The organism is Rhizobium atlanticum (assembly GCF_030182485.1).
Lineage (GTDB): Bacteria > Pseudomonadota > Alphaproteobacteria > Rhizobiales > Rhizobiaceae > Rhizobium.
Map to the genome: position 1 here is coordinate 56,373 of NZ_JAQJCJ010000008.1, position 189,460 is coordinate 245,832.

At 60.9% G+C, this 189,460-nt stretch carries 176 protein-coding genes, 3 tRNA genes and 2 pseudogenes (1 of these 181 running past the window's edge); 119 read left to right on the forward strand and 62 right to left on the reverse strand.

All coding sequences use genetic code 11. The features are described 5' to 3' along the window. The 3 genes from galE to PH551_RS13485 form a co-directional block, all read left to right on the forward strand. Positions 1–793, forward strand: the 3' portion of a protein-coding gene (gene galE, locus PH551_RS13475) for a UDP-glucose 4-epimerase GalE (RefSeq protein ID WP_285193372.1). The gene continues 242 nt to the left of window position 1, outside the view; only the last 793 of its 1,035 coding nucleotides appear in the window; its start codon lies beyond the left edge, outside the window; the stop codon is at positions 791–793. 145 nt (positions 794–938) lie between these two features. Next, entirely contained in the window at positions 939–1,991 is a 1,053-nt protein-coding gene (locus tag PH551_RS13480) for an enoyl-CoA hydratase/isomerase family protein (RefSeq protein WP_285193373.1), read from the forward strand. A 239-nt stretch (positions 1,992–2,230) separates the two neighbouring features. Beyond that, on the forward strand, positions 2,231–3,169 hold the full coding sequence (locus PH551_RS13485) for an MBL fold metallo-hydrolase (protein WP_285193374.1): 939 nt from the start codon (positions 2,231–2,233) through the stop codon (positions 3,167–3,169). 47 nt (positions 3,170–3,216) lie between these two features. Here PH551_RS13485 and PH551_RS13490 read toward each other — a convergent pair whose 3' ends face one another. Both PH551_RS13490 and PH551_RS13495 read right to left on the reverse strand, forming a co-directional pair. Then, complete coding sequence (locus PH551_RS13490) at positions 3,217–5,277, reverse strand: ATP-dependent helicase (RefSeq protein ID WP_285193375.1); 2,061 nt, start codon at positions 5,275–5,277, stop codon at positions 3,217–3,219. 102 nt (positions 5,278–5,379) lie between these two features. Then, complete coding sequence (locus tag PH551_RS13495) at positions 5,380–5,646, reverse strand: hypothetical protein (protein WP_285193376.1); 267 nt, start codon at positions 5,644–5,646, stop codon at positions 5,380–5,382. A gap of 236 nt (positions 5,647–5,882) precedes the next feature. Between PH551_RS13495 and PH551_RS13500 the strand changes: the two genes are divergently transcribed. Further along, positions 5,883–6,146 (forward strand): hypothetical protein, encoded by a 264-nt coding sequence (locus tag PH551_RS13500; protein ID WP_285193377.1) that lies wholly within the window; start codon positions 5,883–5,885, stop codon positions 6,144–6,146. Between the two features lie 219 nt (positions 6,147–6,365). Here PH551_RS13500 and PH551_RS13505 read toward each other — a convergent pair whose 3' ends face one another. Beyond that, positions 6,366–6,608 carry a DUF982 domain-containing protein gene (locus tag PH551_RS13505; RefSeq protein ID WP_285193378.1) on the reverse strand — a complete coding sequence of 81 codons (243 nt, stop codon included), beginning with the start codon at positions 6,606–6,608 and terminating at the stop codon, positions 6,366–6,368. A gap of 261 nt (positions 6,609–6,869) precedes the next feature. On the opposite strand from PH551_RS13505, the gene PH551_RS13510 reads away from it, so the two are divergent. After that, positions 6,870–7,259 (forward strand): hypothetical protein, encoded by a 390-nt coding sequence (locus tag PH551_RS13510; protein WP_285193379.1) that lies wholly within the window; start codon positions 6,870–6,872, stop codon positions 7,257–7,259. A 46-nt stretch (positions 7,260–7,305) separates the two neighbouring features. Here PH551_RS13510 and PH551_RS13515 read toward each other — a convergent pair. Further along, positions 7,306–7,380 (reverse strand) — tRNA-Thr (locus tag PH551_RS13515). 156 nt (positions 7,381–7,536) lie between these two features. On the opposite strand from PH551_RS13515, the gene PH551_RS13520 reads away from it, so the two are divergent. The 10 genes from PH551_RS13520 to PH551_RS13565 all read left to right on the forward strand — a co-directional run bounded on the left by PH551_RS13520 (position 7,537) and on the right by PH551_RS13565 (position 13,624). Continuing rightward, the gene (locus PH551_RS13520) at positions 7,537–7,731 is read left to right on the forward strand and encodes a hypothetical protein (protein WP_085776872.1); all 195 of its coding nucleotides are present in this window, start codon (positions 7,537–7,539) and stop codon (positions 7,729–7,731) included. A 92-nt stretch (positions 7,732–7,823) separates the two neighbouring features. Then, a complete protein-coding gene (gene murA, locus PH551_RS13525) occupies positions 7,824–9,116 on the forward strand; it encodes a UDP-N-acetylglucosamine 1-carboxyvinyltransferase (RefSeq protein ID WP_085776873.1) in 1,293 nt (430 codons plus the stop codon). 157 nt (positions 9,117–9,273) lie between these two features. Beyond that, a complete protein-coding gene (locus tag PH551_RS13530) occupies positions 9,274–9,705 on the forward strand; it encodes a DUF2948 family protein (protein ID WP_085776874.1) in 432 nt (143 codons plus the stop codon). A gap of 57 nt (positions 9,706–9,762) precedes the next feature. Next, positions 9,763–11,058, forward strand: coding sequence for a histidinol dehydrogenase (gene hisD / locus PH551_RS13535; RefSeq protein WP_285193380.1), 1,296 nt, complete (start codon positions 9,763–9,765; stop codon positions 11,056–11,058). Positions 11,059–11,066: 8 nt separating this feature from the next. Then, a complete protein-coding gene (locus PH551_RS13540; RefSeq protein ID WP_085776876.1) occupies positions 11,067–11,540 on the forward strand; it encodes a UPF0262 family protein in 474 nt (157 codons plus the stop codon). Continuing rightward, entirely contained in the window at positions 11,537–12,022 is a 486-nt protein-coding gene (locus PH551_RS13545; protein WP_097600272.1) for an arsenate-mycothiol transferase ArsC, read from the forward strand. Before PH551_RS13540 ends, PH551_RS13545 begins: the two co-directional genes overlap by 4 nt. A 123-nt stretch (positions 12,023–12,145) precedes the next feature. Then, positions 12,146–12,364, forward strand: a complete 219-nt coding sequence (gene infA / locus PH551_RS13550; protein WP_003545338.1) for a translation initiation factor IF-1 — start codon at positions 12,146–12,148, stop codon at positions 12,362–12,364. A gap of 36 nt (positions 12,365–12,400) precedes the next feature. Next, positions 12,401–13,021, forward strand: a complete 621-nt coding sequence (locus PH551_RS13555; RefSeq protein ID WP_085776877.1) for a Maf-like protein — start codon at positions 12,401–12,403, stop codon at positions 13,019–13,021. 134 nt (positions 13,022–13,155) lie between these two features. Next, entirely contained in the window at positions 13,156–13,368 is a 213-nt protein-coding gene (yacG, locus tag PH551_RS13560) for a DNA gyrase inhibitor YacG (protein WP_085776878.1), read from the forward strand. A 180-nt stretch (positions 13,369–13,548) separates the two neighbouring features. Continuing rightward, positions 13,549–13,624: transfer RNA gene (locus tag PH551_RS13565), tRNA-Phe, on the forward strand. A 455-nt stretch (positions 13,625–14,079) separates the two neighbouring features. On the opposite strand, the gene PH551_RS13570 is transcribed toward PH551_RS13565, so the two are convergent. From PH551_RS13570 to PH551_RS13615, 10 genes are all read right to left on the reverse strand, one after another. Beyond that, complete coding sequence (locus tag PH551_RS13570) at positions 14,080–14,628, reverse strand: DUF1643 domain-containing protein (protein ID WP_285193392.1); 549 nt, start codon at positions 14,626–14,628, stop codon at positions 14,080–14,082. After that, positions 14,625–14,777 carry a hypothetical protein gene (locus PH551_RS13575; protein ID WP_176536331.1) on the reverse strand — a complete coding sequence of 51 codons (153 nt, stop codon included), beginning with the start codon at positions 14,775–14,777 and terminating at the stop codon, positions 14,625–14,627. Before PH551_RS13575 ends, PH551_RS13570 begins: the two co-directional genes overlap by 4 nt. A 5-nt stretch (positions 14,778–14,782) precedes the next feature. Further along, positions 14,783–15,787 (reverse strand): acyltransferase family protein, encoded by a 1,005-nt coding sequence (locus PH551_RS13580; RefSeq protein ID WP_285193393.1) that lies wholly within the window; start codon positions 15,785–15,787, stop codon positions 14,783–14,785. A 58-nt stretch (positions 15,788–15,845) separates the two neighbouring features. Beyond that, on the reverse strand, positions 15,846–16,529 hold the full coding sequence (locus tag PH551_RS13585) for a methyltransferase family protein (RefSeq protein ID WP_176536332.1): 684 nt from the start codon (positions 16,527–16,529) through the stop codon (positions 15,846–15,848). A gap of 113 nt (positions 16,530–16,642) precedes the next feature. Further along, complete coding sequence (locus PH551_RS13590; protein WP_285193394.1) at positions 16,643–17,176, reverse strand: hypothetical protein; 534 nt, start codon at positions 17,174–17,176, stop codon at positions 16,643–16,645. 340 nt (positions 17,177–17,516) lie between these two features. Then, the gene (locus tag PH551_RS13595) at positions 17,517–18,248 is read right to left on the reverse strand and encodes a hypothetical protein (protein WP_285193395.1); all 732 of its coding nucleotides are present in this window, start codon (positions 18,246–18,248) and stop codon (positions 17,517–17,519) included. Positions 18,249–18,625: 377 nt separating this feature from the next. Beyond that, complete coding sequence (gene nhaA / locus PH551_RS13600) at positions 18,626–19,807, reverse strand: Na+/H+ antiporter NhaA (protein ID WP_285193396.1); 1,182 nt, start codon at positions 19,805–19,807, stop codon at positions 18,626–18,628. A gap of 188 nt (positions 19,808–19,995) precedes the next feature. Beyond that, positions 19,996–20,616: a YceI family protein gene (locus PH551_RS13605; protein ID WP_285193397.1), complete on the reverse strand. Its 621-nt coding sequence runs from the start codon at positions 20,614–20,616 to the stop codon at positions 19,996–19,998. A gap of 38 nt (positions 20,617–20,654) precedes the next feature. Then, entirely contained in the window at positions 20,655–21,500 is an 846-nt protein-coding gene (locus PH551_RS13610) for an arylamine N-acetyltransferase family protein (protein WP_085776886.1), read from the reverse strand. Between the two features lie 57 nt (positions 21,501–21,557). After that, positions 21,558–22,019 carry a cupin domain-containing protein gene (locus PH551_RS13615; protein WP_285193398.1) on the reverse strand — a complete coding sequence of 154 codons (462 nt, stop codon included), beginning with the start codon at positions 22,017–22,019 and terminating at the stop codon, positions 21,558–21,560. 271 nt (positions 22,020–22,290) lie between these two features. Here PH551_RS13615 and PH551_RS13620 point away from each other — a divergent pair, with 271 nt between their 5' ends. The 6 genes from PH551_RS13620 (at position 22,291) to PH551_RS13645 (ending at position 26,889) form a co-directional block, all read left to right on the forward strand. Beyond that, positions 22,291–22,788: a pyridoxamine 5'-phosphate oxidase family protein gene (locus PH551_RS13620; protein WP_285193399.1), complete on the forward strand. Its 498-nt coding sequence runs from the start codon at positions 22,291–22,293 to the stop codon at positions 22,786–22,788. Next, positions 22,785–24,137, forward strand: coding sequence for a pyridoxamine 5'-phosphate oxidase family protein (locus PH551_RS13625; RefSeq protein ID WP_285193400.1), 1,353 nt, complete (start codon positions 22,785–22,787; stop codon positions 24,135–24,137). Before PH551_RS13620 ends, PH551_RS13625 begins: the two co-directional genes overlap by 4 nt. 243 nt (positions 24,138–24,380) lie before the next feature. Further along, a complete protein-coding gene (locus PH551_RS13630; RefSeq protein ID WP_085776890.1) occupies positions 24,381–24,668 on the forward strand; it encodes a BufA1 family periplasmic bufferin-type metallophore in 288 nt (95 codons plus the stop codon). A 60-nt stretch (positions 24,669–24,728) separates the two neighbouring features. Beyond that, entirely contained in the window at positions 24,729–25,616 is an 888-nt protein-coding gene (gene bufB, locus PH551_RS13635) for an MNIO family bufferin maturase (RefSeq protein WP_097600284.1), read from the forward strand. A gap of 2 nt (positions 25,617–25,618) precedes the next feature. Beyond that, a complete protein-coding gene (locus PH551_RS13640) occupies positions 25,619–26,395 on the forward strand; it encodes an HvfC/BufC N-terminal domain-containing protein (protein WP_285193401.1) in 777 nt (258 codons plus the stop codon). After that, a complete protein-coding gene (locus PH551_RS13645) occupies positions 26,392–26,889 on the forward strand; it encodes a DoxX family protein (protein WP_285193402.1) in 498 nt (165 codons plus the stop codon). The genes PH551_RS13640 and PH551_RS13645 overlap by 4 nt, the downstream gene beginning before the upstream one ends. Before the next feature lie 139 nt (positions 26,890–27,028). On the opposite strand, the gene PH551_RS13650 is transcribed toward PH551_RS13645, so the two are convergent. The 3 genes from PH551_RS13650 to PH551_RS13660 all read right to left on the reverse strand — a co-directional run bounded on the left by PH551_RS13650 (position 27,029) and on the right by PH551_RS13660 (position 30,612). Then, positions 27,029–27,349, reverse strand: coding sequence for a DUF1476 domain-containing protein (locus PH551_RS13650; RefSeq protein ID WP_285193403.1), 321 nt, complete (start codon positions 27,347–27,349; stop codon positions 27,029–27,031). A gap of 166 nt (positions 27,350–27,515) precedes the next feature. Further along, entirely contained in the window at positions 27,516–28,772 is a 1,257-nt protein-coding gene (locus PH551_RS13655; protein ID WP_285193404.1) for an arsenic transporter, read from the reverse strand. A 133-nt stretch (positions 28,773–28,905) separates the two neighbouring features. Next, entirely contained in the window at positions 28,906–30,612 is a 1,707-nt protein-coding gene (locus PH551_RS13660) for an ATP-binding protein (protein ID WP_285193405.1), read from the reverse strand. Positions 30,613–31,090: 478 nt separating this feature from the next. On the opposite strand from PH551_RS13660, the gene PH551_RS13665 reads away from it, so the two are divergent. The 4 genes from PH551_RS13665 (at position 31,091) to PH551_RS13680 (ending at position 35,349) form a co-directional block, all read left to right on the forward strand. Then, entirely contained in the window at positions 31,091–31,924 is an 834-nt protein-coding gene (locus tag PH551_RS13665) for a MipA/OmpV family protein (RefSeq protein ID WP_285193489.1), read from the forward strand. Between the two features lie 208 nt (positions 31,925–32,132). Next, a complete protein-coding gene (locus tag PH551_RS13670; RefSeq protein WP_285193406.1) occupies positions 32,133–32,879 on the forward strand; it encodes a response regulator in 747 nt (248 codons plus the stop codon). 391 nt (positions 32,880–33,270) lie between these two features. Continuing rightward, positions 33,271–34,428 carry a patatin-like phospholipase family protein gene (locus PH551_RS13675; protein WP_483315421.1) on the forward strand — a complete coding sequence of 386 codons (1,158 nt, stop codon included), beginning with the start codon at positions 33,271–33,273 and terminating at the stop codon, positions 34,426–34,428. A 39-nt stretch (positions 34,429–34,467) separates the two neighbouring features. Continuing rightward, positions 34,468–35,349 (forward strand): DUF3313 domain-containing protein, encoded by an 882-nt coding sequence (locus tag PH551_RS13680; RefSeq protein ID WP_285193408.1) that lies wholly within the window; start codon positions 34,468–34,470, stop codon positions 35,347–35,349. A 204-nt stretch (positions 35,350–35,553) separates the two neighbouring features. Here PH551_RS13680 and PH551_RS13685 read toward each other — a convergent pair whose 3' ends face one another. Then, positions 35,554–38,685: an efflux RND transporter permease subunit gene (locus PH551_RS13685; protein ID WP_285193409.1), complete on the reverse strand. Its 3,132-nt coding sequence runs from the start codon at positions 38,683–38,685 to the stop codon at positions 35,554–35,556. Next, entirely contained in the window at positions 38,682–39,752 is a 1,071-nt protein-coding gene (locus tag PH551_RS13690; protein WP_483315420.1) for an efflux RND transporter periplasmic adaptor subunit, read from the reverse strand. The genes PH551_RS13685 and PH551_RS13690 overlap by 4 nt, the downstream gene beginning before the upstream one ends. Positions 39,753–40,387: 635 nt before the next feature. Between PH551_RS13690 and PH551_RS13695 the strand changes: the two genes are divergently transcribed. Next, positions 40,388–41,842, forward strand: coding sequence for a S41 family peptidase (locus tag PH551_RS13695; protein WP_198175492.1), 1,455 nt, complete (start codon positions 40,388–40,390; stop codon positions 41,840–41,842). 144 nt (positions 41,843–41,986) lie between these two features. Continuing rightward, positions 41,987–42,361, forward strand: a complete 375-nt coding sequence (locus PH551_RS13700; RefSeq protein ID WP_085776903.1) for a hypothetical protein — start codon at positions 41,987–41,989, stop codon at positions 42,359–42,361. A gap of 102 nt (positions 42,362–42,463) precedes the next feature. Here the strand turns inward: PH551_RS13700 and PH551_RS13705 are convergent, their stop codons facing one another. After that, the gene (locus PH551_RS13705; protein ID WP_285193410.1) at positions 42,464–42,775 is read right to left on the reverse strand and encodes a hypothetical protein; all 312 of its coding nucleotides are present in this window, start codon (positions 42,773–42,775) and stop codon (positions 42,464–42,466) included. 144 nt (positions 42,776–42,919) lie between these two features. Here PH551_RS13705 and PH551_RS13710 point away from each other — a divergent pair, with 144 nt between their 5' ends. Next, positions 42,920–43,147 (forward strand): hypothetical protein, encoded by a 228-nt coding sequence (locus PH551_RS13710; protein WP_085776905.1) that lies wholly within the window; start codon positions 42,920–42,922, stop codon positions 43,145–43,147. A gap of 159 nt (positions 43,148–43,306) precedes the next feature. On the opposite strand, the gene PH551_RS13715 is transcribed toward PH551_RS13710, so the two are convergent. Next, positions 43,307–43,900, reverse strand: coding sequence for a TetR/AcrR family transcriptional regulator (locus PH551_RS13715; RefSeq protein ID WP_285193411.1), 594 nt, complete (start codon positions 43,898–43,900; stop codon positions 43,307–43,309). 131 nt (positions 43,901–44,031) lie between these two features. Between PH551_RS13715 and PH551_RS13720 the strand changes: the two genes are divergently transcribed. Further along, positions 44,032–44,424, forward strand: coding sequence for a RidA family protein (locus PH551_RS13720; protein WP_097600289.1), 393 nt, complete (start codon positions 44,032–44,034; stop codon positions 44,422–44,424). 40 nt (positions 44,425–44,464) lie between these two features. Here PH551_RS13720 and PH551_RS13725 read toward each other — a convergent pair whose 3' ends face one another. The 9 genes from PH551_RS13725 to PH551_RS13765 all read right to left on the reverse strand — a co-directional run bounded on the left by PH551_RS13725 (position 44,465) and on the right by PH551_RS13765 (position 53,784). After that, complete coding sequence (locus PH551_RS13725) at positions 44,465–45,403, reverse strand: dihydrodipicolinate synthase family protein (protein ID WP_285193412.1); 939 nt, start codon at positions 45,401–45,403, stop codon at positions 44,465–44,467. Positions 45,404–45,413: 10 nt separating this feature from the next. Further along, complete coding sequence (locus PH551_RS13730) at positions 45,414–46,367, reverse strand: ABC transporter ATP-binding protein (protein ID WP_285193413.1); 954 nt, start codon at positions 46,365–46,367, stop codon at positions 45,414–45,416. Then, positions 46,364–47,383 carry an ABC transporter ATP-binding protein gene (locus PH551_RS13735; protein WP_285193414.1) on the reverse strand — a complete coding sequence of 340 codons (1,020 nt, stop codon included), beginning with the start codon at positions 47,381–47,383 and terminating at the stop codon, positions 46,364–46,366. The genes PH551_RS13730 and PH551_RS13735 overlap by 4 nt, the downstream gene beginning before the upstream one ends. An 8-nt stretch (positions 47,384–47,391) precedes the next feature. After that, complete coding sequence (locus PH551_RS13740; RefSeq protein ID WP_285193415.1) at positions 47,392–48,309, reverse strand: dihydrodipicolinate synthase family protein; 918 nt, start codon at positions 48,307–48,309, stop codon at positions 47,392–47,394. Positions 48,310–48,328: 19 nt separating this feature from the next. Then, entirely contained in the window at positions 48,329–49,204 is an 876-nt protein-coding gene (locus PH551_RS13745; protein ID WP_285193416.1) for an ABC transporter permease, read from the reverse strand. Positions 49,205–49,207: 3 nt separating this feature from the next. Continuing rightward, a complete protein-coding gene (locus PH551_RS13750) occupies positions 49,208–50,167 on the reverse strand; it encodes an ABC transporter permease (protein ID WP_285193417.1) in 960 nt (319 codons plus the stop codon). A gap of 96 nt (positions 50,168–50,263) precedes the next feature. Further along, a complete protein-coding gene (locus PH551_RS13755) occupies positions 50,264–51,850 on the reverse strand; it encodes an ABC transporter substrate-binding protein (protein ID WP_285193418.1) in 1,587 nt (528 codons plus the stop codon). Beyond that, positions 51,847–52,578, reverse strand: a complete 732-nt coding sequence (locus PH551_RS13760; protein ID WP_285193419.1) for a FadR/GntR family transcriptional regulator — start codon at positions 52,576–52,578, stop codon at positions 51,847–51,849. Before PH551_RS13760 ends, PH551_RS13755 begins: the two co-directional genes overlap by 4 nt. Positions 52,579–52,776: 198 nt before the next feature. After that, positions 52,777–53,784, reverse strand: a complete 1,008-nt coding sequence (locus PH551_RS13765) for a LacI family DNA-binding transcriptional regulator (protein ID WP_285193420.1) — start codon at positions 53,782–53,784, stop codon at positions 52,777–52,779. Positions 53,785–54,109: 325 nt separating this feature from the next. Between PH551_RS13765 and PH551_RS13770 the strand changes: the two genes are divergently transcribed. The 5 genes from PH551_RS13770 to ku (PH551_RS13790) all read left to right on the forward strand — a co-directional run bounded on the left by PH551_RS13770 (position 54,110) and on the right by ku (PH551_RS13790) (position 60,051). Continuing rightward, a complete protein-coding gene (locus PH551_RS13770) occupies positions 54,110–55,096 on the forward strand; it encodes a sugar ABC transporter substrate-binding protein (RefSeq protein WP_097600295.1) in 987 nt (328 codons plus the stop codon). A 155-nt stretch (positions 55,097–55,251) separates the two neighbouring features. Then, positions 55,252–56,787, forward strand: coding sequence for a sugar ABC transporter ATP-binding protein (locus PH551_RS13775; RefSeq protein ID WP_285193491.1), 1,536 nt, complete (start codon positions 55,252–55,254; stop codon positions 56,785–56,787). Continuing rightward, positions 56,771–57,793: an ABC transporter permease gene (locus PH551_RS13780; protein WP_285193421.1), complete on the forward strand. Its 1,023-nt coding sequence runs from the start codon at positions 56,771–56,773 to the stop codon at positions 57,791–57,793. The genes PH551_RS13775 and PH551_RS13780 overlap by 17 nt, the downstream gene beginning before the upstream one ends. A gap of 214 nt (positions 57,794–58,007) precedes the next feature. Beyond that, on the forward strand, positions 58,008–59,153 hold the full coding sequence (locus PH551_RS13785; protein WP_285193422.1) for a right-handed parallel beta-helix repeat-containing protein: 1,146 nt from the start codon (positions 58,008–58,010) through the stop codon (positions 59,151–59,153). A gap of 94 nt (positions 59,154–59,247) precedes the next feature. Beyond that, positions 59,248–60,051, forward strand: coding sequence for a non-homologous end joining protein Ku (gene ku, locus PH551_RS13790; RefSeq protein WP_285193423.1), 804 nt, complete (start codon positions 59,248–59,250; stop codon positions 60,049–60,051). Between the two features lie 17 nt (positions 60,052–60,068). Here ku (PH551_RS13790) and ligD read toward each other — a convergent pair whose 3' ends face one another. The 4 genes from ligD to PH551_RS13810 form a co-directional block, all read right to left on the reverse strand. Continuing rightward, the gene (gene ligD / locus PH551_RS13795; protein ID WP_285193424.1) at positions 60,069–62,579 is read right to left on the reverse strand and encodes a DNA ligase D; all 2,511 of its coding nucleotides are present in this window, start codon (positions 62,577–62,579) and stop codon (positions 60,069–60,071) included. A gap of 1 nt (position 62,580) precedes the next feature. After that, complete coding sequence (gene ku, locus PH551_RS13800; protein WP_285193425.1) at positions 62,581–63,429, reverse strand: non-homologous end joining protein Ku; 849 nt, start codon at positions 63,427–63,429, stop codon at positions 62,581–62,583. 18 nt (positions 63,430–63,447) lie between these two features. Beyond that, a complete protein-coding gene (locus tag PH551_RS13805) occupies positions 63,448–63,678 on the reverse strand; it encodes a DUF2188 domain-containing protein (RefSeq protein ID WP_285193426.1) in 231 nt (76 codons plus the stop codon). Between the two features lie 70 nt (positions 63,679–63,748). Beyond that, the gene (locus PH551_RS13810; RefSeq protein ID WP_285193427.1) at positions 63,749–64,012 is read right to left on the reverse strand and encodes a hypothetical protein; all 264 of its coding nucleotides are present in this window, start codon (positions 64,010–64,012) and stop codon (positions 63,749–63,751) included. Between the two features lie 144 nt (positions 64,013–64,156). Here PH551_RS13810 and PH551_RS13815 point away from each other — a divergent pair, with 144 nt between their 5' ends. The 3 genes from PH551_RS13815 to PH551_RS13825 all read left to right on the forward strand — a co-directional run bounded on the left by PH551_RS13815 (position 64,157) and on the right by PH551_RS13825 (position 67,139). Further along, entirely contained in the window at positions 64,157–64,591 is a 435-nt protein-coding gene (locus PH551_RS13815; RefSeq protein ID WP_285193428.1) for an OsmC family protein, read from the forward strand. Between the two features lie 47 nt (positions 64,592–64,638). Further along, positions 64,639–66,123: an FAD/NAD(P)-binding protein gene (locus PH551_RS13820; RefSeq protein WP_285193429.1), complete on the forward strand. Its 1,485-nt coding sequence runs from the start codon at positions 64,639–64,641 to the stop codon at positions 66,121–66,123. Positions 66,124–66,233: 110 nt separating this feature from the next. Then, positions 66,234–67,139 (forward strand): DMT family transporter, encoded by a 906-nt coding sequence (locus tag PH551_RS13825; protein ID WP_285193430.1) that lies wholly within the window; start codon positions 66,234–66,236, stop codon positions 67,137–67,139. Here PH551_RS13825 and PH551_RS13830 read toward each other — a convergent pair. The 4 genes from PH551_RS13830 to PH551_RS13845 are packed head-to-tail and all read right to left on the reverse strand — an operon-like array spanning position 67,105 to position 72,965. Then, positions 67,105–68,787 (reverse strand): VOC family protein, encoded by a 1,683-nt coding sequence (locus PH551_RS13830; RefSeq protein ID WP_285193431.1) that lies wholly within the window; start codon positions 68,785–68,787, stop codon positions 67,105–67,107. The genes PH551_RS13825 and PH551_RS13830 overlap by 35 nt on opposite strands. Positions 68,788–68,808: 21 nt before the next feature. Continuing rightward, positions 68,809–70,404 carry a response regulator gene (locus tag PH551_RS13835; protein WP_285193432.1) on the reverse strand — a complete coding sequence of 532 codons (1,596 nt, stop codon included), beginning with the start codon at positions 70,402–70,404 and terminating at the stop codon, positions 68,809–68,811. 4 nt (positions 70,405–70,408) lie between these two features. Continuing rightward, complete coding sequence (locus PH551_RS13840) at positions 70,409–70,834, reverse strand: response regulator (protein ID WP_064693792.1); 426 nt, start codon at positions 70,832–70,834, stop codon at positions 70,409–70,411. Next, positions 70,821–72,965, reverse strand: coding sequence for a sensor histidine kinase (locus PH551_RS13845; protein WP_285193433.1), 2,145 nt, complete (start codon positions 72,963–72,965; stop codon positions 70,821–70,823). The genes PH551_RS13840 and PH551_RS13845 overlap by 14 nt, the downstream gene beginning before the upstream one ends. 194 nt (positions 72,966–73,159) lie before the next feature. Between PH551_RS13845 and PH551_RS13850 the strand changes: the two genes are divergently transcribed. From PH551_RS13850 to PH551_RS13860, 3 genes are all read left to right on the forward strand, one after another. Continuing rightward, positions 73,160–73,537: a response regulator gene (locus PH551_RS13850; RefSeq protein ID WP_097600307.1), complete on the forward strand. Its 378-nt coding sequence runs from the start codon at positions 73,160–73,162 to the stop codon at positions 73,535–73,537. A gap of 478 nt (positions 73,538–74,015) precedes the next feature. Continuing rightward, positions 74,016–74,720 (forward strand): helix-turn-helix transcriptional regulator, encoded by a 705-nt coding sequence (locus tag PH551_RS13855; protein ID WP_085776927.1) that lies wholly within the window; start codon positions 74,016–74,018, stop codon positions 74,718–74,720. A 29-nt stretch (positions 74,721–74,749) separates the two neighbouring features. Then, entirely contained in the window at positions 74,750–75,187 is a 438-nt protein-coding gene (locus PH551_RS13860; RefSeq protein WP_285193435.1) for a response regulator, read from the forward strand. A gap of 106 nt (positions 75,188–75,293) precedes the next feature. On the opposite strand, the gene PH551_RS13865 is transcribed toward PH551_RS13860, so the two are convergent. From PH551_RS13865 to ybaL, 4 genes are all read right to left on the reverse strand, one after another. Continuing rightward, positions 75,294–76,010 (reverse strand): sensor histidine kinase, encoded by a 717-nt coding sequence (locus PH551_RS13865; RefSeq protein WP_285193436.1) that lies wholly within the window; start codon positions 76,008–76,010, stop codon positions 75,294–75,296. 173 nt (positions 76,011–76,183) lie between these two features. Then, on the reverse strand, positions 76,184–78,733 hold the full coding sequence (gene secD, locus PH551_RS13870; protein WP_097600310.1) for a protein translocase subunit SecD: 2,550 nt from the start codon (positions 78,731–78,733) through the stop codon (positions 76,184–76,186). Positions 78,734–78,818: 85 nt separating this feature from the next. Continuing rightward, positions 78,819–79,199, reverse strand: a complete 381-nt coding sequence (locus PH551_RS13875) for a hypothetical protein (RefSeq protein ID WP_085776931.1) — start codon at positions 79,197–79,199, stop codon at positions 78,819–78,821. Between the two features lie 54 nt (positions 79,200–79,253). Then, a complete protein-coding gene (gene ybaL / locus PH551_RS13880; RefSeq protein ID WP_285193437.1) occupies positions 79,254–81,074 on the reverse strand; it encodes a YbaL family putative K(+) efflux transporter in 1,821 nt (606 codons plus the stop codon). Positions 81,075–81,107: 33 nt separating this feature from the next. Between ybaL and PH551_RS13885 the strand changes: the two genes are divergently transcribed. Then, complete coding sequence (locus tag PH551_RS13885) at positions 81,108–81,413, forward strand: helix-turn-helix transcriptional regulator (protein ID WP_285193438.1); 306 nt, start codon at positions 81,108–81,110, stop codon at positions 81,411–81,413. A gap of 5 nt (positions 81,414–81,418) precedes the next feature. On the opposite strand, the gene PH551_RS13890 is transcribed toward PH551_RS13885, so the two are convergent. Then, a complete protein-coding gene (locus tag PH551_RS13890; RefSeq protein WP_285193439.1) occupies positions 81,419–82,840 on the reverse strand; it encodes an ArnT family glycosyltransferase in 1,422 nt (473 codons plus the stop codon). Between the two features lie 640 nt (positions 82,841–83,480). Here PH551_RS13890 and PH551_RS13895 point away from each other — a divergent pair. The 13 genes from PH551_RS13895 (at position 83,481) to visR (ending at position 95,739) form a co-directional block, all read left to right on the forward strand. After that, complete coding sequence (locus tag PH551_RS13895) at positions 83,481–85,112, forward strand: globin-coupled sensor protein (RefSeq protein WP_285193440.1); 1,632 nt, start codon at positions 83,481–83,483, stop codon at positions 85,110–85,112. Between the two features lie 63 nt (positions 85,113–85,175). Next, entirely contained in the window at positions 85,176–85,472 is a 297-nt protein-coding gene (locus tag PH551_RS13900) for an STAS domain-containing protein (protein WP_064809596.1), read from the forward strand. Continuing rightward, on the forward strand, positions 85,469–85,834 hold the full coding sequence (gene cheY1, locus PH551_RS13905) for a chemotaxis response regulator CheY1 (protein WP_003570362.1): 366 nt from the start codon (positions 85,469–85,471) through the stop codon (positions 85,832–85,834). The genes PH551_RS13900 and cheY1 overlap by 4 nt, the downstream gene beginning before the upstream one ends. A 17-nt stretch (positions 85,835–85,851) precedes the next feature. Next, positions 85,852–88,134: a chemotaxis protein CheA gene (locus PH551_RS13910; protein ID WP_285193444.1), complete on the forward strand. Its 2,283-nt coding sequence runs from the start codon at positions 85,852–85,854 to the stop codon at positions 88,132–88,134. 4 nt (positions 88,135–88,138) lie between these two features. Then, a complete protein-coding gene (locus tag PH551_RS13915) occupies positions 88,139–88,606 on the forward strand; it encodes a chemotaxis protein CheW (RefSeq protein ID WP_011424005.1) in 468 nt (155 codons plus the stop codon). Beyond that, a complete protein-coding gene (cheR, locus tag PH551_RS13920; RefSeq protein ID WP_285193445.1) occupies positions 88,603–89,511 on the forward strand; it encodes a protein-glutamate O-methyltransferase CheR in 909 nt (302 codons plus the stop codon). Before PH551_RS13915 ends, cheR begins: the two co-directional genes overlap by 4 nt. Continuing rightward, complete coding sequence (cheB, locus tag PH551_RS13925; protein ID WP_085776940.1) at positions 89,508–90,551, forward strand: protein-glutamate O-methylesterase CheB; 1,044 nt, start codon at positions 89,508–89,510, stop codon at positions 90,549–90,551. Before cheR ends, cheB begins: the two co-directional genes overlap by 4 nt. Next, the gene (locus PH551_RS13930) at positions 90,552–90,941 is read left to right on the forward strand and encodes a response regulator (RefSeq protein WP_011424008.1); all 390 of its coding nucleotides are present in this window, start codon (positions 90,552–90,554) and stop codon (positions 90,939–90,941) included. It abuts the gene before it with no gap. Then, positions 90,938–91,495, forward strand: a complete 558-nt coding sequence (gene cheD, locus PH551_RS13935) for a chemoreceptor glutamine deamidase CheD (RefSeq protein WP_085776941.1) — start codon at positions 90,938–90,940, stop codon at positions 91,493–91,495. The genes PH551_RS13930 and cheD overlap by 4 nt, the downstream gene beginning before the upstream one ends. Before the next feature lie 16 nt (positions 91,496–91,511). Next, the gene (gene cheT / locus PH551_RS13940; protein ID WP_064800665.1) at positions 91,512–91,901 is read left to right on the forward strand and encodes a chemotaxis protein CheT; all 390 of its coding nucleotides are present in this window, start codon (positions 91,512–91,514) and stop codon (positions 91,899–91,901) included. A gap of 196 nt (positions 91,902–92,097) precedes the next feature. Further along, the gene (gene fliF / locus PH551_RS13945) at positions 92,098–93,789 is read left to right on the forward strand and encodes a flagellar basal-body MS-ring/collar protein FliF (protein WP_085776942.1); all 1,692 of its coding nucleotides are present in this window, start codon (positions 92,098–92,100) and stop codon (positions 93,787–93,789) included. Positions 93,790–94,237: 448 nt separating this feature from the next. Continuing rightward, a complete protein-coding gene (gene visN / locus PH551_RS13950; protein WP_285193446.1) occupies positions 94,238–94,984 on the forward strand; it encodes a transcriptional regulator VisN in 747 nt (248 codons plus the stop codon). Positions 94,985–94,992: 8 nt separating this feature from the next. Continuing rightward, positions 94,993–95,739 (forward strand): transcriptional regulator VisR, encoded by a 747-nt coding sequence (gene visR, locus PH551_RS13955; RefSeq protein ID WP_085776944.1) that lies wholly within the window; start codon positions 94,993–94,995, stop codon positions 95,737–95,739. Positions 95,740–95,787: 48 nt separating this feature from the next. Here visR and PH551_RS13960 read toward each other — a convergent pair whose 3' ends face one another. From PH551_RS13960 to motA, 6 genes are all read right to left on the reverse strand, one after another. Then, positions 95,788–96,228: a hypothetical protein gene (locus tag PH551_RS13960; RefSeq protein WP_085776945.1), complete on the reverse strand. Its 441-nt coding sequence runs from the start codon at positions 96,226–96,228 to the stop codon at positions 95,788–95,790. A gap of 5 nt (positions 96,229–96,233) precedes the next feature. After that, positions 96,234–97,313: a flagellar biosynthesis protein FlhB gene (gene flhB, locus PH551_RS13965; protein WP_085776946.1), complete on the reverse strand. Its 1,080-nt coding sequence runs from the start codon at positions 97,311–97,313 to the stop codon at positions 96,234–96,236. Between the two features lie 232 nt (positions 97,314–97,545). Then, a complete protein-coding gene (gene fliG, locus PH551_RS13970; RefSeq protein ID WP_085776947.1) occupies positions 97,546–98,586 on the reverse strand; it encodes a flagellar motor switch protein FliG in 1,041 nt (346 codons plus the stop codon). A 27-nt stretch (positions 98,587–98,613) separates the two neighbouring features. Next, on the reverse strand, positions 98,614–99,201 hold the full coding sequence (gene fliN, locus PH551_RS13975) for a flagellar motor switch protein FliN (protein WP_285193447.1): 588 nt from the start codon (positions 99,199–99,201) through the stop codon (positions 98,614–98,616). A 65-nt stretch (positions 99,202–99,266) separates the two neighbouring features. Further along, a complete protein-coding gene (locus tag PH551_RS13980) occupies positions 99,267–100,217 on the reverse strand; it encodes a FliM/FliN family flagellar motor switch protein (RefSeq protein ID WP_285193448.1) in 951 nt (316 codons plus the stop codon). Next, the gene (gene motA / locus PH551_RS13985; protein ID WP_285193449.1) at positions 100,218–101,090 is read right to left on the reverse strand and encodes a flagellar motor stator protein MotA; all 873 of its coding nucleotides are present in this window, start codon (positions 101,088–101,090) and stop codon (positions 100,218–100,220) included. Between the two features lie 253 nt (positions 101,091–101,343). On the opposite strand from motA, the gene flgF reads away from it, so the two are divergent. From flgF to fliP, 13 genes are all read left to right on the forward strand, one after another. Then, the gene (flgF, locus tag PH551_RS13990) at positions 101,344–102,078 is read left to right on the forward strand and encodes a flagellar basal-body rod protein FlgF (RefSeq protein ID WP_285193450.1); all 735 of its coding nucleotides are present in this window, start codon (positions 101,344–101,346) and stop codon (positions 102,076–102,078) included. Between the two features lie 3 nt (positions 102,079–102,081). After that, on the forward strand, positions 102,082–103,479 hold the full coding sequence (fliI, locus tag PH551_RS13995; RefSeq protein WP_285193451.1) for a flagellar protein export ATPase FliI: 1,398 nt from the start codon (positions 102,082–102,084) through the stop codon (positions 103,477–103,479). A 2-nt stretch (positions 103,480–103,481) separates the two neighbouring features. Further along, positions 103,482–104,024, forward strand: a complete 543-nt coding sequence (locus PH551_RS14000; RefSeq protein ID WP_097600327.1) for a flagellar protein — start codon at positions 103,482–103,484, stop codon at positions 104,022–104,024. A gap of 159 nt (positions 104,025–104,183) precedes the next feature. Continuing rightward, positions 104,184–104,576, forward strand: coding sequence for a flagellar basal body rod protein FlgB (gene flgB / locus PH551_RS14005; RefSeq protein ID WP_085776953.1), 393 nt, complete (start codon positions 104,184–104,186; stop codon positions 104,574–104,576). A 5-nt stretch (positions 104,577–104,581) separates the two neighbouring features. After that, on the forward strand, positions 104,582–104,998 hold the full coding sequence (gene flgC, locus PH551_RS14010; RefSeq protein WP_064693821.1) for a flagellar basal body rod protein FlgC: 417 nt from the start codon (positions 104,582–104,584) through the stop codon (positions 104,996–104,998). A gap of 3 nt (positions 104,999–105,001) precedes the next feature. Next, complete coding sequence (gene fliE / locus PH551_RS14015) at positions 105,002–105,343, forward strand: flagellar hook-basal body complex protein FliE (RefSeq protein ID WP_097600328.1); 342 nt, start codon at positions 105,002–105,004, stop codon at positions 105,341–105,343. A 19-nt stretch (positions 105,344–105,362) separates the two neighbouring features. Beyond that, the gene (flgG, locus tag PH551_RS14020; RefSeq protein WP_011424026.1) at positions 105,363–106,151 is read left to right on the forward strand and encodes a flagellar basal-body rod protein FlgG; all 789 of its coding nucleotides are present in this window, start codon (positions 105,363–105,365) and stop codon (positions 106,149–106,151) included. Positions 106,152–106,167: 16 nt separating this feature from the next. Continuing rightward, on the forward strand, positions 106,168–106,650 hold the full coding sequence (flgA, locus tag PH551_RS14025; RefSeq protein WP_085776955.1) for a flagellar basal body P-ring formation chaperone FlgA: 483 nt from the start codon (positions 106,168–106,170) through the stop codon (positions 106,648–106,650). Then, complete coding sequence (locus PH551_RS14030) at positions 106,647–107,768, forward strand: flagellar basal body P-ring protein FlgI (RefSeq protein ID WP_085776956.1); 1,122 nt, start codon at positions 106,647–106,649, stop codon at positions 107,766–107,768. Before flgA ends, PH551_RS14030 begins: the two co-directional genes overlap by 4 nt. Beyond that, positions 107,765–108,304 (forward strand): MotE family protein, encoded by a 540-nt coding sequence (locus tag PH551_RS14035; RefSeq protein ID WP_085776957.1) that lies wholly within the window; start codon positions 107,765–107,767, stop codon positions 108,302–108,304. The genes PH551_RS14030 and PH551_RS14035 overlap by 4 nt, the downstream gene beginning before the upstream one ends. After that, entirely contained in the window at positions 108,301–109,017 is a 717-nt protein-coding gene (flgH, locus tag PH551_RS14040) for a flagellar basal body L-ring protein FlgH (RefSeq protein WP_085776958.1), read from the forward strand. Before PH551_RS14035 ends, flgH begins: the two co-directional genes overlap by 4 nt. Positions 109,018–109,029: 12 nt before the next feature. Continuing rightward, a complete protein-coding gene (locus tag PH551_RS14045; protein WP_285193452.1) occupies positions 109,030–109,533 on the forward strand; it encodes a flagellar basal body-associated FliL family protein in 504 nt (167 codons plus the stop codon). Next, a complete protein-coding gene (gene fliP, locus PH551_RS14050) occupies positions 109,530–110,267 on the forward strand; it encodes a flagellar type III secretion system pore protein FliP (protein WP_085776960.1) in 738 nt (245 codons plus the stop codon). The genes PH551_RS14045 and fliP overlap by 4 nt, the downstream gene beginning before the upstream one ends. A gap of 78 nt (positions 110,268–110,345) precedes the next feature. On the opposite strand, the gene PH551_RS14055 is transcribed toward fliP, so the two are convergent. After that, positions 110,346–112,262 (reverse strand): O-linked N-acetylglucosamine transferase, SPINDLY family protein, encoded by a 1,917-nt coding sequence (locus PH551_RS14055; RefSeq protein ID WP_285193453.1) that lies wholly within the window; start codon positions 112,260–112,262, stop codon positions 110,346–110,348. A gap of 430 nt (positions 112,263–112,692) precedes the next feature. Here PH551_RS14055 and PH551_RS14060 point away from each other — a divergent pair, with 430 nt between their 5' ends. From PH551_RS14060 to folD, 26 genes are all read left to right on the forward strand, one after another. After that, positions 112,693–113,598 carry a flagellin N-terminal helical domain-containing protein gene (locus PH551_RS14060; RefSeq protein ID WP_085776962.1) on the forward strand — a complete coding sequence of 302 codons (906 nt, stop codon included), beginning with the start codon at positions 112,693–112,695 and terminating at the stop codon, positions 113,596–113,598. Between the two features lie 282 nt (positions 113,599–113,880). After that, on the forward strand, positions 113,881–114,789 hold the full coding sequence (locus PH551_RS14065) for a flagellin N-terminal helical domain-containing protein (protein ID WP_085776963.1): 909 nt from the start codon (positions 113,881–113,883) through the stop codon (positions 114,787–114,789). Between the two features lie 245 nt (positions 114,790–115,034). Continuing rightward, positions 115,035–115,946, forward strand: coding sequence for a flagellin N-terminal helical domain-containing protein (locus PH551_RS14070; RefSeq protein ID WP_085776964.1), 912 nt, complete (start codon positions 115,035–115,037; stop codon positions 115,944–115,946). Between the two features lie 299 nt (positions 115,947–116,245). Next, on the forward strand, positions 116,246–117,208 hold the full coding sequence (locus PH551_RS14075) for a flagellin N-terminal helical domain-containing protein (RefSeq protein ID WP_285193455.1): 963 nt from the start codon (positions 116,246–116,248) through the stop codon (positions 117,206–117,208). Positions 117,209–117,410: 202 nt separating this feature from the next. Further along, complete coding sequence (locus PH551_RS14080; protein WP_085776966.1) at positions 117,411–118,040, forward strand: hypothetical protein; 630 nt, start codon at positions 117,411–117,413, stop codon at positions 118,038–118,040. Further along, positions 118,037–119,365, forward strand: a complete 1,329-nt coding sequence (locus PH551_RS14085) for a MotB family protein (protein ID WP_285193456.1) — start codon at positions 118,037–118,039, stop codon at positions 119,363–119,365. Before PH551_RS14080 ends, PH551_RS14085 begins: the two co-directional genes overlap by 4 nt. 10 nt (positions 119,366–119,375) lie before the next feature. Continuing rightward, the gene (motC, locus tag PH551_RS14090) at positions 119,376–120,671 is read left to right on the forward strand and encodes a chemotaxis protein MotC (protein WP_285193457.1); all 1,296 of its coding nucleotides are present in this window, start codon (positions 119,376–119,378) and stop codon (positions 120,669–120,671) included. After that, a complete protein-coding gene (gene fliK, locus PH551_RS14095; RefSeq protein WP_285193458.1) occupies positions 120,668–122,110 on the forward strand; it encodes a flagellar hook-length control protein FliK in 1,443 nt (480 codons plus the stop codon). Before motC ends, fliK begins: the two co-directional genes overlap by 4 nt. Beyond that, positions 122,031–122,615, forward strand: coding sequence for a lytic transglycosylase domain-containing protein (locus PH551_RS14100; protein ID WP_285193459.1), 585 nt, complete (start codon positions 122,031–122,033; stop codon positions 122,613–122,615). Before fliK ends, PH551_RS14100 begins: the two co-directional genes overlap by 80 nt. Before the next feature lie 280 nt (positions 122,616–122,895). Beyond that, complete coding sequence (rem, locus tag PH551_RS14105) at positions 122,896–123,567, forward strand: transcriptional activator Rem (RefSeq protein WP_064709879.1); 672 nt, start codon at positions 122,896–122,898, stop codon at positions 123,565–123,567. A gap of 126 nt (positions 123,568–123,693) precedes the next feature. Beyond that, positions 123,694–124,998: a flagellar hook protein FlgE gene (locus PH551_RS14110; protein WP_085776971.1), complete on the forward strand. Its 1,305-nt coding sequence runs from the start codon at positions 123,694–123,696 to the stop codon at positions 124,996–124,998. A 19-nt stretch (positions 124,999–125,017) separates the two neighbouring features. Then, the gene (gene flgK, locus PH551_RS14115) at positions 125,018–126,505 is read left to right on the forward strand and encodes a flagellar hook-associated protein FlgK (RefSeq protein WP_085776972.1); all 1,488 of its coding nucleotides are present in this window, start codon (positions 125,018–125,020) and stop codon (positions 126,503–126,505) included. A 3-nt stretch (positions 126,506–126,508) separates the two neighbouring features. Further along, positions 126,509–127,561 (forward strand): flagellar hook-associated family protein, encoded by a 1,053-nt coding sequence (locus PH551_RS14120; RefSeq protein ID WP_285193460.1) that lies wholly within the window; start codon positions 126,509–126,511, stop codon positions 127,559–127,561. Between the two features lie 31 nt (positions 127,562–127,592). Continuing rightward, complete coding sequence (gene flaF, locus PH551_RS14125) at positions 127,593–127,940, forward strand: flagellar biosynthesis regulator FlaF (protein ID WP_064800698.1); 348 nt, start codon at positions 127,593–127,595, stop codon at positions 127,938–127,940. Then, the gene (gene flbT, locus PH551_RS14130) at positions 127,937–128,386 is read left to right on the forward strand and encodes a flagellar biosynthesis repressor FlbT (protein ID WP_012482697.1); all 450 of its coding nucleotides are present in this window, start codon (positions 127,937–127,939) and stop codon (positions 128,384–128,386) included. The genes flaF and flbT overlap by 4 nt, the downstream gene beginning before the upstream one ends. Beyond that, positions 128,377–128,802, forward strand: a complete 426-nt coding sequence (gene flgD, locus PH551_RS14135) for a flagellar hook assembly protein FlgD (protein WP_085776974.1) — start codon at positions 128,377–128,379, stop codon at positions 128,800–128,802. Before flbT ends, flgD begins: the two co-directional genes overlap by 10 nt. A gap of 90 nt (positions 128,803–128,892) precedes the next feature. Continuing rightward, positions 128,893–129,159: a flagellar biosynthesis protein FliQ gene (gene fliQ, locus PH551_RS14140; protein ID WP_011424049.1), complete on the forward strand. Its 267-nt coding sequence runs from the start codon at positions 128,893–128,895 to the stop codon at positions 129,157–129,159. Positions 129,160–129,248: 89 nt separating this feature from the next. After that, positions 129,249–131,336, forward strand: coding sequence for a flagellar biosynthesis protein FlhA (gene flhA / locus PH551_RS14145; protein WP_085776975.1), 2,088 nt, complete (start codon positions 129,249–129,251; stop codon positions 131,334–131,336). Next, positions 131,333–132,085 carry a flagellar biosynthetic protein FliR gene (gene fliR, locus PH551_RS14150; RefSeq protein ID WP_285193461.1) on the forward strand — a complete coding sequence of 251 codons (753 nt, stop codon included), beginning with the start codon at positions 131,333–131,335 and terminating at the stop codon, positions 132,083–132,085. Before flhA ends, fliR begins: the two co-directional genes overlap by 4 nt. A 7-nt stretch (positions 132,086–132,092) precedes the next feature. After that, entirely contained in the window at positions 132,093–132,506 is a 414-nt protein-coding gene (locus PH551_RS14155; RefSeq protein WP_085776977.1) for a hypothetical protein, read from the forward strand. 31 nt (positions 132,507–132,537) lie between these two features. Further along, complete coding sequence (locus PH551_RS14160) at positions 132,538–133,101, forward strand: rod-binding protein (RefSeq protein WP_285193462.1); 564 nt, start codon at positions 132,538–132,540, stop codon at positions 133,099–133,101. An 11-nt stretch (positions 133,102–133,112) separates the two neighbouring features. Beyond that, positions 133,113–133,478 carry a hypothetical protein gene (locus tag PH551_RS14165; protein WP_003556590.1) on the forward strand — a complete coding sequence of 122 codons (366 nt, stop codon included), beginning with the start codon at positions 133,113–133,115 and terminating at the stop codon, positions 133,476–133,478. Further along, positions 133,478–134,014 (forward strand): hypothetical protein, encoded by a 537-nt coding sequence (locus PH551_RS14170; protein WP_085776979.1) that lies wholly within the window; start codon positions 133,478–133,480, stop codon positions 134,012–134,014. The genes PH551_RS14165 and PH551_RS14170 overlap by 1 nt, the downstream gene beginning before the upstream one ends. Before the next feature lie 293 nt (positions 134,015–134,307). Beyond that, positions 134,308–135,147 carry a WecB/TagA/CpsF family glycosyltransferase gene (locus tag PH551_RS14175; RefSeq protein ID WP_183702705.1) on the forward strand — a complete coding sequence of 280 codons (840 nt, stop codon included), beginning with the start codon at positions 134,308–134,310 and terminating at the stop codon, positions 135,145–135,147. 171 nt (positions 135,148–135,318) lie between these two features. Continuing rightward, positions 135,319–137,082, forward strand: a complete 1,764-nt coding sequence (locus PH551_RS14180; RefSeq protein ID WP_285193463.1) for a GumC domain-containing protein — start codon at positions 135,319–135,321, stop codon at positions 137,080–137,082. Positions 137,083–137,203: 121 nt separating this feature from the next. Continuing rightward, positions 137,204–138,103 carry a bifunctional methylenetetrahydrofolate dehydrogenase/methenyltetrahydrofolate cyclohydrolase FolD gene (gene folD, locus PH551_RS14185; RefSeq protein WP_285193464.1) on the forward strand — a complete coding sequence of 300 codons (900 nt, stop codon included), beginning with the start codon at positions 137,204–137,206 and terminating at the stop codon, positions 138,101–138,103. Here the strand turns inward: folD and PH551_RS14190 are convergent, their stop codons facing one another. After that, a complete protein-coding gene (locus PH551_RS14190; RefSeq protein WP_285193465.1) occupies positions 138,104–139,132 on the reverse strand; it encodes a LacI family DNA-binding transcriptional regulator in 1,029 nt (342 codons plus the stop codon). A gap of 293 nt (positions 139,133–139,425) precedes the next feature. Between PH551_RS14190 and PH551_RS14195 the strand changes: the two genes are divergently transcribed. From PH551_RS14195 to PH551_RS14220, 6 genes are all read left to right on the forward strand, one after another. Continuing rightward, positions 139,426–140,787: an ABC transporter substrate-binding protein gene (locus tag PH551_RS14195; RefSeq protein ID WP_285193467.1), complete on the forward strand. Its 1,362-nt coding sequence runs from the start codon at positions 139,426–139,428 to the stop codon at positions 140,785–140,787. Positions 140,788–140,971: 184 nt separating this feature from the next. Beyond that, positions 140,972–141,985 (forward strand): carbohydrate ABC transporter permease, encoded by a 1,014-nt coding sequence (locus PH551_RS14200; RefSeq protein ID WP_285193468.1) that lies wholly within the window; start codon positions 140,972–140,974, stop codon positions 141,983–141,985. Position 141,986: 1 nt separating this feature from the next. Next, on the forward strand, positions 141,987–143,150 hold the full coding sequence (locus PH551_RS14205) for a carbohydrate ABC transporter permease (RefSeq protein ID WP_285193469.1): 1,164 nt from the start codon (positions 141,987–141,989) through the stop codon (positions 143,148–143,150). A 33-nt stretch (positions 143,151–143,183) separates the two neighbouring features. Next, positions 143,184–144,836, forward strand: a complete 1,653-nt coding sequence (gene bglA, locus PH551_RS14210; protein ID WP_085776987.1) for a beta-galactosidase BglA — start codon at positions 143,184–143,186, stop codon at positions 144,834–144,836. 21 nt (positions 144,837–144,857) lie between these two features. Then, positions 144,858–145,946, forward strand: coding sequence for an ABC transporter ATP-binding protein (locus PH551_RS14215; protein ID WP_085776988.1), 1,089 nt, complete (start codon positions 144,858–144,860; stop codon positions 145,944–145,946). Positions 145,947–146,122: 176 nt separating this feature from the next. Further along, positions 146,123–146,476 (forward strand): hypothetical protein, encoded by a 354-nt coding sequence (locus PH551_RS14220; protein WP_009996042.1) that lies wholly within the window; start codon positions 146,123–146,125, stop codon positions 146,474–146,476. Positions 146,477–146,560: 84 nt separating this feature from the next. On the opposite strand, the gene edd is transcribed toward PH551_RS14220, so the two are convergent. The 5 genes from edd to PH551_RS14245 form a co-directional block, all read right to left on the reverse strand. Next, positions 146,561–148,381 (reverse strand): phosphogluconate dehydratase, encoded by a 1,821-nt coding sequence (edd, locus tag PH551_RS14225; protein ID WP_097600348.1) that lies wholly within the window; start codon positions 148,379–148,381, stop codon positions 146,561–146,563. A gap of 78 nt (positions 148,382–148,459) precedes the next feature. Then, on the reverse strand, positions 148,460–149,158 hold the full coding sequence (gene pgl / locus PH551_RS14230) for a 6-phosphogluconolactonase (RefSeq protein WP_285193470.1): 699 nt from the start codon (positions 149,156–149,158) through the stop codon (positions 148,460–148,462). A gap of 10 nt (positions 149,159–149,168) precedes the next feature. Beyond that, positions 149,169–150,644 (reverse strand): glucose-6-phosphate dehydrogenase, encoded by a 1,476-nt coding sequence (gene zwf, locus PH551_RS14235; RefSeq protein WP_085776991.1) that lies wholly within the window; start codon positions 150,642–150,644, stop codon positions 149,169–149,171. Positions 150,645–150,778: 134 nt separating this feature from the next. Beyond that, on the reverse strand, positions 150,779–152,074 hold the full coding sequence (locus tag PH551_RS14240) for an NAD(P)/FAD-dependent oxidoreductase (protein ID WP_285193471.1): 1,296 nt from the start codon (positions 152,072–152,074) through the stop codon (positions 150,779–150,781). 8 nt (positions 152,075–152,082) lie between these two features. Then, positions 152,083–153,519 (reverse strand): glutamine synthetase family protein, encoded by a 1,437-nt coding sequence (locus PH551_RS14245; protein WP_085776992.1) that lies wholly within the window; start codon positions 153,517–153,519, stop codon positions 152,083–152,085. Between the two features lie 87 nt (positions 153,520–153,606). On the opposite strand from PH551_RS14245, the gene PH551_RS14250 reads away from it, so the two are divergent. From PH551_RS14250 to PH551_RS14265, 4 genes are all read left to right on the forward strand, one after another. Continuing rightward, complete coding sequence (locus PH551_RS14250; protein WP_285193472.1) at positions 153,607–154,827, forward strand: BaiN/RdsA family NAD(P)/FAD-dependent oxidoreductase; 1,221 nt, start codon at positions 153,607–153,609, stop codon at positions 154,825–154,827. Positions 154,828–154,972: 145 nt separating this feature from the next. Further along, the gene (locus PH551_RS14255; protein ID WP_198175494.1) at positions 154,973–155,116 is read left to right on the forward strand and encodes a hypothetical protein; all 144 of its coding nucleotides are present in this window, start codon (positions 154,973–154,975) and stop codon (positions 155,114–155,116) included. Positions 155,117–155,429: 313 nt separating this feature from the next. Next, entirely contained in the window at positions 155,430–157,961 is a 2,532-nt protein-coding gene (locus PH551_RS14260) for a methyl-accepting chemotaxis protein (RefSeq protein ID WP_085776994.1), read from the forward strand. A 154-nt stretch (positions 157,962–158,115) separates the two neighbouring features. After that, on the forward strand, positions 158,116–159,963 hold the full coding sequence (locus PH551_RS14265; RefSeq protein ID WP_285193473.1) for a methyl-accepting chemotaxis protein: 1,848 nt from the start codon (positions 158,116–158,118) through the stop codon (positions 159,961–159,963). On the opposite strand, the gene PH551_RS14270 is transcribed toward PH551_RS14265, so the two are convergent. Then, positions 159,936–160,184 carry a hypothetical protein gene (locus tag PH551_RS14270; RefSeq protein ID WP_198175495.1) on the reverse strand — a complete coding sequence of 83 codons (249 nt, stop codon included), beginning with the start codon at positions 160,182–160,184 and terminating at the stop codon, positions 159,936–159,938. The genes PH551_RS14265 and PH551_RS14270 overlap by 28 nt on opposite strands. Before the next feature lie 90 nt (positions 160,185–160,274). Here PH551_RS14270 and PH551_RS14275 point away from each other — a divergent pair, with 90 nt between their 5' ends. Beyond that, the gene (locus PH551_RS14275; RefSeq protein WP_285193474.1) at positions 160,275–161,144 is read left to right on the forward strand and encodes a LysR family transcriptional regulator; all 870 of its coding nucleotides are present in this window, start codon (positions 160,275–160,277) and stop codon (positions 161,142–161,144) included. A gap of 113 nt (positions 161,145–161,257) precedes the next feature. Here PH551_RS14275 and PH551_RS14280 read toward each other — a convergent pair whose 3' ends face one another. Together PH551_RS14280 and aceA are read right to left on the reverse strand one after the other, a co-directional pair. Continuing rightward, a complete protein-coding gene (locus tag PH551_RS14280) occupies positions 161,258–161,494 on the reverse strand; it encodes an SMc00767 family acetate metabolism repressor (protein ID WP_064800722.1) in 237 nt (78 codons plus the stop codon). Positions 161,495–161,514: 20 nt separating this feature from the next. Then, a complete protein-coding gene (aceA, locus tag PH551_RS14285; RefSeq protein WP_285193475.1) occupies positions 161,515–162,804 on the reverse strand; it encodes an isocitrate lyase in 1,290 nt (429 codons plus the stop codon). 192 nt (positions 162,805–162,996) lie between these two features. Between aceA and PH551_RS14290 the strand changes: the two genes are divergently transcribed. The 5 genes from PH551_RS14290 to PH551_RS14310 all read left to right on the forward strand — a co-directional run bounded on the left by PH551_RS14290 (position 162,997) and on the right by PH551_RS14310 (position 168,600). Next, the gene (locus PH551_RS14290) at positions 162,997–164,406 is read left to right on the forward strand and encodes a helix-turn-helix domain-containing protein (protein ID WP_285193476.1); all 1,410 of its coding nucleotides are present in this window, start codon (positions 162,997–162,999) and stop codon (positions 164,404–164,406) included. A 126-nt stretch (positions 164,407–164,532) separates the two neighbouring features. Then, positions 164,533–165,630 (forward strand): polyamine ABC transporter substrate-binding protein, encoded by a 1,098-nt coding sequence (locus PH551_RS14295; RefSeq protein ID WP_097600375.1) that lies wholly within the window; start codon positions 164,533–164,535, stop codon positions 165,628–165,630. A gap of 89 nt (positions 165,631–165,719) precedes the next feature. After that, positions 165,720–166,862, forward strand: a complete 1,143-nt coding sequence (locus PH551_RS14300; protein WP_085779965.1) for an ABC transporter ATP-binding protein — start codon at positions 165,720–165,722, stop codon at positions 166,860–166,862. Between the two features lie 4 nt (positions 166,863–166,866). Further along, complete coding sequence (locus PH551_RS14305; RefSeq protein WP_183702755.1) at positions 166,867–167,778, forward strand: ABC transporter permease subunit; 912 nt, start codon at positions 166,867–166,869, stop codon at positions 167,776–167,778. A gap of 3 nt (positions 167,779–167,781) precedes the next feature. Then, a complete protein-coding gene (locus tag PH551_RS14310) occupies positions 167,782–168,600 on the forward strand; it encodes an ABC transporter permease (RefSeq protein WP_085777001.1) in 819 nt (272 codons plus the stop codon). Positions 168,601–168,705: 105 nt separating this feature from the next. Here the strand turns inward: PH551_RS14310 and PH551_RS14315 are convergent, their stop codons facing one another. After that, positions 168,706–169,368, reverse strand: a complete 663-nt coding sequence (locus PH551_RS14315; protein ID WP_285193493.1) for a GntR family transcriptional regulator — start codon at positions 169,366–169,368, stop codon at positions 168,706–168,708. A 370-nt stretch (positions 169,369–169,738) separates the two neighbouring features. Between PH551_RS14315 and PH551_RS14320 the strand changes: the two genes are divergently transcribed. The 5 genes and pseudogenes from PH551_RS14320 to PH551_RS14340 all read left to right on the forward strand — a co-directional run bounded on the left by PH551_RS14320 (position 169,739) and on the right by PH551_RS14340 (position 175,326). Beyond that, positions 169,739–170,995, forward strand: coding sequence for an NRAMP family divalent metal transporter (locus PH551_RS14320; RefSeq protein ID WP_285193477.1), 1,257 nt, complete (start codon positions 169,739–169,741; stop codon positions 170,993–170,995). Between the two features lie 74 nt (positions 170,996–171,069). After that, complete coding sequence (locus tag PH551_RS14325; protein ID WP_221157670.1) at positions 171,070–171,837, forward strand: LamB/YcsF family protein; 768 nt, start codon at positions 171,070–171,072, stop codon at positions 171,835–171,837. Positions 171,838–171,882: 45 nt separating this feature from the next. Then, positions 171,883–171,978, forward strand: a pseudogene (locus PH551_RS14330) (DUF1445 domain-containing protein); the annotation flags it as partial. Between the two features lie 7 nt (positions 171,979–171,985). Beyond that, positions 171,986–173,602 carry a 5-oxoprolinase subunit B/C family protein gene (locus PH551_RS14335; protein WP_285193478.1) on the forward strand — a complete coding sequence of 539 codons (1,617 nt, stop codon included), beginning with the start codon at positions 171,986–171,988 and terminating at the stop codon, positions 173,600–173,602. Further along, positions 173,599–175,326, forward strand: coding sequence for an acetyl/propionyl/methylcrotonyl-CoA carboxylase subunit alpha (locus PH551_RS14340; protein ID WP_285193479.1), 1,728 nt, complete (start codon positions 173,599–173,601; stop codon positions 175,324–175,326). Before PH551_RS14335 ends, PH551_RS14340 begins: the two co-directional genes overlap by 4 nt. 235 nt (positions 175,327–175,561) lie before the next feature. Here the strand turns inward: PH551_RS14340 and PH551_RS14345 are convergent, their stop codons facing one another. Continuing rightward, positions 175,562–177,454 carry an AsmA family protein gene (locus PH551_RS14345; protein ID WP_285193480.1) on the reverse strand — a complete coding sequence of 631 codons (1,893 nt, stop codon included), beginning with the start codon at positions 177,452–177,454 and terminating at the stop codon, positions 175,562–175,564. A 246-nt stretch (positions 177,455–177,700) separates the two neighbouring features. Here PH551_RS14345 and PH551_RS14350 point away from each other — a divergent pair, with 246 nt between their 5' ends. Continuing rightward, entirely contained in the window at positions 177,701–179,653 is a 1,953-nt protein-coding gene (locus PH551_RS14350) for an acetoacetate--CoA ligase (protein ID WP_285193481.1), read from the forward strand. Between the two features lie 258 nt (positions 179,654–179,911). Here PH551_RS14350 and PH551_RS14355 read toward each other — a convergent pair whose 3' ends face one another. Next, positions 179,912–183,688 (reverse strand): ATP-binding protein, encoded by a 3,777-nt coding sequence (locus PH551_RS14355; protein WP_285193482.1) that lies wholly within the window; start codon positions 183,686–183,688, stop codon positions 179,912–179,914. A 213-nt stretch (positions 183,689–183,901) separates the two neighbouring features. Here PH551_RS14355 and PH551_RS14360 point away from each other — a divergent pair, with 213 nt between their 5' ends. The 4 genes and pseudogenes from PH551_RS14360 to PH551_RS14380 all read left to right on the forward strand — a co-directional run. Further along, positions 183,902–184,351: a phasin gene (locus tag PH551_RS14360; protein ID WP_285193483.1), complete on the forward strand. Its 450-nt coding sequence runs from the start codon at positions 183,902–183,904 to the stop codon at positions 184,349–184,351. Positions 184,352–184,481: 130 nt separating this feature from the next. Then, positions 184,482–184,558 (forward strand) — tRNA-His (locus tag PH551_RS14365). 766 nt (positions 184,559–185,324) lie between these two features. Beyond that, positions 185,325–189,311 (forward strand): M10 family metallopeptidase C-terminal domain-containing protein, encoded by a 3,987-nt coding sequence (locus PH551_RS32910; RefSeq protein ID WP_350223853.1) that lies wholly within the window; start codon positions 185,325–185,327, stop codon positions 189,309–189,311. 4 nt (positions 189,312–189,315) lie between these two features. Then, positions 189,316–189,460, forward strand: a pseudogene (locus PH551_RS14380) (calcium-binding protein); the annotation flags it as partial.

A 189,460-nucleotide genomic window follows, 5' to 3' on the forward strand; every position in this document is an offset into this window, starting at 1 on the left:
GTCTGTCGCCGATCCGCTCTCTTATTACGACAACAATTCCGGCAGGACCCGTGCGCTTCTTTCCGCCTCGATCAGGGCCGGCATCCGCAACTTCGTCTTCTCCTCGACGGCCGCCGTTTACGGCCAGCAGCAGAGCGATCTGCCGGTGAAGGAAACGGCTCCCCTCAACCCGGAAAATCCGTACGGTCAGTCGAAGCTGATGACCGAACTGATGCTGCGCGATGCCGCCGCCGCTTACGATTTCAACTACGTCGCCCTCCGCTACTTCAACGTCGCCGGTGCTGACCCGCACCACCGCACCGGCCAGTCGACCTCCGGCGCCACGCACCTCATCAAGGTTGCCTGCGAGGCAGCGCTCGGCAAGCGCGACAGCGTCCATGTCTACGGCATCGACTATCCCACCCATGACGGCACCGGCGTGCGCGACTACATCCATGTCAGCGATCTCGCCGATGCGCATCTGAAAGCGCTGCAGCACCTGCGCAGAGACAAGGGCCCGCTCGTCGCCAATTGCGGTTATGGCAGCGGCTATTCCGTGCTCGACGTCTTGAACATGGTCACCCGCCTACACGGGCATTCCTTCAAGATCCACATGGCGCCGCGGCGCGCCGGCGATTCGGCAAGCGTCGTCGCCGACGCTTCGCTCGCCCGGCAGGTGCTCGACTGGAAGCCCCGATACGACTCGCTTGAGACCATCGTCCAGAGCTCGCTCGATTGGGAACTCTTCCTGTCGAACAGAAACGTCGACGACCTGCACAGCATCCACCGGGCACTTGCCGCTGCATCCTTCTGAGCGATGTCTATGCGAGCCGCTGCGAAGCCGCAGCGTCAGCCCGGGGGTCCCTGTCGGCCTGAGCAATCGATCGGTGCCGGGCCGGAAATGCTCTGGAGCGATGGCGCATCCTCGTCTATGCATGGTGCAGCAGATGAGGTGAACCATGCAGCACGGCGAAGTGATCATCGAACGGCGGGGCACTGCCGGCATCATCCGGCTCAACCGGCCGCGGGCGCTGAACAGTCTGACGCTGCCGATGATCCGCGCGCTCACGGAGGCCCTTCATGGCTTTGCCTTCGAATCCGATGTGGCAAGCGTCGTAATCACCGGCGAAGGCGAACGCGGCTTCTGTGCCGGCGGTGATATCCGTGCCTTGCATGAAAGCGCCCGCGCCGGTGATGATCTCTCCGGAACCTTCTGGCGCGAGGAATTCCGCCTCAACCATAAGATTGCCGTCTATCCCAAACCCTATGTCGCGCTGATGGACGGCATTACCATGGGCGGCGGCGTCGGTCTGTCCTCACACGGCCGCCATCGCATCGTGACCGAGCGTACGCGGCTTGCCATGCCCGAAACCGGCATCGGCTATGTCCCCGATGTCGGCGCCACATGGCTGCTGCCCAAGGCACCCGGCGAAGCCGGAACATGGCTCGGCCTGACCGGACTCGACATTGGTGCTGCGGATGCGATCTATGCCGGTCTTGCCGATGTTCAGATCGCTTCGTCGCGGCTCGACGCGGTGATCGATGCTCTTTGCGACCTGCCGCGCGCCAGCGCGTCAACTGAAGTCGATGCCCTGCTGCAGGGATTTTCCGAGCCACTGGGGGAAAGCCGCTTGCGGCAGAACGCCGATATGATCGACCACACATTTTCCTTCGACAGCGTCGAGGAAATCCTCGGGGCTCTCGCCAAGGAAGAGGGCGAGTTTGCCTCCGAGACGCGCCGGGTACTGCTCAGCCGGTCGCCGACCAGCCTGAAACTCGCTCTGCGGCTGCTGAGGGCCGGCCGGCGCAGCGCTTCGCTCGCTGAATGTCTTCGCCGCGAACTCGGCGCCTGCCTGCAGATGCTGGATAATCCCGATTTCTTCGAAGGCATCCGCGCCGCTGTCATCGACAAGGACCGCAATCCGAAATGGTCACCGGCATTAGTCGAGGCCGTGAAGACGGAAACGGTCGAACGTTTCTTGGAACCGGCCGACCCGCCGCTTTCACTCTGACGCTATCATCCTCTGAACGCCGAATGCGCGGGACCGTGCGTCGGGTGAGAGCCTTTTGCTTCCTGTTGCCAGTCTCTTCAATACCAAATCTCCGGCGCGACACGCCGAAACCATAGGCCGCCCTGTCCTAAAGCCTAGCTTTCTCTCTCCCTTGACCCGATCGACCGCCAGATACGCTTCGGCATAGTGTCCGCGACGTGACCCATACGGACATCTCTCGATCAAAACAGGAGCGCATCATGTCGCAGGCAGAAGCAAGAACCCGAACGACTGGTCAGCAGGAGCCTGGCAGTCCGAAACATGAAGAATTGGTTCCGTCGCGCTACGCGGTACGGACCGGCGAAATCGAAGTGCTGATCATCAGCGATGGTGTGCTGCCGCTTCCAACCGCGATGCTGGGACATAACGCCGACGCGGCCGACCGGGCGGTCTGGCTGGATGATATGTTCCTGCCGCGGGACGCTTTCGACTGGGCGCTGAACGTGGTCCTGGTGCGCAGCGGCGGCCAGACCATCCTCATCGACGCAGGCTTGGGGCTGGATCCGGACTTGAACTTGCCGCGCGCGGGTCAGTTGATCAAGCGACTGGAAGGCGCCGGCATCGATCTGGCATCCGTGACCGACGTGGTGCTGACGCACCTGCACATGGACCACATCGGCGGGCTGCTGGTCGAAGGGGTCAAGGACCGACTGCGCCCAGACCTCAGGATTCACGTGGCGGCTGCCGAGGCGAAGTTCTGGGAAGCGCCCGATTTCAGCCACGTATCCATGCCGCCCGGCTTCCCTGACGCGCTCCGTGCGACGGCAAAACGTTTCCTGAGCGAGTATGGCAGCCATCTGACGCTGTTCGACGAGCAATCCGAGGTGGCGCCTGGTGTGGTGGCCCAACGCACCGGCGGCCATACTCCCGGACATAGCGTGGTCCGCCTGGCGTCCGGCGGCGACCGGTTGACATTCGCAGGCGACGCCATCTTTGCGGTCGGGTTCGAGCACCCCGACTGGTACAATGGTTTCGAACATGATCCCGAAGAAGCGGCTCGTGTCCGCCGCGATCTTTTGCAAGAGCTGGCGGCGACCGGTGAACAGCTGGTAGCCACGCACCTGCCGTTCCCGTCCGTCGGCCGGGTGGCGGTGGACGGCGAAGCCTTCCGTTGGGTGCCGGTCTTCTGGGACTATTGAGCGCCGAACCAAAGAGCGTTGCATAGAGCCAATCTATGCAACGCGATCTATCGCCACATGCCGCGCATGCGGGCGCCGACGTCGATGCGCACCTGGCGCGCTTGCGCCTGAGCGGCGGCTTCCGACTTCACCTGCGGCCAGCTGCAGGCCTCGAAAAACTGCAGCAGTGTCGCGGGAATAAAGCGGCTGCGCGAAGCATAGACGTGCCGGTCGCCCTGGGCGTTCTGCCCATAGGTGAAGAAACGTTGCGGCACGACGAGGTCGAGACCGTCCCGGGCGCGCGTCATCGCCACGTAGAGCAGCCGGCGCTCCTCCTCGATCTCGGCGGTGGTGCCGACCGCAAGATCGCTCGGAATGCAGCCGTCGACGACGTTCAGCATGAAGACTTTCGTCCATTCCTGGCCCTTGGCGGAATGGATGGTCGACAGGATGAGATAGTCCTCGTCGAGAAGCGGCACGCCGGCTTGATCGCTGGTCGCATCCGGCGGATCGAGCGTGAGCTCGGTGAGGAAACGTTCGCGGGAGGCATAACCCCCGGCGATCTGCTCCAACTGCAACAGATCGGCCTGCCGTGTCGAAGCGTCCTCGTGCAGCCGCTCCAGATGCGGCGCATACCATTGCCGCGCCAGCTCGATTTCCGCCGGCCAGCCGGCCTTGCCGGATTTCAGCTCCTGCAGCATCGAAACGAAGGCGGTCCAGTCCTCGCCGGAGCGTGGCGGCGCTGGCATAGACGCCAGAGCAGACAACGGGCTCGCATCCTCGGCCATCAGATCGAGCGCCTTCTGCGCCGTCGACGGCCCGACGCCCGGCAGGATCTGCATCAGCCGGAAGCCCGCCACCCGGTCGCGCGGATTGTGCGCAAAGCGAAGCGCGGCCAGCATGTCCTTCACATGCGCGCTGTCGAGAAACTTCAACCCGCCGAACTTGACGAAGGGAATGTTGCGGCGGGTCAGCTCGACCTCCAGCGGCCCGCTGTGGTGGGCGGCGCGGAAGAGCACGGCCTGCTGCTTGAGCTTCAGGCCTTCCTCGCGATTGTCGAGCACCTTGTCGGCGACATAACGCGCCTGCTCGGCCTCGTCCCGCACAGAAACCAGGCGCGGCCGCTCCGCCGATTGCCGCTCGGTCCAGAGATTCTTGGTGAAGCGCTCGGAGGCGAGATCGATGACGGCATTCGCCGCCGCCAGGATCGGCTGCGTCGAGCGGTAATTGCGGTCGAGGGTGACGATATCGGCGGCCGGGCTGAAGGCGGCGGGAAAATCGAGGATATTGCGAACCGTCGCCGCACGGAAGGAATAGATCGACTGCGCGTCGTCGCCGACGACGGTCAGCCCCTGTCCCTGGGGCTTCAGCGCCAGAAGGATCGAGGCCTGCAGCCTGTTCGTATCCTGATATTCATCGACGAGCACATGGTCGAAGCGGCTGCCGATATCCTCGGCAATCACGCTCTCGCCGACTATCTGCGCCCAGTAGAGCAGGAGGTCGTCGTAATCGAGCACGTTCTGAGCCTGCTTCGCCTCGACATAGCAGGCGAAAAGCTCACGCAGCTGTTGCTCCCACGCCGCGCACCAGGGAAAGGCGTCGCGGAGCACCTGGTCGAGCGCGGTTTCCGAATTCACCGCCCGGGAATAGATGGCAAGGCAGGTGCCCTTGGACGGAAAGCGGCTTTCCGTCTTTGAGAAGCCGAGATCGTGCCGGATGAGGTTCATCAGATCGGCGCTGTCTTCGCGGTCGTGAATGGTGAAATCGGCATCGAGGCCGATCTGTTGGGCATAATCGCGCAGCAGCCGCGCGCCGATGCCGTGGAAAGTGCCGGACCAGTTGAGCGCATCGGCCATGATGCCGGCATTCGAACCCAGCACATCACGGCAGATGCGCTCGACGCGCCGCGCCATCTCGGCGGCCGCCCGGCGCGAGAAGGTCATCAGCAGGATGCGGCGCGGATCGGCGCCCTTGACGATCAGATGGGCGACGCGATGCGCCAGCGTGTTCGTCTTGCCGGAGCCGGCGCCGGCAATGACCAGCAGCGGCCCGGCAATATGACTGCCGTCGGTGAGCGTGCCGTGCTCGACGGCCATGCGCTGCTGGGGATTGAGCTTTTCGAGATACATCCAGCCGTCCGGTCGGGCTCCCGCAGAATCACTGCGAGAAGATTAGATGTTCCTTGAATGTTCGCGATTTCAGCCGCTGTCAAGTCTGCGGCGCGGCGATCCTCAATCGGGAAAATCCGGTCCCACCTCGCGCCGCACCAGTTTCAAGCTGCGGTCCGGCTGAAGAATATAGGTTTCCTCCACGCGCTGCCCCGTCTCATTGTAGAACTGATTGTAGACGGCGCTGCCGATCGGGGATTTTGTGAGCTTGGTCCGTGGCTGGCCGCCATAGGTGATGCTCCCGGGAATGGGTTCCAGCGCCGGGCTATCAGCCGAGGAGCAGCCGGCCAGCAAAACCGCGGCAACAAAGGCGGGCAGAAGCACTTTCATCGTCGTCATCCCTCTTTTCGAACCGAATATGGAAGGCGTAGCCTCCTTCGCCAAGGGCTGCCTGCCCGCAGCCCTCTTGAAGGTTTCGTGCGTCGGCGCGGCGGTGTCGACGGGCGGCCTAGATAGCGGAAGCATCGTCGGCCGAAGCTATGTGCATAGCCGCCTGTTGCGGCGCTGAGGGAACCAAGTGAGCCCCCACGTGTTGAAATGCCGGACCTGAAACGCTGGAGACCATCATGCAGTCGCTTCTTCGCCTCTGGGCAACGACCTTGATTATCGGTTGCGGTGTCTTTGCCGGCTCCGCCTATGCCTCACTCGAAACCGGCACGAATTATTCCGCCCTTCCGAAGGACCAGATCGCTCTCAACGAATACACCGAGACGGCCGCGTGCAAGCCGGCAGAGCCGCACTATCTGCCGTCCTTCATTCGCGCGGCGGACGGTACGATCATCGGTGTAGGCTATCTCGAGGTGGAAAATGAAGGCGGGGCGGACTGCTGAAAATCCGATCTGCTCGAACGAGGCTCGCCTGCTTTTCCGGTGACGAGCCTCTGACCATCATCATGATGGCTGCCTGTTTTCTATCGAAGCACCTGTCCCAGGCGCAACGCCTTTTGCGCCAAAACCCGGCGCCTGCTGGATGCAAGGTTAAGCAAAAATTAGACAATGTATCGTTCCGGCACGTCATGCCGATCAAATCGACAATAGCCGACGGCCTTGCTAGTGCAGCTTCAGTTTCGCCTCTTCGGCCGCCGCCAGGAACTCGGCTCTCGCCTCCTCCACGCTCTTGCGCCCGTCGAGCGCTGCCCGGCAGGTGCTGCGCGCCTTGATATAATGAAGCCCGCGCGAACTCGGCCAGAAATCCGCTAGGCATTTCAACGCATCGAACGGCCCGGTAACCGTTCGCGCATCGGCATCTTCGAAACCGACCGTGACCGGGCTGTTCCATCGTTCAGTTGCCATCGATACTCCTCCAAGATTGTCGACAGAAACAGGATGCTGCGCCTCCCATTCTCAGGACGGACGCCGCCATGGTAGGCATTCTAGCGCGATTTTTGCCGTCAACAATGGTGAATCGTTTGTTGCTGATCAGGCCACTGCCAGCTTGAGTGACGCGGATCGCCTGGGTGTGCGCGACCGGAGCAATTTTGAGTAGTCGCAGATAAGTTGTATGCCGCTAGCGCGATGCTACCGCTACCGTGTTCGGAAAGCTGGGGGCTCGACATGGGTTTCGATCGAAATTTGATTCAGGCTGCTTTTCTCTCAGTGGCGCTGGCACTGCCGGCGTTCGCCGGCGGCGCAGAGATGTCAGCCGAAGAGGCCTTCCTGGCGCGTATACACTCTGACGTCCTCCCAAGAATGCAGCTGGAATATCTGCAAACCGCCGTCAGTCAGTTTGTACACGCGATCGATATCGCTGCCTTTCGCGCACGCTTGATGCGCGAAGAGGCATTACAGCAATGGTATGTCGAGGACATCTACGATGGAGTGCCTGTGAGGGTAAATGCCGAGCTTCTTGACAGATGGGCCCTGTCGCCATCCATGCCCTATCGTCTCGAAACTGATGTTCCCGATTGCGCTCACGGTAGCGTGCTGCTTCCCACTTGTCCCTAGCGCTCATCGAGCGCAGACGTAATAATGTCCGCTGCTGAAAGAAAACTGGTGCTGCCGAGTGGGATTGAACCACCGACCTCACCCTTACCAAGGGTGTGCTCTACCACTGAGCTACGGCAGCAGGACCAGATCCGCGTGGAGCCGGGCGGCTCAATTGCGGGAACGGGGCGGCTATTGCCACAGCTTGACGACAAGCGCAAGCCGCAAAATCCAACTTCGCGTGGATAGAGATGCAAGGGACTTTTGGATCGGCGCGAATTCGGCTAATTCTGTTGACATGAACGACAAGACCGAAGCCGGCCAGAAGAGCCGTAAAGAGGCGATCGAGGCACAGGCGAAACTGCGCCGCGAGCGCGCCGCCGAAAAGCTCAGGGAAAATCTTTCCAGACGCAAACAGCAGGTGCGTGCCCGCCGTTCCGGCCAGGCCGACGAAACTAACGGGCTGCCCGCCGCAAAAATGGACGAATCGTAATGTTCCGTCCCTGGCGAATTGAAGCCTCTTCATAAATCCCCTAAACACCTCACTCCTTCTTTCAAGGCAGAACTTTCAGGAAGTAAGCGCACATGGATCGTATCAGAATTGTCGGCGGTAATGAGCTGAATGGCATCATTCCGATTTCCGGCGCCAAGAATGCCGCACTGCCGCTGATGATCGCCTCGCTTCTGACCAGTGACACGCTGACGCTGGAAAACGTGCCGCACTTGGCAGACGTCGAGCTTCTGATGCGCATCCTCGGCAATCACGGCGTCGATGTCGCCGTCAACGGCCGCCGCGAGCGCCAGGAGGATTCCTACGCCCGCACGATCCATTTCACCTGCCGCACCATCGTCGATACCACCGCTTCTTACGAACTGGTCTCGAAGATGCGCGCCTCCTTCTGGGTTATTGGGCCGCTCTTGGCGCGTGAGGGCCATTGCCGCGTTTCGCTGCCGGGCGGTTGCGCCATCGGCACGCGCCCCGTCGATCTCTTCATCGACGGCCTGACGGCACTCGGTGCGACCATGGAGATCGATGCCGGCTATATCAATGCCCGGGCGCCGGACGGCGGGCTGATCGGTGCGCGCTACACCTTCCCGAAGGTCTCCGTCGGGGCCACCCATGTGTTGATGATGGCCGCGACCCTTGCCCGCGGCACTACTGTCATCGGCAACGCCGCCCGTGAACCCGAAGTCGCCGACCTCGCCAACTGCCTGAACGCCATGGGCGCCAAGATATCAGGCGCCGGCACCTCGACCATCACCATCGAAGGCGTCACCTCGCTGTCGGGCGCGCGTCATCGCGTCCTGCCGGACCGCATCGAGACCGGCACCTACGCCATGGCCGTCGCCATGGCCGGCGGTGACGTCGTGCTCGAAAATACCGATGTGGCGCTGCTCGAGACCGCGCTGGAAACCTTGCGCCGGACTGGCGCTGACATCTCCGCGACCAATAACGGCATGCGCATCAGGCGCAACGGCGCCGGCATCAAGCCGGTCGATATTGTCACCGATCCTTTCCCGGGCTTCCCCACGGATCTGCAGGCACAGTTCATGGCGCTGATGACCCGCTCCTCCGGCATCTCGCATGTCACCGAGACGATCTTCGAAAACCGCTTCATGCACGTGCAGGAGCTTGCCCGGCTCGGCGCCAGGATCACGCTCTCGGGCCAGACCGCGAAGATCGAGGGTGTCAAGCGCCTGCGCGGCGCCCCCGTCATGGCGACCGATTTGCGCGCCTCCGTCTCGCTCGTCATCGCCGGCCTCGCCGCCGAGGGCGAAACCACAGTCTCCCGCGTTTACCACCTCGACCGCGGCTTCGAGCGGCTCGAAGCGAAGCTGACCCGCTGCGGCGCCGTCGTCGAGCGCATCAGCGAGTAAGAGAGACCTTCATTCCGGTTGCGTAATCGGTCGCAGCATCTTATTTCCCTTGTCTGACGCATCGCCATTCCGGCGATGCCTGTTAAACAGCAAAAGCATGATGTCGTCCGAAAACTGCTCGCACTTTTCGGCATCCTGCTCTGGGGATTGAGCCTGAATGACCGACCTGAAGCTTGTTGCGCTTGATGACGAGGACCTCGCGATCATTTCTGCGCATATGCAGGATAGCGTCTTCAAGGTCGGCGACATCGACTGGTCGCCGCGCGGTGCCCAGTTCGCGCTTGCCGCCAATCGTTTCGTCTGGGAAAGTGCCGCGCGCAAGCGCAAGGGTTTCGAGCGCCGCCGCGCCGCTCTGGTGTTCAAGCGCGTGCTTGCCGTCCGTTCGCTCGGCGTCGATCGCGGCAAACGCGATGAGGTGCTGTCGCTGCTGGCGCTGCGTTTCGAGAAGAAGGGCGAGGGGCCGGATGGCACCATCGAGCTGGCGCTGTCTGGAACGGCCTCGATTGCGCTCGACGTCGAATGTATCGAGGTCCAGATGGCTGATATCGGCGGCGCATGGCAGGCGGCTTCCAAACCCCGCCACCCCTAAAGGGCCTGATGCCTGAAGTTTGAACATCGCGGTTCGAGTTGAGAAGGAATATAGCTCTTGGCAATCTGGCTGGATCAGGCATCGGAAGGTTTCGAGCAGCATTTTGCCGCTTTTCTGACGACGAAGCGCGAAGTGTCCGAGGATGTGAATTCAGTCGCCCGTGCCATCATCGATGATGTCAGGGCGCGCGGCGATGTGGCGCTGGCCGAATATTCGCTGAAATTCGACGGCATCGATTTTGCCAAAGTGCCGATGCGCGTCACGCCTGAGGAGATTGACGCCGCAATCGAGGCGGTGCCTGCCGAAGTGCTGGGCGCGCTGAAGCTCGCGGCCTTGCGCATCGAGAGCCACCATCGCCGTCAGCTGCCGAAGGATGATATCTACGAGGACGACATGGGCGTCGGTCTCGGCTCGCGCTGGACGGCGATCGAGGCGGTCGGGCTCTATGTTCCGGGCGGCACCGCAAGCTATCCGAGCTCGGTATTGATGAATGCGGTGCCGGCCAAGGTCGCCGGGGTCGACCGCATCGTCATCGCCGTTCCCGCCACCGGCGGTGCCGTCAATCCGGCGGTGCTCGCCGCCGCCAGGCTTGCCGGCGTCACCGAGATCTACCGTGTCGGCGGCGCTCAGGCGATCGCCGCTCTCGCTTATGGCACCGAGACGATCGCACCGGTCGCCAAGATCACCGGTCCCGGCAATGCCTATGTCGCCGCCGCCAAGCGCCACGTCTTCGGCACCGTCGGCATCGATATGATCGCCGGCCCCTCCGAGGTGCTGGTGATTGCCGACAAGGACAACAATCCCGATTGGGTCGCTGCCGACCTTTTGGCGCAGGCCGAGCACGATGCCAGCGCCCAGGCGATCCTCATCACCGACGATGCCCTATTCGGCAAGGCGGTGGAGCAAGCGGTCGGACGCCAGCTGAAGACGTTGAACCGCGCCGAGACGGCAGCGGCAAGCTGGCGCGATTTTGGCGCGGTCATCCTCGTTGCCGATCTGAAGCAGGCCATTCCGCTTGCCAATCGCATCGCAGCCGAACATCTCGAACTCGCCGTCGCCGATCCCGACCGGCTGCTCGACGGCATCCGCAATGCCGGCGCGATCTTCGTCGGTGCTCATACGCCCGAGGTCATCGGCGATTATGTCGGCGGTTCGAACCATGTGCTGCCGACGGCGCGTTCGGCCCGCTTTTCCTCCGGTCTATCAGTGCTCGATTTCGTCAAGCGCACCTCGATCCTGCGCCTTGGGCCGGGTGAGTTGCGCACCCTGGGCCCGGCGGCGATCGCGCTTGCGGTCTCCGAAGGCCTCGATGCCCATGCGCGGTCGGTCGCGATCCGCCTCAACCTCGATTAGGTGAGGGGATGGCGGCGGGCGAATTCCGGCTTTGCGACGTCGTCCTGGACGATACGATCGGCCGTTCGACGCCCGATGTCGAGCATGAGCGCGCCGTCGCCATCTTCGATCTGATCGAGGAGAACAGCTTCGAGCCACTCGGCCATTCCGGCGGCCCTTATCGGCTGAACATCTCGCTGGTCGATTCGAAGCTGGTCTTCGCCATCAAGACGGAAGAAGGCGGCGATGTCGCCACCCACATCCTGTCGCTTACCCCCTTCCGGCGGATCGTCAAGGATTACTTCATGATCTGCGAAAGCTATTACGAAGCGATCCGATCGGCGACGCCAAGCCGTATCGAGGCGATCGACATGGGCCGGCGGGGCATCCACAATGAAGGCTCGCAGACGCTGAAAGACAGGCTGGCCGGCAAGATAGAGGTCGATTTCGACACCGCACGGCGGCTTTTCACGCTGGTCTGCGTGCTCTACTGGCGTGGATGACGGCGATGGAGCTTGCCGGCGATGTCGAAGACGCGAAGAGGCCGGGCGCGATCCTCTTCATGTGCGGGCTGAACGCCATCCGCTCGCCGATGGCCGAAGCGATCGCCCGTAGCATTCTGCCGTCCAATACCTATATAAGGTCGGCCGGCGTTCGCGCCGGCGAGCGCGATCCCTTCGTCGATGTCGTGCTTGAGGAAATCGGGCTTTCCCTTGGGCGCCGCCAGCCGCAGACGCTTGATGAACTCGAGGACGATTATTTCGATCTGATCATCACGCTTTCGCCGCAGGCCCATCATGCGGCGCTGGAACTGACGCGGTCGAACGCGGTCGACGTCGTCTATTGGCCGACCATGGATCCGACGGTCGTCAGCGGGACGCGCGAACAGATATTGGACAGCTATCGCGAGGTCCGCGACCACCTGGCCGGTCTCATCGAAAGCCGGCTGCTCAGACGAAATGGCATTGCCGCGCAATCGGCATGAAAACAAATAAAGGAAAGCCTGATCAACAAGGTTCACAAACCTGCGTTGATTGTGTAGTTTCCGCCGAAATTTTAAAGGCGCGCTCTGCGCTGCCTCTGCAACACACAGGAAGAAAACCACTATATGCCGAAAGAAGAAGTCCTCGAATTCCCGGGAATCGTCACCGAACTTCTGCCGAATGCGACGTTTCGCGTGAAGCTTGAAAACGAACACGAGATCATCGCCCATACGGCTGGCCGCATGCGCAAGAACCGCATCCGCGTTCTGGCGGGCGACAAGGTGCTTGTGGAAATGACGCCCTACGATTTGACCAAGGGCCGCATCACCTACCGTTTCAAGTAAGTCTGCCCGCTCCCGTCCGCCGATGGTCGAGGTTTCATGGCGCTGAAATACAAGCTCATTCTGGCCTCGGGCTCGCCCCGTCGCGTCGACCTGCTCAACCAGGCCGGCATCGAGCCTTCGCGCCTGATGCCGATGGATATCGACGAGACGCCGAAGAAGTCGGAGCACCCGCGTTCGCTCGCCCGAAGGCTGTCGGCCGAGAAGGCCGAGGCCGCACTTGCCGCCATCAAGGGTGATATCACCTGGAAGGGCAGCTATATCCTCTCCGCCGATACGGTGGTCGCCGTGGGTCGGCGCATTCTCGGCAAGGCTGAATTCGCCGACGAGGCGCTGAGCTCGCTGCACCTCCTCTCGGGACGCAACCATCTCGTCTATACCGGCGTTTGCCTGGTGACGCCCGAACGCAAGATCCGCCAGAAGATCGTCGAGACCAAGGTGCGCTTCAAGCGGCTGTCCGGCTTCGAGATCGAGAACTATCTTGCCTCCGGCCAGTGGCGCGGCAAGGCGGGCGCTTATGGCATCCAGGGTCTCGCCGGCACTTTCGTGCAGAAGATGGTGGGCTCCTACACCAATGTCGTCGGCCTGCCGCTTTATGAAACCATTCTGCTTCTGACCGGCGAGGGCTTCGATGTGCATAGCCGGTGGCCGGAGGGCTGACCGACGGCCGATGCTTAAAGCGCGTCACGATCTCTCAGATCTCCGTGTCGCCCTTTAAGGCTTTGTTTTTATTCATGTCGCAGTCGCAAATCCGCTGACACTTTTTGCGCGCCATGCTACAGGACGGACCGATCATGCCCGAAGACAAGAAAGCCGCCGCCAAGGTCGAACCGCTGCGCAAGACGCGCCCTTGCCCGGAATGCGGCAAACCATCGAACCGCGAACATTACCCCTTCTGCTCCAACCGCTGCCGCGAGCTCGATCTCTCCCGCTGGCTGACCGGCTCTTATGCCATTCCGGTGGCCGACGACGAAACGAAGGCCGATTATCCCGACGAGGAAAACTAGGAGATTTCCTCTCCGAAGCTCTTATTTTTCCACATGAATCCGCAAAACCGGCAAGACCGTCAAAAAAGAGTCATTTGACGCTTGCCATGGCCGAACAAGATGCTATAACCCCGCTCGCTTCCGGGGCGAACCAAGGCCCCGCGGTTCTTTTCATCAAGAACACCGTAGCGAAGCGGGTTGGCCCAGGTAGCTCAGTTGGTAGAGCAGCGGATTGAAAATCCGCGTGTCGGTGGTTCGATTCCGCCCCTGGGCACCATCACGATGATCAGCATTGATATTGTTTGATTTTTCCAGCCTGAGTGTCCTGATATTATGCATGAACGAAAATCTCCGGACACATTTGTTCACGCGGCATGCCGAATTTAGCTCTCGTCATCGCCCTTCGAAACCAGCTAGATCGCACCTTTCGCAAGCCGCCTCTGATTGGTGGCTTTCGGCTCTGGAGATTGCATTGCCGCACGGGCCGCAGACCCTTGGGGCTGGACGCCAAGACCTACTGCGACAAGACCGCTCCAATCTATCGGCGTGAATTTGGGAATGAATTGCGCCCCGAGCGATGCGCCGATCAGGACGCTGCTTACTGGCCCTGACCAGCCCCTCAATTGTGAAATGCGAGCGGGGCTTCCGGCAATCGCTCCACGAACATGTTTCCACAAACGACAAACGTCGGCCCGCGACCGTTTGTCGAGGTTATCGGATGTCCGCGGCTCATCACGCGACCTCCATCGCTCTCTGGAATATGACCGGCTGCTGGTCGCGCGGAATGCGGTGTTGGCCGCGCGCCATCGGGTGTTTGGGGAAGCCGCCTTTTGTCAGGCCAAGGCAGACGATGTCGACGAGCTGCTGGCGGGCGCGGTGCTTGAACCACGTGTCACGGCTGAGGTAATCGCCACCATTGCCCCATGCTGCCAGCACAGGCGTGTTCTGGTGACGGGCAATGATAAGGGCGCGATCGATGAAGTTGTCGCAGCGCGGACCGATCGAGTCCTTAGCCTTCATCATTTCCTTCGGGGATGGCGAGCGCCAGGCGTGAAGATTGACGATCAGGATGCCGCCATAGCCCCAGAGCTTGGCAAACCAGATGAGCACGAGCACCGTCGGATCATTGCGTCGGTGATCGGCGTCGGAGGGGTTGAGCATACAAACGACGAGGATGGGCTTGCCCCCATCCCAAACGCGGCGCAGCTCGTCACGGTAGAAGGTGCAGTCGGAGATGGCAGCGCTCATCCGCATCTCGGTTTTGAAGAGATCGAGGCTCATCGGCGCTGCTTCCCGGTGATGACGAAGACGGTGCCGCTCTGCATGTTCAGCTGGACCGGATCGCCGCGTCCGATGCGGGTGAAGAGCGCATCGAGGTCGCCCTCGGCGGTATCCGCAGCTGAGCGATACTGAAGCACCGACTTGTACAACGCGCTTAATACCTATCTGACAGCGATCGGCCCGTAACTACGCCGCGGGGCAATCGGTTGAATAGTCTCAGGAGCGGCTTTTCGACCTTCTCGTGAATGCGCCAGCAGAACAGCAGGGAGACCGCGACACCGATCGCGATGATGATATCGGGCGGCAAAGGATAGAATATCCACAGCGTCAGCAGTGCCGAAATCGGGACTGTGTGAAAGAGATAGAGCGCGTAGGAGGCCTCTCCGAGGTATGCCCAGACGCTCTTTCCGGCATTGATCTGCATCGTGCCGAAAACGATCAATCCGGCAGGAATGCCATAAACTGCCACGCGCTGCAAAGCATCCTGGCCGATCAGGAAGTCCAGCGTATCGCCGTGGGGTGCCATGCCGAGCGAGCCGGCGGCGAGAATTGCGATTGCGCCAACCGGTATGCCCCATCCAGCGCCTTTGACTGCCGGCGCGTACACCAAGGCGACACCTATCATGAATTCGAGGATGATGGGGTTGCCGAGGAATTGGAAAACCGGCGCTGTCGATCGGAACGTCAGCGACACCGCGAAGATCCCGAGGATCGCCGGCAAGTAACGCCGGTCGAGGAGGACAAGCGTCGCCGCCCCATAGAAGAGCATTTCGAAACAGAGCGTCCATGCGGCAGGCAGGACGGGCGCTGCCATCTGATCGAACGCCGGCCACAGGGTTAGCGTCGCGATTGTCTCCCGCCAGCCGAAGCCGGATTTTGCGGCGATGAATGCTGCTGGGATAGATGCGAGATAGTACATCGGGAGGATGCGACGAATTCGTTTCCACGCGAATTGCTGCCATGTCAGGCCGCGGGCTGTCCGGGTGATGATGACCCCGGAAATGACGAAGAAAATATCGACGCCGGCGGCGCCCGCAACCTGGATCATCGGCGGGAAAATCCCGCTTGATCCGGTGGCTTGGTAGGCCGTCAGCGCCGCATGCAGGTAGACGACCATCAATGCGGCGATGAAACGCAGTACCTGTAGCGACCAGATCATGATTGTCCGTCAACCCCTCAATCACCAAGCCTAGCGAGAAAAGAGCATTCACAGGCCGTCACGCAGTGGTCGTGGCGCGTTTGCCGCGCATGGGCAGAAACGGAACCACCCGGGGGACGCGCTCGGCATATGATCGGTAGTCTGGAAATGCCGCCCGGAGAACCGTCTCTTCGTTAATCATCCGGCGAAGTTGCAGGCACCAATGCACGATTCCGAGAAATACCGTCCACGGAGAAAAGCTGAACAGGATCATCCCGATAACGAATATCTCCTCGGTCAGATAGAGCGGGTGGCGGACGATGGAATATGGCCCCGTTGTGACCAGAGCTCTTGCACCCGGTGCTATGCTGAAACTGCGGCCGAGGATCGCAAGCATATATGCCGATGAAAGGCAGCCAGTGATCATCAAAACCGTTGCGGCAAGACGCACAGTATCTGGCAATACCATTGGCGGCGGCAGGAAGGCGATCAGCAGGAAGAGGAAGGTGCCTGCCATCGCCGTCAGGTATGGTTCAACGCCGCGCGCAGACCGCACTTGGGGCATTCTCGTTAGGGTCACGACACACATCATGCCGATAAATAAGATCGCAGCGATCTCAGCTATTAGGAATACGACACCCCTGGACGGATAGTCGCCGGTCGTCATCATCCGTGTGATCTTCGTCCACACACCTAGTATTGAATAGGAGCAGATTCCAATACGGCCGATAATGTCTGCAATAATCAAGTGTCGATTGCTCATTGGTACCCCCGCGTTGTTTGAACGCATCTTCGCACGGTTGCGAGAAATGGCAATCGCAACTGATTAAATCGGTAAATACCAACTATTGGGGATGTGACTTACACCGGCGTCCGTCAATGCAAGGACACGCGATGCTCCAGCAGCCTATCAATGCAGGCCCGGATCCGGATGCCTCGGATGATTTCGGCGTGAGTGGAAAGGCACGCGAGGGCGGCCAGGATGATCAACGCGGTTCCGAGGAGCGCGGTAGGCAACGGCAGTGACCAGTCGACATAACCGGGGAGTGACGTCCCGCTGCGACCTGCTTCAGTTGTGCTTGCAGCCGCATTGGCAAGCACCAAACCGATCAGCGCAATATGAGCATGAACGAAGCGTGCCCTAAGAAACCGTTTCGGATGAAAAGAAAGATAGACGCCGAAAATCGCCATCGATGCAAACGCCGCGAGAAGCTCCCACGCTCCCATCCCCGCCACGCTAAGTAACATAAGGGGTAGGCGCAACACCGGCAGCAAAGTCAGGTAAAGCGCCCAAGCAAACGGGCGTGATGGATACATCGCCAGCAGTAGCATGCTGGCGGCAAATATTGCGCCGATGGCATAGACCAAAGCAGGTCCGAGACGAACAACAGTCAGAACCAAGACACGCATTCGCTTTTCTCCTTCGGCAGGCATCGTGGTTCTGGGCAGAATATTCGCAGCTGCTTGAGCAGGGCTTACCGCTCGATCGGCGCCCGCATGAATGACTCCGGCTGCGGAGATTTGCAATCTTCTACAAAACTTATCCACCTTAACGAGGCGATTTCATGGACATCGACGACACGCCGCTGCGGCTGTCGCCGTCCGCGGCGTTCGGAACCTGATCGCGGCTTAACCTCAGCCACCCGGGAACCCTAGCATTTCACATAAAGCGTGTAGGTCCGGGCAGGGCGGCCGAGACTATCTGTGCCGTTCTTGAAATACATTCGCCGGCGCGATCACAGGCACGCATCTACTCGATACTCGCCAAAACCTCGGAGATAACCGAGAATTTCGTGGCCTGCCAGCTTCTGTAGTCGAGGACGAATCGCGCGGAAATCCAGCAATCTCCGCTCATTTGGGTAGCCTGCCATCCCAGCAATCCTTGAGTTCGCGCGGCCGCCAGCAATCTGCTGGCATGACTGCGGGAAATGACATATTCGGCTGCGGTCAATTGAGCGGAGACATCGCCCACCCAGGTTCGTTCACCTACGACCGGTGCCAGTGGCACACGCGACATGAGGTCGTGCAGTATGTTGCTTCCGGATTCGGACCTCACGAACAGCGCAATGCTTTCGGGCGGGCTGTACCAATCCGGATGGTTAAACAGTCGACGTGCAATACGCGGCTGAGCGCGATACAGAATTGTCTCATCCGCTTCCGACCACCGACAGCGATCTCCCGCATCCATGCCGTCGAGCGAACGAAGGTGCCCCTCGAACCATTGCCGGATCAAGGCTTCAGCATAGGCGCTCGCTTGTAACGGTTTGGCGCGCCGATCCGTCGTCTCCACCGGCTCGAATAATTTGTAATACGCCATCTCCTTCATATGTGAGACGACGGTGTTGTGGCTGGCGATGTGGTTCTCAACGAGAAACTTTGCGAGGTTGGAAGCGGTCAAAGGGGGGCAGGACGGGTTGAGTTTCCGCTCAAAATGCAACGCTAATGCCGCCTGGCTGAGCAGCCACTTCTGCAGATCGGCCACATAACGCACTATTCTGGGAGCTCTGCGATGAATTGCCAGTAACTCGGATGCGGATTCGCGCAGAGCCGCAGCAAAGGAGGCATCCGCAATGAGATCTTCAACACTATAGCTGCGGCATCTATTCTGCAGTGAGGTTGAACCTAAAGGTACCGACATTTAAAACCGAAGTGTAATCGATGCTGGCTCGGGATAATAAAATAGCGAATAGACAAAAGTCACTGCTGGGCCAGCGACTGGCCGACTTTATCCAAAATTTGCGTATAATTCGAGCAGGTTTTTGTGGTAGATGGTTGATCCAAAGCTTTGACAGGACGTCTCCTCCGGCCGAAACAAAGGCGCTATCGGCGGGGTTCTTCACGAAGACCTGCAAGCCCCTCTCAGGATCGTCGATGGAAGGTTGCGAGCATCGCCGCGCCGACCAGACCGGATAGCAGAGATCCCAGCAGGATGCCCATTTTCACGTGGTCCTGGACCTCGGGATCGTTGAATGCAAGCAGCCCGATGAAAAGGCTCATGGTGAAGCCTATGCCGCAGAGGGCGGCCACACCGGTCATCTGCCCCCAGCTCGCCTTTGCCGGGAGGTCGGTGAGGCCGAGTTTGACGAGCAGGAAGACGGTGCCGAGAACGCCGACCAGTTTTCCAAGCAACAGGCCTGCCGCTACGCCGAGCGTCAATGGCTCCGTCAGCGTGGCTACCGAGACGCCGGAGAAGGAGACACCGGCATTGGCGAAGCCGAAGATCGGAACGACGATGAAGGCAACGGGTTTGTGGAGGACGTGCTCGAGATGGTGCAACGGCGACTGGTCGTGGCTTGCTTCGGGTGTTCCCGGCGTCACCTTCAGCGGAATCGCAAGAGCGAGAAGAACGCCGGCCAGTGTTGCGTGGATGCCGGATGCGAAGACGAGCACCCAGAGCACGGCGCCGAGCAGCAGATACGGCCAGAGCTTCAGAATACGTGCACGGTTCATGCCGTAAAGCGCCGCGAGCACCGCCGCGGCCCCGGCAAGCGCCAGAAGATTGAGATCGTTGGTGTAGAACAGTGCAATCACCACGACCGCCCCCAGGTCGTCGATGATCGCCAGTGCCGCCAGGAAGATCTTCAACGAGGCAGGCACGCGCGGGCCGAACAGCGAGATGACGCCGAGCGCGAACGCGATGTCCGTCGCGGTCGGTATCGCCCAGCCACGCAGGGCGGCCGGGTTTTCCCGGTTGAACAAGATATAGAAGAGGGCGGGGAACAGCATGCCTCCCAGTGCCGCCGCACCCGGCAGAATGCGGCGGCTCCAGCTGGAGAGTTGGCCGTCCAGCATTTCGCGCTTGATCTCGAGCCCGACGAGGAGAAAGAACAGCGCCATCAGCGCGTCATTGATCCAGTGCAGCAGGCTGAGCGGCCCCAGATAGATGTGAAGTGCGTGGAAGTAACCCTCTGCAAGCGGTGAGTTCGCCGTCACGATTGCCGCCAACGCGACCGCCATCAACACGAGACCGCCCGAAGCTTCGCTATCGAGGAACTGGCGAAGGGTGGATCGGATGAGACCTGGAGAGATAGGCTGCGACACCGGTCAGCGCTCCCTGTGTTTTGGAAGGTTGATCTTCAGTCTCCGTCGATTTCGGGAAAGCCCGCGGCGCACGCAGCACACGCCATCGCCTGTAAGATAAAGGGGTCGCGTCGCCATTTCCAGCGAAATCGGCCCCGATCCACCGCAGGCGGCGCAGGTCCGGTTGGACCTGCCGCTCGCCTTGCTTCTCACTGGAATGAGTAATCAGCCGGCACCATCTGCGTTTCTATCGCGAAGGTGACGATGTCGCCGAGTTCGGGGATTGCAAAATCCAGTCCCCAATCGCTGCGGCGGATGCTGCCGGTCGCCGAGAAACCGATCTTCGGGACGCCCATCATTGGGTGCTTCGCCATTGAGCCGTTGAAGGTGACGTCGAGTTTTGCCGGGTGCGTCTCGCCGCGCAAGGTCAGGAGGCCTTCGACGGTGCCGGTCTTCTCGCCCGTCACATGGATCGCCCTGGAAACGAAGGTGATCGGCTTGGCTGCAAGGAACCTCTCGTCTCCGCCGATCTCCGCATCGAAGTTGACCTTGTTGGGCCATGGATAATCAGTGCGGACCGAAAGCGGATCGATGGTCACCAAAAGCGTGGAGGCTTCAGGTTTTTCGGGCTTCCAGTCGAGCCGCGCATCGACCCCGGTAAAGCGCGCGGTGTAGTGGGACAGGCCGGAATGGTCGAATGACCAATTGAAGCTCGAATGCGAGGGATCGGTCTTGTAGGCCCCACCCGGCGCAGGATCGGTTGCGGTAGCAAGGGCAGCGAAGGTCGTGCTCAAGGTAAGAGCAAGGGCGAGTGCAGTTGTGCGAAGCATTGATGGTTCCTCGGATGGGAAATGATGAGGTTGTCGGTTCACGCAGCCTTGTCGCGGCGGATCGTCTGGAGGCGCTCCCAGACGCGGTCGGACCGGGGAATGTCGAGATCGAAGACTGTCTCGAACGTGTCGCCGAGATGGGCGGCGCTCGTAATGGGCTCCTCGCTGAGGCTGTTCGCCGTCACGCGGCGCAGACGGTCGTTCTGGAGGGCGACGTAGCCGTCCGCCGTATGCCGCAACACCGCGAGCGCATTGGTGAAAGGAGAACCGGGATCTTGCATCAGCCAGCCATGTGTTGCGGCCATCGCGGCTTCGTCGCTGTGGTCGAGCCGGAAATCGAAGCTTTTCGCGATGCCGAGAACATGATTATTGAAACGCAGCCAGCTCCCGTCGGCCGGCATGATGGAGAAATCGAAGCCGCGTTGGCTGATCGGCCCGGCCACAAGCGGCACCGGCTCGATGATGGCGTCCGCTATGCCGACCTCGGCGAGATAGGGACGGTCGAGATCGACACGCAGCGTCAGATGATTGCCGATGGCGATGTCGCCAAGCTTTTCCCGGTCGACCGCGCCGCAAAGGCGCGTCACACGGAAGCCCAGTGCAGCAAGCGCGGCGCCGAAGAGGCCGTTCATCTCATAACACCAGCCGCCCCGCCGCCTTTCGACCATCTTGGCGAATGCCGCAGCCGGGGTGATCGAGGAGGGCCATCCCATGAAGGCGTCCAGTGCCTCCCATGTAAAACTCATGAGATGGGCGCGATGCAACTGCGACAAGCTGTCTATGTCGAGGCGCGAAGGCCGCTCGACCCCGATCCGAGCCAAATAGGCATCGAGTTGCGCGGTTGTCAGGGTCACTGCGTTTTCGTTGGAAGTTGCATGTGTCATCGTTCGGTCTCCTTTCAAGTGGACCGTTGCTCATTATCGAGACGTGTTTGCGTTGGTTCAGGCGACCTTGCGATCGTCCTCGGGTGGGAAGGTCAGGCCGAAGCCCCTGGCGATCGAGGCGATCTGCTCGGGCGTTTCCGGCTTGCAGAGTTCGACAATCGGAAAGAAGCTTTCGAACCCGCCAGGCGTGACGACGACCATGAGGCGGCCCTCCGTCTGCCCCACATTGCGGAACCGGTGCGGCACACCGCGCGGCAAGGCGATAGAGCCGCCTTCCGTGAGTTCGACATAATCGCCGGCGCACCAGAAGCCGAAGCGGCCGGAAAGAACGCGGAACAACTCGTCCTCGCGTTCATGCACGTGCAGTGGCGGACCTTCGCCAGGCAGCACGCAGGCTTCGAACAGGCCGAGCGAACCGCCGGTATTGCCCGCCATAATACGGATGACATGCTTGCCGAACGCCATTGCCGGCATCCCATGCCCCGGCGGCGAAACCGCCGCACGATCAAACTTCTCCATTTCTCTTTCTCCAAATTCGTGCCGCATCGACCGCCGGCGGTTTCGCCCTGGGGCGAAACGCAGAAATCCGTGCCCGCTCCGGTATGCGGGGCGGGCGCGATTGTCATTCGCCCGGCGGCACGGGGCCGCCGGACACGGAGGTGTGATGGTAGTCGAGGCCGTTGAGCCGGTACGTCGCTTCTATAGCGCAGCGAAAAAACCGGCGTTCCTAAATGAATGTGCAAGCCGTACCGGGAATCCTAAAAGTTTGCTAAGGAGGATTGGGCAAGCAATGGGGGCGGCAGTGAGGCTTGACGACAGGCTCCTCGATTTTTTCAACAGGCCGCTGATGTGCATCATCGCGGTGGCTGACGAGACCGGCCGTCCTTCGGCGGGACGCGGCGTCGGCTTCCATCTTCTGGAAGACCGAGAAACGATCGACGTCATCTTTTCAGCCTGGCAGTGGCCGCGGCTCGAAATCGGTATCCGGCAGACCGGGCGGATCGCCGCCACCTTCGTAACCCCTTCGGATTATGTAAGTTTCCAGCTGAAGGGGAGCGCCGGCATGCGAGAGATCCAGAGTTCCGACCTCGATCGCGCCGATCACTTCATCACCGCAGCGACAAACGAGCTCGAATCGCTCGGCGTCCCCCGGCATCTCATCTCGCCATGGCTGACGGCGCGTGAGGCGCGGGTCGCCCGGCTGGTGATCAGTGAAATATATGTCCAGACGCCCGGCCCGCTCGCCGGCATGCTGGCGGGCACCCATGTTGGCGCGCGGTCCCAATGAATCTGCGGCTTTCCGATCTTTCCGCCTGCTTCGAGGGTGTCATTCCCTCCATCATCGCCACGGCATCGGCCGACGGCATGCCGAACATATCCTATCTTTCCCATGTGGTGCGGGTCGATGAGGAGCATGTCGCACTCTCCAACCAGTTCTTCGCCAAGACGGCGGCGAATATACGCGCCAATCCAAAGGTCACGCTGATCCTGGTGGACGGGTTCACCGGCGATCAGTTCCTGCTCGACATTGGTTTCGTTCGTTCGGTCGATGCCGGCCCGCTGTTCGACAAGATCGCCCGCCAGCTCAAGGCGAGCAGCGCGCAGATCGGCATGTCGGATGTCATGCGGCTGAAGAGCGCCGATATTTTCCGGGTGTACGGAATTGAGAAGGTTCCCTCGCCGGTGGAAACAGCTTCGCCGCCGAGCAGCCGGGCGCCTGTCAGCCTCCCTGATCTTTCCAAGGCGATCAAGGCGATCGAGCGACAGTCGGAGGCCGATGAGATCATCGACAACCTGCTCACCGGCGTCAAGCACGTGCTGGGATACGGCAACGCGCTCGTGCTCATCCACGACAACCATCGCGGCTGCCTGATCACGACAGGCAGCATCGGCTACGAGCGCTCAGGCCTCGGATCGGAAATCGCAGGCGGCGATGGATTGATCGGGGCTGCGGCAGCGGGTGGACAGACGATCAAGGTCAGTGACATGAGCCGTGTGCGCCGGTTTGGCGAAGCGATCGGCCTGGAGGCTGAAGGGGCTGAAAACGCGACGCGCACGATCGCTTTCCCGCATTTGCCGGCGGCGATGAGCCAGATTGCAGTTCCCATGATCGCCGGCGGCACGGTGACGGGCGTGCTCTTCATCGAGAGTCCGGAGCGGCTCGCTTTTCGCGAAGAGGACGAGGCTGCTCTCGAGATACTGGCGGGACAGGCGGCCGGCGCTCTGAGAGCCAGTGAGCGGGCAGCGGCTGCCGCCGAACAGAGACCTGCGATCAGCACGCCTGAGCCTGCCGCGGCCGGCCGAGAAATCCGCGTCGTCCATCACCGCTTCGATGACAGCGTCTTTATCGATGGCACTTACATCGTGAAGGGCGTTGCCGGCACTCTGCTGCGCCTCATGCTCGATTGGCATCTGAGCGACGGCAGAAGCGAGTTCACCAACCGGGAAATGCGGTTGACGGCCGGCGCACGCATGCCGGAGATCAAGGACAATCTCGAGACCCGGCTCTTGCTGTTGCGCCGTCGGCTCGAAGAAAAGCAGGCGCCCATCCGCCTCGCCCGCATCGGCAGGGGCCGTGTCAGGCTGGAGGCGGAAGGACCGCTGGTCCTTGAAGCCGTCACAGGTGAATACCCATAAGCTGAGTCGTTTCCCCATTTTCAGCACGGACGAGTTCGAGCTTCGACATCTCATCCAAAGACATGCGTGAGGGCCCGTTTGCAGTGCCGGCTCCAACATTGTGTCATCGCCCGCAGCAGGCGTCTTGAAAATGCCGATCACCAATTCGTGTTCGTCGTGGCTGTAACAAGCGGGATCGTCGGCTCGAAAGAGGGATTACGCGGCCGATGATCGGTACGCGGACCTTTCAAGAGGAGACCATCCATGAACCGTTCCACTCTGACCCTTGCCCTCGCAGGCTCGCTTGCCACTGCGATTTCATCCGCTGCCTTCGCCGCACCGCTGCCGGCGGAGAAAATGGTGGGCAAGGAGAAATGCTATGGCATCGCGCTCAAGGGTCACAATGATTGTGCCGCCGGTGCCGGCACGACCTGCGCAGGTACATCGACGATGGATTATCAGGGGAACGCCTGGAAGGCAGTCCCAGCCGGCACCTGCACCAGCATGAATGTCAAGGGGCACATGGGTAAGCTCGAGCCGACCAAAGGCTGACCCTAAAGGGAGGCCCGATGCTCGGGCCTCCATCTTTTCTCGCCAAACCGGGAGAATGCGATGACTGCTTCGACAACCCGACCTGTCCTGCTGCCTGCACGGGGCGGCCTCGGCCTAAAGCCCGAGCATTATGAGACTATTCTGGCCGATCTGCCGGATGTCGGCTTTTTTGAGGTCCATGCCGAGAACTACATGGGCGCAGGTGGGCCGCCGCATCGCTATCTCCAGGCCATCACGGAACACTATCCGCTGTCGCTGCACGGTGTCGGTTTGTCGATCGGCTCGCCGCGTGGGCTCGACAAGGCGCATCTGAATCGACTTCGCAGCTTGATCGATCGCTATCGGCCGCAGAGCTTTTCCGAACATCTGGCCTGGTCGACGCATGAAACGGGATTTCTCAACGATTTGTTGCCGCTACCCTACACGGAAGAAACGCTGGCACGCGTCGTCGACCATGTCGATGAAACGCAACAGGCGCTCGGGCGACAATTGCTGCTGGAAAACCCTTCCACCTATATACTGTTCGCCGACAGTACTATCGATGAAGTGGATTTTCTGGGGGCGATCGCGCAGCGGACGGGCTGTGGCCTTCTGCTCGACGTCAACAATGTGATGGTCTCGGCGGTGAACCACCGGCTCGATGCCGCCACCTATATAGATCGTTTTCCGGTCGAGCTCGTCGGCGAGATTCACCTTGCCGGCTACGACGAAACCGTCGACTCCACCGGCGACCGGCTGCTGATCGACGCGCACGCGACGGCAGTGAAGAGCGATGTATTGGCGCTCTACGCACATACCCTCGCGCGCACCGGCGCACTCCCGACGCTGATTGAATGGGACAATAATGTTCCGGATTTCGCCACACTGTATTCAGAGGCGAAACGTGCGGATGCGATGCTCGCCGCCGAAACGTTTCGCCGCGGCGGGCGCCGGATCCGGGCGGCGTAACGATGGATTTCGCAACCTGCCAAACTGCCTTCGCCGATGCCTTGCTGCATGCCGACCGGCCGGTGCCCGACGGCGTCATCAACGCACGCGGCAAACCCGACACGGTGCGGTTTGCCGTCTACCGCAACAATGTGTTCGTCGGGCTCACAAAGGCATTAGCGCAACGCTTTCCGGTGACGGAGAGGCTCGTTGGTTCGGAATTCTTTCTGGCCATGGCGCGCGCCTATGCCCAGGATCACAAGCCGTGCTCACCGCTGATCATGCAATATGGCGACGATTTCCCGGATTTCATCGCAGCTTTTGAACCTGCAAGAGCGCTTGCTTACCTGCCCGATATCGCCCGGCTCGAGGCGGCCTGGACAGACGCTTACCACGCCCCCGACAGCGCGCCTCTCGATCTTGCGGCATTCAAAGCCGTGACGCCCGAGATGCTTTCGGACTTGCGGCTAGTCCCACACCCATCGGCGCACCTGATCCAGTCGATTTTTCCGGTTGGTTCGATCTGGAGCGCACATCGAGAGGAGATGGTTTCGCCGGTTTCCGATTGGCGTGGGCAAGCGGTCCTCGTCGCACGACCGGAAATGTCGGTCAATGTTCATGTCCTGCCACCGCGGGACGCCATCTTTGCAGCCGCCTTGTTCAATGCCGCCACTCTTGGCGAGGCGGCAGAGGCGGCATTTGCAGCTGCCCCCGGATTTGATTTCGGAACGGCGCTGGTCGGTCTTGCCGGTCTCGGCGCGTTCAGCGCCCTTCAACAGTATAAAGGAAACTCCACATGAAAACCGAAGTGGCCCCTTCGCACGGCTTTGGTGCTGCCGCTGCCTCCTTCGTCACACGCGCTGAAGCGCTGCTCGCTTCCGTTCCCAAGTCGTTGCCGCTGCTGGCATTGCGTTTTGCGCTGGCTATTCCTTTCTTCAAATCGGGGCTGACGAAATGGGACGGCTTCCTGACGCTTTCATCGGGCGCACGATATCTTTTCGAGGAGGAGTTCAAGCTCCATATATTCGGCAGCGCAGTTGCCTACCCGTTTCCTCTGACGATGGCGACGGCCGCCGGAATTGGAGAATTGGTCCTGCCAATTCTGCTGATCCTCGGCCTGGCCACACGCTTTGCTGCTCTCGGTCTGCTGCTGATGACGGCGATTATCCAGCTCACCATCCCGGATGGCTGGGCGAATTTTCATTTGCCCTGGGCGGCAATGGCGCTGGCATTAGTCGTGTTCGGTGGCGGCAAGATCGCGGTTGATCCGTTTGTCTTGCCGCGCCGCAAATGACGCGGCAACCAGACGCCTCATTTCCCCGAGGAGGCGCTCAGCTGGCATGAGGGCCTGCGCCGGACGGGAAGAGACGGTCATGAGAGTCTTTTCCGGCACGGAAGTGCCGGCAGGCTGGCGCACATCGCCCGGAAAGGCTTCAGCCGGCTTCGTCGAGGGACCTTGCCGCTTCAAGCAGAAGCTGCTTCATTTTCTCGCGAACAGTCTGAGCGCTGATAGCGACGTCTGCATATTGCAGGTCGCTGAGAATCTTTCTGAAGACGTTCTCATCGCCTGACTCCAGCAACCCGGCGGAAACGACTTCGTCGAAATAGACGTCGAAGTCGGTTCGTCCGATGAGCTCGGCCGCCCAGCGTGCCAGCATCCGGTCGCGCCTCGCCTGGATATGGAACGAACGCTCAAGCTTCACGATGTACTCTTTCTCGAGTGCTTCTTCACGCTCGTCGATGATGCCCATCATCGATCCTCCCCGCTGAATGGCCGTCAGGCGTTCGAATGTGTCGCATTCGCTGCGCAAGTAAATTCTTGCTTCGGAAACTGCCTGCATGAAGGCCGCTCGCGCCATTTTAGCAGATAATTGTGTAGATCCAAAAGGTTAGGGCGGCATGCGTCTCGCCTGTAGGCACTTAAAACAGGAAGAGCGAGCCCAGAGACAGAACGAGTGCCGGGAACATGACGACGGTTCCGAGTTTTAGAAAGGTCCAGGCGCCGATATGCAGGCCTTCGCGGCGCAGGGCAGACAGCCACAAGATCGTCGCCAGCGAGCCTGTCACCGACAGATTGGGGCCGAGATCGACGCCGATCAGCACGGCGCCGGCGATCTTGTCGGAGACACCGGCGGCCTGCACCACGCTGCCGGCAAGCAGGCCGGCCGGAAGATTGTTCACGAGGTTGCAGATTACGCCGACGAGCAGACCCGCCACTCCGATCGCCTGCGATTGCGAGAACGAGGCAAGCGCAGCCAGCTGATCGGAGAGAATGTTCGTCAAGCCGGTGTGATCGAGCGCTTCGACGATGACAAACAGGCCGGCGACCAGCGGCAGAACGCTCCAGCTGATGCCCTTCATCGTCTCGGCCGGGCTTTGCCGCGTCAGCATCAAAACGATCACGGTGGTGATCGTGCCGGCGACAAAGGTCGGCACGCCGAGATCCACATGCATGGCCGACGCCGCGATCAGAACAATGGCCGTCAACAGGATTCCCCATCCCGCCAGGCGGGCGCTGCGGGAGAGGGGCGGCCGCTGCGTGTCGGCGGCAAGAGCGTCTTCTGCAAGGGCGCGGCGCTGCGTCCAGTAGAGGCAGAGGAACGTGGCGACGATCGAAATGATCGAAGGCAGCATGAATGTCGACAGCCAGCGGGACAGCGGCGGCATGTCGCCGCCGGCAAAGATCACCAGATTTGCCGGATTGGAAATCGGCAGGACGAAACTCGCGGCATTGGCGATGAAGGCGCAGATCAACAGATAAGGCATCGGGTCCTTGACCCGCGCCGTGCGGCAGGCGGCATAGACGGCGGGCGTCAGCACCACGGCCGTCGCATCGTTGGAAAGAAAGACGGTGACAACCATGCCGACGAGATAGACCAGCACGAAAAGTCGCCGGGGTGACCCTTTGGCGTAGGCAATCGCAATGGCGGCGATCCAGTCGAACAGGCCTTCGCGCCGGGCAAGTTCCGACAGCAGCATCATGCCGATCAGAAAGAGGTAGACATCGCCGCCCTTGGCGACGCCCGCCAGGGCATCATGGGGTCCGAGCAGGCGGAAGGCGAGCAGGAGCAGAGCGCCGAAAACGGCCCAGATCGCTTCCGGCCACCGAAAGGGACGGACGACGACGCCCATTGCAGTGAGGCCGGCGATCCCCCAGGTCATGGCATGTTCAGTCATTCGGAATCGCGTTAGGTTGGTGCGCGGCAGATCAGCCGCTATGGTTAGTGCGAATGTTCACCGAGCGAATACATGTTTGCTGAAGCAGTTACAAATCAGTTTGCTTCGTTTCAGCGGAATTTGGCGATCAAATTCATCCTGCGTTTGTATTTGCCGGAGCATGGATTGCATCGGGCGATGGCAGATTGATTTCGGCGATCAAGCCGCGCGGCGTGGAGTTTTCCAGCGTCAGCGTTCCGAAATGGCTTTCGACGATGTCCTTCACGATGGACAGTCCCAGACCGAATCCGCCGCGATCGTTCCGCGCCGCATCCAGTTTGTAGAACGGTTCCAAGACATCGGCATGGGATGACGCAGGGATGCCAGGCCCATCGTCGGTGACGCTGATGCTAATCGCCCGATCCGGTTTGACATGAAGTTCGACATTCACGTGCCGGGCAAACTTGGTGCCGTTGTCGATCAGATTGGCGATAGCGCGCTTCAGCGCTTGAGGTCTGCATGGATAGGCGAAACGATCAGGCCCGTGATAGGTCACTGAATAACCCATATCGGCAAAGTCATTGCAGGCGGTATTTATCAGGCTCGGCAGGTCGGCTCTCAGCTGAGTTTCTTTCGACGCGTCTTTCCTGAGGTAGACCAACGTCTCATCGACCATCAGCGCCAAGGCATCGATATCCGCCAGCAACGCGGCGCGCAGGGATGGTTCCGTTGAGCGCTCAGCCCTGAGCCGCAGGCGCGTCAGCGGCGTTCTCAGATCGTGGCTGATGGCGCGCAGCATGTGTGTGCGCGCTTCGATCATCCCGCGGACGCGGCTGCGCATGTCGTTTAACGACTTCGCAAGGGTGCGGACCTCCGGCGGCCCAATTTCGTCGAAGGGGCGCTCCGGACCCTTGTCCGGGTCGAGATCGCGTGCGGCCTGAGAAAAGCGTTGAAGCGGCGATGCGATCATGCGGCTGCCGTAGAGGGACAATAAAATGACCGGCACGAACATGGCCATGGTCGCTAGGAAGTCGCTGATTTCGCGATCTGTGATGCGGGAGTCGGGCACGGCAGGCGGCGGGAGGAAAGCCAGAGCGCGACGCTGATCGATGCCAACGACCAGCACCGGTTGTCGGTCGCCACCCGCGGCCCGCAGCCGAGCTTCGACGCCCGGCGAAAGATTTTTTTCGATTTCGGAGCGAAAGTCGCCTTCCTCCGCCTCGAGTTCGGGGCCGTGCAGTTCTGCTGGGGAGATCTCTTTGACCTGAAGTCCGGTCCTTCTCGCAGCGTCCAGAACGGCGGCCTCTTGATCGGCGGTTTCGGCAGAGCGGATCATGTCGGTGACGAACTCAATGCGCATGGCAACGGCGCGCGCCTGTGAGACGCTTTCAGGCTCCTTGATCGTCAGGTTTTCGCTGATGATGCCGAGGATGGCGAAGAGAACAACGGGCGCAACGGCAAGCAGGGCAATCTGCCGGTGGATGGAACCTGCAAAAAAACGCGCCAGCATCGTCGGCCTTTCTAATCGGTGCGGCATCAGCCGATAGCTGCCCGCTTCATTCGCCGCGCGCCGCCCCTTCGCCAACCACCAGATAGTACGAAACAGTGCAATCCCGTTGCGATGGTAGCAAATGTCAGCCGGAATGATGTTTTTATTTGTTATGCGGCGCGGAACGCCTAATGCGAGGCCGCCAGCGTCTGAACCCGCTCGAGAAAAGCGGCCCTGTCGAACAGCACCGGCTGTGCGGATGACGCCGCGTCGATATTGGGCAGCACAAAGGCCTGAATGTTCACCACGGGAAGATTGGAGAGGATCCGCACCTCGCCGATTTTTGAAGTAATGGTGACGATCACTTTGCAAAGGAGACCTTCCAGGGCGTGTTTGAGTTCCGGTGGGGTGCCTGCGCTCCTCACGTCGAAGCCCGTGCTCCGCAGCACTTCTCCGGCAAGATGTGATCCGCGTTGGTCCGGGATGTAGACAAGGACGGAAGGGGCAGGGTTTTTCCCGGTCATCAGTTGGTTCCTCTTCGTAGGCCGCGCATGCAAAGTAGGAATTTCATTCTGAAAGTGCGTTTCATTTTATTAAGAGTTGTGTCTTCCGCCGCCGATGCGTCATCCGGTACTTCTTTTCACGCCGGCAGACGTATCAGGCGATCAGGCTGAATTCGGCCTAGGTCATGTGACCGCCCGTCGGGGAGTGTCAGCTCAGGGCGCGGCTATCGACCTCGGAAACATCTCTTAACAAGACAAAATCCATCCCAAAACGGTTTGCCTGCAGGCTGCAGTCCGCTCGAGGACAGCAAGCCTCGGGAAAACACCAGGAGCGAACTTTGTCTTTTATGAAAAAGAAAATTGGTTTGATGATTTTGCCATCGCTGGCCGTTCCCCTTTCGGCAGGCAATGGGGCATGGGCGGCGGATCCGGGCGAATTTGGCGCTGGAGGACCGGTTGCACCAACCAGCGAACGCCCCGGTTATATTCGCGGCAAGCTTCATGACTGGAATGTCGTTGTTGGAGCTGGAGCGGTGTACGGCCCGAAATTCGAGGGATCGAAAGACTTTGAAGTCATGCCGGTCCCCTTCGTTTCCGCAAGCTTTTTCAACGATTACGTCCATGTCGGTCCAACCGGCTTGCTGATCGATATCTACAAGGTCGAGAATTTCAAGATCAGCGCCAGCGGCGGCATGGAGTTCGGTCGGGACGAAGATGATAGCGATCATCTGAAGGGATTGGGCGATATTGATTCCGGTGCAAAAATCGGCGGTGTGATATCCTACTCACTCGGACCAATCGAGCTCAGTGCCGGGATCGACAAGATCATCGGGGGCAGCGACGGTGTCACGGGGACATTCGGTGCGGAATATTCTCACATGGTAGGCCAGTTCATCTTCTCCGCCGGCGCATCGGCCACCTGGGCGGACAAAAATTACATGAAGTCCTATTTTGGGGTCACCCCCTTGCAGTCGGCAAGGTCCGGCCTTGAAGTCTATGATGCAGGCGCAGGCTTCAAGCGCATCGATCTTACCGCATCGGTCACGTACCTGGCATCCGAGCACTGGTTCATCCGCGGCCAGGCCGAACTGGGAATTCTCACCGGCGACGCGCGCAATAGCCCGGTGGTTCAGAAGGAGACTCAGCCTTCAGTGATGATGTTTGTCGGCTACAAATTCTGACCTCATCCGCGGTTCACATGCCCGCCGAACCACCGGCGAGCGCCGATATGTCGCGTCTGTTCGCGGCCGGCTGTTACTTGCGGCGTGGCGGCGCGCGCTTCCCCAGTGGAGGAACAATCGCTGGTCGAAAGATGCAATAAACGATGCGCAAACATTTTCTGTTAGATAGGAACTGAAGCGGATGCTTTCCCAGAATCAGGCGCCGGATATGAGTCATATCGCAGTCAATTCACCCATGCAGGCTTCGGTCCGCATCCTGATCGTCGAGGATGACCGCGATATTGCGAGCATGTTGATCGACCTCATGAAGGAAGCGGGCTATGCCGCCGAAGCGGTTGGTTCCGCGATGGAAATGGACCGCCTTCTGAAGAAGAAGGAATTTCAGCTCATCGTCCTCGACGGCATGCTTCCGGGCGAGGACGGCTTCAGCATTTGCCGGCGCATCAGATCGGCCAACACGGTTCCGATCCTCATGCTGACGGCGTTGACGAAGGAAGTCGACCGGGTGATCGGCCTTGAGCTCGGCGCCGACGACTACGTCACGAAACCCTTCAATTCCAGAGAACTCCTGGCAAGGATCAGGGCGCTTTTGCGGCGATCTTCCTATTCCATGCAAATCAAGCCCGTTCAGGAAGCCATGACGTTCGCCGGTTGGCGCATCGACCCCGTCACGCGCGAACTGACCGACAGCGATGGTGTTCATGTGTCGCTGACGACGGCAGAATTCGATGTCTTGCTGGTGTTCTGCCAGAATCCGCGGCAGGTCATGAATCGCCAGGAAATCCTTGCCCGCACGCATGCAGGTTCAGCCGGCCCCGTCGAGCGTAGTATCGACGTGCATGTCAGCCGTGTTCGGCAAAAGATCGAACCCGACTACAAGGAGCCGACCTTCATCAAGACGGTACGGCTGGGCGGTTATATCTTCACGCCTGAAGTTTCGCTGGCGCGGGACTGATCAGCGGAACTGCAGCTTGCGAGTGATGCCGCTGGAACACCGGGCCGTCTCTTGCTGCCTTCAAAAAGCAGCTCTTCCAGCTGTCCCACAGACGACCAGTCAAGCGCTCACCATCTGTCTAATCAACGTCTCCCAAATTACGGCGGTGGTTATCGGATTATGCGTATAGTTTTCTCCCTGCTTGGCTAACTAGCCGATGCGGGAAGCGGGCGACGTCCAGCGGCGGCGTCGATCACAACTCTTAACAACTCAAAACCCAAGACAACAGCGAATCCCGATTAATGCCATCAGACGCGATCCGAAAGGAAGCTAGCGCAGCGACGCTCCACGGCCGGCGGTGATTGCCGCTCTGACCGTGGCCGATGACAGGGCGACAAATTTGATTCGACTGATGGCCATCCTGACGCTTGCCCTTCTGGCTGGCTGCATGGCGCCGGACCGGGTTAGCTACAGCCCGAAGGCGGCCGCCGACGCCAGTATCGAAGGATTTGCCGATATCCGCACCTATGCGGACAGCGGCCGGCAGTTGCCCGATACGCGAGCCTGGCTGGCAATCCCAAGACACAAGGACGTCAATTATCTTGTCCTGTCCGGCGGCGGGGCCGGAGGGGCCTTCAGCGTCGGGGCACTGAAGGCTTGGTCGGACAGCAAAGAGCGGCCGGAATTCGACATCGTCAGCGGCGTCAGCACCGGCGCGCTGATTGCACCTCTGGCTTTCCTAGGCCCGGCCTATGATGACACGCTCGTCGATCTCTATACGAGCGGGGTGGCAAAGGAGTTGGTGGACGCGGATTTTCTGCCGAAGGCACTGCTTGGCCCAAGCCTGTTGAAGCAGGAACCGCTGCGCCGGATGGTCGAGCGCCATCTCACCCGGGAGATCCTGGACAAAATCGCCGTCGAGTACCGCAAGGGCAGGCGCCTTCTCGTCCTCACCTCAAATCTCGATTCGCAGAGACCGGTGGTCTGGAACATGGGTGCCATAGCCAATAGCGGTCGGCCTGATGCGTTGAAGCTCTTTCAGGATGTCATCATTGCCTCGGCGAGCATCCCGGGCGTTTTCCCGGCCGTGCTCATCAAGGTTAGGGCAGGCGGCCAGGAGTTCGAGGAGATGCACTCGGACGGCGGCTCATCATCCCAGATTCTGACGATCCCCGAGGGGTGGATGGCGAGCCCTCGCCTGGCGGCGTGGCCGAAGGGCCTCAAGCTGAACATGTATGTCATCGTTAACAATGCTCTCATGCCGGAGTTCTCCACGACCACGAACAATACTCTTGCTGTCATGGCCAGAGCGAGCGCTGCCCTCATCAAGTCCCAGACACGCAGCGCTTTGGTCGCCACCTACGTCTATGCGCAAAAGAACGGCATCCGCTTTCGGGTCGCCTCGATCGATCGGCAAATACCCTACAAAATGACCGATCCCTTCAACACCAACTACATGCGCGCCGTCTACCACCTGGGCTACGCCGAGATGTTAAGCGGCAGTCTGTGGAAAGACGAGCCGGTCTTTGCCGATCTCGCCGCAGCAGATTCTGCTCAATCCTCGCAATAGCCGCCAATTCCTCACAGCTTCCAACGATAGGAGAACGACATGTTACATTCCCGCGCTGACCGGGCCATCATTCGCCGCCATCGCCCTCCGGGGGCCTCGGCCCTTCTGTCCTGCCTTATCCTATCGGCTGCTGCAGGCTGTGCCTCAGTGCCGCTCGAAGAGGCTCACACGCTGGTCTCCTATGACGGCCTGACGTCGAACAACGGCAAGATCACCAAGGCGAAATTCAAGATCGAACCAAACGATCTCGCTGCTGCCAAGACCATCTACATCGAGCCAACGAGGGTTTCGCCAAACGCAGGCCCTTCCATCAAGAAGCCTTCGGAGTCGGCCCTCATCGCCAATGTCATCAGCCGCGCCCTCTGCGTCGGCGTCAGCGACCGGTTTCAAGTCGTCGACCGGAGGGGGAACGCCGATGTCGTCGTTCACGCCACCGTCACCCGGATCCTGCCGACGAACGCCACGATGGCCGGAGTGTCGACCGCGACTTCGCTCGGCGCCTCATTCGTCATTCCGGTTCCCGTGCCTCGGTTGCCGGTCGGGCTCGGAGGCTTGGCCGTCGAGGCCGAAGCGAGGACAAGAGACGGCAAGCAGGTGGGTGCGATGGTCTGGGCCAAGGGCGCCAATGCCATCACCACGAGCGCACGCGTGTCGCAGGTCGGGGATGCCTATTCGCTCGCCTCGAGCTTCGGCAGCGATTTCTCCAAGATGCTCGTCAACGGCAAGACACCCTACAAAGGACTGCCCAAGTTCCCGTCCGCTCAGAAGATCAAGTCGAGCCTCGGGGGCAGGCCGAAATACCCGGCCTGCGAGCGCTTCGGCCGGTCGCCTGGCATCAAGGATTTCGCCGCTTCTCAAATCGGCCTGCCGCCGTCCTGGACGGACAAGCAGCCGGCGGTCGTAGGCCAATGGGCACCATGACCTGGATCGACGATCAAATACGATAAGCAGGTGTCTTGCGCTGCTCGACATGTAAGGCAGGCGCAATCTGAATCTCTTTCAACACATCACCGCCGGCATCCGAAGTGCCGGCGGTTTCGTCATCGCCGCTGGGCGCCGGTTCAAAACGCCGTCGGCTTTTGACACGGCGTTCTCTTGGCGGCCTGTCGCTGAAGAGTCCGAGCTTCACCTTGCGAGACTGATTTTTCCACCGTGCCTCTGGTCGTTCGAAATACTCTCTTGATCGTCCGTGGTGGCAGCCTCGGGACGCCTTGCCGCGGTAATTCGCCTGAGGAAGAGGAGGAAATCGTCGACAAAGGTGAAGATGACTGGAATGACAAGGAGGCTAAGAACAGTCGAGGTCATCAGGCCGCCAATCACGACGATTGCCATCGGCTGCCGGAAGCTCGCATCGCCACCGCTGAGACTGAGGGCCACAGGAAGCATACCGCCTCCCATTGCCATCGTCGTCATGACGATCGGGCGCGCCCGCTTGTTGCAGGCATCAACCAGGGCATCGAAGCGCGGGGCGCCTCTACGTCGCGACATGATCGCATATTCGACCAGCAGGATGGAGTTCTTCGTCACCACGCCCATCAGCATCAGCAGACCAATGACAACAGGCATTGAGAAACTCGTTCCCGTCAGAACGAGGGGCAGAATGGCGCCGCCGAGCGACAGGGGAAGTGCCATGAGAATCGTCAACGGCTGGAGGAAGTCGTGAAAGAGAAGGACCAACACGGCGTAAATACAGAAGATGCCGACCGCCATGGCGGTGCCGAAGCTGTCGAAGAGGTCGGATCGGCGCTCGAGTTCGCCCTGTTCGATAAGCATCACCCCGGGGGGAAGGCTGCGGAGTGCAGGCAGTGCCTGGGCCTCGCGGTAAACCTCGCCGAGGACGCGGCCGTTGAGCTCGACCGAAATCATGATGTTGCGCGACCGGTCGATCCGGCTGATCTCTGACGGGCTGCTCCCGATAGTGATGTCGGCAACCGAACTCAAATCGACGCTGCCTCCGCTGCCGGCAACGCGCAGATTGGCAAAGTCTTCGAGCGTCGTGCGGTTGTTCGGGTCGAAACGCACGCGGATGTCAAGTTGGCGCTGTGGCAGGTTGAGCTTGGCGAGGGCGGAGGAATAATCGCCGCCGGTTGAGACGCGAACAGTCTCGGATATCGCGTCCGCCGTTACACCGAAGGCGGCGGCCCGATCAGGATCCGGGACGATCTGGATTTCGGGAGCCCGAAGCGAAGCGCTTGATGTCACCGCCCCAATGCCTCGCAGCGTTCGAAGCTGTTCTTCAAGCGCACCGGCCGCCTTGTCGAGTGCGTCGGGGTCGTCGCTCGCAAGGGTAATGTCGAGTCTGGTGCCATTGCCGCCCGACCCCACTTGAATGCGGGCTCCCGGAAGGGTGGCGAGCGCCTGCCGGATATCGCTTTCTATATCGAGTTGGGAACGTTCGCGTTGGCTGATCTTTTTCAGGTCGACGATGAGAGATGCACTCGCCGTATCGGCTGTCGTTGCGGAATCCAGGAGATCACCTGATGAAACTGTCCCAACGGTGGAGAAGACATGTGTTACATCAGGTAGGTGGGAGATCAGTTGGGCAGCCCTGCGGGTGGTCGCATCCGTTTCTTCGAGCGGTGTTCCGGGTTGCAGCGTAATCGTAACCTGCGTCTGCGCATCGTCCGAAGCCGGCAGGAAACCCGAGTTGAGGAGGGGGATCGTCGCCAGCGAGAGACCGAGGAAAACAAAGACGCAGATCGTCGTCACGAGACGGTGCTTCAGGCAGGCTTTCACGAGCGCGATGTAGCCCTGCATGATCCGCCCATCCTTCGCCCCCACAGGATGAATCTTCATCATGTACGCGGCCATCATGGGCGTCAAAAGACGCGCAACCAGGAGGGAGGCAAGAACAGCAACCGACGCCGTCACGCCGAACTGTCGGAAAATCAGCCCCGGAATGCCGCTCATGAAAGCGGTCGGCAGGAAGACGGCGACGAGCGTCAAGGTCGTGGCGACAACCGCAAGCCCGATTTCGTCCGCAGCCTCGAGAGCCGAGCTCCTTGCCGATTTTCCCGTCTGCATGTGGCGCGCGATGTTTTCGATTTCGACGATCGCGTCATCGACGAGGATGCCGACCACCAGCGAGAGCGCCAGCAGAGTCACTGTGTTGAGGCTGAAATCGGCCAGATACATGATGGCGAAGGTCGGAATGACGGACAGCGGAAGCGCAATTGCTGACAGGAATGTTGCGCGCCAATCCCGCAGGAAGAGCCAGACCACGACGATCGCCAGAATAGCCCCTTCATAAAGCATCTGCATCGATCCGCCATAATTCTCGACGATCGGGCCGACTGTGCTATAGGCTTTGATGATCTCGACATCGGGACTGGCCTTGGCCAAGTCCTTTGCCGCGGCTTCGATCGCTGCAGCGACAGCCGTGTCGGAAAAGCCGTTCGCGCGTTTGATCTCCACGGCGATTGCCGGTGTTCCGTCGAGATAGGTGACGGACGAGCGGTCGGCAAAGCTGTCTGTTACCGCCCCGATTTCGTCAAGCCGTACCATTTCTCCACTCGGGAGCGGAATTGCTAGCGCCTTGAGCTCCGCAATCGAGGAAACCGCCCCGATCGTTCGGATCGTCTGCTTGCTCCCTCCGATCTCGCCTCGCCCACCCGATGTGTCGGTCTGCACCGACAGTAAACTCGAGGAAATGGTCGTCGCGCTGACATTGAGCGAGCTCATCAGTTGCGGGTCGAGATCGATATGGATTTCGCGATCGACGCCGCCGATACGGTTGACCTGGCCGACGCCAGCAACAGCAAGCAAGGCTTTTGTCATGTCATTGTCGACGAACCAGGAAAGCTCGGTCGGGTCGAGCCGGGTGGACCGCACGGCAAAGGCGATAAGCGCCGAGCCTTGGATCACAGTCCTCGTCACGCTCGGTGGCTGCATCGCGGACGGCAGGTCCCCGCCGGCACTGTCGACGGCGTTACGCACCTCATTCAGTGCCTCCTCACCGTCCTTGCCGATCCGGAAGGACACGCTGATGACGACCGTGCCCCCCGTGATCTTTGTCGTGATATGGTCCAGGAGCCTGAGCGAGGCGAGTTTGTCCTCGATCTTACGGGCGACTTCGGTTTCCAGTTGGGCCGGTGCAGCGCCCTCGAGCGTGGCGTGGATCTGAACCGTCGGAAGATCCATGTCCGGAAAGTTCTGAACCGGGAGCCGCTCGAAGGCAACGAGCCCAGTTCCGGTCAGTAGGACGAAAAGCAGGATGGCGGGAACAGGGTTGCGGATGGACCATGCGGAGAAATTCATCGTGCCTTTCCTTCCACGCGCACGATGGTGCCGTCCGAAAGGAAGGCGCCTCCGGTCTTCACGACCATTGCCGAACGCGTGAGACCGGAGATTATCTCTACTTCGCCGTCGTTGCGGCGGCCGGTTTCCACCCGGAGGCGCCTGACGCGCTCTTCGGGGTCAATCGTAAACACGTAGTTGATACCGTCGCGCGAAACTAGCGCGGTTTCCGGCACGGTGAGCGCGGATGTGACCCTGAGCTTTATTTGCCCGGTCGCATAGAAGCCGATCGGCGGCCGAGAGCCCGCCGCCAGTGAGACGTAGACGAGTGTTCTGCCGGTATCGGTGCTGACGGTCGGCGCAACGAGGCGAACCGTTCCCGTCAGCCGCTCGCCGCGGGGCCCGTCGATGGTTGCAGGCATGCCTTCCTTGATAAGGGGACGGTACCGTGTCGACACCTCGGCCTGCCAGTCGATGCGCTGTTGGCGTACGAGGCGGAACAGCTCCGCGCCCGATGTGACGACGGCGCCGAGCTGGGCGGAACGAGAGGTGATGAGGCCATCGTCCGCGGCCATGATGGTTGTTTGGGAAAGTCTGATCTTCTGACTCTCAACCAGAGCCAGGGCGGACTCGACACCAGCCATCGCTATTTGCTCGGTGCTCAGATATTCGATGATCTTCTCATCGGAGAGCACGCCGCTACCCTTCATCTTGCGTGCGCGCTCGGCATTGGCCCTGGCCTTGGCAAGATCGGCTTTGGCAGTCCCCAAGAGGGCTACTTCCTTTTGCAGATCGGCGCGCACGGTATCCTCGGCCAGCCGAGCGAGCGCCTGCCCCTTCGTCACGACAGACCCGACGTCGACGAATACATCGGTGATGCGCAGACCGCTGATTTCGGCAGCGCTGATGGCTTCGTGCCAGGGCTTCAGCCAACCGCCGGCTAGAACCGTCTCCGGCCATTCTCGTTCCACGGGTGCCTCGGCGGTAACGGTCAGTGCCGCCCCGCCCGGTTGCGCGAACGTCGCTCCGTGGCCGGCAAGCAATGCAAGTAGAACAAGGCTAATGGTTAAAGGGAGACGTAGCGTCAAAGCGGAGTCCTTTCATGATACGCGCGCAGCGGATACGCGAACTGCGCCCGCAGGCCGAGGCAGGCGCGACGAGTTGGCGTCGCGCGGCGCGGCCGTGGCGCCGCCTTTGTCCGTCCGGATGTAGCGGATCGACCGCTCGGTGCGGTCAAAGATCGGCAAAGTTCGATTAAGTTAGATTAAGCCGGCCGTCCGTGCCGGCTCCGATATACCGAACAGCGCAGCGTGCCGGTTTGTCGCCCTGCTTAACAAATCAAAACATAACTGGTGATGACAAGCGCGGCTCCATTGAAGATGATCGAGCCACATCGCCTTGCTTTGCGATGCAGTTCCGGTTAGAGGTGAACGACGTCAGATGGAAGTCACAGCGCAATATCCGATACAGCCGGGCATCAGCTTCGTGCCAGCCGTTCAGGACCGTCCGCCTTGTAACGGAGCGGGCAGCTAGAGCGATCACTTACATCTTCAATATTTGTGCCTCGTTGGCTGCCGCTCACGGGAAAAGGCACGCCGTTGCTTACGGCAAGCCGACTTCTGGGCGTGCACATCAGCCGCCGGAGCGACGGCTGCGTCGATTGAACGGACAGACACATGGTTCCCTTGCCTGCCAGACGACCGCTAGACAGCGAGATGGATCGATGAAAACCAACCCTGCCGCCGGCCAGGTCTTTGTGCCGAATCCCTTGCGGGACAAACGGTCTCGACGCAGCCATTTGTCGACGCGGTGTCACGCTGCCGTCGCACGATTAGCAGTTGCCATCGCCGTTGTCGCAAGTTCTGCGGTCGCCGCTCTCGCATTCCTCCCTCTCGGGAGCGGCGCGCCGGACGAATGGCACCGCGCAGGACCGGCCGAAGAGGGCGCGAGCTATCGCCAGCTCGCGCTCTTCGGAGAGGTCTTCGAGCAGGTCCGCAACCGGCATGTCGGCGCGCCCGAAGATCCGCAGCTCATCCGCGCCGCCATCGAGGGCATGTTCACGGCGCTTGACGCGCATTCATCTTATCTCCCACCGGAACGTTTCGACGAGATGCGTCGGCAGGATGCCGGCAGGTTTGGCGGATTGGGAATTGAAGTGACCGTGGAAGACGGCATGGTCAAGGTGACCGCGCCGATGGAAGACACGCCGGCCGAGCGAGCAGGCATCAAGGCGAACGACCGGATCGTTGAGGTTGACGGCCAGCCCACATCAGGAAAGAGGCTGGAACAGATGGCGGCGTTATTTGTCGGCGAGGTGGGCAGCGTCGCCGAGTTGGCGATCCTTCGCGAAGGCGTCGCCGGCCTGATCAGACTGAAGCTCACGCGCGCGATTATAACTTTGGGGACGCCACGCCTGACTTACGAAGATTCCGTTCCGGTCATTCGGCTGGCGTCTTTTTCCGAACAAACCTATGACGGAATGGAGCGAGTGATCCGCGCTGCCTTTTCCGACGCCCGGCGGCCGCCTGCCGGCATCATCCTCGACTTGCGCAACAATGGCGGCGGTCCCCTCGATCAGGCTTGGCGGGTTGCCGACGCTTTTCTGGCGCGAGGAGCGATCTTTTATTCCTGCGGGCGAGATCGGCGGATCAGCCGCTATGCGGCACATCCCGATGCTGTAGACGCGCTCATTGCTGCGGTGCCTGTGATCGTCCTCGTCAATGGCGGCACGGCCTCTGCTGCAGAGATCGTTGCCGGCGCCCTTCAGGATCACCGGCGGGCAACTCTCGTCGGTACTCGGACATTCGGAAAGGGGGTCGTTCAGACGATCGTCGCGCTCGGAGGGCATGCCGGAATGAGCCTCACCACGGCACGGGTCTACACACCATCCAACCGGTCGATCCAGACATTGGGAATCGTGCCCGATATCGAGATAGTGGAGACAGTTCCCCAGGTCTTTGCCGGCACCGCCACTATTGCCGGTGAAGCTGGCCTTGCGCGGCATTTGCGTGGTGAGCAGGGTGAGGCGACCTTCACCTCCTCGATTTATGTCCCTGCCGATCGCGCTGATGATGAACAGCTTCAATATGCGATAAAGCTCGTATTGGGCCGGGTTCACCACCAGGCCTACCCGGCTGATCCCGATCAGGCTCGGCACCTGCAACAGCGGCTTCGCTGAAATGCCGGTCTTCTCCGCTAATAAACACCTCGGCCGAGTATGCGGCAGGACGACGAACTGACGGCGCCTTCGGGGGCGAAGACCGTCCGCAAACAACCCTATCCGGATGTCTGAAACAAACCAATCAAGTGAAAGGAAGTCTCAATGTCCGCCGCCCGCCTGCTACGAACCCGTTCGATTCAAGCGACTCTTATTCCGGCGTTCGCCATACTGGCCGCTCTTTCCGCCGAACCCGCCGCAGCCGACGAACCTCTGGCCAACGTCATCGCTGACGGCAAGCCATGGGAAATGATCGTGGTAAAACGGCGTGCTTCCAACATACTCGTATTCCGGCCGGATGGCGGCGGCACGATCAGCGATAGCCTGGCGAGCATCCATCCGACATGGAGAGCTGTCGCTGATGGGATTTGTATTACGCCCAAACCTGGTGACGCCGAAAGGTGCCTTGATCTGGTGCGGACGAAAGACGGTATTGCCGCTTCGCAGAACGGCAGGACCGTTTGGGTGCTGAAGCGATGATGCTGGCGTCAGATCAAGTGGTCGCGACGCCCGGGCGTGTCGATCAGCGGTCATTCGCCTAGGCATCGACTCGGTGTCTTCGCCGACACGGCTTTATTGCCGCTATTCGATGCTTCGCAGGAGGATTGGCTGCGTGCTGGAAAAGCTGCCTAAGGCGACGATGGCGATATAGCACCACTGCAGCATTATAAGCGCCGTGGCCGTGTACGACAGTAGATAGTCGGTGGCGCTGTTCCGCTGGCGCGCCTTTCGCCGGTGCGCTGCCATGGTGGCAAGACAAGCCGGCAGAGAGAGTGCGGAAAGAACGGCGTATTGTGTCGAGGTCCCGCCGATAAGAACCAACACAAGGGCGCAAAGGCCGAAATTGATCATCCCTGTGGCCGGAAAATCGCGAGGTAATCTCGGGGTCATCATCAGGCTTTCTGTTGAGCCGAAGCGACTTAGACACAGGTCGTCGTAAAGGTGGATCAAGTAATGTTAAGAGATATCGCGCACGCAACGGAACAATCCCAATCGCGTCAGGTTTAACATGATCCGTATCCCCCGGCGGAGGCGACGATGTGGGCAGTTCTGATCGGTGCCGCTCTCATAATCGGCGGCCTTCTTTTTCTCCTTCGGCCGACGCTTCGTCGAAGACCGAGCGATCCGCACTGGGTGCCGCAAGGCGGCGCTACGCTGGAACCGCGGCGCCAGGGCTTGAGATTCCTCGGATTGTCGCGCAATTGGCCGGCGTTGGTTGTCATCGCGGCGGGCGCATTTCTCCTCGCTTTCGGCAGCTTCTGGTAACGGAGGGCAGAGCCGGCCGCTCCGCTCGCTGCATTCGTTTCGCTGACAATTAGGTATCTTGCTGCGCGCGCAGACCGCCGCCTTTTGCTCGCCGAGAAAGCGTAAGGCTGATGGGGAGAGTGAGCGGCCCCAATTGCCGAGTGCCCTCACATCTGGAGCTCACGCGGACGTCTTGAGAAGGCCGGCAGCCAAGGCGTTGAAGGCCTCGATAGCTTTCGGTAGCACATATTCCGGCTCGTCACTGGCAGCGATCCAGAGGGCGGCATTGAGCGCGGCGCCGTTGAGCAGCCGGGCGGCTGCTTCCGCGTCGACCGGCTTTAGGGCACCCTGGACGATAAGGCGCTCGATTATCTGCCTGGTTGCCTGAAGACAACTGCTCTGGCTCGGCCATTGTGAAGGATCACCGAGGACAGCAGGCCCATCGAGCAGGACGATGCGTTGGACCTCCGGATCAAGCGCCATTTCGATATAGGCGGCGCCCTCTGCGAGCACGCCCTGCCAGTCATCGCCCGCACGGGTGCCGATCTCCTTTGCGCGCGACGCCATTTCCGTGTCGATCTGATCGACAACGGCCGCGAGCAGCCCGCGCTTGTCTCCGAAGTTGTGATAAAGCGCTCCCCGGGTCAGGCCGGCTTCGGCAGTCAGCTCATCCATCGAGGCGGCCGCGTATCCTTTTTCGGCAAAGGCTTTTCGCGCGGCCGCGATCAGCTTCACGCGATTTTCCTCCATCGTCTCGCTGCGTTTCTTTGCCATCTCGTCTCCAATTTCACATACGGCCCGTATATGAGGTTGACATACGGTGCGTATGCTGTTTACTACACATACGCACCGTATATCAAATGACGAGGCGGTGTCCAATCAACGATAAGGAAGCGAGATCGACAATGACCCGACGCGAAGCGATATTTCCGGCAGACAGGCATGCTCTTTACGAGAAACACGGCTATTCGGCCGCCATCCGAACCGGCGACCTTCTGTTCGTCTCCGGCCAGGTCGGCAGCCGTTCCGATGGAACACCTGAACCGGACTTCCAGCGCCAGGTCCGGCTGGCTTTCGAAAACCTCAAGGTGACGCTGGAGGCTGCAGGCTGTACCTTTGACGACATAGTAGATGTGACGACGTTCCATACCGATCCCGAGAACCAGTTTGAAACGATCATGGCCGTCAAGCAGGAGATTTTCAGCAAGCCGCCCTATCCGAACTGGACCGCGATCGGCGTGAACTGGCTGGCGGGCTTCGATTTCGAGATCAAGGTCATCGCCCGCATTCCGGCATGATGATCCTGCAGAGCATCCCGTTCGGTCGGCGCCTTGTCCTCTACCGAGCGAAGAGCTCCGGGATAATCATGCGCGCGCGATCTCGCAGACTTGCCGCTTCTTGCTCATCAATAAAGCGGTAAGGCCAGCGCAGCCTTGTGGTGACCGGACCCCAGTCGCCGATCACAGCGAGCAGTTTGTCGAGCGCGGCATTGGAATAGCCACGGTCACGGCGAAACGGGACGATGTGATTGTCCATAAAGGCGCAGATGCGGCTTTCGATATCCAGCGCGGCGTCCATATCCCCATGCATCAGCTCCGTCCAGGCCTGGGCGCCGCGGGGATGAAGACAGGCAACATTGGAAAACGCCCCGACAGCAACGTCCTGCTTCATGCCGGTTGCGAGATGGTGGCCGGGAATGAACAGCGAAAATTCGGAAAGATGGGCTCGTGCCTGCGCATACCAGCCAGCGTCTCCATCGGCGATCTTCATCCCGACCACTGACGGACAGGGGCCGCAAACGTCACGAAGCTCGGCTGGTGACAGGACCCGCTTCGCATGCGGCGGATTGTAAAGGATGAGCGGGATTCCTTCCGCCGCCTCCGACGCGCGCTTCAGGAAATCGGTGGCTTCGAGATTGGTGAGCGGCCACCAGTCGGGAAGGATCACCTGGATCGCCAATGGCTTATGAAGAGTTGCGCGGCGCAGCCGATCGAGCATGATGATCGGATCCGGCTGACAGGCGCCGATGACGAACGGCATTCCGGCCGCGCGGCAACGCGACGCCAGCACGTCCTGAATTCGCTCGTACTCCGTTTCCGTCTGGTTGTGGAATTCTCCCGCCGTACCGTTCGAATAGATGCCGTCGACCCCGGCGGCGATCAGTATGTCGCTTTCCTCGGCGAGCTTTTCGAAATCGATGCTGTCGTCTTCGGCGATCGGCAGCAGCAGGCTGGCCCAATTGCCCGCGATCGGGTGGCGCCGAGTTGTGGTGGTCATCGCACGTCCTTCAATCCAGGTCATCACGGATGCAGGCCTTGAAATGCCCGGGCTGCATTTCGCGCAGCTCCGGCACGGCCTCGCCGCAGGCGGGCAGGGCACTCGGACAGCGCGTGCGGAAGCCGCAACCGCTCGGCGGATCGGCGGGGCTCGGGATATCGCCCTTCAATATCTGGCGGTCGCGTCGCGCATCGGGATCGGGCGAGGGGATCGCGGAAAGAAGCGCCCGCGTATAGGGATGCAGCGGCCTGGCATAAAGCGCGGCACTGGGCGCGATTTCCATGGTCCGTCCGAGATAGAGGACGATCACCCGGTCGCAGATATATTCGCCGACGGCGAGGTCGTGGCTGATGAACAGCATGGTCAGGCCGAGACGTTGCTGCAGGTCGCGCAGAAGATTGATCACCTGCGCCTGGATCGAGACGTCGAGCGCCGACACCGGCTCGTCGGCGACGATGAATTCCGGCGCGAGCGTCAGCGCGCGGGCAATACCGATCCGCTGCCGCTGGCCGCCGGAGAACTCGTGGGCGTACCGGTTGACGGCCTCCGGCGGAAGATCGACCTGTTCGAGTGCGGCGTGGGCGCGCTCCAATCTCTCTCTTGCCGTCCCCAGGCCTTGGATATTCAATCCCTCGGTCAGGATTTCGCCGATCGTCATGCGTGGCGACAGGCTCGCGAACGGGTCTTGAAAAATATATTGCATCCGGGGGCGCAGACGCCGCATTTCGGATGAGGACAAGGTGGTGAGTTCGATGCCGTCGAAGCGGACGCTGCCGGCCGACGGCTCGACCAGCCGCAGGACCGATCGGCCGATCGTGGTCTTGCCGCTGCCGGATTCGCCGACCAGCCCGACCACCTCGCCCTTGCCGATATCGAAGGATATGTCCTGCAGGATGGTCAGCCTGGTCCCGCGGGACGTATAATGTTTCCCGAGGTCGCGGACGGAGAGAAGTGGCTCGCTCATCGGATCTCCTGCCAGCGAATGCAGCGGCTCTTGTGGCGCGGATTGACGTCGGCAAGCGGCGGCACAGCCAGGCGACAATCGTCGATGGCAAATTTGCAGCGCGGCTGGAAGGCGCAGCCGGCGGGCATGTTCATCAGGCTCGGCACGATGCCTGGTATGGCCGCCAGCCTTTCACCCGCCTGCTTCATCCGGCTGGCATCGCCGAGCTTCGGCATCGAGGCCAGGAGGCCGATCGTATAAGGATGTCTCGGATTGCGAAAAACCTCGCCCACCGGCCCGGTTTCGACGATTCGCCCGGCATACATCACAGCCACCCGCTGCGCGATTTCGGCGACGACGCCCAGATTATGGGTGACGAAGAGCATGGCCATGCCGCGTTCGCGCTGCAGCGTCTGCAGGAGGGCCAGAATCTGCGCCTGGATGGTGACATCAAGCGCTGTCGTCGGCTCGTCGGCGATCAGCAGCGTCGGGTCGCAGGCAAGCGCCATGGCGATCGTGGCGCGCTGGCGCATGCCGCCGGAGAGTTCGTGCGGATATTGACCGGCGCGGCGCCTGGCATCGGGAATGCCGACGCTGTCGAGAAGGGCGACGGCCGCATCCATTGCGGCCTTCCGGTCCGCCCCGCGATGAATACGGATCGGCTCCGAAATCTGGTCGCCGATCGTGTAGACGGGGTTGAGGCTCGACATCGGCTCCTGAAAGACCATGCCGATATCATTGCCGCGAATGGCGCGCATGTCCGGTTCGGCGAGCGAGACGAGGTTGCTGACCGTACTATTCTTGCGCCTCAAATGGATGCTGCCGGCGGCGATCGCACCGATATTGCGGGTCAGAAGCCGCATGACCGAAAGACTGGTGACCGATTTGCCCGAGCCGGACTCGCCGACGAGAGCAAGCGTCTCGCCGGCAGCCACCGTCAGATCGATACCATTGACCGCCGTCACTTCGCCCGAGCGGATGCGGAAGACGGTCCGCAGCCCTCTGACGTCGAGAATGGTGTCGGCGGTTTGTTGCATGGCATCCATCAGGAAAGCAGGCCGGTCGCGCGGAGGATTTCGTCGATCCTTGCCGTTTCGGCCTCGTTGAGAGCTGCCCGCGGACGCGGCATCAGCGCCGTGTCGATGATGCCGAGGCGCTTCATCGCCGCCTTGAAGGCGCCGATGCCGGCGGCGCCGCCGCTGACGCGGCTCGCGCCGACTGAGACGATCTCGAACAGCCGGCAGAGGCGCTCCTGCTCCTTGCGGGCCGCGACCCAGTCGCCGCGCTGGGCGGCATCCCAGAGCCTGACGTAACCGTGCGGATCGACATTGGCGATGCCGGGCACGACGCCATGGGCGCCCATCTGCAGCGCCGTATCGACGACGATTTCGGAGCCGGTCATCAGGAAGACGTCCTCGTTGTCGGCGAGATCGAGCAGCACGTAACGGAAATTGCCGTCGTCGCCGCTCGAATCCTTGATGCCGATGATCGTTCCCTCCTTGGCAAGCGTTACGTTGGTCTGGCGCTGCAGTTTCACATGCACGCAGACGGGGATGTCATAGGCGATCAGCGGTACGTCGACAGCATCGCGGATATAGCGGAAGTGATCGATGATCTCGGCCTGGCTGGTGACCGTGTAGAACGGCGCCGTGACGACAACCGCGTCGGCGCCGGCCGACTTCGCGGTCCCGGCATGGTTGATGACCCGGTCGGTGGTTGGATCGATGACGCCGACGATCAGCGGCACGCGACCGTTGATGACTTTGGCCGAATGCTCGATGATGTCCTGCCGGGTCCTTTCGTCGTGGAAGATCACCTCGCTGGTCGAGCCGAGCACGAAGAGGCCATGGCATCCGGCCTCGATAAGATTTTCGAGCACCCGTGTATAGGACGGGTAATCGACCGTGTAATCCTTGTTCAGCGGGGTTATGACGGGAGGAACGACACCCTTGAATTTGCTCATTTTCGCTTTCTTTCGATCGTCAGTTTAATTCGGCGCGAGGGTCGAAGGCGTCGCGAAGACCATCGCCAATGAAATTGATTGCAAGCACGGCAAGCACCAGGAACCCGCCGGGAAACAGCCACTGCCAGGGGTATTGTTCGAGCACGGCGGTGGAGCGGGCGGCATTCAGCATGTTGCCCCAGCTTGCCGCCGGCGGCGCAATGCCGAGCCCGAGGAAGGAAAGGCCGGCCTCGAGCAGGATGGCATTGGCGATCTGCAGGGTCGCGAAGACGACGAGGATGTCGATCGAGTTCGGCAGTCCGTGGCGGAAGAGGAGATGCGGAAGACCCGCCCCCATGCCTCTCGCCGCCATCACAAAGTCGCGTTCACGAAGTTCGAGCAGCCGCGAGCGCACCATTCGCGCCAGCAGAGGCCAGGAGAGAAGGGAGATGACGAAGACCGTCGGCCAGATGCCGGTGCCGGCGATCGAGGCGAGCACCAGCAGGAAGATGACCGGCGGCAGCGTCATGACGAGATCGACGAAACGCATCGTGACTGCGTCCGCCCAGCGGCCGGCAAGTGCCGAGACGGCGCCGACCAGGAAGCCTATGATGGCGGAAATGACGGTCGAGGTGAGGGCCACCAGCAGTGAAATGCGGCCGCCGTCCAGGACCCGGGCGAGGATGTCGCGGCCGACCCCGTCGGTGCCGAACCAGTGTGTCGGCCCCGGCGGCGCATTCATCGCGATGAGATCGATGTCGTTGGGTTTGAAGCTCCACCACAGCGGATAGGAAAGGATCGCGACGATCATCAGCGCGATGATGCAGAGGCCGAGCAAGGCGGTCCGGTTGAACAGGAAGCGATGCACGGAGCGTACGATCGGGCCCGGGCTGCGGGCAGGGCTTCGTGCCAGCATCGCTCAGCCTACCTTGATCCGCGGATCGACCGCCGCATAGGCAAGGTCGGTGAGAAGATTGACGATGATCACGCAGGCGCCGATCACCAGCGTCGAACCCATGATCACCGGATAGTCGCGGCCCTCCACCGCATCGACCATGAGCAGGCCCATGCCCGGCCAGTTGAACACGCTTTCGATGAAGATCGCGCCACCGATTGCAAGGCCGATGGTCGAGCCGATCAGCGTGATGACGGGAAGCAGCGCATTTCGCAAGGCGTGTTTGGTGATGACCCAGAATTCGAAGACGCCCTTGGCGCGCGCGGTGCGAACATAGTCCTGGTTCAGGACCTCCAGCATCGAAGCGCGCATGTAGCGCATGATCAGGGCTGTCTGCGCGACGGCCAGCAATGTCGCGGGCAGGATGAGGTGATGGAGAAGGTTGGCGACGGAAAATTCCTGGCCGGGCGTCAGCATGCCGCCTGATGGCATCCAGTTGAAATAGACCGAAAAGAAGTAGAGGCCGACAAGAGCGCTGAGGAAGGGTGGACTGGAAATTCCGGTGACTGCGAAGACTGAAAGGGACAGGTCGGCCACGGAATTGCGGCGAACCGCGCCGACAATGCCGGTGGCGATGCCCGCAACGATCGCGATCGCAATCGCCGATCCCATCAGGAGCACTGTCGGGCCGACGCGCGAGAGCACGAGGCCGAGCACCGGTTGGTCTGGCCGCTTGATCGAATAGCCGAGATTTCCCGTCAGCGCCTGCCGCAGCCAGCCAAGATACTGCACCGGCAGCGGCTGATCGAGTCCGAGCGTGGCGCGCAGCTCGGCCAGATCCGACGACGACATCGGAATATTGGGATCGATATAGGCGTCGATCGGATCGCCCGGCGTGAGGCGCAGCATGGCGAAGATCAGCACGCTCAAGGCAAGCAGCATGCCCACTCCGATCAGCAGACGCCGGAGACTGTATCTCAGCATGAAATCCGTTCCCGTGCGGGCGGGCCACTGCGCCTCGAAAGGCGCGTGGCGCTACCGTGACCCGGCCGCCCTTTGCTTCTCAGGATGCGTGACGCCCTATTCGGCGATCGCCCATTTCTCCGGATGCGCCTGATAAGGGCCGCCGCCGGGAGCAGGCGTCCAGACGAACTCCTTCAGCCTGGCGGAGGCGACGCCATAGCGTTTCGCCACCCACAGCGGACCCCAGGGCAGTTCCTTGTTCATCACCCTGCAGACCTCCTGGTAGCGACCATCGCGCTTTGCGGCATCCGTCTCGCCAAGCGCTGCGTCGAGAGCGGCAGTCAGCACCGGCATGCGCACGCGCGCGACGTTGGGGCCGGCCGGCGGGATCTGCTTTTCGTTGAGGCCGACATTGATGCTGCCCGGATCCGGGCCGTTCTGCAGGCCGGCATAGACCATCTGAAATTGTGCGATGTCAGGCGTCGGGTTGAGCACGATGCTGTTATAGGTCGGGGTGTCGACGGCGCGCGGCGTGACGTTGATGCCGACCTGGGCGAGCAGCGCCTGGACAGCCGCCATGACATTGGCGGCAAGCGGCGTCGTGTAATAGGTCAGAAGGGTGATCGGCTTGTTGCCGTTGATCTCATCCCAGCCGGCTTCCTTCAGCAGCTGTTTGGCCTTTTCCGGATCATAGGCATAGGTCTCGATGCCTTTCGGCACCACCTGATCAGCGACATAGGCGCAGTTTGCCGGTTCGGCGGCGCCGCCGTAAAGGCTCTGGATGATCGCATCGCGATTGATCGCGTACATCACCGCCTGACGGACCCGAACATCCTTCCAGATGGGTGAGTCGTGGTTGAAACCGAGATAGTTGACGACGAAGGAATTGCCTTCGATGACGCGGAAATCTTTATTGTCGTTGAAAGCCTTCAGATCGTTGGAATCGACATAGGTGAACTGGATCTCGCCGGCGCGCAATGCGGCGATCGCCGCTGCCGGATTGGCGAAATAGCGGTTGATGATCTTTTCGAGCGCCGGTTTGCCGCCCCGGTAGTCGGTGTTGGCGACAAGTTCGACATATTGATCGGTGACATATTTGCTGAACTTGAACGGCCCGGTGCCGATCGGCGCCGTGGACCACCACGTATTCTTGGCGAGTTGATCGGCTGGGATCTGCGAAAGCGCGTGCTCCGGCAGCATCATCACCTTCGTCAGCGTGTCCATCAGGCTTGCGGACGGGGCCGAGAGCTTGATGACCAGGGTCTTGTCGTCCTTGGCCTCGACCGAGGAAACGGCATTCAGCCGCGCCGCCAGAACGGAGCCGGTCTTGGCGTTCTTGGCGAGCTCGATGGTGAACTTGGCGTCCTTTGCCGTAAAGGGCTTGCCGTCATGCCATTTCGCATCGGCGAGCATGAAGGTGTAGGTCAATTGGTCCGGACTGACCTCGTAGGACGAAGCGAGCTGGCCGACGACCTTCTCGAGCTTCTCGTCATAGGCCACTAGCGGCTCGAAATAGACGCTGAGCCATGTGAAGCCGCCCGTCGCGGCGAGCGGATTGAAATTGCCCTGGAAACCACCAGGCCCCACATCGAAGCCGCCCGACAGCGTGGCCGCCTGCGCGGGGCCGGTGAAGGCTGGGGCGACGGTCGTCGCCATCAAAGCAGTCAATGCGATGGCCGATGATAGTCTTTGCAGTCGTTTCATTGTGCTCCTCCCAGATTTGCACTTTTCTTATTGGCTGCGATCACCCGGGAAATGCCGTCATAATGGCGATCCAGGCGCTTCTGCGCTTCCGCAACGTCCTTCGCCTCGATGGCGTCGACGATCGCCGCGTGATCCCTCCAGGTGGCGACGGGGTCGACATTGTCGAGGTTGACGAAATCGGACGCCTTGTAGAAGGCGAGCCAGAACACATCGATCAGCCGGGCAAGCGTCACGTTGTTCTGGCAGCGGAAGAGCAGGGTATGAAAAAGCTGGTCTTCGTCGGCAAAGGATTGTCCACGCTCCGCATGCACCCGCATGCGCTCCACCGTGGCGCGCAGTTCGGCGATATCGTCGTCGCCGATCATTTCAAGCGTCTTGCCGATCAGTCCGACTTCGAGGGTGCGGCGGATCTCGATCACTTCTTCGATCTGGCGCAACGCGCCGCCGAGGCCATAAGCGAGATTGTCGAGCAGCGGCTCGAATGAGAACGCCTTCACGAAGATGCCGACACCACGGCGCGATTCCAGCACGCCGAGCGATTCCAGCGCCTTGATGCCTTCGCGCAGGGAATTGCGGCTGACACCGAGCTGGTTCGCCAGATCGGATTCAGCCGGAAGCAGCGTGCCCGGCTTCAGCCCGTTGTCGCTGATATAGGCGCGCAGGCTTTCCTGCACGGAGACGTGAAGAAGAGGCGCACGGGTAAGCGGCTTCATGGATTTCAGCGGCATGCCTTGTCATTTCCGTCTGCGATGAAGATGCCACAGACATATCCACTTGTAGGATATCCGTCAAATGAATTCGTCCGCTGCTGGGAGTGTCAGCGGTAGGCATGGTGGTGATCGGAGGATTGCCGCCCGTTGCGACAGATCCGCGGCTTATGTCCGAGTGAGTGGCGGAAAACTAAACGAACGGCCTGCCGCCGACCCTCAGTCGGGTTGCGGTGGAGCGGTCGTTTCCCCCTGCGAAAGCGTGCAGGCGAGCAAGATGGGATGTCCGATGCCGGGCGTCGGTTGCTTGTTCAAAAGAACTGCGACTGCCGCAGCAGCGATCTTTTGGATCGGCTGTTTGACGGTGGTCAGCCGCGGCGTGGTCATGCTCGCGAGCGGGATGCCGTCGAATCCGACGATCGAAAGGGCTGCGGGTATCGGTATTCCCAGATCATGTGCCGCTCTCATGCAGCCGATCGCCTGCTGATCCGAACTTGCAAAGATCGCGGTCGGCCGTTCGCTGCGGGCGCGTGCCAGCAGATAGTTTCCCGCCGATCGTCCGCTTTCATAATCGAAAGCCGCCTCGGCAATCAGCGACGACCCTATTTGTCCACCGTCGTCGGGCTGCCCCATGGCGTCGAGGTAACCTTTGAGGCGATCGTTGGCAGGCACGGAATGTCTGGGGCCCGAGATGAAGCCGATGCGGCGATGACCAAGCTGCAAAAGATGCTCGACGCCGAGACGTACGCCCGCGCGGTGGTCCGAGGCGATGCCGGAATACCCGGGCATGAGACGGTCGACGACGACGATCGGCAATCCCTTCGGCAGCTTGAGCGTATGGAAATCATTGCTGGGAACGAGGATGATGCCGTCGACTTTCCGGCTTGTCAGCTGCCCGATCCGGTCTGCTTCCTTGGCCGCATCGTCAAAAGACGTCATGACGATGATGTTGTAGCCATGGCTTGCCCCAGCCTGTTCGGCGGACTGCACGAGTTCCGAGAAGAACGGATTGGTGAGATCGGGAATGACGATGCCGATCAGGCGGCTGACCTTGCTGCGCATGCTTCGCGCCGACGGGTCGGGCATATAGCCGAGCTCGTCGATGATGCGTCTGACGCGTGCCCTCAGCTCATCGGTCACGGCGGGGTGGTCATTCAGGACTCGCGAGACGGTCCCGGTGGAAACGCCGGCAAATTTGGCAACGTCTCGAATTCCGACCTTTGGCATAATGGAAGAACATGTCCCTTCATTTCAGTCTCGGGGACGTGGAGGCACCCGATCGGGCTTCAGCTAATGGTCTCCATCGCCTTCGTCAAAGGGCCGCAGTCAATTTGACGGCGCCTGCATAACACGAGAAACGCCGGCATTCAATGGAAACGGTTCACCGTTGATTCTCGAGAAGGTCAGGATTGCTGCCGCTTCCGCCAGTTTGTGCACGTTTTCGGCCGCCTTGACAATCTTGCGGGCCGTTGTTACCCAAGTGACGTTGGAAACGGTTCATTAGCGAAGGCACTCAGGTGAGGATAGGCCCGGAACCGTTCGGAGGAGAGAAATGTCCCAATATACGAAGCGTGATTCCGTCCTGATGCGTGCGCCGCGCCGTGCGGCATTGAAGCTTGGACTTGCCGGCACCTTGGTGCTCGCACTGTCTTGCGGCGTGTCGCCCGCTTTTGCAGCTGGCAAGCCGAAGGTCGGCCTGATCATGAAGTCTCTGTCCAATGAGTTCTTCAAGCAGATGAAGGCCGGCGCCGACAAGTATGCGGCCGAGAACAAGGACAAGTTCGACTTCAAGGCCGTCGGCATGAAGGACGAGCGCGATTTTGCCGCCCAGGTCGATGCCGTCGAAAACTTCGTGACGCAGAAATACGACATCATCGTCGTCGCCCCGGCCGATTCGAAGGCCATGGCCACTCCGCTGGCAAAGGCCGTGAAATCAGGCGTCAAGGTCATCAATATCGACGTGCCGCTCGATGCCGATGCCAAGAAGGCAGCCGGCATCGACCTGGCATTCTTCGGCCCCGACAACCGCGAAGGCGCCAAGCTCGCCGGCGATGCTCTGGCCAAGGATCTGGGGGCGGGCGCGAAGGTCGTCATTCTCGAGGGCAATCCTGAGGCCGACAATGCCAAGGAGCGCAAGGAAGGCTTCATGGACTCCGTCAAGTCGGGCAAGCTCGAACTTCTCGACAGCAAGACCGCCCATTGGGAGACGGAAGAAGCCAACACCGTCATGACGAATTTCCTGACGAAGTATAAGGATATTCAGGGTGTCATGGCGGCCAACGACTCCATGGCGCTTGGCGTCGTCAAGGCCCTTGATGCAACCGGCCAGGCCGGCAAGATCAAGGTCGTCGGCTTCGACAACATCCCGCCGGTGCAGCCGCTGATCAAGGACGGCAAGATGCTTGCCACCGTCGAGCAATATGGCGCGCAGATGGCGGTCATGGGCATCGACTACGGTATGCGTGAACTTGCCGGCGAAAAATTCACCGGCTGGGTCAAGACCGACATCAAGCTCGTTACGTCAGGTGACCTCAAATAATCGACATTGCCGACTGGTTTAGGACGAAAGGAAGCGCCGGCTGCCGCCGGCGCTGACCGCTGCCACTCGACTGCATGGTGATCACTCCGACGGGGCTCGTTGCGGGCTTCCGGAGTGCGCATGTGTGGGTGATGGCCAAGGAACTCAAACGGATCATGCACGAGGTGGACGTGTCGGACGCAGCAGATGACCACATCCTGAAGCTGGAGGGGATCGGCAAGCGCTTCCCGGGCGTCGTCGCGCTCAGGAATGTTTCCATGCGGATTGGCCGCGGCAAGGGCCACGCCCTGCTCGGCGAGAATGGCGCAGGCAAGTCGACCCTGATCAACCTGCTGGGCGGTGTGTTCAGGCCGGACGATGGCCACATTTCGTTCGACGGCAAGCCCTATCATCCTGCCTCGCCGCTGGAGGCCTTCAAGGCCGGCATCCGCGTCATCCACCAGGAACTCCACCCCCTTTCCAATCTCAGCGTCGCTGAAAATTTGCTCTTCGAGCATCTTCCGCGTCGATACGGGCTGGTGGATTACAAGCAAATGAACCGTCGGGCGAGCGAACTGCTGGCGGAAGTCGGTCTCGATGTGGCGCCGACGACGCTCGCCAGTCGCCTCAGCGTCGCGCAGTTGCAACTGCTCGAGATCGCCAAGGCGCTCTGCTATGAAAGCAAGCTGCTCGTTCTCGACGAGCCGACGGCAACCTTGACGTCCAAGGAAGTCGATCGGCTATTCGAAATTCTGAAGCGGCTGAAGGCGCGCGGTGTGACGACCCTCTATATATCGCACAGGCTCGAGGAGATTTTCGAAGTCGGAGATGACGTCACGGTGCTGCGTGATGGCCAGCATGTGATCACGCGTCCCCTGTCCGGATTGGCCATCCCCGACATCGTTGAGCTGATGGTCGGGCGAACGCTCTCGGATCATGGCGTCTTTCGCAGTGACAGCGCGGTGTTTGGCGAGGCGCTCGGTGTCTCCGGTCTGAAAGTGACAAGAAACAGCCCGGAATTGTCGTTTTCGGTGGCCAAGGGCGAAATCGTCGGCATTGCCGGCCTTGTCGGCAGCGGCCGGACGGAGGCGGTCCGCGCCATCTTCGGCGCTGACGTCAAAGCCGGCGGCGAAATCCGCATCGACGGAGAGCCGGTTGCGATCAATGCGCCGAAAGATGCGGTTGCCGCCGGCCTGTGCCTGGCGACGGAAGACCGCAAGCTGCAGGGCCTGATGCTCGACATGAGCTGCGCGGAAAACACCACGGTCACCGACCTGGGCAAGATCTCCCGCAAGGGGCTGATCAGCCGCAGGATGGAGAACGAAAACGCGCAGCGTCTTGTGCGGGAGCTACGCATCAAAACGCCATCCGTCCATCAGCTGGTCAGAACGTTTTCGGGCGGCAACCAGCAGAAGGTGGTCATCGCCAAATGGCTGTTCCGCGGTCCCAAGGTGCTGATTTTCGATGAGCCGACCCGCGGCATCGATGTCGGCGCCAAGGCTGAAATCTACGAGCTTCTCTGGAAGTTTGCCGCTGAAGGAAAGGGTGTTCTGGTCGTATCCTCGGATCTGCCGGAGCTCATCGGCATCTGCCATCGCATCATCGTCCTGTCGGACGGCAAGATCGCCGGCGAAATCGCGCGGGATCAATTCGAAGAGAGCAGGATCCTCTCACTTGCTTACAAGGAGTACAGTCGTGTCCGGCAACATTGAAACCAAGATCGAAGCGAAAGAGACAGGCTTCTGGGACAAGCTGATCCGGATCTCGATGAAAGAGGCAGGCGTTGCCATCGCCCTCGTCCTGATCGTCATCTTCTTCTCGGCGACGGCGCCCTATTTCGCGACGCCGGAGAATTTCCTGAAAATCTTCGTTCAGATTGCCATCAACACCGTGCTTGCCTCGGGCATGACCTTTGTCATCCTGGTCGGCGGCATCGACCTTTCGGTGGGCTCGTTGCTGGCCCTTTGCACGGTCATCAGCGCCACGATCATGATCGACCCCAGGTTCTCCCCCTGGCAGGCGATCGTGCTCGCTTCGCTCGCCTCGATGGGCACCGGCGCGCTCCTTGGCGCCATCAACGGCTGGGTCTGCGAAAAGTGGAAGCTGCCGTCCTTCATCGTCACGCTCGGCATGCTGAATGTCGCCAGCGGCCTGGCACGCGTCGTCAGCGACAACTCCACCATTACCGGCCTGCCGCAGCCCTTCGTCGATTTCGGAAACCTGATCTTCTGGGGCATCTTCCCGTCGATCTTTCTGATTGCGATCGTCGTCGTCCTCGTCGGCTGGTTCGTGCTGCGTTACACCGTGTTCGGGCGTTTCGTCTTCGCAATCGGCACCAACGAAGAAGCTGTGCGGCTGTCGGGGCACGAGCCGAAACGCTATAAGATCGCGGTGTTCACCATCTCGGGCCTGACCGCCGGCATCGCCGCCATGGTCTATCTGCTCCGCCTCAATGTCGGCAGTCCGGTTGCAGGCATCGGCTATGAATTGAACGCGATCGCTGCGGTCATCATCGGCGGCACCAGCCTCTCGGGCGGCAAGGGCTCGATCGTTGGAACTCTGGTCGGTGCCTGCATTCTGCAGGTGCTGTCGACGGGACTGCAGTTGCTGGGCGCCGACGACAACATCAAGCCGATCGTCATCGGCGCCGTCATTGTGCTTGCCGTCATCCTCGACAGTTATCGCGGCCGGTTGATGCGGATACTCGAAACGCGGTGACCGATCGCAAGGCTTCTGAGATCTCATGGCGGATGCGAAGTCAAGGCAGGCCGTCAAACTCCTGCCACAAGCCCTGCATTAATTCGACGCGAGGGCATAGGTCCTGGATCGGAATTGATTTAAGGATAATGCTGCAGCCGCTCAAAGCCTAGCCGCACCCTTGGCGCATCTGACAGATGCGCGGCGCTGCGGTAAGCGCGTCGATGGAGATCCGATGCCCGCAGTCCTGCGAAAAAAAGTTCACGGCACGTCCACGCGGGCTGAGGTCATCGACGGTGCAGAGGATATCGGCCTCGCCTATCAGGTGTTTTCCGATACGGTGGTCGAAGACGTCATCGTCAAGAACTCGCCTCGTGGCTTCAAGTTTCACAATGGCAACAACCTCGTCGTCAGGCGCTGCGAAACGGAGAATGTCAAGGGCGATGGCATTTATCTGACGAAGACGAAGAACGTTCTTCTGGAAAACAACCGTATGGGGGCGGCTCCGGGCGAGGGCGCGGACTGCTGCCAGTTCGCCTATCAGAACAGCGACGACAATATCAGTTCGGACGTCGTGATCCGCGGCAACCTGTTCCTGCAGTCGCCGACGAGCACCTCGAACAAAGGGGCCCTGGTCTGCGACAAAACCCGGAAATATCTCGTCGAGTACAATTTCATCGGCGGCAAGAACTTCTCCTTTTCATCGATCGGCGACGATGCCGTGGTGCGCAGCAACATCATGCGCGACGGCAGAATGAACGACTATTCCTTCGGCTACGGCATCGGCGACAAGGCTGATCATGCCGGCCATCACGTCTATGACAACTGGATCGAGAACAACAATCGCGGGATCAGCCTGAGCGGCTTTTCCGACCAGGAGCTGGCCTTTCGCAAGGATATCGACATCCACGACAACGTCATCAGCGGATGCGACATTGCCTTCTTCGCCAACCGTTCGTGGTCGGGGAGCCTCCGGCGCAACATATTCATGCGATGCGGGCAGGACATGATTCTCTCGGGAAAGGGCAAAGCCACCGCCGGCGAGATCGACGGCAATTACCGCAATGACGGCAGCTTCTTGAACCTTGTGGCGCCGCCCCTCCGCTTCAATTCCGACGGCAGGGCCTCCGTCGCTTCGGGGGAATGGACATCCGAACCCGATGAGATCGCTATCCAGTGGCGCGACAAGGGAGTTGATATTCCTGGCGCCAACCGGCCGTCGATTACCGTCGAGCCCGGCATGGAATTGTCTTGCGTGCTGTTGGCCCGTAAGGGCCGCAATTGGATGCTCGCAATCGCCGAAACCGCCTATGACGAGTTCACGCCGCGTGCATGGGAGGAAAAGAAGCTGCCGTGGCAGAAGCGGTATCTCTCGATCTAAGCCAAGTGCTGTCTGCCATGCCGGGCCTGGAACCGAAGACCGGTTTTTGCCGTTGATTGCCAATGTTCCGTCGGTCCGGGAGGGCAGGACAGTTATGGCACGTCAGACGTTCTGGAAAGGATATCTCAAGCTCTCGCTCGTCACCGCCTCCGTCTCGCTGACGCCGGCGACGACCGAAGGCAACAAGGTGCGTTTTCACGTCCTCAATCGCGAGACGAAAAACCGTGTCGAAAGCCGTTATGTCGACAGCGTTACCCATAAACCGGTGGCTGACCGGGACCAGGTGAAGGGTTACCCGCGCGGCGAGGACGACTATATCATTCTTGAGGACGAGGAGATCGAGGAAGTCGGGCTCGAAAGCACTCGGACCATCGATATCGAGAGTTTCGTCCCGCGCGGCTCGATCGATTGGATCTGGTACGACAAGCCGCATTTTCTGGCGCCGGAGGACAAGGTCGGCGTGGAAGCCTTCTGCGTCATCCGCGAAGCGATGAAGGCAAACGACGTCGTCGGCATTGCCCGCCTGGTTCTCTATCGCCGCGAGCGTGCCGTCCTCCTGGAGCCGCAAGACAAGGGCATCGTGCTCTGGACCCTGCGTTACGGCGATGAGGTGCGCAAACCCTCGACCGAAATCGACGACAAGGCGGACATCGACAGCAAGCTGCTGACGCTGATGGAGCGGCTGGTGAAGGAAGAGACGCAGGATTGGAGCCCGACCATGGTGCAGGACCCGATCCAGAAGCAGCTGAAATTGATGATCCGCGGCAAACAGAAGAGCCTGAAGAAGGCGGCGCCCGCCAAGAAAACCGCACCGGTAAAGTCGACCGGCAACGTCATCAACATCATGGATGCGCTGAAGAAGAGCCTGACGGCGGAAGGCGGCCGGAAGTCGCGTTAGAGCTGGGAGGGCTCCGTTTAACGCTTCTTCTTTTCCAACGGTTTCGCCGCGGCGAAAAATCCGTCCCAGGGATCTTGCGGCAACGCGTCGAGCCGGGTTGGCGTATTATCAACCGTGAAATAGGCCGGCCCGACGTCGGCCGTGAGTTCGCTCCATTCCAGCGGCATCGAGACTGCGGCGCCCGGCCGTGCCCGTGTCGAATACGGCGCGACCGCCGTATTGCCGCGACCGTTGCGGAGATAGTCGATGAAGATCTTCCCCTTTCGCTTGGCCTTCGTCGCCGTCGCCAGATAGCGGTCGGGATCGTCGGCGGACATGCTGTCGGCAAGCCACTTGGCGAACCCCTTCACCTCGGCCCAGCCGGCCTTCGGCGTGAGCGGGGTCACCACATGCAGCCCCTTGCCGCCCGAGGTCTTGACGAAGGCGGCGAGGCCTTCGGCCTCCAGCCGCTCCTTCAATTGGTAAGCAGCGGCGATCACATCTGCCCACGCCACCTCGTCATCGGGATCGAGGTCCATGGTGATCATATCGGGCTTTTCCCAATTGCCGGTCGTTGTGCCCCAGGGGTGGATTTCAAGCGTGGCCGATTGCACCAGCGCCACGATGCCGTCGAAATCGGTAATTCTGAGCAGCTTCTCCCCCTGCTTGTCCTTAGGGTCGGTAATCTCCTGGATATGCGGGTTCATGCCCTTCCAGGCGTGCTTCTGGAAAAACCGCTGTCGGCCGTTGATCCCGTCCGGCAGGCGCAGGAGCGCCAGCGGCCGGTTGACGACATAAGGCGCCATGAAGCGCCAGACCTGGGCGTAATAATTCGCCAGCCCTTCCTTGGTAACGCCCTCGTCCGGCCAGTAGATGCGGTCGGGATGGGTGAGTGTCACAGCCGATTTCGGCAGGGCAGGGGCCATGGTCTTTTCCGTCTCACGCGTCACGTCCTTCGCAGGCTTGTCTTCCCGCAAGCCGCGGAAAGCCGCATGGCGCAGATTGCCATCGGCCGACCAGGCGCGGAACTCGACCTCGCCGACCAGCTGCGGTTTCACATAGATCAGCCCGCGCCGCTCCTCTGATGTCAGCTTGTCGTCGAACGAATTCTCGTTCTGCGTCAGACGCGACAGTTTCTGATAGAGCATCTGCGCAGTTGCCGCCGTATATCCGGTGCCGACGCGCCCGACATGTTTGAGTTCGCCGTCCTGGTAATAGCCCATCGCCAGCGAGCCGATCGCATTCTTCATCGAGGTCGACGGCACGTAGCCGCCGATGACGAACTCCTGCCGGTGCGAACATTTCGATTTGATCCAATCGCCTTTGCGTCCCGAGGTATATTTGCTGCCGCGCAGCTTGGAAATCACCCCTTCGAGGCTGAGCCGGCAGGCATGGTCGAGCACCAGGCCGCCGCTTTCGTTGAAATGCCCGCTGTAGCGCAGCTTATCATTATCACCGGGCAGCACGCTTTCGAGCAGCTGCTTGCGATCGGTGAGCGCTGCATTCAGCAGATTGTATCCGTCGAGGTGAAGAAGATCGAAGGCATAGAAGACGAAGCGATCATCGCGGCCCTCGCTCAGATCGTGCTGCAGTGCCGAGAAGTCCGAGGCGCCGCTATCGCGCTCAACAACGATTTCGCCGTCGATCACCGCCGATTTCACGGGCAGGGCGGCAAAGGCCGCGACTACCTGCTTGCCGAATTTGTCCGTCCAGTCGAGGCCGCTGCGGGTCAACATCTTGACCTCGCCGTTCTCGACCCTGACCTGCAGACGGTAGCCGTCGAACTTTATCTCGTGGATCCAGCGATCGCCAGCCGGGGGCTTCGGTTTCAATTTGGCAAGCGCCGGCTCGATGAAATCGGGCATTGCGCCCTTGCGCGCACCCTTCGGCCACTCGCGTTCTCGCGGTGCTGGGGATTTGTCGTTCGACGCCGCTTTCTTGGCGGCGGCCGGCCTGCCGTCTTTCGACTTGGACTTCCAAGTCGCGTCCGGATTTTCCGCCACCTCTTCGAGTTGGCGGCCGGTCTTTGCCGATTCCGGCCGCTCCTCGAGAATATCGCCGTCGTGGCGCGCCTCGGCGTCATCTCCCTTGATCAACAGCCAGTTCTCCCGCTTTTCCCCGGGGCGCCCATGCATGCGCACGAGGTGCCAGCGACCCTTCAGCTTCTCGCCGTCGAGCTCGAATTCCATATGGCCCTCGCGATAGTCCTTCTGCGCATCGCCGAGCGGCGTCCACGTGCCGCGATCCCAGACGATGACAGTGCCGCCGCCATATTGTCCCTTTGGAATGATGCCTTCGAAATCGCGGTAGGACAGCGGGTGGTCTTCAACGTGTACGGCAAGACGCTTGTCCTCCGGGTTGAGACTCGGGCCTTTGGTGACAGCCCAGCTCTTCAGCACTCCATCCATCTCCAGCCTGAAGTCGTAGTGCAGCCGCGTTGCGTCATGCTTCTGAATGACGAAACTGTTGCCGCTCGCGCGGCCTTTGAGGCCGCGCGGCTCCGGAGTGAGTTCGAAATTGCGCTTCGCCTCATAGGTCTCGAGGGCCATCTCAGCCTGCCTTCTTCCTTTGGCTGTCGCCGCGCCCCGGAGCCTTCTTTTTTGCCGGAGCCTTCTGCGCAGCCTTGCCGCTCAGCTTGGCGCTTTGGCGCAGCGCCTCCATCAGGTCGACGACCTTGCCTTCGGGCGCCGGTTTCTTCTTGGGTGGCGCCCGGCCCTCGATCTTCGCCTTCACCAGTTCGACGAGTGCCGCTTCGTAGCGGTCCTCAAAGGCGCTCGGATCGAAGCTGCCGCGCTTGGTTTCGATGATGTGACCGGCGAGTTCGAGCATTTCCTTGTCGAACTTGATGTCGGGAATGTCTTTGAAGACGGCGTCGGCCGAGCGCACCTCATAGTCGAAGTTCAGCATGGTCGCGATGATGTGGCCATCATGAGGCCGGATCAGCAACGTTCGATTCCGCCGGAAAAGCACGGCTTCGGCGAGCGCCGCGACCTTGCTGTCGCGCATACTGCGGACGATCAGCGACAGCGCTTCTTCATCATGTTCGCCGACGGGCGCGAGGTAATAGGGACGATCGAAATAGAGCTTGTCGATGTCGTCATAGCCGATGAAAGCTTTGACGTTGAGCACCTTGTGACTTTCCGGCATGATCTCCGCGATCTCGTCGCCTTCTATGACGATATCGCCACTCTCCATCTGGTAGCCCTTCACCTGATCGTCCCGCTCGACCGGTTTGCCGGACTCGCTGTCGACGAATTGCCGTTCCACCCGGTGGCCGGTCCTGCGGTTGATGATGTTGAAGGAAACGCGGTCGGAGGAGGAGATGGCGGTATAGAGCCCTACAGCGCAAGCAAGGTCGCCCACCTTCAGATGACCTTTCCAGCTTGCCCGCGCGGTCATGCCATCCTCCGCTGAAAATCACAGACGACCGTTGCTCTTGTCGGTTTCGAGCTCCTGGAACGCCCAGCCGCCGTCGGGTGCAGGATAGGCGAGCAACGCGTCGCCGTCGCCGATTTTCTGACGTGACGCAGCATCCTTGGCGTGGACAATCGCTTCCTCGGCGGTCGCATACGTTTCCGACAGCGTGTCGCCGAGCTTGTAAGCCCAGCCATTGTCATGCGGCACAACCTGATAGGTGATATCGGCCATTTCGGATCTCCTCTTTGCAGTTCGATGGGGAGTTATGATGTCGGCCGAAAACCGCGCACAGTTTTCGGCATTACCCCTGGTTCCGATTTGGTTTGCGCCTTTCGTCAAGCGCGATGATTTTCTCCAGGGAGGCGATGTCCTCACTGGTGACGACGGGGACCGGATCGGACGCGATCGCCTCCAGCACCTCCTGCGAGATGGCGCCATTGCGGATCGCCCATTCCAGCGTCTCGCGCGTTTCCCGCTCGGCCTTCAGCTGTGCATAGAGCGCGACGATCAGCCGGTCGCGGGCGTCCATCCGGTCCTGACGATGCATGTTGCGGGCATGCGGCATCGCTGTGCACCTTTGTCACTGATCTCGTTCAGGTGTAATCAACCGATGACGGATGGAAAGGTTCCGTTACCAGGCGTTGCGGCGCCGTTGCGGGCCGCGGCGCAACTCGCTATCTCTGCGAGGCTATTCTCAGAGGATTTCTTCATGGCCGATCTCAAGGCACGCCCCCGTCCGACCGGCGCCATCGCCACCCTCGGCCGCACCGGCTTTCCGCATGTCAGGTCCACCACCAAGGGTGAGATCGATATCGTCACCGCCCCCTCTCAGCCGGGCTTCAGCCCGCTCGATCTGCTCTATGCCTCGCTCTCGGCTTGTCTCGTGCTCAGCGCGCGCATTGCAGCCAGTCAGATGGGGGTTCTCGACAGGATCAGCGAGATCACGGCCGATGTCACCGGTGAGAAGGCGGCGGAAGGGCTCTCACGTGTTGCGAAATTCAACATCGTCTTCTCGATCAAGGGCGATGTCGATGAAGAGACCCGCCGCAAGATCGTCGACGCCGCCGAAGACGAGATCTGCACAGTCAGCAACACCATCCGCGGCACTCCCGAATTCTCGACCGTCATATCGAAACAAGACTGATCTTCACAAACATTATAGACAATTGCGGCCGGAGGATTGCGCGAGTTATGTCCGGCTTCTATGCTCGGGGCATCGAAGCAACTGTGCCGGCGATCATGCAGCCCAAGCCTCTGTCGATGTCTGACCAGCCCGTCGTCGCCATCATCGGCGGTGGTGTCTCCGGCGCGGGCGTCGCCTATCATCTCGCCCGAGCAAAAGATGGCGAGCGTCCTGTAATCATGGTCTTCGAGCCGCGGGCGGAGCTCGGCCGCGGCCTTGCCTATGATACGGATGATCCGGCGCACCGTATCAATGTTCCTGCCGCCAAGATGAGCCTGCAGCCCGATGATCTGGGCGAGTTCCAGGCCTGGATCGAAGCCCGCGACGCCGTCGCGGACGATCCCGGGGCGAGGCAACCGGACGGCATGCTCTTCCCCCGGCGCCGGCTCTTCGGCGAATATGTCGCCTCCCTTCTGAAGCCATTGCTGGAAGAAGGCGTCGTGCTCCACAACCGCGCCCGCGTGACCGGTCTCGAGCGCCGGGGCGGCCGCTGGTCGATCCGCGACGACAGCGGCGGCATGATGCTGGCCGATATCGTTGCGATCGCCACCAGCCATCCGCCGCCTGCAGCGCCCGGCCGGCTTGCCGCCAGCTTGGCGGCCCATCCCCGCTTCGTCGCCGACACCACCAAGCCGGGCGCGCTCGGCGTGATCGGCCGGCATGACCGGGTGCTGGTCATCGGCAACGGCTTGACCGCCGCCGATGTCATCGCCTCGCTTGCCGAGTGCGGTCATGATGGGGCTGTGACGGCGATCTCGCGCCGCGGCCTGCGTTCGCGCGGGCATGCGCCGGTACCGCAGCCGCTCTTCGGCGAGTTCATCTCCGATGCGGCACATTCCGCCGTTTCACTGTTGAGAAGAATCCGCGCCGCCATAAGAACTGCGGAAGCGCAGGGCATATGCTGGCATGGTGTGATCGATCAGGTGCGGGCGCAGGGACACGATCTCTGGCAGGCGCTGCCGATTGCCGAACGGCGCCGTATTGTCCGACATCTGCGCCCCTATTGGGATGTGCATCGGTTCCGCATCGCGCCGCAGGTGGAAGCCGTGCTCGACGCGGCGATTGCCGCCGGCCGTCTGGAGATCGTTGCCGGGTCGGTCGCCGATGCGCGCATTGAAGGTGAGCTTGTTCTTTGCACCCTGCAGCCGCGTTATCAACGTCAGCCGTTGGAGCGGAGCTATGACGCCGTCGTCGTCACCACCGGCCCGGCGCATGGCGGCATTCTCGAAACCCAGCCTTGGCTCGCGGCGCTTGCCGCAAACGGCCACCTGTCACTTGATCCCACAGGCCTCGGCCTTGCCTGCACCGAGCAGTCGGAGGCGATCGGCCCCTCGGGCAAGGCGGAGTCTTCGTTATTGATCTCCGGCCCGCTGGCCCGCGGCACTTTCGGCGAACTGATGGGTCTGCCGCAGGTGACCGAGCATGCCTTCTTTGTTGCAGGGGAAATCGCCGCAAAGCTGCGGCAGGCCGCGACGAACACCCGCCCGGCCTGATTTTCCGTTCTGATGTCGTTCTTCGACTGTCGCCGGCGGTCGACTTCTGCTACGCACTTGGCAGTCAATGGCCCGCCGCCGGTCTGCGGGAAATCAGAAATATCGAGATCATGTCGCAGACTGCTTCCACCTTCTCCGAAGCCTCGCCTTCCAATCGTCTGGCGCTTGCCGCGCTTGTTGTCGGCGGGGCGGCGATCGGCGGTTCGCCGATCTTCGTTCGCCTGTCTGAAGTCGGGCCGATGGCTACTGCCTTCTGGCGTGTGGCGCTGGCGCTGATCCCGATCTTCATCGTCTCGTTCATGAAGAAGGATACGGGGCCGAAACCGCAAAGCCTCTCCGATTACGGTCTGCTGGTTCTTCCGGGACTGATGCTGGCGCTCGACCTTGCCGCCTGGCATCTTTCGCTCACCATGACGTCGGTGGCCAACGCGACGCTGCTTGCAAACCTCGCGCCTGTTTTCGTCACGCTGATCGCCGTTCTGTTTTTTAAGGCGCGAACCAGCGGCGTTTTCCTGCTGGGGCTGGTCCTGGCGCTCGCCGGTGTCGTTACCTTAAAAGGCGGACCGGCAGGGCTCGGCCACGGGGATTTGGGCGGCGACGGCACCGCGATGATCGCCGCTTTCTTCTATGCCTGCTATATCCTGGCGATCGGCAGGCTGCGCAGCCGGTTCGATACGATCCGCATCATGCTGTGGAGCACGGCATCGGCTGCCGTCTGCATCTTCCCGATAGCCTTCTTCTTCGAAGGGCAGATGCTGCCGGCGACCCTCTACGGTTGGTCGATCCTCTTCGGCCTCGCCTTTATCAGTCATGCCGGCGGGCAGGTGGCGATCACCTATGCGCTGGCCTATCTGCCGCCCGCCTTTTCATCGCTGACGCTGCTGTTGCAGCCGGTCGTCGCCGCAATCCTCGCCTGGGCGCTGCTCGACGAGGCGATCGGGATTATGCAGGCGCTGGGTGCTGCGGTGGTGCTCGCCGGCATCATGGTTGCCCGAACGGCTCGCTCGTCGGTTTGACCGCCTGCTGCTCCAGCGGCGATGGATCATCCCCCATTCTCTGGAGAAGCCACTTCTGAATGATCGGCACATCGGCGTCGCCGAGATCATGGCCGCCGGGGATGACGTCGGAATCGACGGTGGCGCCCGAACTCTTCAGCCTTTCCTCCAGCTCGCTCGCATATTTGCCATAGGCATCCGTCTTGCCGCTGATGACCAGCAGGTCCGTGCCCTTCAGGTCGGCATGCGGATAGTCGCTGAGCACCGGCATGGAGCGCAGCAGCACCGCCTTGTGAACGAGGTTCGGGTGCAGGTAGAGCAGCGAGTTCAACAGGTTGGCGCCGTTGGAATAGCCGACATAGACGATCTTCTTGGGATCAAGGCCATAGGATTTGACGGCCCCTTCGATAAAGGCCGCAAAGGCTTCGGCCTCCGTCTTGATGTCGTTCTGGTCGAAGGAGAAGGGGGTGAGGCGCTTGTACCAGCGCGGAAAACCTTCTTCCGTCGCACGGCCACGAACGCCGAGCAGGGTCGCGCGCGGCGCCGCCTTGTTGAGGAGCGGCATCAGTGTCGTCTCATTGCCGCCCGAGCCGTGCAGCAGCACGAAGACACTGCCGTCGGGATTCGGCGGCGTATAGAAGCGATGGACGAACGGCAGCTCGCGGTAATTGATGCGCGGCTGGCCGGGCATCGAAAATTGCGGCAGAACCACCTTCAGGTCGTCGAGACTGGTGATCGCTCCCGGCGGCGCGAAGAGCTTGGTGCCGAGGGCTGCGTGCTCTTCGTCAACAGTCATGCCGGGCTTGTCGGTTGCAAGCTCCACCAGCGTGCCGCCGGGCTCGCGGGCATAGAGCGAGCGGAAATACTTGCGGTCGTGCATGTTGGTCGGCGATGCATCGGTCTTCTCCAACGCCTTGGAAACCGAACGCAGCGCCTCCTCATCGGCGGCCCGGAAGGCGACATGATCGACGGTGCCGGTTCCCGGCGCGCCGGACCAGAAGCCGCGTGCATCGCGCACATCGATGACGTCGCCTGATTGTGATACCAGCCTGTCAATCGTGCCGCAGTTGGCCTGGAAGCGGTAACCGAAATGGCGCTCGAGGAAGCTGCGGCTCTCGGCCGGCTTTTCCGTCAGCATGGTTGCGCCGCGCACCCGCTTGACGGCATGCTCGACCGGGATCGAGGCGCCATCCCAGACAGCAGGCGATGTGAGGTTCTTTGCGCCCGTGAGCTTGAGGATGATATTATCGGGGTCTTTCAACCTGAGAACGGGCTCACCGAATTCATCGGCCGGTCCCTCCGAACGCAGGCCGAAGTTCATGGCGCGCGTCAGCCAATAGCCGATGCTCGCCGGATCGATTGCCAGCGAAATTTCGCTGATCTGGCCGTAACCCGCCCGACCGGGCGCGCCGTCTTCCCATACGAGGAAGCTGACGAGCGAACCCGGCGTACCTGCCGAATCGCCGTAGAAGAGATGGAGCTGAGTCGCATCCTCGTAGCCGGCCGTTTGCTTGACGAGGCGCATGCCGAGAAAGCCGGCGTAAAAATCCACGTTTGCCTGCACCTTTCGGGTGATGGCTGTAACGTGATGTATGCCTGATACCATCGAGAGCAGTCCTGATTGAAGCGGCGTCGTCAGGAGCGCGAGTATGAGAGCTGCGACAGTCATACCGTTGCCAATGACCACCGCTTAGTTTTGTTCCGCGCAAAGCGCAAGCGAATCGCCGCGCTGCAGCAGTTCCAAATGATCGACATCTTCGAGCGCCTCTTCCAGTTGCTGCAGGGTCGGCGGCTTCACCATATAGGCGCGCGCGCCGAGATTTCTGGCCCGCTGCATGTCGCTCTCATCGCTTGAGGTGCTGAGAATGCAGACGGGAATCCGTTTCAGACGGGCGTCGGCCGAAAGCGCGTTCAGCACCTCGAAACCATCCATGATCGGCATGTTGATGTCGAGCAGCATCAGGTCGATCTGCGGCACATCGGCGATGCCGGCGCGCTCTTCGAGCAGCCGCATCGCCTCGCGGCCGTTGGTGGCGACATGAAGGTTGAAGGTCACCCTCTCCCGCCGCATCAGCTTGATCTTCAGGATCTGGATGTCGGCGGGGCTGTCTTCGACCAGCAGTACCTCGGCAAGCCTGCCGGAACCTTCACCCGGCTGCTCCGCCGGCTTCAGGCTGGGCGGAACGGCTGATGCGGCGGGCAGTGCGGGCCGTGCCTCGGCAAGCGGCATCTCAACGATGAAGCTGGCGCCTGGTCCCTTGTCCGGTTCGCACCAGATGGCGCCGCCATGCAGCTGCGCGATGCGGCGGCAGATGGCAAGGCCTAGTCCGGTGCCCTCGATGCCGCGGCCGACGAGCCGTTTGAACGGCTGAAAGATCAGCTCGCGGTGCTGGGGATCGATGCCGGGTCCGTTGTCACGCACCGTCAGGCGGCAGCTACCCCCTCGCGCTTCGCTGGAGATTTGAACCTCCGGAACCTTTTGATCGCAGTAGCGGATGGCATTCGACACCAGGTTCTGCAGAAGCTGGGTCAGCAAAGTCGCATCGCCCATCACTTCCGGCAGCACACCGCGAATGACGACGGCCCCGCGGCTCTCCATCTGCTGGCGCAGATTGTCTTCCACCTGGTTGAGTACATCGGACAGGGAGACCGGCGTCAGCTGCGGCCCGCCATAGGCTTCGAGCTTGGTGAAGTTCGAGACCTTGACGATCAGGTCTTCCATATGGTCGGCGGCGCTCAAGACATAATCGAGCAGCTCGCGGTCTTCGGCCGGAAGCACTGCAGAACCGTGCAGGATCCGGCTGAAGGACTTGATCGTCCTCAACGGCTCCTTCAGGTCATGCGCCATGGCGCGTGTGAAGATCTCAAGCGATTGCCGCTTCTGCTCCAGCTGGGTTTCCAGCATGCCGTGCATGATGGCGTTCTGGATGCAGCGATGCAGCGTTTCGGGTGAAAGGGAATCCTTGGTGAGATAGTCGCGCGCGCCGCTCTTCATCACTTCGACGGCGACGGTTTCGCTGCCTTGGCCGGTCAGCATGATGACGTTGGCGACGGGATCGTCCTCCAAAATATCGGCAAGAACACCGAGCCCGTCGCGCCCCGGCAGCGAATAGTCGAGCAGGATGCAGTTCGGCCGTTTCCGGCTGTTGAGAGCGCGGCCCTCTTCACCCGTCTCCGCCTCGAGAACGGTATAGGCCGTGCTGGAGACGCGACCCAGAATGCGCCGATAGACCTCGCGGTCGTCGATGTTGTCGTCGATGATGAGAATGCAGCAGTCTTCCGCCAAACCGTCAGTCCTCGAGCGGCAGGATCGCGATTTCGAACCAATATTCCTTTAACCGCTGGATCGCGGCGAAGAGACCGTCGAGATCGACCGGCTTCTGCACATAGGTGTTGGCGCCGAGCGCGTAGCAGCCTTCGATGTCGCGTTCATCGTCTGACGTCGTCAGGATCACCACCGGGATTTTGCGCCAGCCGTCGTTCGACTTGATCGCTTCCAGCGTCTTGCGGCCGTCGAGTCCCGGCATGTTGAGATCGAGCAGGATCAGCCCTGGTTTCGGCACCATCGCGCCGAGCATGTCGAGTGCTTCCTGACCCGAGGCGGCCCAGCGGATCGAGTTGCGCAGGTTGGTGCGTTTGAAGGCCCGCATCGTCGCTTCGAAATCGTCTTCACTGTCTTCGACGATCAAAATCGGTTGCGTGTCACGCTGCTGCATTCTGCCCCTCGCGTTTTCTTCCCAGGGTGAAATAGAACGTAGTGCCGACGCCGACCTCGGACTCCAGCCAGATATCGCCGTTGTGCCGCGCGATGATCTTGCGGACGAAGGTAAGGCCTGCTCCGGTTCCGTCGTCGGAATCCTGCGACTTTTCGAGCCGTTTGAAAATGCGGAAAATATCCTCATGGAATTCCTGGGGTATTCCCTTGCCGTTATCCCTAACGAAAAACACGTTGCGGGCAACCGTGCCGTCCTTGCCGACGAACCGCTCGAGATAGCCGATCGAGACCAGCGGCGCCGGCTTGTCGTTGTACTTGATCGCATTGGTGATGAGATTGCGGAACACTTCGGTCAGCCGCGGCGCGTCGCAGACCACGTCAGGGAGCCGGCCGTCGGTGACGACCCTGGCATGCCGCTCTTCCAGCAGCAGCTCCATCGTCGCGACAACGTCCTTGACGATCAGGCTGATATCGGTGCGTTTGACTGCCAGCTGCTGCCGCCCGAGCCGGGAGAAGTAGAGCAGGTCGTTGACGAGCTTCTCCATCCGCTGGCTCAGACGCACGAGCCGGTTCAGCCGGCGCACGCCGTCCGCGTCGAGCTTGTCCTCATAATCCTCGAGGAGGAAACGCGAGTGGTTGTGCAGGCCGCGCAGCGGTTCCTTCAGGTCATGCGAGGCAATATACGCGAATTCGTCGAGGTCGTGGTTGCTGCGTTCGAGTTCGGCCGTATATGCCTCGAGCTGGGCGAGCGTCGTCTTCATCCGTTCTTCCTGCCGCACGCGCTCGCTGATATCTCGTACGATGCCGACGAATGTCTTGGTCTCGCCGCTGACGACAACGCTGATGGATACTTCGATCGGGAAGACGATGCCGTTCTTGCGCCGCCCGGAGACCATGCGCGTCGTGCCGATGATGCGCTCCTCGCCGGTCTTCCGATAGTGGGCGAGATAGCCGTCATGCTCGGAATGATAAGGCTCAGGCATCAGCATCTTGATGTTCCGGCCGATCGTTTCCTGCGGTGAATAGCCGAACATGCTTTCGGCTGCCGGATTGAAACTCTTGATCGTTCCGCGCCCGTCGATGACGAGGACGGCATCGGGCGTGCTGCGCGCCAGCGCGCCGAAGCGAACGCGTTCGGCTTCCAGGTTGTTGTTGTTGCGCATGAAATAGAAGACGAGAATGGCGATCAGCCAGAGCGTGGCGGCGGTGATGGTGCGATTGGCGATCTCCTGCCAGAATGCCGCCTCGTCATGCCTGACGGCGAAGAAGCCGAGCATGAGGAGCACGGTGCAGGCAAAGGCGAAGAAGAGCGGCGCATTCCTGTTGCCGAACCAGAGCGCCGTCAGCACCAGCGGCACGTAGAGAATGCCGTTGGCAAGGCCGAGCGGCGTATAGAGATCGACGACGAGGCCGGTGAAGCAGACTGCCGCCGGTATCCAGAGCGGAATCTGCGCCCGGTTTGCCGGCTGCATCCACCAGGAGCGGGCAAGCAGGCCCGCGCCGAAAAGCACCATGCCGACCGCCGTGTGCAACGCCATCGCCGCATAGGGACCCCAGCGGTAGCCCTGTTCGGCATCGGTGAGATAGCCGGCGAGCGCGATCATGCCGAGCGTGACGACGACATAGCTCGTCAGCTCCTGCACGACCTGGTTTTTCGACTTCTCCACATGAAGCGAGAGCAGCAGCGAAAGATTGGCAATGAGAAAGATCAGCGCCGTATTGGGGCCCATGCCGCCGCCGATCTCGGCGATGAAATCGGGAGGAATCACCAGGCGGGTGATCAACTGGTCGATGTTATGGACGGCCCGCCCAACCGTAGCGATTTCCACCAGCCGGGCCGCCGCGATCGCCGCTGCGATCCCTGTCATGATCGTTGCCGCTATCCGAGAGCGGCGGCCATCAAGCATCGAGGCCGCAAGCCCAAGGCCGGATAGTATGAAGCAGACCCCGGTGTTGAAGGCCATTGACGGAAAGCCGGGGAAGAGCGAAATGATGAGCTTGATCTGCAACAGCCAGCCGGCAAGGGCGCTCACTCCGAGAAGGAACAGCAGGCAGCCGACTGCAATTGCAAAGGCACGGTAGCGCCGTCGTCTCCGCTGGTCCTGCAGGTCCACGTTGCCCTTATCCTGCACCCGTGTATCCTCTCTCGGTTCGCGCGGCCATTTTTTCCGAAATCGAGGAATACTCAATAGGCAGCGGCCGCCGCCGTCGCGCTTTTTCCGAAATGATTTTTCGATCGGACAGATCGAATTTTCGTGAAATCGCGATATCGTGACGTCGGAAGACAACGAGGTTCATTCGAACAATACCCAGATCACGGTGCCGGATGCCTACGATAGTTTACGTCGACGACAGCAGGGATGATCTTTTCTATCTCGACTATATCCGCAAGAAGCAGCATATAGACGTCGATCTATTTTGTTTCTCGACCGCCGAGACGGCGCTGGAGGCGCTGAAGCAGCGCGTGGCCGAAGGCTGGGCTCCGCCGGAGCTGCTGGTCGCCGATCTCTATATGCCCCTCGACAGCGGCATCAGCCTGGTAAGCACGCTGCGCAGCGATGACCGGTTCAGAACAATGCGTCTCGCTGTCTGCAGCGGGTCGGATGCGGATGAGGATCGCATGCGTGCTTTCGAAGCCGGTGCCGATTTTTACCTTGAGAAGCCGCTTGACCTCGCAGCGATCCTTCTCAATCTGGAAGTGTAGGAAACAGCGGAAGCCGAATGGTGCGTTTCCTGGCGTTGGTCCTGGCGACGTGACGAACCGCAATTGACAAGGCCGAGTGCGAATCCCAAGATGCAACCGAAACGAAACGGACGGAACGTAAAATAAGCGCTGAGAGAGCCGATTGACCCGTGTTCGCCGCCACGAACTTCCAGCCAACCCCTTAGCTGAATGGGCCTGTCGGCTCTCTCGCGCTTACGTCTGGCACTGCCTTCTCGCATTCATGGATGTTGAACGCGGAAGATTTACGACACCCAGGTAAGAATTACTGCCCCTCAGTATATCTGCCCGTGCATCACCTGTAGTTGAGATAATTGATGATATCCGCCTTGTATACCGAAAGTCCCCGTTTCGATATCTCTCATCAACCGTCTCGCAATTTTTGTAGCTGTTCGCGTTTAAGACGTATATCCCAAGATTTGGGGATCGGGGGCATGGCGGGAGGAGAGGAAGAGTGGGAATGAACAATGCCGCGGCAACTCCTTTTCATGCCGGACCGGAGCTGAGCCGAGCGATCAACCGCACCGATTTTTTCCGTCTGCTGAAAGCGGCGGCGCAGCATTACCACTTCGATAATTTCGCGCTTGCCCGCATTTCCGAGGCTTCGGCTCCATTCGGCGAACGCGATATCGTCATCACCAATGTCGCCGAGCGACGGGTTGGCCTGTTCATTGCGACGTTGAGGGAGGCGCTCGGGACCACCCGCGCAAAGAGCGCTCAGTTTCTGGCAACGCCCGTCCATGGCCGGAGCGCGCAGCCGGACACCTATCCCTCCGATCTGCTTTTCAACGAGTTCCGCAGCGGCGTCTTCCTCTTCATTCCGCTGTTCACGCCCGAAGGGCGGCGATATTGTCTCGTGCTGAGCGGCGAGCGTGAAGAGCCGGACCAGGGCGAGATTGCCGACATGCTTCTTGATGCCATGCGCATTTTCGACAAGCTCTACGAGGAAATCCTGACGCAGGAAATGTCCGGGCGGTTGACCCAGCGCGAAGCGGAAATCGTCAAATGGACCAGCGAAGGCAAGACCTCGGCCGAAATCGCCATCATCCTCGGTCTGTCTGAACATACGGTCAATTCGCATATCACTGCGGCCGCGCGCAAGCTCGACGCCGTGAACCGCGTCCACATGGTGGCGATCGCCCTGAGGAATGGTTTGGTTTCGTGAAAATCGGCTTCGGGACTGGGGAAATTGAAATGATCACCAAAACGGTCCGACAGAACGCCGTCAAGGTTCTCTTCGTCGACGACGAGTTCATCGAATTCCGCGCGCTCAAAAAGAAGATCGCCGATCTCTCCGAGCCGGCGGTCGAAGTCGAATATTCGCCGTCGATCGGAGACGCATTGGAAAAGATCCGCGGGGCGCGCTTCGATCTCATCCTGCTCGACAATCGCCTTCTGCCCAATGCCGATTTCCGCGAGACGGTGCCGGAGCTGCGCGGCATCGGCTATACCGGCCCGATCGGCGTCGTCTCGACCGACATATCGGGCGGCTATTTCCAGGAATTTCCGGATTACGGCGTCGACTTTCGCATCGGCAAGGACGAAATCGACGTCCAGACGCTGCAGCACATCATCCGCGAATATGTGCACTACGATGTGCCGGATTTCTGGAAGGACGATTACAGCATTTGAGCCGCCCAAAACAGCGCGAAGGCTTTGCGGTAGCGACATGCGCAAAGGAAGCACGTCCGCCGAATCTGAGATCGCAAAACGAGGCTGAGCGATTGCAATATGTGCCTCAGCCGGCGGGAAGGCGGATGGTGAAGTGGCTGCCGTTTTCGTCGGAATGCTCGAGACGGATATCGCCGCCAAGCACCTTCAGAAGTTCCTGCGCCGTCGTCAGGCCGAGGCCGGCGCCAGGGGCTGCCCCCGCCTTCGGTAATTTCCAGAACGGCTCGAAGATCCGCTCTCGATAAGCGGGATCGATGCCAGTGCCGTTATCGGAAATCCGGATGGCCCAGTTCGCCCCCTCTTGCTCCGCCGTCATGGCCACATGCGGCGGCGATGAGCTCCGATAGGTGAGGGCGTTGGACATGAGCTGCCTGAGCACCAAGCCGAACAGCGCCGGGTCGGTGCGGATGGAGGGGAGGTCCCGACTGGCGAACGTCGCGTCGAGAGCCCCCGTCTCCTCGATGAGTTCGCTCCAAATTTTTTCGGCCAAGACCTTCAGGTCGACCTCTTCCAGCGTCACCTGCGGCGCGCCACCGGCAAGGCTCATCAGTGCCTTGGTGAGACGCTGGGCCGCCTGCACCTTTTCCAGGATCATCTTGAGGCTCTGAAGCTGCTCGCTGTCGAGTGTCTCCTCAAGATCGTCGAGCAGCAGCTCGGCATACATGGCGATATGGCGCAGCGGCGATTGCAGGTCGTGCGAGGCGATTGCAAGAAAGCGCTTAATGCGTTCTTCGTTGTCGCCGGCAATATTGGTTTCAAGCGGTTTCGTCGGGTTGGGTGACATCGCGCGGTTTCCCCGATCTCTGATGCATCGTCGCGCTCTCTTTTTCAGCCGCGCGATGGACGTTTTAATAGCTTGAATTGCTGCATAATTTTGTCCTGGCAATAGGCAACAATAAAAAGAGAGCGCCGGCTCTGCAACCGGCGCCCTCTTAAGGATACGTTAACAACCCGTTTTCAGCTCGCCGACTTGCGCGAGCGACCCTCTTCCGGCGGGATGATTTCGGCTGCCGCATCGGTCGCCGTTGCCGCCTTGGCGTGGCGGCGGCGCCAATCGCCGAGGAACAGCAGGATCGGTGCGGCAATGAAGATCGACGAGGCGCCAGCCACAAGAATGCCGAAGACCATCGGGATCGCAAAGCTGGAGACGGCGCTGCCGCCCCAGATCGCCATCGGCACCAGGGCGAGGAAGGCCGTCGCATTGGTGTAGAGGCTTCGCGCAAGAGTTTCGTTGATCGACTTGTCGATAATCTCGCGCAACGGCATCGACTTGTAGAGCCGCATGTTTTCGCGCATGCGGTCGTAAACAACGACCTTGTCGTTCACCGAATAGCCGACGAGCGTCAGGATGGCTGCGATGGCCGTGAGGTTGAAGTCGAGACCGGTGATTGCGAAGAAGCCGATTGCCTTGGTGACATCGAGCACCAGCGTAACGATGGCGCCGACGGCAAACGGCCATTCGAACCGCGCCCAGATATAGAGCAGCATCGCGATGCTGGCGATCACGACCGACAGGATGCCGGCCGAGGCAAGCTCGCCGCTGACCTTCGGACCGATGACGTCGGTGCCTTCGACGGTAGCGCTCGGATCGATCTTGGCGACTTCGGCCTTCAGCTTGGTCACCGCCGCCGTCTGTGCCTCTTCGCCGCCTTCCTGCCGCTGCGCGCGAACGAGAATGCTGTTGTTGTCGCCGAAGGTCTGCAGCGTGATTTCGCCGAGGCCGAGACTATCGAGACCCTCGCGGAACTTTGCCAGATCGGCCGCCTCCTTCGTCTTGACCGACATCTGGATGCCGCCGCGGAAATCGACGCCGTAGTTCAGGCCGGGATGGATGAAGAGCACGACCGATGCGATCGAAAGCAGCGCCGAAACGGTGACGCCGAAGAAGCGCGCCTTCATGAACTGGATGTGCTTGTCATACGGGCTGAAAGGGATCAACGGCCGGATGTTCAGCACCTTGAACTTGCGGCGGCGGGTAATCTCGATCATCGCGACGCGAACGAACGCGACGGAGGTGAACATCGAGATGATCAGGCCAAGCGCCATGGTCACCGCAAAGCCTCGAACCGGCCCGGAACCGAACCAGAACAGGATCGCCGCAGCGATCAGGGCCGTCATGTTGCCGTCGATAATGGTCGAATAGGCTCGGTTGAAGCCTGTATCGATAGCGGCAAAGGCACCCTTGCCCTTGCGGGTCTCTTCGCGAATACGTTCATTGATAAGGACGTTCGCATCGACCGCAAGGCCGATGCCGAGAACGACGCCTGCAATGCCGGGCAGTGTCAGCGTCGCGCCGACCAGCGTGAGCGCCGAGAAGGTCAGGATCGTGTGGATCAGCAGCGCCACGTTCGCCAGGATGCCCCAGGTGCCGTAGAGCACGAAGATGAAGGCTGCAACAAGGGCGAAACCGACGATGCCGGAATAGATGCCCATCTTGATGGCGTCGGCACCGAGATCGGCGCCGACCGTGCGCTCCTCGATAACGGTCAGCTTGGCGGGCAGGGCGCCGGCGCGAAGCATGGCGGCAAGCGTCGTGGCGCTGTCTGCCGAGAAGTTGCCGGAGATCTGGCCGGAGCCGCCGGTGATCGGCTCGCGGATAACGGGGGCGCTCAGCACCTTGTTGTCGAGGACGATGGCAAAGGGATTGCCGACATTCTGGCGGGTGATCTCTGCAAAGCGGGTGGCGCCGGCGCTGTCGAAGCGGAAGCTGACGATGGGCTCGCGCGTGTTAGGATCGAAGCTGACGCGGGCATCCGATAGGCGGTCGCCCGATATTTCGACACGGTCGAGAACCGGATAGGATCTGCCTTCGTCGTCCTGCAGCATGGTGACGCCGGGGCCGGGCTGATTGTTCGGCGCCAGCATGTGGAAGGACATCTTTGCCGTGGAGCCGAGAAGTTCGCGCAGGCGCGACGGATCTTGCGCCCCGGGAAGCTGGACGAGCACGCGGTTGCCGCCGATGCGCTGGATGGTCGGCTCGGAGACGCCGACCTGGTCGACACGCTGGCGGATGACTTCAAGGCTCTGCTGGACGGCGTTGTCGACATTGGCGGAGATGCCGGCCGGCGAGAAGCCGACGGTGATGGTCGCTCCGTTTGCGGTGACGTTGAGATCCGCCTGACCGGCGCTGAGGCCGGTGCTGATCGGGTTGGCAAGCGTCTTAAGATCGGTGACTGCCGCGTCGCTCTGCGCGGCATCGGCGAGCGTCACGACGATCTGGTTCTGGCTGCGCACGACGGCCTTGGGCTGGATGCCCTTTTCGCGCAGGACGCGGCGGGCGTCCTGCAGCAGCGATTGCAGCCGCTCCTTGGTCAGATCGGCTTCGTCGACCTCCAGAACGAGGTGCGAACCGCCGCGAAGGTCGAGGCCGAGCGACACCTGCTCATGCGGCAGCCAGGCCGGAATTCGCTGGAGCACGGATTGCGGCAGGGCGTTCGGCAGGGCGATCAATAGCCCGATCACGATGATCACCGTATAGGTGAACACCAGCCATGGTGAATTACGCATGTTGTATTCCTTAGATAATCGAGGGCCGGCGCCCGGGCGCTGGCGGCATGTCGTCAATGGTCGGATGCGCCGCTCGGCGCAGGCCTCAGGCGATGATCGGGGGCGCGCGCGCCTGATGGGTCCTGGAAACTGCCTGATGAAGCGGAGGCTCGAATGCCGCAAGAGGAGCGGCCATGTCCCAGCCGGTAAAGTCGACAGCAGGGGCGGCGGCAAGGGCCGGCGGTCCGGCGTCGTAGGCGGTCTGTTTCGGCGCAAGCCTGCGCTCGGCGGCAAGCACGCCGCGCACGGCATCGCGCGCGCTCAGTTGCGGCGGCTGCGGATCGCGGCCGGAAGAGGAAAGCGTATTGACGGCGGTCGCCGGCGCAATGATGAGATTGCCGCCGAAAAGCAGGCCGATATAGGCAAGAATGGCGAAGAGGAGGGAAAAGGCGATACGGCTCGTCAGACGGTGCTGGTCCAGCTCCATCTCCTCCGTTCCGGCGATGTCACTCCCGTATCGGCTCAAAAGCGCGCCAATCTCTCACTGTCGTTCCGGCGGAGCAGTGCCCGTCGGGATGATTGTAGCAGGCTCCTGCCTGTCTTCATAGGAAACACTCTCATGATGCACTTGAGCGAGCCGGTCAACCATGCCAAGGGCGATTTCGCGTTCGCCCATGATGACGGTGTCGGCGCCGTATTGTTTCAACTCGTCGACCTCGGCGTCGGAATGGGCGCGGGCGACGATAAGGATCGAGGGATTGAGGCTGCGCGCCTGCTCGGCGATGCGGCAGGCCTCGAAGGCGTTCGGAATGGCGATGGCGAGGCTGCGTGCAGACGAAAGATTGGCGAGATCGAGCGTTTCCCGCGCCACTGCATTGCCCATGTAGGCTTCGATCCCCTGCGCTTTCAATTCGCCTATGCGCTTGTCGGAATCCTCGATGACGAGGAAGGGCGTGCCTGACGATTTGAGATTCTGTCCGACGATCCTGCCGACTCGGCCGTAACCGATGAGGATTGCGTGGCCGGTAAGCGCGGTCGGACGCACGTCGTCGTCCTCGGGCGGCGCCTGTTCCTGAACGGCACCCACATCGGCGGCGGAAGCCGGCTCGGCCACGGTTTCCTCGCGCCTTGCACCTTCGAGAAGAGGCCGCGCGCGGTCGCAGAGGAAGAACAGCAGTGGATTGACGATGATCGAGATGATGGCGCCGGCAAGGATCAGGTCGCGGCCCTCCTCCGGCAAAAGCCCGAGCTCGACGCCGAGAGCGGCGAGAATGAAGGAGAACTCGCCGATCTGACCGAGGCTTGCCGAAATCGTCAGCGCCGTGCCGGGCGGCTTCTTGAAGGCGAGCACGATCAGAAAGGCGGCGACGGATTTGCCGATGACGATGATGAAGACGGTGGCGAGGATCGGCAGCGGTCTGTCGATCAGGATGTTCGGATCGAACAGCATGCCGACCGAGACGAAGAAGAGCACTGCGAAGGCGTCGCGCAGCGGCAGGCTTTCCTGGGCTGCGCGGTGGCTGAGCTCGCTTTCGGCAAGCACCATGCCGGCAAAGAAGGCGCCAAGCGCCAGGGACACGCCGAAGAGTTTGGCCGCGCCGAAGGCGACGCCGAGGGCGATGGCCAACACACCGAGCCGGAAGAGCTCGCGCGAGCCGGCATGGGCAATGCGATGCATCGTCCAGGGAATGAGCTTGCGGCCGAAGACGAGCATCAGAGCCACGAAGAGTGCCACCTTGACCAGCGTCATGGCGATCATGCCGCCGATGCCGAGATCGAGGCCGAACAGGCTGTTCAGCCCCGCCGACAGCGGCTCGACGGGACCATGGCCGTCGCCGCCGATGCTGGCTGCAGCCGGGATCAGCACCAGCGCCAGCACCATGGCGAGGTCTTCGACGATCAGCCAGCCGACGGCGATTCTGCCGCGCTCCGTCTCTATGAGCCGGCGCTCCTGCAGAGCCTTGAGGAGCACGACGGTAGAGGCAACTGAAAGCGCCAGGCCGAAAACCAGGCTGCCGCCGGTCGGCCAGCCCATCAATGCACCGAGGCCCCAGCCGAGCAAGGTGGCAAAACCGATCTGCACGACCGCGCCAGGCAGCGCGATGCCGCGCACCGACAGCAGGTCCTTGAGGGAGAAATGCAGCCCGACGCCGAACATCAGCAGGATGACGCCGATTTCGGCAAGCTCCGGCGCGAGGCTCTGATCGGCCACGTAACCCGGAGTATGTGGCCCCACCAGCACACCGGCAATCAGATAGCCGACGAGCGGCGGCATGCGCAGCCGATGAGCAAGCGCGCCGAAGATGAAAGCCAGCACCAGGCCGCCGACGATTGTCGAAATCAAGGGCGTATCGTGCGGCATCGCTTCTCCCGATCTGGAAATTTCGTTCGTATTATGACATATATGATCTATATCAACCAATATGGGTACTTTGAGATCATGGGTCAAGGCGCGAGAGAAACAATTCTGACCCCCGCTCTCTGCCGGGCTGCACGCGGTCTGCTCGACTGGACCCAGAACGAGCTCGCCGAGAAGGCGGCCGTCTCGCGCAGCACCATCCGCGATTACGAGGGACGCCACCACGATATCCACCGTGCGACCGAAGCGCAGTTGCGCCTCGCCTTCGAGGAAGGCGGCGTCAGGTTCGTTGAGATAGAAGGCGCCGGCACCGGCCTCTGCCTGCCCAATCGAACAGGCTGAAGCCCTCAGGGCGCCAGGCACGCGGCAGAAACCTTGTAAATGTAAAGCGTCTTTCGCTTGTAGTAGCCTGCGGCAGGCAGCCAGCTCTTCAGCAGCTCGGGCGTTTCAGTGGCGCAGGTTAGCGGCGTGTCCGTCAGGAAAAGCACCTTCCCGGCGATGTCGGCGGGCAGGGCGAATTCCTGCTCATAATAGCTCTCCGGCAGGCCTGCGGGTGCGCGCGCATAGATTCTGTAAGATGCATCCCGCAGCGTATAGAAGAGATCAGCGACCATGTCGCGGTTGTCGGTGACGATGATGTCGGTGCCCGCCTGAGCTGCAAGGGCTCCCGCCTCGCGGCTAACCTCGGCGCGCCCGAGATAGCGCTTCATCAATTCGTCGCCGTTCGGCAGCAGCAATTGCTGCGGAAAGATGGTCGCCAGCGGAAAGAACAGGCTTGCGATGCCGTTGATGGTGAGCGACAGCCTCAGCCCCTTCGGCCACATCCGGTAAAGCAGCCAGACGGCAAGAATGGTCCCCGCGACAAAGGCGGTCACGGCCCAGTTGGCATAGGCTTTGGCAACGGTCGCCTGCAGGGTGATCAGCACCACCACCGGCATCGACAGCCAGATCAGCATCTTTTCGCGGTCGTCGCTTCGGCCCTTGATCATTCGATAGACCGCCCACAGCATTGCGAAGAAGATGATCGGCCCGACGACGCCGAATTGGGCGGAGAAGAATTCGAGCCCGCGGCGCAGATTGATGCCGAGATCGCTCCAGTGGGCGATATCCTGCGTGTGGCGCACCGTCGTATTGTCGTGTTGCAGGTTCCACCAGAGGTTCGGCGAGGCGACGACAGCGGCAACCGCGACCGCGATGATGAAGTCCCGGACAGCGATGCGCGCCGCGGGGATGAGGAGGAGGGCGATCGCGCCGCCTGGTACGACGAACAGAACGGCATATTTCGTCAAAAAGGCAAGGCCGACGGCGAGACCCATGACGAGCGCCAGTGCCACAGAGCGCCGCTGCGTCAGGCTGAAATAGGCGAGCAGGGCGACGGCGATGAAGAACAGCAGGATCACGTCGGTCGAGAAGAAAACCGAAGAGAGCGCCACGCCGGGAAGCGTGATGTAGGTGGCGCCCGTCCAGCCCTCGATCTCCGGCCCGACGAAGCGCCTTGCCAGCTTCATCAGCACCAGCGCCGCCACCATGTGGATCAGCGGCCCGGGCAGCCTGATGAAATAGATGGCGTTGGAGCCGGAAAGCTCCGTCATCGCCCGGATCACCCAGGCGATCATCGGCGGTTTTGAATAGTAGCCGAGATCGAGATTCTGCGACCAGAACCAGTACTGTGCTTCGTCGACAAACAGGTCTGTGGCATCGAAATACAGCGTGATGACGCGCCAGAGCGTGAAGCCGAGAACGATGAGAAGACCAGATCTGGGAGACATGAACCGAGTGTTCCGCTGACGTGAAAGGCGCGAGTGCGATTACACCAAAGGCACCGGACTGCCAACGGGGATTGGATCGGCTTGAAGCCAGAGAGGCTTCAGAACACCCGAAGCATCCCGATGTCGCGATTTGCGGCAAGGAAATCGAGGCGGGCGATGGCGGCAAGTATGCCCATTGCGATCAAACAGGAACCCAATCCGAGAACAATCATTGCTCTGTCCTTGTCGACGTCATGTCTTGGTTGTCGACCGGCCTATAACACGGAGCTTGCGTGTGCCTTGTAGCAGCCGTGCAACTCCGCGGAAGTATTTCCTGCGAACTGCCTTGAATTGCTCCAAAAGCCTGTTCCTGGAAAGACTTATTAACCTTCGGGCAAGGAATTAACCATAAACATTGGGTTACACGTCGGAATGGGAGATGTGCTCGTTCCCAGCAGGCATGACGCCGTACCGCCGTACCGGGTCGATCCGGTATCCATCTCTTCAGACAGCTTCGAAACATAGCTGATCAGGGGCTTTACCTGCCGGTCGTCGCCGGTGGTGAAGACCGGCTCCGCGCTTGCGTTGATCGAATGCTGCAAAAGTTTTTTGCCGGGCATTCGCCTGGAAAGTGGGTCGGGGACAGGCGTTGAGGCAGGACATGCCATCAGATCAGGCTCGTGGAGCGCAGGCAGGCAGCTTGCGTGATCGCCTGCGTTTTGCCGGTCTCGATGCCGATCAGTGCGAACTGGTGCGCCGTAACCGGCCGGCCCTCGAAGCGTATCTGAAAGCGGGCCTGCGCGATCTCTTCCACAGGTTCCAGTCCTATCCCGACGCTGCGCGCAACTTCGAGAGCGACAGACAGGTCGATCGTCTGCATGATCTGCAGTCCTCACATTGGGACGTGCTGACGGATGCCCGCTTCGACAGCCTCTATGCCGAACGCGTCAAGGTTCTCTCCGACACCGAAAGCAAGATGGGCCTCGACCCGCGTTGGCACGTAGCCGGCCACGGCGTCGTGCTGGAACATGTTCTTTCCGGCCTCGCCGAAGAGATTGCCGGCCGCCCCTTGCTGCCCTCGGCCAAGCGCCGCGCCCGCGAAATTTCCGAGCTGATGACTGCGATCATCCGCATCGTCATGGTCGATCTCGAAATCGCCGTTTCGCTCCGCTTCAATGCGCTACGCGCTGCCCAGAGCCGCGCGCTTGCCGATCAGCGCGTCGAAAGTGAAGCGGAGATCGCCCGGATATTCGGCGACGTCATCGAAGGCCTCGCCGCCCGCGACCTGACGCGGCGCGCGCCTGTCGACGCTGACGGTGCCTATGCCGGGATCGCCGCCGCCCTGAACGGCGCGTTGGATGGCCTCCAGGCAAAATTCGCCGCCATGACCGAACGCACTGATAAGGCCGAGACGGCGACCGCTTCGCTTGCCGGCCAGTCGCGGCAGTTCGCCGGCACGGCGTCTGGCCAGGCCGAGCGGCTGCAGCTTTCCGCCGCTGTCCTTGCCGGCATTGCCGGAAGCGTGCGCGACGGCGCCGCCGACAGCCGCGCCGCCGAACAGGCGGCCGCCTCTACCCGCGCTGCGGTCGAGCAAAGCGGCGAGGTCGTCGGCCGCGCGATCAGCGCAATGGCCGATATCGAGCAGTCGGCCGAGAAGATCGGCCAGATCATCGGCGCGATCGACGAGATCGCCTTCCAGACCAATCTTCTGGCGCTGAATGCCGGCATCGAGGCGGCTCGCGCCGGCGATTCCGGCCGCGGCTTTGCGGTCGTCGCCCAGGAAGTTCGTGCGCTTGCCCAGCGCTCGGCCGACGCCGCCCGCGAGATCAAGACGCTGGTGACGACGACCAAGGCGCAGGTCGACGCCGGCGTGCAGATGGTCGGACGAACGCAGGACTCGATCGGCAGCATCGTGCGGCAGGTCACCGACATCAACGCCGCCATATCGGGCATCGCCACCAGGACCGGCGAGCATGCCGCAAGCCTCGACGGCGTGGCGGCCGACGTCAAAGGACTTGGCGCAGAGGTGGCGGACAACGCCGGTTTGGCCGAACGTTCCGCTGAAGGCGCCGACCACCTCCATACCGTCATTCTTGAGCTCGGCCAGACGATTCGCGAATTCCGCATAGCCCGCGAAAATGCGCATTCCGGGGGCTTGGGCTCGGTTCGCGCTGCGCCGTCCCGCACGATCGAAGCGGCCGGCCGTCCCGCGGTCGAAGACGAATATGAAAATGACGATTTTGGCCTTCCGCAGGCGCTCGCGAGCGTCAGAGGTGGGCGGAATGTTTACTAACCTATCGGATGATCGCCGCAGCTCATCTTTTCGGGCCGGGGACAAGGGGACAAGGACAAGCTGATGGTAGCAAAGAAGAGTGGCAAGACGCTGAATTTGACAGCGGTGCTGGATCTCAACGAGGCTTCCGCCTTGCGTGAAAAACTCATCTCCCTCAGGGGCAGCGGTCTTTCGATCGACGCATCGGGCGTCGAGCGGATCGGGGCTCTTTGCGCTCAGGTCCTGATGTCCGCCGAGAAGACCTGGGAGCAGGACAAGCAGCCGTTCACCTTCTCCAAGGTGTCCGACGCATTTCACAAAACCATGCAGCTGGTTGGCGTCAATATTGACCACCTGCTTGCCAAGGAGATTCGGCAATGAAGAAAAAAGTTCTTACCGTGGATGATTCCCGCACCATCCGAAACATGCTGCTCGTGACGCTGAACAATGCCGGTTTCGAGACGATCCAGGCGGAAGACGGCGTCGAGGGCCTCGAGGTTCTCGAAGAATCCAATCCTGACGTGATCGTGACCGACATCAACATGCCGCGCCTCGACGGGTTCGGCTTCATCGAAGGTGTGCGCCGCAACGAGAAATATCGGGCGATCCCGATCCTGGTCCTGACCACCGAAAGTGACGCGGAAAAGAAGAACCGCGCCCGCCAGGCCGGCGCCACCGGATGGATCGTCAAGCCTTTCGACCCGGCCAAGCTGATCGATGCAATTGAGCGCGTAACCGCTTAAACCCAGGATTTGCTCCTATGGATATGAACGAAATCAAAGAGATCTTTTTCCAGGAGTGCGAGGAACAGCTCGCCGAGCTGGAATCCGGTCTTCTGAAAATGAACGATGGCGATCGCGATCCGGAAACCGTCAATGCGGTGTTCCGTGCCGTGCATTCGATCAAGGGGGGCGCCGGCGCCTTCGGCCTTGATGATCTGGTTGCCTTCGCCCATGTATTCGAGACCACTCTCGATTGCGTTCGTTCCAACAAGCTCGAGCCGACCCAGGACGTCCTGAAGGTGATGCTGAAGTCGGCCGACGTGCTCGCCGACCTGACCAATGCTGCGCGCGACGGCGGCAGCGTCGATGAAAGCCGCAGCCGCGGCCTCGTTAAGGAGCTGGAGGCTCTGGCCAATGGCGAGCTACCGTCTCCTTCGGCCGAGACGCCTGCGCCCAAGGCCGCCGCAAAGGCCGCTCCGGCCGCTCCGGCGCCAGCCCCCAAGCCGACCGACGACAGCGGCTTCCAGCCAATCCCCTTTTCCTTCGACGATTTCGGCGACGAGGACGGCGCAGAGACCGGCCTGCCGGCCTACGAGATCACCTTCAAGCCGCGCCACGAACTCTATTCGAAGGGTAACGACGCCACCCTGCTGCTGCGCGACCTTTCGCGCCTCGGCGAAATGACGATCTACTGCAATATGAATGAGCTGCCGGGTCTCGAGGAGCTCGATCCGGAGGCTGCCTATTTCTTCTGGAACGTCACACTCAAGACCGACAAGGGCGAGGATGCCATCCGCGCCGTCTTCGAATTCGCCGAGTGGGATTGCGAGCTGACGGTCAAGCCGGTCGAGGAGACAGTTGACGCCGCTTCGAGCAACGAGGAACTGCCGATGGTGCCGGTTCCCTTCGACCTGTCGATCCTCGACGAGACCGAGGCAACTGAGAGTGCTTCCGCTGCACGGTCCGAAGCCACGGCCGCTGCCGTCGCCGCCGCCGAGACCGCTTCCAACATCACGCAAATGGCGGCAGCCGCCGTCCGCGTCGAGAAGAAGGAATCGGCCGCCGCCGCAGCCGCCGCGGCCAATGCCGCCGCCCAGAACAACGCCGCCGGCGCCGGCCAGACAATCCGCGTCGATCTCGATCGCGTCGACCGCCTCATCAACCTGGTCGGCGAATTGGTCATCAACCAAGCGATGCTGTCGCAGAGCGTCATCGAGAACGACACGACAGGCACGTCTTCGATCAACATGGGTCTCGAGGAGCTGCAGCAGCTCACCCGCGAGATCCAGGACTCGGTCATGGCGATCCGCGCGCAGCCGGTCAAGCCGGTCTTCCAGCGCATGTCGCGTATCGTCCGCGAAATCGCCGACATGACCGGCAAGTCGATCCGCCTGATCACCGAAGGTGAGAACACTGAAGTCGACAAGACGGTTATCGACAAGCTCGCCGAGCCGCTGACCCACATGATCCGCAATGCCGTCGACCACGGCATCGAAACGCCAGAAAAGCGCGCGGCCGCCGGCAAGAACACCGAAGGTACGGTTCGCCTCACCGCCAAGCACCGTTCGGGACGCATCCTGATTGAGCTTGCCGACGACGGCGCCGGCATCAACCGCGAGAAGGTTCGCCAGAAAGCGATCGACAACGATCTCATCCCGGCCGACGCCAACCTGTCGGACGAGGAAATCGACAATCTGATCTTCCTGCCGGGCTTCTCCACCGCCGACAAGATCTCCGACATATCGGGCCGCGGCGTCGGTATGGATGTCGTCAAGCGCTCGATCCAGGCGCTCGGCGGCCGCATCAACATCACCTCCAAGCCGGGCCACGGCTCGGTCTTCACCATGAGCCTGCCGCTGACCCTTGCCGTTCTCGACGGTATGGTGGTCACCGTCGCCGGCCAGACGCTGGTCGTGCCGCTGACCGCGATCGTCGAAACCCTGCAGCCGGAAGCATCCGCGATTCACTCCTTCGGCGCGAACCACCGGCTGATCTCGATCCGCAACTCATTCTGCCCACTGGTCGATGTTGGTCGCATCCTGAACTTCCGCGCGACGCAGGCCAACCCCGTTGAGGGCGTGGCGTTGCTGGTGGAATCGGAAGGCGGCGGTCAGCGCGCCCTGATGGTCGATGCTATCCAGGGTCAGCGCCAGGTGGTCATCAAGAGCCTGGAAGCGAACTACACTCATGTGCCCGGCATCGCCGCCGCCACCATTCTCGGCGACGGCCGCGTGGCTCTCATCCTAGATGTCGACGCGGTTGTCGGCGCCTCGCGCGGCCAGTCGCTCAAAGCGGAAATGTCGTTAGCAGCGGTAGGGTAAGGGAATGTCGTACGCTGTAAAAAGTCTGAACCAGGGGGATCGCGAGCTGATCGCGTTCCGCATCGGAGATCAGGAATTTTGCGTGAACATCATGTCGGTCCGCGAAATCCGGGGCTGGACCCCGGCGACCGCGATGCCGCACTCGCCTGCGTATATGCTGGGGGTCATCAACCTGCGCGGCGCGGTGCTGCCGATCATTGATCTTGCCGCTCGTCTCGGCATGAAGCCCGCCGATCCCACAGCCCGTCATGTCATCATCGTTGCCCAGGTCCGCCGCAAAGTCGTCGGCCTCCTGGTCGACGCCGTCTCCGACATTCTGACGGTCACCGACGAGATCATTCAGCCGACGCCCGAAATCTCTTCCGACCTCGAGCGCCAATTTGCCCGGGGCATTCTTGCCATCGACAAGCGCATGATCTGCCTGATCGAACTTGAAGCCCTCTTTTCCGAGACCGAAAGCGAAGCCGCATGAGTGCAATGGGTGCAAAAGATCAGAGGCAGGGAGCCGATGAGGTGCTGGCTAACGGAGAATATCCGTTGACGCGCCGCGACCTCACGGAAATCGCCGCCATGATCTACTCGGATGCCGGCATCTTCCTCAATGAGACGAAGGCCTCGCTCGTCTATTCGCGTCTGTCCAAGCATATCCGCAATCTTGGTCTGTCGGGTTTCCGTGACTATTGCGACCTTGTCGCTTCGCCGGCCGGCGCCGTGGCGCGCCGCGAAATGCTCTCGCATCTGACGACCAACTTCACTCGCTTCTTCCGCGAAAACCATCATTTTGAGCACCTGCGCGACCATGTTCTGCCGGAACTTCTGCAGCGGGCGAGATCGGGCGGCAGGGTGCGCATCTGGTCGGCCGCTTCCTCCGACGGACAGGAACCCTATTCGATCGCGCTGACCGTTTTATCGCTGATGCCGAATGTCGCCGACTACGACTTTAAGATCCTGGCGACCGACATCGATCCGAAAATCCTCGCCATCGCCCGGGCCGGCGCTTACGACGAGAGTGCGCTCGAAACCGTCTCGCCAGCCATGCGCAAGCAATGGTTTAGCGAAGTCGAGGTGCAGGGCCGCCGCAAGTTCCAGGTGGACGACCGCGTCAAGCGGCTGATCACCTACAACGAACTGAACCTGATGGCGCAATGGCCGTTCAAGGGCAAGTTCGACGTCATCTTCTGCCGCAACGTCGTCATCTATTTCGACGAGCCGACCCAGATGAAGATCTGGCAACGTTTCGCCGGCCTGCTGCCGGAAGGCGGCCACCTCTATATCGGCCATTCCGAGCGCGTCTCCGGTGAGGCGAAGCACGTCTTCGACAATATCGGCATCACGACCTATCGCTACACGACCAAGGGTCTCGGGAGGAAGGCATGAGCGCTCCGGCAAGAGTTCTCGTTGTCGACGACTCGCCGACCATGCGGGGTCTGATTACCGCAGTGCTGAGCTCCGACCCGGAAGTCAGTGTCATCGGCCAGGCCGGCGACGCGCTGGAAGCACGCGAGGCGATCAAACGGTTGAACCCCGACGTCGTAACGCTCGACATCGAGATGCCGAATATGAACGGCCTCGATTTCCTAGAAAAGATCATGACGCTGCGGCCGATGCCGGTGATCATGGTCTCGACGATGACGCATCGCGGCGCCGAAGCGACGCTTGCGGCGCTTGAGATCGGCGCCTTCGATTGCGTCGGCAAACCGGGCCCCGGCGAACCCAGGCCGTTCGGCGATCTTGCCGAGAAGGTCAAGGCGGCCGCGCGCACGCAGCGTCAGTTTTCCCAACCGGCGGCCGCCGTCGCGCCCCCTCCTTCCGTGGCCGATTTTCGCGTCGGCCGCAAGATCGTCGCGATCGGCTCGTCCACAGGCGGCGTCGAGGCGCTGATCGCAGTACTGCAGAAATTCCCGGCAAATTGCCCGCCGACCGTCATCACCCAGCATATGCCGCCGACCTTCACCAAGAGTTTCGCAGAACGGCTGAACCGTCTCTGCGCGCCGGTGGTGCAGGAAGCGACCGACGGCGCCCGCCTCGAGATCGGCAAGATCTATCTGGCGCCGGGCGGCGAACGTCATCTCCAGGTCAGCGGCGGCTCTGCCCCGTGCTGCCGTCTAGTCGACCGGGCGCCTGTCAACGGTCACCGCCCGTCCGTGGACGTGCTCTTTGATTCGGTCGCAGAACTCGCAGGCCGCAACGCCGTCGGCGTGATTCTGACCGGAATGGGCCGCGATGGCGCCGCCGGATTGTTGAAAATGCGCCACGCGGGCGCCAGAACGCTCGGCCAGAACGAAAAAACCTGCGTCGTTTACGGAATGCCAAGGGTTGCTCACGAACTTGGCGCCGTCGAGCAGCAGCTGCCACTGACTGCCATCGGTGAAGAAATACTGAAATTGACAGCCGCCCGAAAGGAAGGGACCGAATAAATGTCGATCGCGGAGAAAATCAAAGTTCTGATCGTCGACGATCAGGTAACGAGCCGGTTGCTGCTCAGCGACGCGCTGACCCAGCTCGGTTTCAAGCAGATCACATCCGCTGGCGACGGCGAGCAGGGCATGAAAATCATGACCGAGCAGCCGCACCACCTCGTGATCTCCGATTTCAACATGCCGAAGATGGATGGCATCGGCTTCCTCCAGGCCGTGCGCACCAACCCGAACACCAAGAAGGCGGCCTTCATCATCCTCACCGCCCAGGGCGATCGCGCGCTGGTACAGAGGGCGGCCCAGCTCGGCGCCAACAACGTGCTCGCCAAGCCGTTTACGATCGAGAAGATGAAAGCGGCCATCGAAGCCGTGTTTGGAGCTTTGAAATGATCACTGAGGGGGCAGCCCGCCGCGTGCACATCATTCAGGGCGAGTACAAGGTTCTGAGCGATCCGAATGCGGTTCTCTCGACCATTCTCGGCTCGTGCGTGGCTGCGTGCCTCAGAGATCCCGTCGCCGGCATCGGCGGCATGAACCACTTTCTGCTGCCCGGTTCGGCGACGTCGCCGACATCAGGCGGCGATGCCACACGCTATGGCGTGCATCTGATGGAACTGCTGATCAACGGTCTCCTGAAGCAGGGCGCCCGGCGCGACCGGCTGGAGGCAAAGATCTTCGGCGGCGCAAAGACGATCTCGACGTTCTCCAACGTCGGTGAGCAGAATGCGGCCTTCGCCATGCAGTTCCTGAGGGATGAAGGCATTCCGGTGGTCGGCTCCTCCACCGGCGGAGAGCATGGGCGCAAGCTCGAATATTGGCCGGTCTCCGGTCGTGCCCGGCAATACCCCTTGACCGGCGCCGAAACGCAGAGAACCGTCGCTCTCGAGCAGCAGCGTCCCGCCGCTCCGCAGAAGCCCGCCGAAACCAGTATCGAATTTTTTTGATGGCGAGGATTTTCATATGACATTTACTCCGGTGATGGAGCCGCCCGCGCCTGTCGAAGCGCTGAGCGACATCCTGATGCGCATCGTTTCGGAACTCCACGATGTGGCCTACCTGATCGAGCGCATCGAACCGCAGCTACTCGAGCTCGGCGGCGCTGAAATTCTGAACTCGCCGGACGCCATGAAGGTCATGCAGGGCATCGATCTGGCCGTGCAGAAGTCACGCGGCCTTGCCGAATTCATCGACACCATCACCGGCGAAATCCCGCTCGGCTGGACGGTCGACGTCGCCACCGCGCTCAGCCTCGTCAAGCTGGCGGAAATGCAGAAGGCGCTGGGCGGCTCCACGCGCCACGGTCATTCTCAGCCGCTGAGCAAAGCCGCCGGCGACTTCGACTTCTTCTGAAGCGCGCGGTTCCACGCCGCCTCTCGCGCCTCAGGTCCTCTTTTCACGCACGTCGTTCTCGCAAAATCGCTGCGCGACATGCATCAGCCTTTCGCTCCCGCGCGCTCCTCACGAAACGCTCGCACAAGTTTCGCCGATTATTGGTCAGGTGAGGCAATAAGCCTGCTTTGTCTTTGACGGATCGTGCGAGAACAGAATGAATCTGTTAAATCAATTAGTTCAGATATTTAAGAACTTTGGTGCCCTGGGCCGGACGCGCCTGATGATTCTGGGGGGCGTCGGCGCCGTTTCCATCGCAATCATCCTTGCCGCTGCCCTTTTCGTCAACAAACCGGCCCAAGAAACGCTTTACGTCGGTCTCGACGCTCCCGATCTCAACCAGATCAGCATGGCGCTTGCCGAAGCCAACATCAATTTCCAGGTCGGCACGGACGGTTCCAGCATCACCGTTCCCGCCGGTATGACGGGCAAGGCCCGCCTGATGCTTGCCGAGCGCGGCCTGCCGAACAGCGCCAATGCCGGCTATGAACTCTTCGACAATGTTGGCTCCCTCGGCCTGACCTCCTTCATGCAGGAAGTGACGCGGGTTCGAGCGCTGGAAGGCGAAATCGCACGCACCATCCAGTCGATCTCGGGCATAACGGCGGCGCGCGTCCATATCGTCATGCCCGAAGTCGGAAACTTCCGGAAGGCGGAGCAGAAACCGACCGCCTCCGTGATGATTCGCGCCAGCGCCGCCACCGGGCGCGGCGCCGCGACCTCGATCCGTCACCTCGTCGCCTCGGCCGTGCCGGGGCTTGATGTCGATGACGTCACGATTCTTGATTCTGCCGGCCAGCTTCTCGCGTCCGGCGACGAGGCGAGCAATAGCTCGCTGAACCGCTCGCTCAATATCGTCCAGAACGTTCAGCAGGAAGTCGAATCCAACATCGACAAGGCCTTAGCGCCCTTCCTCGGCATGGATAACTTCCGCTCCAGCGTCACCGCCGACCTCAACACCGATGCTCAGCAGATTCAGGAGACGGTCTACGATCCCGAATCCAAGGTCGAACGCTCCGTCCGTTCTACGAAGGAAGCCCAGCAGTCGCAGCAGAGGCAGTCCGACAACGCGACGACCGTCGAACAGAACATTCCCCAGGCGGCCCCTGATGCCGGCGGCTCAAGCGGTCCGGAATCTCAGGACAAGTCCGACAAGCGCGAAGAGCAGACCAACTACGAAATCAACAGCAAGACGACGGCCACGACCCGCAACAGCTATCAGGTCGAGAAGCTTTCGATCGCCGTCGTGGTCAACAAAGGCCGCATCGCCAAGATGGTCGGCGAGCCCGCCGACCAGGCCAAGATCGATGCCTATATCGCTGAAATGCAGAAGATCGTCGCTTCGGCGGCCGGCATCGACGCCAAGCGTGGTGATGTCGTCACCGTCACGGCGATGGATTTCCTCGAAAATCAGCTGCTGGAAGACGCCACCGGCGGTGTCCGCGTCATGGATATGCTGAGCCGCAACCTGGCCGGCATCATCAACTCGCTGGCCTTCGTAGCGGTCGCCTTCGTAGTGGTTTGGATGGGCCTGCGGCCGCTAGTACGCAGCGTCAGCGGCAACGGCGTGGGCTCGGTGCTTGGCGACGCAACGCCGGAAGCAGCTGGCCTCGAACTTCCGGACTTCGCGCCCGCGGCCGGCGCCCCTGGAGGCGCCCTCATGGATGGCTTCGGCTCCGATTTCGGCTTCGACAGCACCGAGGATCTGCTCAGCCTCGGCGACGACGATGGTAACTTCAACCGCCGCGTCAAGGAGGGCCCGGAACGCAAGCTTGCCCGCATGGTGGAAATCAACGAGGAGCGCGCCGCCAAAATCCTCAGGAAATGGGCGATCGACGACGCAGCATAAAAGGAGGCCGGGGCAACCCGGCCTTTTTAGTGTTATTCAGGCTTTTCACTACCTGAGCAGGATTGTTATCGGTCGCCCGCAAGAGAGCTGATATCTCGTTACCCAGTCTGTATTTGGCCGCGGGTGTCGAATTGGGGAATAGATCCAATCGCCTCAAGAAATTTGGACAAAACTGTTGAGGATCACTCGCGTAAAACGCGAATGAAGTTGCGGTACAGCCAGAATCATCTTACCCTTTCCAGTATTCTGAGGGGCGCGAGTCGTCCTCGAATCACGGCATGAGCAGCAGCGAAAGTAAATCCCTAGAAGTCGGAGATGGTGATTTACACCGGCTGGCTTACCCTTGAGTGATTCGAAATGGGATTCGAGCGGAGCTTGAATTGAATCCTTTACAAAAAAAATGCTGCTGCACCGAGTTTGATCGTTCCTCAGCCCCAGGAAATTGCCAATGGATATGACGATATCTCAGGCGAGCAAAGGCGAGAGGCAAATGGCGAATTTCGCGAGCGTGGTGGCGCCGGCTCTCTTGCCGCGCGACGAGCTGATTCGGCGCCTGCACGGTGTCGCCGACACTGGTAGATTGCAGTCCGGTCTGCGTGCGCTGACGGACTATGTGGGTGCCTCGCACTATCTTCTGGCGCGCTGTGATCTTATCCAGGAAAGCGGCCTCGATTTCATCGTATCGTCTGACTGGCCGTTCGATCTGGTCAAGGATATCGCCAACGATCTGGTCGGCGGCTATGCCCGTTCGACCGAGCTGGAAAAATGCATGCAGGTTTTCCAGCCGAGCTTCGCTCTTCTGCCAGATCACGCCGATGCGCCTGATGGCGCCAGCCGCCAGTATTGCTCATTGACCTTCAATGTCGGCCGCTCGCGGCTCGCCATGATGTTCCTGTTCGGCGAAGGCTTCATCCTGTCGCCGGAGCGCCTGCGGGATGTGGGACTGCTTGCCGGCTATGTCGCGAGCTTCCTTCGCTGCGGCGGCGCAAGGAACGATCGCGATTTCGAACTGACTGACCGCGAGCTGGAATGCCTTTTCTGGATCGCCGAGGGCAAGACCAGCGACGAGATTGCGATGATTCTCGGAATATCTCGTAATACCATCAACAACTACATCACCAGCGTGATGCGCAAGACGGCGACCAAGACACGGTCGGAGGCCATTGCCTTCGCGGTCCGCAACAATCTCGTATAGGGGAATCCATGGGACATCCATCAAGCAGGGCGATGAACGGCGCCGATCCGCTGCGCATGGTGCGGATGAACAGGATTTCCAGCCGTTCGGATCTTTTTCCCCGGCTGATTGCGATGCAGAAGCTCGCTGACGCTCAGGGCTTCGCGATCTACCGTGTCAGCGGCTCGGGACTACCGGCAAAGCAGCGGCTTGTCTGCGAGCTCGAGAATTGGGGCCCTTCGAATACCGGTTTTGGCAAGGCTCTCACGGACGCCTATGGCGATATTCTTCTCGACCATATCGAAAAGTCGCTGCTGCCGCTTTCATGGGCCGGCGCTCATGACAGGGCGGCCCCCGGTCCGGCGGATTTCTCGCCCTTCATGACGCGCCTGAAGGATGGAATTCTGCCTTTTTCCGGCCTCGCCTTCCCGGTGCGACTCGGCGCTGTCGGCAATGGCTTCATCCTTTTCACCGGCGATGATATCGATCCTGCCAGCGATACGATCGTCGAGCTGCACGGCCGCTGCTGCCACGTGATGATGGATCTGCTCTCGCTGGACGAACGCCGCTCGGCGGCCGCCGAAGCGCTGAGCGAACGCGAAGTCGCCTGTCTCCAGCTCGCCGGCGATGGCCGTATCAGCGAAGAGATCGCCGAAAAACTCGGCCTGTCCGTACACACCGTCAATGCCTATCTCGGCTCGGCGACCATCAAGCTCGATTCCGTCAATCGCATCCAGGCGATCGCCAAGGCGATCCGGCTCGGCTACATCAGCTGAACCGGGGGGACACTCACTTCAGGGACGGCGAAAATGCATTGAGGCAAATCAGCTGGCGAGCGCGCGCGGCGGTTTCACGCTGTAGCGGGATTGCCGAAGGCTCTTTTCCAGAAAGGCTGTATTCTCGTCGGGATCGGATGAGGGATCTTCGAAGGCGATGTGGTTGATTTCAATGCCGGCATGATTGTCGGCAAGGGCGAGCTGGGCATAGACGGTGACGCCGCGCGGCTTGATTTCCAGGTCGAGAACGACTTCCGGCTTGCCGCCCCATTCCAGCGTATAATTTCCGCCAAGGCCGAAATTGACGGTGCCGGGATGAAAGAAAAGCTCCGCCGCCGAAGCGACGAGATCGGCCAGATTGCCGTAATACTCGAAGCGCAGCAGTGAAATGAGGTCAGAGGCATCCAGAAGGCGCAGTTCGGTGGCGACCGGGCTGATCGCCTCTGCGAGGATCTTTTCACGCTGGGCAGAGTGAGGGCATTTTTTCATTCGGCTTATCTTACCCGTTTGTTCTTGGCGTCTGCGGCGTAGACCCTGTGTATGAGCTCCGCAACGGCCTTATAGAAGACTGACGGTATGACACTATCGACCGAGACTTGCGCAAACATGGAGCGCGCGAGCGGTGGGTCCTCGAACACCGGGATGCCGTTCTGCTCGGCAATCTCCCTGATTTTGAGCGCAATCAGGTCCTGGCCCTTTGCCAGAACGACCGGCGCGTCGTTCTCTTCACGCGCATAGCGCAGCGCCACGGCGTAGTGCGTCGGGTTGGCGATGACAAGCGTGGCGCGGTGCACGTTGGCGATCATGCGCCGGCGGGCGCGGTCGCGCATCAGCGAGCGCTGGCGGCTTTTGACAAAGGGATCGCCCTGCGCCTGCTTGTTTTCTTCCTTCACCTCGTGGCGCGTCATCTTGAGCTCGGTGAACCAGTGATGGCGCGTCCAGAAAAGGTCGGCGATCGCCACGATCGCGGTAGCGATCAGCATGACGATGATGATCTTGCGCATCGCCGTCATCATTCGCACGAGGATTGTCTGCGGATCGGAGAACATGGCATCAATCGAGCCGAAATATTCGCTCCTGAGCACGAAGAACAGGACGACCCCGACGACGACGACCTTGAACAGCGACTTTCCGAACTCGACGAGGCCGGGCAGGCTGAAGAGCCGTGACCAGCCCTTCACCGGAGAGATGCGCGAGGCTTGCGGCCTGATCCGTTCGAGCACAGGCGTCGGCAGGTTCTGGAAGATCGAGGAGGCGATGCCGAAGACCATGAACAGGATGAGGGCGGGTGCCAGCAGCGCCGCGCTCGACCAGCCGAGCCGGACGAAGAGCGCCAGAATGTCCGGGCCCGTCTCGATTTTCCATTGGTCGGGCTGCTCGAAAATGTCGCGCAGCGTTTCGCCCATGCGGCCGACGCTGTCGGGAAGGAAGAACACCAGATAGATGAAAGTGGCGAGGATGGTCGCGAAGATCGACAGCTCGCGCGAAAACGGCACATTGCCTTTTTCCGCGGCGTCGGTTCGCTTCTTCGCGGTCGGGGCTTCTGTTTTGCTGTCCTTGTCATCATCTGCCAAGTCGCGGCCCTCCGTCAAAAAAACAGGCCGCAGCTCATGCGTGCCACCCCGAACCGGGCAGCGATTCTGGGATGACGAGATGCGTCAAAGCAAAAACCCAAAGCGCGCCGCAGAAACCGAGTGCTCTGCGACACGCCATAGAATGCGGCCGATCGATGAAGGGTAGTCGCCTGAGGCGCGGCGATCAACAACGGCCTGTTTGTCGGCCGGATTTGTCAACAGTCTCAGAAGCTCATGCGGCGGCCGAAGCTTCGCCTTCCTTCTCCTTGAGCTCGATCTGGCCTGAGTTGGCCAGGCGAATCGCCTCCTGCGCCACGGCGCGGCGCGCAATGGCGATCTCGCGCGGGTTGACGCCGCCCATGCCGCTCTGCAGATCCGATTCGATCATACGGCGCTGGCGCGGACTGATGGCGGACAGAACCGATTCGCGGATGTCGGCCGGCGAGCCGCGCAACGAGACGGTGAGCACGTCGGTCGAAATATCGTTGAGCAGCAGGACGCGGCTGCGCTGCGGCATGTACATGAGGTCCTCGAAGAGGAAGATCTTCGGCCGAACCTTGTTGACCGATTCGCGGCTGATCGATTCGAGCGAGGTGAGCAGCGTGTCGACCTGCGGCTTGTCGAGCTCGTTCATGAGATCGGCGACCTTCGTCGAGCCGGCAGCGTTGCGCTCTGCCTCGATTTCGGCAAGCAGCGTCATCACCTGGTTCTCGATGATCTGCGCCGCCTTCGGGCTGACGGCCTTCATATTGACCGTCCGGTTCATGATGTCGGCGCGGCGGTTGTCGGGGAGCTGCAGCAGCACCTTGGCGCCGAAGGCGGAGGGCATCATCGACAGAATATAGGCGACGGTCTGCGGATGTTCGCGCAGCAGGAACTGTGCGACGAATGCCGGCTCGGCTTCGCTGAGGCGATCCCAGATCGAGGTCTCGTAGGCCTGGAAGGCCGTGCGGCGGCCGAGCAGGCTGTCCACCTCGTCGGGGGTCAGGCCTTCTTCCAGAATGGCTTCGATTGCTTTGGCATTGTCCATCAGTCCGGCGCCCTCGGTAAAGAGGTCCTCGAACTCGGAGACGAGGGACAGGAGCTCGTCCGGCGGAATGGCGCGCAGCGACTGGGCAGATGCGATAATGGTCTGCAGCTCGGCCTGAGTGAAATATTTCAACAGCCGGCCGGCGACACCCTTTCCCATGGCGAGAAGGACCGCCGCCGCCTTTTCAGCCTGGGTCAACGGTTTCCCGGCTAGCGCGCCGCCGAAATCGTCAAAGTCCATCATGGTCTAACCTCTCCGTCCCCACAGGGATCAGGCTTTTTTCGTACTCAAAACTTCTATCAGCTTCACGCCGAATCGGGTGTCGTCGTTATCAAGAACTGTAATCTCGCCGCGTGCAATCCTGCGGCCGTTCACCATGATCTCAACGGGTTCGCCGATTTTCTTGTCGAGAGCGATCGTCGCTCCTTCATTGAGATTCATCAGGCTGGAGACCTGCATCCGGCTGGTGCCGAGCATGATCTGGACATCGATCGGAATGTCCATGATCAGCTCGAAGTTCGAGGTCAGCGCGCTGCCGAGCGGCGCCGAGGACGCCTCGAACGAAGAGCTGCCGCCGAAATCCATGCCTGCAGCCGGGCTGGCATTGCCTGCGCCGAAATCGCCGCCGAAATCATCGCCGCCGAAAGGGGAATCCGAAATCTCGCCGCCGAAGGCGGCCAGATCCGTTCCTGCCGCGAAGTCGTCATTCTCCAGCTCACCGCCAAACTGCGACAGGTCGCCATCGGCGTCCTTCTTCAGCACGCCGCGCAGATCGTCGATCGCCTGGTCGAGATCGGCTTCGCTGCCCGGCATATCCAGGGAGAGGTCACTGTTCTGCTGTGTTTTCTTCGTTGCCATGAAATCACTATTCCAGTTGAAACTTGCCTCAAACTGCCTTTGCAGCCCAGAAGCCAGAGAACCGATCAATTCATTAAGTGACGGATGAGTTCGTCATCCGAGTTCATCGTATCCTTGACGCGGACCATGTAGTTTTCGCCAGAACGCCCGAATTCGCATATATACAATTCCTTGCTGTTGGCGCTGACCTCGACGCGTACGTCGCCGCTGTCGCGGAACGGAATGACGTCGCCGGCCATCAGCTTCGATATGGTGCGCAGCGTCAGGTCCTGTAACCTGATCCTGGCTTCGAGCGTGACATGCGAGCGGCGGACCTGATCGCCGAGCTGTTCGGTCCATTCCGGCGAATTGCCGCCGGTCTGGCGCTTCGGCTTTGGCGGCGTCACCTTGGTCTTGAGCAGCGCCGTCTGCGGAATGATCAGTGAGAATTCCGAAACAATGCCGGCGAGCGTGATCGACATGTTGATGGCGGCGGCAAATTCGTCCGGCTTGTCCTCCGCCGGCCGGGAGCGCGAGTCATGCGCATGCGGGGCCGAAAGACTGGGCTCGAAACCGCCCGGTGCGTTCACCGCCGAGCGCAGCACCTTGGCGATCTTGTCGAAGACCATGACCGCCAGATCGAGTTCGATGACCGAGAGCAGCCGCTCGGCCGGCTCCTCGATCGTATCGGCGGTGGCGCCGAGCAGGTGTTCCATCAGCGTGATGACGAAACCGTTGCCGCAGGCAAGCGCGACGTTCTGAGACCAGTTGCGCAACGTCGCGTCGACGAGCGTGACGTTGTGGCTGAGGTCGTTGATCAGGTGGTTCTTATAGCCGATCTCGCAGCCGAGATAGCTGACGGTCACGTCGAGGCCGGTCTCGCTCTTGATGACGTCGGGAAAGAACTCGCTGTAAACATCCCCAAAGGCGCTGCAGATCTTGGCAACCCTGCCCCTGTCTCCGAGCCCGCCGGTCAGCTTGGCGAGAAGGGCGGGATCCATTGCCGGTTTGTCATGTGAAGCATCGCTCATGGTCATTTAAGCCGCCTTGTTCTCGCCGCCTGGGTTCATCATTTCCTGTTCGACGGCATCGATGGACGGACGTTCGTAGGCCGAGATCGTCTTGCGGCCGTATTCGAGAGCGACCTGCGGCACCGAGCCGTTCATATAGGCAAGCAGCGTCTGCTTGACGATGACATAGAGGCGATGCTGCTTGTTACGGACGACCTTGATCTGGGAAACCAGCGGCGAGCAGACGCAGTAGGACAGCAGAATGCCGAGGAAGGTGCCGACGAGCGCCGAACCGATCAGATGGCCGAGCACCTCGGGCGAATCGTTGATGTGGGCCATCGCCTTGATGACGCCGAGAACCGCCGCGACGATACCGATCGCCGGGAAGGAATCGCCCATGATCTGGATCGCATGATAGGGCTTCATCTTGTCGTGCATGATGGTGTTGAGCTCTTCGTCCATCAGCGCCTCGATTTCGTGGCTACGGGCGTTGCCGATGATGATCAGGCGCACGTAATCGCAGATGAACGCCGTCAGTTCCTTATTCTTCAGCACCGTCGGAGCCGACTGGAAGATCGTCGATTCAGCAGGATTGTCGATATGGGCTTCGATTTCGTTTCGCGACTTGGTGCGCAGGTCGCGCATCAGCGAGTACAGCACGCCAAGCGTATCGAGATAGTTCCGCTCCTTCGGGACGGCGTGCTTGAAGGCCTCTGCAAGCGCCTTACCGGAATCCTTCACCACCTTCATCGGGTTCGCCATGATGAAGCTGCCGAGGCCGGCGCCGCCGATGATGAGAAATTCGAAGGGCTGGAACAGCGCGTCCACTTCGCCGCCCATCGCCATGAAGCTGCCGACGATGCAGCCGCAGACAACAATAAATCCGATAATGATGTTCATCGTCAGCCCAATCTGAACGTTGCTTTTCTCTAGGACGGATAGGGTTTCTGCCTTGCGTGAGGCTGATGAAAGGGTGGGTCCCGGGCATTTCCACGTGCCAGCTTCGCGCAAGCATCTGCCGCCAATCTAAAGGAGACGAATGGGCGCTCGCGCCCGTTTCTGAGATGCCGCCTCAGCGAAATTCCGGCCGAACCAGATCAGACGACGCCCGGCTTTTCGTCCCGTTCATCGCCAATGCTTGGAGCTTACAGACATGCAATCCGGTCTTTACGTTTCTCTGTCGTCGCAGATGGCGCTTGAAAAGCGCCTGAACACCATCGCCGACAACATGGCGAACGTGAACACCACGGGTTTTCGTGCCACCGAGGTGAAGTTCGACGAGATGGTGGCGGCCACCAAGAACAAGCTGAATACCAAGGTCGCCTTCGTTTCTCAGGGCAACGACTATCTGAACGAGCAGAACGGCGAGTTGCAGCACACCGGCAACATGCTTGATTTCGCCATCAAGGGCGATGCCTGGTTTGCGCTCGATACGCCGGCCGGCCGTGTGCTCACGAGGGACGGTCGCTTTACGCTCAAGGATACCGGCGAACTCGTTTCGATCCGCGGATATCCGGTTCTCGATGCCGGTGGCGCACCGATCCAGCTCGATACCAAGGGCGGCGAGCCGGCTGTCGGCTCCGACGGCATCATCTATCAGGGCGACCGCCAGGTCGGCTCCCTCGGCCTGTTCGAGGCCGATATCAGCAAGGGTTACCTGCGTTACGAAAACAGCGGCATCATGACGACCGACCAGCCGCGCGCCGTCGTCGACCGCTTCAATGTCGGTGTCGAGCAGGGTTATCTGGAAAATTCCAACGTCAACGCCATGCGCGAGATCACTCAGCTGATCGAAGTCAACCGTGCATTCGAAAGCATTTCCTCGCTGATGCGCGACAGCGAGGATTCGTTCAAGCAGGCCGTCCAGACGCTTGGGGGCAGCCGCTAAGCAATGAGCACAACGCTACTGTCCGAAGACGGCCTTTCTCCGAAGCTCGCGCATCTGGCGGGTCTCGTCGATCGATACGCATCGCCGGAATTCGCCGTCGCTCATGGCGGTCGCGTCCAGACCATCGCTGCCGGCCACTATACTGTTCGTGGTCTCTCCCGTCATGTTCGTCTCGGTGAATTCGTCGCGCATAAATCGGCGACCGGCATCCATCTCGGCGAGGTCGTGCGTGTCGAGCCGGAGCTGATCTATGTCTGCCCGATCGAACCCGGTGAGCCGATCGGCATCCATGACACGGTCATTCGCAAGGGCGCCTTCCGAATTTCGCCATCCGACAGCTGGTGCGGGCGGACGATCAATTCGCTGTGTGAGCCGATCGACGGGCTTGGTCCGATCGCCCAAGGTCTCGATCGCCGCTCGATTTCCAACGGCGCGCCACCCTCGATGACGCGTCAGCGCGTGGCGACCGGCTTCAAGACCGGCGTGCGCGCGATCGACATCTTTTCGCCGCTCTGCCTCGGCCAGCGTCTCGGCATCTTTGCCGGCTCCGGCGTCGGCAAGTCGACGCTTCTGTCCATGCTTGCCCGCGCCGACGCCTTCGACAAGGTGGTCATCGCGCTCGTCGGCGAACGCGGCCGCGAGGTGCGCGAATTCATCGAGGATACGCTCGGCAGCAATATGAAGAAGGCGATTGCCGTCGTCGCGACCAGCGACGAAAGCCCGATGCTGCGCAAGATGGCGCCGCTGACGGCGGTCACCATCGCCGAGCATTTCCGCGACAAGGGCGAGAACGTGCTCTTCATCGTCGACAGCGTCACCCGTTTCGCCCATGCGATCCGCGAGGTGGCGACCGCCTCCGGCGAACCGCCGATCGCCCGCGGTTATCCCGCCTCCGTTTTCACCGAGCTGCCGCGCCTGCTCGAACGCGCTGGTCCTGGCCCGGAGGGCGCCGGCACGATCACCGCCATCATCTCGATCCTCGTCGATGGCGACAATCACAACGACCCGATCGCCGATTCGACGCGCGGCATTCTCGACGGCCATATCGTCTTGCAGCGCAGTCTTGCCGAGGAAGGGCGCTATCCTCCGATCGATCCGCTCGCCTCGATCTCGCGTCTTGCCCGCAAGGCCTGGACGCCGGATCAGGAAAAGCTGGTGTCGCGATTGAAGGTGTTGATCCACCGCTTTGAGGAAACGAGGGACCTGCGGCTGATCGGCGGTTATCGCCAAGGCGCCGATCCTGATCTCGACATGGCGGTCAAGCAGGTCCCTATCATTTACGACGTCCTGAAACAGTCTCCAGGCGATCGCGACTCGGTCGACGCTTTTGCCGATCTCGCCGGCGCGCTCAAGGCTGCTGCCGGCATGGGCAATCAGGGCGCACCCATGCAGAGGAGATAATAGTGGCTGATTTCGATGATGAACGCATCGCTTCCCTGAAGCCGCGCGACAAGACCGCCACTCTGGATCGGTTTCTCACCTTCGCCGGCCTGGCGCTTGCCGGCGCCTCCGCCTTTTTCCCCTGGTACGTCTTCTTCAATGCCGACAAGTTCGGCATCAACGTCGCCACCAGCAGCAATTCGCGCGAACTGCCGGATTGGCCCGCCCGCAACGTCTTCAGCGTCTCACCGCTGGCCATGGTCAACAAGAACGAGGCAGCCAAGAAGGCTCCGCCGGTCGATCCGCTGACGACGGCGACGGTCTCCGATCTCGGCAAGCAGCGTGACGGCGCCGCGATGCTGGAAGACCAGCCTTTCCCGGGCAAGTCTTCCTTCCGCCTTCTGCATGTGTCCAACGGCCGAGCGCTGATCGAGGATCCCTCGGGCATGTATGTGGTGCGCATCGGCTCGGTCCTGCCCGACGAAAGCCGCCTGGCGATGATCGAGCAGCGCGAGGGCAAATGGGTGATCATCACCTCCAAGGGCGATATCTACAAGAACGATTGAACCTCTTCGCAAAGGCTGAAGACAAGAGGGCTCCCCCGCAAACCGGCAGGAGCCCTTTTCTCTGGCGGCCTTGGGCGAAGCGCCTCAATGGCCGGATTCCCGTAAGTCCCACGCAAGATTACCGCTCTAGGTTCCAGATAGTAAAAACGGAGAGTTCTCATGCAACCGATCCAACTTTTCGACTTGGCTTCGCGACAGGCGGAATGGCTGACGATCCGTCAGCAGGTTGTTGCCGGCAACATCGCGAATGCCAATACGCCGAAATTCCGCGCCAAAGACGTCACGCCCTTCGATGCCGTGCTGGACAGGTCTGACATCACCATGGCGCGCACCAATCCGGCGCACTTCAGCGGCAACGATTTCAGCGCAAGCGGCGATATCGACGTCAAGGAAGCGGCCCTCGACCAGGAGATCGGCATTCAGGAATCCGGCAACACCGTCGGTTTGGCCGAGGAGCTTTCCAAGTCGGGTGACATCAAGCGCCAATACGATCTGAACACCTCGCTGGTCAGCTCCTTCAATCGCATGATGTTGATGACGGTCAGGAAGTAAGTGTCATGGATCCGCTTTCCGCAGCTATGAAAATCGCCGGTTCGGGGCTCGAGGCGCAATCGACGCGCCTGCGCATCGTCTCGGAAAACATTGCGAACGCCCGCTCGACCGGTGACACGCCGGGCGCCGATCCCTATCGCCGCAAGACGATCACCTTCGGCCAGCAGATGGACCGCACCAGCGGCGTCGAGACCGTCAACGTCAAGAAGGTCGGTGTCGACGAAGGCGACTTCAGCACCGAATTCGACCCCAGCAATCCGGCGGCGGACGCCAAGGGCGTCGTCAAATTGCCGAACGTCAACATCCTGGTCGAGATGGCCGACATGCGTGAAGCCAATCGCTCCTATGATGCCAATCTGCAGACCATCAAGCAGACCCGCGACCTCATCTCGTCCACGATCGATCTTCTGAAGAGCCAATAATCAATGATCAGCAGCGTCCAGAATGTCAGCAATCTTTCGATGACCCGCGCGCTCGGCGCCGTCGACTCCGAAAATTCCGCCTCGTCCTCCGCAACAGCCATGCCGGGCACCGCAGGTGCGGCCAACGGCCTGAGCTTCGCCTCCGTCCTGGGCGGCATGGCGACCGACGCCGTCAACAGCCTGAAGGGTGCCGAAAGCATGTCCTTCGCCGGCATCAAGGGCACGGCGACGACCCGTGAAGTCGTCGATTCCATGCTCCAGGCCGAGCAGACGCTGCAGACCGCGATTGCCATCCGCGACAAGGTCGTTTCGGCCTTTCTCGAAGTCACCAAGATGCAGATGTAACTGATTTGAGGACGAACACATGAGAGCGCTCGCCATCGCAGCAACGGGCATGGATGCCCAGCAGACCAATCTGGAAGTCATCGCGAACAACATTGCGAACATCAACACGACGGGCTTCAAGCGGGCTCGCGCCGAGTTCACCGACCTTCTCTACCAGACCGAACGCGCCAAGGGCGTCGCCAACCGGGCCAACCAGGCCGTCGTTCCCGAAGGCGCCAATATCGGCCTCGGCGTCCAGACCTCCGCGGTCCGCAACCTGCATCTCCAGGGCGAACTCACGCAGACAGGCAACGATCTCGACGTGGCGCTGATCGGCAAGGGCTTCTTTCAGATCCAGTCGACCGATGGCACGACGCTCTATACTCGCGCCGGCGCTTTCAACAAGAATGACCAGGGCCAGCTCGTCACCATCGACGGCTATGAAGTCCTGCCTGGGATCACCATCCCTCAGGGTTCGACCGAACTGACCATCAGCCGCTCCGGCGAGGTCTCGGCCAAGCTGCCGGGCCAGACCGATCCGACCGTTCTCGGACAGCTGACGCTTGCCGATTTCGTCAACGAAGCGGGCCTTCAGCCGATCGGCGACAATCTCTTCCAGGAAACGCCGGCCTCGGGCGAGGCGGTCGTCGGCAACCCTGACGAGGAAGGCTTTGCCTATATGAAGCAGGGTTATCTGGAATCCTCGAACGTCGACCCGGTGAAGGAAATCACCGAGCTGATATCGGCTCAGCGTGCTTACGAAATGAATTCCAAGGTGATCACCACGGCTGATGAAATGGCCTCCATCGTCAGCAAGAACCTGAAGTAAAGGGAAGGGCCGAAACATGATGTTTTGCCGGGCAGGACGCATCTCAGGATGGGTGGCGGTAGCCACGATCGCAATCGCGGGCATCATCTTGCCCGTGAATGCGGATGCCGGCATGGGTTATGCCGTCGTCCCGACGACGATCATCTATCCCGGCGACACGTTGTCGGGCAGCCAGCTTCAGGAGGTTGAGGTCACCAACCCCAACCTCGCCGGCGATTATGCCAAATCGATTTCGCAGGTCGAAGGTCTGGTTTCCAAACGCACGCTGCTGCCGGGCCGTACGATCTCGGTTTCAGCGCTGCGCGAACCCTATACGGTGACGCGCGGCTCTTCGATCCGCCTGGTCTTCTCTCTCGGCGCAATGACGATCTCCGCCGCCGGCACGCCGCTTGAAGACGGTGCGACGGGGCAGGTGGTCCGTGCGCGTAATATGGATTCCGGCGTCATCGTCAGCGGCACGGTGCTTGCGGACGGCACGATCCATGTGAGGGCGAAATGAAATTGTTCTTCCGTATCGTCACCTTTGTTGCGGTTGTCGCCATGAGTTTGGCCGACGTGGCGCCCGCCTGGGCGCTGACGTCCCGCATCAAAGATATCGCTTCGCTTCAGGCCGGCCGCGATAACCAGCTGATCGGGTACGGTCTCATCGTCGGCCTGCAGGGAACCGGCGACGGCTTCCGTTCCTCCCCCTTCACCGAGCAGTCGATGCGGGCAATGCTCCAGAATCTCGGCATCTCGACACAGGGCGGCCAGTCCAACGCGAAGAACACCGCGGCCGTGATGGTCACCGCCAACCTGCCGCCCTTCGCAAGCCCCGGCAGCCGTCTCGATGTTACGGTGAGCTCGCTCGGGGATGCCACCTCGCTGCGCGGCGGCACGCTCGTCATGACCTCGCTTTCCGGTGCCGACGGCCAGATCTACGCTGTCGCTCAGGGCTCCGTTATCGTCTCCGGCTTTCAGGCGCAGGGCCAGGCGGCGACGGTGACCGAAGGCGTCACCACCGCCGGCCGCGTGCCCGGCGGCGCGATCATCGAACGCGAACTGCCGTCCCACTTCAAGGATTCAGTCAATCTCGTCCTACAGCTGCGCAATCCCGACTTCTCGACGGCGATCCGCATTGCCGACATCGTCAATGGCTATGCCTCCGCGCGCTTCGGCGGCCCGGTCGCCGAAGCCAAGGATTCGCAGGAAGTGGTGATCCAGAAACCGCGCACGGCCGATCTCACCCGGCTGATGGCCGACGTCGAAAACCTTATTGTCGAAACCGATACGCCGGCCAAGGTGGTTATCAACGAGCGCACCGGCACGATCGTCATCGGCTCCGATGTCCGCGTCTCGCCGGTCGCCGTCAGCTACGGCACTCTGACTGTTCAGGTCACCGAGACGCCGCAGATCATTCAGCCCGAGCCTTTCTCGCGCGGGCGGACTGCCGTTCAGCCGCAGACCGACATTGCGGCCGAGCAGACCGGTGGGCGCGTTGCCATCATCGACGGTCCCGACCTCAGGACCCTTGTCGCCGGCCTCAACAATATCGGCGTGAAACCGGATGGGATCATCGCCATTCTCCAGGGCATCAAGTCGGCGGGCGCCCTGCAGGCGGAGCTTGTGCTGCAATGATGACGATCCTGAATCCTGACATGACCGTGCTGCAGCTGCTGCGCCGCCTGGCGCTGCCGGCGGCCGGCCTCGTCCTTCTGTCGATCCCCGGCGCCTTCGCACAGGAGCATCCGGAGGGAGACATCACGTCTCAGGACGAGATCAAGCAATTCTGCACCAACATCGCCGATCCCGCCCGCGACCAGCGCTACCTGCTGCAGAAACAGGAGCTGGAAAGGCTCCGCGCCGACATCGACGCCCGGATGGAAGAGATGGACAAGCGCAAGGCCGAATACCAGGACTGGCTGAAGCGGCGCGACGATTTCCTCAAGCAGGCCGAAGCCGGCCTCACCGATATCTACAAGAAGATGAAGCCGGATGCGGCGGCACTGCAGCTGCAGGATATGAACATCGAAGTAGCGTCGGCCGTCATCATGCGGCTCGGCCCGCGCCAGTCGAGCCTCATCCTCAACGAGATGGACTCGAAGAAGGCCGCGGCTATCGCCAGCGTCATCGCCAGTGCGTCCGATCCCAATACGTCGAAGGATCCTTCATGAATATGCGTTTCCCGGCCGCGATCGCCGCCCTCGCACTCCTTGCGGGCTGCCAGTCTCCGACGGCAGTCAGCGAGATCGGCCGTGCGCCCGCCATGAGCCCGATCGGCAGCGGACTTGCCTATGGCCAGACCCCGCAGATGGCGCTCTATCCGAAGCAGCCGCGCGCCGTGGCGCAGGGCTATTCGCTCTGGAGCGATTCGCAGGCCGCGCTCTTTAAGGATGCACGCGCTTTGAACGTCGGCGACATTCTGACCGTCGACATCCAGATCAACGACAAGGCCTCCTTCGACAACGAGACCAACCGCAGCCGCACGAATTCGAGCGGCATGAACTGGGACATCAATGCCCAGATCTTCGGCTGGACGCCTGAATCCAAGACCGATCTGACCTATGGTTCCGACACCAGCACCGACGGCAAGGGCAAGATCGAGCGCACCGACAAGCTCACGCTTCTCGTTGCGGCCGTCGTCACCGGCATTCTCGAAAACGGTAACCTCGTCATCTCGGGTTCGCAGGAAGTCCGTCTGAACCAGGAGCTGCGCATCCTGAACGTCGCCGGTATCGTGCGTCCGCAGGACGTCAACGCCGACAACCAGATCTCTTACGACAAGATCGCCGAAGCCCGCATCTCCTATGGCGGCCGGGGTCGCCTGATGGAAGTGCAGCAGCCTCCGCGCGGCCAGCAGGCCGTCGATCTTTTCTCGCCGCTTTGAGGCCGAACGACGATGGCAGACGAAGACATAAGCGCAGGTCAATCGAAGAAGAAATCCGGCCTGCTGACGATCGTCGGCATTGCCGTCCTGACGCTTCTCGGCGCCGGCGGCGGCTGGGCGGTCGGCACGATCGTCGCGCCCGAGATCAAGGGCGCCAAGGAGGTAGAGCAGGCCAAGGAAGCCGATGCCAAGAAGAAGGCCGAGGAAGGCCTCGCGCGCATCTCGACCGAGGCCAACAACGTCGTCCAGCTCGAGCCGATTACATCGAACCTTGCCTACCCTTCGGAAAACTGGGTCCGACTCGAAGTCGCGCTGCTATTCAACGGGCCGCCCGACGTCAAGGTCGCCGAGGACATTCACCAGGATATCCTCGCCTATGTCAGGACGGTTTCCCTGCAGCAGATCGAGGGGCCGCGCGGCTTTCAATATCTCAAGGATGACATCCAGGAACGTGTTGACCTTCGCTCGCAAGGGCGGGTATCGAAGGTCATGTTCAGGACCTTTGTCATCGAATGATTCGTTTCATAGTTTTCCTTGCCGCCATGATGGTGGTACCGGAACTGGCGGTGGCACAGCAGCTGCCGACCGACTTGTTGAACGTGCCGGTCGATGGCTCCGTCGCCGCCTGGATCATCCGCACATTCGGCCTGCTGACCGTTCTTTCGGTCGCGCCGGGCATCCTGATCATGGTGACGAGCTTCCCGCGCTTCGTCATCGCCTTCTCGATCCTGCGCTCAGGGATGGGCATCTCCTCGACGCCTTCCAACATGATCCTGCTGTCGCTGTCGCTCTTCATGACCTTCTACGTCATGTCGCCGACTTTCGATCAGGCTTGGCAGAATGGCGTGCAGCCGCTGCTTGCCAACCAGATCAATGAGACCGAGGCGGTCCAGCGTATCGCCGAACCCTTCCGCACCTTCATGGCGGCCAATACCCGGGACAAGGATCTGGCGCTCTTCGTCGATCTTGCGCGCGAGCGCGGACAGAACATCCAGACGACCGATCCGATCGACTACCGCGTGCTGATCCCTGCCTTCATGATTTCGGAGATTCGTCGCGGTTTCGAGATCGGCTTTCTTGTCGTGCTGCCGTTCCTCGTCATCGACCTCATCGTTGCAACCATCACCATGGCGATGGGCATGATGATGCTGCCGCCGACGTCGATCTCGCTGCCTTTCAAGATTCTCTTTTTCGTGCTGATCGACGGCTGGAACCTGCTCGTCGGCAGCCTGGTGCGCTCGTTCAGCTGATCGGCTGAGCTCTCTATATTCGAAAAAAGAAAACCCCGCCGGATCCGCTCCGGCGGGGTTCATCATGCAGTCGAACCGTTACTCGGCCGCGAAAGGGGCCGTCCGCGAGGGCAACGCTGGAATATCCATGTGCTCGGGCGCCAGGCGCTGTTTCGCCCGTTCGGCCATGATTTCGTAGGCCTTCTCTAGGTGATGGCAGAAACGTTCGGCGTCGAACAGCGGCGCGATATAACGCTGCTCCTTCAGATGTGCCTTGTATTCGGCGATCCGCTCGGGATTCTGCGCCAGCTCGACGGCGAGATCCTCGTATGCCTGCAGGTCGCTTGCGACGAGATCGGGTAGATCGATCGCCCTGAGCAGGCTTTCGCTGACGCGCGAGGCGAAGTTGGTGCCCTTGACCGTCAAAACCGGCAGGCCGCCCCAGAGCTGCTCCGAGGTGGTCGTGTGACCGTTGACAGGGAAGGTGTCGATCCCAAGGTCAGCTGCCTGCTGGCGGCTGATGTGATCTTCGTAGGGCGCGCGCGGGCAGAAGATGATGCGCTTGGGCGCAATGCCGGCGGCCTGGAACTGCTTAAGCAGGTTCGCCTGGTTGCGCGGCGAATTGGCCATCAGCCAGAGCACGCTGTTCGGCGCGCGCTTGAGGATGCGGCACCAGCTGTTGACCACATCGGGCGTGATCTTGCGGTTGCCGTTGAAGGAGGCGAAGATGAAGGCCTCTTCCGGCAGGCCGAGTTGCTCGCGGGTGACCGGACGCGGCTTCGGGCGATGCATCGGATCGTTCGGCTGGTAGCTCTCCGGAAGCCGGCAGAATTTCTCGTGGAAGAATGGCTTGGCCACGTCGGGCAGCACCGAATGGTCGCCGATGACGTAGTCCAGGTCGATGTTGACGGTGCTGCCGGGAAAACCGAGCCATCCGACATGAACAGGTGCCAGCGGCAGGTTGAAGGCTGACGCGCGGCTGCCCGACGTATGACCCTTCAGATCGACCATGATGTCGATATTGTGCTCGCGTACGATTTCCAGCACCGCCTGGTCGGAGAAACCGTGAATGTCGACGATCCTGCCCCAGCGGCTGCGGTCGGTGTCGTTATGCTTCAGGTATTCGGGGCCTGTATGGCAGAAGAGCGTCACCTCGAACCTGTCCTTGTCGTGCAGTTCGAGAATGCGCTGCAGCAGCTTCATCGTCGCGTGGCGATCCCAGAAGTCCGATGACATATAGCCGATGCGGATCTTGTTTGACCATGTGTGCGGCTGATTGCGGCGGAACGCGACCCGTTCCTGGTTAAGCGGGGTCGTGCCGATCGTTGCATATCGGTTGAAATCTTCGTTGCCGCACCAGTGCAGATGATAGAATGGATTGTCCTTGCGCAGGATCTCCAGATCACCCTTTGCCAAGGCCTCGTCGATCACTGCCTGATGCTTGGCCGCCTCTTCGAAATCGTTGAATTCACGAGCGAATACAAGGTGAAGAAAGCGGAAGGCGTGATTGCCTGGAAAGCGCTTGAAGAGGTTGCGCGCAAGCGTCTGGTTGGTCGCGTCGTTGAGATCGTCGCTGAGCAGCAGGGCCGCCAGGCGCATGTGATCGGGGTTCATGCTTTCCGACAGAACCGTCTTGAACGGGCGGATGATATCTCGCTGCTGGCGCTTCAGATAGATCGCGGTGATGATGAAGGCGAGTTCGGGATCTTCCTGCGCCCTGCTGAGGTTGCGCATGGCGATCAGCAGCGCTTCGTCCTCGTGGCCGGTTTCGTAGTGCAGCTTGGCAGCCTGCTTCTGATATTCGTAGGCGTTCGGTCCTTCGCAATTGCCGGCCAGGCCATAGGCCTTCGCGGCATCGGCCTTGAAGCCGAGCTGCACGAGGTTCTTGGCCAGCAGCGCATAGGTCTTGGCGTCCTGCTGAGTATCGATGAGCTGGTTGAGCGTCGCCAAGGACTTTGTGTAGCGGCCCGCCTGGTAATCTTTGGATGCCGCAGAGAACGAAACTTTGCTGTTCAAAACCCAACTCCGTGAAGGAAATTTTCTGGCATGGCTGTCGATCGCCGGGCGCGCACGATCCGTCCTCCCAGGCAACGGGTGGATTGATCCGATGATGCTATCCCGGCACCTGCCACGTTGCCATTCGAAGCTTGCTTGAAACAGGTGCGCCTCATGAAGACACTGTCTCGCCCGAGAGAAAACGGCTTCTGTCACGATACGTTAGCATGCGAAGGGATAGATTCAGCCGGTATTAACTATGGAATGTAAGGCGCCGGAGCGGAGCCTCCATTTTTAAGAAGTTGGCAAGCATTGGCTGCGAGATTGCCCTGGACATGACGGGTTTGGGCCAAACAAGCAGGCGCCGAGTAGCATGAAGCTGGTCCGTCATCGCCGGTAATACAGTCCGGTATGTCCTCCTTTTTGTATCTAGTTTCCAGGGGACAGATTTATGACAAGCATTAACACGAATTCTTCCGCACAGGCCGCTCTCCAGACGCTGCGCAATGTCAACCAGGGCCTCAACAAGACGCAGAACCACGTTTCATCCGGTTATCGCGTCGAAAAGGCTTCCGACAACGCTGCTTACTGGTCGATCGCAACGACCATGCGTTCGGACAACAAGGCACTGTCGGCCGTTTCCGACGCCCTCGGCGTGGGTGCTGCGAAGGTCGATACCGCTTACACCGCCATGGACAGCGCCATCGACGTCGTCGGCGAAATCAAGGCCAAGCTGGTTGCCGCGACTGAAAACGGCGTCGACAAGGCCAAGGTGCAGGAAGAAATCGGTCAGTTGCAGCAGCAGCTCCTGAGCATCGCCCAGTCGGCTTCCTTCAACGGCGAGAACTGGGTTGCTGGCGCTGCCGGCACCAAGAGCGTCGTTTCCTCCTTCGTCCGCGACGGCTCGAACGCAGTATCGATCACCACGACCGATTACGTTCTCAACAGCGGTTCCGCCGGCAACGTTCTGTTCGGCATGAGCAACGGCACGGTCGAAACCTCCACGGGTATCCTCGGTACGTCGACGGGCGCGACCGGTTCTATCTACTCGATGAACATCACCAACTTCACCGCCGGTCAGATCCAGACGGCTCTGACCAACGTCGAATCGGCTCTGAAGTCGATGACCAGCGCCGGTGCCGCTCTCGGCTCGCTCTCCAGCCGCATCGACAGCCAGGAAGACTTCGTGTCGGCTCTCAGCGACTCGATCGACTCCGGTATCGGCCGTCTCGTCGACGCCGACATGGAAGAAGAATCGTCGAAACTCAGCGCCCTGCAGACCCAGCAGCAGCTGGCGATCCAGTCGCTGTCGATCGCGAACTCCTCTTCGCAGAACATCCTGTCGCTCTTCCGCTAAAGCGGTCGGCACAAGGCTTTCAAGTTTCGCGGCCGGGTCAGCCCCGGCCGCGAAATGTTTTAACATAAGGTTAATGAGCGTCCGTCTAAGTATCAGATATTTTTACGAAATTTCCATTTTTAATTTAGCTTTCCTTAACCATCTTGCTGTTTTCTAGGCCCATCGAAACGGCGAGTTAACCCTAACGAGAATGGTTAACAGGCATGATGCTGATCGCTGTGGGCCGGACGAAAATCCGGAATGTCCCTTTTTTAAGATCTGCCAATAAGGGGCAAACTTACTATGACGAGCATCAACACCAATAACGCTGCAATGGCAGCCCTTCAGACTCTGCGCGGGGTCAACCAGGGTCTCCAGACCACCCAGGCTCATGTTTCGTCCGGCTATCGTGTCGGCAAGGCTGCCGACAACGCTGCCTACTGGTCGATCGCAACGACCATGCGTTCGGACAACAAGGCACTGTCGGCTGTTTCCGACGCTCTCGGCCTCGGCGCTGCCAAGGTCGACACGGCTTACTCCGCAATGGACAGCGCCATCGACGTCGTCGGCGACATCAAGGCCAAGCTGGTTGCCGCGACTGAAAACGGCGTCGACAAAGCCAAGGTCCAGGAAGAAATCAGCCAGCTGCAGCAGCAGCTCCTGAGCGTCGCTCAGTCGGCTTCCTTCTCCGGTGAAAACTGGGTTGCCGGCGCTAACGGCACCAAGAACGTCGTTGCCTCCTTCGTCCGCGACGGCTCCAACGCCGTTTCGGTCGTGATGACCGACTATGTTCTCGACAACAGCTCCACGGGCAACGTCCTGTTCGGCATGAGCGCCGGCGCGGTTGAAACCTCCACGGGTATCCTCGGTACTTCGAACGGCGCAACCGGTTCCGTCTACGCGATGGACATCACCAACTTCACCCTGGGCCAGATCCAAACGGCTCTGACCAACGTTGAGTCGGCTCTGAAGTCCATGACCAGCGCCGGTGCTGCTCTCGGCTCGATCTCTAAGCGCATCGAGCTTCAGGAGAACTTCGTATCGGCTCTCAGCGACTCGATCGACTCCGGTATCGGCCGTCTCGTCGACGCCGACATGGAAGAAGAGTCCTCCAAACTCAGCGCCCTGCAGACCCAGCAGCAGCTCGCCGTCCAGTCCCTGTCGATTGCGAACTCCTCTTCGCAGACCATCCTGTCGCTCTTCCGCGGCTAATAAACGCCAGAAAATATGGCCCGCCGGTCTCCGGCGGGCACCTCTGCTCGAGCCGCGCTTCGATGAAGCGCGGCTTTCTTATTTTCGTTAACGATTGATTAACCATAATGTTGTCTTCTCAGCTCAACGAGACGGCGGGTTAACCGACATTAAAAACCGGTTAACAGGCATGAGGCTGATCCCCGTTCCCGGTAACATTCCGGAATGTCCCTTTTTCCCAGATGCCAACAAGGGGCAATCATTTCATGACCAGCATTTTGACGAACGTCGCGGCAATGGCCGCACTTCAGACACTCCGCGGAATCAACGACAGCCTCGAAGACACGCAGAACCACGTCTCGTCGGGTTACCGCGTCGAAAAGGCTGCCGACAACGCCGCTTACTGGTCGATCGCAACGACCATGCGTTCGGACAACAAGGCGCTTTCGGCCGTGTCCGACGCTCTTGGCCTCGGCGCCGCCAAGGTCGACACCGCCTACTCCGCCATGGACAGCGCCATCGACGTCATCAGCGAGATCAAGGCGAAGATCGTCGCCGCAACCGAAAAGGGCGTCGACAAGACCAAGGTCCAGGAGGAAATCGGTCAGTTGCAGCAGCAGCTGCTGAGCATCGCACAGTCGGCTTCCTTCTCCGGTGAAAACTGGGTCGCCGGCGCCGATGGCACCAAGAGCGTCGTGTCGACCTTTGTCCGCGACGGTAACGGCAATGTCTCGGTCAAGACGACCGACTACGTCCTGGACACGAGCTCCACGGGCAACGTTCTCTTCGGCATGACCTCGACCGGTACGATCGAGACGACCTCCGGCATCATCGGCACATCCTACGGCACGATCGGTTCGATCTACTCTATGGACATCAGCACCTTCGGTTCGGCTGAGATCTCCATGGCCCTGACCTCCATTGAGGCCGGCCTCGAAGCGATGACCAAGGCTGCATCGCAGCTCGGTTCAATTTCGACCCGTATCGAATTGCAGGAGAACTTCGTCGGAGCGCTCAGCGATTCGATCGACTCGGGCGTCGGCCGCCTCGTCGATGCCGACATGGAAGAGGAATCGAGCAAGCTGACGGCGTTGCAAACCCAGCAGCAGCTGGCGATCCAGTCGCTGTCGATCGCCAACTCCAGCGCGCAGAACATCCTCACGCTGTTCCGCAGCTAAATCAGCCGCTGAAGCTGGATCGAATCTTGCGCCGCCGATCGGCCGCAAGCAGGAAACCTTCCGGACCGCGCCCGAAACGGCGCGGTTCTTTGTTTTATATCAATAGCTTAACGTACGAGATAATCCGCTTGTCGCGCTCTTGGCGCCGCTCTTGCCCAACAAGTTGATATCGAGTTAACTTCGCCTTGAGTTGATTTGCTTTTGCGACGCGCCGGTGAAATTTCGCCGGAGGCATGAGGCCACTTCAGTCGCCGCCGGCAATCCGGCCTGCCCTTTCATCTTATTCCGAGACCCTGTCGATGACCGTTAAGATTACCAGCGCGGCCGCGGTGAATGCACTTGCGGTGCTGCGCAGCATCAACAAAGAAGCCAGTCAGACCCAGCAGCAAGTGTCTTCGGGCTATCGGATCGAGACGGCCGCAGACGATGCCTCCTACTGGTCGGTCGCCACTGTCATGCGCTCGGACAGCACCAATCTCGGCACGATCGGCGATGCGCTCGGTCTCGGGGCTGCCAAGGTGGATGCGACCTACACGGCAATGAATTCGGCGATCGATCTCGTCAGCCAGATCCGCGCCAAGCTGGTTGCGGCAAGAGAGCCCGGCACCGATAAGGACAAGATCAATGCCGAGATCAGCGAATATAAGGAGCAGCTGAAGACCGTTGTCGGGTCGACGTCGTTTGCAGGCGAGAACTGGTTGCTGAACAGTGACAAGGCAGCGCCGCCGACATGGTCGGTCATTTCAGGTTTCGTGCGCGCCTCGACGGGCGAATACCAGGCCCAGACCATCGACTTCCCTTCGTCGCAGACCATCCTCATCGACAAGAACAATGCGAGCGGCGGCCTGTTCACCAAGGCGATTGATGCCCAGGCGATCAACAACAGCGGCACGGGACCGCGGAACTATTACCTGCTGGACGCCGGGTCGACCACGCCGGCGACGGGCAGCGAGATCGCGATCGACAAGAACACCACTGACGCCCAGCTCGTCGACATGCTCGATGTGACCGACTCCCTGTTCTCCTCGCTGACGACGACGGCCGCCTCAATCGGTGTGATGAAGACGCGTATTGACGACCAGATCGACTACGCGGCCGATCTGTCGGATTCGATCGACAAGAGCGTCGGCGCGCTGGTCGATACCGATATGGATGAGGCCTCGATCCGCCAGAAGGCGATCGAAACTCAGAAGCAGATGGCTGTCGAAGCGATCTCGATCCTCAACACGGCGGCAAGCAAGATCCTCATTCTGCTGGAGTAGAGCTGGGCGCGATCACCAATGGCGGCGGCGCCATTCATCCTCGCGCAAGTTTGACTTCCTAGTTTCCGGCATGAAGGCATCGTCCGAAAATCATGCCGGCGCAAGGTCAAGCCCTTGTTCGCTGCGAAGGACATGTCGCGCGCAAGGTCATTTTGAACGGGGGCGGGCAAGCCGCACGTCTTCCGGATGCTGGATGGTTTCTATGAGCATTTCGCTTTCTCGGTATTTGAAGGACTTCGGCGAACCGAAGCCGTCAGCGCCGATCATCGATATCGACGATTTGGCCGGAGATGGTTTTCCGGAGACGCCGAGCGAACCTCCGGTCGACATCGAGGCGGAGCGGCGCGAGGCCTATGCGCAAGGCCATGCGGCGGCGACCGCTGATTTGACCGAGAAATACGAAAGCGAGGCGCGCGCTCTGGCCGAGGCCCATACGCGCGCGCTCGAGGAACTGAAGATTCGCTACGAAGTGGAGGCGGCCGCGGTCATTGCATCCCGCGTCCGCGATATCGCTGAAGAAGTCGCTCAGCTCGTCAGCGCCGGCGCGGCGATCGCCATTGCGCCCGTCGTGACGGAAGCGCTTGCGGCCAAGGCTGCCGAAAGTCTCGCCGCTCTGCTGCGTGAAGCAATTCTCGAAGGTGCAGCCGGACCGGTCGTTGTCAGAGGGCCGACCGGCCTTTTCGACATATTGAAAGCCGAGCTCGGCGAACATGCCACGGCGGTTCGGCACATCGAGGCCGAAGATGTCGATCTAGCCGTCGAAATCGGTGAGTCCGTCATCGTTACCCGTATGTCCGCCTGGGCGGCCAGCTTGAAGAAAGTTCTCGAATGAGCGACGGCGAAAACCATCACCACGGCAGAAACGAGATCATTATCGTCAAGCGGCATGGCGGCGGTGATCACGATGGTGCCCATGGCGGTGCGTGGAAAATTGCCTATGCCGACTTCATGACGGCGATGATGGCATTCTTCCTTGTCATGTGGCTGGTGAACGCCGCCAACGAGGAGACCAAGGCCGCGGTTGCGACCTATTTCAATCCGATCAAGCTTGCCGACGAAAAGCCGACCGAGAAAGGCCTGAAGAAGCCTGTCGACCATGCCGAGGGCGAGGAGAAGAAGGAAAAGTCGAAACAGAAGGAAGATAATCCGACCGAGGGTAAGTCCGCCGCCGATGGTGACGACCAGACATCGACCTCAGGCGACCAGACCAATTATTCCGAGGCCGATTTCTTCGAGAATCCCTATTCGGTTCTCGCCGAGATCGCCCAGGAGGTCGGCCAGCAGGCCAATGTCAGCGCCAAGGGCGATGGCGGCGCGGCCGATTCCGGCCCTGCCACCGGCGCCGATGGCGGGCAAGCCTATCGCGATCCCTTCGATCCGGATTTCTGGACGAAGCAGGTCGAGGTGACAACGGCCGGAAAACCCTTGCCGCCCGGCAAGAGCGAGGAGCAGCCGACCGAGAGCGAGACGACGGAGATCGCCAAGGCCGAGGATATGAAGCCGGTGCCTTTGGCGACCGATCAGAAGCCCGCTAAGGAAGCCCCTGCTAAGGAAGCCAAGGAAATGAAGGGCGCCGCAGAGGCCAAGGACGGCAAGGTGACGGAGGGCAAAGCGGTCGAGGAGAAGAAGGCGGAAGCTCGGAAGGACGCCGAGCATCAGAAGGAAGTTGACCAGAGCGCGGCTGAGCCCGAGCAGCAGAAGAAGGAAGCTGAACAGCTTCAAGCGCAGATCTCCCAACAGATCGGCGGTGTTGCCGGCAAGCTCGCGGAAGGCCTGACAGTGACGGCGGCCGAAGGCGGCCTGCTGGTCAGCATCTCCGACCAGAACGATGATTCGATGTTCAATATCGGTTCGGCTGTTCCGCGCCAGGAGATGGTGCTCGCCATGGAAAAGATCGGGACGATCCTGAAGGAGAGGGGTGGCGCAGTCGCCATCCGCGGCCACACCGACGGGCGCCAATACAAGGGTGGGCAGAACGAGAACTGGCGGCTTTCGATGGATCGCGCCCAGAGCGCCTATTACATGCTCGTGCGCGGCGGACTGGACGAGACGCGCGTCTCCCAGGTCTCCGGTTTCGCCGACCGTCGGCTGAAGCTCCCCGCCGACCCGTTCAATGCGGTCAACCGCCGGATCGAGATCCTGGTGCAGGCGGAATAGGGATAGTCGGATGGCGCGTCGGCAGCATCGCTATGTCGGATTTATGGCCCTCGGCCTGGCGATGCTTTCGCCTGCCGCAGGCAAAGCGCAGGATCCGGACGATCTTGCGCCGTACAAGATGCTGCGGTCGCTGCAGTTCGTGCAGGATTCCGTCGTCGCCGGCGATCATTCGGCCGGCGAAATGCAGCGCTTCATGCTGGGCACCATCGACGAGCGGCTGCGAACGGCCAATACAAAGATTTTCGATGATGACCGCAATGTCGATGCGGCGCTGATCTATACAATGAGCGGCGGCAATCCCCAGACGCTCGAATATCTGATCGCCCATGACGTCGACGGCTATTTCGATAACCGCGTCACCGATGTGCTGCGCAAATATCTGACCGGCAAGGGGCTGCTCGTCGCCAAGACGCTGGAGGAAACCGCCAGGGAATATCGCGACAAGAAGATCGGTCCATACCTGGCGCTGATCGGCGGCAACGTGCTGATCGCCACGAAACCGACAGATGCGCTTGATCTCTACGACCAGGCACGCCTTGCCGCGCCGGGCACAATCGTCGAGGAGGCAGCCTTGCGCCGTTCCCTCGCCATCTGCGTCGACAAGCGAATGCTCGACAAGGGGTTCGCCTATTCGCAGCGTTATGCCAGGCGCTTCCTGCATTCGCCCTATGCCAGTCAGTTCGCCGATCTTTTCGTCAAGCTCGTCGTCGCCCATGATCACGATGTGAAACCGCAGGATGTCGTCGATATCCTCTCATTCATGGATGCCCCGCGCCAGCGCGAGGTCTATCTGCGCATCGCCCGCGCTGCGGCGATAGCGGGCAAGCCCGAGCTGGCGCGCATGGCGGTCGAACATGTGCAGTTGCTTGGCGCGGGCACCGATAATGCCTTCGGCCCGCTCGCAGATTTTTATGGCGGCATGGCCGGCCTTCCCACGGAGGAGATCGACCAGGCGGCAAAGAATGTCAGCGGCATCGACGGCGAAAGGCTTTCGCCGCGGGATCAGGCGCTGCAGGCGGCGGCGCGCTCCGTTGCCGAGCAGATCCTGCGTGCGCCGGATCCGGCAAGCTTGACGCAAGCATCCAATCCTAACACTTCTCATCAAGAAATCACTTCTGAAAAGGCTGCGGCGATAGCCACGCAACCGGGGACGCCAGGCGCGCCTCCCGAGCCTGTTCCAGGAGGTGTGGCATCGACTGGCCAGAGCCAGGATACCGACTCCTCATTCAACGCATTTGTGACGACCAGCCGATCCAAGCTCGACGAGATCGATGGTCTTCTGGCGCAGGAAGGCAACGAACAATGATGGACTTGAGCGTCTCGGGCGGAGCCTCTGGTGCGGAGGCGGCTGCGGCCGCGAAATCTGCAAAGGCTGCAAAGGGGGATGCCGCCGGTCAGCAGGGCGGCTTCTCCGATGTGCTTGCTGAGACAGGCGGCAGCGCCGTCGACGGCGCGCCGGACGATGCACAGCCGGATCAGAGTGTCGCCAATGGCGATCCAGGGAAGGTGGCGCGGACGATCCGCAGCCGCAGCGGCGCCAGACCGCTGATCGATCTCAGCGACGCCGCACTGAAGGCACAGGCCGAAGTGCAGCCAGAAACGGTCGCCAATGCCGAAAAGGTGGCCGCAAAGATGGCGAAGGATGGGCTCAAATTGCCGGCCGGCGTCGGCAAGCCCGATCCCAAGGATCAGTCCGCCGACGAGGCCACGCAGGAGGCCAAGGGCGTCAAGCGCGTCAAGACGGACATCTCGAAAACAGATGCGGATACGGACGGTGGGGCCGAGGACGGCGGCATCTCCGATGTGCTCGGCCTGCTGAAGCAGGAGCCCGCCGATGGCACGGTCGCTTCACCGGCCGCCGCAGCCGCCCATCAAGCCTTCACCAAGACCGACGAGGCCGGATCTGCCGAGAAGACGACCGCTGGTATCGACGCCAAAACGAGCGGGCACGCATCCGACGCCCTGGCGGTTGTCAGCGGCAATGTCGAAAGCGTCAAGTCTGATGATATCAAGGTTCCCGGCGCCGAGAATACCGAAGCCGCCGACGGCCGGACGTTCCGGATCAGTCGCGCCGACGGCCGCGGCGTTTCGATGGACGTTCACCTCGGCGCGGAACAGGCCGGGTCCAAGGACGGTGCGAAGAAGACCGATCTCGAGAATGTCTCGGTCCTCGAATCGCGCCGCTATATCGGCCTGGCGCAGAATACCAATTCCGCTGCGGTCGCCGCCGCTCTCTCCGGTGATTCCGAATGGGCGCGCGCCATGCAGCCGAGTTCGGCGCTCTCCAACGCGGCGGAATGGACGAGCACCGGCAAGGTGGTCAATACGCTGAAGATCCAGATGAACCCGATCGATCTTGGCCTGGTGACGGCAACCATGCGCCTGGCCGGCGACGCCCTGAACGTCGACCTTAAGGTCGAAACCGGCGCCGCCTACCGGCAGCTGAAGGAAGATCACGGCAAGATTCTCGAAGCGCTGCGCAGCCAGGGCTATGCGGTCGACAACGTCACCATCAGCATGGCCCCCGTCGAGCGATCCGACGCCGGCAACCAGGCCGGCAGCCAGGGGCAGGCCTCCCAGCAGCAGTCGCTGCCTCAGCAAGGGCAGGGCGGCGAGGCGCGCGAGCGCCACAATCAGATGGCGCAGCGGACGAATGGAGGCTTCAATGGCGCAGGCGAGACCGGTATCGAAGACGTCGCTGCTGGCGGTGCTCGCAGCAGCGGCGCTGGCGGCGTTTACCTCTGAGGCAGCCGCTTCCACCGGTGCCTGCGAACGCGAAATCCAGTCGGCTGCGGTCAAATACGGTATCCCGGAAGGCATCCTCTATTCGGTCGGCCTGACGGAGACCGGCCGCAGGGGCTCCCTCTATCCCTATGCCATGAACGTCGAAGGCAAGGCGATTTTTCCGCCCTCGGAACAGGATGCGATGAGGCAGTTCGATGTGGCCCGCAGAAGCGGGGCGAAGCTCATCGACATCGGATGCATGCAGATCAATCACTATTATCACGGCGAGAATTTCCCCTCCGCCGAAGATATGTTCGATCCGCATCGCAATGTGGAATATGCGGCGAGGTTTCTCCGCAATCTGCACGACCGTCATGAGACCTGGACGATGGCGGTAGCAAGATACCACGCGGGGCCGAATAACAATCCCGCGCAGAAGCAGTATGTCTGCCGCGTTATCGCCAATTTGGTGGCGACCGGCTATGGCAAGTGGACTCCCAATGCGAGTAACTTCTGCCAGAATTAATTCAACCAGAGAGAGAATTGCCAAATTGTGACAGAACTGTGTCGCAATGTGGCAGGAATCCGGCGCTAAACCGGTACGCAAGTCACAATTAGCCGAGCGTTAACTTTTCCACGAAACTTTTGTGTGGATATCTGGGCGTAGCCACTAGATGTAGATCAAATCGCCACGCGGATCTTAATCAATTATTAATTTCCGCCATTCACTTTATCGAGTTGTCGCCGATTCGCGCGATTCGTACCCATAGATCATCGAAGTGCCACACTGATTCGGAGGCGGACGAATGATCGTAGTGGTTGATGAGCGTGAGCTCGTAAAAGACGGATACACATCCCTGTTTGGCCGGGAGGGCATTCCCTCCACCGGCTTTGATCCATCGGAATTCGGCGAGTGGGTGCAGACCGCCGCCGATTCGGATATTGCGGCGGTCGAGGCCTTCCTGATCGGTCAGGGCCAGCGCAGCTTCGAATTGCCCCGGGCGATCCGGGACCGTTCGATGGCGCCGGTGATCGCGGTCAGCGACCAGCCCTCGCTTGAAAACACCCTTGCGCTTTTCGATTGCGGCGTCGACGACGTGGTGCGCAAACCGGTCCATCCGCGCGAAATTCTTGCCAGAGCGGCCGCGATCCGGCGCCGGCTGAAGGCGATCGCCAACTACACCGATATCGGTGGCATCCGCGTCTTCTCGGATGGCCGTGACCCCGAAATCAACGGCGAGGTCTTTGCGCTTCCCCGGCGCGAGCGCCGCATCCTCGAATATTTGATCGCCAACCGCGGTCGCCGGGTCACCAAGACCCAGATCTTCAACGCCATCTACGGCATCTTCGATGAAGAGGTCGAGGAGAACGTCGTCGAAAGCCACATCTCGAAGCTGCGCAAGAAGCTGCGCAAGAAGCTCGGCGTCGATCCGGTCGATTCCAAGCGCTTCCTCGGCTACTGCATCGATTGGGCCTGATTTTTCCGGCCGGGTGGCGGCGCCCGGCTGAACCTCGATATTGGCCTTGCTGCTCGCCATGACAGACAGCTTCACGCAAGGCCCGACAAATACTCTCGAGTTTAACAGGTAAAACGAGGTTTTCAGATGAGCATTTTCGGCAGCATGAAGACGGCAGTGTCGGGCATGAACGCGCAGGCCAACCGCCTCAGCACCGTCTCCGACAACATCGCCAACGTGAACACCACCGGTTACAAGGCCGTATCGACGAGCTTCTCCTCGTTGGTTCTTCCCTCCTCGGGCGGCAACTACAATTCCGGCGGCGTTCAGACCTCCGTGCGCCAGGCCGTCTCCGATCAGGGTGATATTTCTTACACGACCTCCACCACCGATCTTGCGATTTCGGGCGACGGCTTCTTCATCGTCCAGGGTCCCGACGGCACCCCGGTCCTGACCCGAGCCGGCGACTTCCAGAAGGACGACGAAGGCAATCTCGTCAATGCCGCCGGCTTCCAGCTGATGGGTTATTCCTACGACTCCGGCGCTCCCGCCGTCGTAGTCAACGGCTTCGATGGCCTCGTTCCCGTCAACGTCAATCAGGAGGGGCTGACCGCGATCGCCTCGACATCGGGTGTCTTCAAGGGCAATCTCGATTCCGGCGCCAATATCGCTCCGGTCGCTCCGGCGACGCTGCCGAGCGCGAACGCCGCCACCACGACGGCCGACACCAAGAAGTTTTCGATGGTCGCCTACGACCATCTCGGCAACAAGGTGATGTACGACTTCTACTTCACCAAGACCTCGGTCGTGACACCGCCGCCGGCAACCGGCACGGCGAGCACTTGGGAGGTCGCGGTCTTCCGCAACGCCGATGCGGCGTCGGGCGGTACGACCTCCTTCCCTTACACCGGCGGCGCCGGCGCCGTTGTCGCCTCCGGAAACCTTACATTCGACCGCAACGGCAAGATGCTGACCGGCGGCGCCCTCACCATTGCCGATACGACGAATGCTCTATCGATCAACATGGATCTCTCCGGCTTCACGCAGCTGGGCGCCGCCTTTGCCGGCACCGGTACACCGAACGGCCAGGCGGCGAGCCCGGTCAAGGATGTCACGATCGATGGCGATGGCATCGTCTACGCCAAATACGAAGACGGCAGCACCAAGCCGCTCTATCGTATTCCGCTCGCCAATGTCGCAAGCCCGGACAAGCTGACGCTGATGAGCGGCAACGTCTACAGTGCCAATGGCCAGTCGGGCGTTACCGTCACCGGCTTCCCTCAAACCAACGGCCTCGGCACGATCAAGTCAGGCGCTCTGGAAGGTTCGAACGTCGATCTTGCCGGCGAACTGACCGAGATGATCGAAGCGCAACGCAGCTACACCGCCAATTCGAAAGTGTTCCAGACGGGGTCCGACATCATGGACGTCCTCGTCAACCTCAAGAGATAAGTAGGGTAACGGGTAAGCCATGTCGCTCACGTCCGCACTTAATACCGCGCAGAACATATTCAACAATACCGGCACGCAGAGCAGTGTCGTATCGAACAATATCTCGAATGCGGGCAATAAAGATTATGTGCGCCGGCAGGCGATGCTCACCACGTCTCTGAATGGCGCGCAGGTCGTCCAGATCAACCGGGCACAGGAAGACGCCCTGCTGCGCCAGTATCTGAAGACATCCTCTCAGGACAGCGCTCAGCAGACCCTGCTGGGCGGCCTCGAAGATCTCAAATCGATCATGGGTGGCAACGACTACGAAACCTCGCCGTCGACTTATCTCGGTGTTTTCCAACAGAAACTGCAGGCTTTCAGAACCTCGCCGGGCAGCACCGTCGCCGCTCAGGGGGCCATCACCGCCGCCCAGGACGTCGCCAACTCGCTGAACAATGCCTCGCAGTCCGTTCAGGACGTTCGCGCCAACGCCGACAAGGAAATCACCACCGCCGTCGATACGCTGAATACGCTCCTCGGCCAGTTCGAGAAGGCTAACAATGCGGTCAAGACCGCCACTGCCTCCGGTACGGATGCATCCGGCGCTCTCGATGAACGCGAAAAAGTTCTAAAGCAGATTTCGCAAATCGTCGGCGTCAGTGCGACGACGCGCGACAACAACGACATGGTGCTGAGCACGCCGGACGGAACGATCCTCTTCGAGACGATCCCGCGCAAGGTGACGTTCAAGTCCCAGGATATCTATACCGCCACCACGATCGGCAATTCTGTCTATATCGACGGTGTTGCGCTGCCGCTCGGCAAGGGTTCGACGACGACGGGGCAGGGAAGCCTCCAGTCGCTCCTGCAGATTCGCGACGAGATTGCCCCCAACTTCCAGAAGCAGCTCGACGAAATCGCCCGCGGCCTCGTCTCGCTCTTCAAGGAGCAGAACACTGCAGGGCCCCCGGCCTATGTGCCAGGCCTCTTCACCTGGAGCGGCGGCACGGTCGATACTGGCGCCACCGCGGTTGCCGGGATGGCGTCGACCATCACGGTCAGCACCCGCGTAATCACCTCGCAGGGCGGCGATCCGATGCGTCTGCGCGATGGTGGCGTCAACGCCGCCGGCGTCGTCCTGAACACGTCAGGCGTCAGCGGTTATACGGCTGAGCTCGACCGCCTTTATACGGCGATGACATCCGACATGGATTTCGACCCGGCAGCTGGAGCGCCGGTCGGCTTCGACGCCACGACGGGCATCGATTCCAATGTCAGCATCATGGAATATGCCACGAATTCCCTCGGCTGGCTCGAGCAGTACCGCAGCAACGCGACGACGGCGGCCGAAAACACTTCGGCGGCACTGTCGCGCTCCGACGAAGCCTATTCCAATGAGACCGGCGTCAACCTCGACGAGGAGTTGACGCTGCTCCTTGATATCGAGCAGTCCTACAAAGCGGCGACCAAGATTCTGAACGCCGTAGACGAAATGCTGAAGTCATTGCTGGATATTGCGAGTTAAGCCATGAAGAGCTCATTTATTTCAAGTTCGGCCATTCAGAATGCAATGCGGTTGACGATCCGTCAGGCGCAGAACCAGATGACGAAGGCGACGATGGAAGCGACGACGGGGGTCTATGCGGATATCGGCGTCTCGCTCGGCGGCAATGCAGCCAGAAGCGTAGATTTCACCCGCGAGACTGACAGAATCGATTCAATCAAATCAAGCAATTCGCTCGTCAGCGCACGCATGGAATCCTCGCAGCTCGGTCTTTCCAAGATGAAGGACGTCGGCGATGGCCTCGTTTCGAAGCTGACGGCGCTGCAGGGTAGCCACGATCCGGGCAGCATAACCGTCGCCATTCAGTCGGCCACCAGCGCACTTTCGACCATGATGGATACGGCCAACACCATGGTGAACGGGGAATATCTGTTCTCCGGCATCAACACGGACGTGCAGCCGCTGACCGACAAGACGACGGCCACGAGCGCCGCCATCGTTACTGCGCTCAACACTTATGCGGCCGGTCTCGTTCCGCCGAAAGCGGTCAGCGACCTCACCGGCGCTGAAATGGGGACCTTCATCACGTCGACGGTCGAGCCGATGTTCAGCGAAGCGAACTGGACGGCTGGGGGGACCGGCTGGTCGCAGGCGTCGAGTCAGAACATGACGAGCCGCATCAGCAACTCGGAAGTGATCGAATCTTCGACCAATGCCAATTCCGAAGGCATGCGTTATTTGGCGCTTGCTTCGGTCATGACCACCGCCCTGCTCGGCCAGAACCTCAGCACCGATGCAATGACGACGGTGTCCAAGCAGGCCATCAGCTACACGGCCAAGGCCACAAGCGGCCTCGTGACGCAGGCAAGTCAGCTTGGCCTCTCCCAGGAGCGCGTCAAGAAGTCCAATGACGCTCTCGACGCTCAGTCGAACATCATCAAGAACAAGCTGGTCGATCTCCAGGGCGTCGATCCCTACGAAGCCTCGACCCTCGTCAAGACTTTGGAAACGCAGCTTGAAACCGCTTACACGATCGTCTCGAAGATCCAGCAGTTGAGTCTCGTAAACTACCTTTGATGATCAAAGGCGCGCACAGAAGGATGCATGAATGTATCAGTTCTCATATGCCGAAGTCATGCAGGACTCGGTGGCCGACGCGAAAGAGCGGGAATGGCAGGTTCTTGACCGGTCCATAGAACTGCTGGCGTTGGCGCGCGACAAGGAAAAATACGGTCGGGAAGCCATCGAAGCCCTGTTTTATACGCGCCGGGTTTGGATCAGCTTTATCGAGGATCTGAAACATCCGGAAAACCAGCTGGATATCCAGCTCAGGGCTAACCTCATCTCGATTGCGATCTGGATATTGAAGGAATGCGACAGGATCAGAAAACGTCTGTCTAATAACTACCAGGGCATCATCGACGTTACCACCATCATCAGGGATGGACTTAAATGAAAAGTACACTTCGCATTTCTCTGAAGGCCGGAGAAAGAATCTTCATCAACGGCGCCGTCCTGCGTGTCGACCGCAAGGTCGCGCTGGAATTCCTGAACGATGTGACGTTCCTTCTCGAGAATCACGTCCTCCAGCCTGAAGGCGCAACGACGCCCCTGCGCCAGCTCTATTTCATCGCGCAGATGATCCTCATCAATCCCGAGGGCAAGGACCACTCGACGGCGATGTTCCGCAAGTCGATCACCATGCTGCTCACCTGCTTCAAGAACGAAGAGATCCTCGCTGAGCTGAAGCGGATCGATGCGCTTGTGTCGACCGGCCGCGCCTTCGACGCCTTGAAGGCGATCCGCGGTCTCTACGCGATCGAAGACAATATCCTCAACAATCACGAACTGCCGCCGACGATGGTCGAGCAAATTCGCAGGGAGATCGCACCATGGCGGTAGACGCAACGTCAAGCGTGACGAGTTCGACCACGACGAGCTCGAGCTCAACTCAGAGCAAGGCGACGCTGAACTACGACAACTTCCTTCAGCTGCTCATCGCGCAGATGAAGAACCAGGATCCGACCGATCCGATGGATGCAAGCGAACAGGTCGCTCAGCTTGCCACCTTCTCGCAGGTCGAGCAGACGATCCAGACCAACACCAAGCTGGATACGCTCCTGGCAAGCTCGAGCCTGACCCAGGCCAGCAGCTATGTCGGCAAATATATGGAAAGCGCCGACGGCACCGTCAAAGGCGTCATCGATTCCGTCAAGGTTTATTCCGACGGCATCATTGCGACGACGACGGATGGCGATAAGATACTCGTGCAGGCGGGAATCACTGTCGCCGACGAGGCGCCGAGCAGCAGCTCCTGACGCAAAGGGGTGTCAGCGCGCCTGACAATGCCGATCAATCGCAGCCCTGTCATACGGGGCTGCTTCGAGGCGATATGAGGTTGCCTTCAGATGAATGAAGCTGATGCATTGGATCTGTTCCAGGCCGCAATCTGGACGGTCCTGATTGCCTCCGGTCCGGCGGTTCTCGCTGCGATGGTGGTGGGTCTCGTCATCGCGCTGATCCAGGCGCTGACCCAGGTACAGGAAGCGACACTGACCTTCGTGCCGAAGATTGTCGCGGTGCTGGTCGTGGTCGGAATCACCGCCCCCTTCGTCGGCTCGCAGATCTCCATTTTCACCAATCTGGTCTTTTCGCGCATTCAGTCGGGTTTCTGAGCCACCTTCGCGCAAGCTTCGCCATTTAATTCTCGATCCGAATTGGGCGGACTCATGTCCGCCTCCTCTCATGAAGAGACGGAATCGTCATGGCGCAACCACCTGCACTCCCCCTTCCGAAAGTCGCCCCGAGCCTGCGCGATATCGGTTTTGCCCTCGGCATCATCGGCATCATCTGCATTCTCTTCCTGCCGATCCCGCCGTTCCTGATCGATATGGGGCTGGCCTTCTCGATTGCTTTCTCGGTGCTGATCCTGATGGTCGCGCTATGGATCCAGAAGCCGCTCGATTTCTCGTCTTTTCCGACCATTCTGCTGATCGCAACGATGACACGATTGGCGCTGAACATCGCGACGACCCGCGTCATCCTGTCCCACGGCAATGAAGGCCACGATGCGGCCGGCGGCGTCATTGCCGGTTTCGCCAGTCTCGTCATGTCCGGCGACTTCGTCATCGGTCTGATCGTCTTCCTGATCCTCATCACCATCAACTTCATCGTCATCACCAAGGGTGCCACGCGTATCGCCGAAGTCGGCGCGCGTTTCACCTTGGACGCCATCCCCGGCAAGCAGATGTCGATCGACGCCGATCTCTCGGCCGGCATCATCGACGAAAAGGAAGCCCAGCGCCGGCGCAGGGAGCTCGAAGAGGAGAGCTCCTTCTTCGGGGCGATGGATGGTGCGTCGAAATTCGTGCGCGGCGATGCCGTCGCCGGCCTCATCATCACCGCGATCAACGTCTTCGGCGGCATCATCATCGGCTATTTCCGCCATGGCATGCCGATTGGCGAAGCGGCCGACGTCTTCGTCAAGCTCTCCGTCGGCGACGGCCTCGTCTCGCAGATGCCGGCCCTCATCGTTTCGCTCGCAGCCGGCCTTCTCGTGTCACGCGGCGGTACGACCGGCTCCACGGACCAGGCTGTCGTCAACCAGCTGAGCGGCTATCCCCGCGCGCTCTCCGTCTCGGCCGTCTTGATGTTTGTTCTCGGCCTGATGCCGGGCCTGCCGACCATTCCCTTCACCGTCCTCGGCGGTCTTCTCGCCTTCGGCGCCTGGTTCATTCCGCGGCAGGTCGAGGCTGAAAACAAGCTTCGCCGCGAACAGGAGGAAAAGAAGGTCGTTCAGAGCAAGGAACTGGAGAAGGATTCGGTCAAGTCGGTGCTCCGCACCTCCGAGATCGAGCTCGCGCTCGGCAAGATGGTGTCGACCCGCCTGCTCGGCGCTCACCAGGAACTGGCGTTCCGCGTCGGCAAGATGCGCAAGAAGTTCGCCACCCAATACGGTTTCGTCGTGCCGGAAATCAAGGTCACGGACGACATCGCCATTCCCGAGAAGTCCTATCAGATCCGCATCCATGGCACGACGGTCGCATCCAACCTGCTGCGCGTAGGTGAAGTCCTGGTCGTCACCGGCGCCGGTCGCAAGCCGAGCATTCCCGGCGACGAAATCCGCGAACCCGCTTTCGGCATGCCGGCTGTCTCGATCCTCGAAAACTTCGCCGACGATCTGAAACGCGAAGGCTTCCAGCCGATCGACAACGTCTCCGTCGTGCTCACGCACATGAGCGAGGTCATCCGCAACAACCTGCCGCAACTTCTATCCTACAAGGACGTCAAGGTGCTGATCGACCGCCTCGACCCGGAATACAAGAAGCTTGCCGATGAGATCTGCTCGTCGCACATGTCCTATTCCGGCCTGCAGGCGGTGCTCAAGCTCCTGCTTGCCGAGCGCGTTTCGATCCGCAACCTGCATCTCATTCTCGAAGCGGTGGCCGAGCTTGCCCCGCATGTCAGGAAGACCGAGCAGATCGTCGAGCATGTCCGTATCCGCATGGCCCAGCAGCTCTGCGGCGATCTCGCCGATAATGGCGTCTTGCGTGTCTTGCGCCTCGGCAGCAAATGGGATCTCGCCTTCCACCAGGCGCTGAAGCGCGATGCCAAGGGCGAGGTAATCGAATTCGATATCGATCCGCGCAGCCTGGAGGAGTTCAGCGAGCAGGCCAGCAAAGTTATCCGTGAGTTCATGGATCGCGGCCTGCCGTTCGCCCTTGTCACGTCGCCGGAAACACGCTCCTATGTGCGCATGATCATCGAACGGCTGTTCGCCACGCTCCCGGTCCTTTCGCATGTCGAATTGGCCAAGGGCATCGAAATAAAGATTTTGGGCTCGATTTCATGATAACAGACCCGCAAGGGACGGTTCTCGCGCTGTTTCTGGTTTTCTGCCGGATCGGCGGCTGTGTGCTGGTTCTTCCGGGTTTTTCCTCGGTGCGCGTGCCTGAGCAGCTGCGCGTCTTCATTGCTCTCGCGCTGTCGATCGCCGTCATGCCGCTGCTCTGGGACACCGTTTATCCCGCTGTTCATACGGGATCCGCGACCTATATCGGCCTGATCTTCAGCGAATCACTGATCGGCGTGATGTACGGCATGCTGGCCAGACTCTATACGCTCGGCATGCAATTCGCTGCGACGATCCTCGCCATGATGGTCGGCTATACCCAACCGGGTTCGGCCGATGTCATCGAAGACACTCCCGAGACCAGCCTTTCCGCCTTCATCACCTTTGCCGGGATCATGATTCTCTTCATCATGGATTTCCATCACATCGTCTTCCGCGCCCTGATCGATTCCTACACGACCATGCCTTTCGGCGGCCTGGTGCAGATGCGCGCGACGCTGATCTCCTTCACCGACACGCTCGAGCAGACGACCTACATCATGCTGCGGCTGTCGAGCCCCTTTCTGATCTACGGCATGATCTTCAACGTCTCGATCGGCTTCATCAACAAGCTGGCGCCGCAGATCCCGGTCTATTTCATTTCCACGCCCTACCTCCTGATGGGCGGGCTCTTCCTTCTTTACATCTCGATTGCGGCGCTGGTCAGCCAGTTCGGCCAAGCCTTCAGTTCGATCTATATCGGGCGATGAGGCTGTCATGATCGAGAAGAGCCGCTCCCAGAAGCTCAAGCGTCTCCTGTCGGTGCAGCGGCATATCGAAAGGATGGCGGAAAACGATCTGGCCGAAACCAGCCGTCAACGCATCGAGGTCAATGCGGCGATGGACGATGTCATCGTCGCGCTTGGCTCGATGGATCCCGTCCACCACGCTTTCTCGCAGAATTATGCCGATCGATTCGGCCGGCTCACCATCAAGGATCAGCAGCTGACCGGCATGCAGCAGATCCACGAGATGCGGCTGTCGCGCGAGCGCGCCAAGGCCGATCGGCTCGAAGAGGGCATGAAAGAGGCCTTGGACACTGAGCGCCGCGAGGCCGACGACAATGCCGTTTACGATGTAATCGATCAGCAATTCGCAACGCCAGCCTCCAGCAAGCTTCAAAAACCATAATCGTTGCGATCTTAATTCAGAGGATTGTAACGTGGCTATTTCGCCCCCCAGTGATCTGGTCCTGGACGTGGTCAAAGCTGCCGACCCCATGGAGGTTCAGGCAGCCCAGGAAAAATTGAAGGCAAACCGTGCGGCTTTTGCCGCGACGAGCCTCGCCGAGAACGGCAAGGGCTTCTCCAATACGGTCGACGTTCTCGATCACATCGGCCAGAAGAGCGGTCTCTCCAACATCCAGAACCGCACCAAGACCGAGGAGGTTCCGGAAAGCTACCGGAAGTTCGAGGCCCTGGTGCTGCAGAACTTCGTCAAGTCGATGCTGCCGAGCGAGAGCGAAGACGTTTACGGCAAGGGCGCGACCGGCGACATCTGGAAGGGCATGATGGCCGAGCAGCTCGGCAACACCATGGCCAAGGGCGATGGCATCGGCATCGCCAAGCAGATGTACAGCGAGCAGCTGCGCCGCCAGGAAGGCAAGATCGTCAACGCTTCGACCGATGATCGCGACCGCAACACAGCGCTCAGCATGATCGACGACTTCCAGCGCAGGACCTTCGGCACGCCGACCGCCGACTCCAAGACAGCAAGCGACACATGATCGAGGACACAATGGAAATAGTTTCGAACGAATACAGGATCAAATCCGTTCTCGGACGCCTCGAGATGATCATCGACAATGAGAACACCCGGATCGGCAACGATCCGCAATTTGATCTCAAGGTCTCCAACGCGCACAAGAGCCGTTGCCTCTACGAGCTGTCGATGCTTTTCCGCGATACCGATCCGGCCGAGCTTGCCGCTGCCCATCTCGATCAGCTGCACGGCCTGAAAAAGAAACTGGTTCTGAACGCCAGGCGTGTCGAGGCGCATCTCGAAGCGGTTCGTGCCGTGGCCGACCTCCTGAAGAATGCGGTTCAGGACGCCGACGCCGACGGCACCTATTCCCAGGAACAATTCGCCGCGCGTGGAAACTGATGGTCAAGCTCGTCCTTACCGGTATCTGGGTTTGCGCCATCACCTTGGCCTCGGTCTATTTTTCGGTGTACCTGGCGACGGCGCCGGCACCCGCAGCAACGGATTCCAAGCAGAGCGCGCTCGAACTGGTGAAGGGTGAAACGATCACTGTGCCGGTCATCGGCGACGGTGCGATCACCGGTTATTTTCTCGGCCGCATTTCCTTCATGATGAACAAGGACATGCTGAAGGGCGTGACCTTGCCGCTCACCGAGATGACGACCGACGAACTTTTCAGCCTGCTCGTCGGCAACAAGATGGTCGATCTTGCCCACATCAAATCTTTCAACCCGAAAGCCTTTCGCGAGGAGATCAGGAAGGGCATGAACGAGCGCCTCGGCGGCGAGTATGTCGCTGACGTGATGCTGGAGCAGCTCGATTATCTCTCCAAGGAAGAGGTCAAGGAAAATTCGGCCGGTCAACCGAAGAAGCTCGGCGCACCGGTCAAGATCGTCGAGGGCGCCCCAGCCGAGGAAGCATCGGCCCCCGCACATTGAAGCAACCGATCATCGATGCACAAACGGCGCCTTCGGGCGCCGTTTGTCGTTGGGCCGCCTTTGGTTAACAAACTACTTATGCGAGCATCAAAATCCAAGGAATTTTCCTAAGGGTTGTTTGAAACCGTCCTGCTATATCAGGTGGCACAGCTTGGCATGCGCCGTTTTCCGCGATCGGGGCGACGCCGTCCATGCGTGACGCGACCGGTTCTTTCGAGACCTCCGGGGTGCGGAAATATGGGCTTGTTTTCCGGGATTTCGGGCGCATGACGCACCCACGGCAGGAGGTAGGAATGAATTTGATTGCAAACTTCGCGGTGCTTGCGTCGCGGCGGACGATCTTCGATCTGCCGGTCTGCGATCTCGGCTGGGACGATGCCCTCGTTTTTATCAACGAGCTGGCGTCCATTCCCGTCGGCCAGACCGTGGTTTGCTTCGTCAACGCCCATAACATGCTGACGGCGCTGCGCGACGATGAATATTACCGGATCATGTCGCACAACTTGGTGCTGCCGGATGGTATCGGCCTCAATATAGCATCGCAGATCGCCCATGGTGGGCCATTTCCCGCCAATCTGAACGGCACCGACTTCGTGCCGGCCCTGCTCACCTTCATGGAGACCCCGCGCCGCATCGGTCTCATCGGAGGCAAGCGCTCGGTCGTCGAGGCGGCGGCGGAAAATTTCCGCAAGCACACGCCCTGGCATGAGTTTGTGGTTATTTCCGATGGATTTTTCGACAAGGTCGACTCCACGGATGTCATCGAGGAGGTCGAGCGCCAGAAACTCGATATTCTGATCGTCGGCATGGGGACGCCGCTGCAGGAGAAATGGGTTCATGACAATATCCGTGCCGACCATGCGCGCCTGGTGCTGACGGTGGGCGCGCTCTTCGACTTCGTCTCCGGCGCCGTGCCGCGGGCGCCGAAGACCGTACGGATGATGCGTCTGGAATGGGCCTATCGCCTGATACAGGAGCCCGCGCGCCTGTGGCGGCGCTACATCGTCGGCATTCCGGTCTTCCTCTTTCATGTCCTGCGCTACCGCTTCCGCCGGCGCGAAAGAATGCTCAGCCATCCGGAAGAGGCCCGCAACGTCGTGCAGCCGGCGGCCGATCGCAAGAAGGCGAGCTGAGCCTGCAGTGTCCGCGCGTTTGACGCGCAGCAGCGCTATCGAGAATCGGACCGCAATTCTTGCCGGCTGCGGTTAACCATTTCTTTGCCATGAATATTTAGAGTGACTTAATCATCTGCTTCGCATGCGGATGAGTAAACTCGGCCATCATGTGCATGAGATGTGGCGCAAATGTACGATAGCAGGGCCAGAAGTAGTTTTCTCGATCACGCAGCCGCAAGGCCGCGCGCCCATGACGATCCCTATCGGCCGCCCCGATCAAACGGACCGGATATCGCCCCGCCCGAAGCCGACCTGCTGCGCGCCATCGGCCGTGTGCTGGAAGAGCAGCGCATGAGGGCGGCGCCCGAGGCGCCGCTCGTCGACCGCATCGAAACAATTCTCGGCAACCGCCTCCGGGCTGCCAACGATGTCGGCCATCGTCTTCCGCCGGAACCAGCGCGATATGAGGAGCCGGTGGCTTCCGCCGGAGAGCCGGCGATTTCGGTCGAACCGCTTGCCGCAATTCATCAGGAAACGCTCGAGCCCCGCCCGGCAGCACTGCATCGCCGCGCGGACAGGGCCGGCCTTGCGGTAACGGTCGCCGCCGCAACGATTCTGGGCGCCGGCCTGCCGATGCTGATGCCGGCTGCGCCCGTCCTCTACCGCGCCGAAACGACACTTGCTGTGAGAACGGATGCCGCAAGCCGCGCCGCTTTCACGCAGGCTGCGGCGAAGGGACTGCTGTCGGCGCGCGTGGCTGCGTCGACGGTCGCCACCCTGAAGCTCGATCACGATCCCGAATTCGTCGGCACGGGAGCCAATGCGTTCGCCGTTGCGCTCGATCTTCTCTCGGCGACCGGTGCTGCCGCCGATCCGGCCTCGCGCGCCGAGGTCGCGCTGAGACGTGCAGTCGAGATTGTGCCCGATGCCGCCGCCGGCACGATCCGGGTGCGGGTGACGACCGGCGACGGCGCCAAATCCACCCGCATCGCCGCAAGGCTTGCCGAGGCAGCGGGCGGCGACGCACGCGGCGGCAACGCCGAAACCGACGCGGTTTTACGCAAGGCCTATGACGAGGCTCAGGCGGAGCTTGCCGCCTTCACGGCAAAGAGCGGCGAAGGCAACGTCAAGGTGGCGATCGATCTTCGCCGCCAGATCGACCGGCTCGATGCCGATCTGAAAGAGGCAGACCAGAACATTCTCGCGGCCAAGGCGCAGGCCGACCGGCTGAAGGCGGCGAAGCTTGCCGGCGTGCTGGACGGTTCGTTGCCCTCCGACATGCTCTCGCCGGCGATGCAGGACTGGCGCGACAAATATGCGGTCGCCAGGACGACGCTTGCGCAGCTTTCGGCTGAGCTTGGCCCGCGTCATCCGCGCCTGTTGCAACAGCAGGCCGAAACCGACGGCCTCAAGGAGAACATGGGCAGGGAGCTTGCCCGGCTCACACAGGTCGCCAATGCCGCCGCCAAGGCTGCGGTCGATGCACGCAAGGGCCTGAACGACCGCCGCAACACGCTGATCGCCCAGAGCCGGGATACCGGCGTCGATCTGTCGCGGCTGACCGAACTGCGAGAGAAGGCGAATGCCGCCCGCTCGCGCCTGGATGATGCGACGTCCGCATCGGCGACAGCCGGCGACGGCCATATCACCGTTTTGAAACCACCGCTGACATCGGCGATATCGGCAAAGAGTGGTCTGACCGGCCGCGCTCTGGCCGGCGCCGCCACGGGCCTGGCAATAGGCCTTGCCCTGGCTTTCCTGCTGTCCTTGCGCAAATCCGTCGCGTCTCCGGCAACGGAGTTGCCGGCATCTCCGCCCGTTGCTTCTCCGCCGCCATTGCCCGTGCCAGCCCCGGCGGCGGTCGACGAGATCGCGCAGCTGCGCTCCGAAATCTCAGGCCTGCGGGACCGGCTTCGGGTTCATGTGATGGAAACGCGGCAACCGCGGCGCTGAAGCACCCATTTCCTTGCAAATTTGATATTGCCTTGCCGCTTTCCGACAGGATAGGGCGTTAGCGGGCATTTGACGCTCGTCAACTATTCCTAGATTGACGCAAAACAGGGCGGAGAGACGCGTGACGACAGTAATCGACGGCAAGAACGTAGCTGCATCGGTAATTCAGACGGTCAAGAGTGCGACGGCAGCGCTGGAAAAGATGAGCGGCGTCACGACAGGCCTTGCGGTCATCATCGTCGGCGACGATCCGGCAAGCCATGCCTATGTCGGCTCCAAGAGCCGCATGGCCAAGGAATGCGGCTTCAAGTCCGTTCAGCACACGCTGCCGGCTGAGACGACACAGGAGGAGCTGGCAGGCCTCGTCGCCGCCCTCAATGCCGATCCATCGATCCACGGCATCCTGGTGCAGTTGCCCTTGCCGAAGCCGCTCGACAGTGAGCCGATCATCCAGTCGATCCTTCCGGAAAAGGATGTCGATGGCCTCAGCGTCGTCAATGCCGGCAAGCTCGCCACCGGCGACCTGAAGACCGGGCTGGTCTCCTGCACGCCGGCCGGCGCCATGGTCTTCGTCCGCCGCACCCATGGCGAGGATCTCTCCGGGCTCAATGCCGTCGTCATCGGCCGTTCCAACCTGTTCGGCAAGCCGATGGCGCAATTGCTGCTCAACGCCAATGCGACGGTGACGATCGCTCACTCCAGGACCAAAAATCTCGCCGAGGTCTGCCGCAATGCCGATATCTTGGTCGCCGCCGTCGGCCGGCCGGAAATGGTCAGGGCCGACTGGGTCAAGCCCGGTGCGACGGTGATCGACGTCGGCATCAACCGTGTGGCGGCCCCCGAAAGAGGCGAGGGCAAGACCCGGCTCGTCGGCGACGTTGCCTTCGGCGAAGTCTCCGAGATCGCCAGCACCATCACTCCCGTTCCAGGCGGTGTCGGTCCGATGACCATCGCCATGCTGATGGCCAATACTGTCATCGCCGCCCACCGGGCCGCAGGGCAGACGCCGCCGCAGTTCTGATTAAGCCTGCCGCGGGGCAGGGCCGGTCGAGGCCCTGACGATCAGTTCGGTTTTCCAGAGCTCCTGTTCGGGAAAGGGGCCGGCCTGTTTCACCGTGCCGATCAGCCGCTGCGCGATGCGCACACCCGCCGCCCGGAGCGAGGAGCGTGTCGTCGTCAGCGGCACCGAAAAGCTCTCGGGTTTCAACAGCGGCAGCACGTCGTCATGGGCGATCAGCGAAATGTCTTCGCCGAGCCGCAATCCGGCCTGGTTCACTGCGCGGATCGCCCCGAGCGCCAGTACCGTGCTGGAGCAGAGGATTGCCGTCGGGCGGTTCGGCAGCTGCAGGAAGCGCTCCATCGAAAGCAGGCCCTGCTCATCGGTCATCAACGCATGGCTGATGCAATCCTCGTCGAGAGTGAGCCCGCGCTCGGCAAGAGCGGCTGTCACGCCATTCCTCCTGCGAATCGCGAAATCCAGATGCATTGGCCCGTTCATCAGCGCAAAGCGCGTATGACCGAGCTGCAGCAGGAGCCGCGTCGCATCGTAGAAGGCGCCCTCATTATCGATGTCGAGGTAGGGATAGTCCGGATCCGTCCCGAAGGAGCGGCCATGCACGACATAGGGCATGGAGAGGGATTTCAGCATGGGAAGCCGCGGGTCGTGGCCGCGCATATAGGCGACGAACAGCGCGTCGACATTGCCGCTGATCGCAAGGCGCCGGAGCGCCGCCACCTCGTCGTCCGGGTCGGATGGCATGATGACGAAGTGAAAATCGTGGCGCACGGCCTCCTCGCCGAGTCCAGCCAGAAATTCGCCGAAATGCACGTCGGACTGATGGCCCGGCGCCGTCGGCATGACGAGGCCGATCGAGCCCGCCTTGCCGGTCGCAAGCCGCTGGGCAGCCTTGTTCGGCCGGTATCCGGTTTCTTTGACGGCCTGGAGCACGCGCTCCCGGGTCGCTTCGTTGACCTCGGGATAGCCGTTGAGGGCTCGGCTCACTGTCGTCTGCGAAAGCCCCAGCAATTCCGATAGCTGTTTGAGATTCACCTGCTATGCTTCCTCCCGGCCCGCTTGGCGCCTCCACAGGCAAGCCGCCTCCCAGCGACATCCAAAGCGCTTTCAATTATGTATTCATTTGGCGCGCTTGACTCAAGGAAAATCGCTCCATATTGCCCAAGAGAAACCCGTGGACGGCGCCATTCCGCATGTCTGCGGCGGCTTTTCGCGAAATGACTTGACTTCGCTCCACCGAAAGTGGAATGAGTTGGGTGCCAAAGCGCTTTGAAAATTTCCGTTGAAGAAGTTTGGCGCTGTTGAGTTTGTGATGGGAGGTTGATCACATGAAAAAGTCATTTTTGATGAGCGTTGCCGTGGCGGCGCTTTTTGCCGGTGCTGCGTCCGCGGCCGATCTGAAGTTTGCGCCGGGACAAGATGCCAAGTTCAACTGGAAGAGCTATGACGAATTCAAGGCCGCTCATGCCGACCTGAAGGGGCAGCCGCTGACGATCTTCGGCCCGTGGCGCGGTGAGGACGAGGCGTTCTTCCGGAGCGTTCTCGCCTATTTCACCGAAGCGACCGGAATCGACGTCAAATATTCCTCTTCCGAAAACTACGAACAACAGATCGTCATCGACACGCAGGCAGGCTCGCCGCCGAACATCGCTGTTCTGCCGCAGCCGGGGCTGCTGGCCGATCTCGCCGGCAAGGGCTTCCTGACGCCGCTCGGCGACGACAATTCCAAGTGGATCAAGGACAATTACGGCGCCGGCGACAGCTGGGTCGGTTATGGCACCTACAAGGGCAAGGACGGCAAGGAAGCCTTCTATGCCTTCCCTTATAAGGCCGACGTCAAGTCGCTCGTCTGGTACGTGCCGGAGAATTTCGAGGAAGCCGGCTATAAGATCCCGACGACCATGGAAGAGCTCCATGCCCTGACCGACCAGATCGTCAAGGATGGCGGCGTTCCCTGGTGCATCGGTCTCGGTTCCGGCGGCGCGACCGGCTGGCCGGCGACCGATTGGGTCGAGGACATCATGCTGCGCATGCAGCCGCCGGAAGCCTACGACAAGTGGACGACCAACGAGCTGAAGTTCACCGATCCGGCCGTAATTGCCGCGATCGATGAATTCGGCAAGTTCGCCAAAAACGAGAAATATGTAAACGGTGGTGTCGCAGCCGTGGCTTCGACCGATTTCCGCGACAGCCCGAAGGGCCTCTTCACCGTTCCGCCGAAGTGCTACCTGCACCATCAGGCCTCGTTCATACCCTCCTTCTTCCCTGAGGGCACGAAGCTCGGACAGGACGCCGACTTCTTCTATATGCCGACCTATGCTTCGCATCCCGAGCTCGGCAAGCCGGTGCTCGGCGCCGGTACGCTCGTCTCGATCACCAAGGACTCGAAAACGGCCCGCGCCTTCATCGATTTCCTGAAGACCCCGATCGCACACGAGGTCTGGATGGCGCAGTCGAGCTTCCTGACACCCTACAAGGGCGTCAGCACGGAGGCCTATGCCAATCCGCAGATGAAGAAGGAAGGCGAGATCCTGACGTCGGCCACCACCTTCCGCTTTGACGGTTCCGACCTGATGCCGGGCAAGATCGGCGCAGGCGCCTTCTGGACGGGCATGGTCGATTTCGTCGGCGGCAAGACTGCCGAAGAGGCGGCCGGCGAAATCCAGAGCGCCTGGGACGGCATCAAATAATCGTTAATACGATGCCGCCGGTTTGCCGGCGGCATGGCCTGCGTGACTGGCCGGGTTCTCAAAGAGCCCGGCCTTCGCGGGATATATTGTGACTGGGCAATCAAACAGATTGACGGTGGCCGGCCTTGATCCGTCGGAATAAAATCCGGTCGGAATGAAATCAGGGGAAGCAGGGGAGGGCGAAATGCTGTTGCAGATAGTGTCCGCGTTGGGCGTCGTGGTCGTGGCCGTTGTCGCGTGCTCGGCCTATTTCTATTTTTCGAACAAGATTCTGGATCTGGCTCTGCCGGTTAAGGATGGCGACATCCGCGCCGCATCGCGCAACCTCAACCGGCGCGCACTGATCCGGCCGTGGTTGTTCATCGGGCCGGCGCTGTTCCTGCTTTTCGTCTACCTCGTTTATCCCGTCGTCGCGACCTTCATCCTCTCCTTCTACGACCGCACCGGTCTGCAGTTCGTCGGCCTTGCCAACTACAAATGGGCGATTGGGGACCGCGAATTCCGCCAGTCGATCTTCAACAACATCCTCTGGCTTGCCGTCGTGCCGGCCGCCTGCACCTTCTTCGGCCTTGTCATCGCCGTGATGACCGACCGCATCTGGTGGGGCAATATCGCCAAGAGCATCGTCTTCATGCCGATGGCGATCTCTTTCGTTGGCGCATCGGTCATCTGGAAATTCATCTATGAATATCGCGGCGGTAACGACGTCCAGATCGGCTTGCTGAACGCCATCGTCCAGCTTTTCGGCGGCACGCCGGAAGTCTGGATCTCGGTTCCTTTCTGGAACAATTTCTTCCTGATGATCATCCTGATCTGGATCCAGACCGGTTTCGCCATGGTCATCCTTTCGGCGGCGCTACGCGGCATCCCGGAAGAGACGATCGAGGCCGCCGTCATCGACGGCGCCAATGGCTGGCAGATCTTCTGGCGCATTATGGTGCCGCAGGTCTGGGGCATCATCGCCGTGGTTTGGACGACGATCACCATCCTCGTCCTCAAGGTCTTCGACATCGTGCTGACCATGACGAACGGCCAGTGGCAGACAATGGTGCTGGCGAACCTGATGTTCGACTGGATGTTCCGCGGCGGCGGCGATTCCGGCCGAAGCGCCGTCATCGCCATCATCATCATGCTTGCCGTCACGCCGATCATGATTTGGAACGTGCGCCGTGCTAACCGCGAACTGAAGGGCCATTGAGATGACCGCTGTCGGAAGCTACTTCAAGATCGGTCCCGCCCGTCTCTTCGTTCACCTTGCCGTTCTGCTGATCGTCATCATCTGGCTGATCCCGACGCTCGGCATCTTCGTCAGCGCGCTGCGCGACAAGGACCAGATCGTCGTCTCCGGATGGTGGACGGCCTTTGGCGGCTCGACGCAGACCGTCGCCGTCCGCCTGGGCACGCCCGATCAGCAAAAGCAGGAAGGCGCCACTTACGTCATTTCAGGCAATGTGCTGGAAGGGCAGACCGGCCGCTCGGTAAAAGCCTTCGGCAACCGCGTGCAGCAGCCGGCCGCTTTCGAAGCCGGCGAGACCGCCGATCTCGGTGATGGCGAAATGCTGCAGATCAACAGCGACGGCAGCTATCGCTATACGAAGAACACGGCCTTTTCACCTGACGAGCGGCCGCGGCGCATCTACGTGTCCGTCTCGGCGCCGCCGCAATTCACGCTGCAGAACTATAAAACGGTTCTGACCGGCGAAGGCATCGGCCAGTCCTTTATCAATTCGCTGACGGTGACGATCCCGGCGACGATCATCCCGATCCTGATTGCCGCTTTTGCCGCCTATGCCCTGAGCTGGATGGAGTTTCCCGGCCGCGCGCTGCTGATTGCCCTCGTCGTCGGCCTCATCGTCGTGCCGCTGCAGATGTCGCTGATTCCGCTGCTTCGCCTCTACAACGAGATCGGCAATATGCTCGGCCAGCCGTCGAAGACCTATCCCGGTATCTGGTTCGCGCACACCGCCTTCGGCATGCCGCTCGCCATCTTTCTCCTGCGGGCCTATATTGCCGGCCTGCCGAAGGAGATCATCGAATCCGCCCGCGTAGACGGCGCGAGCGACTTCGAGATTTTCACCCGTATCGTTTTGCCCTTGTCCTTCCCGGCACTCGCCTCCTTCGCCATCTTCCAGTTCCTGTGGGTATGGAACGACCTGCTCGTCGCCATGGTCTTCCTCGGCACCGATCAGGATCACCTCGTGCTGACCGGCAGGCTGAACGCGCTGCTCGGCTCGCGCGGCGGCAATTGGGAGATTTTGACGGCGTCGGCCTTCGTCACTATCGTCGTGCCGCTGCTCGTCTTCTTCGGACTGCAGCGTTATCTAGTGCGTGGTCTGCTGGCGGGTTCGGTCAAGGGCGGCTGACAATCCCCCGAAATGTGACGAACAGGATATCTTATGAATGTGGCTTCCCAATCGATCTTGACCGCCGACAAGGACTGGTGGCGCGGCGCGGTGATCTATCAGATCTATCCGCGCTCCTACCAGGATTCGAACGGCGACGGTATCGGCGATCTGAAGGGCATCACCGCCCGCCTGCCGCATGTGGCGAGCCTCGGCGTCGACGCGATCTGGATCTCGCCCTTCTTCACCTCGCCGATGCGCGATTTCGGTTACGACGTTTCCGATTACGAGAATGTCGATTCGATCTTCGGCACGCTGGTGGATTTCGACACGATGATATCAGAGGCCCATCGCCTCGGAATCCGCGTGATGATCGACCTCGTCATCTCCCACAGCTCGGACCAGCACCCCTGGTTCGTGCAGAGCCGTTCCAGCAAGACCAATGCCAAGGCTGATTGGTATGTCTGGGCCGACGCAAAACCCGATGGCTCGCCGCCGAATAACTGGCTGTCGATCTTCGGCGGCTCCGCATGGGCGTGGGACCCGACGCGCATGCAGTATTACCTGCACAATTTCCTGACCTCGCAGCCGGATATGAACCTGCATAACCCGGAAGTGCAGGATCGTCTGCTCGATGTCGTGCGCTTCTGGCTCAATCGCGGCGTCGACGGTTTCCGCCTCGATACCATCAATTTCTATTTCCACGACCCGCTCTTGCGCGACAATCCGGCGCTTGCGCCCGAGCGGCGCAACGCCTCGACGGCGCCGGCGGTCAATCCCTATAACTTCCAGGAGCATATCTACGACAAGAACCGGCCGGAGAACCTTGCCTTCCTGAAGCGTTTCCGCGCCGTGCTCGAAGAGTTCCCGGCAATCGCCGCCGTCGGCGAGGTGGGTGACAGCCAGCGCGGCCTCGAAATCGTAGGCGAATATACCTCCGGCAATGACAAGATGCACATGTGTTATGCCTTCGAGTTCCTGGCGCCCGATCCACTGACGCCGGAGCGCGTCGAGGAGGTGATGGAGGATTTCGAAGCTGCCGCACCCGATGGCTGGGCCTGCTGGGCCTTCTCCAATCATGACGTCATGCGTCACGTCAGCCGCTGGGGCGGGCTGGTCGCCGATCACGACGCCTTCGCCAAACTCTATGCCTCGCTGCTCTTGACGCTGCGCGGCTCCGTCTGCCTCTACCAGGGCGAGGAACTGGCGCTGACGGAAGCCGATCTCGCCTATCAGGATCTGCAGGATCCTTATGGCATTCAGTTCTGGCCTGAGTTCAAGGGCCGCGACGGCTGCCGCACGCCGATGGTCTGGGACAGCCACGTCGCCCAGGGCGGTTTTTCAACCGTCAAGCCCTGGCTGCCGGTGCCGGTCGAGCACATCCTGCGCGCGGTCAACGTCCAGCAGGGCGATGAGACTTCGGTGCTGGAGCACTATCGCCGCTTCATTGCCTTTCGCAAGTTGCATCCGGCCTTTGCCAAGGGTGAAATCGAATTCGAGGAGGCGCAGGGCGACAGCCTGGTCTTCACCCGCGAATACGGCGATGAAAAGCTGCTCTGCATTTTCAACATGAGCCCGGCCGAGACCGGCGTCACTCTGCCTGCGGGAGAATGGCAGGCATTGACGGGCCATGGCTTTACCAGCAACAACTATGGCGACAAGATCGATATTCCGGCCTGGGGGGCGTATTTCGCCCGTCTCGCCTAAGGATCAGGAGGGGAGTGACAAATGACTGGACTGACACTGAAGGACATCCGCAAATCCTACGGTTCCGTGGATGTTCTCCATGGTATCGACCTCGATATCAAGCAGGGCGAATTCATCGTCTTCGTAGGTCCGTCCGGTTGCGGCAAGTCCACGCTTCTGCGCATGATTGCCGGTCTCGAGGCGATCACCGGCGGCGAGATGTATATCGACGGCCAGCTCGTCAACGACGTGCCGCCGTCGAAGCGCGGCATCGCCATGGTCTTCCAATCCTACGCGCTCTACCCCCACATGACCGTCTACGACAACATGGCCTTCGGCATGAAGATCGCCGGCGAAAGCAAGCAGGAGATCGACCGCCGTGTCCGCGCGGCGGCCGAGAGCCTGCAGCTGACCAAATATCTCGACCGCCTGCCGAAGGCGTTGTCGGGCGGCCAGCGCCAGCGCGTGGCAATCGGCCGCGCCATCTGCCGTGATCCCAAGGTCTTCCTGTTCGACGAGCCGTTGTCCAACCTCGATGCAGCGCTGCGCGTTGCCACCCGTATCGAAATTGCCCGTCTCAACGAGCAGATGGCCGATACGACGATGATCTACGTCACCCACGACCAGGTCGAGGCGATGACGCTCGCCGACCGTATCGTCGTCCTCTCGGCCGGCAATATCGAGCAGGTCGGCGCGCCGCTGGAACTCTACGAGCGCCCCGCCAACCTCTTCGTCGCCAAATTCATCGGCTCGCCCGCCATGAACATCATTCCGGCGACGATTGCCGGGACCGGCAGCCAGACGACCGTAACGCTGACCGGCGGCATGTCGGTGACATTAGATGTGGCGACCGAAGCTTCCGAGAAAGGCAAGCAGGCGAGCTTCGGCGTTCGTCCCGAAGATCTGAGGATCGCCGACGGGAGCGACTATGTTTTCGAGGGCGAAGTCTCGATCGTCGAGGCGCTCGGCGAAGTGACGCTGCTTTATATCGAGGGCCTGGTTCCCGGTGAGCCGATCGTTGTCAAGTTGCCGGGCATTTACGATGTCCATAAGGGCCAGAAGATGCGCTTTGCCGCCGATCGGCAGAAGCTGCATCTCTTTGACGCGACCGGCCACACCTATCGGAAATGAGGAAGCCATTTTTGGGGTAATAACACCAGAAATTGTGCGGGACGGGCCGAATTCTCACTTTCTGTTAAAGATCGGCTGCTACCTTTTCCCAGTCGATTTACGAGGGGGACAAGCACGTGGCCGCTTCCAATCCATCACAGCCAAGACCTCACTTCCTGAGCAAGGAAGAATCCTTCATGTATGACCGCGAGGCGCGGTTCAAGATGGAGGACACAATGAATGCCGCGCGCATCGAATATACGGAAAAGGGCGTCATGCACGCGGCTTCGCGCCGCTGCGATATCGTCCGCATCTCGATGAGCAGCGCGACGCTCGCCATCCTGACCCAGTTCAACCTGCCGAAGCAGTTCTATCTGGATATTCCGGATGCCCGCATCACCAAGGTCGGTTGCCTGCTGATGAAGGTGAATGCCAACAACACGATCGAGGTGCGTTTCCTGCGACTGCTGACCCAGAAGGAACTCAACAAGATCTTCGTCTACAGCACGCACCCGGCGCACAAGGATTACGTTCTCGATATCCGCGCCTGAGGATATCACCGGACCTGATACAGAAAACCCGCGGGGTGCTTCGTGCGCACCCCGCGGGTTTTTGTTTGCTCCGGGCGTTCATGCTCAGTGGAAGAGCACGCTCGCACCCTGATCGGAAGCGCCGACGGCACGGCGGAAGGGGGCGAAGAGTTCACGGCCCATGCCGAATTCATTGTCCGAGAGATCGATGCTCACCGGCTCGCGCTCGGCCATGTCGGCTGCGTCGACCAGCACTTCGAGCGTGCCCTTGATCGCGTCGAGGCGAATGATGTCGCCGTCCCGGATGCGGGCGATCGGGCCGCCGTCGACGGCTTCTGGGGTTACGTGGATCGCCGCCGGTACCTTTCCGGATGCGCCGGACATGCGCCCGTCGGTGAGGAGCGCCACGCGGAAGCCGCGATCCTGCAGCACGCCGAGCGGCGGCGTCAGCTTGTGCAGTTCCGGCATGCCGTTCGCCTTCGGCCCCTGGAAGCGCACGACGGCGACGAAATCGCGGTTGAGCTTGCCTTCCTTGAAGGCGTCCTGCAGTTCCTGCTGGCTGTGGAAGATGATCGCCGGCGCCTCGATGACGTGGCGCTCCGGCTTGACGGCCGAGATTTTGATGACCGCCTTGCCGAGGTTGCCGCGCAGCATCTTCAGCCCGCCATTCGCCTGGAAAGGCGTCTCGATGTTGGCAAGCACCTTCGGATCGTGGCTCTTGTCCGGCGACGGTTCGCGCAGCACGGTGCGGTTCTCGCCGAGGCGGGCATCGACCGTATAGGCTTCGAGGCCCTGGCCGAAGACGGTGCGAACGTCGTCATGCACCAGCCCGTGCTTCAAGAGTTCCTTGATGAGGAAACCCATGCCGCCGGCCGCCTGGAAATGGTTCACGTCGGCAAGGCCGTTCGGATAGACGCGGGCAAGCAGCGGCACGATTTCGGAAAGTTCGGCGATGTCCTGCCAGGTCAGCTGAATGCCGGCTGCCCGCGCCATGGCGACGAGGTGCAGCGTGTGATTGGTCGAGCCGCCGGTCGCATGCAGGCCGACGACGCCGTTGACGACGGAGCGCTCATCGATCATCTCGCCGGCCGGCGTGAATTCGTTGCCGAGTGCCGTGATCGCCAGCGCCCGCTTGGCGGCTTCGCGCGTCAGCGCTTCGCGCAACGGCGTGCCGGGGTTGATGAAAGAGGATCCCGGCATGTGGAAACCCATGATCTCCATCAGCATCTGGTTGGAATTGGCGGTGCCGTAGAAGGTGCAGGTGCCGGGGCCATGATAGGACTTCGATTCCGCCTCCAGCAGCTCGGCGCGGCCGACCTTGCCCTCGGCAAAGAGCTGGCGCACGCGCGACTTCTCGTCATTCGGCAGCCCCGTCGTCATCGGACCGGCCGGAACGAAGATCGACGGCAAATGGCCGAAGGATAGGGCCGCGATGACGAGGCCCGGCACGATCTTGTCGCAGACGCCGAGGAAGAGGGCGGCATCGAACATGTTGTGGGATAGGCCGACGCCCGCGGCCATGGCGATCAGGTCTCGCGAGAAGAGCGAGAGCTCCATGCCAGGCTGTCCTTGGGTGACGCCGTCGCACATGGCGGGCACGCCGCCGGCCACCTGGGCGACACCGCCAGCCTCGGCGGCCGCCTCGCGGATGATTGCCGGATAGGTCTCGAACGGCTGGTGAGCCGAGAGCATGTCGTTATAGGCGGTGATGATGCCGAGGTTGGGGACATGGTCGCCGGCGAGCGCGTCCTTATCGGCGGGGGAACAGATGGCGAAGCCGTGGGCGAGGTTGGCGCAACCGAGCACCGAGCGCTGCACACCCTTTGAAGCTGCGGCGCGCAGGCGGTCCAGGTAGCGCTCGCGGGTCGGCTTCGAGCGTTCGACGATGCGATCCGTGATCGCAGAAATGCGTGCATGAGCGGACATGGAAAATCCCTGCCTTATTCGTTGTCTCTATCTCTCTCGGCGGCTCCGGCCTGAATCCGGATCCGGGTCTGGGGCCGATCAGGGAGCCCAGTAGATCTCGACCGGGGAAGTGGCCCGGCGCAGAACGGCGCGGATCGGCATTTCTGCCTCGTCACCGCTGCCTTCCGCCTTGGCGAGAACGTCTTTTTTGCCTTCGCCCTCGATATGGAGCACCAGGAGTGCGGCATCCTGAAGACTGGAGAAGGTGAAGGTCAGGCGCGGCTCGCCGGCTCCTTCCGCTTCCATCGGGATGACGCCGCGCGGCGTCGATGCGTCGAGCGCCTGGGCAAGATTGCTGCCGCCCGGAAAGAACGAGGCCGTGTGGCCATCGCCGCCCATGCCGAGGATCACCACGTCGAAGGGGATGCCGATTTCGGCGCTCTTTTCCGTCGCAAGCCGTGCGGCTTCCTCGACTGAGGATGCCGGCTGGTAAAGCGGCACGAAACGCGCCGCCTTCGCCTTGTCCTGCAAGAGATTGGCATCGACCAGCAGATGGTTCGAACGGGCATTATCGGCCGGAACGAAACGTTCGTCCACCAGCGTGATCGTCACCTTGTCCCAGGCAATGTCGCGTGTCGAAAGCGCCTGGAAGAAGGCCTTCGGCGTCGAACCGCCGGAAACGGCCATGGACGCCGCACCTCGAGCGGAGATGGACGCCGAGAGCGTATCGGCAACCTTATCGGCGAGGCTGCCGGCGAGTTCGGCGGCACTGGCGAAGGAATGCAGGGTTGAGGCCATCGATGTCGTCCTAGATGTCGTCATGCCAGGTGCGGCCGTCGCGCTCGATCAGCGCGATGGCCTGGCTCGGGCCCCAGGTGCCGGCCGTATAGCCCTGCACCTGCTGGCCGGTCGTTTCCCAACCCTTGAGGATCGGATCCACCCATTTCCAGGCGGCTTCGACTTCGTCGCGGCGCATGAACAGGGTCTGGTTGGAACGGATCACGTCCATCAGCAGGCGCTCGTAGGCGTCCGGATTGCGGACATTGAACGCCTGGGCGAAGCTCATGTCGAGCGATACGTTGCGCAACCGCATGCCGCCCGGACCCGGATCTTTGATCATCAGCGACTGCTTGACGCCCTCATCCGGCTGCAGGCGGATGATCAGCTGGTTGGCGACGATGCGTCCGGCCGCCTGGTCGAAGATCGCATGCGGGATCGGCTTGAAGGTGATGACGATCTCGGACATGCGTCCGGTAAGCCGCTTGCCGGTTCTGATGTAGAACGGAACGCCCGCCCAGCGCCAGTTATTGATCTCGGCCTTGATGGCGACGAAAGTCTCGGTGTTCGAGACGCCGCCTTCCAGCTCTTCGAGATAACCCTTGACCGGGCCGCTGCCCGAAGCGCCGGCGCGATACTGGCCGCGGACCGTCGCCTGCTCGACATTGGAGGCATCGAGCGGCTTCAGGGCGCGCAGCACCTTCAGCTTCTCGTCGCGAACGGCTTCCGAATCCATCGACGATGGTACTTCCATCGCCGTCAGGCAGAGCAGCTGCAGGATATGGTTCTGCACCATGTCGCGCAGCGCGCCGGCCGTATCGTAATAGCCGGCGCGGCCTTCGAGACCGACCGATTCCGCCACGGTGATCTGCACATGATCGATATAGTTGGCGTTCCACAGCGGCTCGTAAAGCGCATTGGCGAAACGCAAGGCCATCAGGTTCTGCACCGTCTCCTTGCCGAGATAGTGGTCGATACGGAAGATCTGCTCTTCCTTGAAGACGCGGCCGATCGTGTCGTTGAGTTGCAGCGCCGAGGCCAGATCACGGCCGATCGGCTTCTCGACGACAATGCGGGTCGATTTGGTGATCAGCTTGTGGTCATGGATCTTCTGGGAAATATCGCCGAAGATGCCGGGCGCAACCGCCAGATAGAAGGCGCGCACCCGGTCCCTGCTTTCGTCGAGCAGTTTCTTCAGCTGATCCCAGCCCGTGTCAGTGCGGGCGTCGACCGAAACATAGTAGAGGCGGGCACAGAACTTTTCGACCTCCGCGTCGTCGTATTCGCCTTTCTTCAGGTGTTCCTTCAGCGCGTCCTTGGCGAACTTGCGATATTCCTCATGCGAAAGCGGGCTGCGCGAGGCGCCGATGATACGCGTCGGTTCCGTGAACTGACCCTCGATCTGGCGATGGTAGAGCGCAGGCAGAAGCTTACGTTCGGCAAGGTCGCCGCTGCCACCGAAGACGACATAATCAAAAGGCTCAACGGGAATGATCTGGCTGCTCATGAGCTTGTCTCTCAATCAGGCTGGTTGGCGGCCCTTTTAATCTAATCGATTTAAAAAAGCCAGTGTGCAGTGCAATGAATTTGTCAGGCACCGGTTTTAGAGCGAATTCCGCAAAGAGGAAATCCGCAATCGGACTAAAACTTGTCGCGAAGCGCAAACCACGACAAGGCGAGGAAAAGCAACGGCGCCCGCATCCGGGCTCCGCCGGGAAAGGCGGGAATGTCGAGCGATTTGAACAGATCAAGATCGCCGGATTTTCCGAGCACCGCTTCCGCATAGAGCTTGCCACAGTAGTTTGACAGCATGACGCCATGGCCGGAATAACCGCCGATCGAGGTGACGCCGGGCATCACCTCGCGCACGAAAAGCTGGCGTGGCATGGTGATGCCGACGCTGCCTCCCCAGGCATGGGTGATCTCGATATCCTTCAGGTCGGGATAGATCTCGGCGATCTGCCGGCGGATATGCTCCGATATGTCCCGCGGATTGTCCGCCGTATAGGCCTCGCGCCCACCGAACAGCAGGCGGCCTTCGAATCTGCGGAAATAGCGCACGACGAAGCGCGAATCGGCGACGGCCTCGCCCCCCGGCAGCACATCGGGGTAGCCGTCGAGCGGAACAGTAGCGCCGATGAAGGAGCGGATCGGCATAACATGACTTGCCGTCACCGGCTCAAGATTGCCGATATGGCCGTTGCAGGCGATCAGCGCCCGGTCGGCGGTGATCGTGCCCTTTTCGGTTTCGATCGTCACCTTGCCGCCGCTTTGGCGGATCGCCTTTGCCTGGGTCATCTCGAAAATGGACGCGCCGGCATTGGCGGCCACCCGGGCGAGCCCGATGAGCAGCTTGAGCGGATGAATATGGCCCGTCCCGACATCGCGCACGCCGCAGTGGAAACGCTTCGAGCCGAGCCGCTCCTGCGTTTCCTTCTCATCCATGAAGCTCAAATGCGGGTAGCCATAGCGCTCAGCGGCGATTTCGGCATTCTCGCGGTAGTCACGTTCGTAGCTTGCCTTGTGCGCGACGTTGAGCTGCCCGGGCACATAATCGATCTCGATCTGATGTTCCCGGGCGAAATCGAGAAGATGGCGCTTGGCCCCCTCGGCGACATCGAACAGCGCTTTCGAGCGTTCGTAGCCGATCTTTTCCTCAAGCTCTTCCGGCCACCATCGCTGGCCGGTGCCGAGCTGGCCGCCATTGCGCCCCGACGCTCCGTCTCCGAAGCGCCAGGCCTCGATCAGCACGACGGAAACGCCTGACTTGGCGAGGTTGTAGGCGGCCTGCAGGCCGGTATAGCCGCCGCCGACAATTGCGACGTCGCATGTTCTCGAGCCGTCGAGAGCGGCGTAGGTCGGCCGCTCTCCGACAGTTGCCTGATACCAGGATAGCCCGGGCGCAATCGGGCTCTGCCACATCGCCTGCGATGCCATGATATCCCTCACACGTTGAGCAGAAGAAACTCCCGCTCCCAGGGACTGATCACTTGCATGAAGGTCTCGAATTCGCCGCGCTTGACGCCGGCGTAAAGGCCGATGAACTGCTTGCCGAACACCTCTTCGAAGGCGGGCTCGTCCTCCATCAGCGCTACGGCTTCCAGCAGGCCGCGCGGCAGGTCGATCGAGCCCTCATTGGCCGAATCCTCGGTCGGCGCCGTCGGCTCGATCTGCCTCATGATGCCGAGCAGGCCGGCGGCAAGCGAGGCGGCGAGCGCCAGATAGGGATTGGCGTCCGAGCTCGGCAGCCGGTTTTCCACCCGCCGCGCCTGCGGATCGGAAACCGGAACGCGGAAGGCGGTCGTCCGGTTGTCGTAGCCCCAGGCGTTGTTGACCGGGCAGGACATGTCGGGCTGCAGGCGCCGATAGGAATTCACATAGGGCGCCAGCATCGCCATCGCGCTCGGCACAAATTTCTGCATGCCGCCGATGAAATGGAAGAATTCCTTCGAGGCCGATCCATCCGCATTGGAGAAGACGTTTCTGCCTGTCTCGACATTGACCACCGACTGGTGGATGTGCATCGCCGATCCCGGCTGGCCCTGCATCGGCTTGGCCATGAAGGTCGCATAGATGTCGTGCTTCAGCGCCGCTTCACGGATCGTGCGCTTGAACAGGAACACCTGGTCGGCAAGCTCGATCGGATTGCCGTGGCGCAGGTTGATCTCGAGTTGCGCCGGTCCCTCTTCGTGGATCAGCGTGTCGATCTCCAGCCCCTGCTTCTCGGAGAAATGGTAAATGTCGTCGATCAGCTCGTCGAATTCGTTGATGCCGGCGATCGAATAGCCTTGGCCGCCGAGAATCGAGCGGCCCGACCGGCCCTTGGGCGGGTGCAGCGGATAGTCGGGGTCGTCATTCTTGGCGACCAGGTAGAACTCGATCTCAGGTGCGACGATCGGCTTCCAGCCGCGGTCGTGATAGAGGCTCATGATCCGCTTCAAGACGTTGCGCGGCGTATAGGGCACTTCCCCGCCATCCGAATCGACGATGTCGCAGATCACCTGGGCCGTCGGGTCGGTCTCCCAGGGCACGACCGATAGCGTCGACAGATCGGGCATCAGCTTCAGATCGCTGTCGCGCGGCTCATATCGGAAGCTCTCCGTCTCCTCCGGATACTCACCCGAAATCGTATGTCGGTAGATCGCCGAAGGCAGGGCCAGCGAGGTGTTGGAGGTGAATTTGGAACTCGGCATCATCTTGCCGCGCGGAACGCCGGCAAGGTCCGGCGTGATGCATTCAATGTCTTCGATGCCCCTGGCCCTCAGCCACTGCGCCGCTTCCTTCCAGTTCGCAACGCCGCGCAGGGATCCGGGGTCCGGAGGTGTTTTGGTCGAGGCGGGTACGTTTCTGGCAGGCTTCAGCGTCGTCTTTTTTGGGGACATGACACACCGGTTTGGTTGATCGTGGCGCCATCATAGCCGGAGTTTGCCAATTGGCGAGGGGCTGAGAACGTTGACTTTCGTCCTTTGATGGAAAAGAAGACGCCGGTTGGATCGGGGAAAAAAGGTTTGCAGCACAAAAGTGACGTCATCGTCATCGGCGCCGGAGCCGCCGGCATGATGGCGGCCATTCGCGCGGGCAAACGCGGCCGCTCGGTCGTGGTCATCGACCATGCGAAGGCGCCTGGCGAGAAGATCCGCATATCAGGCGGCGGCCGCTGCAATTTCACCAATATCCATGCCGGACCGAGGAATTTCCTTTCCGCCAATCCGCATTTCTGCAAGTCGGCGCTTGCCCGTTTCACGCCCGCCGATTTCATCGCCATGGTCGATCGGCACGGCATTGCATGGCATGAAAAGACGCTCGGCCAATTGTTCTGCGATGACAGCGCCAAGGACATTATCCGTATGCTGCTGGACGAGATGCGTACGGCCGGGGCGGCGCTATATCTCGGCACCGAAATAGCCGGCGTCGAGAGGAGGGAGGCAGGCTTCCGCGTCTCCACGGGCGAAGGCGTCTTCGAGGCATCCTCTCTCATCGTGGCGACCGGCGGCAAATCGATCCCGAAGATGGGTGCCACCGGCTTTGCCTATCGCCTTGCCGAACAGTTCGACCTCACCGTGCTCGAAACCCGCCCGGCTCTCGTGCCGCTGACTCTGGATCCAGGCATGCTTGCAAGCATTGCGCCGCTTGCCGGCATCTCGGCCCCCGCCGAAATCTGCCACGGCCGCACTGCCTTCCGTGAAGCGCTGCTGTTTACCCACCGGGGTTTAAGCGGCCCCGCCATCCTGCAGATTTCCTCCTACTGGCGGGAGGGCGATGAAATCGTCGTTGCAGTCGAACCGGATGTCGACATATCGGCGCATTTGAAGACGGCGAAGCAGCTGAATGGCCGCCAGTCGGCCCAGACAGCTCTCGGCGATATCCTGCCGAAGCGGCTGGCCCAGTTTCTCGTCGAGCGGGAAAAGATCGCCGGTAATATGGCCGATCTGCCCGACAAGGCGCTGCAGCGGCTGGCCGCCAGCGCCCAGAACTGGATCATCAAACCATCCGGCTCAGAAGGTTATCGCACTGCCGAGGTGACGCTCGGCGGCATCGACACCGCGGGCCTCGATTCCCGCAGCATGGAAGCAAAGACCGTTCCCGGCCTTTATTTCGTCGGTGAATGTGTTGACGTCACAGGCTGGCTCGGGGGCTATAATTTCCAATGGGCCTGGGCTTCCGGTTTTGCCGCCGGCGAATCTGCGTAGAAATATCCGCAATAACGATTCAAGACTTCTTAAGAGAGGTGCGCCATCCTGTCTCAATTGCCGGATCTGAAAGCTTTTCCCAAATTAAGCTTTACCGGCAGGCCTTTTTGTTGGACTGTTGTGTCACAAGAGTGAGGTTTCGAGCATGAACAGAAACGCACGACGCGCCCGCGCCATCGCAATCGCCCAGGCAAAACCCGACGCCCGCATCGCCAGCCTGCGATACCTGATGCTCGCAGCCGGCGCGACCGCCGCCAGCCTGGCGCTGCTGCTAGCCAACCTCATCTGATCCTGCCCGCCCATCTGAAAGCAAACTTGCCGGCCTCCGATCGCGACGCTGCGCCCGCGTGGCGCATAATCTGCAATTATTTCACCGTGTTGGCTTAAGTCACCATTACCGCTTATCTGAAAATTAATATCTAATCTGACACAATCGCCCGCGATTATTTGGGCGTTTCCAAGTTTGCTTGGACATGAACTGGCAATGACTGCCGCCTGGCCTCCAGGTCCCCCGATGGAAAGAGAATAATTCGATGTGCACTCGGCTGGCGCGCCTTATGGCTGCCGGCGGGAGGAGTAGTGTATGAAAGGCCCGGAACGCCATGTTGATTGACAAGATTCTTTCCCGTTTCAGGATCAAGACCAAGGTTTTGATCTTCGTTCTGCCCTTTGTCGTTACCATTTCGGCGGTGGGATTGACCGGCCTTTACGCATCCGGCCTTCTTCAGGGCCGCATGGAAATATCCAATAGCGTGCTGCAGTCGCTGAGCGGGTTCAAGGATCTCTACGGTTCGATGGACGATTTCCTGCGCGTCACCAGCCCCGAGGCGCGCGACAAGCTGCTGTCGGATCTGAAGATGCAGCAGGGCGTGCTCGATCAGACGCTCGACCAGGTCGGTGAACAGGCTGCCGGCCGGGACAGCCTCGCGGAAGCTTCGAGCCGCACCAAGGAGATTTCGGGCGTCGTCGACAAGCTCTGGGCGTTGCACGAGCAGGAACAGGCGCTGCATGAGCAGATCGATGCGGCGCAGAAGAGCCTGATCAGCACCCGTTTCACGGTCTCCTATCAGGCCGAGGAATTGCAGACCGCGCTCCAGCGCGATGAAGGCGCTGCCACCATAACGCTGCGCACTGCCGACCGCCTATTGAAGGGCGGCGATTTCTTCGGCACCGTGGCCAGCGGCTACGCCAAGCCGCAGACGCCTGAGGAAAAGATCGCCTTCATCAACGAACAGATGCCCGCGATCATCAAGTCGCAGCGCTTGATCGCCATTTCGGTTCCGGCCAATCAGAAGAATGTCATCGACGCGCTGGCAGCGACCATCGACGGCATTAAGGCGATCGCCCAGATGCCCAGCCCGACCGACGAGAACATCACCGAACTCGGCCGCCTCATTTCGCGCTTCCGTCAGACCTCGACTTATACACAGTTGACCGCGACGCAAATGATGCGTCAGGCGACACAGAGTTTTGCTGAACTCGAGGGCCGCATTGGCCAGACCAATTCCGTTCTTCAGGATACGCGGCGCCTGGAAAATTCGGTCTATGCGCTGCAGATCGTCCTTTCCGATTTCCTCGCCAATTCAAGCAAGGACAATCTGGTCCGTCTGCAGCAGCAGACCGGCACGCTCGGCAAGGACATGGAGGTGCTGGCCACCAGCGCCAAGGGAATGGGCTTTGCCGAAGGCATATCGGACGCGATCAAGCCGGCGCTTGACGTCATATCGGGCGGCGGTTCGAAGATCGTCGATACGATCGGCGAGCGCGTGACGGCCTATGCCGCGGCGCGACAGGAACTCGACGAGATCTGGAAGAAGCTCACTGATTTCGCCGAACTGCAGAAGCAGACAGCCGGAACCGAGCGCACCCAGGCAAACAGCATCTCCGTCATGACCACTGGCCTCGGCATTCTTCTGTCGATCCTCGGCGGCATCGCCCTGGTGCTGACGCTGCAGCGCCCGATCAGCCAGATCACCGCCGCGATGCGCCGCATTGCCGACGGAGCCCTGGATACCAGCATAACGGGCGAGCAGCGCTATGACGAAATCGGCGACATGGCCCGGGCGCTCGGCATCTTCAAGGAAAATGCCATCTCGAAGATTCGCATCGAGGAACAGAGCGACGAGGAGCGCGCTGCCGCCGAGCACGAGCGCCAGCGCAACGATGCCGAAAAGCGCGAGATGGACCGTCAGATCGAGTTCGCGGTCAACGCACTTGCGGCCGGCCTCGAGCGCATGTCGCAGGGCGATATCTCGACTACGATCGATACCCCCTTCATCGGCCGACTCGAACAACTTCGTCAGGATTTCAACGGTTCGATGCTGCGCCTGCAGGCAACAATGAGCCAGATCCGCGACAACGTCGAATTGATCCAGGGCAACGGCAACCAGATGGCCCACTCGGCCGAGGATCTCTCCAAGCGCACGGAACAGCAGGCTGCCTCGCTCGAAGAGACCGCCGCAGCCGTCGATCAGATCACCGTCACTGTCCGCTCGTCGGCCGAACGCGCCAAGGACGCGGACCAGATCGTCCGCCAGGCCAAGCGCAGCGCCGACGATTCCGCGGTCGTCGTCAGCAATGCGATTGACGCCATGGGCCGCATCGAGGAGGCCTCGCGTCAGATCGAGCAGATCATCGGCGTCATCGACGAGATCGCCTTCCAGACCAATTTGCTGGCGCTCAACGCCGGCATCGAGGCGGCCCGCGCCGGCGAGGCCGGCAAGGGCTTCGCCGTCGTCGCCATGGAAGTCCGCGAACTTGCCCAGCGCTCCGCGGCGGCTGCGCAGGAGATCAAGGGCCTGATCAACAAGTCGACCAGCGAGGTCAGCTCCGGCTCGCAGTTCGTCCAGGAAACCGGCACCGTGCTTGCGAAGATCAGCGCCCAGATCGTCACGATCAGCCAGCATGTCGAGATGATCGCTCGCGCCAGCCACGACCAATCCAACGCGCTGCAGAGCGTCAACTCGACGGTCAATCAGATGGACCAGATGACGCAGAAGAACGCCGCGATGGTCGAGGAGACGACGGCCGCCAGCCGCGAACTAGCCGACGAAGCTGACGCGCTGCGCCGCCTGATCCAGCAGTTCAAGATCCACGGCGAGGCGGCCGAAGCCCAGGTTTATCGCGCCGCCTGATCGCGATCACTTCACGTCCGAACGGCCCCGGTTCTTCCCGGGGCCGTTTTCTTTTGTGTGCAGAATCGCGCTTCTCGCCGCTCTGATTTACGGAAAATTTTTCCTTAACGCTTTTGGCTTAATTTAGCATTTGTCATGCCGGCCGGGGGTTACGATGCTGCGCCTTTTTTCTACGTCTATCGTGCGACAGATCGTTGCGATCACGCTGTTTCTGCTGGCGATCAGCACGGCCGCCATTGTCGGCGCGACCTATTACAATCTCAGCCGTCATGTGATGGACGGGGCCGTCTCCGACGCCAGGGATGCCGCCCGCGCCATGGCTGTCCTTTACGGCGCGGCTGATCCGGCGGCGAAGATTGCGGTGAAGGACAATCAGCTCTCCGCCGTCACCGAGGATGCGGTTCCAGCCCTTGCCGATCATTCGCTTGTCGATCGCACCGCGCAGTCGATCGCCGGCGTCGCGACCATTTTCCAGAAGCAGGGCAGCGACTACGTCCGCATCTCCACGAACGTCAAGAAAGAAAACGGCGAGCGCGCCGTCGGCACCAAGCTCGCAGCCGAGCACCCGGCTCAGCCGGTCCTTGCCAGGGGTGAGGCCTATTACGGCCCGGCCGAGCTATTCGGCCGCAAGTTCATGACCGGCTATTTCCCGATCAAGAACGCATCGAATGCCAATGTCGGTATTCTCTTCATCGGCATTCCGATGGAATTCTATTACCAACGCATGAATGAGCTGCAGATTCTGATTCTCGGCATCGGCGCCATCGTCATGCTGCTCGTCGGTGTTCTCGCCTTTTATGCGATCCGCCTGTCGGTGAAGCCTTTGCAGGCGCTGACCGCCAGCGTCCATTCGATCTCCTCGGGCGATCTCGAAGGGACGATCCCTTGTCTTGAGAAGAAGAACGAGTTCGGCGATATCGGCCGAGCCCTGGCGCTTTTCCGGGACAGCGCCCGCGCCAGGCGCGATTTGGAAACCGAAGCAGTCGAACAGCGCGCCTTGAGCGACGCGGAACGCGCCCGCAACGACGCGGACAAGCGCTCGCTCGACAGCCAGATCGATTTTGCCGTCAGCCAGCTTGCGGCCGGCCTCGGGCGCCTGTCCCAGGGCGATGTCTCGCAAACGATCGGCACGCCGTTTATCGGCCGGCTGGAACAACTGCGCGTCGATTTCAACGCGTCGCTGCTGCGGCTTCAGGATACGCTCTCCGGCATTCGCGACAGCGCCTCCAAGATCCAGCGCAACAGCAGCGCCGTTTCGGCCTCCGCCGGCGAGCTTTCGAAGCGCACCGAGGCGCAGGCGGCGAGCCTGGAGGAGACCGCCGCCGCGGTTGAGGAGATCACAGTGACAGTTCGCTCCTCCGCCGAGCGTGCCCGCGAAGCCAACAGCGTCGTGGCAGCGACCAAGAAGACGGCCGACAATTCCGGCACCGTGGTTGGCGATGCCGTCGCCGCCATGGAGCGTATCGAAGGGGCCTCGCAGCGTATCGAGCAGATCATCGAGGTGATCGACGATATCGCCTTCCAGACCAACCTTCTGGCGCTGAATGCCGGCATCGAAGCGGCGCGGGCCGGCGAGGCGGGCAAAGGCTTTGCCGTCGTCGCCCAGGAAGTCCGCGAACTCGCCCAGCGTTCGGCCGATGCGGCGCGCGAGATCAAGTCGTTGATCGAAACGTCGAGCCGGGAAGTGACGGCAGGCTCGGAACTCGTCCAGAAGACCGGCGGCGTTCTTGCCTCGATCAGCCAGGAGATCATCGCGATCAGCGGCCATGTCGAGACTATCGCCACTGCCAGCCGCGATCAGTCGGCCGCGCTGCAGGAGGTCAACGGCTCCGTCAACGCCATGGACCAGATGACCCAGAAGAACGCCTCGATGGTTGCCGAGACAACGCAGGCAAGCCGCCTGCTTGCCAGCGAGGCCGATACGCTGATGGCGCTGATCGACGGCTTCCGCATTGGCGCCGAGCCCGCGGCCGCTCACCTCGGCGCAAGGAAAGTCGCCTGAGGAACCCGGCCGCGACTGCCGCAAGATTGCGCCGCAGCTTTGCGGCGCTTTGACACCACGCGCCTGATGATGAGGTCGAGCGAGGTCAGCCAGGCGGCGAAGCGAATGGTGCCGCTGTCTCCGAACTCGTCATAGAATCGATCCTCATCCGCCTTGCTGTTGCTCGGCGGGCGATGGTGGCGAAATCCATGCACGCCTGCGATGGTGATCATGTCGATCATGGGATGTCCTTTCCTACTCAAAGACATCTCTTGATTTAAGCATCGAATTTCTCTTCATAAACAGGGAAATCCACGCTATGTTTTTCACTGATGAAAAACGCGAATTGGGATTCCTATCAGCTTTTCCTGCAGGTGGCCCGCCTCGGCGGCCTGACGGGGGCCAGTGCCGCAAGCGGTCTTAGCCCCGCGACCATCGGCCGACGCATGCTCGATCTAGAACAGGAGGTCGGCCGCACCCTGTTTTCCCGCAGCCAGACAGGTTATCGGCCGACGCGGGATGGCCAGGCGCTGCTCGATCACCTTCAGGAAATGGAGGCCGCCGCCCGCAAGGTCGAAGCCTGGCGGCAGTCCGGGGAGGGCGGCACGACAGTCAGGATCACTGCAGGCACCTGGGTCGCCTGGCTTCTGACGGAGAATTTCGCTGCCATCCGCATGCCGGGCGATGCCTTCGCCATTGCGCTCACCATCGGCGAGGCGCGGGCAAGCCTTGCCTATCGCGAGAGCGACATCGGCATTCGCGCTTTCGAGCCGGAGGAACCCAATCTGGCCGCCCGCCAGCTTGGAGAGGTGGCATACGCCGTCTATGTCAGGCGAAACGCAGTCGAGACCGACGAGCGCTGGATTGCCGTCGGCGAGGAGGAGGCGATCTCGGCCTATCTGCGCTGGCCGCATTCCCATGCCGCGGCTGATATCGTCGCCACCGTCAACCGGCCGCGCTCGCTGCCGGATCTGGTGCGCGCCGGCGCCGGCAAGACGGTGCTTCCCTGTTTCGTCGGCGATCTTCATCCCGAATTGCAGCGCCAAGGCGGCGAATTGCCGGAATTGCGTCATCGTCAATGGATCGTCATGAATGCCGAGGATCGCCATCGCCCGGAGATCCGCACGGTCGCCGACCGCATGACGAAGCTCGTTAGAAGCTATGCCGACCTTTTCGCCGGCAAGCGTCCGAGCCGCGGCTGATACCCGGCCCGCGGAAGACTGGAAGACGATAGGGCGTCCGCGCATTCTTTCGCGGCGCGGACGCTGTGACCGAGCGCAATCCGAGCGACGTGCCCGGGCTGCCGCCTATTTCGTCAGTGCCGGTTGGTGACGACGACCGGGATCAACAGGTCGCCCCAGTTGCCGTCGCCGCCGTGGTGACGGGCCGAGCGCACCAGTTCGACAGAAACGCCGGCCTCGACGGCCTTCATGACGGATTGGTTCAGCCGATGCAGGTCATTGGCGAGCATGCGGATCGTCGTCTGCTGATCCTCGCTCATGCTCGATGCCTGCTCTTCGGCCCGTTCGCGGACGCGTGCGATGGATGCCATGATCTATCCTCCTCTTCGGGTCATTCCGCAGCCGGTTTGAACTGCGCATGTTCGGTTGAATCGTGCATGGCCGTGGTCGAAGACCGGCCGCCGGTGATGGCGAGCGACACGGCGTCGAAATAGCCGGTGCCGACCTCGCGTTGATGTTTGGTGGCGGTATAGCCGTTCACCTCCGCGGCGAATTCGGCCTGCTGCAGTTCGGAATAGGCCGACATCTGCCGCTGCTTGTAGCCGCGCGCCAGCTCGTACATGCCATAGTTCAGCTGGTGGAAGCCGGCGAGCGTGATGAACTGAAATTTGTAGCCCATCGCGCCCAGCTCGCGCTGGAACTTGGCGATCGTCGCCTCGTCGAGGTTCTTCTTCCAGTTGAACGATGGCGAGCAATTATAGGCAAGCAGCTTGCCCGGATGGACCCTGTGCACACCCTCGGCAAAACGGCGCGCCTGCTCCAGATCCGGCTTCGAGGTCTCGCACCAGATCAGGTCGCAATGCGGCGCATAGGCGACGGCACGGGCGATGCAGGGCTCGATGCCGTTTCTGACCTGATAGAAGCCCTCGACTGTGCGCCCGGCGTCATAGTCGACGAAGGGCTGGTCGCGCTCGTCGATGTCGGAGGTCAGCAGCTTTGCTGCTTCCGCATCGGTGCGGGCGATGACCAGGGTCGCCACGCCCATGACGTCGGCAGCAAGCCGGGCGGCGTCGAGATTGCGGATATGGGCGGCCGTCGGGATCAGCACCTTGCCGCCGAGATGGCCGCATTTCTTCTCCGAAGCGAGTTGGTCCTCGAAATGGACGCCTGCCGCACCCGCCTCGATATAAGCCTTCATGATCTCGAAGGCGTTGAGCGGCCCACCGAAACCGGCTTCCGCATCGGCAACGATCGGTGCAAACCAGGTCTCGACGGAAAGGCCGTTGCCCTCTGCGGTCTCGATCTGATCGGCGCGCTGCAGCGTGCGATTGATGCGCTTGGCGAGTTCCGGCCCGGCATTGGCGGGATAAAGCGACTGGTCGGGATACATCGCCGATGCGGTATTGGCGTCGGCCGCCACCTGCCAGCCGGAGAGATAGATCGCCTTCAGCCCGGCGCGCACCATCTGCATGGCCTGGTTGCCGGAGAGCGCGCCGAGCGCATTGACAAAGTCCTCCTGGTGAATGAGCTGCCACAAGCGATCCGCCCCCATTTCGGCGAGCGTATGGCTGAGCGCCACCGAGCCTCTCAGCCGCTCCACGTCAGCGGTGGAATAGGGCCGTTCGATACCGTCGAAGCGGCCTGCTGGCGCATTTCGGACAAGCTTGTAAAAATCGGTCATGCGGGCTTTCCTCACTGAAAATCGTCATTGCGTGAATGAATGACAAGATTGACAATTTGCGTCGTTCTGGCCAGAAAAACCTTTGATTTTCGTACCGGAAAGAGGTTAAGATGACGAGGATTGACAGAGGGCCGCTGTGAAGTTGTAAAGTTTTGTAAATTAAGCGCCCCTGTTCTTTGTCAAAGGTGTGACATGGCGGAACGGAAGATCTTCGCAGGCCCTAAACTGCGGCGCATTCGCAATGCGCTGGCGCTGACGCAGACCGCCATGGCCGAGGCGCTGGAGATTTCGCCTTCCTACCTGAACCTGATCGAACGCAACCAGCGGCCGTTGACGGTTCAGCTGCTCCTGAAGCTTGCGGCCGTCTACCGGATCGATCTGGAGGAGTTGCGGGGACAGACCGGCGGCAGTCTCGGTCAGCTGAAGGAGGTCTTCGCCGACCCGCTGCTATCAGGCGAACTGCCCGGTGACCAGGAACTGGTGGAGGTGGCTGAAGCGGCGCCGAATGCCGCAAGCGGCATGATCAAGCTTTATCGTGCCTACCGCGAACAGGCCGCGCGGCTATCCGATCTGACAGTGCTGATGGCGGCCGAGGGGCATGCGCCCGTTGCCGCCGGCCGACTGCCGCTGGACGAGCTGCGCGAGGCGCTGGAGCGCCGATCCGGCTATTTCGGACGGATCGAGGCAGCGGCGGAAGCCTTTGCTGCGACGGTGCCCGGCGGCCTCGATCTTGCGGCGGGACTGAAGGACTGGCTGCGCGCCGAACGCGGCATTGCGGTGCGCGTCTTACCCGTGCACGTCATGCCGGATCTGCGCCGCCGTTTCGATCGCCATTCGATGCGGCTTTTCATTTCGGAACGCCTGTCGCCGGCCGATCGTGCGCACGAGATAGCGGTCGAGGCAGCGACCCTTGCTTTGCTGCCGGCCATCGATGCCGAGCTCGACGATCTCCAACTTTCCTCCGCCGAGGCGCGCCGCATCGCCCGCTTCGAGCTTGCCCGCATTGCGGCACTGGCGCTGGCCATGCCCTATGAAGCCTTCCTTTCGGCTGCCAAGGCGACGCGTTACGACATCGATATTCTTCGGGCGCGTTTCGGCGTCTCCTTCGGCCATGCGGCAACGCGTCTGACGATGCTGCAGCGACCTGGCGCGGCAGCAATCCCCTTCTTCCTGATCGAGATCGATGCGGCCGGCCATCGGCTGCGGCGAGCTGGCGCCCAAGGCTTTCCGCAGGCCCGTTTCGGCGGCGGCTGTCCGAAGCTCAATATCCACGCCGCCTTCCTGCAGCCGGGCCAGATTCTTGCCGAGACGGTGGTCATGCCGGATGGCGCGTCCTTCCTGACGGTCGCGCGCACTCTGGAGGGGCCGAGCGTCGAATTCGGCGAAAGAATCAGACGCACCGCAATCCTGGTCGGCTGCGATGCCGCTCTTGCAGACGGCGTGGTCTACGGGCAGGCGGCGGCGCTCGATCCGGTTGCAATCGGTCCGGCCTGTCGTCTCTGCGAGCGGCGCGGCTGCCTTTCCCGCGCCGAGCCGCCGGTAACGCGGCCGCTCGGGCTCGACGAGATGGTGGCGGGTCTCAGCGCCTTCGACTTCCAGTGATTGTGAAATGATTCAAGGCGCAGTTTTTGCGCTTGTGGGCTTAGAAATTCCTTCTTAGTCTGCGGACAAAACCCGAGGGAAAAGATGTTCGCGGGATGCGGGCTCTTCGAACAAACAGGAGAAATCATGAGGTCAACCATCGCAACCGTGACGGCCGCAGCCATCGCCGCGCTCCTTGCCGCCGCGCCGGCCGTTGCGCAGGAGCGCGTCGTTAACGTCTACAACTGGTCGGATTATATCGACGACAGCATCCTTGCCGATTTCACCAAGGAAACCGGCATCAAGGTCGTCTACGACACTTTCGATTCCAATGAGACTGTCGAAACCAAGCTGCTTGCCGGCGGCACCGGTTATGACGTCGTCGTTCCCACGGCCGACTTCCTGCAGCGTCAGATCCAGGCGGGCGTCTTCCAGAAACTCGACAAATCCAAGCTGCCGAACCTTTCCAACATGTGGGATGTGATCCAGGAGCGCACCGCTGCCTACGATCCGGGCAACGAATACGCTGTCGACTACATGTGGGGCACCGACGGGATCGGCTATAACGTCAAGAAGGTCGCAGAAATCCTCGGGCCTGATGCCAAGCCAGGTCTCGAAGTGATCTTCGACCCGAAGGTGGCCGAGAAGTTCAAGGATTGCGGCATCTACGTGCTCGACACGCCGAAGGACGTGATGACCACGGCGCTGCGTTATCTCGGCCTCGATCCGAACTCGACCAAGCCCGAAGATTTCAAGAAGGTCGAGGAATTGCTGACGGCGGTGCGCCCTTATATCCGCAAGTTCCACTCCTCCGAATATATCAACGCCCTTGCCAATGGCGATATCTGCATCGCCTTCGGCTATTCCGGCGACATGCTGCAGGCCCGCGACCGCGCGGCCGAGGCCAAGAACGGTGTCGAGGTCAACTATTCGATCCCCGTGCAGGGCGCCCAGATGTGGTTCGACATGATGGCAATCCCGGCCGATGCCAAGCATGTGGCCGAGGCGCACGAATTCCTGAACTACCTGATGAAGCCCGAGGTCATCGCCAAGGCGAGCGACCACACCTTCTACGCCAACGGCAATAAGGCCTCGCAGCAGTTCGTCAGCAAGGAAGTGCTGGAAGATCCGGCCGTCTATCCGACCGACGAGGTGATGAAGAACCTGTTCACGGTCAAGCCGTGGGATCCGAAGACCCAACGCACGGCGACGCGGATCTGGACGAAGGTCGTGACCGGCCAGTAGGTTGGTGCCAGGCCCGGACGGAAACGTCCGGGCCTTTCAATTACCGGCCCGGGTGGAGGCCGGCTGAAAACTTATTCTCGAGGAATATGATGAAATCTTTGGGCAATATCCGCCGCGCCTTCGCACCCTGGACCGATCCTTCTGCAAAACCTTTCATAGCCTTCAAGAATGTCACCAAGCGTTTCGGCAATTTCACCGCCGTCGATGATCTGTCGCTGAACATTTATCATCGCGAGTTCTTTGCTCTGCTCGGCGCCTCCGGCTGCGGCAAGTCGACGCTTCTACGCATGCTCGCCGGCTTCGAGCAGCCGAGCTCGGGCGAGATCATCCTCGATGGCACCGACCTCGCCGGCACGCCGCCCTACAAGCGGCCGGTCAATATGATGTTCCAGTCCTACGCGCTTTTTCCGCATATGACCGTCGAGAAGAATATCGCCTTCGGCCTCAAGCAGGACGGCATGCCGAAGGACGAAATAGTCGAGCGCGTGACGCAGATGCTGAAGCTCGTAAAGCTGGAGCAGTTTGCCTCACGCAAACCGAACCAGCTCTCCGGCGGTCAGCGCCAGCGCGTCGCGCTCGCCCGCTCGCTCGCCAAACGCCCGAAAGTGCTGCTGCTCGATGAACCGCTCGGCGCGCTCGACAAGAAGCTGCGCGAGGAAACCCAGTTCGAACTGATGGACCTGCAGCAGACGCTCGGCCTCACCTTCGTTGTGGTCACCCATGATCAGGAAGAGGCGATGACCATGGCCGACCGCATCGCGGTCATGAGCCACGGCCAGGTCGTGCAGGTGGCAACGCCGGGCGAAATCTACGAGGCGCCGAATTGCCGCTTTGTCGCGGACTTCATCGGCGACGTGAATATCTTCGACGGCAAGGTGACGACGTCAGGAAGCGGGGCGGTCGAGATATCAGTCGAAAGCGGCCTGACGATCCGGACTGCCGCCACGGAGGCGCCGGCGACCGGCAGCACGGTCGGTTTTGCTATCCGCCCGGAAAAGATTCGCGTGACGCGCACGGCCCCCGCGAACGCCTCGGTCAATGCCGCCAAGGGCGAGATCTGGGATATCGCCTATCTCGGCGACATGACCGTCTTCCACATTAAGCTGCCGGGCGGCAAATTCGTCAGAGCCTCTTCCCTCAACGCGCAGCGTTCCGTCGAAGACCCTTTCACCTATGATCAGGAGGTCTGGGTTTCGTTCGACGAGAATGGCGGCGTGCTGCTGAAGGACTGAGGCTATGGAAACTTTCGCATCTCGCCTTTACAACCGTCTCGTCATCATTATCCCCTATGCTTGGCTGCTGCTCTTCTTTCTGGCGCCGTTCTTCATCGTCTTCCGTATTTCCCTGTCGACGACGGCAATCGCCATCCCACCCTACGAGCCGGTCTTCTCCTTTGCCGATGGCTGGGGTGGTTTCTGGAGCAAGGTCGCGACCTTCTCCTTCGATAATTACGGCTATCTCACCGACGATCCGCTCTATTTCAACGCTTATCTCTCGAGCGTCATCATCGCGGCGGTCTCGACCTTGCTGATGCTGCTGATCGCCTATCCGATCGCCTATGGCATGGCTCAGGCCCCGCGCCGCATCCGGCCGACGCTTTTGATGCTCGTCATCCTGCCGTTCTGGACGAGCTTCTTGATCCGCGTTTACGCCTGGATCGCTATCCTGAAGCCCGAAGGGCTGCTGAACCAGCTTCTCCTGTCGCTGCATGTGATCGACAGCCCATTGATCATCCTCAACACCACCACCGCCGTCTATATCGGCATCGTCTATTCCTATCTGCCCTTCATGGTGCTGCCGCTCTATTCGGCGCTCGAAAAGATGGACGGCACGCTGATCGAGGCAGCGCAGGATCTCGGCTGCACGCCGATCCAGGCCTTCTGGCGCGTCACCTTCCCACTGTCGATCCCCGGTGTGGTTGCCGGCTGCATGCTGGTCTTCATCCCTGCCGTCGGCGAGTTCGTCATTCCCGATCTTCTCGGCGGTTCGCAGACGCTGATGATCGGCAAGACGCTCTGGAACGAATTCAACGCGAACAGAGACTGGCCGGTCTCCTCGGCGGTCGCAACCATCCTGCTGATGATCCTGGTGATCCCGATCGTTTTCTTCCAGAATGTCCAGGCCAAGGCCGAAGAGCGGGGGAAGTAAGCCATGCTGAGATGGACCCGTTTCAACATCATCTCCGTCGTGCTCGGCTTTGCCTTCCTCTATCTGCCGATCGTGCTGCTGGTGGTCTTTTCCTTCAACGAATCGAAGCTCGTCACCGTCTGGGGTGGCTTCTCCACCAAATGGTATGTCTCGCTGCTCTCGAACCAGGCCCTGCTCGATGCCGCCTGGGTAACGATCCGTGTCGGTCTGCTGTCGGCCACCTTCGCGACCGTCCTCGGCACGATGGCGGCGCTGACGCTGGTGCGCTATAGCCGCTTCCGCGGCCGCATGCTCTTTTCGGGAATGGTCTATGCGCCGCTCGTCATGCCGGAAGTCATCACCGGTCTGTCGCTGCTGCTGCTCTTCGTGGCGATCGGCTTCGACCGCGGCTTCTGGACGATCACGCTGGCGCATACGACGCTGACCATGTGCTTCGTCGCCGTTGTCGTGCAGTCACGGCTCTTGAGCTTCGACCAGTCCATTGAGGAAGCCGCCCAGGATCTGGGTGCGCCGCCGGTGCGGACCTTCTTCGAGATCACGCTGCCGATCATCTCGCCGGCGGTGTTTTCGGGCTGGATCCTGGCTTTCACGCTGTCGCTTGACGACCTCGTGATTGCAAGCTTCACCTCCGGCCCCGGCGCAACCACACTGCCGATGAAGATCTATAGCCAGGTGCGCCTTGGGGTGACGCCCGAGATCAACGCGATCTGCACGATCCTGATCGCCATCGTCGCGGTCGGCGTTATCTGCGCATCGATCGTCACCAAGCGCCGCGAAGTGCAGCGCGAGCGCGATGAGTGGGCGGCTGCTGCCGGCGCCTGATCCAACGAAAACGAAGAGCTCCAGCAGGTCTGGCTGGCGGTCGCTGACGACATGAACGTTTGACTTCGTTCACCGATGTCGCCGAGAGCGCATCGTTGTGAAATCTCAGCCGAGATAGGATGCCCGCTCGAACGCCTTTAAGAGTGCTCGCTCGGACAGATTGAGGTAGGTCTCCATCTCGTGGCACGCCTGACTGTTCTCACCTTTTTCTGTCAGGGTAACGATAGTGTTGTTCATATCAATGAACGGTGCGTGAAGTTGCTCCAGATTATCCAGAAGCCCGAACCCAAGGCGCAACTCTGCTGCAACGCGTTCGTAGAAATCGCTAAGCCGTGCGCTGTCTGCTAGGCCCACGATCGCGCTGTGAAATTTCATGTTGGCACTTCCTACTGCATGCCAGTCCTGCTCTTCACGCTTGGTCTTCGCCTCCTCCACAGCCTCGCGCATCGCTTTGACCGCAGGATGAAGTCGCCAGGCTTGCCGAAGCGCGCCGCATTCCAACATCCGGCGAACTCGGTAGATGTCCATGATAGAAGCCACATTCGGTGTTGCTACAAATACACCCCGATTGGTCTCGTGGCGGAGCAATCCGTCCTTGGTAAGCAGCCGAAAGGCCTCGCGGAGTGAGTTACGCGACACTTCAAACCGATCACTGAAGCCTGCTTCCGACACCCGCTGCCCAGGTAACAATTCACCGGAGATCAACAAAGCGCGGATGCGCTTCGCCAATCGGTCTGCCAAGGGCTGATTCTCAGCTTTTTCGGTCACCGAAACCTCTTCTGCCGCATGGGGATACTCGGCCATTGCATACCACTAAAATGGGCAACTGGAAGCGCCAATGTGAGAACGGAAAATCCATTTAATGGGGAAATCAGTACGGTTTCAGTAAACGATGCAATTTGATCGTTGAACAATCAGTTAGCTACGTCTTCGCCTGCTCCCATCGCGCTGAAGGTGTCTCTGATTAAGACATTGTGTATCGATCAACAATATGAGAGATACGCTCCATTTTTGCATGTTTTTGGCGGAACGATGAGTAATGATCGTTGAACAATCTTGACAACGTCGCAGAGCAGATCATGATGGGAGTGCTAAAAGCATCCGCGAGGGGCGGGTGACGATAAACGGAGAAACTTCCATGCAGCAGACCGAGCTCGCGCACGGCCGCCAGGTTGCGGCTGTGCAAAGCGCCAAAGCGCAGCGCTACGCCTTACTTTCCGCAATGTTCCTGATGTCGATGGCAGCCGTAGGACCGGGCTTCATCACACAGACGGCCAATTTCACCGTTAAGCTCGGGGCAGCCTTTGCCTTCGCGATCATCGTTTCCATCTTGATCGACTTCGTCGTCCAGGCAAATGTCTGGCGTATTGTAACGGTGACCCGCATGCGGGCGCCGGCAGTTGCCAACGCGGCAATCCCGGGTTCGGGTTATCTGCTGGCCGTTCTGGTGATTATCGGTGGCCTGTTCTTCAATATTGGCAATATCGGAGGGGCAGGGCTTGGCCTCAATGCCATGATCGGTCTCGATCCGAAGATCGGCGGAGCGATCGGCGCCCTTGTTGCCATCGGCATCTTCGTTTCGCGTCGTGCGGGTGTGGCGATGGATCGCGTGGTCTTCGTCGCCGCCTTCGTCAAACTTGCACTTATTCTTTACGCTGCAGTCGTTTCCGGTCCACCGGTCGCTGATGCTTTCCACCAGACGGTCCTGCCATCCACAATTGACTTTGCCACCATCACCACGATCGTGGGCGGCACGATCGGCGGCTACATTACGTATGCCGGTGCGCATCGCCTGCTCGACAAAGGAACGGTCGGAGTCGAAAACATCGGCGCGGTCAATCGCGCGGCGCTGAGCGGCATCGCTATCACCGGAGTGTTGCGCTATATCCTGTTCCTGGCCGTTCTCGGCGTCGTTGCCTCTGGAGCGGTCATCGACCTGTCCGGCAAAGCAGCAAATCCGGCAGGCCAGGCCTTCCATGCCGCGGCCGGCGACATCGGCTTCCGCCTGTTCGGCGCAGTCTTCCTAGCTTCGGCGCTAACCAGCATTATCGGCGCAGCGTACACGTCGGTCTCGTTCCTCACGGCCTTCAAGCCGGATATGAGCGAGCGGCAACGTAACTTGTCGACAGTTGGTTTTATCTGCATCTCGCTGATCGCCTATATGCTTGTCACCACCCCGCCGGCCGCTATGCTTGTGTTCGTCGGCGGTCTGAACGGTCTCGTGTTGCCCATCGGTCTTTCGATCCTGTTGTTCGCAGCCTGGAAGCGCGCAGACCTGATGCATGGATACCAATATCCTCGGTGGCTCCTGGGCCTTGGTGCACTCGCCTGCTGCCTGACCTGGTACATGGCCTACAAGTCCGTTGGCCCTATCTTCGCGCTGCTCGGCTATTAAAATCATCCACCCAAACTTTAGCCGGCCATATTGGTGTGGCCACGCAAGTCCACTGCTTCAGGAGGAATATCATGATGGCCGTTATCGATCTCAACAGCGATCTTGGCGAAGGTTACGGCGCTTGGAGCATGGGGGATGATGCCGCAATGCTCGCCGTTGTTTCCAGCGCCAACATTGCCTGCGGTTTTCATGCCGGTGATCCGGCCGGGATCTACCGCACAGTCAAGGGTGCTGCTGAGAAGGGCGTCGCGGTCGGCGCGCATGTCTCCTACCCGGATCGCGTCGGCTTCGGCCGCCGCGATCTCGATGCCACCTCTGAAGAACTGATTGCCGACGTCATATATCAGATCGGCGCGCTGAAGGGCGTTGCCGCAGCCGCTCGCACGACCGTTCGTTACGTGAAGCCACACGGCGCACTCTACAATCGTATCGCGAACGACTCAAAACAGGGACGGGCCGTCATCGACGCCATAAAGGCCGTCGATCCTTCCTTAATCCTAGTGGGCCTTGCCGGAGCACCCATTCTTGATCTCGCCCGCAAGGAGGGGCTCGTTGTTGTCGCAGAAGCCTTTGCCGACCGAGCCTATACTCCGCAGGGACAATTGGTCTCCCGCCGCCAAGCCGGTGCGGTGCTGCACGACGCCACCCATATCGCCGAGCGCATGTTGCAGCTTGCCCGTGAAGGTACGCTTGAGGCCATCGACGGCAGCAGCATCAAGATTGAAGCGCAATCCATCTGTGTTCATGGCGACAGCCCCGACGCCGTTGCCATAGCACAGGAAGTCCGCCGCCGTTTCGAACTGGAAGGCGTCGAAATCCGTTCGTTCACGCCCGCCATTTGAGGAACAGCGCATGATCATTCCCCCTCTTGCCTTAGGCAAGCCGTGGCAGCCATCATGGCCTCCGGCGTTCGCTTCGCCATAACCTGTGCACCGAGCCACATGTTCGTAACCGACATTTCCGATTCTGCCGATCACGTGTGAGAACAGAATGCGTTTTCTTCCGGTCAGCCTCACCACCCTGCTTGTCGAACTGGCCGATCTTGACCAGACGCTTGCTTTGTTCGCCTCCCTTCAAGCCGATCCGATCGAAGGTATCGAAGAAACAGTTCCGGCGGCCCGGACGCTGATGATCCGTTTTCGCCCAGAGAGAATTAGCGGCGAGACACTGGCAAGCAGGCTTGCGACCCGCGATCTCTCGGCCAAAATCGCCGTCTCGGAAAATCTCGTCGAAATTCCCGTTCGTTACGACGGTGAAGATCTCGGCGACGTCGCTGAATGGACCGGCCTGAGTGTTGAAGAGGTCATCCGTCGGCACACCGAAAGCGAGTTCATTGTCGCCTTTTGTGGTTTTGCGCCCGGTTTCGGCTATCTCGTCGGTGGCGACCCCGCGCTTCACGTACCACGCCGCCAAAGCCCCCGCACCCGTATACCCGCTGGCTCCGTCGGGCTTGCCGGCGCTTTCAGCGGCGTCTACCCGCAAAACAGCCCCGGTGGCTGGCAGATCATCGGCACAACGCCCTTGAAGATGTGGGATATCGATCGCGATCCAGGCGCGCTTCTCCAGCCCGGTTATCGCGTCCGCTTCCTCAATATGGCAGGCAACACCGTTTCTGTTGCCTCCACGACGCCGCGTAAAGATGAGACGGAAACAGACAGGACCGCACCACGCTTCGAGGTTCTTGCGGCACCGATGCCGGCACTGTTTCAGGATCTCGGACGCTTCGGCCAAACCGGCCAGGGCATCTCGGCAGCCGGAGCGCTTGATCGCAGTGCTTTCAATTCCGCTAACCGCATTGTCGGCAATCCCGCCAACACACCCTGTCTTGAACTGACGCTCGGCGGGTTTTCCTTCAAAAGCTCAAGCCGGACCGTTATTGGTGCTGCCGGAGCGCTCGGCTCGATCACGATCAAAACCGCAGCCGGACGCACATTCACTGCCGAAGCTTATGCCCCGGTATCCGTGGAGCCCGGCGATGTGGTGACCTTTGGCCAACCGCTGAAGGGCATGCGCAGCTATCTTGCTGTGCGCGGCGGTTTCAGGGTCGAACCCGTCCTTGGCAGCGTTGCAACCGATACGTTGGCAATTGTCGGCCCGCAGCCGGTCACTGCTGGCTCAACCCTCTTTTTAAATCTCGTGAACTCAGGCCTTTCGAGCGTTTCAATCGACGAGGTACCGGCGTTCGACCCACCGCGGCCTGGCGATGTGGTAACACTCGATGTGGTTCTGGGTCCTCGCACGGACTGGTTCACGCAAAGGGGACTCGAGACCCTGACAGGCCAGCTATGGCAGGTGACGCCACAGTCGAACCGCGTCGGCATCCGGCTGGCTGGCGACATTCCGGTCGAACGGAAGGATAGCGCCGAACTGGCAAGCGAAGGTACTGCGACAGGCGCCATCCAGATACCTCACAGCGGCCAGCCGGTCCTGTTCCTTAACGATCACCCGTTGACCGGCGGTTATCCGGTCATCGGCGCAGTCGCCAATTATCACCTTGATCTTGCGGGTCAGATTCCGGTGAACGCAAAAATCAGGTTCCGGCCAATTGGCCCGTTCGCCGAAATATCGGCGGGCGAGAACCCAGAATTCCGAGGAGAACAGCGATGAAGAAAGTACTGATTGCCAATCGGGGCGAGATCGCGGTGCGCATCATCCGCGCCTGCTGCGACTACGGTATCCAGTCCGTCGCCGTTTATGCCGACCCTGATCAAGACGCACTATTTGTGCGCCTGGCGGATGAGGCTTATGCACTTGAAGGTATCCGCCCTGCGGAAACCTATCTTGACATTTCCAAGCTGATCGCCATCGCAAAACGTGCCGGCGCAGACGCCGTACACCCCGGTTATGGTTTTCTCTCCGAGCGCGCCGAATTTGCGCAAGCGGTAATGGATGCCGGTTTGACTTGGATCGGCCCGGACCCCCAGGTCATTGAAGCGCTCGGCGACAAGGTGGAGGCGCGACGCATTGCCACCAGCGTAGGTGCACCGTTGGTCGCGGGAAGCGATGGTCCAGTCTCCTCCGCAGCAGAAGTCATCGCCTTTGCCGAGGAATATGGCCTTCCTGTTGCCATCAAGGCGGCTCACGGCGGCGGCGGTCGCGGCCTGAAGGTCGCGTGGAAAATGGAGGAAATCTCCGATCTTTACGAATCCGCCGTTCGTGAAGCAACCGCCGCCTTTGGTCGCGGCGAATGTTTCCTCGAACGTTTCCTCGATCGACCCCGCCATATCGAAGCGCAGGTCGTTGCGGACAAGCACGGCAATGTCCTCGTTCTTGGAACGCGAGACTGCTCCCTACAGCGCCGGAACCAGAAACTGATCGAAGAAGCGCCGGCACCTTTCTTGTCCAAGGAGCAGCGGCACAAGATTCACGAGGCGGCGAAATCAATCATCGCGGCTGCAGGCTATTCAGGTGCCGGTACCGTTGAATTCCTGCTCGGCGTTGACGGGACGATTTCCTTCCTCGAAGTCAATACTCGGCTTCAGGTGGAACATCCCGTAACCGAGGAAACGACTGGCATCGATCTGGTCATCGAGCAATTTCGCATCGCAGAGGGCCATAAGCTGCGTGTCCTCGATACGCCGCAACCGCGTGGCCATTCCATGGAGTTTCGCATCAACGCCGAAGACCCCGGCCGGGGTTTCCTGCCGACGCCCGGCTCCATCTCGGTTTTCGATGCGCCTTCCGGCCCCGGAATCCGTCTGGACAGCGGTGTCGTTGGCGGTTCAAGCATTCCGGGCGTGTTCGATTCGCTAATGGCGAAGCTCATCGTAAGCGGCTCAGACCGAGACGAAGTGCTGCGCCGTGCTCGCCGCGCCCTGAAAGAATTCCGCATCGAGGGCGTGGCAACCGTCCTGCCGTTCCACCGTGCGGCCATCGAAACCAAAGACTTCATCGGCAGCGATGGTTTCAAGGTGCATACGCGATGGATCGAGACTGACTTTGCCGCCATGCCAGACGCGATGGAACGTCCTGAACCGGCAAACGATCCATCCATGACCCACACATGGCTGGAGATTGACGGCAAGCGCGTAAAAGTTGGACTGCCAAACATATTGTTATCCGGTCTTAGCACGGCCGGTCAGATCGACACCGCCGCAGCCGATGCGAACGGTCAAAAAAAGGAAGAAGGCGTTGTGGCACCAGTTTCCGGAACGCTGCAATCCTTCAAGGTAGAGGATGGCGCTACTGTTGCCGAAGGTGATCTCCTGGCGGTGATGGAGGCCATGAAGATGGAAACACAGATCGCTGCCCCGAAGGCGGGCAAGGTCCACCTTCTTGTAAAGGAAGGCGACTATCTGCAGGCTGGCGTGTCGCTCATGGCGCTTGAATAGTATGACGGACGGTCGATTTGCCGCCGCCATATGATTGGCAATTAACCGATCGTCCCCGGCGCAGGCTGGTCTTGCTCGGAATGCTCTGGCCGATGACCGCCAGGCCTTTTCTCGGCGAGAGGCTGGTACGCTCGCCCTTTAAGAGGGGCCGCAGCGTTGGGTTGCCGCCAAATAGCGATTCGCTCTGCTCAATGGAACTTGTTGTGAAACGACGGCAGATCGGGCGTCCCGATGGCTATTGCGCGTGGGGCGCGGTGTTCAGAAGTGGAACCGGCGAGATCAGCGGGTTCGGCCATGAGCCGCCGACGAAGAACGGCAGAAGCGGCAGCTCTGCTGCCTTGGCCGGATCGGTTGTCTCCAGCGAACCGGAAAGCGCCAGACCGTTGGACTGATAGGTGACCACGCCGGAAAGCGCCAGCGTCTGCGTCGGCCCGACGATGTGGGCGTCATGGATTTCGGCGGAGCCGTTGGCGAAATCGGCTTGAAGGTCCAACTGGTTGAAGGCGAAAGCGCCGCCCGCTGCGGCACTCAGCGGAAAGAACGGCTTTTGGGCCGCCTGTGTCCTGAGCGCTCCTACGTCGATTCCGGGAATCGTGCCCTCCCTCGTCCAGAAATGCAGTCTACCGGTGACGTCGGCAAGACCGGCCGTCCAGATCGCCTTCGACGACTGCAGGTCGAGATCGAGCGATCCCGTTGCAAGCGGCAGCGGCCCTTTGAGCTGCAGACGCTCGGCAAGGCCGGCGAAGTCGGCGTCGCGGATCGATAGCTGCAGCTTGCCGCCGCCGTCGAAGTCACGCCGCGTCGCCTCCAGATGCGCCGTCATTTCGCCGCCTTCGAAGCCGCTGTCGCCGATATCGAATTTCGCCTCGCCGCCGGTGACGATCATGCTGGCGCCGACATCGGAAAGCTCGAAGCCGCCCATCTCGGCGCGCCGCGCCGAAAGCCTGACGTCGACGTCGAGCAACTGCAGCGGTTCGCTGATGCCGGCGGAAATGTCCTCCGCCTCACCGGCCGCCAATCTCAGGGCGAAAGCATCAAGGAACGGCTTCAGGTTCATCTGGTCGAAGGCGAGCGTGCCTCCGATCTTCGGCCGGCTGCCGGCCGTGGTCGAAAGGTCCATCACGCCGGTGGCGCTCGCCTCGTTCAGCGACAGGCTGAGATCGTTGAAACGCAGCCCGCTGCCCGACGACATGATGTCGGATTCCAGCGAGGCGCTCTTCAGAGTGCCGACGCCGGGGAGCGATCTGCCTGACCATGTCAGAAACGCCGGCACATCGGGAATGCTGACGGCGATATTGCCGGACAGCGCCGAAAGGCTGGCGATGCTGGCGATCCCTTGAAAATGGGCCGTCAGCAGGTTTGACGTCAGCGATGTCCGCGTCTCGGCGCTCTTGCCGGCAAAGGCAAGCAGCGGCTGGCGCGAGGCGAAATCCACCTTCAGGTCCACGCCGTTGATACGGGCGATCACGACAGCCGAGATCGCGCCCGAGAGCCGTGGCCAGCCGATGTCGGCCGTGACGCTGTCGAAATTGTAAGTCTTGGCGCTCTTGAGGTCGGTGACGGCAAGCGTGCCGTCCTCGACGGTGACCGCACCGATCTCGGCATCGAGAGCGGGATCGAGCACCTCAGCCCCGGTTTCGTAGCGCACGCCGCTGATCGCGCGCGCAAGCAGGCCGGAGTGACTCCAGTCGATCAGGCCATTCTCGTCACGCGTCAGCGCCAGATTGGGCCGCAGCAGATGGAATTCGTGGAAACTCGTCCGGCCTCTCAGCGCATCGATCAGGCTGAAATCCGCCGACAGGCTTTCAATACTGCCGAGCAGCTTGTCGCCGCTTTCGCGCGGCTGGCGGATGGTGACCTGGTTGAGCGTGATGCGCGGCGTCGGCCAGAATTCGAGAACCGGATTACCCTTGATCTCGGCATGGTAGCCCGTCCATTTCGACAGCGCATCCTCGATGCCGGAGCGCACGAAACCCGTGGTGATGAGATAGGGTGCTGCGACCCTAAGCGCCACGAACAGCGCAAGCGCAATCAGCAGAATCAACGTCGACACGCGGGCAAAGGCCGGAAACCAGCGCGAAACGGGCCCGATCTTCCTGCGCCACCTGCGATGTCTGGACGTACTCATGATCTCTGCCGCTTACCGGTTATGCGCTGATTTCGCCGGATATATGAAATATCAGGGCTACGCAATCCAATGCATGTCACCCGGAGGCGTGCAGCGGTTCCGGGATAACGACATCATAAAACGAAGAGCCGAACCGCGTCGCATGAATCCGGTTTATGCGACGCGTTTAGGCTTGGGATCGGACGGTCGCGCACTTTATAATGCAATGCAGCATGATATAAGGACGGGATTGGGGAGGAGGAGTGAATGCAGGATAACAAGCCACTTTGGGTGCCCTCGGCCGAGACCGTTGCAACAAGCCCGATCCATGCCTTCATCGAGCGCTGTAATTCCGAGTTCGGGCTTGCGCTTTCCGGCTTCGAGGATCTGCATGCATGGTCGGTGGCCGAGCGGGAGAAGTTCTGGTCGACCGTCTGGGATTTCTGCGGCGTGAAGGGAGAGCGCGGCGCTAAGGTGCTCGTCGACGGCGACAGCATGCTGGAGGCCCGCTTCTTTCCCGATGCGACGCTGAACTTCGCCGAAAACCTGCTGGCTGGCCGCGGCGATGCCGACGCCATCATCTTCCGCGGCGAGGACAAGGCCGAAGACCGCTGGTCGTGGGACCGGCTGCGCGCCTTGGTCTCGAAGCTGCAGCAGGCCCTCACGGCACTTGGCATCGGCAAGGGCGACCGCATCGCCGCCATGATGCCGAACATGCCGGAAACCGTCGCCGCCATGCTCGCCGCCGCGTCGATCGGCGCCATATGGTCGTCCTGCTCTCCCGATTTCGGCGAGCAGGGCGTGCTCGACCGCTTCGGCCAGATTGGCCCCAGGCTTTTCATCGCCTGCGATGCCTATTGGTATTCCGGCAAACTGCAGGATGTCGGTCCCAAGGTTGCCGCGGTGGCGAAGAGCCTCGGTGTCCCGACGATTGTCGTCCACTATGCCGGCGATGCCGAGGCGGTGGCGGGCAGGACGCCCGGGGCTTCGACGCTGGACGCCTTCATTGCTCCCTATGAGGCCAAGGAGATCGCCTTCACGGCGCTTGCTTTCGGTCATCCGCTCTACATCCTCTTTTCCTCAGGCACGACCGGGGTGCCCAAATGCATCGTGCATTCGGCCGGCGGCACGCTGCTGCAGCATCTCAAGGAGCACCGGCTGCATTGCGGCCTGGAGGCAGGCGAGAAGCTCTTTTACTTCACCACCTGCGGCTGGATGATGTGGAACTGGCTGGTCAGCGGGCTCGCCAGCGGTGCCACGCTCTGCCTGTTCGACGGCTCGCCCTTTGCACCTGACGGCAATGTGTTGTTCGACTATGCCGAGGCGGAAAAATTCGCGATTTTCGGCACCTCGGCAAAGTATATCGATGCGGTGCGCAAGGGCGGGTTGACGCCGCGCAAAAGCCACGATCTCTCCAGCCTCCGGCTGATGACCTCCACCGGCTCGCCGCTGTCGCCCGAGGGCTTCACCTTCGTCTATGAGGGCATCAAGGAAGATGTACAGCTCGCCTCGATCTCGGGCGGCACCGACATCGTTTCCTGTTTCGTGCTCGGCAATCCGCTGCAGCCGGTCTGGCGCGGCGAGATCCAGGGGCCGGGCCTCGGTCTTGCGGTCGACGTCTGGGATGATGACGGCAAGCCGGTGCGCGGCGAGAAGGGCGAACTCGTCTGCACCAAGGCCTTCCCCTCCATGCCTGTCATGTTCTGGAACGACCCTGATGGCGCCAAATATCGCGCCGCCTATTTCGACCGGTTCGACAATGTCTGGTGCCATGGCGATTTTGCCGAATGGACGGAGCATGGGGGCCTCGTCATCCACGGCCGCTCGGATGCGACGCTCAATCCCGGCGGTGTGCGCATCGGCACGGCCGAAATCTACAACCAGGTGGAACAGATGGACGAGGTGGCCGAGGCACTGTGCATCGGCCAGGAGTGGGATGACGACGTGCGTGTCATCCTCTTCGTCCGCCTTGCCCCTGGTGTGACGCTGACCGAGGATCTCATCAAGGCGATCAAGACGCGCATTCGCACAGGCGCCTCGCCGCGGCACGTGCCCGCAAAGGTCATCGCGGTAGCCGATATACCCCGCACCAAGTCAGGCAAGATCGTCGAGCTTGCGGTGCGCGAGGTCGTTCACGGCAGGCCCGTGAAAAACCAGGAGGCGCTCGCCAACCCCGAAGCATTGCGCCTCTTCGCCGATTTGAGCGAACTGAGGGACTGATAAGGAACGGTAAACCACAAGCTTTCACCATTCAGCAATGACCTGTCATGGAAACCTTTCGTTAAGAAACCTTTGTCAAAGGTGAAACAACTTGGGGGCCGCACATGAACGAGGCGGCCTGAAGCCTCCGGGCTTACGAAACATGACGTTGATCGACTGAGCTCTTGTTGAACAGCACCTATTTGAAGGCAGCCTCCGGGCTGCCTCTTTTTTGCTTGCCCGTGCAGCGTTCCCGCGGCTCCGCCCCGTCGATAGAGATCAGCCAGCCAGCACGCGTTGCGACGGGAAGGTGATCTCGACGAGCGTGCCTTCGTTCGGCGCCGAATTGATCGAGAATGTGGCCCGGTTGGCATCCACCATCGCCTTGGTCAGCGGCAGGCCGAGCCCTGTGCCGTCGCCGCGATGGCGTGACTGGGTCGAGGAGACCTGGCGGAACGGCTTCATCGCATGGTCGAGTTCGGCGCGCGTCATACCGATTCCGGTATCGCGGACCCTCAACACCACGCTGCCATTCGCCTCGTAGGAGGTGGAAACGACGATCTGCCCGCCAGACGGGGTAAAGCGGATGGCGTTCGACAGGATGTTGAGCGCGATCTGCTTGATCGAGCGCAGATCCGCTACGACTTCGGGCACCGAATGCGACAGCGCCGTGCGGATGATGACGCGCTGGCCGTTTGCCTGCGGCTGGACGAGGGCGACGGCCTCCGAAACGGCCTCGTTGAGGCCAACGGCGGCGAAGTCAAGATCCATCTCGCCCGCCTCGATCTTTGAAATGTCGAGGAGATCATTGACGATATCGAGGACGTGCCGGCCGGAGCGGCCGATATCGTTGGCATACTCGATATAACGGGGATGGCCGATCGGACCGAAGCGCTCGCCGGCCATCATGTCGGAAAAGCCGATGATGGCGTTGAGCGGCGTGCGGATTTCATGACTGACGCGCGCGAGGAAATCGGTCTTGTGGGCGTTGGCGGTTTCGGCCGCGCCCTTGGCGTTGCGCAGCTCATCCTCGGTGCGTTTCCACTGGGTGATATCGCGGATGACGGCGCAATAGCCGTTCGAGGAGGTCAGCCGGCCCATCGTCATGAACAGCGGCACGAAGCCGCCGCCGGCCTCGCGGCCGATCACCTCGCGCCCGTCGTTCAGCACGCTTGCCACGCCGTGACCGGAAAGGCCGTTCAGATAGTCGAGGACGGCTTTCTGGCTCTCATGGGCAAACAGCATGACGAAGGGTTTGCCGCGCGTCTCCTGCTCGTCGTAATTGAAGAGCGCGCTTGCCGACCGGTTCATCGAACGGATATCACCCTCGGTGCCGATGACGACGACGCCGTCGGTCGCCGTTTCGAGGATCGAGCGCAATTCCTCGACCTCGACCTGAAGCTTGGCGACCTTCTCGACCATCCGCTCCGGACGCGCTTCGGGCCGGTTGCTGTCGCCGCGGCCATCTTCCTTGCCTTCCACCGGCATCAACGCCAGCATCAGAGCATTGGCATCTTCCCACCGCACCGATTGCAGCCGGGCAGTCACCGGCGTCAGCGTGTCGTCGGCCTTGACGAGCATCATGGTGCCGGAACCGGTTGCCTTTTCCTCAAGTTCGCGGCGCTGCAGCAGCGCTTCGATACCGCCGACCTCACGCAGCGCGTCGAGCGAATGATAACCCGTCAGCCGCATGAATTCGGGATTGGCATGGATCAGTTGATCGCCGACATGGATAAGCACTGCGACCGGCAATTGGTCGACCGTACCGGCCGAAAGCCCGTCAATCATCTTCACGCGCGGGGGGATGAAACTTGTGAGAACCTCGATCTGGCTGACCGTCTCCTCAAGCCCTTCCGTCGCCTCGTCCTCGGCGATGGCGTCGGGTTCTTCAGCGGCGTCTTCGCGCAGCGGGTCGACCGCGTTCTCGAAGATTGCCTCCTGCGGCGCCGTCTGCTCGACCGAAGCGGCGTCGGCCGTATCGGCGGCGGGCGTTTCGCCGGTGATGGCTTCCGCACTTTCTTTGAAGGATGCTGATTCCGTAGCGGTAGTGCCCGTCGGCGGGGCGTCAGGCTCTTGCCTGCGGGCGCCGAAGGCTTCCAGGCGCTTGGCGATTTCGCGGAAGTTTGCCTGTTCGGCGGCCGTCAATGCGGCGCCTGTGCTGTGAAGCTGCACGACCTTGTCGGTCGAACGGCGATTGGGCGTTTCCACGATGCGAAGCGCCGGGGGTTCGTCTGCGGCTTCGGCCGCTGGCGCTTCACCGCCGCCCTCCTGCATCTCTTCGGCGGCGCTCTCCCGGGCGGGTCGCTCGAAGCCGGCCTCTTCTCCGGTCGCTTCGAACGGCGTCTCTTCGGTCTGCGGGTGGTCCTCGATCGCGTCCGCTGCGATCGTTTCCGACGGGGCCGCTTCGGGCCCGGCTTGAATGTCGTGTGCCGACTCGGTGACAGAGGGGTCGGCCGCCAAGCCGAGGCTTGCCGCATCATGGCCGATGCCGTCCGGGCCGAGCGTCAGGCCGAGCGCCAGCGGATCCTCCTGCGCATCGGAAAGCCGGACGACGCCGAAGCCGCGAAAACCGTCGAAGTCGCGGTTGCGGGTATAGGTCGGCAGAGCGGCGAGATCGACCGGGACGACGAGGCTGGTGCCTTCGACCGGCCAAAGGATCGTCTTGCCCGACCATGTGTCGCGGCGCGCAAGCGCCTCGGAAATCTTGCCCTCGGAATCGAGATTGAAGAGAGCGGCGATATCGCTGAAGGCGGAGCCGATGATGGCGGATGCATGCGGGCCGACGGCCTCGGCAAATTCGTGGCTGACCTCGTTGAACCGGCCTTCCGCATCGATCTTCCAGACGAAGCGGGTAGCACGGCTGTTCGGCCTGAAGACGAAACCGGGCTCGGGCGCAAGCGACGGGGCAGGGGCAGAGTCGGACGCTGCGGTTGTTGCGATGGCCGGCTCTTCGCGGGCGGCTTCCAGCGCCTCATCGATGGCCATTTGGCCGGCTTCGGCAGGCGTTTCAGCCGTCAAGGCCGCTTCCGCCGCCTCGTCGGCGGTCGCAGCGGGCTCGTCGACTTCATCCATGCGGCCCTCGGTCGCGCCGTCTTCGTTCTCCGGGGCTTCGTCTGCGGCTGGATTCTCGTCGGCAACCGCCGCCTCTGCGGATGTGAGGGCCGCCTCTGCCGGCTGTTCCCGGTCGTCGGTGATCTCCTCCAGCGTCTCCTCGACCTCTTCGATCCCCGAGACCGCATCGACGATCTCGCCGATCCCGGTCGCCGGAGTCGCCGCTTGCGAAGGAAGTTCGGATGACGACGTGCCTTCTTCCCCCGCCGGCGCGTCAGCCGCCTGCGGCGGTCCATCGACTGCGTCGAACACGGGCACGTCGACCGGATCGAGATGCCCGATCGCGGTTTCCACGGCAAAGAGCAGATTGAGCGCCGGCTCGTCGCTGAGCCTGCCGACCGCAGCCGGAAGATAGCCCCTGCCGGTGGCGACCGGGCGCTTCACCAGGCGATCGGGATGCGCGCCGGCAAGGTTGATCAAGGCCTTTGCGGTCTCGCCTGATATGGCGAGCGAGGCAAAGCCCGGCGAGGCTGCGATGACTTCGCCATTGGCGCCGATGACGGCCATATGCGTGTCGGGATCATCGAGACCCTGCAGCATCTGGGCCGCTGCAGCGCTAGCCGTCAGCGGCCTTGCCGATACCGGCACGGAAAACAGAATGGCCTTCTCGCCTGATGAAAGCCGGATCAGTTCGGCTGCCGCCTGCACCTGCACGCGCTGAAAGCCCTTGGCAACGCGGATCATCAGGCTTCTGTTGTCGCCGATATCGGCGAGCTGACGCGCCGCCGTTTCCAGCTGCCGAAAGGTGATGTCGGTGCGATCGACGCCCTGGTCGAGCAGATCGTAGATCGCCGAATGGCCGAAAAGCTCCGCACCTGCGCCGTTTGCCCAGAGCAGGCGGGCAAGATCTGATGAAAACAGCACCATCGCTTCGCCGCGCGAAAAGCGCTCCCGCACCCGCGCATGCACGGCGATATCGATGAACGGATACTGGACTGCGGGCATGATCGAACCTTGTCGCTGTCGGCCTTCAAAATTAACGGCTTATTAATAACTGCAGGTCGCATGCCGGTCCAGAACAGCGGGGTGCTTTCGGGCGAAAGGGTTAACGACTTGTGCGTTGCACAATTTATGTTGCAATGCACAATTAGATGTTTTATATAGACGTCATTCGATGATCACAGGCAGCGACTGCCTTAGCCCAAAGGAATGCGACCCATGGCTACCATAAAGACCGATGACGTTTTTTCAATCGCTTCTTTCGACCCCTCCAAGCTGGCTGAATCCTTCCGCGAATTCGCTGAAAAGGGCGCACAGCAGTCGAAAGACGCCTACGCCAAGCTGAAGAGCGCTGGCGAAGAAGCCGGCAAGACGCTCGAGGCGACCGTCCAGACGGCACAGGCCGGCACCGTCGAGATCGGCCTGAAGGCGATCGACGTCCTGCGCGTCAACGCCGAAACCTCGCTCTCGCACATGGAAGCACTGCTCGGCGTCAAGTCCGTCGCCGAATTCGTCGAGCTGCAGACCTCGTTCCTGCGCAAGCAGGCCGAGCTTGCCGTCGATCAGGCGAAGTCGATGCAGGAAACCACCAAGCAGGTTGCCGAAAAGCTCGCAAAGCCCTCCAAGGAAGCCGCCGAAAAGGCCATGGCATCGTTCAAGGTCGCTTGATCGGCTCCGGTCTATCGCAAATAAAAGGCTGGACCTCGCGTCCAGCCTTTTTGTATATTGATGAGGAATGGGACTTGAATTCATCGTCAAGTCCTCGTATGTGACCCCCGTCGCGCCAAACGTGATTTATGCGGTTGTAGCTCAGTTGGTTAGAGCGCAGGTTTGTGGCACCTGAGGTCAGTGGTTCGACCCCACTCAACCGTACCATCTACCCACTTCAGCAAATGCTTTACAGAATGTCGTTTCGACCGAAAATCGGCGGTACAGACGTTCAACGATATGTGCAAAGATCCCGGTCCAATGTTGTCGCTTCATGCCAAAGCCCAGGCTTTCACGCGTGGAATGGCAGACGAGGCTCGCCTCCTGATCAGCCAGCAACTCCCGAAGGATATTGAACGGTGCCCTAAAGAGGACCTCCGATTCCGACGCCAAATCTGCTGCTCATTTACTACATCAACTGGAATATTCGAGAAGCACAACCCACCCGTATGGTGCCATACCACTGCGTAAGCTACATGTGCGGCACGCAGCAGCAACGAGGTTCGCATTGCGCCAGTCCGCCACTCGATCCGGAACGATCAGTTCGCGCAAGCCAAATCGCCGAAGATGCGAATCGCGAAGCCGACCCGCGGCAAGAGGGACGGAGACAACGTTCGGGCGGCCGAAACACTTCGGACCTCTTTTACCCGACGAGCCTCCAGACTTACTAAATTTAGCAGATGACCGTAACTTCAATTTAAGTGCCGTCATGCGAGCAATTGCGAAGGTTCGGACGGGCAGAGCACAGGATGCTCGAATATGTCTTCCAGCCTTTGTTAGAGGTTGCGGAGGAAGCGCTTCATAAGCGCTAGTCGCCAAGATCAAAAACCTTCTCGAACAGAAATAAAGCTTTTAGTTGAATTTCCTCTTCAAATGGAGCAGAGGGAAATCGGCGTTAGGCGCGGCCGAAATGAAATAGGAAGACGGGGATTTTATGACGGACCTCATTACTTCGACGAAGAGCGTCATTTCGACTGGGGATCAGAAAGTTGACGGGCTCTTCAGCGGCACTGCCTGGAACGGAACGATAACCTATGCGTTTCCCACGACCTCGTCATCGTATGACTATAGCGGAGAGAAAGACTATTCTTTCTCTCCAATTTCATCGCAGCAGAAGTCTCTCGCCTTGTTCTTCATGGAGCAGTCCTATGGGAGCGCGGCAAACGACGGCTTCTCCGTAGAAGGGTTCACAAACGCCAACTTTGAGGCCGGAAGCGCGGATACCGCAACCGTGCGGTTCGCTCAATCGTGGCTGCCTCCGACGGCATGGGCCTATACTCCGGATGCCGGCGAGCCGGCAGGCGACGTCTGGTTCGGGACGGAATATGCTGGCACCGAAGATGATCTTCGCTTTCCGAGGTTCGGCAATTATGCAGGCCATACCTTGGCGCACGAGCTGGGTCACGCTCTCGGACTGAAACATGCTCATGAGTCGGAGATTACCAATCCGACAGTCGTTCCGAACGCCTACGACTCCCTCGAATATACGATCATGACCTACCACACGTATGTCGGGGACAGTTTGAGTGGGTACAAGTATGAGCATGATGGCGCGCCGCAAACCTTCATGATGCTCGACATCGCCGCCCTGCAGGAAATGTATGGTGCGGACTACACTACGAACAGTGGCGATACCGTCTACAAATGGAGTCCGAACCAGGGCATCACCTATGTCAATGGCGTTGCGGCCATCACGCCCGCTGCCAACCGCATCTTCGCGACAATCTGGGACGGCGGCGGTATCGATACCTATGATCTGAGCGCTTATGCGACCGCCCTCAAGATCGACTTGCGAGCAGGGGGATACTCGGTCTTTTCCCAGGATCAGTTGGCCGACCTGGGAGGAGGTCCGAATAATGGTTATGCCCGCGGCAACATTTTCAACGCCCTTCTTTATCACGACAATGTTGCGTCCTTGATCGAGAACGTTAAGGCCGGCTCCGGCAATGATACGATCACCGGCAACGAGGCGGACAATACTCTCTGGGGCAATGCCGGAAATGACACCCTGACCGGCGATTCCGGTAATGATACGCTCGACGGCGGGACCGGAATCGACAAGCTGTCGGGCGGAGTGGGCGACGATGTCTACATCGTCGACAATGCCAGCGACACCGTGATTGAGAATGCCAATGAGGGGACGGATACGGTCCGGACGACGCTTTCTTATACACTCAGCGCCAACGTCGAAAACCTGACCTACACCGGCACCACCACGTTCGTGGGTCACGGCAATGCGGCGGCCAATGTGATCACCGGCGGGACGGGATCTGATTGGCTTGACGGGGAGGCCGGCGACGACACGCTGATCGGTGGTGCGGGCGACGATACCTATGAGGTCGATAGTCTCGGCGATGTCGTGGTGGAGGCGGCCGACGGCGGCACTGACAAGATCCGGACCGATCTTGCGGCTTATTCGCTCGCGGACATCGCCAATGTCGAGAACCTATCCTTCGTAGGTAACGCCAATTTTACCGGTGTCGGTAATAGTCTCGACAATGTAATAACTGGTGGGTTAGGCGACGATACGCTCTCCGGTGGGGCAGGCAACGATACTCTGAATGGTACATGGGGAAATGACTCGCTTGCCGGTGGGACCGGCAACGATATTTATGTCGTTTACGATGCCGGCGACACTATCATTGAAAACGCCGACGAGGGCATAGACACAGTTCAGACGTATGCGGCGAGCTACACACTGAGCGCCAACGTTGAGAACCTGACCAAAATCGGCTCGGGTGCAATTACCGGCACTGGCAACAACCTCAACAACACCATCACCGGCAGTGCGGCCATCGATATTTTGTCGGGCGGTGGCGGTGATGACACGCTGAACGGCGGCGCCGGCGCCGACACGCTGATCGGCGGGACGGGCAACGACACTTACATCGTGGACAACGCGTCCGACGTCGTTACCGAAAACGCCGATGAGGGCATCGATGCGGTGCAAACGGCGCTGGCAAGCTACACTCTGGCCGCCAATGTCGACAATCTCACCTTTAGCGGCACCGCAGCCTTTACCGGGACGGGCAATGACCTTGCCAACACGATCAAGGGCGCGGCAGGTGCCGACACCCTGGACGGGAAAGCCGGAGCAGACATACTGATTGGCGGAACGGGCAACGACACCTATCTTGTCGATAACGTTGGCGATCTCGTTACTGAAAGGCCGAATGAAGGAGCCGATCTGGTCAAGACGACGTTTTCTTCCTATGCTTTGACCAATAATGTCGAAAACCTGATCTTCATCGGCACTGTTGATTTCGTCGGGACTGGAAATGGTCTCGCGAACACGATCTCCGGCGGTGCCGGCAACGACACGCTTGACGGCGGCGCCGGCAATGACACGCTTGACGGCGGTGCCGGCAACGACATCTACGTGGTCGACAACGCGGGCGACGTGATCAAGGAGGCTGTCGGCGCCGGCACCGACGAAATCCGCACGGCGCTTGCAGCTTATTCGATCGCCGCATTGGTCAATGTCGAGAACCTGACCTATACCGGATCCGCCAACTTCACCGGCACCGGCAATGCGCTCTCCAACATGATCACCGGCGACGCCGGCAATGACACGCTGAATGGCGGGGGCGGTGCGGACAGCTTGATCGGCGGTGCGGGTGACGACACTTATATCGTCGACAATGCCGGCGACCTCGTCACCGAAGCTGCCGACGAGGGAACCGACACGGTTCGCACGACATTGGCGAGCTATAGGCTTGGCAGCGATGTCGAGAACCTCACCTATATCGGCATCGGCACGGTAGCCTTTGCCGGAACAGGCAATGATCTCGACAATACCATTCTGGGCGGGGCAGGTGCCGATACCCTGGATGGGAAGGCCGGTGCGGACAGCTTGATCGGCGGTGCCGGCAACGACACCTATATTGTCGATGACGGTGGCGACGTGGTCACCGAAGGGCTGAATGCAGGCACCGATCTGATCAAGACGGTGCTTTCAAGCTATACGCTCGGCAACAATGTCGAGAACCTGCTCTTTACGGGGTCCGGCAGCTTCACCGGCACCGGCAATGCGCTCGCCAACACGATCACCGGCGGCGCCGGCAATGACACGCTGGACGGCGGCGCCGGCAACGACACGCTGGACGGTGGTGCCGGCAACGACATCTATGTCGTCGACAGTGCCAGCGACGTGATCAAGGAGGCGGTCGGCGCTGGCACCGACGAAATCCGCACGGGACTTGCAGCCTATTCGATCGCCGCATTGGTCAATGTCGAGAACCTGACCTACACGGGATCCGCCAACTTCATCGGCACCGGCAATGCCCTCGCCAACACGATCACCGGCGGCGCCGGCAATGATGTTCTGAATGGCGGGGCAGGTGCTGATATCTTGATCGGCGGCACGGGTGACGACACCTATTTCGTCGACAATGCCGCCGACAGTGTCATCGAGAACACCGACGAGGGAACCGATACGGTTCGCACGACATTGGCAAGCTATACGCTTGGCAGCGACGTCGAGAACCTCACCAATATCGGCATCGGCACGGTAGCCTTTGCCGGAACAGGCAATGATCTCGACAACGTGATCACCGGTGGCGCTGCCGCCGATACGCTTTCCGGCGGTGTCGGCAATGACACGCTGAATGGCGGGGGCGGGGCCGATCGTTTGATCGGTGGTGTTGGCGACGACACCTATATCGTCGACCATGCCGGCGACCTCGTCACCGAGAACGCCAATGAGGGGATCGACACGGTTCGGACGAACCTGAGTGCCCACACATTGGCGGCCAATGTCGAGAACCTCACCTATATCGGAGCGGCAGCCTTCGGTCCAGACGGCGCTTGCCGGCTATACGCTCGGCAACAATGTCGAGAACCTGACCTATACCGGATCCGCCAACTTCAGCGGCGCCGGCAATGCGCTCGCCAACACGATCACCGGTGGCGCCGGCAATGACACGCTGAACGGCGGGGCCGATGCGGACACCTTAATCGGTGGTGCGGGCCACGACACCTATATCGTCGACAATGCCGGCGACATCGTCACCGAAGCTGCCGATGCCGGGACCGATACGGTTCGAACCAACCTGGCGATCTATACGCTTG

What these genes read in the sequence shown, in the direction of transcription:
- PH551_RS14110 (WP_085776971.1), top strand. Translation starts at nt 123,694, where the DNA reads ATGAGCATTTTCGGCAGCATGAAGACGGCAGTGTCGGGCATGAACGCG.
- bufB (WP_097600284.1), top strand. Translation starts at nt 24,729, where the DNA reads ATGACTGCTTCGACAACCCGACCTGTCCTGCTGCCTGCACGGGGCGGC.
- PH551_RS13630 (WP_085776890.1), top strand. Translation starts at nt 24,381, where the DNA reads ATGAACCGTTCCACTCTGACCCTTGCCCTCGCAGGCTCGCTTGCCACT.
- visR (WP_085776944.1), top strand. Translation starts at nt 94,993, where the DNA reads ATGGGACATCCATCAAGCAGGGCGATGAACGGCGCCGATCCGCTGCGC.
- ku (WP_285193425.1), bottom strand. Translation starts at nt 63,429, where the DNA reads ATGACCGCGCGGGCAAGCTGGAAAGGTCATCTGAAGGTGGGCGACCTT.
- PH551_RS13895 (WP_285193440.1), top strand. Translation starts at nt 83,481, where the DNA reads ATGCCATCAGATCAGGCTCGTGGAGCGCAGGCAGGCAGCTTGCGTGAT.
- flgC (WP_064693821.1), top strand. Translation starts at nt 104,582, where the DNA reads ATGGATCCGCTTTCCGCAGCTATGAAAATCGCCGGTTCGGGGCTCGAG.
- PH551_RS14075 (WP_285193455.1), top strand. Translation starts at nt 116,246, where the DNA reads ATGACCGTTAAGATTACCAGCGCGGCCGCGGTGAATGCACTTGCGGTG.
- PH551_RS14360 (WP_285193483.1), top strand. Translation starts at nt 183,902, where the DNA reads ATGGCTACCATAAAGACCGATGACGTTTTTTCAATCGCTTCTTTCGAC.
- PH551_RS14250 (WP_285193472.1), top strand. Translation starts at nt 153,607, where the DNA reads ATGGAAAAGAAGACGCCGGTTGGATCGGGGAAAAAAGGTTTGCAGCAC.
- PH551_RS14215 (WP_085776988.1), top strand. Translation starts at nt 144,858, where the DNA reads ATGACTGGACTGACACTGAAGGACATCCGCAAATCCTACGGTTCCGTG.
- PH551_RS13750 (WP_285193417.1), bottom strand. Translation starts at nt 50,167, where the DNA reads ATGCTGAGATACAGTCTCCGGCGTCTGCTGATCGGAGTGGGCATGCTG.
- PH551_RS14165 (WP_003556590.1), top strand. Translation starts at nt 133,113, where the DNA reads ATGGAAATAGTTTCGAACGAATACAGGATCAAATCCGTTCTCGGACGC.
- PH551_RS13765 (WP_285193420.1), bottom strand. Translation starts at nt 53,784, where the DNA reads ATGCCAAAGGTCGGAATTCGAGACGTTGCCAAATTTGCCGGCGTTTCC.
- PH551_RS13840 (WP_064693792.1), bottom strand. Translation starts at nt 70,834, where the DNA reads ATGCAGCAGCGTGACACGCAACCGATTTTGATCGTCGAAGACAGTGAA.
- ku (WP_285193423.1), top strand. Translation starts at nt 59,248, where the DNA reads ATGGCACGTCAGACGTTCTGGAAAGGATATCTCAAGCTCTCGCTCGTC.
- PH551_RS13830 (WP_285193431.1), bottom strand. Translation starts at nt 68,787, where the DNA reads ATGACTGTCGCAGCTCTCATACTCGCGCTCCTGACGACGCCGCTTCAA.
- PH551_RS13865 (WP_285193436.1), bottom strand. Translation starts at nt 76,010, where the DNA reads ATGTCACCCAACCCGACGAAACCGCTTGAAACCAATATTGCCGGCGAC.
- PH551_RS13910 (WP_285193444.1), top strand. Translation starts at nt 85,852, where the DNA reads ATGGATATGAACGAAATCAAAGAGATCTTTTTCCAGGAGTGCGAGGAA.
- PH551_RS14270 (WP_198175495.1), bottom strand. Translation starts at nt 160,184, where the DNA reads ATGATCGACATGATCACCATCGCAGGCGTGCATGGATTTCGCCACCAT.
- PH551_RS14195 (WP_285193467.1), top strand. Translation starts at nt 139,426, where the DNA reads ATGAAAAAGTCATTTTTGATGAGCGTTGCCGTGGCGGCGCTTTTTGCC.
- PH551_RS13770 (WP_097600295.1), top strand. Translation starts at nt 54,110, where the DNA reads ATGTCCCAATATACGAAGCGTGATTCCGTCCTGATGCGTGCGCCGCGC.
- flgH (WP_085776958.1), top strand. Translation starts at nt 108,301, where the DNA reads ATGAATATGCGTTTCCCGGCCGCGATCGCCGCCCTCGCACTCCTTGCG.
- PH551_RS14080 (WP_085776966.1), top strand. Translation starts at nt 117,411, where the DNA reads ATGAGCATTTCGCTTTCTCGGTATTTGAAGGACTTCGGCGAACCGAAG.
- cheB (WP_085776940.1), top strand. Translation starts at nt 89,508, where the DNA reads ATGAGCGCTCCGGCAAGAGTTCTCGTTGTCGACGACTCGCCGACCATG.
- fliK (WP_285193458.1), top strand. Translation starts at nt 120,668, where the DNA reads ATGATGGACTTGAGCGTCTCGGGCGGAGCCTCTGGTGCGGAGGCGGCT.
- flgA (WP_085776955.1), top strand. Translation starts at nt 106,168, where the DNA reads ATGATGTTTTGCCGGGCAGGACGCATCTCAGGATGGGTGGCGGTAGCC.
- flaF (WP_064800698.1), top strand. Translation starts at nt 127,593, where the DNA reads ATGTATCAGTTCTCATATGCCGAAGTCATGCAGGACTCGGTGGCCGAC.
- PH551_RS13505 (WP_285193378.1), bottom strand. Translation starts at nt 6,608, where the DNA reads ATGGCAACTGAACGATGGAACAGCCCGGTCACGGTCGGTTTCGAAGAT.
- PH551_RS14255 (WP_198175494.1), top strand. Translation starts at nt 154,973, where the DNA reads ATGAACAGAAACGCACGACGCGCCCGCGCCATCGCAATCGCCCAGGCA.
- PH551_RS14240 (WP_285193471.1), bottom strand. Translation starts at nt 152,074, where the DNA reads ATGGCATCGCAGGCGATGTGGCAGAGCCCGATTGCGCCCGGGCTATCC.
- PH551_RS14280 (WP_064800722.1), bottom strand. Translation starts at nt 161,494, where the DNA reads ATGGCATCCATCGCACGCGTCCGCGAACGGGCCGAAGAGCAGGCATCG.
- PH551_RS13885 (WP_285193438.1), top strand. Translation starts at nt 81,108, where the DNA reads ATGACATATATGATCTATATCAACCAATATGGGTACTTTGAGATCATG.
- motA (WP_285193449.1), bottom strand. Translation starts at nt 101,090, where the DNA reads ATGAACATCATTATCGGATTTATTGTTGTCTGCGGCTGCATCGTCGGC.
- PH551_RS13675 (WP_483315421.1), top strand. Translation starts at nt 33,271, where the DNA reads ATGGCCATCCTGACGCTTGCCCTTCTGGCTGGCTGCATGGCGCCGGAC.
- PH551_RS13480 (WP_285193373.1), top strand. Translation starts at nt 939, where the DNA reads ATGCAGCACGGCGAAGTGATCATCGAACGGCGGGGCACTGCCGGCATC.
- PH551_RS14220 (WP_009996042.1), top strand. Translation starts at nt 146,123, where the DNA reads ATGTATGACCGCGAGGCGCGGTTCAAGATGGAGGACACAATGAATGCC.
- PH551_RS13725 (WP_285193412.1), bottom strand. Translation starts at nt 45,403, where the DNA reads ATGACCACCACAACTCGGCGCCACCCGATCGCGGGCAATTGGGCCAGC.
- flgF (WP_285193450.1), top strand. Translation starts at nt 101,344, where the DNA reads ATGCAATCCGGTCTTTACGTTTCTCTGTCGTCGCAGATGGCGCTTGAA.
- PH551_RS13590 (WP_285193394.1), bottom strand. Translation starts at nt 17,176, where the DNA reads ATGCGTGTCTTGGTTCTGACTGTTGTTCGTCTCGGACCTGCTTTGGTC.
- fliP (WP_085776960.1), top strand. Translation starts at nt 109,530, where the DNA reads ATGATTCGTTTCATAGTTTTCCTTGCCGCCATGATGGTGGTACCGGAA.
- PH551_RS13610 (WP_085776886.1), bottom strand. Translation starts at nt 21,500, where the DNA reads ATGACACATGCAACTTCCAACGAAAACGCAGTGACCCTGACAACCGCG.
- flhA (WP_085776975.1), top strand. Translation starts at nt 129,249, where the DNA reads ATGGCGCAACCACCTGCACTCCCCCTTCCGAAAGTCGCCCCGAGCCTG.
- PH551_RS14065 (WP_085776963.1), top strand. Translation starts at nt 113,881, where the DNA reads ATGACGAGCATCAACACCAATAACGCTGCAATGGCAGCCCTTCAGACT.
- PH551_RS13680 (WP_285193408.1), top strand. Translation starts at nt 34,468, where the DNA reads ATGTTACATTCCCGCGCTGACCGGGCCATCATTCGCCGCCATCGCCCT.
- PH551_RS14120 (WP_285193460.1), top strand. Translation starts at nt 126,509, where the DNA reads ATGAAGAGCTCATTTATTTCAAGTTCGGCCATTCAGAATGCAATGCGG.
- PH551_RS14290 (WP_285193476.1), top strand. Translation starts at nt 162,997, where the DNA reads ATGGCGGAACGGAAGATCTTCGCAGGCCCTAAACTGCGGCGCATTCGC.
- PH551_RS13980 (WP_285193448.1), bottom strand. Translation starts at nt 100,217, where the DNA reads ATGACCATGAGCGATGCTTCACATGACAAACCGGCAATGGATCCCGCC.
- PH551_RS14200 (WP_285193468.1), top strand. Translation starts at nt 140,972, where the DNA reads ATGCTGTTGCAGATAGTGTCCGCGTTGGGCGTCGTGGTCGTGGCCGTT.
- PH551_RS13710 (WP_085776905.1), top strand. Translation starts at nt 42,920, where the DNA reads ATGTGGGCAGTTCTGATCGGTGCCGCTCTCATAATCGGCGGCCTTCTT.
- PH551_RS13650 (WP_285193403.1), bottom strand. Translation starts at nt 27,349, where the DNA reads ATGATGGGCATCATCGACGAGCGTGAAGAAGCACTCGAGAAAGAGTAC.
- fliR (WP_285193461.1), top strand. Translation starts at nt 131,333, where the DNA reads ATGATAACAGACCCGCAAGGGACGGTTCTCGCGCTGTTTCTGGTTTTC.
- PH551_RS13555 (WP_085776877.1), top strand. Translation starts at nt 12,401, where the DNA reads ATGGCGCTGAAATACAAGCTCATTCTGGCCTCGGGCTCGCCCCGTCGC.
- PH551_RS13740 (WP_285193415.1), bottom strand. Translation starts at nt 48,309, where the DNA reads ATGAGCAAATTCAAGGGTGTCGTTCCTCCCGTCATAACCCCGCTGAAC.
- PH551_RS13755 (WP_285193418.1), bottom strand. Translation starts at nt 51,850, where the DNA reads ATGAAACGACTGCAAAGACTATCATCGGCCATCGCATTGACTGCTTTG.
- PH551_RS14260 (WP_085776994.1), top strand. Translation starts at nt 155,430, where the DNA reads ATGTTGATTGACAAGATTCTTTCCCGTTTCAGGATCAAGACCAAGGTT.
- PH551_RS13730 (WP_285193413.1), bottom strand. Translation starts at nt 46,367, where the DNA reads ATGAGCGAGCCACTTCTCTCCGTCCGCGACCTCGGGAAACATTATACG.
- PH551_RS14100 (WP_285193459.1), top strand. Translation starts at nt 122,031, where the DNA reads ATGGCGCAGGCGAGACCGGTATCGAAGACGTCGCTGCTGGCGGTGCTC.
- PH551_RS14085 (WP_285193456.1), top strand. Translation starts at nt 118,037, where the DNA reads ATGAGCGACGGCGAAAACCATCACCACGGCAGAAACGAGATCATTATC.
- cheT (WP_064800665.1), top strand. Translation starts at nt 91,512, where the DNA reads ATGACATTTACTCCGGTGATGGAGCCGCCCGCGCCTGTCGAAGCGCTG.
- PH551_RS14035 (WP_085776957.1), top strand. Translation starts at nt 107,765, where the DNA reads ATGATGACGATCCTGAATCCTGACATGACCGTGCTGCAGCTGCTGCGC.
- fliI (WP_285193451.1), top strand. Translation starts at nt 102,082, where the DNA reads ATGAGCACAACGCTACTGTCCGAAGACGGCCTTTCTCCGAAGCTCGCG.
- fliQ (WP_011424049.1), top strand. Translation starts at nt 128,893, where the DNA reads ATGAATGAAGCTGATGCATTGGATCTGTTCCAGGCCGCAATCTGGACG.
- PH551_RS14175 (WP_183702705.1), top strand. Translation starts at nt 134,308, where the DNA reads ATGAATTTGATTGCAAACTTCGCGGTGCTTGCGTCGCGGCGGACGATC.
- PH551_RS13760 (WP_285193419.1), bottom strand. Translation starts at nt 52,578, where the DNA reads ATGCCGCTGAAATCCATGAAGCCGCTTACCCGTGCGCCTCTTCTTCAC.
- PH551_RS14060 (WP_085776962.1), top strand. Translation starts at nt 112,693, where the DNA reads ATGACAAGCATTAACACGAATTCTTCCGCACAGGCCGCTCTCCAGACG.
- rem (WP_064709879.1), top strand. Translation starts at nt 122,896, where the DNA reads ATGATCGTAGTGGTTGATGAGCGTGAGCTCGTAAAAGACGGATACACA.
- PH551_RS13745 (WP_285193416.1), bottom strand. Translation starts at nt 49,204, where the DNA reads ATGCTGGCACGAAGCCCTGCCCGCAGCCCGGGCCCGATCGTACGCTCC.
- PH551_RS13495 (WP_285193376.1), bottom strand. Translation starts at nt 5,646, where the DNA reads ATGAAAGTGCTTCTGCCCGCCTTTGTTGCCGCGGTTTTGCTGGCCGGC.
- PH551_RS13875 (WP_085776931.1), bottom strand. Translation starts at nt 79,199, where the DNA reads ATGGAGCTGGACCAGCACCGTCTGACGAGCCGTATCGCCTTTTCCCTC.
- cheY1 (WP_003570362.1), top strand. Translation starts at nt 85,469, where the DNA reads ATGAAGAAAAAAGTTCTTACCGTGGATGATTCCCGCACCATCCGAAAC.
- flgD (WP_085776974.1), top strand. Translation starts at nt 128,377, where the DNA reads ATGGCGGTAGACGCAACGTCAAGCGTGACGAGTTCGACCACGACGAGC.
- PH551_RS13655 (WP_285193404.1), bottom strand. Translation starts at nt 28,772, where the DNA reads ATGACTGAACATGCCATGACCTGGGGGATCGCCGGCCTCACTGCAATG.
- PH551_RS13735 (WP_285193414.1), bottom strand. Translation starts at nt 47,383, where the DNA reads ATGCAACAAACCGCCGACACCATTCTCGACGTCAGAGGGCTGCGGACC.
- PH551_RS13605 (WP_285193397.1), bottom strand. Translation starts at nt 20,616, where the DNA reads ATGCTTCGCACAACTGCACTCGCCCTTGCTCTTACCTTGAGCACGACC.
- PH551_RS13855 (WP_085776927.1), top strand. Translation starts at nt 74,016, where the DNA reads ATGAACAATGCCGCGGCAACTCCTTTTCATGCCGGACCGGAGCTGAGC.
- fliN (WP_285193447.1), bottom strand. Translation starts at nt 99,201, where the DNA reads ATGGCAACGAAGAAAACACAGCAGAACAGTGACCTCTCCCTGGATATG.
- zwf (WP_085776991.1), bottom strand. Translation starts at nt 150,644, where the DNA reads ATGAGCAGCCAGATCATTCCCGTTGAGCCTTTTGATTATGTCGTCTTC.
- fliG (WP_085776947.1), bottom strand. Translation starts at nt 98,586, where the DNA reads ATGATGGACTTTGACGATTTCGGCGGCGCGCTAGCCGGGAAACCGTTG.
- PH551_RS13540 (WP_085776876.1), top strand. Translation starts at nt 11,067, where the DNA reads ATGGCGGCGGGCGAATTCCGGCTTTGCGACGTCGTCCTGGACGATACG.
- PH551_RS13810 (WP_285193427.1), bottom strand. Translation starts at nt 64,012, where the DNA reads ATGCCGCATGCCCGCAACATGCATCGTCAGGACCGGATGGACGCCCGC.
- PH551_RS13890 (WP_285193439.1), bottom strand. Translation starts at nt 82,840, where the DNA reads ATGTCTCCCAGATCTGGTCTTCTCATCGTTCTCGGCTTCACGCTCTGG.
- PH551_RS14275 (WP_285193474.1), top strand. Translation starts at nt 160,275, where the DNA reads ATGAAAAACGCGAATTGGGATTCCTATCAGCTTTTCCTGCAGGTGGCC.
- cheD (WP_085776941.1), top strand. Translation starts at nt 90,938, where the DNA reads ATGATCACTGAGGGGGCAGCCCGCCGCGTGCACATCATTCAGGGCGAG.
- PH551_RS14355 (WP_285193482.1), bottom strand. Translation starts at nt 183,688, where the DNA reads ATGCCCGCAGTCCAGTATCCGTTCATCGATATCGCCGTGCATGCGCGG.
- PH551_RS13485 (WP_285193374.1), top strand. Translation starts at nt 2,231, where the DNA reads ATGTCGCAGGCAGAAGCAAGAACCCGAACGACTGGTCAGCAGGAGCCT.
- PH551_RS14325 (WP_221157670.1), top strand. Translation starts at nt 171,070, where the DNA reads ATGGCCGTTATCGATCTCAACAGCGATCTTGGCGAAGGTTACGGCGCT.
- PH551_RS13615 (WP_285193398.1), bottom strand. Translation starts at nt 22,019, where the DNA reads ATGGAGAAGTTTGATCGTGCGGCGGTTTCGCCGCCGGGGCATGGGATG.
- PH551_RS13715 (WP_285193411.1), bottom strand. Translation starts at nt 43,900, where the DNA reads ATGGCAAAGAAACGCAGCGAGACGATGGAGGAAAATCGCGTGAAGCTG.
- PH551_RS14170 (WP_085776979.1), top strand. Translation starts at nt 133,478, where the DNA reads ATGGTCAAGCTCGTCCTTACCGGTATCTGGGTTTGCGCCATCACCTTG.
- edd (WP_097600348.1), bottom strand. Translation starts at nt 148,381, where the DNA reads ATGTCCGCTCATGCACGCATTTCTGCGATCACGGATCGCATCGTCGAA.
- ybaL (WP_285193437.1), bottom strand. Translation starts at nt 81,074, where the DNA reads ATGCCGCACGATACGCCCTTGATTTCGACAATCGTCGGCGGCCTGGTG.
- PH551_RS13785 (WP_285193422.1), top strand. Translation starts at nt 58,008, where the DNA reads ATGCCCGCAGTCCTGCGAAAAAAAGTTCACGGCACGTCCACGCGGGCT.
- PH551_RS13530 (WP_085776874.1), top strand. Translation starts at nt 9,274, where the DNA reads ATGACCGACCTGAAGCTTGTTGCGCTTGATGACGAGGACCTCGCGATC.
- PH551_RS13705 (WP_285193410.1), bottom strand. Translation starts at nt 42,775, where the DNA reads ATGATGACCCCGAGATTACCTCGCGATTTTCCGGCCACAGGGATGATC.
- PH551_RS14030 (WP_085776956.1), top strand. Translation starts at nt 106,647, where the DNA reads ATGAAATTGTTCTTCCGTATCGTCACCTTTGTTGCGGTTGTCGCCATG.
- PH551_RS13700 (WP_085776903.1), top strand. Translation starts at nt 41,987, where the DNA reads ATGTCCGCCGCCCGCCTGCTACGAACCCGTTCGATTCAAGCGACTCTT.
- PH551_RS14180 (WP_285193463.1), top strand. Translation starts at nt 135,319, where the DNA reads ATGTACGATAGCAGGGCCAGAAGTAGTTTTCTCGATCACGCAGCCGCA.
- bglA (WP_085776987.1), top strand. Translation starts at nt 143,184, where the DNA reads ATGAATGTGGCTTCCCAATCGATCTTGACCGCCGACAAGGACTGGTGG.
- PH551_RS14350 (WP_285193481.1), top strand. Translation starts at nt 177,701, where the DNA reads ATGCAGGATAACAAGCCACTTTGGGTGCCCTCGGCCGAGACCGTTGCA.
- PH551_RS13670 (WP_285193406.1), top strand. Translation starts at nt 32,133, where the DNA reads ATGAGTCATATCGCAGTCAATTCACCCATGCAGGCTTCGGTCCGCATC.
- flgG (WP_011424026.1), top strand. Translation starts at nt 105,363, where the DNA reads ATGAGAGCGCTCGCCATCGCAGCAACGGGCATGGATGCCCAGCAGACC.
- flgK (WP_085776972.1), top strand. Translation starts at nt 125,018, where the DNA reads ATGTCGCTCACGTCCGCACTTAATACCGCGCAGAACATATTCAACAAT.
- infA (WP_003545338.1), top strand. Translation starts at nt 12,146, where the DNA reads ATGCCGAAAGAAGAAGTCCTCGAATTCCCGGGAATCGTCACCGAACTT.
- PH551_RS14305 (WP_183702755.1), top strand. Translation starts at nt 166,867, where the DNA reads ATGGAAACTTTCGCATCTCGCCTTTACAACCGTCTCGTCATCATTATC.
- PH551_RS13695 (WP_198175492.1), top strand. Translation starts at nt 40,388, where the DNA reads ATGAAAACCAACCCTGCCGCCGGCCAGGTCTTTGTGCCGAATCCCTTG.
- PH551_RS14070 (WP_085776964.1), top strand. Translation starts at nt 115,035, where the DNA reads ATGACCAGCATTTTGACGAACGTCGCGGCAATGGCCGCACTTCAGACA.
- PH551_RS13625 (WP_285193400.1), top strand. Translation starts at nt 22,785, where the DNA reads ATGAATCTGCGGCTTTCCGATCTTTCCGCCTGCTTCGAGGGTGTCATT.
- PH551_RS13580 (WP_285193393.1), bottom strand. Translation starts at nt 15,787, where the DNA reads ATGATCTGGTCGCTACAGGTACTGCGTTTCATCGCCGCATTGATGGTC.
- PH551_RS13585 (WP_176536332.1), bottom strand. Translation starts at nt 16,529, where the DNA reads ATGAGCAATCGACACTTGATTATTGCAGACATTATCGGCCGTATTGGA.
- aceA (WP_285193475.1), bottom strand. Translation starts at nt 162,804, where the DNA reads ATGACCGATTTTTACAAGCTTGTCCGAAATGCGCCAGCAGGCCGCTTC.
- fliE (WP_097600328.1), top strand. Translation starts at nt 105,002, where the DNA reads ATGATCAGCAGCGTCCAGAATGTCAGCAATCTTTCGATGACCCGCGCG.
- PH551_RS14310 (WP_085777001.1), top strand. Translation starts at nt 167,782, where the DNA reads ATGCTGAGATGGACCCGTTTCAACATCATCTCCGTCGTGCTCGGCTTT.
- motC (WP_285193457.1), top strand. Translation starts at nt 119,376, where the DNA reads ATGGCGCGTCGGCAGCATCGCTATGTCGGATTTATGGCCCTCGGCCTG.
- secD (WP_097600310.1), bottom strand. Translation starts at nt 78,733, where the DNA reads ATGCGTAATTCACCATGGCTGGTGTTCACCTATACGGTGATCATCGTG.
- PH551_RS32910 (WP_350223853.1), top strand. Translation starts at nt 185,325, where the DNA reads ATGACGGACCTCATTACTTCGACGAAGAGCGTCATTTCGACTGGGGAT.
- cheR (WP_285193445.1), top strand. Translation starts at nt 88,603, where the DNA reads ATGAGTGCAATGGGTGCAAAAGATCAGAGGCAGGGAGCCGATGAGGTG.
- PH551_RS13915 (WP_011424005.1), top strand. Translation starts at nt 88,139, where the DNA reads ATGTCGTACGCTGTAAAAAGTCTGAACCAGGGGGATCGCGAGCTGATC.
- PH551_RS13490 (WP_285193375.1), bottom strand. Translation starts at nt 5,277, where the DNA reads ATGTATCTCGAAAAGCTCAATCCCCAGCAGCGCATGGCCGTCGAGCAC.
- PH551_RS13960 (WP_085776945.1), bottom strand. Translation starts at nt 96,228, where the DNA reads ATGAAAAAATGCCCTCACTCTGCCCAGCGTGAAAAGATCCTCGCAGAG.
- flgB (WP_085776953.1), top strand. Translation starts at nt 104,184, where the DNA reads ATGCAACCGATCCAACTTTTCGACTTGGCTTCGCGACAGGCGGAATGG.
- PH551_RS13820 (WP_285193429.1), top strand. Translation starts at nt 64,639, where the DNA reads ATGTCCGGCTTCTATGCTCGGGGCATCGAAGCAACTGTGCCGGCGATC.
- PH551_RS14345 (WP_285193480.1), bottom strand. Translation starts at nt 177,454, where the DNA reads ATGAGTACGTCCAGACATCGCAGGTGGCGCAGGAAGATCGGGCCCGTT.
- ligD (WP_285193424.1), bottom strand. Translation starts at nt 62,579, where the DNA reads ATGGCCCTCGAGACCTATGAGGCGAAGCGCAATTTCGAACTCACTCCG.
- PH551_RS13520 (WP_085776872.1), top strand. Translation starts at nt 7,537, where the DNA reads ATGAACGACAAGACCGAAGCCGGCCAGAAGAGCCGTAAAGAGGCGATC.
- PH551_RS13645 (WP_285193402.1), top strand. Translation starts at nt 26,392, where the DNA reads ATGAAAACCGAAGTGGCCCCTTCGCACGGCTTTGGTGCTGCCGCTGCC.
- PH551_RS13685 (WP_285193409.1), bottom strand. Translation starts at nt 38,685, where the DNA reads ATGAATTTCTCCGCATGGTCCATCCGCAACCCTGTTCCCGCCATCCTG.
- PH551_RS13775 (WP_285193491.1), top strand. Translation starts at nt 55,252, where the DNA reads ATGCACGAGGTGGACGTGTCGGACGCAGCAGATGACCACATCCTGAAG.
- PH551_RS13805 (WP_285193426.1), bottom strand. Translation starts at nt 63,678, where the DNA reads ATGGCCGATATCACCTATCAGGTTGTGCCGCATGACAATGGCTGGGCT.
- PH551_RS14320 (WP_285193477.1), top strand. Translation starts at nt 169,739, where the DNA reads ATGCAGCAGACCGAGCTCGCGCACGGCCGCCAGGTTGCGGCTGTGCAA.
- PH551_RS13720 (WP_097600289.1), top strand. Translation starts at nt 44,032, where the DNA reads ATGACCCGACGCGAAGCGATATTTCCGGCAGACAGGCATGCTCTTTAC.
- PH551_RS13570 (WP_285193392.1), bottom strand. Translation starts at nt 14,628, where the DNA reads ATGAGCCTCGATCTCTTCAAAACCGAGATGCGGATGAGCGCTGCCATC.
- PH551_RS13500 (WP_285193377.1), top strand. Translation starts at nt 5,883, where the DNA reads ATGCAGTCGCTTCTTCGCCTCTGGGCAACGACCTTGATTATCGGTTGC.
- yacG (WP_085776878.1), top strand. Translation starts at nt 13,156, where the DNA reads ATGCCCGAAGACAAGAAAGCCGCCGCCAAGGTCGAACCGCTGCGCAAG.
- PH551_RS14155 (WP_085776977.1), top strand. Translation starts at nt 132,093, where the DNA reads ATGATCGAGAAGAGCCGCTCCCAGAAGCTCAAGCGTCTCCTGTCGGTG.
- pgl (WP_285193470.1), bottom strand. Translation starts at nt 149,158, where the DNA reads ATGGCCTCAACCCTGCATTCCTTCGCCAGTGCCGCCGAACTCGCCGGC.
- PH551_RS14340 (WP_285193479.1), top strand. Translation starts at nt 173,599, where the DNA reads ATGAAGAAAGTACTGATTGCCAATCGGGGCGAGATCGCGGTGCGCATC.
- PH551_RS13665 (WP_285193489.1), top strand. Translation starts at nt 31,091, where the DNA reads ATGAAAAAGAAAATTGGTTTGATGATTTTGCCATCGCTGGCCGTTCCC.
- PH551_RS13510 (WP_285193379.1), top strand. Translation starts at nt 6,870, where the DNA reads ATGGGTTTCGATCGAAATTTGATTCAGGCTGCTTTTCTCTCAGTGGCG.
- PH551_RS13620 (WP_285193399.1), top strand. Translation starts at nt 22,291, where the DNA reads ATGGGGGCGGCAGTGAGGCTTGACGACAGGCTCCTCGATTTTTTCAAC.
- PH551_RS14295 (WP_097600375.1), top strand. Translation starts at nt 164,533, where the DNA reads ATGAGGTCAACCATCGCAACCGTGACGGCCGCAGCCATCGCCGCGCTC.
- PH551_RS13825 (WP_285193430.1), top strand. Translation starts at nt 66,234, where the DNA reads ATGTCGCAGACTGCTTCCACCTTCTCCGAAGCCTCGCCTTCCAATCGT.
- PH551_RS13850 (WP_097600307.1), top strand. Translation starts at nt 73,160, where the DNA reads ATGCCTACGATAGTTTACGTCGACGACAGCAGGGATGATCTTTTCTAT.
- PH551_RS14335 (WP_285193478.1), top strand. Translation starts at nt 171,986, where the DNA reads ATGCGTTTTCTTCCGGTCAGCCTCACCACCCTGCTTGTCGAACTGGCC.
- PH551_RS14300 (WP_085779965.1), top strand. Translation starts at nt 165,720, where the DNA reads ATGAAATCTTTGGGCAATATCCGCCGCGCCTTCGCACCCTGGACCGAT.
- PH551_RS13900 (WP_064809596.1), top strand. Translation starts at nt 85,176, where the DNA reads ATGGTAGCAAAGAAGAGTGGCAAGACGCTGAATTTGACAGCGGTGCTG.
- PH551_RS13930 (WP_011424008.1), top strand. Translation starts at nt 90,552, where the DNA reads ATGTCGATCGCGGAGAAAATCAAAGTTCTGATCGTCGACGATCAGGTA.
- PH551_RS13640 (WP_285193401.1), top strand. Translation starts at nt 25,619, where the DNA reads ATGGATTTCGCAACCTGCCAAACTGCCTTCGCCGATGCCTTGCTGCAT.
- PH551_RS13860 (WP_285193435.1), top strand. Translation starts at nt 74,750, where the DNA reads ATGATCACCAAAACGGTCCGACAGAACGCCGTCAAGGTTCTCTTCGTC.
- PH551_RS14265 (WP_285193473.1), top strand. Translation starts at nt 158,116, where the DNA reads ATGCTGCGCCTTTTTTCTACGTCTATCGTGCGACAGATCGTTGCGATC.
- fliF (WP_085776942.1), top strand. Translation starts at nt 92,098, where the DNA reads ATGAATCTGTTAAATCAATTAGTTCAGATATTTAAGAACTTTGGTGCC.
- flbT (WP_012482697.1), top strand. Translation starts at nt 127,937, where the DNA reads ATGAAAAGTACACTTCGCATTTCTCTGAAGGCCGGAGAAAGAATCTTC.
- visN (WP_285193446.1), top strand. Translation starts at nt 94,238, where the DNA reads ATGGATATGACGATATCTCAGGCGAGCAAAGGCGAGAGGCAAATGGCG.
- murA (WP_085776873.1), top strand. Translation starts at nt 7,824, where the DNA reads ATGGATCGTATCAGAATTGTCGGCGGTAATGAGCTGAATGGCATCATT.
- PH551_RS13815 (WP_285193428.1), top strand. Translation starts at nt 64,157, where the DNA reads ATGGCCGATCTCAAGGCACGCCCCCGTCCGACCGGCGCCATCGCCACC.
- PH551_RS14245 (WP_085776992.1), bottom strand. Translation starts at nt 153,519, where the DNA reads ATGTCCCCAAAAAAGACGACGCTGAAGCCTGCCAGAAACGTACCCGCC.
- PH551_RS14045 (WP_285193452.1), top strand. Translation starts at nt 109,030, where the DNA reads ATGGCAGACGAAGACATAAGCGCAGGTCAATCGAAGAAGAAATCCGGC.
- PH551_RS14205 (WP_285193469.1), top strand. Translation starts at nt 141,987, where the DNA reads ATGACCGCTGTCGGAAGCTACTTCAAGATCGGTCCCGCCCGTCTCTTC.
- PH551_RS13545 (WP_097600272.1), top strand. Translation starts at nt 11,537, where the DNA reads ATGACGGCGATGGAGCTTGCCGGCGATGTCGAAGACGCGAAGAGGCCG.